General features: G+C 68.4%; 191 protein-coding genes, 1 pseudogene and 1 riboswitch (1 of these 193 cut by a window edge). Of the genes and pseudogenes, 76 read left to right on the top strand and 116 right to left on the bottom strand.

What is annotated here, in order from left to right:
- Positions 1-49 carry the end of a class I SAM-dependent methyltransferase gene (locus tag AB0I34_RS06880; protein ID WP_360440641.1) on the top strand. It extends 701 nt beyond the left edge of the window, so only the last 49 of its 750 coding nucleotides appear in the window; its start codon lies beyond the left edge, outside the window; the stop codon is at positions 47-49.
- Here AB0I34_RS06880 and AB0I34_RS06875 read toward each other — a convergent pair.
- The 12 genes from AB0I34_RS06875 to AB0I34_RS06820 form a co-directional block, all read right to left on the bottom strand.
- On the bottom strand, positions 46-750 hold the full coding sequence (locus AB0I34_RS06875) for a hypothetical protein (protein ID WP_360440638.1): 705 nt from the start codon (positions 748-750) through the stop codon (positions 46-48). The genes AB0I34_RS06880 and AB0I34_RS06875 overlap by 4 nt on opposite strands.
- Positions 751-1,120: 370 nt before the next feature.
- Complete coding sequence (locus AB0I34_RS06870) at positions 1,121-1,981, bottom strand: acyltransferase (protein ID WP_360440635.1); 861 nt, start codon at positions 1,979-1,981, stop codon at positions 1,121-1,123.
- A gap of 9 nt (positions 1,982-1,990) precedes the next feature.
- The gene (locus AB0I34_RS06865) at positions 1,991-2,935 is read right to left on the bottom strand and encodes a methyltransferase domain-containing protein (RefSeq protein WP_360440632.1); all 945 of its coding nucleotides are present in this window, start codon (positions 2,933-2,935) and stop codon (positions 1,991-1,993) included.
- Positions 2,935-3,714 carry an enoyl-CoA hydratase-related protein gene (locus tag AB0I34_RS06860; protein ID WP_360440629.1) on the bottom strand — a complete coding sequence of 260 codons (780 nt, stop codon included), beginning with the start codon at positions 3,712-3,714 and terminating at the stop codon, positions 2,935-2,937. Before AB0I34_RS06860 ends, AB0I34_RS06865 begins: the two co-directional genes overlap by 1 nt.
- Positions 3,715-3,801: 87 nt before the next feature.
- On the bottom strand, positions 3,802-4,488 hold the full coding sequence (locus tag AB0I34_RS06855; RefSeq protein ID WP_360440626.1) for a 4-carboxy-4-hydroxy-2-oxoadipate aldolase/oxaloacetate decarboxylase: 687 nt from the start codon (positions 4,486-4,488) through the stop codon (positions 3,802-3,804).
- Entirely contained in the window at positions 4,478-5,491 is a 1,014-nt protein-coding gene (locus AB0I34_RS06850) for an amidohydrolase family protein (protein ID WP_360440623.1), read from the bottom strand. The genes AB0I34_RS06855 and AB0I34_RS06850 overlap by 11 nt, the downstream gene beginning before the upstream one ends.
- Positions 5,488-6,321 carry an ABC transporter permease gene (locus AB0I34_RS06845; RefSeq protein ID WP_360440621.1) on the bottom strand — a complete coding sequence of 278 codons (834 nt, stop codon included), beginning with the start codon at positions 6,319-6,321 and terminating at the stop codon, positions 5,488-5,490. The genes AB0I34_RS06850 and AB0I34_RS06845 overlap by 4 nt, the downstream gene beginning before the upstream one ends.
- On the bottom strand, positions 6,308-7,108 hold the full coding sequence (locus tag AB0I34_RS06840; protein WP_360440618.1) for an ABC transporter ATP-binding protein: 801 nt from the start codon (positions 7,106-7,108) through the stop codon (positions 6,308-6,310). Before AB0I34_RS06840 ends, AB0I34_RS06845 begins: the two co-directional genes overlap by 14 nt.
- A complete protein-coding gene (locus AB0I34_RS06835) occupies positions 7,105-7,941 on the bottom strand; it encodes a hypothetical protein (protein WP_360440615.1) in 837 nt (278 codons plus the stop codon). Before AB0I34_RS06835 ends, AB0I34_RS06840 begins: the two co-directional genes overlap by 4 nt.
- Positions 7,938-8,786 carry an amidohydrolase family protein gene (locus tag AB0I34_RS06830; RefSeq protein ID WP_360440612.1) on the bottom strand — a complete coding sequence of 283 codons (849 nt, stop codon included), beginning with the start codon at positions 8,784-8,786 and terminating at the stop codon, positions 7,938-7,940. The genes AB0I34_RS06835 and AB0I34_RS06830 overlap by 4 nt, the downstream gene beginning before the upstream one ends.
- A 10-nt stretch (positions 8,787-8,796) precedes the next feature.
- The gene (locus AB0I34_RS06825; protein ID WP_360440609.1) at positions 8,797-9,747 is read right to left on the bottom strand and encodes a PhnD/SsuA/transferrin family substrate-binding protein; all 951 of its coding nucleotides are present in this window, start codon (positions 9,745-9,747) and stop codon (positions 8,797-8,799) included.
- On the bottom strand, positions 9,744-10,775 hold the full coding sequence (locus AB0I34_RS06820; protein WP_360440606.1) for an ABC transporter substrate-binding protein: 1,032 nt from the start codon (positions 10,773-10,775) through the stop codon (positions 9,744-9,746). Before AB0I34_RS06820 ends, AB0I34_RS06825 begins: the two co-directional genes overlap by 4 nt.
- A 207-nt stretch (positions 10,776-10,982) precedes the next feature.
- On the opposite strand from AB0I34_RS06820, the gene AB0I34_RS06815 reads away from it, so the two are divergent.
- Positions 10,983-11,618 carry a GntR family transcriptional regulator gene (locus tag AB0I34_RS06815; protein ID WP_360440603.1) on the top strand — a complete coding sequence of 212 codons (636 nt, stop codon included), beginning with the start codon at positions 10,983-10,985 and terminating at the stop codon, positions 11,616-11,618.
- A 42-nt stretch (positions 11,619-11,660) separates the two neighbouring features.
- On the opposite strand, the gene AB0I34_RS06810 is transcribed toward AB0I34_RS06815, so the two are convergent.
- Both AB0I34_RS06810 and AB0I34_RS06805 read right to left on the bottom strand, forming a co-directional pair.
- Positions 11,661-12,704, bottom strand: coding sequence for a Gfo/Idh/MocA family oxidoreductase (locus tag AB0I34_RS06810; RefSeq protein WP_360440600.1), 1,044 nt, complete (start codon positions 12,702-12,704; stop codon positions 11,661-11,663).
- Positions 12,701-13,720 carry a Gfo/Idh/MocA family oxidoreductase gene (locus AB0I34_RS06805; RefSeq protein WP_360440597.1) on the bottom strand — a complete coding sequence of 340 codons (1,020 nt, stop codon included), beginning with the start codon at positions 13,718-13,720 and terminating at the stop codon, positions 12,701-12,703. The genes AB0I34_RS06810 and AB0I34_RS06805 overlap by 4 nt, the downstream gene beginning before the upstream one ends.
- A gap of 147 nt (positions 13,721-13,867) precedes the next feature.
- Here AB0I34_RS06805 and glgX point away from each other — a divergent pair, with 147 nt between their 5' ends.
- Complete coding sequence (glgX, locus tag AB0I34_RS06800) at positions 13,868-15,964, top strand: glycogen debranching protein GlgX (RefSeq protein ID WP_360440594.1); 2,097 nt, start codon at positions 13,868-13,870, stop codon at positions 15,962-15,964.
- Positions 15,965-16,026: 62 nt separating this feature from the next.
- A complete protein-coding gene (locus AB0I34_RS06795; protein WP_360440591.1) occupies positions 16,027-16,797 on the top strand; it encodes an SGNH/GDSL hydrolase family protein in 771 nt (256 codons plus the stop codon).
- On the opposite strand, the gene AB0I34_RS06790 is transcribed toward AB0I34_RS06795, so the two are convergent.
- The 3 genes from AB0I34_RS06790 to AB0I34_RS06780 are packed head-to-tail and all read right to left on the bottom strand — an operon-like array spanning position 16,787 to position 19,058.
- Entirely contained in the window at positions 16,787-17,245 is a 459-nt protein-coding gene (locus AB0I34_RS06790) for an SRPBCC family protein (protein ID WP_360440588.1), read from the bottom strand. The genes AB0I34_RS06795 and AB0I34_RS06790 overlap by 11 nt on opposite strands.
- Positions 17,242-17,751 (bottom strand): sigma factor-like helix-turn-helix DNA-binding protein, encoded by a 510-nt coding sequence (locus AB0I34_RS06785; RefSeq protein ID WP_360440585.1) that lies wholly within the window; start codon positions 17,749-17,751, stop codon positions 17,242-17,244. Before AB0I34_RS06785 ends, AB0I34_RS06790 begins: the two co-directional genes overlap by 4 nt.
- Positions 17,748-19,058: an alpha/beta fold hydrolase gene (locus AB0I34_RS06780; RefSeq protein WP_360440582.1), complete on the bottom strand. Its 1,311-nt coding sequence runs from the start codon at positions 19,056-19,058 to the stop codon at positions 17,748-17,750. The genes AB0I34_RS06785 and AB0I34_RS06780 overlap by 4 nt, the downstream gene beginning before the upstream one ends.
- 144 nt (positions 19,059-19,202) lie before the next feature.
- On the opposite strand from AB0I34_RS06780, the gene AB0I34_RS06775 reads away from it, so the two are divergent.
- The 3 genes from AB0I34_RS06775 (at position 19,203) to AB0I34_RS06765 (ending at position 21,545) form a co-directional block, all read left to right on the top strand.
- Complete coding sequence (locus tag AB0I34_RS06775) at positions 19,203-20,042, top strand: MerR family transcriptional regulator (protein WP_131517881.1); 840 nt, start codon at positions 19,203-19,205, stop codon at positions 20,040-20,042.
- The gene (locus AB0I34_RS06770) at positions 20,042-20,905 is read left to right on the top strand and encodes a transglutaminase-like domain-containing protein (protein WP_360440578.1); all 864 of its coding nucleotides are present in this window, start codon (positions 20,042-20,044) and stop codon (positions 20,903-20,905) included. Before AB0I34_RS06775 ends, AB0I34_RS06770 begins: the two co-directional genes overlap by 1 nt.
- Before the next feature lie 106 nt (positions 20,906-21,011).
- Positions 21,012-21,545, top strand: coding sequence for a hypothetical protein (locus AB0I34_RS06765; protein ID WP_360440575.1), 534 nt, complete (start codon positions 21,012-21,014; stop codon positions 21,543-21,545).
- Here AB0I34_RS06765 and AB0I34_RS06760 read toward each other — a convergent pair.
- Together AB0I34_RS06760 and glgP are read right to left on the bottom strand one after the other, a co-directional pair.
- Positions 21,532-22,005 (bottom strand): GNAT family N-acetyltransferase, encoded by a 474-nt coding sequence (locus AB0I34_RS06760; protein ID WP_360440572.1) that lies wholly within the window; start codon positions 22,003-22,005, stop codon positions 21,532-21,534. The two genes, AB0I34_RS06765 and AB0I34_RS06760, sit on opposite strands and share 14 nt — an antisense overlap.
- Positions 22,006-22,071: 66 nt before the next feature.
- A complete protein-coding gene (gene glgP, locus AB0I34_RS06755) occupies positions 22,072-24,669 on the bottom strand; it encodes an alpha-glucan family phosphorylase (RefSeq protein WP_360440569.1) in 2,598 nt (865 codons plus the stop codon).
- 228 nt (positions 24,670-24,897) lie between these two features.
- Between glgP and AB0I34_RS06750 the strand changes: the two genes are divergently transcribed.
- Positions 24,898-26,886, top strand: coding sequence for an alpha-1,4-glucan--maltose-1-phosphate maltosyltransferase (locus AB0I34_RS06750; protein ID WP_360440566.1), 1,989 nt, complete (start codon positions 24,898-24,900; stop codon positions 26,884-26,886).
- On the opposite strand, the gene AB0I34_RS06745 is transcribed toward AB0I34_RS06750, so the two are convergent.
- From AB0I34_RS06745 to AB0I34_RS06735, 3 genes are all read right to left on the bottom strand, one after another.
- Positions 26,887-28,056: a threonine synthase gene (locus AB0I34_RS06745; RefSeq protein WP_360440563.1), complete on the bottom strand. Its 1,170-nt coding sequence runs from the start codon at positions 28,054-28,056 to the stop codon at positions 26,887-26,889.
- Between the two features lie 26 nt (positions 28,057-28,082).
- The gene (locus AB0I34_RS06740) at positions 28,083-30,074 is read right to left on the bottom strand and encodes a GAF domain-containing protein (RefSeq protein WP_360440560.1); all 1,992 of its coding nucleotides are present in this window, start codon (positions 30,072-30,074) and stop codon (positions 28,083-28,085) included.
- A 67-nt stretch (positions 30,075-30,141) separates the two neighbouring features.
- Positions 30,142-30,747: a winged helix-turn-helix domain-containing protein gene (locus tag AB0I34_RS06735; protein WP_360440557.1), complete on the bottom strand. Its 606-nt coding sequence runs from the start codon at positions 30,745-30,747 to the stop codon at positions 30,142-30,144.
- Between the two features lie 303 nt (positions 30,748-31,050).
- On the opposite strand from AB0I34_RS06735, the gene AB0I34_RS06730 reads away from it, so the two are divergent.
- Positions 31,051-35,454, top strand: a complete 4,404-nt coding sequence (locus AB0I34_RS06730) for a S8 family serine peptidase (protein WP_360440554.1) — start codon at positions 31,051-31,053, stop codon at positions 35,452-35,454.
- Positions 35,455-35,511: 57 nt separating this feature from the next.
- Here the strand turns inward: AB0I34_RS06730 and AB0I34_RS06725 are convergent, their stop codons facing one another.
- The 4 genes from AB0I34_RS06725 to AB0I34_RS06710 form a co-directional block, all read right to left on the bottom strand.
- Entirely contained in the window at positions 35,512-35,904 is a 393-nt protein-coding gene (locus AB0I34_RS06725) for an NUDIX hydrolase (RefSeq protein WP_360440551.1), read from the bottom strand.
- Positions 35,883-36,704, bottom strand: coding sequence for a dihydropteroate synthase (folP, locus tag AB0I34_RS06720; protein ID WP_360440548.1), 822 nt, complete (start codon positions 36,702-36,704; stop codon positions 35,883-35,885). The genes AB0I34_RS06725 and folP overlap by 22 nt, the downstream gene beginning before the upstream one ends.
- 43 nt (positions 36,705-36,747) lie before the next feature.
- A riboswitch (ZMP/ZTP riboswitch) is annotated at positions 36,748-36,837 on the bottom strand.
- A gap of 14 nt (positions 36,838-36,851) precedes the next feature.
- Entirely contained in the window at positions 36,852-37,400 is a 549-nt protein-coding gene (locus AB0I34_RS06715; protein WP_360440545.1) for a winged helix-turn-helix domain-containing protein, read from the bottom strand.
- 196 nt (positions 37,401-37,596) lie between these two features.
- Entirely contained in the window at positions 37,597-38,817 is a 1,221-nt protein-coding gene (locus AB0I34_RS06710; RefSeq protein ID WP_360440542.1) for a glycoside hydrolase family 18 protein, read from the bottom strand.
- A gap of 192 nt (positions 38,818-39,009) precedes the next feature.
- Between AB0I34_RS06710 and AB0I34_RS06705 the strand changes: the two genes are divergently transcribed.
- The 6 genes and pseudogenes from AB0I34_RS06705 to AB0I34_RS06680 all read left to right on the top strand — a co-directional run bounded on the left by AB0I34_RS06705 (position 39,010) and on the right by AB0I34_RS06680 (position 47,268).
- Complete coding sequence (locus AB0I34_RS06705; protein ID WP_360440538.1) at positions 39,010-39,933, top strand: OmpA family protein; 924 nt, start codon at positions 39,010-39,012, stop codon at positions 39,931-39,933.
- A 552-nt stretch (positions 39,934-40,485) separates the two neighbouring features.
- A pseudogene (rplD, locus tag AB0I34_RS06700) lies at positions 40,486-40,668 on the top strand (50S ribosomal protein L4); the annotation flags it as partial.
- A gap of 290 nt (positions 40,669-40,958) precedes the next feature.
- Positions 40,959-42,662, top strand: a complete 1,704-nt coding sequence (gene treS, locus AB0I34_RS06695; protein WP_360440813.1) for a maltose alpha-D-glucosyltransferase — start codon at positions 40,959-40,961, stop codon at positions 42,660-42,662.
- Positions 42,659-44,071: an aminoglycoside phosphotransferase gene (locus AB0I34_RS06690; protein ID WP_360440535.1), complete on the top strand. Its 1,413-nt coding sequence runs from the start codon at positions 42,659-42,661 to the stop codon at positions 44,069-44,071. Before treS ends, AB0I34_RS06690 begins: the two co-directional genes overlap by 4 nt.
- Positions 44,072-44,132: 61 nt before the next feature.
- Positions 44,133-46,370 carry a 1,4-alpha-glucan branching protein GlgB gene (glgB, locus tag AB0I34_RS06685; protein ID WP_360440533.1) on the top strand — a complete coding sequence of 746 codons (2,238 nt, stop codon included), beginning with the start codon at positions 44,133-44,135 and terminating at the stop codon, positions 46,368-46,370.
- Positions 46,371-46,380: 10 nt separating this feature from the next.
- On the top strand, positions 46,381-47,268 hold the full coding sequence (locus AB0I34_RS06680; protein WP_360440530.1) for a GNAT family N-acetyltransferase: 888 nt from the start codon (positions 46,381-46,383) through the stop codon (positions 47,266-47,268).
- Here AB0I34_RS06680 and AB0I34_RS06675 read toward each other — a convergent pair.
- Both AB0I34_RS06675 and AB0I34_RS06670 read right to left on the bottom strand, forming a co-directional pair.
- Positions 47,249-48,079 carry an aminoglycoside phosphotransferase family protein gene (locus AB0I34_RS06675; RefSeq protein WP_360440527.1) on the bottom strand — a complete coding sequence of 277 codons (831 nt, stop codon included), beginning with the start codon at positions 48,077-48,079 and terminating at the stop codon, positions 47,249-47,251. The genes AB0I34_RS06680 and AB0I34_RS06675 overlap by 20 nt on opposite strands.
- Positions 48,080-48,121: 42 nt before the next feature.
- The gene (locus AB0I34_RS06670) at positions 48,122-48,520 is read right to left on the bottom strand and encodes a DUF4870 domain-containing protein (protein ID WP_360440524.1); all 399 of its coding nucleotides are present in this window, start codon (positions 48,518-48,520) and stop codon (positions 48,122-48,124) included.
- A gap of 83 nt (positions 48,521-48,603) precedes the next feature.
- Here AB0I34_RS06670 and AB0I34_RS06665 point away from each other — a divergent pair, with 83 nt between their 5' ends.
- The gene (locus AB0I34_RS06665) at positions 48,604-49,497 is read left to right on the top strand and encodes an alpha/beta hydrolase (RefSeq protein WP_360440521.1); all 894 of its coding nucleotides are present in this window, start codon (positions 48,604-48,606) and stop codon (positions 49,495-49,497) included.
- Between the two features lie 29 nt (positions 49,498-49,526).
- On the top strand, positions 49,527-50,504 hold the full coding sequence (locus AB0I34_RS06660) for a sigma-70 family RNA polymerase sigma factor (protein WP_360440518.1): 978 nt from the start codon (positions 49,527-49,529) through the stop codon (positions 50,502-50,504).
- Here AB0I34_RS06660 and AB0I34_RS06655 read toward each other — a convergent pair.
- Positions 50,485-51,918, bottom strand: coding sequence for an MFS transporter (locus AB0I34_RS06655; protein WP_360440515.1), 1,434 nt, complete (start codon positions 51,916-51,918; stop codon positions 50,485-50,487). The genes AB0I34_RS06660 and AB0I34_RS06655 overlap by 20 nt on opposite strands.
- A 24-nt stretch (positions 51,919-51,942) precedes the next feature.
- On the opposite strand from AB0I34_RS06655, the gene AB0I34_RS06650 reads away from it, so the two are divergent.
- The gene (locus AB0I34_RS06650) at positions 51,943-52,419 is read left to right on the top strand and encodes a MerR family transcriptional regulator (RefSeq protein WP_360440512.1); all 477 of its coding nucleotides are present in this window, start codon (positions 51,943-51,945) and stop codon (positions 52,417-52,419) included.
- Positions 52,420-52,540: 121 nt separating this feature from the next.
- Here the strand turns inward: AB0I34_RS06650 and AB0I34_RS06645 are convergent, their stop codons facing one another.
- Complete coding sequence (locus AB0I34_RS06645) at positions 52,541-53,773, bottom strand: sigma-70 family RNA polymerase sigma factor (RefSeq protein ID WP_360440509.1); 1,233 nt, start codon at positions 53,771-53,773, stop codon at positions 52,541-52,543.
- A gap of 206 nt (positions 53,774-53,979) precedes the next feature.
- Positions 53,980-54,348 (bottom strand): YciI family protein, encoded by a 369-nt coding sequence (locus tag AB0I34_RS06640; RefSeq protein ID WP_131517905.1) that lies wholly within the window; start codon positions 54,346-54,348, stop codon positions 53,980-53,982.
- 219 nt (positions 54,349-54,567) lie between these two features.
- Here AB0I34_RS06640 and AB0I34_RS06635 point away from each other — a divergent pair, with 219 nt between their 5' ends.
- Positions 54,568-56,061, top strand: a complete 1,494-nt coding sequence (locus tag AB0I34_RS06635; protein WP_360440505.1) for an NAD(P)/FAD-dependent oxidoreductase — start codon at positions 54,568-54,570, stop codon at positions 56,059-56,061.
- Here AB0I34_RS06635 and AB0I34_RS06630 read toward each other — a convergent pair.
- Positions 56,006-57,145, bottom strand: coding sequence for a citrate/2-methylcitrate synthase (locus AB0I34_RS06630; protein WP_360440502.1), 1,140 nt, complete (start codon positions 57,143-57,145; stop codon positions 56,006-56,008). The two genes, AB0I34_RS06635 and AB0I34_RS06630, sit on opposite strands and share 56 nt — an antisense overlap.
- A 95-nt stretch (positions 57,146-57,240) precedes the next feature.
- Between AB0I34_RS06630 and AB0I34_RS06625 the strand changes: the two genes are divergently transcribed.
- On the top strand, positions 57,241-58,401 hold the full coding sequence (locus tag AB0I34_RS06625) for a citrate/2-methylcitrate synthase (RefSeq protein WP_360440499.1): 1,161 nt from the start codon (positions 57,241-57,243) through the stop codon (positions 58,399-58,401).
- A gap of 359 nt (positions 58,402-58,760) precedes the next feature.
- On the opposite strand, the gene AB0I34_RS06620 is transcribed toward AB0I34_RS06625, so the two are convergent.
- The 5 genes from AB0I34_RS06620 to AB0I34_RS06600 form a co-directional block, all read right to left on the bottom strand.
- On the bottom strand, positions 58,761-60,218 hold the full coding sequence (locus tag AB0I34_RS06620; RefSeq protein ID WP_360440496.1) for a hypothetical protein: 1,458 nt from the start codon (positions 60,216-60,218) through the stop codon (positions 58,761-58,763).
- Between the two features lie 69 nt (positions 60,219-60,287).
- Positions 60,288-61,175 (bottom strand): MurR/RpiR family transcriptional regulator, encoded by an 888-nt coding sequence (locus AB0I34_RS06615; RefSeq protein WP_360440493.1) that lies wholly within the window; start codon positions 61,173-61,175, stop codon positions 60,288-60,290.
- A gap of 109 nt (positions 61,176-61,284) precedes the next feature.
- Positions 61,285-62,226: a tetratricopeptide repeat protein gene (locus AB0I34_RS06610; RefSeq protein WP_360440490.1), complete on the bottom strand. Its 942-nt coding sequence runs from the start codon at positions 62,224-62,226 to the stop codon at positions 61,285-61,287.
- Between the two features lie 64 nt (positions 62,227-62,290).
- Positions 62,291-64,111: an NAD-binding protein gene (locus AB0I34_RS06605; protein WP_360440487.1), complete on the bottom strand. Its 1,821-nt coding sequence runs from the start codon at positions 64,109-64,111 to the stop codon at positions 62,291-62,293.
- On the bottom strand, positions 64,032-65,705 hold the full coding sequence (locus tag AB0I34_RS06600; protein ID WP_360440484.1) for a methylmalonyl-CoA mutase family protein: 1,674 nt from the start codon (positions 65,703-65,705) through the stop codon (positions 64,032-64,034). Before AB0I34_RS06600 ends, AB0I34_RS06605 begins: the two co-directional genes overlap by 80 nt.
- A 117-nt stretch (positions 65,706-65,822) precedes the next feature.
- Between AB0I34_RS06600 and AB0I34_RS06595 the strand changes: the two genes are divergently transcribed.
- The gene (locus tag AB0I34_RS06595) at positions 65,823-66,386 is read left to right on the top strand and encodes a hypothetical protein (RefSeq protein ID WP_360440481.1); all 564 of its coding nucleotides are present in this window, start codon (positions 65,823-65,825) and stop codon (positions 66,384-66,386) included.
- Between the two features lie 12 nt (positions 66,387-66,398).
- On the opposite strand, the gene AB0I34_RS06590 is transcribed toward AB0I34_RS06595, so the two are convergent.
- The 8 genes from AB0I34_RS06590 to AB0I34_RS06555 form a co-directional block, all read right to left on the bottom strand.
- On the bottom strand, positions 66,399-68,033 hold the full coding sequence (locus AB0I34_RS06590; RefSeq protein WP_360440478.1) for an ABC transporter ATP-binding protein: 1,635 nt from the start codon (positions 68,031-68,033) through the stop codon (positions 66,399-66,401).
- Positions 68,030-68,548 (bottom strand): MarR family transcriptional regulator, encoded by a 519-nt coding sequence (locus tag AB0I34_RS06585; RefSeq protein WP_360440475.1) that lies wholly within the window; start codon positions 68,546-68,548, stop codon positions 68,030-68,032. The genes AB0I34_RS06590 and AB0I34_RS06585 overlap by 4 nt, the downstream gene beginning before the upstream one ends.
- A complete protein-coding gene (locus AB0I34_RS06580) occupies positions 68,545-70,008 on the bottom strand; it encodes a serine hydrolase domain-containing protein (protein ID WP_360440472.1) in 1,464 nt (487 codons plus the stop codon). Before AB0I34_RS06580 ends, AB0I34_RS06585 begins: the two co-directional genes overlap by 4 nt.
- Positions 70,009-70,902 carry an ABC transporter permease gene (locus AB0I34_RS06575; RefSeq protein WP_360440469.1) on the bottom strand — a complete coding sequence of 298 codons (894 nt, stop codon included), beginning with the start codon at positions 70,900-70,902 and terminating at the stop codon, positions 70,009-70,011.
- On the bottom strand, positions 70,895-71,821 hold the full coding sequence (locus AB0I34_RS06570; RefSeq protein ID WP_360440466.1) for an ABC transporter permease: 927 nt from the start codon (positions 71,819-71,821) through the stop codon (positions 70,895-70,897). Before AB0I34_RS06570 ends, AB0I34_RS06575 begins: the two co-directional genes overlap by 8 nt.
- Positions 71,821-73,197 (bottom strand): M14 family zinc carboxypeptidase, encoded by a 1,377-nt coding sequence (locus AB0I34_RS06565; protein WP_360440463.1) that lies wholly within the window; start codon positions 73,195-73,197, stop codon positions 71,821-71,823. The genes AB0I34_RS06570 and AB0I34_RS06565 overlap by 1 nt, the downstream gene beginning before the upstream one ends.
- A complete protein-coding gene (locus AB0I34_RS06560) occupies positions 73,197-74,792 on the bottom strand; it encodes an ABC transporter substrate-binding protein (RefSeq protein WP_360440460.1) in 1,596 nt (531 codons plus the stop codon). The genes AB0I34_RS06565 and AB0I34_RS06560 overlap by 1 nt, the downstream gene beginning before the upstream one ends.
- A gap of 173 nt (positions 74,793-74,965) precedes the next feature.
- Positions 74,966-75,469, bottom strand: coding sequence for a MarR family transcriptional regulator (locus AB0I34_RS06555; protein WP_360440457.1), 504 nt, complete (start codon positions 75,467-75,469; stop codon positions 74,966-74,968).
- 32 nt (positions 75,470-75,501) lie between these two features.
- On the opposite strand from AB0I34_RS06555, the gene AB0I34_RS06550 reads away from it, so the two are divergent.
- The 4 genes from AB0I34_RS06550 (at position 75,502) to AB0I34_RS06535 (ending at position 78,400) form a co-directional block, all read left to right on the top strand.
- Positions 75,502-75,948, top strand: a complete 447-nt coding sequence (locus tag AB0I34_RS06550; RefSeq protein ID WP_360440454.1) for a DUF4231 domain-containing protein — start codon at positions 75,502-75,504, stop codon at positions 75,946-75,948.
- A gap of 31 nt (positions 75,949-75,979) precedes the next feature.
- Positions 75,980-76,726: a maleylpyruvate isomerase family mycothiol-dependent enzyme gene (locus AB0I34_RS06545; RefSeq protein WP_360440451.1), complete on the top strand. Its 747-nt coding sequence runs from the start codon at positions 75,980-75,982 to the stop codon at positions 76,724-76,726.
- Between the two features lie 82 nt (positions 76,727-76,808).
- Complete coding sequence (locus AB0I34_RS06540) at positions 76,809-77,156, top strand: YciI family protein (RefSeq protein ID WP_131355674.1); 348 nt, start codon at positions 76,809-76,811, stop codon at positions 77,154-77,156.
- Between the two features lie 11 nt (positions 77,157-77,167).
- Positions 77,168-78,400 (top strand): DUF6596 domain-containing protein, encoded by a 1,233-nt coding sequence (locus AB0I34_RS06535; RefSeq protein WP_360440448.1) that lies wholly within the window; start codon positions 77,168-77,170, stop codon positions 78,398-78,400.
- 2 nt (positions 78,401-78,402) lie between these two features.
- Here the strand turns inward: AB0I34_RS06535 and AB0I34_RS06530 are convergent, their stop codons facing one another.
- The 4 genes from AB0I34_RS06530 to AB0I34_RS06515 all read right to left on the bottom strand — a co-directional run bounded on the left by AB0I34_RS06530 (position 78,403) and on the right by AB0I34_RS06515 (position 81,851).
- Positions 78,403-79,119 carry a PH domain-containing protein gene (locus AB0I34_RS06530; protein ID WP_360440445.1) on the bottom strand — a complete coding sequence of 239 codons (717 nt, stop codon included), beginning with the start codon at positions 79,117-79,119 and terminating at the stop codon, positions 78,403-78,405.
- Positions 79,120-79,227: 108 nt separating this feature from the next.
- Positions 79,228-79,386 carry a hypothetical protein gene (locus tag AB0I34_RS06525; protein ID WP_360440442.1) on the bottom strand — a complete coding sequence of 53 codons (159 nt, stop codon included), beginning with the start codon at positions 79,384-79,386 and terminating at the stop codon, positions 79,228-79,230.
- A gap of 294 nt (positions 79,387-79,680) precedes the next feature.
- Positions 79,681-80,637, bottom strand: a complete 957-nt coding sequence (gene meaB, locus AB0I34_RS06520; protein WP_360440439.1) for a methylmalonyl Co-A mutase-associated GTPase MeaB — start codon at positions 80,635-80,637, stop codon at positions 79,681-79,683.
- Positions 80,637-81,851 carry an acetyl-CoA C-acetyltransferase gene (locus AB0I34_RS06515; protein ID WP_360440436.1) on the bottom strand — a complete coding sequence of 405 codons (1,215 nt, stop codon included), beginning with the start codon at positions 81,849-81,851 and terminating at the stop codon, positions 80,637-80,639. Before AB0I34_RS06515 ends, meaB begins: the two co-directional genes overlap by 1 nt.
- A gap of 115 nt (positions 81,852-81,966) precedes the next feature.
- Between AB0I34_RS06515 and mce the strand changes: the two genes are divergently transcribed.
- From mce to AB0I34_RS06490, 5 genes are all read left to right on the top strand, one after another.
- A complete protein-coding gene (mce, locus tag AB0I34_RS06510) occupies positions 81,967-82,398 on the top strand; it encodes a methylmalonyl-CoA epimerase (protein ID WP_360440433.1) in 432 nt (143 codons plus the stop codon).
- Between the two features lie 99 nt (positions 82,399-82,497).
- Positions 82,498-83,400: a sensor histidine kinase gene (locus tag AB0I34_RS06505; protein WP_360440430.1), complete on the top strand. Its 903-nt coding sequence runs from the start codon at positions 82,498-82,500 to the stop codon at positions 83,398-83,400.
- Positions 83,401-83,537: 137 nt separating this feature from the next.
- Positions 83,538-84,869 (top strand): crotonyl-CoA carboxylase/reductase, encoded by a 1,332-nt coding sequence (ccrA, locus tag AB0I34_RS06500; RefSeq protein ID WP_360440427.1) that lies wholly within the window; start codon positions 83,538-83,540, stop codon positions 84,867-84,869.
- A 104-nt stretch (positions 84,870-84,973) separates the two neighbouring features.
- Positions 84,974-86,980, top strand: a complete 2,007-nt coding sequence (locus AB0I34_RS06495) for a transposase (protein ID WP_360440424.1) — start codon at positions 84,974-84,976, stop codon at positions 86,978-86,980.
- Positions 86,977-88,467: an AI-2E family transporter gene (locus tag AB0I34_RS06490; RefSeq protein ID WP_360440421.1), complete on the top strand. Its 1,491-nt coding sequence runs from the start codon at positions 86,977-86,979 to the stop codon at positions 88,465-88,467. Before AB0I34_RS06495 ends, AB0I34_RS06490 begins: the two co-directional genes overlap by 4 nt.
- Here AB0I34_RS06490 and AB0I34_RS06485 read toward each other — a convergent pair.
- Positions 88,464-89,381 carry an alpha/beta hydrolase gene (locus AB0I34_RS06485; protein WP_360440418.1) on the bottom strand — a complete coding sequence of 306 codons (918 nt, stop codon included), beginning with the start codon at positions 89,379-89,381 and terminating at the stop codon, positions 88,464-88,466. The genes AB0I34_RS06490 and AB0I34_RS06485 overlap by 4 nt on opposite strands.
- A gap of 90 nt (positions 89,382-89,471) precedes the next feature.
- Between AB0I34_RS06485 and AB0I34_RS06480 the strand changes: the two genes are divergently transcribed.
- The 3 genes from AB0I34_RS06480 to AB0I34_RS06470 are packed head-to-tail and all read left to right on the top strand — an operon-like array spanning position 89,472 to position 92,463.
- Entirely contained in the window at positions 89,472-89,990 is a 519-nt protein-coding gene (locus AB0I34_RS06480; RefSeq protein WP_360440415.1) for a PadR family transcriptional regulator, read from the top strand.
- Complete coding sequence (locus AB0I34_RS06475; protein WP_360440412.1) at positions 89,987-90,718, top strand: ABC transporter ATP-binding protein; 732 nt, start codon at positions 89,987-89,989, stop codon at positions 90,716-90,718. Before AB0I34_RS06480 ends, AB0I34_RS06475 begins: the two co-directional genes overlap by 4 nt.
- Positions 90,715-92,463, top strand: coding sequence for an FtsX-like permease family protein (locus AB0I34_RS06470; RefSeq protein WP_360440409.1), 1,749 nt, complete (start codon positions 90,715-90,717; stop codon positions 92,461-92,463). Before AB0I34_RS06475 ends, AB0I34_RS06470 begins: the two co-directional genes overlap by 4 nt.
- A 52-nt stretch (positions 92,464-92,515) precedes the next feature.
- Here the strand turns inward: AB0I34_RS06470 and AB0I34_RS06465 are convergent, their stop codons facing one another.
- The 8 genes from AB0I34_RS06465 to AB0I34_RS06430 all read right to left on the bottom strand — a co-directional run bounded on the left by AB0I34_RS06465 (position 92,516) and on the right by AB0I34_RS06430 (position 100,747).
- A complete protein-coding gene (locus tag AB0I34_RS06465; RefSeq protein ID WP_360440406.1) occupies positions 92,516-93,793 on the bottom strand; it encodes a hypothetical protein in 1,278 nt (425 codons plus the stop codon).
- On the bottom strand, positions 93,790-95,388 hold the full coding sequence (locus AB0I34_RS06460) for a HAMP domain-containing sensor histidine kinase (protein ID WP_360440403.1): 1,599 nt from the start codon (positions 95,386-95,388) through the stop codon (positions 93,790-93,792). The genes AB0I34_RS06465 and AB0I34_RS06460 overlap by 4 nt, the downstream gene beginning before the upstream one ends.
- The gene (locus AB0I34_RS06455) at positions 95,369-95,935 is read right to left on the bottom strand and encodes a hypothetical protein (RefSeq protein WP_360440400.1); all 567 of its coding nucleotides are present in this window, start codon (positions 95,933-95,935) and stop codon (positions 95,369-95,371) included. The genes AB0I34_RS06460 and AB0I34_RS06455 overlap by 20 nt, the downstream gene beginning before the upstream one ends.
- Before the next feature lie 186 nt (positions 95,936-96,121).
- Positions 96,122-96,853 carry a PIG-L family deacetylase gene (locus tag AB0I34_RS06450; protein WP_360440397.1) on the bottom strand — a complete coding sequence of 244 codons (732 nt, stop codon included), beginning with the start codon at positions 96,851-96,853 and terminating at the stop codon, positions 96,122-96,124.
- A 228-nt stretch (positions 96,854-97,081) separates the two neighbouring features.
- Positions 97,082-97,849, bottom strand: coding sequence for an alpha/beta fold hydrolase (locus tag AB0I34_RS06445; RefSeq protein WP_360440394.1), 768 nt, complete (start codon positions 97,847-97,849; stop codon positions 97,082-97,084).
- Positions 97,850-97,860: 11 nt separating this feature from the next.
- Positions 97,861-98,160 (bottom strand): hypothetical protein, encoded by a 300-nt coding sequence (locus AB0I34_RS06440; RefSeq protein ID WP_360440391.1) that lies wholly within the window; start codon positions 98,158-98,160, stop codon positions 97,861-97,863.
- Between the two features lie 50 nt (positions 98,161-98,210).
- Entirely contained in the window at positions 98,211-99,602 is a 1,392-nt protein-coding gene (locus AB0I34_RS06435) for a M28 family peptidase (protein ID WP_360440388.1), read from the bottom strand.
- Between the two features lie 113 nt (positions 99,603-99,715).
- Positions 99,716-100,747, bottom strand: a complete 1,032-nt coding sequence (locus tag AB0I34_RS06430; protein WP_360440385.1) for an acyl-CoA desaturase — start codon at positions 100,745-100,747, stop codon at positions 99,716-99,718.
- Positions 100,748-101,016: 269 nt separating this feature from the next.
- Here AB0I34_RS06430 and AB0I34_RS06425 point away from each other — a divergent pair, with 269 nt between their 5' ends.
- The gene (locus tag AB0I34_RS06425) at positions 101,017-102,312 is read left to right on the top strand and encodes a sensor histidine kinase (RefSeq protein ID WP_360440382.1); all 1,296 of its coding nucleotides are present in this window, start codon (positions 101,017-101,019) and stop codon (positions 102,310-102,312) included.
- Entirely contained in the window at positions 102,264-102,911 is a 648-nt protein-coding gene (locus AB0I34_RS06420; RefSeq protein ID WP_328519215.1) for a response regulator transcription factor, read from the top strand. The genes AB0I34_RS06425 and AB0I34_RS06420 overlap by 49 nt, the downstream gene beginning before the upstream one ends.
- Here AB0I34_RS06420 and AB0I34_RS06415 read toward each other — a convergent pair.
- Positions 102,893-103,714, bottom strand: coding sequence for a helix-turn-helix domain-containing protein (locus tag AB0I34_RS06415; RefSeq protein WP_360440378.1), 822 nt, complete (start codon positions 103,712-103,714; stop codon positions 102,893-102,895). The genes AB0I34_RS06420 and AB0I34_RS06415 overlap by 19 nt on opposite strands.
- A gap of 50 nt (positions 103,715-103,764) precedes the next feature.
- Between AB0I34_RS06415 and AB0I34_RS06410 the strand changes: the two genes are divergently transcribed.
- From AB0I34_RS06410 to AB0I34_RS06400, 3 genes are all read left to right on the top strand, one after another.
- The gene (locus AB0I34_RS06410; protein WP_360440375.1) at positions 103,765-104,553 is read left to right on the top strand and encodes a phytanoyl-CoA dioxygenase family protein; all 789 of its coding nucleotides are present in this window, start codon (positions 103,765-103,767) and stop codon (positions 104,551-104,553) included.
- 76 nt (positions 104,554-104,629) lie between these two features.
- Positions 104,630-105,832 carry an FAD-dependent oxidoreductase gene (locus AB0I34_RS06405; RefSeq protein WP_360440372.1) on the top strand — a complete coding sequence of 401 codons (1,203 nt, stop codon included), beginning with the start codon at positions 104,630-104,632 and terminating at the stop codon, positions 105,830-105,832.
- Between the two features lie 14 nt (positions 105,833-105,846).
- Positions 105,847-106,743 (top strand): RNA polymerase sigma-70 factor, encoded by an 897-nt coding sequence (locus AB0I34_RS06400; protein WP_360440369.1) that lies wholly within the window; start codon positions 105,847-105,849, stop codon positions 106,741-106,743.
- Positions 106,744-107,101: 358 nt separating this feature from the next.
- Here the strand turns inward: AB0I34_RS06400 and AB0I34_RS06395 are convergent, their stop codons facing one another.
- From AB0I34_RS06395 to AB0I34_RS06380, 4 genes are all read right to left on the bottom strand, one after another.
- Positions 107,102-108,880, bottom strand: coding sequence for a 3-hydroxybutyryl-CoA dehydrogenase (locus AB0I34_RS06395; RefSeq protein ID WP_360440366.1), 1,779 nt, complete (start codon positions 108,878-108,880; stop codon positions 107,102-107,104).
- A gap of 64 nt (positions 108,881-108,944) precedes the next feature.
- Positions 108,945-109,397, bottom strand: a complete 453-nt coding sequence (locus AB0I34_RS06390; protein ID WP_360440364.1) for an NUDIX domain-containing protein — start codon at positions 109,395-109,397, stop codon at positions 108,945-108,947.
- Positions 109,394-110,230 carry a class I SAM-dependent methyltransferase gene (locus AB0I34_RS06385; RefSeq protein WP_360440361.1) on the bottom strand — a complete coding sequence of 279 codons (837 nt, stop codon included), beginning with the start codon at positions 110,228-110,230 and terminating at the stop codon, positions 109,394-109,396. Before AB0I34_RS06385 ends, AB0I34_RS06390 begins: the two co-directional genes overlap by 4 nt.
- A 41-nt stretch (positions 110,231-110,271) precedes the next feature.
- Positions 110,272-110,595 carry a hypothetical protein gene (locus AB0I34_RS06380; protein ID WP_360440358.1) on the bottom strand — a complete coding sequence of 108 codons (324 nt, stop codon included), beginning with the start codon at positions 110,593-110,595 and terminating at the stop codon, positions 110,272-110,274.
- Positions 110,596-110,668: 73 nt separating this feature from the next.
- Here AB0I34_RS06380 and nucS point away from each other — a divergent pair, with 73 nt between their 5' ends.
- From nucS to AB0I34_RS06365, 3 genes are read left to right on the top strand one after another with little or no spacing between them, the layout of a single operon-like run.
- Positions 110,669-111,328: an endonuclease NucS gene (nucS, locus tag AB0I34_RS06375; RefSeq protein ID WP_360440355.1), complete on the top strand. Its 660-nt coding sequence runs from the start codon at positions 110,669-110,671 to the stop codon at positions 111,326-111,328.
- 50 nt (positions 111,329-111,378) lie between these two features.
- On the top strand, positions 111,379-111,708 hold the full coding sequence (locus tag AB0I34_RS06370) for a hypothetical protein (protein WP_360440352.1): 330 nt from the start codon (positions 111,379-111,381) through the stop codon (positions 111,706-111,708).
- Positions 111,705-112,004 carry a metalloregulator ArsR/SmtB family transcription factor gene (locus tag AB0I34_RS06365; RefSeq protein WP_165555684.1) on the top strand — a complete coding sequence of 100 codons (300 nt, stop codon included), beginning with the start codon at positions 111,705-111,707 and terminating at the stop codon, positions 112,002-112,004. The genes AB0I34_RS06370 and AB0I34_RS06365 overlap by 4 nt, the downstream gene beginning before the upstream one ends.
- Positions 112,005-112,006: 2 nt before the next feature.
- Here AB0I34_RS06365 and AB0I34_RS06360 read toward each other — a convergent pair whose 3' ends face one another.
- On the bottom strand, positions 112,007-113,884 hold the full coding sequence (locus AB0I34_RS06360; RefSeq protein WP_360440348.1) for a M4 family metallopeptidase: 1,878 nt from the start codon (positions 113,882-113,884) through the stop codon (positions 112,007-112,009).
- Between the two features lie 210 nt (positions 113,885-114,094).
- On the opposite strand from AB0I34_RS06360, the gene AB0I34_RS06355 reads away from it, so the two are divergent.
- The 9 genes from AB0I34_RS06355 to mmuM all read left to right on the top strand — a co-directional run bounded on the left by AB0I34_RS06355 (position 114,095) and on the right by mmuM (position 123,627).
- On the top strand, positions 114,095-114,373 hold the full coding sequence (locus tag AB0I34_RS06355; RefSeq protein ID WP_360440810.1) for a hypothetical protein: 279 nt from the start codon (positions 114,095-114,097) through the stop codon (positions 114,371-114,373).
- Positions 114,374-114,408: 35 nt separating this feature from the next.
- Positions 114,409-116,229, top strand: coding sequence for a glutamine--fructose-6-phosphate transaminase (isomerizing) (gene glmS / locus AB0I34_RS06350; protein ID WP_360440345.1), 1,821 nt, complete (start codon positions 114,409-114,411; stop codon positions 116,227-116,229).
- 22 nt (positions 116,230-116,251) lie between these two features.
- Complete coding sequence (locus AB0I34_RS06345) at positions 116,252-117,379, top strand: mandelate racemase/muconate lactonizing enzyme family protein (RefSeq protein WP_360440342.1); 1,128 nt, start codon at positions 116,252-116,254, stop codon at positions 117,377-117,379.
- 85 nt (positions 117,380-117,464) lie between these two features.
- Positions 117,465-118,343, top strand: coding sequence for a LysR family transcriptional regulator (locus tag AB0I34_RS06340; RefSeq protein ID WP_360440339.1), 879 nt, complete (start codon positions 117,465-117,467; stop codon positions 118,341-118,343).
- A gap of 52 nt (positions 118,344-118,395) precedes the next feature.
- Positions 118,396-119,301, top strand: a complete 906-nt coding sequence (gene kdgD / locus AB0I34_RS06335) for a 5-dehydro-4-deoxyglucarate dehydratase (protein ID WP_360440336.1) — start codon at positions 118,396-118,398, stop codon at positions 119,299-119,301.
- On the top strand, positions 119,298-120,617 hold the full coding sequence (locus AB0I34_RS06330; protein ID WP_360440333.1) for an enolase C-terminal domain-like protein: 1,320 nt from the start codon (positions 119,298-119,300) through the stop codon (positions 120,615-120,617). Before kdgD ends, AB0I34_RS06330 begins: the two co-directional genes overlap by 4 nt.
- A gap of 65 nt (positions 120,618-120,682) precedes the next feature.
- Positions 120,683-121,777 carry an esterase-like activity of phytase family protein gene (locus AB0I34_RS06325; RefSeq protein ID WP_360440330.1) on the top strand — a complete coding sequence of 365 codons (1,095 nt, stop codon included), beginning with the start codon at positions 120,683-120,685 and terminating at the stop codon, positions 121,775-121,777.
- Positions 121,778-121,829: 52 nt separating this feature from the next.
- Entirely contained in the window at positions 121,830-122,753 is a 924-nt protein-coding gene (locus AB0I34_RS06320; RefSeq protein ID WP_360440327.1) for an FAD-dependent oxidoreductase, read from the top strand.
- Positions 122,737-123,627 (top strand): homocysteine S-methyltransferase, encoded by an 891-nt coding sequence (gene mmuM, locus AB0I34_RS06315; protein ID WP_360440324.1) that lies wholly within the window; start codon positions 122,737-122,739, stop codon positions 123,625-123,627. Before AB0I34_RS06320 ends, mmuM begins: the two co-directional genes overlap by 17 nt.
- On the opposite strand, the gene AB0I34_RS06310 is transcribed toward mmuM, so the two are convergent.
- Positions 123,616-124,992: a PLP-dependent aminotransferase family protein gene (locus tag AB0I34_RS06310; protein WP_360440321.1), complete on the bottom strand. Its 1,377-nt coding sequence runs from the start codon at positions 124,990-124,992 to the stop codon at positions 123,616-123,618. The two genes, mmuM and AB0I34_RS06310, sit on opposite strands and share 12 nt — an antisense overlap.
- A 145-nt stretch (positions 124,993-125,137) precedes the next feature.
- On the opposite strand from AB0I34_RS06310, the gene AB0I34_RS06305 reads away from it, so the two are divergent.
- The 3 genes from AB0I34_RS06305 to AB0I34_RS06295 are packed head-to-tail and all read left to right on the top strand — an operon-like array spanning position 125,138 to position 128,558.
- Positions 125,138-125,509: a hypothetical protein gene (locus AB0I34_RS06305; RefSeq protein ID WP_360440318.1), complete on the top strand. Its 372-nt coding sequence runs from the start codon at positions 125,138-125,140 to the stop codon at positions 125,507-125,509.
- Positions 125,506-127,761, top strand: a complete 2,256-nt coding sequence (locus tag AB0I34_RS06300; RefSeq protein WP_360440315.1) for a TOMM precursor leader peptide-binding protein — start codon at positions 125,506-125,508, stop codon at positions 127,759-127,761. Before AB0I34_RS06305 ends, AB0I34_RS06300 begins: the two co-directional genes overlap by 4 nt.
- Positions 127,762-127,772: 11 nt before the next feature.
- On the top strand, positions 127,773-128,558 hold the full coding sequence (locus AB0I34_RS06295) for a SagB/ThcOx family dehydrogenase (protein ID WP_360440312.1): 786 nt from the start codon (positions 127,773-127,775) through the stop codon (positions 128,556-128,558).
- On the opposite strand, the gene AB0I34_RS06290 is transcribed toward AB0I34_RS06295, so the two are convergent.
- From AB0I34_RS06290 to AB0I34_RS06280, 3 genes are all read right to left on the bottom strand, one after another.
- Positions 128,555-131,542 carry an AAA family ATPase gene (locus AB0I34_RS06290; RefSeq protein WP_360440309.1) on the bottom strand — a complete coding sequence of 996 codons (2,988 nt, stop codon included), beginning with the start codon at positions 131,540-131,542 and terminating at the stop codon, positions 128,555-128,557. The genes AB0I34_RS06295 and AB0I34_RS06290 overlap by 4 nt on opposite strands.
- An 86-nt stretch (positions 131,543-131,628) precedes the next feature.
- The gene (locus AB0I34_RS06285) at positions 131,629-131,988 is read right to left on the bottom strand and encodes a hypothetical protein (RefSeq protein ID WP_360440306.1); all 360 of its coding nucleotides are present in this window, start codon (positions 131,986-131,988) and stop codon (positions 131,629-131,631) included.
- Between the two features lie 37 nt (positions 131,989-132,025).
- On the bottom strand, positions 132,026-132,400 hold the full coding sequence (locus AB0I34_RS06280) for a hypothetical protein (protein WP_360440303.1): 375 nt from the start codon (positions 132,398-132,400) through the stop codon (positions 132,026-132,028).
- Positions 132,401-132,623: 223 nt separating this feature from the next.
- Between AB0I34_RS06280 and AB0I34_RS06275 the strand changes: the two genes are divergently transcribed.
- The gene (locus AB0I34_RS06275; protein WP_360440300.1) at positions 132,624-133,085 is read left to right on the top strand and encodes a carboxymuconolactone decarboxylase family protein; all 462 of its coding nucleotides are present in this window, start codon (positions 132,624-132,626) and stop codon (positions 133,083-133,085) included.
- Positions 133,086-133,093: 8 nt separating this feature from the next.
- On the top strand, positions 133,094-133,801 hold the full coding sequence (locus AB0I34_RS06270) for an isocitrate lyase/phosphoenolpyruvate mutase family protein (RefSeq protein WP_360440297.1): 708 nt from the start codon (positions 133,094-133,096) through the stop codon (positions 133,799-133,801).
- On the opposite strand, the gene AB0I34_RS06265 is transcribed toward AB0I34_RS06270, so the two are convergent.
- A complete protein-coding gene (locus tag AB0I34_RS06265) occupies positions 133,790-135,673 on the bottom strand; it encodes a hypothetical protein (protein WP_360440294.1) in 1,884 nt (627 codons plus the stop codon). The two genes, AB0I34_RS06270 and AB0I34_RS06265, sit on opposite strands and share 12 nt — an antisense overlap.
- A gap of 85 nt (positions 135,674-135,758) precedes the next feature.
- Between AB0I34_RS06265 and AB0I34_RS06260 the strand changes: the two genes are divergently transcribed.
- On the top strand, positions 135,759-136,247 hold the full coding sequence (locus tag AB0I34_RS06260; RefSeq protein ID WP_360440291.1) for a pyridoxamine 5'-phosphate oxidase family protein: 489 nt from the start codon (positions 135,759-135,761) through the stop codon (positions 136,245-136,247).
- A gap of 8 nt (positions 136,248-136,255) precedes the next feature.
- On the opposite strand, the gene AB0I34_RS06255 is transcribed toward AB0I34_RS06260, so the two are convergent.
- The 5 genes from AB0I34_RS06255 to AB0I34_RS06235 form a co-directional block, all read right to left on the bottom strand.
- Positions 136,256-136,579 carry a hypothetical protein gene (locus AB0I34_RS06255; protein WP_360440288.1) on the bottom strand — a complete coding sequence of 108 codons (324 nt, stop codon included), beginning with the start codon at positions 136,577-136,579 and terminating at the stop codon, positions 136,256-136,258.
- A 184-nt stretch (positions 136,580-136,763) separates the two neighbouring features.
- Positions 136,764-137,582, bottom strand: a complete 819-nt coding sequence (locus tag AB0I34_RS06250; protein ID WP_360440285.1) for a M55 family metallopeptidase — start codon at positions 137,580-137,582, stop codon at positions 136,764-136,766.
- Between the two features lie 9 nt (positions 137,583-137,591).
- The gene (locus AB0I34_RS06245) at positions 137,592-138,416 is read right to left on the bottom strand and encodes an aldo/keto reductase (RefSeq protein ID WP_360440282.1); all 825 of its coding nucleotides are present in this window, start codon (positions 138,414-138,416) and stop codon (positions 137,592-137,594) included.
- A gap of 18 nt (positions 138,417-138,434) precedes the next feature.
- Complete coding sequence (locus AB0I34_RS06240) at positions 138,435-140,414, bottom strand: protein meaA (protein WP_360440279.1); 1,980 nt, start codon at positions 140,412-140,414, stop codon at positions 138,435-138,437.
- 75 nt (positions 140,415-140,489) lie between these two features.
- Complete coding sequence (locus AB0I34_RS06235) at positions 140,490-140,804, bottom strand: STAS domain-containing protein (protein WP_360440276.1); 315 nt, start codon at positions 140,802-140,804, stop codon at positions 140,490-140,492.
- 133 nt (positions 140,805-140,937) lie between these two features.
- Here AB0I34_RS06235 and AB0I34_RS06230 point away from each other — a divergent pair, with 133 nt between their 5' ends.
- The 4 genes from AB0I34_RS06230 to sppA all read left to right on the top strand — a co-directional run bounded on the left by AB0I34_RS06230 (position 140,938) and on the right by sppA (position 144,988).
- Positions 140,938-141,270 (top strand): hypothetical protein, encoded by a 333-nt coding sequence (locus tag AB0I34_RS06230; RefSeq protein ID WP_360440272.1) that lies wholly within the window; start codon positions 140,938-140,940, stop codon positions 141,268-141,270.
- Positions 141,271-141,424: 154 nt separating this feature from the next.
- Positions 141,425-142,054 (top strand): sigma-70 family RNA polymerase sigma factor, encoded by a 630-nt coding sequence (locus tag AB0I34_RS06225; protein WP_360440269.1) that lies wholly within the window; start codon positions 141,425-141,427, stop codon positions 142,052-142,054.
- A complete protein-coding gene (locus tag AB0I34_RS06220) occupies positions 142,054-143,178 on the top strand; it encodes a CU044_5270 family protein (RefSeq protein ID WP_360440266.1) in 1,125 nt (374 codons plus the stop codon). Before AB0I34_RS06225 ends, AB0I34_RS06220 begins: the two co-directional genes overlap by 1 nt.
- A 157-nt stretch (positions 143,179-143,335) precedes the next feature.
- Positions 143,336-144,988: a signal peptide peptidase SppA gene (gene sppA / locus AB0I34_RS06215; RefSeq protein WP_360440263.1), complete on the top strand. Its 1,653-nt coding sequence runs from the start codon at positions 143,336-143,338 to the stop codon at positions 144,986-144,988.
- A gap of 3 nt (positions 144,989-144,991) precedes the next feature.
- Here sppA and AB0I34_RS06210 read toward each other — a convergent pair whose 3' ends face one another.
- Positions 144,992-145,576, bottom strand: coding sequence for a cob(I)yrinic acid a,c-diamide adenosyltransferase (locus AB0I34_RS06210; RefSeq protein ID WP_360440260.1), 585 nt, complete (start codon positions 145,574-145,576; stop codon positions 144,992-144,994).
- Positions 145,577-145,625: 49 nt separating this feature from the next.
- Between AB0I34_RS06210 and murA the strand changes: the two genes are divergently transcribed.
- Complete coding sequence (gene murA / locus AB0I34_RS06205) at positions 145,626-146,912, top strand: UDP-N-acetylglucosamine 1-carboxyvinyltransferase (RefSeq protein WP_360440257.1); 1,287 nt, start codon at positions 145,626-145,628, stop codon at positions 146,910-146,912.
- 70 nt (positions 146,913-146,982) lie between these two features.
- A complete protein-coding gene (gene fabV / locus AB0I34_RS06200) occupies positions 146,983-148,152 on the top strand; it encodes an enoyl-[acyl-carrier-protein] reductase FabV (RefSeq protein WP_360440254.1) in 1,170 nt (389 codons plus the stop codon).
- 487 nt (positions 148,153-148,639) lie between these two features.
- Here the strand turns inward: fabV and AB0I34_RS06195 are convergent, their stop codons facing one another.
- A complete protein-coding gene (locus AB0I34_RS06195) occupies positions 148,640-149,191 on the bottom strand; it encodes a CGNR zinc finger domain-containing protein (RefSeq protein WP_360440251.1) in 552 nt (183 codons plus the stop codon).
- Positions 149,192-149,210: 19 nt separating this feature from the next.
- Between AB0I34_RS06195 and AB0I34_RS06190 the strand changes: the two genes are divergently transcribed.
- On the top strand, positions 149,211-150,476 hold the full coding sequence (locus AB0I34_RS06190) for an MFS transporter (protein WP_360440248.1): 1,266 nt from the start codon (positions 149,211-149,213) through the stop codon (positions 150,474-150,476).
- Here AB0I34_RS06190 and AB0I34_RS06185 read toward each other — a convergent pair.
- Positions 150,463-152,964, bottom strand: a complete 2,502-nt coding sequence (locus AB0I34_RS06185; RefSeq protein ID WP_360440245.1) for a DUF3516 domain-containing protein — start codon at positions 152,962-152,964, stop codon at positions 150,463-150,465. The genes AB0I34_RS06190 and AB0I34_RS06185 overlap by 14 nt on opposite strands.
- A gap of 113 nt (positions 152,965-153,077) precedes the next feature.
- Here AB0I34_RS06185 and AB0I34_RS06180 point away from each other — a divergent pair, with 113 nt between their 5' ends.
- The gene (locus AB0I34_RS06180; protein ID WP_360440242.1) at positions 153,078-154,304 is read left to right on the top strand and encodes an SGNH/GDSL hydrolase family protein; all 1,227 of its coding nucleotides are present in this window, start codon (positions 153,078-153,080) and stop codon (positions 154,302-154,304) included.
- A gap of 47 nt (positions 154,305-154,351) precedes the next feature.
- Here AB0I34_RS06180 and AB0I34_RS06175 read toward each other — a convergent pair whose 3' ends face one another.
- The 16 genes from AB0I34_RS06175 to AB0I34_RS06100 all read right to left on the bottom strand — a co-directional run bounded on the left by AB0I34_RS06175 (position 154,352) and on the right by AB0I34_RS06100 (position 174,199).
- On the bottom strand, positions 154,352-155,983 hold the full coding sequence (locus tag AB0I34_RS06175; protein ID WP_360440239.1) for a hypothetical protein: 1,632 nt from the start codon (positions 155,981-155,983) through the stop codon (positions 154,352-154,354).
- 2 nt (positions 155,984-155,985) lie between these two features.
- Positions 155,986-156,912 (bottom strand): carbohydrate ABC transporter permease, encoded by a 927-nt coding sequence (locus AB0I34_RS06170; protein ID WP_360440236.1) that lies wholly within the window; start codon positions 156,910-156,912, stop codon positions 155,986-155,988.
- Positions 156,909-157,910 carry an ABC transporter permease subunit gene (locus AB0I34_RS06165; protein WP_360440233.1) on the bottom strand — a complete coding sequence of 334 codons (1,002 nt, stop codon included), beginning with the start codon at positions 157,908-157,910 and terminating at the stop codon, positions 156,909-156,911. The genes AB0I34_RS06170 and AB0I34_RS06165 overlap by 4 nt, the downstream gene beginning before the upstream one ends.
- A 226-nt stretch (positions 157,911-158,136) precedes the next feature.
- The gene (locus tag AB0I34_RS06160; protein WP_360440230.1) at positions 158,137-159,075 is read right to left on the bottom strand and encodes an MBL fold metallo-hydrolase; all 939 of its coding nucleotides are present in this window, start codon (positions 159,073-159,075) and stop codon (positions 158,137-158,139) included.
- Positions 159,076-159,078: 3 nt separating this feature from the next.
- Positions 159,079-159,852 (bottom strand): enoyl-CoA hydratase/isomerase family protein, encoded by a 774-nt coding sequence (locus AB0I34_RS06155; protein ID WP_360440227.1) that lies wholly within the window; start codon positions 159,850-159,852, stop codon positions 159,079-159,081.
- Positions 159,845-160,939 (bottom strand): hypothetical protein, encoded by a 1,095-nt coding sequence (locus tag AB0I34_RS06150; protein ID WP_360440224.1) that lies wholly within the window; start codon positions 160,937-160,939, stop codon positions 159,845-159,847. Before AB0I34_RS06150 ends, AB0I34_RS06155 begins: the two co-directional genes overlap by 8 nt.
- Positions 160,936-162,123, bottom strand: coding sequence for a CoA transferase (locus tag AB0I34_RS06145; protein ID WP_360440221.1), 1,188 nt, complete (start codon positions 162,121-162,123; stop codon positions 160,936-160,938). The genes AB0I34_RS06150 and AB0I34_RS06145 overlap by 4 nt, the downstream gene beginning before the upstream one ends.
- Positions 162,120-162,866 carry an SDR family NAD(P)-dependent oxidoreductase gene (locus AB0I34_RS06140; protein ID WP_360440218.1) on the bottom strand — a complete coding sequence of 249 codons (747 nt, stop codon included), beginning with the start codon at positions 162,864-162,866 and terminating at the stop codon, positions 162,120-162,122. The genes AB0I34_RS06145 and AB0I34_RS06140 overlap by 4 nt, the downstream gene beginning before the upstream one ends.
- A 5-nt stretch (positions 162,867-162,871) precedes the next feature.
- Positions 162,872-164,698, bottom strand: a complete 1,827-nt coding sequence (locus AB0I34_RS06135; protein WP_360440215.1) for a right-handed parallel beta-helix repeat-containing protein — start codon at positions 164,696-164,698, stop codon at positions 162,872-162,874.
- Positions 164,699-164,703: 5 nt separating this feature from the next.
- Complete coding sequence (locus AB0I34_RS06130) at positions 164,704-166,569, bottom strand: right-handed parallel beta-helix repeat-containing protein (RefSeq protein WP_360440212.1); 1,866 nt, start codon at positions 166,567-166,569, stop codon at positions 164,704-164,706.
- 6 nt (positions 166,570-166,575) lie between these two features.
- Positions 166,576-168,447 carry a right-handed parallel beta-helix repeat-containing protein gene (locus AB0I34_RS06125; RefSeq protein ID WP_360440209.1) on the bottom strand — a complete coding sequence of 624 codons (1,872 nt, stop codon included), beginning with the start codon at positions 168,445-168,447 and terminating at the stop codon, positions 166,576-166,578.
- A 26-nt stretch (positions 168,448-168,473) separates the two neighbouring features.
- Positions 168,474-169,268, bottom strand: a complete 795-nt coding sequence (locus tag AB0I34_RS06120) for a hypothetical protein (protein WP_360440206.1) — start codon at positions 169,266-169,268, stop codon at positions 168,474-168,476.
- A gap of 8 nt (positions 169,269-169,276) precedes the next feature.
- Positions 169,277-171,193 (bottom strand): hypothetical protein, encoded by a 1,917-nt coding sequence (locus AB0I34_RS06115; RefSeq protein ID WP_360440203.1) that lies wholly within the window; start codon positions 171,191-171,193, stop codon positions 169,277-169,279.
- Positions 171,190-172,068: a carbohydrate ABC transporter permease gene (locus AB0I34_RS06110; protein WP_360440200.1), complete on the bottom strand. Its 879-nt coding sequence runs from the start codon at positions 172,066-172,068 to the stop codon at positions 171,190-171,192. The genes AB0I34_RS06115 and AB0I34_RS06110 overlap by 4 nt, the downstream gene beginning before the upstream one ends.
- A complete protein-coding gene (locus AB0I34_RS06105) occupies positions 172,065-172,934 on the bottom strand; it encodes a sugar ABC transporter permease (RefSeq protein ID WP_360440197.1) in 870 nt (289 codons plus the stop codon). Before AB0I34_RS06105 ends, AB0I34_RS06110 begins: the two co-directional genes overlap by 4 nt.
- Positions 172,931-174,199 (bottom strand): extracellular solute-binding protein, encoded by a 1,269-nt coding sequence (locus tag AB0I34_RS06100; RefSeq protein ID WP_360440194.1) that lies wholly within the window; start codon positions 174,197-174,199, stop codon positions 172,931-172,933. The genes AB0I34_RS06105 and AB0I34_RS06100 overlap by 4 nt, the downstream gene beginning before the upstream one ends.
- A gap of 178 nt (positions 174,200-174,377) precedes the next feature.
- On the opposite strand from AB0I34_RS06100, the gene AB0I34_RS06095 reads away from it, so the two are divergent.
- The 4 genes from AB0I34_RS06095 to AB0I34_RS06080 are packed head-to-tail and all read left to right on the top strand — an operon-like array spanning position 174,378 to position 181,523.
- Positions 174,378-175,496 carry a GntR family transcriptional regulator gene (locus AB0I34_RS06095; RefSeq protein ID WP_360440191.1) on the top strand — a complete coding sequence of 373 codons (1,119 nt, stop codon included), beginning with the start codon at positions 174,378-174,380 and terminating at the stop codon, positions 175,494-175,496.
- Positions 175,497-175,503: 7 nt separating this feature from the next.
- Positions 175,504-176,310: an amidohydrolase family protein gene (locus tag AB0I34_RS06090; protein WP_360440188.1), complete on the top strand. Its 807-nt coding sequence runs from the start codon at positions 175,504-175,506 to the stop codon at positions 176,308-176,310.
- Complete coding sequence (locus tag AB0I34_RS06085; RefSeq protein WP_360440185.1) at positions 176,307-178,736, top strand: glycoside hydrolase family 95 protein; 2,430 nt, start codon at positions 176,307-176,309, stop codon at positions 178,734-178,736. Before AB0I34_RS06090 ends, AB0I34_RS06085 begins: the two co-directional genes overlap by 4 nt.
- A 30-nt stretch (positions 178,737-178,766) precedes the next feature.
- Positions 178,767-181,523, top strand: coding sequence for a hypothetical protein (locus tag AB0I34_RS06080; RefSeq protein ID WP_360440182.1), 2,757 nt, complete (start codon positions 178,767-178,769; stop codon positions 181,521-181,523).
- Here the strand turns inward: AB0I34_RS06080 and AB0I34_RS06075 are convergent.
- From AB0I34_RS06075 to AB0I34_RS06055, 5 genes are all read right to left on the bottom strand, one after another.
- A complete protein-coding gene (locus tag AB0I34_RS06075; protein ID WP_360440179.1) occupies positions 181,510-182,484 on the bottom strand; it encodes a methyltransferase in 975 nt (324 codons plus the stop codon). The two genes, AB0I34_RS06080 and AB0I34_RS06075, sit on opposite strands and share 14 nt — an antisense overlap.
- A gap of 216 nt (positions 182,485-182,700) precedes the next feature.
- The gene (locus tag AB0I34_RS06070; RefSeq protein ID WP_360440176.1) at positions 182,701-185,760 is read right to left on the bottom strand and encodes a glycoside hydrolase family 2 TIM barrel-domain containing protein; all 3,060 of its coding nucleotides are present in this window, start codon (positions 185,758-185,760) and stop codon (positions 182,701-182,703) included.
- On the bottom strand, positions 185,757-187,874 hold the full coding sequence (locus tag AB0I34_RS06065) for a beta-galactosidase (protein WP_360440173.1): 2,118 nt from the start codon (positions 187,872-187,874) through the stop codon (positions 185,757-185,759). Before AB0I34_RS06065 ends, AB0I34_RS06070 begins: the two co-directional genes overlap by 4 nt.
- A gap of 97 nt (positions 187,875-187,971) precedes the next feature.
- Complete coding sequence (locus AB0I34_RS06060; protein WP_360440170.1) at positions 187,972-188,979, bottom strand: LacI family DNA-binding transcriptional regulator; 1,008 nt, start codon at positions 188,977-188,979, stop codon at positions 187,972-187,974.
- Between the two features lie 34 nt (positions 188,980-189,013).
- A complete protein-coding gene (locus AB0I34_RS06055; protein WP_360440167.1) occupies positions 189,014-190,414 on the bottom strand; it encodes a glycoside hydrolase family 28 protein in 1,401 nt (466 codons plus the stop codon).
- 184 nt (positions 190,415-190,598) lie between these two features.
- Here AB0I34_RS06055 and AB0I34_RS06050 point away from each other — a divergent pair, with 184 nt between their 5' ends.
- The 3 genes from AB0I34_RS06050 to AB0I34_RS06040 are packed head-to-tail and all read left to right on the top strand — an operon-like array spanning position 190,599 to position 194,700.
- Complete coding sequence (locus tag AB0I34_RS06050; protein WP_360440164.1) at positions 190,599-191,990, top strand: glycoside hydrolase family 28 protein; 1,392 nt, start codon at positions 190,599-190,601, stop codon at positions 191,988-191,990.
- An 11-nt stretch (positions 191,991-192,001) separates the two neighbouring features.
- Complete coding sequence (locus tag AB0I34_RS06045; RefSeq protein ID WP_360440161.1) at positions 192,002-193,417, top strand: glycoside hydrolase family 28 protein; 1,416 nt, start codon at positions 192,002-192,004, stop codon at positions 193,415-193,417.
- Entirely contained in the window at positions 193,414-194,700 is a 1,287-nt protein-coding gene (locus tag AB0I34_RS06040; RefSeq protein WP_360440158.1) for a glycoside hydrolase family 28 protein, read from the top strand. Before AB0I34_RS06045 ends, AB0I34_RS06040 begins: the two co-directional genes overlap by 4 nt.
- 2 nt (positions 194,701-194,702) lie before the next feature.
- On the opposite strand, the gene AB0I34_RS06035 is transcribed toward AB0I34_RS06040, so the two are convergent.
- Together AB0I34_RS06035 and AB0I34_RS06030 are read right to left on the bottom strand one after the other, a co-directional pair.
- A complete protein-coding gene (locus AB0I34_RS06035; RefSeq protein ID WP_360440155.1) occupies positions 194,703-195,929 on the bottom strand; it encodes a hypothetical protein in 1,227 nt (408 codons plus the stop codon).
- A 6-nt stretch (positions 195,930-195,935) separates the two neighbouring features.
- A complete protein-coding gene (locus AB0I34_RS06030; RefSeq protein ID WP_360440153.1) occupies positions 195,936-198,386 on the bottom strand; it encodes a pectinesterase family protein in 2,451 nt (816 codons plus the stop codon).
- 190 nt (positions 198,387-198,576) lie between these two features.
- Between AB0I34_RS06030 and AB0I34_RS06025 the strand changes: the two genes are divergently transcribed.
- Complete coding sequence (locus AB0I34_RS06025; protein ID WP_360440150.1) at positions 198,577-199,596, top strand: LacI family DNA-binding transcriptional regulator; 1,020 nt, start codon at positions 198,577-198,579, stop codon at positions 199,594-199,596.
- Here AB0I34_RS06025 and AB0I34_RS06020 read toward each other — a convergent pair.
- Positions 199,580-202,249: a glycoside hydrolase family 78 protein gene (locus AB0I34_RS06020; RefSeq protein WP_360440147.1), complete on the bottom strand. Its 2,670-nt coding sequence runs from the start codon at positions 202,247-202,249 to the stop codon at positions 199,580-199,582. The two genes, AB0I34_RS06025 and AB0I34_RS06020, sit on opposite strands and share 17 nt — an antisense overlap.
- Positions 202,246-203,973: a hypothetical protein gene (locus AB0I34_RS06015; protein WP_360440144.1), complete on the bottom strand. Its 1,728-nt coding sequence runs from the start codon at positions 203,971-203,973 to the stop codon at positions 202,246-202,248. The genes AB0I34_RS06020 and AB0I34_RS06015 overlap by 4 nt, the downstream gene beginning before the upstream one ends.
- 123 nt (positions 203,974-204,096) lie before the next feature.
- On the opposite strand from AB0I34_RS06015, the gene AB0I34_RS06010 reads away from it, so the two are divergent.
- Genes AB0I34_RS06010 through AB0I34_RS06000 form a run of 3 tightly spaced genes read left to right on the top strand, consistent with a single transcriptional unit; the run spans position 204,097 to position 207,675 of the window.
- The gene (locus AB0I34_RS06010; RefSeq protein WP_360440141.1) at positions 204,097-205,098 is read left to right on the top strand and encodes an alcohol dehydrogenase catalytic domain-containing protein; all 1,002 of its coding nucleotides are present in this window, start codon (positions 204,097-204,099) and stop codon (positions 205,096-205,098) included.
- Positions 205,095-206,378, top strand: a complete 1,284-nt coding sequence (locus AB0I34_RS06005) for a RuBisCO large subunit C-terminal-like domain-containing protein (RefSeq protein WP_360440138.1) — start codon at positions 205,095-205,097, stop codon at positions 206,376-206,378. The genes AB0I34_RS06010 and AB0I34_RS06005 overlap by 4 nt, the downstream gene beginning before the upstream one ends.
- On the top strand, positions 206,371-207,675 hold the full coding sequence (locus tag AB0I34_RS06000) for a four-carbon acid sugar kinase family protein (protein ID WP_360440135.1): 1,305 nt from the start codon (positions 206,371-206,373) through the stop codon (positions 207,673-207,675). Before AB0I34_RS06005 ends, AB0I34_RS06000 begins: the two co-directional genes overlap by 8 nt.
- A gap of 518 nt (positions 207,676-208,193) precedes the next feature.
- On the opposite strand, the gene AB0I34_RS05995 is transcribed toward AB0I34_RS06000, so the two are convergent.
- From AB0I34_RS05995 to AB0I34_RS05935, 13 genes are all read right to left on the bottom strand, one after another.
- Positions 208,194-210,548, bottom strand: coding sequence for a DUF222 domain-containing protein (locus tag AB0I34_RS05995; RefSeq protein ID WP_360440132.1), 2,355 nt, complete (start codon positions 210,546-210,548; stop codon positions 208,194-208,196).
- 128 nt (positions 210,549-210,676) lie between these two features.
- Entirely contained in the window at positions 210,677-211,795 is a 1,119-nt protein-coding gene (locus tag AB0I34_RS05990; protein ID WP_360440129.1) for a glycoside hydrolase family 28 protein, read from the bottom strand.
- On the bottom strand, positions 211,788-213,854 hold the full coding sequence (locus tag AB0I34_RS05985) for a hypothetical protein (RefSeq protein WP_360440126.1): 2,067 nt from the start codon (positions 213,852-213,854) through the stop codon (positions 211,788-211,790). The genes AB0I34_RS05990 and AB0I34_RS05985 overlap by 8 nt, the downstream gene beginning before the upstream one ends.
- Positions 213,854-215,071 carry a DUF5605 domain-containing protein gene (locus tag AB0I34_RS05980; RefSeq protein WP_360440123.1) on the bottom strand — a complete coding sequence of 406 codons (1,218 nt, stop codon included), beginning with the start codon at positions 215,069-215,071 and terminating at the stop codon, positions 213,854-213,856. Before AB0I34_RS05980 ends, AB0I34_RS05985 begins: the two co-directional genes overlap by 1 nt.
- Positions 215,068-216,468, bottom strand: a complete 1,401-nt coding sequence (locus AB0I34_RS05975; RefSeq protein WP_360440120.1) for a DUF5060 domain-containing protein — start codon at positions 216,466-216,468, stop codon at positions 215,068-215,070. The genes AB0I34_RS05980 and AB0I34_RS05975 overlap by 4 nt, the downstream gene beginning before the upstream one ends.
- On the bottom strand, positions 216,465-217,532 hold the full coding sequence (locus AB0I34_RS05970) for a sialidase family protein (protein WP_360440117.1): 1,068 nt from the start codon (positions 217,530-217,532) through the stop codon (positions 216,465-216,467). The genes AB0I34_RS05975 and AB0I34_RS05970 overlap by 4 nt, the downstream gene beginning before the upstream one ends.
- Positions 217,526-219,067, bottom strand: coding sequence for an extracellular solute-binding protein (locus tag AB0I34_RS05965; protein WP_360440114.1), 1,542 nt, complete (start codon positions 219,065-219,067; stop codon positions 217,526-217,528). Before AB0I34_RS05965 ends, AB0I34_RS05970 begins: the two co-directional genes overlap by 7 nt.
- Positions 219,068-219,078: 11 nt before the next feature.
- Positions 219,079-220,086 (bottom strand): oligopeptide/dipeptide ABC transporter ATP-binding protein, encoded by a 1,008-nt coding sequence (locus AB0I34_RS05960; RefSeq protein WP_360440111.1) that lies wholly within the window; start codon positions 220,084-220,086, stop codon positions 219,079-219,081.
- A complete protein-coding gene (locus tag AB0I34_RS05955; RefSeq protein ID WP_360440108.1) occupies positions 220,083-221,084 on the bottom strand; it encodes an ABC transporter ATP-binding protein in 1,002 nt (333 codons plus the stop codon). Before AB0I34_RS05955 ends, AB0I34_RS05960 begins: the two co-directional genes overlap by 4 nt.
- 10 nt (positions 221,085-221,094) lie before the next feature.
- Positions 221,095-222,189 (bottom strand): ABC transporter permease, encoded by a 1,095-nt coding sequence (locus tag AB0I34_RS05950; RefSeq protein ID WP_360440106.1) that lies wholly within the window; start codon positions 222,187-222,189, stop codon positions 221,095-221,097.
- A gap of 5 nt (positions 222,190-222,194) precedes the next feature.
- Complete coding sequence (locus AB0I34_RS05945) at positions 222,195-223,193, bottom strand: ABC transporter permease (RefSeq protein ID WP_360440103.1); 999 nt, start codon at positions 223,191-223,193, stop codon at positions 222,195-222,197.
- Positions 223,193-225,181, bottom strand: coding sequence for an ABC transporter substrate-binding protein (locus AB0I34_RS05940; protein ID WP_360440100.1), 1,989 nt, complete (start codon positions 225,179-225,181; stop codon positions 223,193-223,195). The genes AB0I34_RS05945 and AB0I34_RS05940 overlap by 1 nt, the downstream gene beginning before the upstream one ends.
- 14 nt (positions 225,182-225,195) lie before the next feature.
- Complete coding sequence (locus tag AB0I34_RS05935; RefSeq protein ID WP_360440097.1) at positions 225,196-227,562, bottom strand: Ig-like domain-containing protein; 2,367 nt, start codon at positions 227,560-227,562, stop codon at positions 225,196-225,198.
- Positions 227,563-227,800: 238 nt separating this feature from the next.
- Here AB0I34_RS05935 and AB0I34_RS05930 point away from each other — a divergent pair, with 238 nt between their 5' ends.
- A complete protein-coding gene (locus AB0I34_RS05930; protein ID WP_360440095.1) occupies positions 227,801-229,552 on the top strand; it encodes a beta-L-arabinofuranosidase domain-containing protein in 1,752 nt (583 codons plus the stop codon).
- Here AB0I34_RS05930 and AB0I34_RS05925 read toward each other — a convergent pair.
- Positions 229,524-230,546 carry a sugar-binding transcriptional regulator gene (locus AB0I34_RS05925; RefSeq protein WP_360440092.1) on the bottom strand — a complete coding sequence of 341 codons (1,023 nt, stop codon included), beginning with the start codon at positions 230,544-230,546 and terminating at the stop codon, positions 229,524-229,526. The two genes, AB0I34_RS05930 and AB0I34_RS05925, sit on opposite strands and share 29 nt — an antisense overlap.
- Between the last annotated feature and the right edge of the window lie 140 nt (positions 230,547-230,686).

Raw genomic sequence — 230,686 nt, 5'->3', positions numbered from 1 at the left:
CCTGGACGAATCTCTCGACCTCATCCTCGTGGCGCGACCACGGAACTAGGGCCGGACGAAGCGTTCGACGATCTTGCCGACGATCAGGTAGACCAGCGCCGCGATCCCCCAGTTCACCAGCAGGGTGTTCTTCGCCGTCTCCAGCCGGAACAGATCCTTGAACGGACCGACCAGGTCCTGCCCACGCTCCAGCACCCAGCGCACGATCTCGTTGCTCTGGTTGGTCTGGTCGAGGGCGGTGAACAGCGCGCCGAGCGCAAGCACCGCCGCTGCCAGCACCGCGACCAGCCAGATCAGCGAGGCGAGCAGGTTGCGCAGCCGCTTGACTCCGGAACCAACCGTGCCCAGCGCCTGCTTGCCCTTGCCGGACGAGCCGACCGCGGTCCGGCCGGTCGGTGGTTTGTTGCCCGAGGCACCAGCACTGGTGGCCGGCACCTTGCTCACCGGCGTCGTCACCGAGGTGCCGGCCGGATCCTTGCCCGCGGCATCCCTACCGGTCCCCGTTGCGGCGTCCTCCGAGCCGGCCGCACCAGTACCGGCCGCCGCGGCCGGAGCCTCGGCAGCTGCCCTCTCCCGGGCCCGCTGCTCCGCGACGATCTCCGCCGCGGTCTTCGGCCGGGCCGGCTTCGTCGCCGTCGCGGTCGTGGCACGGCCGCTGTCGCCCTGGGGCGAATCCGTGTCCTTCGAGGCTGTCACCGCCTTGTCGGCTTCGGCGGCCGCCTTCTCGTCGTGCGTACCCACGTCGTCCATCTCCTCAGCCGGGGTCGGTTCCTCATCCGTCGCCGTTGCCGGTGCTGTGGCCGGCGGTCTCCTCCGCCGGCTGACCGGGACCGGGCGCGGCGACAGCCTGCGCCGGGCGCCCGCGAGCGGGGCCGGTGGGGCTGTCCTGCCGTCCACTGTCTGCACTTCTGGGTCCAACCTTCGGTTCACGCCCACTTCCGTTCCCGCCGCCGGCGGCGAGCCAGCACTCGTTTCAAGCACTGATTCCAACGTAGCGCCCCCGGGTTCCGTCACGATCGGAACCGGGTCGACCGCGCGCGTCCGCGCCTGGGTGATCGAGTCGTCGGCCGCGGCCTGGTCGAGCAGCGACCGGTCGGTCGCGGACTCGACCCCGGTCTGGTCAGCCACGCTGCGTCTCCTCTCCGACGATCGACCGATCGGGTGGGACATCCAACCGTTCGTGCGGGACATAGTGCCGGACTGGTGAGTAACTTGAGAACCCCTCAGCGCCGGCCTCGTCCTCACCAGGTGCTCTTACCCCGTCACCGGCGGTTTCTCCCGGAACGGTTTCGGGCGGCGGAGGTGCCCCGATGTGGAGCCGGGCCGTCGTACGGGCGTTTGCCTCGGCCAGACCGGCCAGGTAGGCACGGCGGGCGGCGTCGGCGGCATAGCGGGTGGTGCGGTCGGCCACCACCACGGCCGGAACCCCGACCGCGACGGCGTACGACGGAATGTTGCCACGGGCAACGCTGTTCGCGCCGACCACCACGCCGCGGCCGATGTCGGTTCCGCGGGTGACGGTCACCTTGGTGGCCAGCCAGCAGTCCGGACCGATCCGGACCGGCGACTTCACCAGGCCCTGGTCCTTGATCGGCAGGTCGAGGTCCTCGGTCTTGTGGTCGAAGTCGCAGATATAGGTCCAGTCCGCGATCAAGGTGGACGCACCGATCTCGATGTCCAGGTAGCAGTTGACCGTGACGTCGCGGGCGAACACCACCTTGTCGCCGATCCGCAGCGTGCCCTCGTGCGCGCGCAGCCGGGTCTCGTCACCCAGGTGCACCCACTTGCCGAGGATGATCCGGCCGTGCCCGGGCCGCGCCACGATCTCGAGATGCTTGCCCAGGAAGACGAATCCCTCGGTGATCACCTGCCGGTGGCGCAGCTTGAACCAGGCGAACCGCCAATAGCGCTTCAGGTAGTACGGCGTCCAGGCCCGATGGCGCACCACCCAGCTCAGATTCGCCGCGGTCAGCAACCGCATCCGCACACCCTACTGCGCGACACCTGTGATGGAGACGTTGTAGTAGAGCTCGTCAGGGACGACAGCCGACAAGACCTTGTCCACCTTGGACAACTGCAGCCACGACTTGTAGGCGAACATCCGCCAGCCGAAGCCCAGCTTCTGCTCCGGTACGGCGGCCTCGAACGTCCGGATCGGCCATCCGACCCACGCCGCCAGCAGTTCTTCCGTCACCGTCTTCACGTTCGTGGCACCGGCACGCGAAGCCATCCGGGCCAGCGTGTCGGGGTCGAACGTGTGCAGGTCGACGACGGCCTCCAGCGCGGCCGCCCGCGACGACTCGTCCAACTCGGCCTGCGGTCGCCGCCACTCGCTGAGTGCGGGCAGCTTGGTCACGTTGGTGGTCGCCCACCAGGTGAACCGGGACAGTCGCCGGGCGACGTAATCGCCGTACCGGGTGGGTTCGCCGCAGATGACGAAACGGCCGCCCGGCTTGAGCACACGCAGCATCTCGCGGAACGCGAGCTCGACGTCGGGGATGTGATGGATCACCGCGTGCCCGATGACGAGGTCGAACGTGTCGTCGTCGTACGGCAGCTTCTCGGCATCGGCGACTCGGCCCTCGACCGCGAAGCCCAGGGTCTTCGCGTTCTTCTCGGCCGCCTCCACCATGCCTGGAGAGAGATCAGTGACATGCGCCTCGGCGAGAACCCCGGCCAGCTTGAGGTTCAGGGTGAAGAATCCGGTGCCCGCGCCGATCTCCAAGGACTTGCCATAGGGCCAGCCGGTCGAACCGGCGATCGCGTCGAAGCGGTCCCGGGCGTAGGTGACGCAGCGTTCGTCGTACGAGATCGACCACTTCTCGTCGTATGTCGACGCCTCCCAGTCGTGGTAGAGCACCTGGGCGAGCTTGTTGTCGTTCCACGCCGCCTCGACCTCTTCGGCGGTCGCGGCCGGCTTCGCGGTTGCAGACATCAGATTCCCTTGAACTCGGCCTTGCCCGGGCCGTTCTCGACGAAAGACTTCATCCCGATCGCCCGGTCCTCGGTGGCGAACAAGGCGGCGAACTGCTGCCGCTCGATCTCCAGCCCGGTGGACAGATCCACGCCGAGCCCGGAGTCGATCGCCTCCTTGGCGGCCCGCAACGCCAGCGCGGCACCGCCCGCGAACTGCCCGGCCCACGCGACCGCCGCGTCGTACACCTCGGCCGCGGGGACGACCTTGTCGACCAGACCGATGGCCAGCGACTCGGCAGCGTCGACGAAGCGACCGGTGTAGATCAGGTCCTTGGCCTTGGACGCGCCGATCAGCCGGGACAGCCGCTGCGTGCCACCGGCACCGGGGATGATCCCGAGCAGGATCTCCGGCTGGCCGAGCTTGGCGTCCTCCGCAGCGATCCGGTAGTCGGCGCACAGGGCCAGCTCGCAGCCACCGCCGAGTGCGTACCCGGTGATGGCTGCGACGGTCGGCTTCGGAATCGCCGCGACCGCGGACAGCGAGGACTGCAGCGGACCGGAGCGTTTGACCATGTCGGCGTACGACATGTCGGCCATCTCCTTGATGTCCGCGCCGGCCGCGAACACCCTCTCGCCGCCGTAGACCACGACCGCGCGCACGTCGTCGTTCGCGGTCGCCTCCAGCGCGGCGGCCCGGATCTCCTCCTGGACCTGGACGTTCAGCGCGTTCATCTTCGGCCGATCCAGCCGGATCGTGCCGATCCCCTCACTGACGGTGAGATTGACGAACTCGCCCATCGCGGTGCTCCTTACGGTCCCGGGTCCTACCCGTCGGTCACATCCCCGGCACCGTACCGGACCAGTCGTGGAAGGCGCACGCCGCGGTCAGAGGGCGTCGGTGTAGGTGACGCCGAGCCGCGCGAGGAGCGGGCGGAGGTTGTTGACATCAAGGCTGAGTTCGCCGGCCTGGAAGCGGGCCCGGTTCGCGGCCTCCCGCTCTTCGCGGACCCGGGCGGCCTCGACCGCCGCGGCGACCTCGGTGCGCGGAATCACCATCGCACCGTCGTCGTCGGCAACCACCAGGTCACCCGGGTTCACGGTCGCACTGCCGCAGACGACCGGCACGTTGACCCACCCCGGCGTGGCCTTGACCGTCCCGGCAGCGCTCACCGCCCGCGACCACACCGGGAACGACATGTCCTGCAGGTCCCGCTTGTCGCGTACTCCGGCGTCCAGAACGACGCCGGCGATCCCCTGCGCCCGGCACTGTGTCGCGAGCAGCTCACCGAACATCCCGTGCGCGGACGGGCTCAGTGTCGCGACCACCAGCACGTCTCCGGGCTCGCACACCTCCACTGCGGCATGCAGCATGAGGTTGTCGCCAGCATGGTTGAGCGATGTCACCGCGGGACCACACACGCGAGTACCCGGCACGACTGGGTGGATGTCCAGCATCAGTCCGCGCCGCCGGTTCGCTTCATGCAGAGTGGCTACGCCGTACTGCGCTGCTGCCTCTACCAACTCCGGGTCCGGCCGGGTGGTGCGGCGTACGACGGTGGGGCTACTGGACATGGGCTGCTCCCAGGTGGGCTGCCGCGCGTGGGAAGAGGCGCAGCGCGTTGCCGGACAGGATCTTCGTCAGGTCGGACTGGTTCAGTCCGAGTCCGTCAAGGTCGCCGAGGATGTCGTCGAAGAACCGGCCGGTGGCTGAGTCCCGCGTCTTCGCCGTACCGAACATCTCCGAGCCGAACAGCACGTTGTCCGGTCCGATCTTGCGGATCAGCATCGACAGCGAGTCGGCGTCGTACACGGCGGTGTCGAAGTACAGGTTGCGGACCGCGTCCTCGAACGGCGGCAGCGATTCCGCGACGTGCAGCGCGCGACTGCGGTTGAAGTGGAACGGGATGCCACCACCGCCGTGCGGCACGATCAGCCGCAAGCTCGGGAAGTCGGTGAAGACCGACGACGAGCACAGCTCGACCACGGCGGCGTAGTGCTGGGCGATGTAGTGCGAACCGTTGAGGTGCAGCGCGGGATTGCGGGTGGAGCTGGCGTGGATCATGCCGGGCACGTCCAGCTCCACCATGGCTTCCCAGAGGGGGTACCACCAGCGGTCCCCCAGCGACGGGGTGAACGGCTGCAGCCCACCGGACACGTCCGGGTTGATCAGACAGCCGACGAACCCGAGCTCTTCGACCGTACGGCGCAGTTCCTGCAGCACACCGTCCAACCCGGCACCCGGACTCTGCGGCAGCTGGGCAACCGGGACGAACTGTCCCGGGTAGAGCCCGGCCACCCGAGCGATCAGGTCGTTGTTGATCTCGGTCCAGTGCCGGCTGATCGTCTCGTCGCCGACGTCGTGGCCCATCGCCGACGCGCGGGGCGAGAAGAACAGCGCATCGATGCCCCGGGCACCCATCTGCTCGAGGTGGCCGGCCAGCGACGCGCGCAGCTGGTCGTCGGTGATCGACAGCGAGCCGCGCACCGGCTTGTTCTGCAGGGCCATCTGCCGGCCGCGGTACGCGTTCAGCGCCGCCGGAGCGGTCGTGTAGTGACCGTGGATGTCGATGATCACCGCTCGTCCGCCTTCCACGGCGCGATCCGCGCCTCGGCCTGGCGCAGGCCGCCGGTCAGCGCGACGCCGAGCACCATCAGCACCAGCACCGGAACCAGCATCGAGGCGGTGTCGAACTGGTTGCCGTACTTGACCACGAGCGCACCCAGTCCGGTGATCGCGGTGAAGAACTCGGCCACCACCATGCCGATGATCGCGCGGCCGACGCCGAGCCGCAGACCGGTCATCGTGTACGGCAACGACGCGGGCAGGATCACCTTGGTGAACACCTGCCACTCGCTGGCCGCGAACCCGGTGCCGACGTCGATCAGCGCCGGCGGCACGTTGCGTACGCCGCTGGCCGTGTTGATCAGCACCGGGAAGATCGCGAGCAGCACGACCACGAACAGCTTCGCGCTGAACCCGAGCCCGAACCACAGGATGACGAGCGGTACGACGGCCACCAGGGGCGTCGCGTAGAGCGCGTTGACCAGCCAGTCGGTGGCCACCTCGACGGTGCGGTAGCGGCCGATCACCAGACCCGCGAGCACACCGAGTACACCGGCGATCGCGAAGCCCAGGGCCAGCGTGGTGAGGCTGCTGACCAGCGCGGTCGGCAGCTCGCCGCTCTTGGTCAGGCGCACGGCGGCCTGCGCGACCGCACTCGGGTACGACATGAACAGCGGGTCGATCCGCCGGCCGACCAGCTCCCAGGCGCCCAGCACCGTCAGGATGGAGACCAGCCGGATCACCCGGTACTTCCGCCGGGCCCTGGCCTGCTGGTCCACCGCCGGTTCGGCATCCGTCTCGGCGATCACGGCGGCCCGCGGTTGTACTTCAGTCCTGGACACGGTCGCTCCCTGCGTCGGTCGAGCGGATCAGCTGCCAGACCTGGCTGCGCAACTGCTGGAACTCCGGTAGGCCGCGGAGATCGGTCAGCTCCGCCCGGGGCCGTTCGAAGGGGATGTCGATGACCTGCTTCACCCGGCCCGGGTTCGCGGCCAGGATCACTACCCGGTCGCTCAGGAACAGCGCCTCGTCCAGGTCATGGGTGACGAACAGGACGGTCTTGCGGGTCTCCGCGTGGATGCGCAGCAGTTCCCGCTGCAGCACCTCACGCGTCTGCGCGTCGAGCGCGCTGAACGGTTCGTCCATCAGCAGTACGGCCGGGTCGATCGCCAGTGCACGGGCCAGGCCGATGCGCTGCTGCATGCCGCCGGACATCTGGTGCGGGTAGTGATCGGCGAAGCCGCCCAGTCCGACCAGGTCGAGCAGCTCGGACGCCCGCGCCGACCGCTGTGACCGGGACAGGCCCTGCAGTTCGAGGCCGAACTCCACGTTGCGCCGGGCGGTCCGCCATGGCAGCAGGTTCGCCTGCTGGAAGACCAGCCCGCGGTCGCGGCCGGGCCCGCTCACGACGTTGCCGTCGACAACGACCTGACCGGCGTCGGCGCCGAGCAGGCCCTGCACAATCCGCAGCACGGTGGTCTTGCCGCAGCCGCTCTCGCCGATCAGGCTGACGAACTCCCCCTCGGCGACCCCGAAGGACAGGCCGCGCAGCACGGTGTGGGCCTTGCGGTTGGTCTGGAAGGTCTTGCTCAGTCCTTTGACGCGCAGCTTCTCCGGTGCGTCGATCATGATGCGGCCCCTCTCAGGGAGAACAGGTCGTCCACAGCGAGCCGGTGCGGGACCAGCCCTTGCTCGTGGGCGTAGCGGGTGATCAGGTCGAGCGCGGGCCGGTTGGCCTCCAGGCCGACCGGGGTCATGTCGATCGAGCCGGCCGCCGGGTGACCGGTGTACTGCTTGGCCTCGACGAACAGCTGGGTGAGTTCCTCGCGCCGGTCGGCGTGCTCCGCGCGGATCACCACCATGTGGTTGATCGGGACGGCGCGGGTGCGCTCGTACCACGTGCGCGCGGCCGCCTTCGAGTCCGGGATCACCGGTCGCAGGCGTGGGTCGTCAGGCAGGTCGTTGCCCATGATCACGGCGTCCAGGTCGCCCGCGTGCAGCAGGTCGATCAGCTTCGAGCCGTCCGGAGCACGTTCCACCTGCGGCGGGTCGGCGTACTCGGCGAGGTGGCCGTCCTCGATGCTGACCCATTGGACCTTGTCGAGCGGTACGTCGTACTCGTCGCCGAGGATGCCGCGCAACCACACACCGGTCGTCTGTGCGTAGGTCCGGACGCCGATCCGTTTGCCGGCCAGGTCGGTCACGTCGAGCGGGTCGTCGGCCCGGCAGACGATGTGGTCGTGCTGGAAGCGCGATCGCAGGACGACTGGCAGCAGGAGCAACGGCTTCCCCTCGGCCCGCGCCTGCAGATACGTGACGATCGCCATCTCGCAGACGTCGTACGGCTGCTCCCGGACCATCGCAGCGAAGGCCTTGTGCACGGGGTCGACCTCGACGAAGTCGAACACCGACCCTTCCTTCAGCGCGCGGACGTGGGGATAGTCCGCGAGTACCGCCTTCACGAGCCCGCCTTCACCGGGTACAGGCGGTCCGCCGTACCGGTGAAGAGCTGCTCGCGCGCCGCCGCCGGCAGGAACGCGAGGATGTCGCGACTGCGCCGGTACAGCGTGGGCAGGTCGTCCTCGGCCGCGGGGTAGTTCGATCCCCACATCAGCCGCTCGGCGCCGAAGTCGAGCAGCAGCCGGCCGAGGAACGACTCCGGGTCGGCCGGCGCCTTGGTCGACGACACCAGAGTCCGCTCGGTCAGCTTGAGATACACACCGTCGTACTGCGCCAGATCGAACAGCTCACGGGCTTCGTCGTACGGCGCTCCGCCGGTGAGGTCGGGGCGTGCCGCGTGATCCAGCAGCACCTTGACGCCGGGGAAGCGGTCCAGCAGCCCCCGCAGCGCGGGGATGCCCTCCGGGCGCATCTGCAGGCACAGCGGAAGGTTGTTCTCCTCGGCCCATTCCCAGGCAGGGTGCAGCCGCGGGTCGGACAGCCAGGACGCCTGCCCGGGCATCGTGCTGCCGGTCATGAACAGCCGGGCGCCCTGCAGTCCGCGGGACACCCAGTGCGCCAACTGCTGCGGCGCGTCAGGGGCCAGCATGTCGACGGAGAACACGCCTGCGAAGCGGTCCGGGTACAGCTCGACGGAGTCCGCGACGTAGCTGTTGTCGTGCCCGTACGCCGTGGACGCCTGCACCACGATGGCGCGGTCGATACCGGTCTCGTCCATCGCGGCGATCAGTTCCTTCGCGCCGACCGGCCGCTGCTGCGACCAGCCGGACTCCACGCCGCCGAGAGGGTTGCGCGGATACCGGTCCCGGTCCACCGCGATCACATGACAATGCGCGTCAATGGTCATCAAGAGTCCTTCAGTTGGATGCGGTCACGAGATCGGGGAAGAACCGGTCCTGGGAGACGTCCGCCGGGACCAGACCCTGGCTGCGGGAGTACTCGACGAGTGCGCCGATCGAGACCTGGTTGGCGTTCAGGCCGTAGGGCAGCGGGTTGCCGACGATCTCCGCCAGGCGTTGGTAGCGAAGATCCTCGGGTGCACTCGCGGCCGGGCCGCCGAGCCGATGCAGGTAGCTCGATCGGCTGTCCTGGAAGGCCTGCAGGAGCGCGCCCGCCAGCCAGGGATGGTCGTTCAGGAGCTGTTCCCGGACCACGACGACACCATGGATCGGGTAGACGCCGGTCCTCCGGTACCAGTCGGCCGCGAGGCTGTCCGCCTCGTCAAGCAGCTCGTGGTAGCCCGACACCACCGTGACCTTCGGATCGCCGATCCCGGCGCCGCGGGTGAATGCCGCGTCCAGCTCGCCCTGCCGGAACAGGTCGACCAGCTTCGGCCCGGGACGCCGTACGTTCGATGGCAGGGCCAACGACTCCACGTGCTCGTCGTCGTCGACGATCCACTCGATCTCGGCCGGATCCACGCCGTACTCGTCCTGCAGCACACCACGGGTCCAGACCGCGCTCGTCACGGAGTACGCGCGGACTCCCACCCGACGGCCGTGCAGGTCGGTGGGTCGCTCGATCCCGGCGCCGTCGCGGACGACCAGACCGGAGTGGTGGAAGCGCCGGCTCAGGAAGACCGGCAGGGCAACGTACGGCGCACCGAGGGCACGGGCGATCAGGTACGTCGTCGGGGCCAGCTCACAGACGTCGAACTCGACCGACCGGACCATCCGCCGGTACGCCGTGATCATCGACGCGAACTCGACCGGCTCGAGAGTGCAGCCGTCCACCAGGATGCGGCCGTCCAGCAGGTCCTGGGTGTGCCCGTAGCGGCCGACTGCCACCCGGAGCGGGAGGCCGCTCACAGCATCTTCACCGCATCGGTCGCGATCGACATGTCGGCCACCTGGTCGAACGGCAGTACCTTGGACTGCACGCCCTGGGAGACGTTCAGCTCCTGCATGTACGTCAGCCGCTTCTCGTCGAGGACCAGGTCGACGGCGTACGCGCCGGGCTGCTGGGCGAAGTTCCACAGCGAGCCGGCTTCCTTCGGGTCGCTGCTCGGCACCGCCTTCTGGTACGCCTTCAGGTAGGCGTCCTTGGACTCCGGCGAGGAGATGTAGCGGAACAGTTTCGCGTACGCCGCCAGGCTGCGGACCAGCACGTCACGCCGCTTGGAGATCGCGGTGTCGGACGTGTACGCGCCCTGGTAGGTGTACTCCGGGAGTTCCTTCCACAGCTCGGCGATCGCATGCACGCCGAACTTGTCCTGCTCGTCGTACACGTCCACCAGCGACGGTCCGGCGTCCACCTTGCCGGCCGCGATCGCCTTGAACACGTCCGCGCTGGAGCCGATGTTGACGAACTTCACCTGCTCGGGCTTGATCCCGTTCTTGGCCAGGAACGCGACCATGATCTGGTGCAGCAGGGCGCCGACCGGGCCGGTGCCGATCGTCTTGCCGACCAGGTCCTCGGCCGACTTGATCGCCTCGGACTTCGCATAGACCGCGTGCGCCAGCAGCAGGCCGGAGCCAGAGACGATCTTGAGCTTGGCGCCCTTCTCGATCGCCGGCAGCACCTGGCCGAAGCCGGACAGCAGGGTGAGGTCGTTGCTGCCGTTGAGCAGGCTGGCGATCAGCTTGGACCCGTCGGACACGTTCTGGGTCTTGGCGGTCAGTTCGACAGTCGAGAAGTAGTTCTGCGCCTGGAGCAGTTCCTGCAGCACGAGGGTGCTGTTCGAGCCGGTGTTGACGATCGTGACGGACTTGGCGTCGCCGGCGCCGCCGGCGTTCGGGCCGCAGCCGGTCAGGCCGGCCACGGAGGCGAGCGCGCCGAGCTTCAGCACCGTACGGCGCGACGGTCGGGCGAAGTGGTCGGGGAGTCCCTTGGACATGGTCGTTCTCCGGTGGGTCGGGAAGAGCCAGTGGTGCCCGGGGCGAGGGCTGATGGTTCGGGATCCTAGAAAAGTGTCGACAAAAATGTCAACATTTTCGTCTACACTTTCTGGTGACGATGCGGAACCGGTCAGCCGTCACACTGGGCTGACCGAGGAGACGGGAGGACGACCATCAGCGGGAAGAAGACGCTGGAGCGCGGGGGGATGGCCGGGCAGGAGTACGTCCGGGACGCGGTCCGCGAGGACATCGCGTCGGGCCGGCTGGCGCCCGGTCAGCGACTGGTCGAGGCGGACCTGGCCGAGCAGTACGGCGTGGTCCGCAGCGGGGTCCGCGCGGCGCTGCTGGACCTGTCGGCGGAGGGACTGGTCGAGCGGATTCCGCAGCGCGGATCGCGAGTGCGGATGCTGTCGGTGGACGAGGCCATCGAGGTGACCGAGGCCCGGATGGTGCTGGAGTCGCTGTGCGCGGCGAAGGCGGCGGCCAGGATCAGCGACCAGGGCATCGTAGATCTGACCGCGCTGGGCGACCGGATGGCGCGAGCGGTCGCCGAGGGCGACGACCTGGAATACGCCGAGCTGGACGACGCGCTGCACCGGCTGATCCGGGAACTGAGCGGCCAGCGGACGGCGACCACGATCATCGAGCGGCTGCGGGTGCTGAACATCCGGCACCACTTCCGGATGACGCGACTCCCCCGCCGCCCGCAGACGTCGCTCGAGGCGCACCTGCGGATCATCCGGGCCATCGCCGCCCGCGACGCCGACGCGGCGAGTGCGGCGATGACGGAGCACCTCAGCGACGTGATCGAGCACCTGACCGTCGCGGCCCAACGAGCCTGACGGATGCCGGTCGCCCCATGCATGGAGGCGACCGGCGAGACGTCAGAGTTCGACCGGCTGCCCGGAGGTTGCGGAGCGGCGGGCCGCGTCGACGATGCGCAGGGTGCGCAGACCGACTGCACCGTCCGGCTGCGGTACGGCGGCCGGCGTCTGGCCCGCCACTGCCGGACCGGACTCGCGGACCGCCCGGAGGAAGATGGCGAGCATCGAAGCGTCGAAGTTCTCGCCGATCCCCAGGTACACCTCCCCATCGGGGTCGGTGCCGCCGATACGCGGCAGGAACGGCTCGATCTCCACCGACCCGTTGGTACCGGTCACCTGCAGCGTGACGCCGCCCCAGGTCGGACCGTTGTCCGGAACGCTCCACGAGCAGTCGATGGTTGCCAGCAGCCCGTTGTCGTAGTTGATCGTCACCAGGCCACCGGTCTCGACCTCGACGCCCTTGTCCTGGTGCAGTACGCGGTTGGCCGCGGCGTACACCCGCTGCGGCGACGCACCGCCGGTCAGGCCGTCGATCAGGTCGGCGCAGTGCACGGTGTGGTCGACGAGTGCGCCACCGCCGGCAAGCTTGGGGTCGGTGAACCATTGGCGCCCACCGATCGGGATCTTGCCGTTGTTGGTGCCCAGGACCGCGAACACGTCACCGAGCAGCCCGGCCTCGACCGAGGCCCGGAGTCGCAGGTACTGCGGCGAGAACCGGACCGGGTAGGCGACCATCAGGATCGCACCGGCCGACGCGCAGGCCGCCAGCATGGCCTCGCCGTCCTCGACCTCGGTGGCCAGCGGCTTCTCACAGAGCACATGTGCACCGACAGCCGCGGCCCGCTCGACCAGACCGCGGTGCAGCGCGTTCTCACTCGTCACGACGACCGCATCCGGGCCCCACGCGAACAGCTCGTCGTAGCTGTCGACGTACGGGACGCCGAGCTGTGCGGCGAGTTCGGCACCACGCGGGCCCGGGTCCGGCGCACTCGCGCCGTCGGGGTCTGCGGACAGCACCTCGACATCGGACAGCTGGTTGAGCAGGTACGCGTACGACATCGCGTGCCCGTGCGCGAACGACGCGATCGCCACCTTGAGGGTCATGCCGCCGCTCCCGTCGGGTCGAAGGTCACCATGTCGATCACACCGCCGGTCTCCATCGAGGCGCGCGCCGCCTCGGCCAGATAGACCGCGGCCGCGCCGTCCGGCGCCAGAACCCGCGGCTCCGGGCCACCGCGCAGTGCGACAGCGAACTCGCGCAGCTGTGTGAGGTAGGGGCTCTCGCCCAGAGTGTTGGCCGGGATGAGCAGGTCGGCGGCCGCGCCGCCGTCCGGCAGTTCTTCGGCGTAGCCGGTGTCCGCGGCGGATGTGTACTTCAGTACGCCGGTCGAGCCCGCGATGTGGTAGCCGGACTGGAACGCGGACCCGGCCGCGGCCCAGGTCGCGCGGCAGTGGCTGATCGCACCGGAGGCGTGCGTGAGCGTGACGTGCGCGGCCACCGTCAGCGGGCTGATCCCGTCCACGGTCGGCGGGTTCTGGACGGCGTACACCTTGGTGACGTCTCCACACATCCACCGGGCCTGGTCGAGGTCGTGCACCATCAGGTCCATGATCACGCCGCCGGAGTGGGCCACGTCGCCGTACCAGCCGCCGGCCGGGGACGACGCCTGGCGGAAGAACCGTGCCACTGCAACGTCGCCGATGCGCCCGGCCTGGATGGCGGAGTGCGCGGCGACGTATGCCGGGAAGAATCGGACCACGTGCGCCGGGTAGATCCGGACGCCCGCGGCCGCGGCGGCCGCGATCACCTCGTGCGAGTCTGCGGCGGTCAGGGTCAGCGGCTTCTCGCAGATCACGTTCCGGCCGGCCTTGATCGCGGCGAGCGTGACCTCCTTGTGGGTCGCCGACGGCGTGACCACGTCGACGAACTCCGCCCCGGCCAGGCAGCCGTCCAGCGACGCCGCGACCTCGAGGCCGTACTGTTCGGCCATCGTCTCGGCGCCCTCGAGCGAGTGCACCAGGATGCGCGCGCCGAGCGCCTTCCACGCGGCGACATGCAAGTGGGCGATGTTGCCCGCGCCGATCAGACCAACGGTCAGACCGGCCAACTCTTCCGACATGTGATCCCCTACTCCGCCCAGCTGGGAGCCCGGTAAATTAGTAACGGTCCTTGCGTATCATTGCGCACAGGCGTCCGCAACTACCGTCTCATGAACACAACCACCTTCGTTATCGATAACCAAGACGGGAATGTGCAGAATGTGCCGGTGACCGAAGCGACCGCCGCCCCGAGTGCTCTCGGCCCGACCGCCGATACCGGGCCGCGGCTCGGAGCAGTGGTCCAGACCGATGGAACGACCTTCACTCTGTGGGCGCCGGCCGCGGAGCGGGTCGAGCTGGCGCTGATCGCCGCCGACGGCAGCCAGCGCAACCTGGACCTCGCCCACGCCGGTGAGTTCTGGACCGGGTTCGTCCCAGGTGTGGGCCACGGGCAACGGTACGGCTACCGCGTGCACGGTCCGTTCGACCCGTCACACGGTCTCCGCTTCAACCCGTCCAAGCTGGTGCTCGACCCGTACGCCCGAGCCATCGACGGCTCGCTGGACTTCTCCAGCCCTGTGATCTACGACTCGTCCGACGGCGACTCGGCCGGGCATGTCCCGGTCGGTGTCGTGGTGGGCCAGTCGGAGCCACCACCGCCGATCAGCCGGCCGGTGCACTGGGGCGAGACGGTCATCTACGAGTTGCACACCAAGGGCTTCACCAAGCTGCATCCCGACGTACCCGAGCATCAACGCGGGACGTACGCCGGGCTGACGCATCCGTCGGTGATCGACTATCTGACCGAGCTGGGCGTGACGTCGGTGGAGTTGCTGCCGATCCACCACTTCCTCACTGAGCCCTCGATCGCCGCCCGCGGCCTGCCGAACTACTGGGGTTACAACACCCTCGGGTACTTCGCTCCGCACGCGCCGTACTCGTCGTCGGGTTCGGACGGTCAGCAGGTGGCCGAGTTCAAGGCGATGGTCGCCGCGTTCCATGCCGCCGGCATCGAAGTGATCCTCGATGTGGTCTACAACCACACAGCCGAGGGCGGGTTCGACGGGCCGACTCTGAGCTTCCGCGGCATCGACAACCGCGCGTACTACCGGCTGTCGCACGGCGGCACGATGTACGACGTGACCGGGACCGGCAACTCGGTCGACACCTCGCACCCGCAGGTCCGCCGGCTGTTGATGGACTCGCTGCGGTACTGGGTCGAGGAGATGGGTGTCGACGGGTTCCGGTTCGACCTGGCCGTGACGCTGATCCGCAACGAGCGGCACGAGGTCGACACGGTCGACCATCCGTTCCTCGCCGAGGTCGCAGCCGATCCGGTCCTCGGCCGGGTCAAGCTGATCGCCGAACCGTGGGATGTCGGCCCGTTCGGCTACCAGGTCGGCAACTTCGGCCCGCCGTGGTCGGAGTGGAACGGCAAGTTCCGCGACAGCGTCCGCGACGTCTGGCGGAACACCTCCGACGGTGTGAAGGACCTCGCCTACCGGCTGTCCGGATCCAGCGACCTGTACGGCGACGACGGGCGCTACCCGTACGCGTCGATCAACTTCCTCACCGCGCACGACGGGTTCACCCTGCGCGACCTGGTCAGCTACGACCACAAGCACAACGAGGCGAACCACGAGGACAACCGCGACGGCACCGACGACAACCGGTCCTGGAACTGCGGCGTTGAAGGCGAGACCGACGACCGGCGCGTGATCGCGTTGCGCAAACGCCAGATGGCGAACCTGATGTCCACACTGATCCTGTCCACCGGCGTACCGATGATCACCGCCGGCGACGAGTGCGGACGGACGCAGCACGGCAACAACAACGCCTACTGCCAGGACAACGAACTGTCCTGGTTCGACTGGTCACTGCCGGGCGCGTGGTCCGATCACCTGGCATTGACGAAGAAGCTGATCGCGTTGCGGGCCGCGCATCCTGTTCTGCGTCAGTGGCACTACTTCTCCGGGGAGCCGGTCGTCGCGGGCGGGCGCAAGGACCTGTCCTGGATCGCACCCCACGGCGGCGAGATGACCGACGCCGACTGGTACGACGGCAACCTCCGAACCATCGGCATGTTCCTGGCCGGCGACGCCCTCCGCGCAACCGATGCCCAAGGCAACGCCCTCACCGACAGCTCCTTCCTGATGGCCCTCAACGCCACCCCCGAGACCCGCCAGGTCCGCGTCCCCGACCCCTCCTGGGCCCCCGCCTACGAGGTCGTCCTCGACACCAGCAACAGCATGGTCACCGAAGTAGAAGCAGGCGCCACCGTCCCCCTGGCCCCCCGCTGCCTGGTCCTCCTCCGCGCCCTCTGAGGGTCGTTAACCTTCCTGCAGTACATTCGGCGGTTACCTTCTGTTCATGTGTGGGGGAACCGATGTTCTTGGTGCGGCGTGGGGCCCGCGAACGGACGACGCCGATCGGTGCGTTGCACCGGGCGGTGATGCGTTGGGGCGAGGCGGAGCGGACGAACTCACGCCTGGCACTCCGGCGCTGGGTCGACGGCGTGGCGTACGTCGACGTCCAGGCGAAGACGTACGCCGACTTCTGGACCCGGCAGAACGAGAAGGCCCTCACCGCTGACGGGCCGCTGTGGGTGGTGCTCGGCGACTCGACCGCGCAAGGGCTCGGCGCATCGTCGCCGCTGCATGGGTACGTCGGCCAGGTGCTCAACGCGCTCCGCAGGACCGGCAACCCGTGGCGGGTGCTCAACCTGTCCCGCTCCGGCGCACAGACCCGGCACGTACTCGCGGACCAACTGCCACTCGCGGAAGGGCTGCAGCCCGCGCTGGTGACGTGCGGGATCGGCAACAACGACATCCTCGGTACGCCGCCCAAGCGGTTCCGCGACCACCTCCGTCAGATGATCGAGCGGCTGCCGTCCTCGTCGGTGGTGATGGACCTGACCGTCCCCGACGGGCTCTGGCGTATCGGCGGCGTGGCGAGCCCGTACGTCGCCGGCATCAACCAGCTCATCAGTACGACGGCGGCGGCCCGCGGCCTCACGGTCGCCGAGGTGTCCCGGCATGCACGACCGCCGTGGCGCGGGATGCTCGCTCCGGACAGCTTCCACCCGAACAACCTCGGCTACCGCCGGCACGCCGATGCGCTCCTCGCCGCGCTGCCGGCCGGCGTACTCAGGCCCTGAGCAGCTGTTCCAGCCGGTCCAGCGTCTTGGTGCTCTCCTGCCGGACCCGCAGTGGAACGATCGCGGCCCGGCCTGGCACCCGGATGCCGCCTGTGAGTGCGACCCGGGTGCCGCCACCGGGCTCGGCCGACACCGCCAGACCGATGATCAGGAACCGGCTCTGCAACCAGCACCAGCCACTCCGGAACTGACCTTCCAGGCGCGCCCGCTGGCCCCGCCGACCGCGCGCGAGAACGACGACGTGATCGCCGTCCTGCTCGAGCAGCGTGGCCGAGACCAGGTCCGCATGGATCGTCGCGAACGCGTCCAGGTCGGTCAGCAACTCCTTCACCCGGTCGGGAGGTGCCGCCAGGACGCGTTCGGTGACCGCAGCGCCTGGGACGCCGGCAGCCAGTGCGCGGAACCGCTCGACGTCGGTCAGTTCGACCTGTGGCCAGTCACCCGTCATGATCTCCACGCCTTCCGAAAGCTTGCCCGGGCTCGGTGCAACCGGGACTTCGCCGTACCGGCCGGCACCTCGAGCACCGCGGCGGCGGCCAGTTCATCCATTCCTTCCAGGTCGCGCAGGACCAGCACCGCGCGGTGTTCCGGCGACAATCGCGCGAGTACGTCCTGCAGGTGGACGGCGAGCTGCGGATCGTCGGGCGACGGCAGCTCGGACAGATCGGCCGGTTGTTGGCGTTGCTGTCGGCGCGCCACCCGGACCGCTTCGCGGACCGCGATCGCGCGGACCCATCCGAACAACGCTTCCGGGTTCTGCAGACCGCGCAGACCACGGAACACCGCGATCAGCGCCTCCTGCGTCGCGTCCGGTCCGTCGGCCAGGGCGATCGGCCCACAGATCCGGCCGACGTACGGCGCAAGTCCGTCGAGCAACTCGTTCATCGCCAGGGTGTCGCCGCCCTGCGCGGCGCGAACGAGCCGTTCCACGTCGATGATCGGAGGGTCGATCATCGGAGGAACGCTGCCATCAGGGGTGTCACCCGGTCCGCGCAGTCGACGGTGAGGGCGTGGCCGCAGCCGGGCAGCACGTGCACGGTTGCGTTGGGCAACAACTGGCCGAACCGGTCTGCCTGCGCCACCGGGAGCACGGCGTCGTCGCCCCAGATCACCAGCGTGGGCTGCCGCGTGGACGGCAGAGCCTTCTCGGTGACTCCCCAGTCGAGGCCCCGCTCCAGCCCGTACATGGATCGCACGTTGTCACGATAGGTGCCCGGCGCCCACATCGTGTCCACGAGCTTCGGCGTGATCAGCTGCTTGTGGACGAACATGCCGCCCAGCGCGGACTCGACCATGCTGCGGCTCGCGGCCAGCTTGGCCAACGCCTCGCCGACCAAGGGCTGCTTGAGGATCTCCCAGCTCCACGTGTCTGGCTCGTCCAGACCGCTCGGCGCCAGCAGGAGCAACTTGCTGACGCGGTCCGGGTTGCGCTGCGCGTAGGCGAGACCCCAGCCGCCACTCCACGAGTTGCCACCGATGACTACCTGAGAAAGCTTCAGTGCGTCCAGGAACTGACCGAGCGATGTAGTCATGCCGTCGAGGTCGAACGCGAACCGCTCGTCGTGCAGCCGGGTCTCCCCTTGGCCTGGGAGGTCAACGACGTACACGGTGTGGTTCGTGGAGAGTACGTCGAACTCCGACGACCACGCCGTGGTCGGGGAGGCGCCGGGTGACAGCAGGACGACCGGGGAGCCGCTGCCCCGTTGCTGGTAGTGGAACCGGGCGAGTGGCGTGTCGACGTACCGTGACTCCGGTGAAGGCGCGGCGCTTGGCTGCTCGGTTGGCTGATACGCGTAGGCGAGGAGTGAGAGCAGTACGACGCCTGCCACCGGCGCTGCGACTGCTGTTGCTTTGATCCAGCGTGTCCGCAGGAGTTTGAGGTCCGCCACGCACAGCACGATGCACACCGGCGTGTAGAAGAACAGGTTGAGCCAGTAGAACGCCGTACTCGTGTCAGTGCCCACGCCGAAGGCCCAGACGACACCTGCGGTTGCCCGCGCAGCCAGTCCCGCCGCCACTCCCCCGACTACGAACCTGCTCAGCTTGAACCGGTCGCTCGTGAGCACGGCTGTTCCCAGCAGCACATGCAGAGCCGCGAGCGGCAACACGATGCCCGGGCTGAAGGACACCGGACCGCCCAGCACCGCCATCGACAACGCTCGCTCACCGGACGCCGGCCATGTCGCACCGGTCGCCCAGTACACATGCACCACCGCGAGACCCCAGTGCACCCCCGCCACCACTCGCCGTACCACCAACATCTCCGAACGCCTCCCTCTAGTGACCGACGCCCTGAAAGAGGAGGCGTCCAGGCCGGACGTTCCACCGGGTGAGGCAGCTCACAAGTCGAGGGGTCTGGGGTTGAGGCTTTACTTTGCCCCTGGGGCAGGGGGTTTGATGTTCGCGTGTTGACGATCAGCGAGTTCGGGCGGCGTACTGGGCTCTCGCACAAGGCGCTACGCCTGTACGACGTGTCCGGGCTGCTCCCGCCCGCACAGGTGGACCCGGCCAACGGGTACCGGCTCTACGACGAGGAGCAGCTCGAGCGGGCCCGGCGGATCAGCGTGTTGCGGCAACTCGACATGCCGCTGACCACGATCGCCGAGGTCCTCGCGGGCTCCGACGAAGAGGGGTTGATCCGGCTGGATCGGTGGTGGGCCGCCCAGGAGGCGACCACCGCGGCCCGTCGGGCGACCCTGCAGTACCTGCGGGACCGGTTCTCGCGGTCCGGATCGACGGGGCTGGCGCCGCGGCCGGTGCTGACCCGCGACGTTCCGGAGACGAAGATCGCGTCGATCCGGTCCGACACCGATCAGCAGAATCTGATCGGGATCATCGTGACCGCGACCGACGAGATCCGCACGTACCTCCAGGCCGCCGGCGCGACCCTGCCCGGCGAATCCTGGGTGATCTACCACGGCCCGGTGACACCGGAGGCCGAGGCGACTGTCGAGGTGTGCGTGCCGTTCCAGGGGCTGGTGGATCCGTCCGGACCGATCGCGATCCGGGTCGAGCCGGCCCACCACGAGGCGTACTGCACGATCACGATGGACGAGTGCGCGTACCCGCGCATCATGCTCGCCTACGACCTGGTCGACGACTTCGTCCGTACGGCGGGCAGCACGATCACCGGGCCGCCGCGTGAGGTCTACCGGGCGAACTGCCACCTGATGCCGCGCGACCAGCCGGCCGTCGACATTGCCCAGCCCATTTCTCGCTCAGCCATTCTAGAAGGGAAGCCCTGATGGACTACGCGGTGCAGACCGAGTACAGCGACCCAGGTGCGTACGCCGGGTTGTACGACGCGTTGCCGGACGACATCCCCGGTGTCGGGGCGGTGGTTCGCAACCTGCTGATCCACTACCGCGGCGGCGGGATCGAATTCACCGGCGACCGCCTGGCCGAGATCGACCATCGATGGGTCTCGTCGATGCTGGCCACCGACCAGCGGCGCAACGGTACGCCGCTCGCCGTGCCGAGGGAGCCGGTCGACCGGATCGTCGGATGCTGCCGGGACTACACACTGATGTTCGTCTCGATGCTTCGCCACCAGGGCATTCCGGTCCGCAGCCGGATCGGCTTCGCGGCGTACTTCGCCAGCGGGTTCAATCACGATCACGTGGTCGCGGAGTACTGGAACGGCGACCGATGGGTGATGATCGACGCCCAGCTCGACCCGGCCGGCGACCATCCGTTCAACTCGCTCGACATGCCGGCCGGCCCGTTCCTGTCCGCGGCCGAGGTCTGGCTGGACGTCCGCGCCGGCACGCGCGACCCGGAGCTGTTCGGCATCGACCCGGGCTCGCCGATCGGCGGGAGTTGGTTCATCCGCAACTACGTCTACCTGCAACTCGCACACCTGCACGGCGACGAACTCCTGCTCTGGGACAACTGGGGCGAGATGTCCGCATCCCTCGACGGCGCCGACCTCACCCTGACCGACCGCATCGCCGGCCTGTTGGTTGCCTCCGACAACGGAGACGACACGGCAACAAAGGAGCTCGCGGACCTCTACCCGTCGCTGAAGCCGGCCGGTCGCTCGTACCTCACCTCCCCCGCGGGTGGAGGTCAGTTCGTCTGGGTGGACCTGGTACGCCCGTCGGCCTAGGAGTACCTCCGTTGGTGTAGGTGGAGTGTCTCCGTCCAGACGACGCGCGGTGTGGGTGTCGTCGCTGAGGATCGTAGCTACGTGATCCGAGTGGACGGAGAGGGCAATGAGCGGCGCGGCACTGGACGTGGCGGCGGTGAAGCCGTGGCGGTTGGGGGCCAGGACCCGGAAGGCCGTTCTGGTGCTGCACCTGGCGTCGGTGGGTTCGTGGCTGGGGATCGACGTGGTGATGGCGGTGTTGACGTTCACCGCCATCGGTACGGACGACCAGAGCACCAAGGCGTTGTGCTTCCGCGTGCTCGAACTGGTGACGATCTGGCCGATGACGATCTCCGGGCTGACCTGTCTGATCACCGGTGTCCTGCTCGGCCTGGGCAGCAGGTACGGCCTGACGAAGTACTGGTGGGTGGTCCTGAAACTGGTCATCAACCTGCTGCTGAGCACGCTGGTCCTGCTCGCCCTCCGGCCCGGTGTCGCCGAGCTCGCCGACCGGGGTGAGGCCAACGACCTGGCGGTCCCGTTGAACGACATGATCTTCCCGCCGATCGTCTCGCCCACGTTGCTGATGGTCGCGGTGGTCCTGTCGGTCTTCAAACCGTGGGGCCTACTCCGCAAGCAGAAGCCGGCTAGTCGAGCTTGAGGCACATGTCGTAGTTGGGCAGGTTCTCGCCCCGGATCCAGTTGTCCGGGTTGGCCCGCTCGACCTCGAACCCGAACCGCTTGAACGCCGGCATCGCCGTACGACTCGCGTGCGTGCGGAGCTGAGCCAGCCCCAACTCACGAGCCTTGGCTACTACCGCGCCGACCAGCGCCCGCGCGACGCCGCTGCCGCCGGCATCCGAGTGTACGAACAGCATGTCGAGCAGGCCGTCATCCGTCACGTCGCTGAACCCGGCGACCCGACCCTCGATCGTCGCCACAAAGGTATGAGCCGCCGACCGACGCTCGTTCCACTGCACGAGATCAACCGTCTCGGGAGCCCACGCGGCAACCTGTTCCGGCGAGTAGTCCTTCGACGCCGTATCCCGAATCGCCCGGAAGTACGCCTCCCAGGTCCCCTCGGCATCCTCGGGCCTGTACCCACGCACGACAACAGTCACCGGAGCACGATAAAGCAGCCGACCCCGCCGGCTGACGCAGGCGGGGTCGGGTTCAGGACGAAGGGCTCAGAACTCTGAGCCTGCTGGGAGGTCGGGGGCGGATGGGTCGTCGGGGTCCGACGGTCCGGCGGCCAGGCCGAGTTCGGCCGGGCTGGCGAGGCCGTCGTGGCTTGGGACGACTCGGACGGTGTAGCCGAAGGGGCCGGTTCGGTCGAGTTTCAGTTCGCCTTCGTAGCGGTGCCGGTTGCCCTCGTAGGTCTCCGCCATCGCCAGCGCCGCGCGGACCGGGTCCGTGATCTCGTCGTTGGTGTCGACCCGCCCGTGCAGCACCTCGACACAGATGTCGGCAGGCTCGAGATCCCCGAGCGCGGCGAACGCGCGGATCCCGACCGTGGTCCCGAGCTGCGGTACGTCGCCCAGGCCCTGCAGCTCCACGTGGTCGACCCGGATCTGCGGCCAGGCCGTCCGGACCTTCTTCTTCCACGCGGCCAGCTCACGCGCACCGTCGTACGTCGCGTTCAGAGAGCGCGACGACTTGGCGGCCGGGACGTACAGCTGCTCGACGTAGTCGCGGACCATCCGGGTGGCGAGCACCTTCGGGCCGAGCTCCTTGATGGTGTGCCGGAGCATCTCGATCCAGCGGCCCGGCACCTCGCCGTCGTAGAAGCGCGGCGCGACCTGCTTCTCGATCAGGTCGTACAGCGCGTGCGCCTCGAGGTCGTCACGCCGGTCGGTGTCCTCGATCCCTTCCGCGGACGGGATCGCCCAGCCGAACTCGTCGTCGTACCACTCGTCCCACCAGCCGTCGCGGATCGACAGGTTCAAGGCACCGTTGAGAGCAGCCTTCATGCCGGACGTGCCGCACGCCTCGTAGGGACGCAGCGGGTTGTTCAGCCACACATCGCACCCCGGGTACATCGGCTGCGCCAGAGCGATGTCGTAGTCGGGCACGAACACGATCCGGTGCCGTACCTCGGGGTCGTCGGCGAAGCGGACCATCTCCTGGATGAGCTTCTTGCCGCCCTCGTCGTGCGGGTGCGCCTTGCCGGCGATGACGATCTGGACCGGCCGCTGCGGGTGCAGCAGCAGCGCCTTCAGCCGGGCCGGGTCGCGCAGCATCAGGGTGAGCCGCTTGTACGACGGGACGCGGCGGGCGAAGCCCATGGTCAGGATGTCGGGGTCGAGGATGGAGTCGACCCAACCGAGCTCGGCGTCGCTGGCGCCGCGGTTGATCCAGGACTGCCGGACCCGGGCCCGGGTGTCGTCGATGAACCGCTGCCGCAGGGTCCGCTTGGTCTCCCAGATCTGCGCGTCGGAGGTCTTGTCGAGGCCGTCGAACAGGCCGTCGCTCTCGGCCGTGTCGGTGGCCGCGTACGTGAGGCCGTGGATCTCCCGCGCCACCCAGGTCGGCGCGTGCACGCCGTTGGTGATCGAGGTGATCGGTACGTCGACCGGGTCGAAACTCGGCCACAGCCCGGCGAACATGCCGCGGCTGACCACACCGTGCAGCTTGGACACGCCGTTGGCCCGCTGCGCCAGCCGCAGGCCCATGATCGCCATGTTGAAGACGCCCGGGTCGCCGCCCTCGAAATCCTCGGCGCCGAGCTCGAGGATCCGGTCGATCGGCACACCCTCGCCGTACGCGTCGGGCGAGAAGTGCTGCTGGATCAACTCGACCGGGAACCGGTCGATACCGGCCGGGACCGGCGTGTGGGTGGTGAACACGGTGCCGCCGCGGGCGACCTCGAGCGCGGTGTCGAAGTCCAGCGACTGGTCGGTGGCGAGCTCACGGATCCGCTCGATGCCGAGGAAGCCGGCGTGGCCCTCGTTGGTGTGGAACACCTCGGGGGCCGAGTGGCCGGTGATGCGGCAGAAGGTGCGGACCGCGCGGACACCACCGACGCCGAGCAGCAGTTCCTGGAGCAGCCGGTGCTCGGTGGAACCGCCGTACAGCCGGTCGGTCACCTCGCGCTCGGCGGGGTCGTTCTCCTCCATGTCGGAGTCGAGCATCAGCAGCGGCACCCGGCCGACCTGGGCGACCCAGATCTGCGCGTGCAGCTGCCGGTTGCCGGGCAGCGTCAGGGTCACGGTGGCGGGCGCGTCGCCGTCGCGGAGCAGGCTGATCGGCAGCCCGTCCGGATCCACCAGGGGGTAGCGCTCCTGCTGCCAGCCTTCGGCGTTCAGCGACTGCGCGAAGTAGCCGTGCCGGTACAACAGGCCAACGCCGATCAGCGGTACGCCGAGGTCGCTGGCCGCCTTCAGGTGGTCACCGGCGAGGATGCCCAGCCCACCCGAGTACTGCGGGAGGACGTAGGTGATGCCGAACTCCGGGGAGAAGTACGCCACCGAACTCACCGGGGAGCCGGCGTCGGTCTGGAACCACCGGTCGCCGGACACGTAGGCGTTCAGGTCGGTGACGGCCAGTTCGAGCCGGCGCAGGAAGACATCGTCGTGGGCCAGCTCGTCGAGCCGGGCCGCCGGGACCTCTCCGAGGAGCTTGACCGGGTCACCGCCGGTGCTCCGCCACAGCTGCGGGTCGACCGCTTCGAAGACGTCCTGCGTCTCCGGGTGCCAGGACCAGCGGAGGTTGTTCACCAGGGTGCCCAGGCCGGTCAGCGGCTCGGGCAGGACAGGGCGGACGGAGAATCGTCGTATCGCTCGCACCGGGACACCGTACCGGCCCCCGGTTCACGAGACACCTTCGGCATGCATCGATCTTGCAACGCTGGCAAGATTTTGCAGACACATTCCCGGGGTCCGTCACTCATGTTCCATCCTGTGGACCGAAACGTGACCACCGCATGTCATGGTCTACCGCTGGGAACCGATAACGTCAGACCTGAACTACCCCCGGCCGGATCCGCAATCGGAAAGCGAAGGTTCGTCTACGCCATGACTGGGCGCATCCCGATCACCGACGTCACCCCGACCGTCGACGCCGGAGCGTATCCGGCCAAGGCCTCGGTAGGCGAGACCTTCACCATCGCGGCCACGGTGTTCCGTGAGGGCCACGACGCGGTGAACGCGAACGTCGTACTGACTTCGCCGACCGGGCAGACCAGACGGATGCTGATGGCACCGGTCGGGCAGGGCAGCGACCGGTGGACGGTCGACGTGACGCTGCAGGAGCAGGGCGCGTGGACATTCGCGGTCGAAGGTTGGAGCGACCCGTACGGCACGTGGCGGCACAACGCCGAGATCAAGATCCCGGCCGGCCTCGACGTGGACCTGATGTTCGCCGAGGGCGCGGCGTTCTTCGACCGTGCCGCGGCCGGCGTACCGCCCGCGGTCCGTGCCGACCGGGCCACACTGAGCGACGCCGCGCACGCGCTGGCGAACGGCGCGCTGCCGCCGGAGGCGCGGCTGGCCGCGGGCATCTCGCCGCAGGTCCGGGCCGCACTCGGGCGCTACCCGGTGCGGGAGCTGATCACGTCGTCGGAGACCTACCCGGTGTGGGTCGACCGGACCCTCGCGCTGTACGGCAGCTGGTACGAGTTCTTCCCGCGGTCCGAGGGAGCGACGTACGACGAGGAGTCCGGGCAGTGGAAGTCCGGGACGTTCCGGACTGCGGCCAAGCGCTTGGACGCGGTGGCGGGGATGGGCTTCGACATCCTGTACGTGCCGCCGATCCACCCGATCGGTCACGCGTTCCGCAAAGGCCCGAACAACACCCTCGACCCGAAGCCCGGTGACCCCGGGTCGCCGTGGGCGATCGGCTCGGACGAGGGTGGGCACGACGCGATCCACCCGGAGCTCGGCACGTTCGAGGACTTCGAGTACTTCGTCGGCCGGTCCCGCGAACTGGGTCTCGAGGTTGCCATCGACCTGGCCCTGCAGGCGTCGCCGGACCACCCGTGGGTCAAGGAGCACCCGAAGTGGTTCTCGATCCGCGCCGACGGCTCGATCGCGTACGCGGAGAACCCGCCGAAGAAGTACCAGGACATCTACCCGATCAACTTCGACAACGATCCCGAGGGGATCTACGCCGAGGTCCTGCGGATCGTCCGGCTGTGGATCTCACACGGCGTGACCGTGTTCCGGGTCGACAACCCGCACACGAAGCCGGTGAACTTCTGGGAGTACCTGCTCGGCGAGATCCGCAAGACTGATCCGGACGTGGTGTTCCTGTCCGAGGCGTTCACCCGGCGGCCGATGATGCGTGAGCTGGCCAAGGTCGGCTTCCACCAGTCGTACACCTACTTCACCTGGCGCAATGAGAAGTGGGAGCTGGAGGAGTACCTGCAGGAGCTGACCAAGGAGACCGGCCACTTCCTGCGGCCGAACTTCTTCGTCAACACGCCGGACATCCTGACCGCGTACCTGCAGTACGGCGGTCCGGGCGCGTTCAAGATCCGCGCCGCCATCGCGTCCACCGCCTCGCCGGCCTGGGGCGTGTACGCCGGGTTCGAACTGCTCGAGCACGTGGCACTCCGGCCGGGCTCCGAGGAGTACCTGGACACCGAGAAGTTCCAGCTGCGTCCGCGTGACTGGGAGGCCGCGGCCGCCGAGGGTCGCACGCTTGCGCCGTACCTGACACTGCTGAACAACATCCGCCGCCGGCACCCCGCCCTGCAGCAGCTGCGCAACCTGTCGCTGCACTCGGTCGAGGACGAGGCGATCATGTGCTACTCCAAGCGCACGACCGCCCCCGACGGCCACAGCGACACCGTCATCGTCGTGGTGAACACCGACCCGCACTCGGTGCGCGAAACGATGGTCCACCTGGACATGGCCGCGCTCGGCATGCGCCCCGAGGACACCTTCACTGTGTACGACGAGATCACCGGCGCCACCTGGCGCTGGGGCCAGCAGAACTACGTCAAACTCGACCCGAACGGCGAACCAGCCCACATCCTCGCCGTCCGCCGCGGCCAGGCGTGATCAGAGCGGGACTGTCTCCGGGTATTTGAGGCCTGCGCCGGTGTTCAGGGCTACGACCTGGTCGTCGGCGCGGATCCAGCCGGATTCGCGCAACTGACGGACGGCGGCGAAGTTGGCTGCGCCTTCCGGGCAGATGAACGACCCTTCCAGCTGAGCGACCTTGTGCTGCTCGGCCAGCAGATCTTCGTCGTCGACGGCAACGGCACACCCGTCGGTCTCCGCGATCGCCTGCAGGACAAGGAAATCGCCGAGTGCCTTGGGCACCGTGATGCCAAAGGCAACGGTCTGCGCATCCGGCCAGGGCTCGCTCTCCGGCAGACCCTTCTCCCAGGCCCGGACGATCGGCGCACAGCCACTCGACTGTACGGCGACCAGCCGCGGCAGCGGACCGTCGATCCAGCCGAGCTCGCGGAGTTCGACCAGCGCCTTCCAGATCCCGATGATGCCGACGCCGCCACCGGTCGGGTACAGGATGACGTCGGGCAGCTGCCAACCGAGCTGCTCGGCGATCTCGAGGCCCATCGTCTTCTTGCCCTCGATCCGGTACGGCTCCTTCAACGTCGACACGTCCAGGTAGCCGTCCCGCTTCGCCAGCTCCGCGCGGATGAACGCGCCGGCGTCACCGATCAGCCCGTCGATCAGGTGCAGCTCGGCGCCGACCACCTTCACCTCGCGGCGGCAGATCTCGGGTGCCGCGATCGGCATCGCGATCAACGCTTCCATGCCCGCACGAGCGGCGTACGCCGCCCAGGCCGAGCCGGCGTTCCCATTGGTCGGCATCGCGATCTTGCGGACGCCGACCTCGTACGCCCGGGACACGCCGACCGCCGCACCGCGTGCCTTGAAGGTGCCGGTCGGGATCAGCCCTTCGTCCTTCATCAGCAGCCGTTCGACGCCGAGCTCACGCCCGTACCGCGGCAACGGCAGCAGCGGGGTCATCCCCTCCCCCAGCGTCACCACGTTCTCTGGAGACCGCACCGGCAGCAGTTCGTGATACCGCCACAGATCCGGCGGCCGGGTCGCCAGCTCGTCCTTGGTCAGCGTGATCGCCTGTACGTCGTACCGGGCCAGCAGAGGCGACCCGCACGAACAGAGTCCGATCACTTGATCCGGCGAGTAGGTGAGGCCGCACTTGGGACAGTCGAGATGGCTCAAAGCGGAGAAGGGCACGAACGCTGACGGTACTCCTGCGCCGATCAGGCGACCTCGAGGGGGAGCTCGACGTGCAGCGTCGTACCCTCGCCGACCGGGCTCGTGATCGAGATCCGCCCACCGAGCGCCTCGACCCGGTCGGTGAGTCCGATCAGGCCGGAACCCCGGGCCGGATCGGCTCCGCCGACACCGTCGTCGCGAATGCTCAGCTCGAGGACGTCGTCGTGGAGCCCGACCTTGATCTCGGCCAGCGTGGCCTCGGCGTACTTCGCCGTGTTCGTGAGCGCCTCCGAGACGACGTAGTACGCCGCCACCTCGACCCGTTCCGCGAGCCGTTGGCCGACGTTCACGTCCAGCTTGACCGGAACGGCCGAACGCCGTCCGAGCGCCCGCAGCGCGGGGTCGAGACCACCCTCCGAGAGGATCGCCGGATGGATGCCCCGGGAGAGTTCGCGCAGGTCGTTGAACACACCGTCCAGTCCGCTGCTGATCTGGTCGAGCCGGGCCCGCAGGTCGGGTGCTGCGGCCGCCTCGACTCCACGCAGTTCGAGGCCCAGCGAGACCAGCCGCTGCTGGACTCCGTCGTGCAGATCACGCTCGAACCGGCGGCGGGCCAGGTCGGTGGTCTGGACGATCCGGGCGCGGGACGCCTCGAGGTCGGCGTGCGCCTTCAGGTTCGAGATCGCCGTCGCCAGGAGCTCGGTGAACTCGCCGATCTGGGACTCGGTGTCCGGAGGGAACGGAGCATCGCCCGTCGACGACGCCGCGATCACACCCCACAGTCGGCCCTGGACGACGACCGGACAGCCGACCGAGGACCGGATCCCGAGCCCCTGCGCCTCCTGTGCGATCGGGCCCGAGGCGCCGGCGAAGCTGTCCACCCGCATCGGGCGGCCCGTCTCTCGCACCAGCGCCGCGATGCTCGGTCCCTGGAGCACGAAGCGGGTGCCGCTGGACAGTTGATGATCGGTGTTCCGGCTCCACACGCCGACCCCGGTCACCGTTCCGTCCGTCTCGTAGCGCTCCAGCCTGGCCAGGTCGGCGCCACAGAGCACCCCGACCTCACGGATGACCGTCTCGACGACCTCGGCCGAACGCCCACCACGAGCGACCAGCGTCGCGACCCGCCGCAGCGCGGCCTGTTCGTCCAGGAGACGTTCGACCTGCCGTCGTGCCTCCAGGTTGGCGATCGCCGTGGCCGCGAGGTCGGTGAAGTCGGTCAGGCGCGATTCCGTGGCGGCCGGGAGTGGCTCGGCCGTGGACCAGACGACCATCACTCCCCACAGGTCGCCGCCGACGACGATCGGTGCTCCGGCCACGGACTTGATACCCAGCCCGCGGGTGAGCGGCAGCCGGTCCTCGATGTCTTCGTAGTCGTCGATGCGGGCGACGCGGCCGGTACGGCGTACGTCGCCGGCCACGCTCCTGCCCTCGAGCCTGACGCGATCATAGGGTCCGGGATCGTAGCCGGGCCTGTTCCAGGCGGTCACATGCGCGAGGTCGTCGCCCTCGTAGCGGACGATCCGGGTCCCGTCCACGTCGAGCAGCGTCCCGGCCTCCTCGGCCACCGCTGCGAGCAACTCCTGTGCGGGCACCCCCTCCGCGACGCCGGTCGCCACCCGGCGCAGCGCCGCCTGCTCGTCGGCGAGCTCGGCTCGCGCCACCTCGGCGGTCTGGGCCTGACGAGTCGCATGCGCCGCCAGCTCGCCGATCAGGACCGACACCGCCAGATAGACGATCAGATCCACCAGGTTCGACCAGCCCGGGAACCCGAGCGGATGGGTCGGGGTCAGGTGGTACCAGTCGTAGGCGAGCATGCCTGCCATCGCGATCGGAACGGCGTACGCGATGCCGATCAACTTGGTCACCAGGACGACGGTGGTGACCAGCGGAACGGCCAGGATCACGATCAGCGCGTCCGAGGTGATCCAGGCGGCGAGTACTGCCACCACGACGAACGTCCCGGCACCGGCGAGGAAGGCCAGGACGATCTCCGCGACTCGAGGGACCCGTCGCGGGTGCGGCAGGGAACTCACCCGATGAGGCTAGCGACCACGAACGCCCGACGAACAGAGAACAGCCCCGGGAAAGACGACGGGACGCTCAGCCAGCCCGCAACCCCATGATCGCGGGACGCTGGTGATCGGTGAGCCGGAAGCCGGTGCCGCGGACCGCGTCGATGGTGACCGTGGTGCCCAGTTCGTCGAGCTTGCGGCGCAGCCGCTTCACCACCGAGTGCACGTCGGCGGTCCCCCTCAGGTCCCGGTTGCGCCAGACCGTATGGTGCAGGGCGTCGTACGTCCAGACCCGCAGCGGTGCCGTCATCAGCCGGGTGAGCAGGTCGTTCTCGAGCTCGGTGAGCTGGACCTCGCGGCCGCGCCACCGGGCGACGGAGTGGATCCGGTCGATCGTCAGTACGTCGGCATCGGGATCCTCGGCCGTCGTCGCAACGACCGCCTCGACCGCTTCGGGCTCGGGTGGTTCGGGATGCTCGGGCGGGGCCGGCGGGGACTGCAGGGCGGGCGCCAGCAGTTTGCGCAGCTCCTCGAGGCTGGACACGAGGAGCAGCGGAGCGACGTCGTCGACGAGCTCGGCGAGCCGGACACGATCCTCCGGGGAGGCCGCGACCGCGATCAGCAGCGGAAACGATTCCCGGTCGGTCGTGGTCAGGTCGACGTCCTCTGGGGCGGGGACACGGGCGGTGACCATCTGATCACGATGTCAACCTCTGCCTTGGATCGTCAACGGACTGCCAATCTTTGACCACGTTGCTTCGATTCAGGGCGACGGCTAGTCACATCTTGCTCACCATGTGTGCTTGTTCCTCCTGTGATCTGACACATAGGGTCCTCGTCAGGCTCGCGGCGTCACATGTCGCGACCTGGGGGGCACGGAGCGTTCGCGCACGGGACTCGAATCCGCCCACGCGAGGACCCTTGCACCTCTGCACCAAATGACTCGGGGGAGTCGACTCGGGGTCGTTTCAAGTGAGGGGCTGCAGAGATGTCAGACATGAGACGAAGGGGGCTCGCCAGAACTCTGGTGGGCGCCCTGGCGACGGTGGCCGTCGTCGCGACCGGGCTGGCAGGTGCCGGCCAGGCGCAGGCGTCACCGCCCACCAAGCCCGAGGCCACTCCGGCGAGCAAGATCAAGCCGGAGCTGATGGCCCAACTCGACGGCAAGGACGCCAAGGCGGCGTCCGACTACTGGGTCCGGTTCGCCGCCAAGGCCGACCTGACCGCCGCCGGCAAGATCACCAACTGGAACGAGCGCGGCACCGCCGTCGCCGCGGCACTGCGCAAGACCGCCGCGGAGAGCCAGGCGAAGATCCGCGCCGAGCTGGACGCACAACACGTCAAGTACCAGGCCTTCTGGGGCACGAACGCGATCCGGATCAACAGCGGATCGCTCACGCTGGCGCAGAACCTGGCCACCCACGCCGAGGTCGAGGGCCTGTACGCCCCGATGAAGATCGAGGTGCCCAAGATCTCCCAGGGCACGACCGAGCACGAGATCAACGCGGTCGAGTGGGGCATCGCCAACATCAACGCCGACGACGTCTGGTCGCAATTCGGCGACAAGGGCGAAGGCATCACCATCGCCAGCATCGACACCGGGGTGCAGTACGACCACCCGGCGCTGGTCAAGCAGTACCGCGGCAACAACGGCGACGGCACGTTCGACCACAACTACAACTGGTTCGACGCGGCCGGCACCTGCGGCAACGCACCGTGCGACGGCAACGGTCACGGTACCCACACGATGGGCACCATGGCCGGTGACGACGGCGCCGGCAACCAGATCGGCGTCGCGCCGGGGGTCAAGTGGATCGCCGCGAACGGCTGCTGCCCGACCGACGCGGCCCTGATCGCCTCCGGTCAGTGGATGCTCGAGCCGACCGACCTGGCCGGGAACAACCCCGACGCCAGCAAGCGGCCGAACATCATCAACAACTCCTGGGGTTCGCAGCTGCCGTCGAACGACCCGTTCATGGAGGACATCACCAACAACTGGAAGGACTCCGGCATCTTCGGGGCCTTCGCCAACGGCAACAGTGGTGATCTCGGCTGCAACAGCAGCGGGTCGCCGGGCAGCCTGACCAGCAACTACTCGGCAGGCGCCTACGACATCAACAACAACATCGCGTCGTTCTCCGGCCGTGGTGTCGGTCAGAACGGCACGATCAAGCCGAACATCTCGGCCCCCGGCGTCAACGTCCGGTCCAGCCTCCCCGGCAACACCTACGGCGCCTTCAACGGTACGTCGATGGCCACCCCGCACCTCGCGGGCACCGTCGCACTGCTGTGGGCCGCGTCGCCGGCTCTCAAGGGTGACGTGGACGCCACCCGGGCGCTGCTGAACCAGACCGCGATCGACACGCCGAACAGCCAGTGCGGCGGAACCGACGCCAACAACAACGTGTTCGGCCAGGGCCGTCTGGACGCACTCGCCCTGCTGAACGCCGCGCCGATCGGCGACACCGGCACCCTGTCCGGCACCGTCACCGCCGCCACCGGTGGTGCTCCGCTCGCCGGCGCGTCCGTGACGGTGAAGCAGGCCGGCCAGCCGGACCGCGTGCTGACCACGACCAGCACCGGCGCGTTCTCGTCCGTCCTTCCGGCCGGGAGCTACGACCTGACCGCGGCATCGTTCGGGTACCAGACCCAGACCGCCACGGTCGCCATCACCACCGGGAACACCACCACCCAGAACTTCGCCCTGGCGAGCTCGCCGCAGGTGAACGTCGGCGGCAGCATCACCGACGGCTCCGGCCACGGCTGGCCGCTGTACGCGAAGGTCAGCGTCGAGGGTCCGGGTGGCGTGTTCGACTACACCACCCCGAGCAACGGCCGCTTCAGCCTGAAGGTTCCGGCCGGCGCGGCGTACTCGCTCAAGGTGGAGTCGCAGTTCCCGGGCTACCAGACGGTCAGCGAGCCGATCACGGTCGGCTCCGGCAACCTGACCAAGAACATCGCTGTCCCGGTCCGCACCGACGCCTGCACCACGGCGCCGGGCTACCGGTACGGCTCCGACGGCACCTACCAGACGTTCGACTCCGGCAGCACGCCGAGCGGCTGGTCCGTCGTCGACAACAAGGGCAACGGACAGGTCTGGCAGTTCAACGACCCGGGTGCCCGTGGCAACCTGGCCGGAGGTACCGGCGGTACCGCGATCATCGACAGCGACAAGTACGGTCCGGGCGGTTCGCAGGACACCTCGCTGGTCAGCCCGGTCGTGGACCTGACCGCGGTCACCGCTCCGGTGATCCGGTTCAACCAGGACCTCAACTGGCTCGGCGGCGAGAAGGCCGACGTGGACCTGTCGATCGACGGCGGTGCCACCTGGGCCAACGTGCTGCGGCAGGCGGTCGACGTCCGTGGGCTCAAGGAGATCGCGATCCCGCAGGCGGCCGGCAAGTCCGCTGTGCAGGTCCGGTTCCACTACTACGACGCGCAGTACGAGTGGTGGTGGCAGCTCGACAACGTGCTGATCGGCAGCCAGGTCACCTGTGAGCCTGCTGGTGGCGGCATCGTCGTCGGCAACGTCAAGGACGCCAACACGAACGGTTTCGTGAACGGTGCGGTCGTCACCCGTGACGGCAACCCGGCCGAGACCGCGACCACCGTGGCGACGCCCGAGGACACCGGTCTGAACGACGGCTTCTACTGGCTGTACTCCTCGGAGTCCGGCAACCAGGGCTTCACCGCCAAGGCTGGCAACTACGTCACCGCGCAGCAGACCGTGGGCGTTGAGGCCGACTGGGTCACCACAGCCGACTACTCACTGGCCGCGGGCCGGCTGAGCGTCACCCCGGGGAGCGTCTCGGGCAACCTGAAGCTGCCGTCGGGCAAGGTTACCAAGTCGTTCACCGTCACCAACACCGGCGGTGCCGGCGTCGACGTCAAGTTCGGCGAGCGGGACAACGGCTTCGTGCTGCAGAACGCGAACGGCTCCACCACCAGCAAGACGCAGGTGCTGACCGGCGCCGGCGCCCCGCTGCAGCGGCTGCAGGTGCCGACCTCGCTGGGCAACATGGTGTCGGGCAAGACGGCCGTCAAGACCGCGGCCGCCAACCCGTTGGCCGCACCGTGGGCCGACATCGCCGACTACCCGGCGACCGTGATGGACAACCGGGTGGTCAACCTCGACGGCAAGATCTACTCGATTGCCGGTGGCAACGGTAGCGTCTCGTCCGCGAACAGCTACGTGTACGACCCGGCGACGCTGGCGTGGACCGCCATCGCTCCGCTGCCGAGCGCCCGCAACGCCATCACCGTGGGTGTCGTGGGTGGCAAGATCATCGCCAGCTCCGGCTGGGCCGCCGCTGGTCCGGACCCGGCGACCTGGGCGTACGACCCGGCCGCCAACGCCTGGAGCGCCCTCGCTGCGAACCCGGCTCCCCGGGCCGCGGCAGGTCAGGCGGTCCTCGACGGCAAGCTGTACGCCGTGGGCGGCTGCACGACCTCGGCCTGTCTCCCGATGAGCAACACGGTGGTCCGCTACGACGCGGCCGCCAACAGCTGGGAGACGCTGGCGAACTACCCGAAGTCGGTCGCGTTCGCATCCTGTGGCGCCATCGACGGCATGCTGTACTGCGCCGGCGGTAACGACGGCGTGAACTCGCTGAAGTCGGCCTACGTCTACGACCCGGGTGCGAACTCGTGGACCGCGATCGCGGACGCTCCGGCCGACCACTGGGCGGCGTCGTACGCCGTCGCCAGCGGAAAGCTGCTGATCGTCGGAGGTGTCCAGGCCGGTGCTGTCACCAACGCCGGGTTCGCCTACGACCCGGCGGCCAACAGCTGGTCCGCCCTGCCGAACGCCAACCTGCCGCGGTACCGCGGTGGCGCGGCCTGCGGCTTCTACAAGATCGGTGGCTCGTCCGGTGGCTTCACCGCCACGGTGGACAGCGAGGCCCTGCCGGGTCTCGAGGGCTGCTCGGAGTCGTCGGCGGACGTGAGCTGGATGTCCATCGACAAGACCGAGGCGACGCTGGCTCCCGGCCAGTCGGCCACCGTCAAGGTCACGCTCGACGCGAACGTCGACCAGCCCGGCACGTACAGCGGGCAGGTCACGATCGGCGAGAACACCCCCTACTCCGTTCCCGCGGTGGACGTGACGATGAACGTCACCCCGCCGAACACCTGGAGCAAGCTGCAGGGCACCGTCACGGGCGTCAGCTCGTCCGGCGCCAGCGCGCCGCTCCCGGGGGCGATCGTGCAGGTGGACTCGTGGGCGCAGTCCTACACCTTCATCACCGACAAGGACGGCAACTACGCCTACTGGCTGGACCGTCGCAACAACCCGCTCACACTGATCGCCGCGAAGGACGGCTACAAGCCCCAGACCCGGACCACCCGGCTCCTCGCCGGTGAACCGGTCACCGAGGACTTCGCCCTGAAGTCCATCAAGTAGCAGTCATGTAGTCGGAGCCGGCCCCACTCGGATCTTCCGGGTGGGGCCGGTCCCTTTTCACAACCGCGGGAAGACCTTCCCGAAGAACTCACGGTCGCCCGCGAAGATCGGCCGCAACGCGAGGAACTGTGCGGGAGTGACCCAGCTGGTCTCGCTCACCTCTCGCGGATCCGCCGTCACCTCGCCGGGTGATGCCGCCGCGGTCCACCAGTGGAGCAGGTAGTCGCCTCCGGCGGTGGTCGACTCCCAGACCTTGGCGAGTGGGGTGACCGCCAGGCCGACCTCCTCCCGGACCTCGCGGACGAGGGCTTGCTGCTGGCTCTCGCCGGGTTCGAGAGTTCCGCTGAGAGGGGCCCAGTATCCGGGCATGCGCGCCTCCGGGCCCCGGCGGATGACGAGTACTCGGTCGGCTTGTCGCAGTACGGCGACTATCGCTTCGTGCTGAGGCATTCGACGCCATTCGTCAGAGTGGTGTGGACGATGAGTGCGGTGGAGAGGGCGGCCGGGTCGTGGGTGCGGATGTAGTCCGCGCCCTGGGTGGTGGCGTGGAGCTCGGCGGCGAGGGTGGCGGGGCCGATGTCGGACAGGGCCGTGTTCGTGAGCGTGCGCAGGAAGGACTTGCGGGACGGGGAGACGAGGACGGGGAGGTTGTAGCGGGTCTTGAGGCGGCTGAGGTTGGCCAGGACGGTGAGCGACGGCTCCGGAGTACTGCCCAGGAAGTAGCCGAGACCGGGGTCCAGGATCAGGCGGTCGCGGGTGATGCCGGCTGACTCGAGGGCGGTGACGCGGGCATCGAAGAATCGCTCGATGGCCGGCCAGATCGTCTGTGGCTCGGTACGGACCCTGGTGGCCGGACCGAGGTGCTGGACCGAGTGCATCACCACCAGCCGGCACGTCAGCTCGGCCAGTTCGTCGTACCGACGTGGGTCCGGGAAGCCTTGGATGTCGTTCAGGTACGTCGCTCCGTGCTCGGCGGCGTACTGCTGCGTCGCCGGATGGTAAGAGTCGACGGACAACGGTAGGTCGCCCAGCGCATCCAGCACTGGAGCCAGCCGGGCGATCTCCTGCTCGGGCGTCACCTTGGCGGCATCCGGGTGGCTGGACGCCAGGCCGAGTTCGATGATGTCGGCGCCGCCGGCGTGCAACCGGCGCGCATGGGCGATCGCGTTGTCCGCCGCCAGGTAGCGACCGCCGTCGGAGAACGAGTCCTCGGTGATGTTGACGATGCCGACCAGCAACGGTCGATCCATGACTCGATTCATGACCCGATTCATGACATGGCCTCCCGGTCGATCCAGAAGCCCAGGCGCTCGGCGTACGTCATCCAGACGAGATCGCTCCCCGGTGGTTCGCCCACCTCATGCGCCAGTCACGACCCGGCGCAAACGCTACCTCAGTTACGCCGTCGGGAGCAGGTGAAAACCCACGCCGCGGACCGCGTGGATGGTGACGGTGGCGCCGAGGTTGGCGAGCTTCTGGCGGAGCCGCTTCACCACGGAGTGGATGTGCGAGCCGTGGCCGAGGTGCTCGTTGCCCCAGACAGCGTGGTGCAGGTGCTGGTACGTCCAGACCCGGCCGGGCTCCTCCACGAGGCAGTGCAGGAAGTCGTGCTCGAGCCGGGTCAGCGGGACCTCGCGGTCCTTCCACCGCACCACCCGCCGGTCGACGTCCAGGTACAGCTCCTCGTCCAGCACCGGCTCGGGTTCAGCGGTGGGCACTGCCATGATCTGGGCAGGCTGCTCGGCGATGGGCAGCACGGTCGGGGTCAGCACAACCGGTCCGGCCGACGACGTCACCCCGGTCAGCGCGAGGAAGGTACGAGCCTGCTCGGCACTGGAGACCAGCAACAACGCGTCCGCCCCACCCAGCAACCGTGCGAGCTGCACCCGCTCGGCCGTGGACGTGGCCACACCGATGATCAACGACGAATCCGACGGCCTCTCCATGCGCGCCCCTCCCCTGTCAACCCCGACCCGCACTAAGTACGGTTTACGGCGGGAAGTAAGTCAAGGGATTCCCTGCGCGGGGGCCTGGCACAAATGCGAACTGTCCAAGACAGGACAAGACCACTGACCCGAAGAACCGCCGGCCGGCCCAGGACGGTGGGCGCGGCCGGCGGTCCGGTCGGCGGTTCAGGTGGTGTCAGCCGATCGACTTCACCGCGGTGATCAGCGTCCCGTCGGAGGTGTCACCGGACAGCTCCCAGAAGAACGCACCGCCCAGTCCCTGGGTGTTCGCGTACGACATCTTGCCGCGGATCGTGTCGGGGGTGTCGTACCCCCACCACTGCCCGTTGCAGAACGCGTACGCCGTACCGCCGACGGTCCCGGTCGACGGGCACCGGGTCGAGATCAGCTTGTAGTCCTCGATCCCGGCCTCGTATTTGCCCGGCGCCGCACCCGTGGCGGCGCCACCCGGAGCAGCCTGCGTGACGCCGGTCCATCCACGGCCGTAGAACCCGACGCCGAGCAGCAGCTTCGACGCAGGGATGCCCTTCGCCTTCAGCTTCTGGATCGCCGCGTCGCTGTAGAAGCCGGGAGTGGGAATCCCGGAGAACGACGTGAGCGGCGAGTGCGGCGCGGTCGGGCCCTGTGCGCTGAAGGCACCGAAGTAGTCGTACGTCATCGGCATCAGCCAGTCGAGCTTGCCGGCCGCGGCCGCGTAGTCGGCCGCGTCGATCTTGCCGCCGTCGGTGCCGTCAGCGGTGATCGCGGCGGTGACCAGAGCGGACGAGCCGAACTTGTTGCGCAGCGCTGTGATCACGTTGTCGAACGCACCGGGTCCGGACGTGTCGCAGCCGAGGCCGCACGCGTTCGGGTACTCCCAGTCGATGTCGATCCCGTCGAACACATCGGCCCACCGCGGGTCCTTGACCAGGCTGTAGCAGGAGTCGGCGAACGCGGCCGGGTTCTTCGCGGCCTCGGTGAAGCCGCCGGACCACGTCCAGCCGCCGAAGGACCAGACAACCTTGAGGTCGGGGAATTCCTCCTTCAGCTTGCGCAACTGGTTGAAGTTGCCGCGCAGCGCACCGGTGTCCCAGGTGTCGGCCACGCCGTCGACCGACGACGCGGCGTCGTAGAACTTGTCGTACGCCGCGTAGAAGTCACCGACAGCGCAACGGCCGCCGGTGGTGTTGCCGAAGGCGTAGACGATGGTGGACAACTTCGCCGCGGAGCCAGTCGTCTTGATGTTCTTCACGTGGTAGTTGCGGTCGTACACACCCCACTCGGTGAAGTAGCCGACGACTCGCTTGCCGGCTGTCACCGTTGGGGTCAGGGTCGGCTCCGAGGCGGACGCGGTCGGTACGACGGCCGCGCCAAGCAGAGCCATGGCCGCGGTAGCGACCAGCAATCGGATTCGCATGTCGTTACCTCCTGGGGCGGTGAGGGAACTGTCCGCACCCTACCGAGTACTCCAGGTTAAGAAAAGAAGACATTCGAATAAAAATGATCTCGTGATCATCGCGACGCTCCCGTCGGTGCGGTGCAGTCGGGGCGCCAAGCGGAGTAGTGTCCACGCGCACGGTCACTCTTGACCGCACCCGACGGAGGAACAGTGCCCGGATTCGTTCGGCGGCCGGTCGTCGTCTGGCTGCTGGCAGCACTCGCCGTACCCGTGCTGCTGACCGCTGTGCTGATTCCGTCGATCGCGGACACCGAGGATGACCAATCCGCACCGGCGGCACAGACCTCCAGCAGTACGCCGTCCCCCACCGAGGCACGCGCCGAGTCGTCGATGCCGCCGTTCGAGGTGGGCCGGACGGACAGCTCGATCCGGGTCCGCACCGTGGTCAAGGACCAGGCGGTCAAGGACGCGATCGCCACCGACGTCGACCAGGTGCTCGGCCCGGACCGCGAGTTCGACAACCGGATCACGGTCGACGCCGCGACCGGCCTGGCCGACGCCGCCGTACTCTCCTCGCTCCTGCACGCACTCGCCATCGGGACCGGCGACGCCTCGGTCCGGTACGACGGGACCACGGTGACGCTGACGGGCGAGGTGCCGGAGCAGGCGACCAAGGCCACCGTGGCTCGCGCCGCGGCGAAGGCGGTCCCGGGCGCGGTGATCGCGGACCAGATGCAGGTCCCGGCGCAGAAGCCGGAAGTCAGTGAGCCGTGCCGGACCTTCCAGAGCCGGCTGTCGGAGTTCACCCGGCAGCACACGATCATCTTCCTGTCCGGGACGTCGATCGTGAACAACGCCTCGAAGTCCTCGGTCGTGCGGGCCGCGACGCTACTCAAGTCGTGTCCGACGGTGCGCGTCGAGCTGGCCGGTCACACCGACAACCTCGGCTCCGCGGCGTCCAGCCTGCCGCTGTCCGAACAGCGGGCTGCCGCCGTGAAGCGCGAACTTGTCCGGCTGGGCGTCGCCGCCGACCGGATGCTCGCCAACGGATACGGCGAATCCTTCCCGGTCGCGAGCAACGGCACCGCCGCCGGCCGGATCGCGAACCGCCGCGTACAGATCCGCGTGATCTAGCGATCGGCCGCTGGTGCTGTCCGCAGGCTGTATCCGCTACCGTCGTCGGGATCCGTGGTCCGTAGATTCTCTAGGGGACTCCATGAGTTGGCTGATCGCACAGGTCTGGATCTTGCTGCTGGTCTCGTTCGTGCTCGGCAGCGCGGCGGCCTGGCTGGTGTACCGCCTCCGACCGTCGAAGGGCGCGCACTGATGAGCTCGCTGCTGCGGAACAACTGGCTGTGGTCGCTGCTGGCGTTCATGCTCGGCGCGGCGATCACCTGGGTCCTGCTCGACCGGCGCGTACCCGCCGGTCTCCCTGGGCCGGCGCCCGTCGAGGAAGAACCGCTCGACGAGAAGGAAGCGGTCCTGGTCGGGGCCGGTGTAGCCGAGCCCGAGCGCCCGGCCACGCCCGAGCCGGTGTTCTCCCGGTTGATGGCACCAGGCCGGCCCGAAGAGCTGAAACTCTTCGACACGGATCCCGACACAAACGCGACCGAGACGCAGGTGCACGACGACGTACCGCCGGGACGGTACGGTGTGGGCTCGGCCGATGCGGTACCGCACCAGGGTCCGCCGGACGGGTTCACCATCAAGGGCAAGGCCCAGTCGATGCTGTTCCACACCCCTGAGTCGCCGTACTACGGCCGGACCAAACCCGAGGTCTGGTTCCGCAGCGAGGCCGACGCCGAACGCGCCGGTTTCACCAAGTACGCCCGCCGCCCGCGCAAGTCGGCGAACCCCGGGGAACACTGACGGTTAGGGCGTCGAGGCCCCTATTTGCTTGTACTGGCAAAAGACCGTCAGACTGACCTGCAACGCCTGGCCGGAACCGTCCATCCGACGGCGTCACCACATCACCGGTCTCCTCCGGATCCATCGCGCTGCCCCTCTCCGGACCCGTCCGCCGGAGTACGAACCCCGCAACGGGGTACGGGAAACAGTGCATGTCCGGGTGAGCCCACCCATACACCGCCACCTGCCGTGGCGGCAGGCCGCTGTACCGCTAGGTTTGGAGACACCCGATGGAGGTGAGCGTGACCGACATGCTGCCGGAGCAGCACCACGGACTGACGAAGAGTGACCCGCTGTGGTTCAAGCGGGCCGTCTTCTACGAGGTGCTCGTGCGGTCGTTCAAAGACTCGAACGCCGACGGCATCGGCGATCTGCAAGGCCTGACCGAGAAACTCGACTACCTCGAGTGGCTCGGCGTGGATTGCCTCTGGTTACCCCCGTTCTACCCGTCGCCACTGCGCGACGGCGGCTACGACATCTCCGACTACACCGGAGTGATGCCGGAAGTCGGCACGATCGCCGACTTCGCCGCGTTCATGGAGGCCGCGCACACGCGCGGGATCAGGATCATCGTCGACTTCGTGATGAACCACACCTCCGACCAGCACCCCTGGTTCCAGGCCTCGCGGGAGGACCCCGACGGCCCGTACGGCGACTTCTATGTCTGGTCCGACACCGACGACAAGTACTCCGACGCGCGGATCATCTTCGTCGACACCGAACAGTCGAACTGGACCTGGGACCCGGTCCGCGGCCAGTACTTCTGGCACCGGTTCTATTCCAACCAGCCGGACCTGAACTTCGAGAACCCGGCCGTCGGCGACGCGATGATCGAGGCGCTGAAATTCTGGCTCGACCTCGGCGTGGACGGCTTCCGGCTCGACGCGGTGCCGTACCTGTTCGAGACCGAGGGCACCAACTGCGAGAACCTGCCGCGCACCCACGAGTTCCTCAAGCGGGTCCGCAAGGAGGTGGACGCGAACTACACCGACCGCGTCCTGCTCTGCGAGGCGAACCAATGGCCGGCCGACGTGGTCGAGTACTTCGGCGACCGCGACTCCGGTGGCGACGAGTGCCAGATGGCGTTCCATTTCCCGGTGATGCCGCGCATCTTCATGAGCGTACGGCGCGAATCGCGGTTCCCGATCTCGGAGATCCTCGCGCAGACCCCGGAGATCCCGGACACCTGCCAGTGGGGCATCTTCCTGCGCAACCACGACGAGTTGACGCTCGAGATGGTCAGCGACGAGGACCGCGACTACATGTGGGGCGAGTACGCCCAGGACCCGCGGATGAAGGCCAACATCGGCATCCGCCGCCGGCTGGCGCCGCTGCTGGACAACGACGTGAACAAGATGGAGTTGTTCACCGCGCTGCTGCTCAGCCTGCCCGGCTCCCCGATCCTGTACTACGGCGACGAGATCGGCATGGGCGACAACATCTGGCTCGGCGACCGCGACGGTGTCCGGACCCCGATGCAGTGGTCGCCGGACCGCAACGCCTCGTTCTCCACCGCCACGCCGGGCAAGCTCAGCCTCCCGGTGATCATGGACCCGGTCTACGGCTTCCAGGCGGTCAACGTCGAGGCCGAGATGGAGAACGCCTCGTCGCTGCTGCACTGGACCCGGCGGATGATCCAGGTCCGCAAGCAGCACCCGTGTTTCGGCATGGGTACCTTCACCGACCTGGGGGGTTCGAACCCGAGCGTGCTGTCGTACGTGCGCCAGTTCGGTGACGACGTGGTGCTGTGCGTGAACAACCTGTCGCGCTTCCCGCAGCCGATCGAGCTGGACCTGCGGCAGTGGCAAGGGGTGGAGCCGATCGAACTGCTCGGCGGGGTGCACTTCCCGACCATCGGGGAGCTGCCCTACCTCCTGACGCTCGGCTCCCACGGTTTCTACTGGTTCCGGCTTCCGGTCGCGAAGCCGGCTGACCATGAGGAGAGCATTTCGTGACTTCCCATCTGGACCAGGTCCAGTCCTTCTGCGCGAGCCAGAGGTGGTTCGGCGAGAAGGGACACGACGTCCATGTCGACGCGATGGCCACCTCGGTGTGGCTGTCCGAGGCCGGCGTCTGGCCCGCGGTCCGGATCGGGTTCGTCTACTGCGCCGGTCCGCCCGGGTCGGAAACCCCGATCCGGGTGTACCAGCTGCCGCTCAGCTACCACCGGGCACCGGTCGAGAACCTCGGCCATGCCCTGGTTGGTGAGTGGGAGGAACCGGACCTGGACGGGGCCTTGGTCTGGGTGTACGACGCGTTGCACGACAAGGAAGCGACGCCGTACTGGCTGGAGGGCCTGACTCACGGACGACAGCTGGACGGGGTGGAGTTCCACCCGGTCCACTCACCCGACCGGAGCACCGTCGTACCGGAGGGCGCGCAGTCGCTGGTGCTCACGGTGGAGCAGAGCAACACGTCGCTGGTGTTCTCGGACGTGGCTTTGCTGAAGGTGTTCCGTCGGCTCGAGCCCGGGAGCAACCCTGGCGTCGAGATCGAGTCGGCGCTCACCGAGGCCGGGTCCGAGCTGGTTCCGGAGGTGCTCGGATCGGCGCGCGGCTCGTGGCCGCGGGCCGGCGGCGGCACCGACAGCGGTGAGCTGGCGATGATGACGGCGTTCCAGAAGAACGCCACCGACGGCTGGTCGTTCGCGACCTCGTCGGTGCGAGATCTCTACGCCGAGGCCGACCTGCATGCCGAGGAGGTCGGCGGGGACTTCGCGGCCGAGTCGCACCGGCTCGGCGCGAGCACCGCGCAGGTCCACTCCGAGCTGGCCAAGGCGCTCGGCACGGACATCTGGGAGCCGTCGAAGCTGGTCGAGCACGCCGCGGCGATGCGCCGCCGCCTCGACCTGGCCGCCACGGCCATCCCTGAACTCATGCCGTACGCCGCCGGCCTGGCCCGCGCGTTCGACGCGCTGGCGGCGCTCGACCAGCCGGTGACGGTGCAGCGGATCCACGGCGACTTCCATCTCGGTCAGGTCCTGAGGACCATCGACGGCTGGAAGCTGATCGACTTCGAGGGTGAGCCGGCCAAGTCGCTGATCGAGCGGCGGGCGCTGGACACTCCGGTGAAGGACATCGCCGGGATGCTGCGGTCGTTCGACTACGCGGCCCGGTCGCTGCTGGCCGACCACGAGGGCGACCAGCAGATCGCCTATCGCGCGGCCGAGTGGGCGAGCCGGAACCAGCGGGCCTTCTGCGACGGGTACGCCGAGGTCGCGGGCACCGATCCGCGCGAGCAGGACGTCCTGCTGAGCGCGTTCCTGGCCGACAAGGTGATCTACGAGGTGCTCTACGAGGCCCGGAACCGGCCGACCTGGCTGCAGATCCCGCTCTCCGCGGCGGCCCACTTGGCCGAAAAATAAGACCCACACAGGCTTCGCCTGGGTGCGGTGAAGGCAGACTCGATCGGGCAGGATGGGGTTCATGGGAGCGAGCGAGCACGACGCCATGGAGGTGCCGGCCGTACCGGCGGAGAAGCCTGTGGTGACAGCGGTTCCGGTGGACCGGACGGTGCTGGAGCGGCTGGTCGGTGGGACGTACCACGACCCGCATCAGGTCCTCGGGCCGCATCTCGGCGAGCACGGCGTCACGGTCCGCGTGCTGCGCCCGTTCGCCCAGACGGTGACCGTGCTGTACGACGGCCAGCGGCTCGAGCTGCGGCACGAGTTCGAGGGTGTCTGGGTCGGCGTACTGGTCGACATCGACAAGGTGCCCGACTATCGCCTCGAGATCACCTACACCGACGGCCCGGCGATCGAGCTGGACGACCCGTACCGCTACCTCCCGTCGCTCGGTGAGGTCGACCTGCATCTGATCGGCGAGGGCCGGCACGAGCAGCTGTGGACTGTCCTCGGCGCCCACGTGCGCCGGTACGACGGCCCTGCCGGAGCGGTCACCGGGACGTCGTTCGCGGTGTGGGCCCCGGGTGCGCAGGGCATCCGGCTGACCGCGGACTTCAACTTCTGGGACGGCCGCGCACACCCGCTGCGCTCGCTGGGATCGTCCGGCGTGTGGGAGCTGTTCGTCCCCGGCGTCGGCCCGGGCACGCGGTACAAGTTCGACATCTGCGGTCGCGACGGCGTCTGGCGGCAGAAGGCCGACCCAATGGCCAACCTGGCCGAGACTCCCCCGGCGAACGCTTCCGTCGTGCACGAGTCGTCGTACGAGTGGAACGACTCGGCCTGGCTGGAGCGGCGGGCGGCTGCGCAGCCCTACGCCGAGCCGATGAGCGTGTACGAGGTGCACCTCGGCTCCTGGCGGAAGGGGAAGTCGTACCGCGAGCTGGCCGACGAGCTTGTTGCCTATGTCAACGAGATGGGCTTCACCCACGTCGAGTTGATGCCGGTGATGGAGCACCCGTTCGGCGGCTCCTGGGGCTACCAGGTGACGTCGTACTTCGCGCCGACCTCGCGCTTCGGCGACCCCGACGACTTCCGGCACCTCGTCGACGCGCTGCACCAGGCCGGCATCGGCGTGATCGTCGACTGGGTGCCGGCGCACTTCCCGAAGGACGCCTGGGCGCTGGCCCGCTTCGACGGGACGCCGCTGTACGAGCACCCGGATCCGCGCCGCGGCGAGCAGCCGGACTGGGGCACGCTGGTCTTCGACTTCGGCCGGCCGCAGGTGCGCAACTTCCTGGTCGCGAACGCGATCTACTGGGCCGAGGAGTACCACATCGACGGGCTGCGGGTGGACGCGGTCGCCTCGATGCTCTATCTGGACTACTCCCGCGCCGAGGGCCAGTGGGTGCCGAACCAGTACGGCGGGCGGGAGAACCTGGAGGCCGTCTCGTTCCTGCAGGAGATGAACGCGACGCTCTACAAGCGCGTCCCCGGCGTCATCACCGTCGCCGAGGAGTCGACCTCGTGGCCGGGCGTCACCCGGGCGACGCACCTGGGCGGGCTCGGGTTCGGCTTCAAGTGGAACATGGGCTGGATGAACGACTCGCTCCGCTACCTGGAGCACGAGCCGATCCACCGGCAGTACCACCACCACGAGCTGACGTTCTCGATGATGTACGCCTACTCGGAGAACTTCGTGCTGCCGCTGTCCCACGACGAGGTTGTGCACGGCAAGGGTTCGCTGCTGCGCAAGATGCCGGGCGACCGGTGGCAGCAGCTGGCGACGCTGCGCGCGTACCTGGCGATGATGTGGGCGCACCCGGGCAAGCAGCTGCTGTTCATGGGCTCAGAATTCGGGCAGGAGTCGGAGTGGTCGGAGAAGGGCGAGCTCGACTGGTGGCTGCTGGACCACTCGGACCACCGAGGTCTGCAGCAGCTGGTCCGCGACCTGAACGGCGTCTACCGCGACACCGCCGCCCTGTGGCGGAGCGACCACGCGCAGGAGAAGTTCAGCTGGATCGACGCCAACGATGCGAGCAACAACATCTTCTCCTTCGTCCGGTACGGCGACGACGGCGAACCGACGATCGCCTGCGTGGCGAACTTCTCCGCCGTACCGCACCACGGTTACCGGCTCGGCCTCCCGTACGGCGGCGAGTGGGCGGAGGCGGTCAACACCGACGCCGACACGTACGGCGGTACGGGCGTCGGCAACTTCGGCTCGGTCCAGGCTGACGGACCGGAGTGGCACGGGATGTCGACCAGCGCCGAGCTGTCCGTCCCACCCCTGGCCACGCTGTACCTGCGGTACACCGGGTAGCGTTCACGGGGTGACCGCCGAACCTCCGCTGACCGATGGTGAGCTGACGCTGCGACTGTCGCAGCAGGATGACCAGGTGGTGACCTTCGACGTCTCGCTGGCCGGCCCTCTGGGCACTGTCGAGGTACGGCGGAGCGCTCCCGGCGCCGGTCTGGTCTCGTGGGCTCTGGAGGGTGGACCCGAGGTCGCGCAGCGTGCTGTCCGGCTGGTGACCGAGTACGCGTTCGGAGAGCTCGGCCTGGAGCGGTTGCAGGTCGAGGTGGATCCGGAGCTGCGTGCGTCTGCCCGGGTGGCGATCCGGTCCGGTTACCGGCGCGAGGGCGTACTGCGTGGCGGCGCGTTGGTTGATGGTGAGCGCCGGGATGTGGCGGTGTACGGGATGCGCAGCGACGACCCGCGCCCGGACACCGTGCTGGGCTGGACCTCCTTGATGGACTCGACGCTGCCGAAGAAGCGCGTCATCGCGCATGTGGTGGTGCGGGACACGTCCGGCCGGGTGCTGCTGTGCCAGGTCAGCTACAAGAAGGATCTCGAGCTACCGGGTGGCGTGGTCGAGCCGGACGAGGATCCGGCGACCGGTGCGTCCCGTGAGATGGAAGAGGAACTCGGGGTCGCCCTGCCACTGCTCGGCGTACTCGCGATCGACTGGCTGCCGCGGTGGGAGGGCTGGGGCGACGCGATCGAGATCCTGTACGACGGCGGCGTCCACGATCCGTCGCTGCTCGACTCGCTGAGCCCGGACGGCTTCGAGATCCTCGGCCTGTCCTGGCACGCCCCGGACGCACTGGACGGGCTGGTGTCGCCGCTGAACGCACGCCGGTTGCCGCAGGTCTTGAAGGAGCCGTCCATGCTGCACAACCTGCGCGACGGTGCGCCGATCAGACCGGCAGGCGATTGAGGTCGGCCACACACCAGGCGTAGTGGCCGTCCTGCGCGTTCGCGTCGTAGATGGTCGCCGTCGTGATCGCGTACGCCGCGCGGTACAGGTGCATGCGCTCGCGGTCGTGGCCTAGCTTCTCGAAGCGATCGAGCAGCAGGGCGTCGAGGCGTCGAGCCTCCGGTCCGTACATGTCGAAGAACCCGGCGGCGAGCGCGGCGTCGAAGGTGTTGTCGCCGGCTGTGGAGTAGAAGCCCCAGTCCAGCACTGCCGCGGTCCGTGAGCCGTCCATCAGCAGGTTGGGCGGGCAGATGTCGCCGTGGATAACACTCAGGTTGTCCAACTCGATCTGCTCGAGCGCTGCGGTGAGTCTCGCCAGCAGACTGGTGAAGTCGGCGACGTCACGCTCGAGGTGATGCGCCGACTCCGCGGCGCGGCGTCGTACGAGGGCTGCGAGCGCCTCGCCCCAGGACAGTCCGTCACGCCGGAACGGCTGGTTGAGCACCAGCAGTTGCTGACTCGCGGGACCGGCCGTGGTCGTGCCGAGGGCCTCGACGACGGCGACGAACGCATCGAGGGCGTCGTCCTCGGGGAGGTTCGCCTCGTGCAGCGGCGTACCGGTCAGCTTGTCCTCGACGGTGACGGCCAACCCGTTGCCGTCCGCATGGATCTCACGGATCCGCGGCGTACGGAACGGAAGGCTCGGCAACTCGTCCAGGAACGCCTGCATCGGACGTACGTCGTCCGGCCGGCGATCGAACCAGATCTTGCGCACCTGGCCGTCACCGAGGTCGTAGACGGCGCCTTCCATGCCCTGACCGATCAGCTCCACCCGCGGAAGTCTGCCCGGATCGGGGCGGCCGGTCCAAGTGGATTACTTCACGAAGCGGATGGTCAGTGGGTAGCGGTACTCGGTGCCGCCCGCGGCCGCGACGGTCGCCAGGATGATGACGATCAGCGCCGCCACCGCGCCGATCAGGATCAGCGGGACGATGATCAGTACGCCGAGGCCGAACGTGATCAGGATCAGGATCACCGCGACGGCGGTGTAGATGAGCAGCGAGAGCTGGAAGTTGAGCGACTCCAGCGCGTGCTGCCGGACGAAGTCCGACCGGTACCGGTAGATCAGCCAGATCACCAACGGGCACAGGAATCCCATCGCGAACCAGGCCGCGACCAGAACCCCGATGTGGGCCACCATCGCCCACGTCCGCTCCTCCGAGGCCGACAACGGCGGCCCGACGTTCGGCGCACTCATACTCCAGTCAAGCACGCCCGGCACGCTCCGTCACCGATTCCTTTTCGCGCCGCCCTGGTCTGTATCTGTGCAGCGATTGTCGAGAGAGGACACCAGTTATGGCGAGCAAGCAGTCGGAGGCGGTCAAGGCGCACTGGGCGGCGGCGCGGGCCGGGGGTCCGGAGGCGGCCGACCAGGAGGCCGCTGACCACGGGTGGGCCGTGCTGACCACCGAGCCGCGCGGAGTCGACTACCTGTCGGTCGAGGAGCTTCCCGCGGTGTGGATCGTGCCTCATGGCGCTGCGTCGGATCGAGCGTTGTTGTGTCTGCACGGTGGTGGGTTCATCAGCGGGTCGATGTACTCGCACCGGAAGATGTTCGGTCACCTCGCGAAGGCGGCCGGGGTGCGGGCGCTGGTCGTGGACTACCGCTTGGCGCCGGCGTACACGCATCCGGCAGCGGTCGACGACACGACAGCGGCGTACCAATGGCTGCTCGATCAGGGATTCGCTGCTCAGCGGATCGCGATCACCGGGGACTCGGTCGGCGGCGGGCTCGCGATCACGACGCAGTTGCGCGCCCGGGAGCGTGGTCTGCCAGTGCCTGCCGCAGCCATGCCGTTCTCACCGGCGGTGGACTTCGAGGCGACCGGGACGTCGTACGACACCAATCGGGACCGGGACGCCTTCTTCCACCGGGACCTCGTGCGCGGGCTCGCCGGGATGTTCCTCGGGCCGGACGGTGATCCGCGGGACCCGCTGGTGAACCCGCTGTACGGCGACCTGACCGGACTCGGGCCGATCTACATCCAGGTTGGCGGAGACGAAGTACTGCTGGACGACGCGCACATGCTCGCCGCGGCGGCCGAGAAGGCCGGGGTCGAGGTGCGGCTCGACGTCTTCCCGGACATGCAGCACACCTTCCAGATGGCCGCCGGCCGCGCACCCGAGGCGGACGACGCGATCGAGCGCATGGCGGCCTGGGTCCGCCCGCACCTGGGGCTGACAGACTGATGCACGATGTCGACGTCCAAGGAGCCGCGATGACGGGCGAGTCCGAATTTGCTCGTCGTACCGAACCGTTCCGGAAGGAACTGCTGGCGCACTGCTACCGCCTGATGGCGTCGGTGGACGAGGCCGAGGATCTCGTCCAGGAGACGTACCTGCGGGCGTGGCGGTCCTTCTCGACGTTCGAAGGCCGCTCGTCTGTGCGGGTGTGGCTGTATCGGATCGCTACCAACGCGTGTCTGACCGCGCTCGAGCAGCGTGGCCGGCGAGCGCTACCCTCCGGTCTTGGCGCTCCCAGTCAGGACCTGTCCGGTACTGCGCCTTCGCTGCCCGACGGGGTCACCTGGGTGGAGCCGATCCCGGATGCGTTGGTGATCTCCTCCGAGTCTGCCGATCCGGCCGCCATTGTCACGACTCGGGAGAGCCTGCGGCTGGCGTTGATCGCTGCGCTGCAACACCTTCCGCCGAAGCAGCGCGCCGTACTGATCCTCCGCGAAGTCCTCGCGTTCCCGGCTGCCGAGGTGGCGACGATGCTCGACACCTCGGTGGCCGCGGTCAAGAGCACCTTGCAACGGGCGCGCGCCCGCCTGGACGAGACCGCACCTGCGCGTGGCGAGGTGATCGAACCGAGCGATCCGCAGGCTCAGGCGCTGCTCGCCGAGTACATCGCCGGCTTCGAGAACGCCGACACGGCCGCCCTCGAACGCGCCCTGCGCACCGACGCCGCGCTCGAATTGGTCGGGAGCCCGGCCTGGTTCAACGGCCGGGTCATGTGTCTGCGCGTCCTCGACGAGGCGGTCGGCAAGGCAGGCGACTGGCACATGCTGCCCACGCTGGCCAATGGCCAGCCGGCTACCGTCGCCTATCTCCGCTCGTCCGTCGACGGCCCGCACGAGGCCCTCGGTGTCGCTCTGCTGACGCCGACTGCCTCCGGGCTGACCCACATCCACGTCTTCAGCGATCCCGAGCTCGCTCGCCGGTTCGGCTTCCCGCTCACGTATCCAGAGAGTTGATCAGGGTGGACTCGGCCCAGCGGCTGGTGCTGATCAGCGCGAGCGCCAGGATGCCGAGACCCAGCCCGAGGACCGGCCACCACAGGATGTGTTCGGCGCGCGTGAACGCTTCGGGGCTGAGGGCCGTCGTCGATCCGACGATCGTGCCGGCGATGGCCACCCCCAGCGTGGTGCCGGTCTGGCGGGCCGCCGAGGCCACGGAGGCTGCCAGGCCGGCCATCGAGGTGGGCATGCCGGAGACGGCTGTGTTCGTGATCGGCGGGTTGACCATGCCGAGGAAGAGGCCGAACAGCAAGTAGATCGCGAGTACGACGGGCAGCGGTGTGTCCACGCCGATCGCCTGCGACGCCGCCGCTCCCAGGGCCAGCGCACTGCCGGCGATCACCAACGGCAGGCGCGATCCCCGGGTCCCGACGATCCGGCCCGTGGACGGCGAGAGCACCAGGATCAATCCGCCGACGGGCAGCAGGGACAGGCCGGCGGTGACGGCCGAGAGTCCGCGGATGTTCTGCAGGTACAGGGTTGTGACGAACAGGAAGGCGCCGAATCCGCAGAGCGCGAACAAGGCCATCAGGATCGCCGAACTGAACGGCACGCTCCGGAACAGCCTCAGCTCCAGCAGCGGCTGCTGCCTGCGGCGCTCGTAGGTCAGGAGCCCGATCGCCGCCAGTACCGCCATCACGAGCAGTCCGAGGATCAGCGGTGACGTCCAGCCGAGCTTCTCCGACTCGATGATCGCGTACACGAGTCCGCCGAGCATCAGGACCACCAGCACCTGTCCGATCGGGTCGAAGCGCCGTACCCTCGCCGGGCGGGACTCTGGAACGAACAGCCCGGTGCAGATCACCGCGGCAACCACGATCGGCACATTCACCCAGAAGATCGACTGCCAGCCGAGCCCGTCGACCAGTACTCCGCCCAGGATCGGCCCCAGCGCCAACGACAGACCGGACATCGAACCGAACACGCCGATCGCCCTGGCCCGCTCAGCCCGGTCCGGGAACGTCGTCGCGACGATCGCCATCGCCACCGGGTTGAGCATCGTCCCACCGACAGCCTGCACCGCCCGGGCACCGATCAACCAACCGACGCTCGGCGCCAGGCTGCACAGCAGCGAACCGATCCCGAACACCACGAGCCCGATCTGGAACACGCGCTTGCGCCCGACCCGATCAGCCATCGAACCGGCCAGCAACAGGAAGCTCGCCAGCACCAGCGTGTACGCATCGACCGTCCACTGCAGGTCCGCCACCGAGGCACCGAGGTCGGTCCGGATCGACGGCAGGGCGACGTTGACGATGGAAATGTCCATCACCACGACGATGATGCTCGCGCAACACACCGCCAGCACCGCCAGCCGCCGCCCGCGGCTCAGCTCGGTCGAGACGTCGTTCGCAACCGTTGAGACACTCATACCGACGACGCTAGGATTTAGAGCGTGCTCGAAGTCAACAAGCAATCACCCGAGGCGAAACCGCAGCCGTCCGAGGCCGGCGGCCCGACTGCTGAGGCGGGCATCAGCATTGCCGAGGCTGCCCGTGGTACCGGCGTGAGCGTCCACACCCTGCGCTACTACGAACGCGCCGGCCTGGTCGTCACCACCGTCGACCGCACCGCCGGCGGCCGCCGCCGCTACCACCAGCTGGACCTGGACTGGATCAAGGTCTGCACCCGCCTCCGCGCCACCGGCATGCCGATCCGAACCATCCGCCAGTACGCCGAACTGGTCACCGCCGGCCGCGGCAACGAGAAGGAACGCCTGGCCCTCCTGGAGTCCCACCGCGCCGAAGTCCTCGCCAAACTGGCCGACCTCCAGGACAACCTGGAACTCATCGACCACAAGATCGACGTCTACCGCGGCCGCCTCGAAGCCGGCACCGCCGACCGCCTCTGGGCCCCGACTCCCGACAACTGACTGCGACACACGATCAGCCTGCTCGACACAGTCAACGGCCACACAACCGACCGGACCTAGGCGCACAGGCGACCGGGCTCAACCGCACGGCTGACCGGACCTAGTCGCACAGGCGGCCGGGTCAGTCGCACAGGCCGGCGCGGCGGTGTGCAAGGAAGCGGCGTTCGGTCTCGTTGGCTGTGAGGGTGATCGCTGAGTCGTAGGCGTCGGCCGCTTCGTCGACTCGACCCAGGCGGGCAAGCACATCAGCTCGAGCAGCCGGCAGGTAGGCGTACGCCTTCAGGGCCGGTTCGTTGCTCAAGGCGTCGATTTCGGCGAGGACTGCTTCAAGGTCCGCCCCAGGCACCAGGCTGTGTGCGGCAGCCCGGTTGAGCGCCACGATCGGAGTCGGCCAGCTGACCATCATCGCGTCGTACATCCGGACCACCTGGGTCCAATTCGTCTTCTCCCACGACGGCGCGGTCACATGCAGCCCGGCAACCGCCGCCTGCAACACGAACCGTCCCTGACCACGATCCAGCGCAGCCGTCGCCCGCGACACTCCCTCCGCCAACATCCGCACATCCCACCGCGACCGGTCCTGGTCGGCCAGCAGTACCAACTCCCCGTCCTCGCTCAACCGCGCATCGCCCCGCGCCTCGGTCATCAGCAGCAGACCGAGCAACGCCTGCGGCTCCGTCTCCGTCGGCATCAACCGCACGAGCAGTCGCGCCAGCTCAACTGCCCGCCCGGTCAGATCCGCCCGAGTCAGGTCAGGCCCGGCTGCCACATGCCCGGCCGTGTAGACCAGGTGCACCACAGTCAGCACCGCATCCAGACGCCTGGACAGCTCGTGGTCCGCCGGGATCCGGTACGGGATCCCGGCCGCCGCGATCTTCTTCTTCGCCCGGGTGATGCGCGCGGCCGCCGTCGCCTCGCTGATCAGCAGACCCGCCGCCACCTCCCGCGTCGTCAGTCCACAGATCAGCCGCAACGTCAGTGCCACCTGCGAGTCCCGCGCCAAGGCCGGGTGGCAGCAGGTGAACACCAGCCGCAGCGGATCCGTCGGATGCTCGGCATCCCCCGGAGCGACCGGGTCCTCCACCAGCAGCGGGAGCTTCCGCCGCAGCGTGGTCTCCCGCCGCAGCCGGTCGAGCGCGAGCCGCCGAGCGACCGTGGTCAGCCAGCCACCCGGGTTCGACGGGATGCCGTCCGGCCACGTGCGCAACGCCTGCACGAACGCATCCTGCGTGCAGTCCTCGGCCAGATCCAGATCCCGCGTCAGCCGCACGACCGAAGCCAGCACCGTGGACCAACTCTCCCGGTGCACTCGGTCCACCACCCGAGCGACCTCCACCGCCACGACCTCACTCACCCCATCTCACTCCCGCCACGCACGCGAGCAGACGGTACGGCGGGCGGGCGGCACCACGAGCGGGCGTGCACTGCGAGCGGGCGTGCACTGCGACCGGGCGTGCCCTGCGACCGGCGGGCAGGCGGGTACGGCGGGTGGAGGAGTCCGCGTACCCGACTGCATGCCCTGTCTCAGGCCCTGTCTCAGGCCCTGTCTCAGGCCGGCTCTCAGGCCGGCGCTGAGCCTGCCGAGGTGTCCATGACCGGGCGGACCTCGACGTTGCCCGACGGGCAGAGCTTGGCCAGCTCGAGCGCCTGGTCGAGGTCGCGTGCCTCGATCACGTAGAAGCCCCCCAGGCCCTCCTTGGTCTCGATGAACGGGCCGTCGGTGACCAACGGCTCGGCACCCTCGCGGTTCTTGACCGTGCTCGCGGTACTGGAGCGCTCGAGCGCCTCGCCACCGAGAATCCGGGCGCCGGCCTTCTCGACCGCCTCGGCGAACGCGCCGTGCAGCTTCATCGCCTGCTGCCAATCCTCCGCGGTGACGTTGTCGTACCACTCTTCGCTGTCGAACAGCAGGAACATGTACTGCGCCATCTCCGGCTCCCTTGTGTCGGGCTTGTACTGGACATCTTGCTGACGAACGGCCCCGGGCGGAATCGACAGCGCCGACCACGAATCTCTCGGTCATGATTCGACTCACCTCACTGTGACGTGCCGGATACGGACAGCACCATCCTGGCGACCTCGCCTACCGTTGACCATGCACCGAACATGCACTCAATAGGAACTGACCCGGCATTCTGGAGGAACTTGATGGAGCACCTCGACGTCCTGATCGTCGGCGCGGGACTGTCCGGCATCGGTGCGGCCTATCGGCTCCAGACCCAGAGCCCGGACCGCTCGTACGCCATCCTCGAGGCGCGCGACAGCATGGGCGGCACCTGGGACCTGTTCCGCTACCCGGGGATCCGCTCCGACTCCGACATGTTCACGCTTGGCTTCCCGTTCCACCCCTGGAAGGCGGCGAAAGCGATCGCGGACGGCCCGGCGATCATGGAGTACCTCCGCGAGACCGCGAGCACCTACGGCATCGACCGCCGGATCCGCTATGGGCAGCGGGTCCTCAAGGCCTCCTGGTCGTCCGACGACGCGCAGTGGACCGTGGAGACGACCAAGGCGACGTACACCTGCTCGTTCCTGTATGTGTGCAGCGGCTACTACGACTACGACTCGGGCTATGTGGTCGACTTCCCGGGGCAGAGCGATTTCCAGGGTCGGATCGTGCATCCACAGCAGTGGCCGGACGACCTCGACTACAGCGGTCAGCGAGTGGTGGTCATCGGCAGTGGCGCGACTGCAGTGACGCTGGTGCCGGCCATGGCGGGTACGGCGGAACACGTGACGATGCTGCAGCGGTCTCCGAGCTATGTGGCGTCCCGACCTGCCCACGACGCGTTCTCCGACCGTCTACGTGCCGTATTGCCCGAGAAGCTCGCACACCGGTTGATCCGGAGTAAGAACGTCGCACTGAGCACAGCGCTCTACAGCGCGTTCCGGAAGTGGCCGGCGCATGCCGCGTGGCTCCTGAACAGCGCAGCGGCCAAGCAGCTGCCGGAGTCCATCCCAGCGGACCCGCACTTCACGCCCCGCTACAAGCCCTGGGACCAGCGGCTGTGTCTGGTGCCGGACGCGGACCTGTTCAAGGCTCTGCGCAATGGTTCGGCCTCGGTGGTGACGGATGAGATCGAGACCTTCACCCAGACCGGGCTGCGCCTGCAGTCCGGACGAGAACTGCAGGCCGACCTGGTGATCGCCGCGACCGGACTCCGGATGGTTGCCCTGGGCAAGATCGAGCTCACGGTGGACGGGCGATCGGTGGCGCCGCACGACACCTTCGTCTACAAGGGCATGATGCTGAGCGGTGTACCGAACCTGGCCTGGTGCATCGGTTACACCAACAACTCCTGGACGCTGCGCTCCGACCTGACGTCGCAGTACGTGTGCCGGCTGCTCAAACACCTCACCGAGACCGGCACCAGCATCTGCGTCCCTGAGATCGACCCGGCAGAGTACGACGCTCCACCGCGTCCGGTAGTCGATCTGTCGTCGGGGTACATCAAGCGAGCCGCAGCGATCCTGCCGCGCCAGGGCTCGACCGGCCCTTGGCGCCTCCGGCAGAACTACCCGCGCGACCTCCTGTCCCTCCGCTTCAAGCCGGTGAAGGACGGCACCATGCAGTTCAAGAGCCGGGCTACGGGATCGGTGCGGGCGGCTGAGGACCGACGTACGTCGCGATCGGGCGGATGATCTTCGGATCGGTGGCCTGCTCAAGGATGTTGGCGGACCAGCCGATCACGCGACTCACCGCGAACGTGGGCGTGAACATGGCACGCGGGATACCGCAGAGCTCCATCACCACACCGGCGTAGAACTCCACGTTGGCGTAGAGGTTGCGACCGGGCTTGAGCTCGGCCAGTACGTCGACAATGCGCTGCTCCACCGTGGTCGCGAAGTCCACCAGGTCTCCTCCGATCCCCCGCGCGATGTCACGCAGCATCAGCGAACGCGGGTCCTCGGTCCGGTAGACCGCGTGGCCGAAGCCCATGATGCGGTCACCGGCCGACACCTTCTCCCGCACCCACGAGTCGATGCGGTCCGGCGTACCGATCTCGTCGAGACTGGCCAGTGCCCGGTCCGGTGCGCCACCGTGCAGCGGCCCGGAGAAGGCCCCGATTGCTCCAGCGATGGCGGAGACCACGTCCGCACCCGTCGACGCGATCACCCGCGCGGTGAATGTCGAGGCGTTGAACCCGTGATCCAGAGTGGACACCAGGTAATGCTCGATCGCCGTTGCGTCGACAGCACTAGGCTCGTTGCCGGTCACGAGATACAGCCAGTTAGCCGCAGCGGTGAGATCGGCACGTGGCTCCAATGGCTCGAGTCCCTCGCGCAGCCGGTACAGCGCCGCCAGGATCGTCGGCGTCACCGCGCACACCAGCATCGCGTCGGCTTTCTGGCGCGCCGGATCCGCGTCCCACAACGGCGGCAGACGGCGTACGGCGGCCAGGAGTGACAAGGCTGTGCGCAGACCTGCGAGCGGGTTGAACACCGGACCCGCGGTCGCGATCGCGGGCAGCACGGCGCGAACCTCGTCGGGGAGCACGCGCAGCGGCGCCACTTCGGCGATGAAGCGCTCCCGCTCGTCGGCGGTCGGGAGATGCCCCTCGAACATCAGGAACCAGACGTCTTCGAGCGTCTTCGACTTGGCGAGATCGATCGCCGAGTACTGCCGGTAGTGGTAGAAACCTTCCTCACCGCGCACGTCGCCGAGGGTCGTCTCGGTGACCACGACATTGCGAAGGCCCGGCGGAACATTGATCGTTGTTGACATACCTTCAGAGTTGACAGGTGATCAATGATTGTCAATATTGATCCAGTCAATGTAACCGCCCACGGGAGCGGGATCGACGCTCGGAGGAGCGGGGAATGACCCAGCAGAGTGACGAGAATTACCTGACCACGGCCGAGGTCGCGCGCAGGCTGAAGGTGAAGCCGGAGACGATCTACGCCTACGTGAGCCGTGGTCTGCTGACCAGCGTGCGGGCTCGGGGACGCCGCGGGAGCTTGTTCGCGATCGCCGATGTCGAGCGCTTGGCCAGTCGGTCGGTCGAGCACTCGGGGGTGGTCGAGCAGATCGAGTCCGCGTTGACGCTGCTGGAGGACGACGAGCTCTACTACCGCGGTCATTCCGTGCGCGACCTCGCGATCAACTCGTCGGTCGAGTCGGTCGCGCACCTGCTGTGGACCGGCGAGCTGACCGCACAGCAGCCCTTCCCCGCGCCGCGCGACTCCGTGCAGCTCGCGCGCGCTGCGATGAACGTGCTGCCGGGTTCCGCGCGCTTGACGGACAAGCTGCGCGTCGCCGTCGCTGCATTGGGTGCTGCGGACCGCATGCGATTCGATCTGGCGCCGCGGTCGGTGACCAGCGTGGCCGAGAAGCTGATCGGCACGCTGATCGCCGCCCTGCCTGGTCCGTCCGTGACGGCGCGAGCGACGCTGGGCGCGCGGCTCTGGCCGAAGCTGTCGCCGCATCCACCGCGCCCCGAGGTGCTGGAGGCCGCGATGATCCTGATGGCCGATCATGGGCTGGCTGTGTCGACGGTCGCGGCGCGGGTGGCGGCCAGTGCCCGGGCGAATCTGTACGCCGTGGTGTCTGCGGGGCTCGGAGCGCTGGACGGGCAGTATCACGGCGCTGCGCCGACACTGGCGTACGAGTTCCTGGAGCGGGCTCAGCAGGATCCGCTCGCCGCTCTCTCGGACAGGCTGCGATCCGGTGAACCGGTGCCGGGCTTCGGGCACCGGATCTACCAGGAACGCGATCCGCGCGCCGAGGTACTGGGCGAACTGCTCGGCGACCACCCGATCACGGAGACGGTGAGCGTGCTCGCGGCACGTCTACCGTCGTTCCCGAACAGCGATCTCGCTGTGGCGGCGATGATGCACGCCTTCGACTTCCGCCCCGACGCCGGCGACGCCCTCTTCGCCCTCTCCCGCATCATCGGCTGGACCGCCCACGCCCTGGAGGAGTACGCCGCCCCACCGCTGCGCTACCGAGCCCAAGGCATCTACACAGGACACCCAAGCTAACCCACAGCGCACGCCGCCGGGGCTTGCCCGGCGCGGATCGCAAGGCACGGCGGGGATCGCGAGGCTTGCTCGGCGGAGATGGCGAAGCCCGGCCCCGGCGGGGATCGCGAGACTTGCCCGGCGGAGATGCCGAGGCCCCGCCCGGCGGGGATCGCGAGACTTGCCCGGCGGAGATGGCGAGGCCCCGCCCGGCGCGGGTCGCGAGACTTGCCCGGCGGGGGTCGCGAGGCCCGGCCTGGCGGGAGTCGCGAGACTTGCCCGGCGCTGAGCTTGAAGGTGTGGCTTGCTCGGCGCCGAGGTTGACGGTTGGGGCTCGGCGCCGAGCTTGGAGGTTGGGGCTCGGCGCCGAGTCGGGAGCTCTACTTGGCGGTGAGTTTGATCAGGGTTGCTGCGCCGGGTGCGAGGTCGACGGGCGTTGGGCCGACCGGCCGCGGAGTGTAGGAGTGGGTGGCTGGGTCGAAGGTTGCGACTGCGCCTACGGTCTGGGGGTTCGGGGTGATCACGGCTCGGGAGCGGGCGCTGTGAGAGCGGTTGGCGACCAGGAGCCAGCGATCGGTGGAGGCGGCGTCGCGGGAGCGGAAAGTGCCGACGACTACTGGGTTCCCGGTGACTCCGGTGACCAGGTTCGTCGGGGTGAAGCCGACTGTGCCGTTGGGTAGTGGGGTTTCGTTGGCGTGGACAACGGTTTCGGAGACGAGTGGCTTGAGTTCGCGGCCGACTTGATGGAGCCAGGTGGTGTTGATCTTGCGCGCCGCGGCGTACCGAGGTGTACGACGCCCGTCAACAGTGATCAATGCGGGACCGAAGCCCTCGCCACGGGCGGCCTCGGGCGTCCAGTAGGTGAAGTACTGAATGCCCTTCGCACCGTACGCGAGGCTGATGTTGACCTGCCAGAGCAGTTCGGCGGCGGTCGGCTCGCGGTGACCGTTGTACGCGAGGGTCTGAATGAACACCCACGACGGGATGTCGCCGTGCAGGGCCGCGTCGCGGACGATCGCCCAGTTGTGGAAGTAGTTCGCGTCCTCGCGGCCCTCGGACAGTAGCGGATACCGGTCGAAGGAGATCAGCGACGGCTTCACGACGTCGACGAAGCTGCGGTAGTACGCCGCGTCGTCGGACGGGAAGAGGTTGATGTAGGGCAGCAGTTGCGGTGCCAGTTCGCGTGAGATCGCGACGGCTTTGGCCAAGGTGGCGAACCAGCCGGCGCCCGGTTCGTCGTACAGGTTGAAGCCGGCCAGGGACGAGAACGGGCCGTAGGCGTCGCGGGCGCGGGTGTAGAGGGCGCGGGCCTCGTCCGGGGTGACGCTGAGGAAGTCGGCCGTGTTGTCGGAGATCGAGAACCAGCGAGACATGTTGCGGATCTGGATGTCATCGGAGATCAGCAGTTGCAGACCGGCCGTGCGGGCGAGGTCGAGCTGGTACTGGAAGATGTTCCCGTCGCCGGCGTAGTTGCCGGAGATGACGAAGTCGAACCCGGCGTCCTTGATCTCGGTGAACCGTTCGGCAGTGCTCGCATACGGGTGCGGCGGCCAGAACAGGCCGACCGGGAACTCCGGTCCACCCGTCAGCGGCAGGTCGTCAGGCGACGGGATCGCCGCGGAGGCGGAGGCCGAGACAGCGGCCGACCCGCCAGTGGCAGCGGACCCGCCAGTGCCGGAGGCAGACCCGGCGGAGGCAGACCCAGCGGAGTCGGAGCCGGAGCCGGCGGTGGCGGAAGCAGGAAGGCCGGACGCGGACGCGGCGGTGAGTGCCGTGGCGCCGGCCCCGAACAGGAGTGTGCGGCGGGAGGGGGCGAAAGCGCGGTGGGGGCTGTCCATGGTGCTCCTTCAAGGGCGGTTGACGGAGGGTGGAGGGTGGAAATCAGGGGCGGCGGCGATGGGTGGAAATCAGGGGCGGCGGCGATGGGTGGAGACGGCTTCGCTGGTGGCGTCGAAGGCTTGTTCGGCCAGCGGGTAGTCGCGTTGAGCGACACCGAGGTACAGGGCGTCCAGGACGATCATCTGGGCATGCCGGCCGGACAGACCGCCGGTGCGGAAGGTGACGTCTCGGGCGGAGGTGACGAGGACGATGTCGGCGGTCCGGGCCAGGGGTGAGCGCGGATAGTTGGTGATGGCAACGGTCGTGGCGCCTTGGCGGCCGGCTCGTTCCAGTGGCTCGAGGACCTCGACCGTTTCGCCGCTGTGGGAGATGCCTACGGCAACATCCCCGGCTCCGAGCAGCACCGCGCTGGTGAGTGCGTTGTGTACGTCGCTCCAGGTGTTCGCGCCGCGCCCGATCCGATGCAGCCGAAGCCGCAAATCCTCAGCCACAGACGCGGACCCGGAGACGGCGTACATGTCGATTCGGCGGGCGTTGGAGATTGCTTCGACGGCGCGCCCCAGGGCGTCGACGTCGAGCGACGCGACCGTGTCCTCGAGTGCACGAGTGTCGGCTCGCAACAGCGTCCGCAGTACGTCGTCCAGCGAGTCATCCGGCCCGACCTCGGCGCCGGTCCCCCGCTCCCAGCTCAGACTGCTCCGCCCGCTCTCCGCCGCGAGCGCCAGCCGCAGCTCGGCGTACCCGGACAGGCCGAGCGCAAGGCAGAACCGGGTGACGCTCGGCAGCGACGTACCGCACCGGGCCGCCAACTGCCCGATCGTCGACGACGCCACCGCTGCCGGATCCCGCAGTACCTCGGTCGCGATCCGGGCCTGTGCCGGGCTGAGCGCCGGCAGCAGTCCATGGATCCGGGCCTCGAGGCTCGGCGGTGGCGTCGCGGCGACGGCGCTGGTCATGTGAATTATTCTCAGAGCATCCAACAACGAATTGCAAGAGTTCACACACGCAAAAAGACAAGACCCCCTCGACCACGAAGGCCGAGGGGGTCTGTCGACACGCGACAAGTCAGAACAACGCAGCCATCAACCGCCGCCGCGCCTTGATCACCCGGTCGTCGTCCGCGCCGACGACCTCGAAGAGCTCGAGCAGGTGCAGCCGGACCGCGTTCCGCTCGTCGCCCGAGGTCGCCTGGATGGTGCTGATCAGCCGGTTGAACGCGTCGTCGACGTGCCCGCCCATGAGATCGACATCGGCCACCAACTGCTGCGCCTCGATGTCCGTCGGGTTGTCGGCCGCGCGCGTCCGCAGGTCGGCGGGCACGTCCTGGGTGCGCTTGACCAGCTGCACCCGGGCCAGGCCGGACTTCGCCTCGGCGTCCGCCGGCGTCTCCTTCAGCAGCTCCTCGTACGCCGCGATCGCGCCGTCCAGGTCACCGGCACCGACCGCGTTCTCAGCCTTCTCGTACCGCGGATTCGGCGGCGGCTCCTCCTCGTCCTCCGCCAAAGGTGCCTCGGGTCCGACGGGATCGGCCCGCCCGCTGATGCCGTTGGCGACCGCCACTGTCAGCAGCTGGTCGAGATACCCACGCACCTCCGGGTCGCCCAGGGCGCCCTGGAACAGCGGAACCACCTGACCCCGCAGTACGGCGATCACCAGCGGCACCGACTGTACGCCGACCGCCTGGGCCAGCTGTGGGTTCGCGTCGACGTCGATCCGGGCCAGCAGGAACTTGCCGGCGTACTCGGTCGACAGCTGGGCCAGCACCGGGCCGAGCGCGATCGACGCCTCCGACCGCGGCGACCAGAACTCGACCACCACCGGTGACTGGATGGACCGCTCGATCACATCGGACTGGAAGGTCGCCTCGCTGACGTTCAGCACATACGCCCCCGACGCTCCGCCACCGCCCGCCGGTGCGCCACCACCGGAGCCGGGCGGCGGGGCCGCGGGCTTGCGCAGGGACGACAGATCGATCGCCCCAGGACGGGAGAAGTTCGACTGACTCACCACTGCCCTCGCATTCCGGTCGCGCCAAATTGGCGCTCACTGCGTACGTTCACAGGTCCATCCTCTACGACGCGGTGGAACCGTGTCGTGCCCGGGTCGCCAGCAGCAGTCTGGCCAGCCCACTCCGGGTGCCCGCGACGGCGAGCCGGTCACCGCCTCGGAGCAGTTTGCCGGACGCCGGTTTCCAGTCCCACGGACCATCGTCCTGGCGCGCGAGCACGCGCAATCCGCCTTCCTCGTCGAGCTCGCCCAGGCGCAGGCCGACGGCGACCGAGCCCGGCTCGACGGTGACCTCGGTGAGCAGCAGAACCCGGCGACCGGCGGGGACCGTCACCTGGCTGCGCCGGTTCGCGGCGGCCGCGGCGATCGCCGGGGCGACCAGCATCGACACCGACCGGCTGTGGCCGAGCCCGAGCCGGCGCTCGACCCGCTGCGCCAGGTCGTGGTCGAACATCCGCATCGTGATCCGGGCGTCCGGGTTCAGGTCGCGGACGACCATCGCCGATTCCAGATTCGTGATGTCGCCGTCGGTGAGCGCGAGCACGGACAGGCATCGCTGCACCCCGGCCGACCGCAGGGTCTCCTCGTTGCTGCTGTCACCGATCACCACCGGGATCCGCAACCGATGCGCGGTCTGTACGCCGGGCGCGTCCTCGTCATGCTCGACGCCGACGACCGCCACGCCCCGCTCGGCCAGGATCTCCAGCACTCGCGCGCCGACCGTCCCGAGGCCGCACACGACCACATGATTGCGCGGCCGCCCGCGGACCCCACCGATCACCCGCGACAGTCGCGCACCGATCAGCGAGTCGACGATGACCGCGGTCAGCAGCGCCACCAGCACGATGCCGGTCAACTGGACCACGACGGCCGCGACCTTCGCCCACGGCGCCGCCTCGGAGAACGTGTCGTCCTCGATCCCCGCCGACGTCACCGCACCAGCGGCAAGATAGACAGCCCGCAACCACTCGACCTTCGCGATGAAATGCGTCAGCACAGTCCCGGCGACCACGAGCAACGCCATCACCGCGGCGATCCGCCGTACCCGCCGGTCGAAGATGTCGCCGGCCGCCATCAGCCAGCCGGCCCGCCGTACGTCTCTGGTCCGCCAGACGCTGCGGATGCCGGTGCCGAGCACGATGTCACCGCTCGGATCGGAGCTCGAGGTCGGCAGCAGTTCCGGCGTCGCGGACGACGTTGTGTCGGCGAGCACGGTCAGATGCGGTTGCCGGATCAGGTCGGCCTGACCGGCCACCAGCCGCCGGCCACCGATCTCGAGCCAGGTGAGCTCGTCGTCCTCGAGCGCGTCGGAGACGAACGCGGGCGCGGCCAGCGACGGTCCGGAGATCACCACGCAGTCGCCGAGCAGGCTGTGCAACTGCTTGCCCAGTCGCGGGTTCACCATCTGCACGATGATGCGCAGATCGGGATCCATGTCGCGGGCGGTCAGCGCGGTGTGCACATTGCGGACATCGTCAGTGTCCAACAGCACCAGGGCCCGCGCGGTCGAGGCGTTGCCGTCCTGAGCGTCGACCCCGGCCCGACGCAGCAGCGACTCGCTGATGACCCGGACACCCATCACCTGCGCTCCGAGCTCACCGATCCGGTCGTAGTGCCGCGACGCCGGGTTGACGACCGCGATCACCCGCTCGCCGGAGCTCACCAGCTCGGTGACGACCCGCAGCATGGTGCGGTCCGAGCCACACACGACCACACCACGCCCGTCCGCCGGGCCGATCGCCTCCCGGGCCTGCGATCCCAGTCCGCCGGGTTCCGCCGGGCCCGAGTCGGAGGAGGAACTCTCGTCAGAAGCGGGCGGGCTCTCGGTACTCGCCCCACTCGTCCCGAAGAACGTGACAGATTTCCCCCATCGTGGCCTCCGCACGCGCCGCCTCCAGCATGGGCTCGATCAGGTTGCCAGTACTCCTGGCCGCCTCCACCAGAGCCGTTAGCGTACGCCGGACGCGGTCCTCGTCACGGTGCGACTTGCGTTCCGCGAGCACCCGGCACTGCTCGACCTCGACCTCGTGGCTGACCCGGAGGATCTCCAGCTCGCCGGAGACGGTGTCCGTCAGCGTGTTCACGCCGACGATCTTCTTCTCGCCCTTCTCCAGCTTCTGCTGGTACTCGAAGGCGGCGTCGGCGATCTCGCCCATGAACCAGCCGTCCTCGATCCCGCGCAGGATGCCGCCGGTCATCGAGCCGTCCGGGCTCATCTCCTTGATCCGCGCGAAGATCTCCTCGGCCTCGGCCTCGATCTTGTCGGTGAGCGCCTCGACGAACCAGGATCCGCCGAGCGGGTCGGCGACGTTGGTGACGCCGACCTCCTCCATCAGCACCGACTGCGTGCGCAGCGCGATCTCGGCCGACTCCTCGCTCGGCAGCGCGAGCGTCTCGTCCAACGCGTTGGTGTGCAGCGAGTTCGTCCCGCCGAGGATGGCCGCCAACGCCTCGACAGCCGTCCGTACGACGTTGTTGTACGGCTGCTGGGCCGTCAGCGACACCCCGGCGGTCTGGGTGTGGAACCGCAGCGACAGGGCCTTGTCGGTGCGAGCGCCGTACACATCGCGCAGCCAGCGCGCCCAGATCCGTCGGGCCGCGCGGAACTTCGCGATCTCCTCGAAGAAGTCCAGGTGGCTGTCGAAGAAGAACGACAGGCCCGGCGCGAACACGTCGATGTCGAGTCCGCGGGACAGCCCGAGCTCGACGTACCCGAACCCGTCGGCCAGCGTGTACGCCAGCTCCTGCCCGGCCGTCGAACCGGCCTCGCGGATGTGGTAGCCGGAGACGCTGAGCGGCTTGTACGCCGGGATGCGCTCTGCGCAGTACTCCATCAGGTCACCGATCAGGCGTAGGTGCGGTTCCGGTGGGAACAGCCACTCCTTCTGCGCGATGTACTCCTTGAAGATGTCGGTCTGCAGCGTCCCGTTGAGCTTGGTGATGTCCGCGCCCTGCCGCTCGGCGGAGACCAGGTACATCACGAACGCCGGTACGGCGGGGCCGGAGATCGTCATCGAGGTCGTGACGTCCTGCAGCGGGATGTCCTTGAACAGCCGGTCCATGTCGGCGGCCGAGTCGATCGCGACACCGCAGTGCCCGACCTCGCCGAGCGCCTTCGCGTCGTCGGAGTCGCGGCCCATCAGCGTCGGCATGTCGAACGCGACGGACAGGCCGCCGCCACCACCGTTCAGGATCATCTTGTACCGCTCGTTGGTCTGCTCGGCGTTGCCGAAGCCGGCGAACTGGCGGATCGTCCAGGTGCGGCCGCGGTAGCCGGTCGGGTACAGGCCACGGGTGAACGGGAACTCCCCCGGCCAGCCGATCCGCTCCATCCGGGGGTCGTCGACACCCTCGGGAGGTCCGTACACCGGCGCGACCTCGGTGCCGGAGAGCGTGGTGAAATCCGCCTCCCGCTTGCGCGCCGCGTCGTACCGCTGCTGCCACCGGCTCCGGCCGGCCGCGATCTGCTCGGCATCCATCAGTCAGACCTCCTAGGGGACTGGTCCCAAAATACTAGGACGTCCAACTATTTCCAATTCCCCGGACTGACCCCGCTCCGGCGAGATGATGCGCGCCAGGACCTGGGGAGGGATTCCGTGCGGACTTTGACGACCGGACCGGTCGGGGTGCACTACGCCCAGCTGTACGTCCAGAGCCATGAGTTCGTGTCGGATCTGGGCGCGTCCTTCGCCGGCCAGCAGAACGGGCTGTGTGGTGCGGCGGTGCCCGGGGCGCTGTTCCTGATCACCGGCCTGCACACCGGCGACGTCGGCGTCTCGGTCGAGCTGCACGACTCCGAACCACCGGTCGACGACGCCTGGGAGGAGATCGTCGAGGCGTCGTACACGCCGGTCGGCGCGACCACCGCGCTCGTCGGGTGGGCCGGCGAGTGGCAGGAGCCGCTGGACCTGGCCGAAACCGACTACCGGGTGCGGTACTGCGGAACCGGCATGGACGCCGGCCACGAGACCGACACCACGCTCGACGGCGAGCCGCTCGTCGACCACTACCTCTTGCAGTTCTGGCCTGCGCCGCCCGAGCCCGACCGGGTCATCAAGGTGACGAGCGGTACGGCGGCGTACTGGCACGACTACGCGCGACAGCAGCCGCCTCCACCCACCGCGGAGGAACGTGCCGAAGCCGAGCCCGACCACGAGTAGGCATCGCCGGTGCTAGCCGGCCAGGCGTAGGGAGCGGCGGTGGGCCTGTTCGCGGGGATCCGGGACGGGCGCCGCTTCCAGCAGGCGGATCGTGTACGGGTCCTGGGGTGCGCGCAGGACCGCTTCGCGGGTGCCCTGTTCGACCAGCTTGCCGTGGCTCATCACGGCCACACGGTCGCAGACCTGATCGACCACCGCGAGGTCGTGGCTGATGAACAAGCAGGCGAAACGCAGCCGGTCCTGCAGGGACCGGAGCAGCTCGAGCACCGTCGCCTGTACCGACACGTCGAGTGCCGACGTGGGCTCGTCCGCGATCAGCAGGCCGGGATCGAGCGAGATCGCCCTCGCGATCGACACGCGCTGCCGCTGACCGCCCGACAGCTCGTGCGGATACCGCCCGGCCCATCCGCGCGGCAGCTCGACGCTGTCCAGCAGCTCCTCGACCCGTCCACGCAGCTCAGCACCCCGTACGCCGCGATGTACGGCGAGCGGTTCGCCGATGGACTGACCGATTGTGGCGCGCGGGTTCAGTGAGCCGGCCGGGTTCTGGAACACCACGCCGATCCGGGACCGGGTCTGACGCACGACCGAGGAGGACGCGGTGGTGAGCGCCTGCCCGTCGACCCGGACCTCGCCCGAGGTGATCGGCGCGAGACCGAGCACGGACTTCCCGATGGTCGACTTCCCCGACCCGGACTCGCCCACCAGACCGGTGATCTCGCCGGGGTTGAGCGCGAGGTTCACATGATCCACCGCAAGGACCGTCTTGCCGCGCCGGCCGCGGTACTCGACCACGAGATCCTCGACCGACAGAGCCGGCGTACCGTCCGTCGGTCCGGACGGCTTGTCGTCGCGCAGACCACCGCGCGGCACCGCGTCGAGCAGCGCCCGCGTGTACGGCTCGGTCGGCCGGTCGAACAGCTCATGTACGTCGGCCGTCTCGACCACCGACCCCTTGCGCATGACAACGACCCGGTCGGCCACGTCCGCGACCACGCCCATGTCGTGCGTGATGATCATGATCGCCCCGGAGATCTCCGACCGCATCGCGAGCAGTACGTCGAGCACCTCCTGCTGCACGGTCACATCCAGCGCGGTGGTCGGCTCGTCCGCGATCAGCAGCTCGGGGTCACAGGCGACCGCGATCGCGATCATCACCCGTTGGCACTGACCGCCGGACAGCTGGTGCGGGTAGTACTTCAACCGCGACTCGGGCTGGGGGATCTCGACCATCCGGAGCAGCTCGATCGCCCGCTCGCGGGCCTGCCCGCGAGACAGCGCCGGCTGATGCGCCCGGATCATCTCGATCAGCTGCGACCCGATCGTGAACACCGGGTCCAGCGCGCCGACCGGATCCTGGAAGATCATCGCGATCCGGCGGCCGCGCAACGTCGCCAGCTCGGCCCGTGACATCGACAACACGTCATCGCCGCCGAAGCTGATCCGACCGCCGACCGCCGCGTTGGACGGCAGCAGCCCGAGCGCCGCCAGCGAGGTGACGCTCTTGCCCGATCCGGACTCCCCCACGACCGCGAGTACCTCGCCCGGCCGGACCGCGAAACTCACCTGGTCCACCGCGCGGTGCGTCGTACCGCCGACGGTGAAGTCGACGGTCAGGTCCTCGAACCGCAGGATGTCGCCGGTCACCGTCCCTCCTCAGCGTCCAACTTGTCCCGGTACTCTTCCCAGTCCGCCAGCATCTTGCGGTGGTACGCCGTCAGCCACTCGAAGTAGTTGCGCGCATTCCGCAGCCGCTTGCGCGGACCAGGCATCCCGTCGGGCAGCTCGGTCAGCATGTGATCGAAGAGTTGTCGCTGCTTGCCCAGCGACCGCCGCTCACCGGCCAGGAAGCTGCCCCAGATGTCGTCGTCGACCTTGAAGTAGTGACTGCGATCTCCGGGGACAGCGTGCCGCGCGACGAAACCGAGATCGATCAGCCGCCGCGTCGTACTCGAGATCGAGCCCGCGCTGGCCGACAGCGCCCGGGCCAGCTCGGCCGAGGAGACGAACGGCTTGTTGCTGATCATCAGGTAGCCGAGCACCCGGCCTTCCATCCGCGGCGAGCCGGCCAGCTCTCTGAGCAGGGCGAACTGCTCGACGAACTCCGCGCGGCGCGGGTCCTCCTCCCAGGCCTCGTCGTCGACCGGCTTGTCATCCGTCATGACGACCTCCTGGCCTCAACGTGCACCTCGGCGTCCGCGATCTGCGCCGACCGGCGCGCCCGGAACACCTCGACTGGCCACCGCGAGCTCCCGCCGTACCGGACGACCTCGGGCTGTCCGTCCGCGTCCCAGGTGAACTCCACCTTCTCGCCGATCGACCCGAACCCGGCCGCCGGTACGACGGCCAGCGTGTTCTCGTCGATGACCCGGAGCTCCTCGTAGCTGTCGACCGGGTCCGGCGCGGCCGTGAAGAACGCGACCAGCCGGCCACCCAGCAGCGCGATGCTCATCACGCCCATCAGGTTCGCGAAGTTGCCGCAGAACCGGCGCCCGTCGATGTCGCTCGGCACCGCGGAGCCGGCGGGAGCATTGGCCGCCAGGTCGAGCAGCTTGACCACGCCGGTCGCGAGGATGCCGGCCGGGCCGCCGATGCAGTTGGTGAGCACCGATACGACGATCTGGTCGACGGGATCGATGAAGGTCCGGGTGATGTGGCCCGGATACCCACCGCTGTGGCCGACCAGCCGGCGGTCGCCGACCTTCACGATGTCCAGGCCCAGCCCGTACCGGCCGATCTCGCGGCCGTGCGCGTTGACCAGGCTCTCGTCACGCTGCAGCAGCCGCTTGCTCGCGTCGGTCAGCAGCTGATCCGCTCCGAAGAAGTGCGCGGCGCCGTACGACGTGAGGTCCTCGGCGGTCGAGTAGAAGCCGGTGGCCGCGGCCATCGCCCGGGTGTCGACGTGCGGGATCGTCTCGCGTACGTCGGAGCCGTCCAGCAGCCCGGTGTGACCACCGGCGTACTCACTGGCCCGCTCTTGATCCCACTCGGCGCCGGTGTTCGCCAGGCCGAGCCGACCGGTGATGTTGGCGGCGACGTAATCGCCGTACGAGAGCCCGCTCGCGGACTCGATCACCAGGCCGAGCAGCGAGTAGCCGATGTTCGTGTACTTGAAGTGCTCGTTCGGCTCGAACACCTGGCCGTGGCTCAGGCACAGCTCCACCAGCGCCTTGCGGTCCGGGAACGGATCCATCAGCTGCCAGTAGTCCTTGTCGACGCCGTCGCGGATCACGCCGCCCTGGTGGCCGAGCAGCTCGCGCACGGTGACCGGCGCCAGCGCACTGCCCGCCAGCTCGGGGACGTGCGCCTCGATCGGGTCGTCGAGGCGGACCTTGCCCTGCTCGACCATCTGCAGGATCGAGGTCGCGGTGAAGGTCTTCGAGTGCGACGCGATCCGGAACAGATGGTCGGTCCGCAGCGGCGTCCCGGCCACCTCGTCACTGTTCCCGAGGGCGGTCGACAGGACGATCTCGTCACCGACCCGGATCGCCGCCTGGACTCCCGGCGTTCGCAGGTAGCGGCGCTGGTACTCCAGCCAGCTCTCGATCGCGGGAGCGGCTTCACGAGCGGTGGTGAGGTCATACGAGGACAAGGCGGCGTCCGTTCTGTCGTGGGTGGTCATTCAGGAGCGTCCCTTCGGGTTGACCGCGTCGCGGAGTACGTCGCCGAGGGTGATCAGGCTCAGTACGGTCGCGGCGAGGAAGATGCCCGGGTAGATCAAGGTGTGCGGTGCCTGCTGGAACCTGGACTGCGCGGTGGCGAGTTGCAGGCCCCACGAGATCGACGGCGCCCGCAGGCCGAGGCCGAGGAACGTCAGCGTCGACTCCGCGACGATCACGCCCCCGACGGTCAGGGTGGCGACCGCGAGCACCGGACCGATCGAGTTCGGCAACACATAGTGACTGAGAATGCGGCTGGTCGGGAACCCCATGGCCTTCGCTGCTTGCACGTACTCCGCGTCCCGGGTCGCGCGGACCGTCGTACGCACCATCCGGGCCAGCGCCGGCCAGGAGAACAACGCGAGCACGAGCGCGACCGACAGGACCGACCGCTTGCCGAGACTGTTCAGTACGACGATCGCCCCGAGCAGGAACGGGAATCCGAGGAAGACATCGGTCAGCCGGGCCAGCACCGAGTCGGCCCAACCACCGACGTACCCGGCGATGGTGCCGACTCCGACGGCGATGACGAGCGCGACCAGTGTGCACATCAGGCCGACCGCCAGCGACGCGCGAGCGCCGTGGACGACGTTCGCGTACACGTCGCAGCCCTGCAGGTCCTGACCGAACGGATGCCCGTGCGACGACGGGCGAGCACTCGCCGAGATGTCGCACGCACGCGGATCCGGGGTGCCGAACCATCCGCCGACCCACCCCGGGAACAGAGCGAGCAGCAGGAGTACGGCGAGCACGGTCAACGGCAGCCAGAACAACACGCGGCGCCGGACGGTCGCCCAGACCCCGCGCCCGGCGAGGGTGTCCTCCTCGACCGTCTGCGCCAGCACCTGGTCAGTCATGGCGGATCCTCGGGTCGAGCAGCGAGTTGAGCAGATCGACGACCACGCTGGTGAGCAGGAAGATCAGGATCAGCGCTGTCGCGATGCCGACGACGGTCGGTCCCTCATGCACCCGGATCGACTGGAACAGCAACTGACCGACGCCGGGCAGGTTGAAGATCCCCTCGGTGACCACAGCACCGCCGAGCAACGCGCCCAGGTCGATCGCCAGATAGGTCAGCACCGGGATCGACGAGTTCCGCAGTACGTGGATGCCGACCACCCGGCGCCGGGTCAGGCCCTTGGCCCACAGCGCCCGGACGAAGTCCGAACTCATCGTGTCGACCACGCTCCCCCGGGTCAGCCGGGCCACCGCAGCCAGCCCGTACAGCGCCAGCACGGTCGCCGGTAGCAAGTACGACAACGGCCAGCCGTCGGTCACCCCGGCGATCGGCAGCAGCGACAGCTTCACGCCGAACACCAGTTGCGCGGTCACCGCCATCACGAAGATCGGCACCGAGGTGATCAGGATCGTCAGGATCAGTACGCCGCGATCGATCCAGGTGTTCTTCCGCAGCCCGGCGATCAAGCCGAGGCCGACGCCGACCACGACCTGGATCACCCACGCGGTCAGCGCGAGCCGGATCGTCACCGGCCACCGCGTCGCCAGCCGCTCCGCCACCGACCGGCCGCGGAAGTCGACACCCAGGTCGCCGGTCAGCAGATGACCGAGATAGCGCAGGTACTGCGACCACAGCGGATCGTTCAGGTGGTAGAGCTCGCGGATCCGCTCGACCACCGCCGGGGACAGCGGCTGATCGCCCCCCAGGCTGGAGATCGGGTCGCCGGGCAGCGCGAACACGGCCGCGTAGATGGCGAACGTGACGCCGAAGAACACCAGCACGAGTTCGATCACCCGTCGGACGGTGAAGCGCAGCATCAGCCCGCCTCTCGCCGTACGGCCTTCAGTAGCGCGAGGGTGGCGGCGTACTGGACTCCGACGAGGTCCTTGATCGGGACGGTCCGCAGCTCCTGGTCGAGGGCGGCGGCCTCGGCCTGCCACTCCCGGTAGAGCTCACGCATCCGCCGGCTCAGTGGGTGCAGTACGGCGGCCGCACTCCCGCGCGCGATCTCGCCCTCGAGCGAGCGCAGCAGCATGCCGCCGAACCTCAGCCGGAACGACCGGTGCACATCGGTCAGCCCGAAGGCCTCCGCGACCGTCGCCATCCGCGCGGGGTCCTCCTTCTTCGCCCGGAGCCGGTCGCGTTCCGGCCGCTTGGCCAGATACGGGAGGAAGGCGTCGGTCGCCCGGACCAGTTGCGAGTCGTCGGACAGGTAGGGGCGGGCCGCGTCGAAGATCTCGATCATCGCGTCGAGATCCTTGCCGAGGGCATCGGCCATCCGGGCCAGCACGTCGCGGTACGACGCGTCGCTCGGCGTCTGGTCGTCGTTCGCGGGATGCGTCCAGTACGGCAGCTCGGCGACCAGGCTGACCGTCCCGTGCCGCTCGGCGTACTCCGCCGACGACCCACCCGACGACGAGTACGGCGTCAGCCCGAGGCTCTCGGTGTAGTCGTACGTCGCCTTGGCCGAGATCATCTCGTAGACCGCGGGACCGAGCGGCCGCGCGACCGGAGTCTCGGGCTCACCGAGATCGAGTGGCAGCCCGAACGACGCGGTGATCGCGTGCAACTCGTCGACGAAGCCGCCGAGCTCACGGGTGACGTAGTAGTACACGCCGCCGACCTCGGTGTTGTGCAGCGAGACGGCGACCACCGGCTCGAGCTCGTCGATCACCCGCATCAGGGCGAACGCCTCGGGCATCACCTGGTCGAAGTACGCGTTCTTGTACTGGAACGGGAACGACCACTCGACCTGCTCGGCCGGGGCCGGGCGGTAGAAGTGCTCGAGGCAGTTCACCCGGTTGAACGGACCGTCGAACCAGCCCTCGTTGAGGCGGGTGCCGTCGGGGTCGATGCAGCCGATGATGTTCCAGCGGCAGCCGCCGCGGAGGTCCTCGTCTGCGCAGAGATCCTCGGCCAGCCGGATCGCGGTCCAGAAGCCGATCGGTTCGTTCGGGTGCACCCCGGCGTACACGAGCGCCTCGTCGGGGCCGGTGCCGATCGAGTACATCGTGATCGGGTCGCCGAGGCGCGACGTACCGATCCTGCGACTGGTGACCAGGTCCGGGTGACGGCCGGCCAACTCGTCGAGGCGCTCGGTGATCTCGTCGACGCCCGGGAAGTGGTCCAGGTCGGGCACGCGGTGGGCCCGCTCCAGGATCTCCCGGAGCGGGCTCGGGTTGGTTGCTGTCATCAACTATCCGCCAGGGTGGTGTTCTCGAGTTCCAGGCTGCCCGCGCCCTCGGCCAGCTTGGCGATCCGGTCCGAGGTGGCGTAGGTGTACTTCTCGAAGAACATCGGCGGGGCCGGGAAGTCCTTGATGATCGCCTTCTGGACGTCGACGTACCCCTCGATCGCCTTCTGCGGATCGACCTGCGCGTCCGCCTTGGCCAGCAACTGCTCCACCTGCGGGGTGTAGTAGGGGATGCAGTTCACGCAGCCGCCGGCCTTGGTGTAGAAGGACCGCAGCGTGTTCTGCTGGCTGGCGTAGAGGGCGCCCCAGCGGGAGAAGTACGGGCCGCTCAGCTTCTTCTCGTTGCGCAGCTTCTGGAACTCCGGGAAGTCGGTGGTGGGCGTCGCGGTGACGTCCTTGATACCGAGGTTCTGCCGGAGCTGGTTGGCGTAGGCGTTGTAGAGGTCGTCGAGCCCGGCACCACCCGGGTAGCGGATCTCCATCTTGCCGCTGAAGCCGCCCGCCTCGGCCAGCAACTGCTTGGCCTTGGTGGGGTTGAACGTGCACAGCTCACCGCAGAGGTCCTTCGGCGTACCCGGCTCGCCCGGCGGGGTCAGCGCGGTGGCGGGCGTCCAGATGCCGCCGTAGATCACGTTGCTGACAGCCTGGCGGTCGATCGCCATCGAGATCGCTTCGCGCACCCGGACATCGGCATAGCGCTTGTCCCACAGCGGCAGTCCGAGGTAGTTCATGCCGAGGCCCTCGAAGACGTACGCACGGTCGCCGAAGTCCTTCTTCACCTGAGCCATCCGGGCCGCCGGGACGAAGATGATGTCGGTGTTGCCGGCCTGGACGTCGGTGTAGGCCGTGGTCATGTCGGTGTACGGCTTGAACACGATCTCGTCGATGCTCGGCTTCGGGCCCTGGTAGTCGGCGTACGCCTTGACCGTCATCGGCTCGTTCTCGGTGTAGCTGCCGTCCATCTCGAACGGCCCGTTGCCGATCGGCTTCTTGCCGTAGGCGTCGAGATCCTTGTACGCCGCCTCGGGCATCGGGAAGAACCCGGTCTGTGCCTGCGACAACTGGGTCGGGAACTGCCCGTCGGGGCTCTTCAGCGTGACCGTGAAGGTGAGCTCGTCGACCACCTTGAGGCCGGACAGCTCCTTGGTCTTCGGCGTGCCCTTGGCCGGGTTGAGGGCGTCGTACCCGGCGATGTTGACCAGTTGGCCGCTGTTCTCCCAGGCGTTCGGGCCGTAGGCGACCGTGTTCCACGCCTTCACGTAGCTCTCCGCGGTGACCTTCTCGCCGTTGTGGAAGGTCCAGCCCGGGCGCAGCTTGACGGTCCAGTGCACGGCGTCGGTCGACTTCACCGACTCGGCGTTCAGGCAGGTGAGGCTGCCGTCGCTCTTCATGTAGGTGAGCGCGGAGAACAGCACCTTGTCCTGCGCGAAGGCGATGGTCTGACGGCCCGGGTTCAGCGTGACCGGGTCGTCGACGGCGTACGAGACCGACCTGACTCCGTCGGCCGGGGAGGCGGAACCGCCGCCGGAACAGCCTGACAGCGTGAGGGCGCCGGCGAGCAGGACGGCGGTCACCCGGACAGCACGGCGTTTCATGGGTCCTCCAGCTACTTCCGCGGCCGCAGGGCGGGCCGACTGTGTTCCCCCGATCCTGGAGGCCCTGAGCTTGTAGCGCAATAGGGAAACTTGGGAAGTTTCAGTAGGAAATGAACTCTTAGCGCGGACGTAACACTGGGAAAGGCCTGGTTGAGGCAGGGTTCAAGCGTCGATCAGCTGAAGTCGCCGGCGTTGTGGCGGAGCGGTTCGAGCACCGACCAGAGCATCTTGAGCTGCTCGTCGCTGAGTCCGCTGAGGGCGAAGTCGGCGGCGACGAGGTCTGCGGTGGCCCGCTCGACCAGGTCCCGGCCGTCCTGAGTGATCTCGCACAGCACCGCCCGGCCGTCGTCCGGGTGTGGGGTCCGGGTCACCAGCCCGGCCGCCTCCAGCCGGCGGACGATCGACGTGACCGACGTCGGGTGGACCTGCAGCCGCTCCCCCATCTTCCCCAGCGGCAGCGAGCCGCGCCGCGAGAACGTGAGCAGCACCAGCGCCTCGAACCGCGCGAACGTCAGTCCGTGCTTGCGAAGGATGTCGTCCAGTTCCCCGATGACGATCTGCTGCGCCCGCATCAGCGACGTGACGGCCCGCATCTGCTCGACCGCACCCCAGCGCCGCCCCCACTGCCGCGACGCCTCGTCGATCGGATCGAACGGCAACGCCCTCTTCCTCGCCATGAGCCGAAGGTTAGCTGGACACTAGGCACACCATGGCCAGACTCAGACATTCGGACTTCCCGGCGCTCGGCACCGACGCGCCCGCGGAGCAGTTGATCAGCCTCCGCTTCCGCTGGTATCACCACCAAGCCAACCAAGCCCGGGTCGCGTACCGAGGGCTGGGCACCGTCCAGCTCGTCGCGGCGCTGTTCGTCGCGATCTCGGTCGCGATCAGCGCACCCATCTGGCTCGCTCCGTCGCTCGGCGCCCTGATCGCGCTGGCCGAGGGGATCCGGACGCTCTTCGGGTTCAAGGACTCGTATCCGACCTACCGCCGGACCGCCGAGGACCTTCGGAACGAAGCCTGGTTGTACGTCCAGCGGGCCGGCCGGTACGCAACCGCCGAGGATCCGGCCAAACTGCTGACCGAACGTGTGGTGGAGATCAGCCACACCGAGACAGCCGACTGGGAAGAAGCACTCAAGCAACGGAGCGTCTGAAAGTGTCTATGGGGTCTGGGAGGGTCCGGGTATGACGTTGTCGACGGAGCGGGCCGAGTTCTATCTGGGGCACGTGCGGAGTGAGGGTGCTCGGCTGGGGGAAGTCGGGCGGATGGGGCTGGAAGCGCCCGTGCCCAGCTGTCCGGGGTGGACCGTGGAGTCCGTACTGCGGCATGTGGCGATGGTGTATGTGCACAAGGTGGAGGTGCTGCGGCTCGGCGCGCTGCCCGACCCGTGGCCGCCGGACTTCGACGCACGGGACACGTTCGAGTGGTACGACGAGGCGCTCGCCGCGATCGAGGCCGCGTTGGAGAAGGCCGGTACGTCGCTGGAGACCTGGACGTTCAATCCGGACGACGCCACCTCGGGGTTCTGGTACCGGCGGATGGCGCTGGAGAGTGTCGTGCACCGGATCGACGTCGAGCAGGCGCATGACGTGGTCACACCGATCGCCGCCGACCTGGCGCTCGACGGTATCGACGAATTGCTGTTCCCGAACCTCGGTGGACCGTGGTGGGAGGAGGGCGACACCGCTCACCCACTCGACGCGACCGTTCGGATCACCGCCGAGGGCCGCACCTGGACGATCAGCGCGGACAGCACCAGCGTCACCGTGCAGCAGGGCGCCCAGGGCGACGCGGCCGCCGAGATCTTCGGTTCACCCGACGCGGTGTTCCTGTGGTTGTGGGGCCGTGCCGACGCTTCCGCGATCCAGACCGCCGGCGACGCGAGCGTCGTACAGGAGTTCCGTGCGCGGGTCGCGGAGGCCACTCGCTGACGGATGTCCTGTTCGCGGGTTGCTGTTCGTTCACTTGCCGAGGGACCACAGTGGATCCTGAAGCACGGAAAGGAGTGGGCTGATGGCGCAGTACCTGGCGCTCGTTTACAGCGCGGACGTGGACTGGTTCGCACCTGAGCAGGCCGAGGAGCTCGCGGAGTACCGGCGGTTCCAGGACGAGAACGCCGGCCTGATCACGGCCAGCGCGGTGCTCCATCCGACCAGTACGGCGACCGTCGTACGGGTGGAGGGCGCTCGCGGCGGGAAGGTCGTCACCACCGACGGGCCGTACGCCGAGACGAAGGAAGCACTGACCGGCTACTACCTGGTCGAGGCCGAGGACCTGGAGGCGGCGATCGCGATCGCCCAGCAGATCCCGTCGGCCTGGAACGGCGCGGTCGAGGTGCGCCCGGTGATCCGGGCCCGCTGAAGACTCCGGCGATGGAGCCAGGGCACGACGCGGTGGCCGAGACGGTCCGGGTCGAGGGGACACGCATCCTCGCGACGCTGATCCGGACCGTCGGCGACGTGCAACTCGCCGAGGACGCCGTCCAGGAGGCCACCCTGGCGGCCCTCGGCGCCTGGCCGGTGACCGGCGTACCGCCCGAGCCGCGCGCCTGGCTGACGGTGACCGCCCGGCGCAAGGCGATCGACATCATCCGGCGCGAACGGGCGCGCGCCGACAAAGAACGTGACAGCACCCAGCTGATCGAGCTCGGCCGCACCGACATCGTCCCGGCCGAGGTCGTCCAGGACGACCTCCTGCGGCTGATCTTCACCTGCTGCCACCCTGCGCTCTCACCGCCGACCCGGGTCGCGTTGGCCTTGCGCACCTTGTGCGGGCTGTCGCCCACGCAGATAGCCGGCGTCATGCTCACCACCGAGGTCGCGACCGCGAAGCGCCTGACCCGGGCGCGGCAGAAGATCGCCGCGGCCCGTATCCCGTACCGGGTGCCGCCGGAGGCCGAACTCCCCGAGCGCCTGCCCGCAGTCTGCGGCGTGGTCCACAGCCTCTACACGTCCGGCCACGCTCCGGTCGAAGGCCAGACGGCGTACGACGTCGACGTCTGCGCGGAGGCGATCAGATTGGCGGAGCTCCTGCACGAGCTGCTGCCCGAGCAGCCGATGCCGACCGCCGTACTCGCACTGCTGCTGCTCACCGAGGCACGCCGGCCTGCCCGCCTGGACGCCGAGGGTGAGGTCGTCACACTCGACCAGCAAGACCGCGGCCGCTGGGACAACGCCGCGATCGCCCGCGGGATCGACCTTCTCAACGACTCGCTCCTGCGCTCGAACCAGCAGGCCGATGCCTACCAACTCCAGGCCGCCATCGCGGCCGAGCACGCCCGCGCACCCAACTACGACACCACGGACTGGACGGAGATCCTCCGCCTGTACGAGCTCCTCGTGTCGGTCGCGCCCAGCCCGGCAGCCGACCTGGGCCGCGCGGTCGCGGCCGCCGAAGCACAAGGCCCCACAGCGGGCCTCGCCTTACTCAGCGAGCTCACGCCCAGCCCACGCGGGCACGCCGTCCGCGCCGAGCTATTGGCTCGCGACCACCGGTACGACGAAGCAGTCGAGGAACTCACCAAGGCGCTGGCAGGTTCGTCGACCGACGCCGAACGACGCCATCGCGAGCGTCGCCTCGAACTCTTCCGAGCCGCGGCGGACTGATCTCAGTCCTCGTCGGTCCAGTTGCCACGCTCGCTGTTGAAGATCGACTTCGACGCCGAACCCGAGGAGGGTGGCGGACCACCGCGCCGCGCCGGCGCGGGTGCGGGCACCGTGGTGGTGATCTCCTGCGCGGAGTCCATCCCGATCGGACCGGTGCCATCGTCGTCGGAGTCGTCGTCGCCCTCCACCACGTCGACGCTGGCCGACGCGCGCAGACCCGTGCGCTGGATCACGCGCTGGATGGTCAGGTCACGGTCGTCGGGACGGCTGACCCACCTGATCTCGCGGAAGCCCTGGTCCTGCGCCGCGGACTCGAACACGAAGTGGCCGTACCCGAGGATCCGGCCGATGCTCGGCTTCTTCAGGGTGATGTCGAGGACCCGCGCGATCGGAGTCGTCGCGACGGTCTGGGAGAAGACGCCACGGATCCGCATCACCCGCATGTTGGTGACCACGAACCGGTCCCGGTGGTGGGTGAGGAACTGCCAGAAGGCATGCGAGAGCAGCACCAGGACGAGCGCCAGCACGATGGGCTGGCCGCCGATCGGCGTGGTCACCATCGCGATCAGCAGGGCGGTCGCCAGCGCGACCTCGAGCATCGGCACCGAATACACCACCCAGTGCTGCCGGACCTCGTCGATGACGACCTCGCCCTCGTCCGCGATCAGGTGCTTGCGGACCTTCGGGTCGAAGATCCGGAACAGGCCTATGCCGGCCATCCACTCACTCCCCTACCACCCTCTCTGGCCATCGCAGCCGGCCGCTCCGCGGCCCGTACAGCCAAGTGTCCCGCACGATTGCTCGTAACGGGACACTCGGAGTGCAGATCAGCTGAAGAGCGCGGTCAAGAAGGTGATCACACTCGAGAACGCGTCGCCGATAGCGGAGAACGCGCCTCCCACCGCATCGGCGGCGTTCGCTGGCTGAGTGAACAGATAGAAGGCGGCAAACGCGATGACCGACCAGATCAACAGCTTCTTCGGCATGTCACCACTCCTCGTTCGCAACCACTCGGTCGACTGTGTTTGAGTTTGTATCACGGACCGTCACCAATTGTCACTGACTGAACACAGCCCACCGCACAATGCTCACCAGCTACAAGGTCCATTCTGTAACGGATTCGGGGGCATGGCACCCACCGGCGCGCCGCCGTGAGACGTCCATCGCACCGTACTCCGGAAATCCTGCGGAGTTTGCCCGATTTCGGAACAACCATTGGATGAACGCCAGGGAAAGACACAATGTGACAGTCCGTGGTCGGGTGTTGCACGTGGCGTTGATCAGAGCGCCGCGATCAACTCGTCCGCGGCCGTGTACGGGTCGGTGTTGCCTTCGGCGACCTTGGCGGCCAGTACGTCGAGCCGCGCGTCGCCGTGCAGGTGCGCGAATCTCGACCGCAGTGCGGTCATCGCGATCGCCTCGATCTCGTCCCGGGCGCGGCTCCGGCGCCGTTCGTCCAGGACGCCGTTGGACCGCATCCAGGCCAGCCGATCCTCGATCGCCGCCACCACCTCGTCGACCCCTTCGTTGCGCGAGGCAACGGTCTTCAGGATCGGCGGCGACCAGGCGCCTTCGGGCCGTTCGGCCAGCGCGAGCATGTGCCGCAGGTCGCGGGTGACGTTCTGCACGCCGTCGCGATCGGCCTTGTTCACCACGTAGATGTCGCCGACCTCGAGGATGCCGGCTTTCGCCGCCTGGATCCCGTCACCCATCCCCGGCGCCAGCAGGATGAGGGTCGTGTCCGCCATCCCGGCGATCTCCACCTCGGACTGGCCGACACCGACGGTCTCCACCAGGACGACGTCGTACCCGGCCGCGTCGAGCACCCGCAACGCCTGCGGGGTCGACCAGGCCAGTCCACCGAGATGCCCACGCGAGGCCATCGACCGGATGAACACCCCGGAGTCGGTCGCGTGGTCCTGCATCCGCACCCGGTCCCCGAGCAGCGCACCACCGGAGAACGGTGACGACGGGTCGACCGCGAGCACACCGACCCGCTTTCCGGTCTCCCGGTACGCCGTGACGAGCGCCGACGTCGACGTGGACTTCCCGACGCCGGGTGAGCCCGTGATGCCGACGATGTGCGCATGACCGGCGTACGGCGACAGGGCGGCCATCACCTCACGCAGCAACGGCGATTCGTCCTCGACCAGTGAGATCAGCCGGGCGACGGCCCGGGAGTCACCCTCCCGGGCCCGCTCGACCAGCTCCGAGACCGGTGCGGTCCGGCGCGGCATCAGCTCTTCGGGACCCGGACGATGAGCGCGTCGCCCTGGCCACCGCCACCGCACAGCGCGGCCGCGCCGACGCCACCGCCGCGCCGGCCCAGCTCGAGCGCGAGGTGCAGGACCAGGCGGGCACCGGACATCCCGATCGGGTGTCCGACGGCGATCGCGCCGCCGTTCACGTTGACCTTGTCCGGGTCGACCTTCAGCTCCCGCGTGGACGCGATCCCGACCGACGCGAACGCCTCGTTGATCTCGATCAGGTCGAGCGCGGCCGGCTCGATGCCTTCCTTCTGGCACGCCTTCGCGATCGCGTGCGCGGGCTGGCTCTGCAGCGTCGAGTCCGGCCCGGCCACCGAGCTGTGGGCGCCGATCTCGGCGATCCAGCTCAACCCGAGCTCCTCGGCCTTCGCCTTGCTCATCACCACCACGGCACAGCCGCCGTCGGAGATCGGCGACGACGACCCGGCCGTGATCGTGCCGTCCTTGCCGAAGGCCGGACGCAGCCTGGCCAGCGCCTCGACGGAGGTGTCACTGCGGACGCCTTCGTCGCTGTCGACCACGATCGGGTCGCCCTTGCGCTGCGGCACCTCGACCGGGATCACCTCGTCGGCGAACAGACCGTTCTTCCAGCCCTCGGCGGCCCGCTGGTGCGAGCGCACGGCGAACTCGTCCTGCTCCTCGCGGCTGAGCTTCAGGCCCTCGTTGTTGGCCTGGTCGGTGAGCGCCCCCATCGGCTGGTCGGTGAACGCGTCCCACAACCCGTCGTACGCCATCGAGTCGACCAGGGTGGTGTCGCCGTACTTGAAGCCCTCGCGGGACTTCGGCAGCAGGTGTGGCGCGTTCGTCATCGACTCCATCCCGCCGGCGACGACGATGTCGTACTCACCGGCGCGGATCAGCTGACTCGCGAGCGCGATCGCGTTCAGGCCGGACAGGCAGACCTTGTTGATGGTGATGGCCGGGACGTTCATAGCGATGCCGGCCTTGACCGCGGCCTGTCGGGCAGCGATCTGACCAGCGCCGGCCTGCAGCACCTGGCCCATGATCACGTACTCGACCTGGTCCGGCGCGACGCCGGCCTTCTCCAGTGCGCCCTTGATCGCGAACCCGCCGAGCTCGGCGCCGGTGAAGCCCTTGAGGCCACCCAGCAGCCGCCCGATCGGGGTCCGCGCGCCGGCGACTATGACAGTGGTGTTCGCTGAACTACGGGTGGCGTCAGACATGTTGTCACGATACCTGCGACAGCACTGGTACGCCGCTGTCGATCAAGTCACACGCGTGGTGTCAGCTCTGCCACTTTCCATGGATTCCGGCGGCCGGCTGCGCCACTCTGGCGCTATGAAGAGCACCGTCACCGGGACCTTGTTCGACGCGATCGACCACGTGGGTGTTGCCGTGGCCGACTTCGACGAGGCGGTCCGGTTCTATGCCGAGGTGTTCGGCATGACGGTCGCGCACGAGGAGATCAACGAGGAGCAGGGCGTGCGCGAGGCCATGCTGTCGGTCGGCGACTCGGGTTCGTCGATCCAGTTGCTCGCCCCGCTGTCGGACTCTTCACCGATCGCGAAGTTCCTGGACCAGCGCGGGCCGGGCATCCAGCAACTCGCCTACCGGGTCAGCGACCTCGACGCGGTCTCGGCGACCCTGCGCGAGCGCGGCGCCGAACTCCTGTACGACGAGCCGCGCCGTGGCACCGCCGGTTCGCGGGTGAACTTCATCCATCCGCGCTCGGCCGGCGGCGTGCTGGTCGAGCTCGTCGAGCCGGCCTGAACCCGGCCTGAACGACCGGTCTGTTACGGGTCTCGAACACCGGGTGACGGCGCGCCCCGATGCGTTACTCGGTGGCGATCGCCGGACTAGGCTGAGCGGGTGCTGAAGGACAGCGCCACCGACTCTCTGGGCGGTGCGCACGCGGGGTTCCGGCACGACGCCTTCGTCTATACCTCTGGCGAGGAGTTCGTGCTTTCCGCGGCGCCGTACGTCCGTGACGGCCTGGCTGCCGGTGAGAAGGTCGTGGTCGCACTGCCCCCGGAGCGGATTGCCGAGCTGCGCCAGGCACTCGGCGAGGCGGCCGACCAGGTGCGTTTTATCGATATGACAGTCGCCGGCCACAACCCCGCGCGGATCATTCCGTTCTGGCGCGACATCCTCGATCAGCATCCTGGCCGAGCGGTCCGTGGGCTCGGCGAACCGGCGTACGCGGGCCGGACGGCAGCGGAGTACGAGGAAGCCTTGCTGCACGAGGCTCTGCTGTCGGTGGCCTTCGCCGACGCCGTCGGCTTCCGGCTGCGCTGTCCGTACGATGCGGCCGTCGGGATCGATCCGACGGTGACCCACTCGGTGCCGGAAGGCCTTGCAGAGAAGACATTCCGCACCGCGCTGCCCGACGTACCGGATCGGGCCGAGCGGTGGGAGTTCGGACGCGGCGAGCTTGCGCAGATCCGGCAATGGGTCAATGCGCGGGCGTTGTCGCACGGGGTGTCGCGGGATCGGACGGACGACCTGGAGCTGGCGCTGCACGAGATTTGCACGAACAGCATCCTGTTCGGCGGCGGCAGTGGGACGTTGTCGGTCTGGATCGAGGACGGCTCACTGGTCTGCGACGTCGCAGACCACGGGCGGATCGACGACCTGCTGGTCGGACGCGTGCTGCCACCACTCGACGAACTCGGCGGCCGGGGCGTGTGGCTCGCGAACCAGCTGTGCGATCTGGTCCAGCTGCGCTCGGGCGACGACTTCACCCAGGTGCGGCTCTCCACGCGCCTGCGCTGAGTAAGACCACTGACAACGGTGGACTGCAAAAGTGACGGTCGTCTCACCCACCCGTGCCTGTGTTACAAGGCACAGCCAGACGTGCATACTCAGCGGTAAGTTCCGCTCACCCAGACCGCCGCTGCAGGAGGTACGACGTGAAGCAGATCCTCGAAGCGATTCTGTCCGGTGACACCACGGCCGTTGGCGAACTCGACGTACCGGACCACTACCGCGGCATCACCGTGCACGCCGACGAGGCGACGATGTTCGAGGGTCTGGACAGCAAGGAGAAGGATCCGCGCAAGAGCCTGCACCTGGACGACGTACCGACGCCCGAGCTCGGGCCGGGTGAGGCGCTGGTCGCGGTGATGGCGAGCGCGATCAACTACAACACCGTGTGGACGTCGATCTTCGAGCCGGTGTCGACGTTCGCGTTCCTGAAGCGGTACGGGAAGCTGTCCCCGCTGACGGCCCGCCACGACCTGCCCTACCACGTGGTCGGTTCCGACCTGGCCGGCGTCGTACTGCGGACCGGGCCCGGCGTGAACGCGTGGAAGCCGGGCGACGAGGTGGTCGCACACTGCCTGTCCGTCGAGCTCGAGTCGCCCGACGGGCACAACGACACGATGCTCGACTCCGAGCAGCGCATCTGGGGCTTCGAGACGAACTTCGGCGGTCTGGCCGAGCTCGCGCTGGTGAAGTCGAACCAGCTGATGCCGAAGCCGGAGCACCTCACCTGGGAGGAGGCCGCGTCCCCTGGTCTGGTGAACAGCACGGCATACCGGCAGCTCGTGTCGGCGAACGGCGCCGACATGAAGCAGGGCGACGTCGTACTCATCTGGGGTGCGTCGGGCGGGCTGGGTTCCTACGCGACGCAGTTCGCGCTGAACGGTGGGGCGATCCCGGTGTGCGTGGTGTCGTCGCCGGAGAAGGCGGAGATCTGCCGGGCGATGGGGGCGTCGCTGATCATCGACCGGTCGGCCGAGGGGTACAAGTTCTGGGCCGACGAGACCACACAGGACCAGAAGGAGTGGAAGCGGTTCGGGGCCCGGATCCGTGAGCTCACCGGTGGCGACGATCCCGACATCGTGTTCGAGCACCCGGGGCGGGAGACGTTCGGGGCGTCGGTGTACGTCGCCCGGCGCGGCGGGACGATCGTGACGTGTGCGTCGACGTCCGGCTTCATGCACGAGTACGACAACCGGTACCTGTGGATGAACCTGAAGCGGATCATCGGCTCTCACTTCGCCAACTACCGGGAGGCCTGGGAGGCGAACCGGTTGATTGCCAAGGGCATGGTCCACCCGACGGTCAGCAAGGTCTATCCGCTCGAGGACACCGCCCAGGCGGCGTACGACGTCCATCGCAACCTGCACCAGGGCAAGGTCGGCGTCCTCACCCTGGCCCCGAGCGAGGGCCTCGGCGTCCGTAATCCGACGCTGCGGGCCGAGCACGAGGCCGCCATCAATCGCTTCCGTAACAGGTAACGGTTGGGCCGGGTCGTCCCAGGGGCCCGATTGGCTGGTTACGCCCGAGTTCTGACAGGCTTAAGGTGGGGGATTCAGTGAGCCGCCAGAAGGGAATCTCGGGAATGCCTGACGAGTCGAGCCTGCCATTTTTCGACCGTACGGCGACAGCGGCCGGGGGCTTCCCGGTCAGTCGACGTGGGTACGACAAGCAGGCCGTGGACGACTATGTCCGCGCGCTGGAGATGCAACTCGTCGAGGCCCGTAACAGAGCCGATGAGCTCCAGGGCAGTGTCGCGCCGATGCAGCGGCAACTGGAGGAGACCCGGCGTCAGCTCGACGCCAGCGCCAACCCGTCGTACGCCGGACTCGGCGACCGGGCCGCGCAGATCCTCCGGCTCGCCCAGGACCAGGCGTCCGAGGCGCTCGAGGAGGCCCGCCGCGAGGCCGACGAGCTGCGCAGCACGGCAGCCAAGGAGGCCTCCGCGGCCCGGGCGACCGGTGACCGCGAGGCCGAGGACATCCGCTCGGTCGCGCTGAACGAGGCCGACAGCCTGCGCCGGACCGCCGAGGGCGATGCCGCCGAGCTGCGCCGTACCGCGGAGACCGAGGGCTCCGAGGTCCTGCAGGCCGCGCGGCGCAAGGCCGAGCAGCTGCAGCTGACCGCCGAGTCGCAGGCCAGCACGCTGAAGAACGGTGCCCTGCACGAGGCGGAGAAGATCCGGACGGCGATCCAGCGCGAGTCCGCCGCGCTGCGGGCCCGGCTCGCCGACGAGCGTGAGCAGCAGGCCAAGGAGCTCGCCGACAAGCACCAGCAGATCGCGGCCGACACCGAGAACCTCACCACCCAGATGCGCGAGGCCGCCGAGGCCTCCGAGCGCCGCGTGGCGGAGGCGACCGAGCAGGCCCGCAAGATCCGCGCCGAGGCCGAGGAGTCGGCCGAGCGGACCATCACCCGGGCGCGGCGCGAGGCCGAGCAGTTGCTGACCACCGCCCGGACCCGCTCCGAATCGGAGCTCGCGAACGCCGCGGACGAGGCGGAGCGGTCGCGCACGGTCGTCGCCCGGGAGACCGAGCGGCTCGCGAAGCGCCGCGACGGCATCCTGACCCAGATCGCGGGTCTGAACGAGATCGCCAGCAACATCGCCCGCCAGGCCGCCGAACTCGACTCCGAGACCGCGGCCCCGACGTACGTCAGCCCCTTCAACCGCCAGCAGGCGGAGTCGCCGAACCCGCTGAGCGGGCCGTCCAGCAACCCCCTGTCCGGGCCGCAGAACGCCCCGGCGCCCAGCCCGTTCGCGGCACCGCCGGAGGCACCCGCCCCGAGCCCGTTCGACGCACCGTCGACTGCCGGCCAGGTCGCTGCGAAGGACGAGAGCCCCTTCGCTGCGAAGGACGACGCCCCGTTCGCGCCGAAGGACGACAGCCCGTTCGCACCGAAGAGCGAGAGCCCGTTTGCGCCCAAGGGGGACAGCCCGTTCGCGACGTCTGCGCCGGCGTCGGGTGAGGCGTCGTACGCCGAGGGTGGGGAGGGACCGTTCACCGGAGCGAGCCCGTTCGTCGGGCTGGGTGCGGGTGATGCACGGGTCGACGAGACGCGCATCGACACCGCCCTGCGGGTCGACCCGAAGGACACCGACGACCTGGTGAGCAAGACTGCCGGCGGCCCGGCCGACGAGTCCGACTCCTCCACGTCCACCTCCGCATCGTCGTCCACGTCGGCTTCGATCACTCCTGCCGCGTCCACCTCGGCCGCGTCGAACTCGGGGTCGTCGACCTCTGGCGCGTCGACCGCTCGCGCGTCCTCCCGGTCTGCGTCGTCCAAGGCGTCCACGGCATCGGCCGACGACGACTCGAAGGTTGCTGACTCCAAGGCTGCCGATTCGAAGCCTGCTGGCTCGAAGGGTTCCGACTCGACGGGCGCCGATTCCAAGGCGACCGGTTCGAAGGCGGACGATTCGAAGGCGGACGACGACGAGCCGGCGGACTCGACGAGGATCGACGAGTTCAGGCTGGATGACCTGGTGTCGGAGGAGACTCAGACGCAGGCTCGGCCGAACGGCCTGGCCGACGAGAAGAAGACCGACGAGGCCAAGACGGGCTCGCGATCCCCGAAGGACAAAACGACGTGACGCCAGCCGGCGACGACACCTCCACCACAACCCCCGACCGGGACCTCGCCGAGGCAACCCGCGAAGCGCAGGAGGCCGCCGCCGAAGCAGAACGGGCCGCGGACAAAGCCGACCACTCCGCCGATGCGGCAGCAAAGTCCGCCGAGCAGGCGGACGGATCAGCCGACGCAGCAAGCCAGTCAGCGGACAAAGCCGACGAATCGGCCGACGAAGCCGACAAGGCGGCAGACAAAGCCGATGAGTCCGCGGACGAAGCCGACAAGTCGGCAGACAAGGCCGACGAGTCCGCCGACAAAGCCGATGAGTCTGCGGACAAGGCGGGTGCGGCGGCTGGAGAGGCTGAGGAGTCGGCGGAGGATGCCAAGGCTCCGGCGGACAAGGCGGACGACGATCTCGCCAACGAACTGCTGATCGAGGAGCGGCACCCGGACGTCGGCATGGGCCTGCCCGGTCCGCCGTTGCGGCGCTCGAGCCCGTTCATGTTCGGGTTCTTCGCGGCACTCGGCGTACTGGTCGCCTGGGGTCTGTGGAACGCGGCCGGCCGGGCTAGCTCGGTCCTGATCCTGCTGCTGGTCTCGATGTTCATCGCCGTCGGGCTGAACCCGCTGGTCGAGTGGTTCATGCGCCGCGGCCTGAAGCGCGGTCTGTCCGTCGCCGTCGTGTTCCTGCTGATGATCCTCGCGGTCGCCGGCGTCGGGTTCGCGATCGTGCCGGTGGTCACCGACCAGATCGACAGCCTGATCAGGAACGCACCCCAGTGGCTCGACCTGGTGCAGAAGTCGAAGACGCTGGACGAACTCGACAACCGCTACCACTACGTCCAGAAGGCCAAGGACTACATCCAGGACCCGGCCCTGGCGCAGCGCGCGTTCGGCGGCATCCTCGGTGTCGGCAAGGTGGTCGCGAACGCGCTGTTCAACACGTTCACGATCCTGATCCTGACGCTGTACTTCCTCGCCTCGCTCCCGTCGGTCAAGCGCGCGGCGTACAGCCTGGTCCCGCGGACCCGGCGTACTCGCGTCTCGATCCTCGGCGACGAGGTGCTGGCCCGGGTCGGCGGCTACGTCAGCGGCCAGTTCACGGTCGCCCTCTGCGCGGGCTTCTGCATGTTCGTGTTCCTGGAGATCGTCGGTCTGCGCGAGTACGCCGTGGCGCTGGCGATCGTGGTCATGTTCACCGCGTTCATCCCGATGGTCGGCGGCCTGATCGGCGTCGTCCTCGTCTCCCTGATCGGCTTCACCGACAGCCTGTGGACCGGTGTCGCCTGTCTCGCGTACGGGATCATCTACCAGCAGATCGAGAACTACGTCATCGCCCCGCGCATCATGCGCCGAGCCGTCGACATCCCCGGCGCCGTCACCGTCATCGCCGCCCTCATCGGCGGCGCCCTCCTAGGCGTAGTGGGCGCCCTCCTGGCCATCCCCTCCGCCGCCGCCATCCTCCTCATCATCCGAGAGGTCTGGGTCCGCAAAGCCGACGATTCCTAAGGGGTTACGTCTCTGACCGCCTGTACGACGAGGTCCGGGCGGTCGAGGTGGAGGTAGTGGCCGGAGTCGGGGACGACGGTGTGGCGACCGTTGACTATGGCAACCAGTTCGTCCAGGACCGCGGTGACTTGCTCGGTGCTGTCCGCGGGTCTGCCCTTGGTGGCCGTGAGCACCACAACCGGTAGCTCCGGCCAGACACCCTGCGCACGGCGGGCGGCCAGGTCGTCGACGTGGTCGAGGATCATCGGGAACTCGTCGAGGTACGTGAACAGCTGCTCGTCCGTCTCCAGGTAGGACAGGCACGCCTCGATCAGCAGAGGCTGGAGGCGCTCATCGCCTCGGACGCTCCGGGCGACGTCAGTGGCCAGTTCGCGACCGAACTTCAGCACATCCGCACTCCGCGGATCCTCGCTCGCCGGCACGGTCCGGCTCGGGTGCCGGCTCACCTCCGCGCGACCGTCTCCAGCGAGAGGCTCCGACCAGAAGATCTCGTGTGAGGGGTCGAGCAGCACCAGGCCGCCGACCAGTTCGGGCCTCGCCCAGGTGGCCAACTGCGCCAGCAGACCACCCCAGCTGTGCCCGACAACAACACCTGGGCCAACCGCCTCGAGCACAGCCAACAGATCCCCGAGCTGCAGATCCAGGCTGAGCGGCGCCGGATCACTGGCGCCGTACCCGGCTCGGTCATAGACGATCACCCGATAGTCGGGGGCAAGCGCGTGGAACACGGCCGCGAACCCGGCGGCCGGCGACATCGCGCCGGCCTCGAACAAGACCGTGTGCGGCCCGTCACCCGCCTCGAGCCACCGCAGTACCCGACCGCCCCGGTCGAGCTCACGCCGCTCACATTCCTCGTCGACAAGTGCCTCGAACGCAACCGCCACCTTGTCCGACGGCGAGTATGACGTACTCAACGATCCCCTCCACAGCTCGATCAACCTGTCGGAATGTAGTCCACGAGCAGGTCTGGACAGATAGGTAGCGGGTATATATTCTTGCTATCTATGCGGTCGTTGTTTCTTGCGTTGCTGGCTGACGAGAGCCGGTACGGGTACGAGATCAAGCAAGCCCTCGAGCAGGAGTTCGGGGAGCTGCTGCCCGCGCTGAACGCCGGGCAGATCTACTCGACGCTGGCGCGGCTCGAGCGGGACGGGCTGGTGGTGGGGCAGAGCATCGAGGGCGACAACCGGCGCAAGCGGGTGTACGAGCTCACCGCCGCCGGGCGGGCCGCGCTGACGGGATGGATCGAGACGCCGGTGCCGGGGACGCGGCTGAAGGACGAGTTCTTCATGAAGCTGGTGATTCTCGCGTCTGCGGGTCTGGCCGAGCCGAAGGCGCTGATCGCTGGGCAGCGGCGCGAGTACCTGCAGTCCCTGCGCGACCTCGACGCGATGGTGGCGGCCGACGGGTCCCGGCCCGCGGCCGAACTGCTGGCCGAGGGCGCGATCCTGCATCTGAAGGCCGACCTCGAGTGGCTCGACCTGATCGAGCAGCGACTGCCGATGCAACGGGAGCCGGCATGACACCGGTGCTCGAGACACGAAGGCTCGCGAAGACCTACGACACCGGGGGCGCCCAGGTCCTGGCCGTCCGCGGTATCGACCTCACGATCGGCAAGGGCGAGTTCGTTGCGATCGTGGGGCCGAGCGGGTGCGGGAAGTCCACGCTGCTCAACCTGATGGCAGGGCTCGATCGCGTGACCGCCGGGGAGGTCTGGCTCGGCGGCGAGCGGATCGACCAGTTGAGCGAGACCGCGCTGGCGCGGATGCGGCGGCAGAAGGTCGGGTTCGTGTTCCAGTTCTTCAACCTGATGCCCACCCTGTCCGCCATCGAGAACGTCGAACTGCCCCTCCTCCTGGTCGGACGGCACCGGAAGGAAGCCCGAGACACCGCGAGCAGACTGCTGGACGACCTCGGTCTCGACGACAAGTACGACGCGGCGCCGTCCCAACTGTCCGGCGGAGAACAACAGCGCGTCGCCCTCGCCCGTGCCTTGGCGAACACGCCGGACATCCTGCTCGGCGACGAGCCGACCGGGAACCTCGACTCGGCCTCGTCCCGCGAGGTGCTCGCCCTGCTCCGCGCCGCCCGCGACCGGGGCCAGACGCTGCTGCTGGTGACCCATGACACCCGCGTCGCCGCCGCCGCGGATCGGGTCATCACCCTTCGCGACGGGCTGGTGAACGACGACACCGAACTGCAATCGGCCCGACCGGTCACGCTCCCCTTCGACGCCGGCGGACCGGTATGACGCTCACCCTGGTCAGGCTCGCGTTCGCGGGACTCCGCTCACGGCTCCTCGCGAGCGCGCTGACGGTTCTGCTCTGCACCGCCGCAGCCGCGACCATCGTGCTCGCGCTCGAGGTCGGGTCGACTGTCCGCGATCCGTGGCAGCGGACCTTCGCCGACGCGAACGGCGCCCACGTCCTCGCGAACCTCGCCTCGGCGGCGGATGCGGACAAGATCGCGAGCCTCCCCGGCGTCGCCGAACGAGACGAGCCCATCCCGAACGCCAACGCCGCCGTACTCGGCACGACCGACCGATTGCAACTCGCCGGCCAGGCATCCGCGCCACACGTGAACACAGCAGTCCCGATCGACGGTGCAGGCCGACCCGCGGATGGGATCGTGCTCGAGCGCAGCTTCGCCGACGCCCTCGGTCTCACCGTCGGTACGACGTTGCGCCTGGCAACGACCGGTGACCCGGTGGAGCTGACCGTCGTCGGTACTGCGGTGTCGCCCAGCCAGCCGCGCTATCCCCGCCGGAATCCCGGGCTGGCCTGGGTATCACGCGCCACGCTGGAGCAGGTCCAGCCGGACACCGGTCGCTGGCGCTGGACCGAGGCCGTCCGTCTGTCCGATCCGGCTGCCGCACCGGACTTCGCCGTACGGGCTGCTGGAGCCGTGCCGCCGAGCACCGCCGCCTTCGAAACGTGGCAGGACCAGCGCGACAGTGCATTGCAAGAGGCAGCGCCCACTCGGCTCGTGCTGACGACGTACACCATCGTCTTGCTCGCCGTGGTCTTCGCGGTGGTGGCGATCCTGGTTACGGCTCGCGCCGGCGCGCAGCACCGCGAGATCGGACTGCTGAAGGCGGTCGGTGTCACGCCACGCCAGATCACTGTCGTATTCGCGCTCGAGTCCGCCGTGCTCGGGCTGGTCGCGGTGGTGCTCGGCTTCGCGATCGGCGTACTGCTCGCGCCACGGCTGGCCGCGTCGAGTGTCGCGACAATGGTGGCGTCGCCAACGATCGCGATGAATCCGTGGCATCTCCTCGTCGCTGCCTGCCCTGTGCTGATCGTGCTGATCGGCAGCGCCGCCTCGTCGGCCCGGCGTGGCACCGGGTTCACTGTTCTGCAGGCGATCCAGTCCGGTTCGGCGGCACCGGCGTCGAGAACACGCCTCGGGCGTTTGGTCAGCCGGGCGACCCTTCCGGTCGTGTTGTCGCTCGGTCTCAAGGACCTTGTCACCAGGCGACACCGAGCCACGCGGCTGGCCGGTGCGATCGTGGTCACCGGCGCGGCCGTCGTCTTCGCGCTCTCGATGCAGGCGAACCTCGACGCCCGCGCCGCCGGCGAGGTCAGCGACGTACCGCGTGAGCTGCCCGTTCTCGTCTACACCCTGGACGCCGTACTCCTCCTGATCACCGTCACGACGCTGATCGCGGTCGCCCTCCTCTCGGTGCGCGAGCGCGTCCGCGAGTACGGCGTACTGAAGTCCGTCGGCCTGACACCCCGGCAGATCGCGTCGAGCCTGATCAGCGCCCACGTCGCGCTCGCCGTCGTCGCGGTCATCGTGTCGATCCCGGTGGGCATCGCGCTCTACATCACCGTGTACGGATTCGCCGGCGGAAGCAGCGAGGACCGGGTGATCGCCTCCTGGTGGTCACTCGCCCTCGTCCCGATCGGAACCATCCTCCTGGTCGCCCTCGCCACCAGCCTCCCCGCCCGCCTCGCCACCCGCATCCCCGCCGCCGAAGCCCTCCGCTACGAGTGAGGCCAGCAGGTGCAGGATAGTGAAGGCTTCGGGGTTGGTTGTTTGTGCTGGGTCAGTAGTCCTTGATCCGGCCAGGCTCTGGGAAGTCCGGCTCCAAGCCCTGCCTCAAGAAGCGTGTCTGTTGGTTGGCGCCGTCCAGTACCACCTGCAAGGTGCCCTCGACGAGAATGTCGCGCCCCAGCAGTCCTGCCTCCCGGCGTCCGCACAGATAGCGTCCGTCCGCGGGCCGGCTTCCCGGACAGTTGCCGTGGGGACATCTCCGCGAGAACGGGCTGAACGCCCATTCGAAGACGATCAGCGGCCGCACCTTGACGCGCTGGGACTCCGAGCCGTCGGACAGGAGCAGGTCCACTTCCTGATCAAGGTATTCGAAGGGCTGATCAGGTTCGCGAATCCCGGCCCGGACATCCAGACTTCCCGCTTGATCGATCGCTCCGGATTCGCTCAACGTCTCGTACGACAGGAGCGTATGTGGGGATCCGGTGTCGAAGTGAACTTGGTACGTATTGCTGTCGCCCTGCAGTACGTCAATACCGAGACACGGATAAAAGTCGGTCGGCGGACAAGGGCACCAGGTACTCCCCAGGGTGATGTCGTCAGACTCTATCGGCCGTCTGAACAAGTAAGGCATACGCCCATGACGTCGCCCGAGTTCGGCCATCCGCCGCGAATCAGGCAGGTTGGCACGCGAAGCCCCCCACCGAATGACGTCCATATCAGGCCCGGCGATCAGCACCCATTCCGCGTCCGAGTTCTCGAACACGATGCGCACCTCGTCACGGCATAGCTGCTGCGCCTCACGGACCAGCGATCGCGCCGACGGAATGCTCAGGTCCATCATTTCATCCACAGTGAGGGCGAACGCTCGAGAGGACCTGCCCCGCCCGTCGGCCGACCCCAACGAAGCCGAGAGAGCGCCAGAATTCGGCCGGTGCACGAGGTTCCGCACTGGGGTGATGAGAGAGCTCTCCAGAATCTCCCCGTCGGAGTCCGCCCTCGGAACCTTCACACCCTTGGCGCACCGAATCAGCGGGTTCAGGCTACGTTCCAGATCCTCGTACTCAGGATCACCGACGTACTCCGTCCAGAAGAAGACAGCGACATCGGGCCGCTTCCGGGTCGCGTCCCGGGCCACCTGGCGTGCGGACACCGGCATGCGCATGTCCACGATCAGGACCTGGACCTCGTCCCGGGCGAGTTCGGCCGTCAGGTCATCCTCGGACGGCACGGCAGTAATTCGCATCCCTCGTGGCGCAGCCCCACGCACCACGCCTTGCACGAAGGCCGAGCCGACCGCGTCGTCGACCAGAACCGCATCGATCTCGCTCACTCCGGCTCCTTCGAATGTGGTAGCCGGAGACGGAAAACCGCTCCCCCTCCATAGCGGTCAGAAAATTCCACAGTTCCCCCATTGTTGCGCATCGTCTCTCTGGCCAGGAAAAGCCCCATCCCTGTCCCCGAATCCGGGCGGCCGGTGACAAACCGCTCGAACAACGTGTCTCTGACGGCCGGCCCGACTCCGACTCCGGTGTCCTCGACATCGATGATCGCGTCCTCGCGTGTCGCCCTCAAGGACACCGTTACCCGACGCTCCCCCATCGTCTTCATCTCGGTCCAGTACACCGCATTCGAAACCAGGTTGAGTACGGCGCGCTCCAGCTCGAGTCGGTCGGCCTGCACGAATACCGGTTTGTTCCCGGGGTTGACCTCGATCCGGATAGTGCTGTGCAGCTCGATCAAACTGCGATTGTCGACCAGGAGACGGCGCAGATCAACACGCCGCCGGCCACTGCGACGTTCCTGGAGAAGGGCGAGCCGTCCCATTCTGTTCATGCAATTGTCCACGAACGCGGCCGCACTGGTCAGTTGCTGACTCAACCCGCGATTCAGCTCCTTCGGCGAGGAGTTGAGGATGACCGCCGCGCTGGTCATCGCGGTCGTTGCCTCACGAAGAGCCTTCTGCACATCATGAAGAAACGGGACGAGCGCCTGGGCAGGGGTGAGGCGGCGAATCATCTTCTCGTAGGTGTCTTCCGCCTCGAGTACGAGCAGCTGCGCCCACTCCGTGATCAGGAATCCGTAGGCCAGGTCGCTGACCCGGTACGCATCGATGCGACTCATGTACTCGGCCGGGCTACTTTCGCTCCAATAGAGCGACAGTGCGCCGAGGAGCAACCCCCGGGAGCGAACGGCAACAGCCTGGCAACGCTCCCAGTTCTCCGTCTTGAACAAGTCCGGGTGGTACGGCTTGAGTCCGTTGGGATCGCGCTTGTCGAAGAGGATCTGCGATCGAGTCGGAGACAGTTGACCGACGATCCCCTTACCCAGTCCGAGGTGATGCCGCCCGTGGCTCATTCCAACCACCTGAAGCGTCTCGAAGACCTTGGGCTTGGGCCTGTAGATCCAGAGGATGGCCGCGTCGGCGGCCGACAGGTTGCACAGCAGCGACAGGCCGAGTTTCGCACTCCCGACCTGGAAGGCTCGAGCGATTAGGAAGTACGGGTCCGTGCGAGAGTAGGCCGCCAAGAGGTAGGCAATACACCAGGCCGCGAAGTCGCGAAAAGGCAGCGGGAAAAAGTCCTGGGCGCGTTCCCTCGGAAGTCCGATGCACCAGGCTGCCGCCTGCGGCGCCCCTTGGCGAGGGTTGGGGATGTTGAGCCGATAGACAAAGAGCGTACGGCGCTCGTCCCGCTCCAGTGAGAGATCGATCTCGATCGAAGGATTCGGATCGTCCTGGGTCTCCTCCAGGCTCTTGATGGCCAGCGCGACCTGTGGCTCGAACCCGGGTGGATTGAAAAGCGTCGGTTCGGCGTCTTCGGTTCGGAGAACAACGCCGAACGTATAGGACGAGTGCACCTTGTTGAACCGATGGACGGCTCGGTCGAGTTCAACGACCGCCTCCCGGTCAGATATGCCGACCATCATCGCCCTTGCCGCCGGCCGTCAGCCCGAGGATCGCCCCGATCGCTGGCATCAGGATCGCCGCCGCGAGTATCACGACCCCACTCATGGTCGGCGTATAAGGACTCCAGCGATGTGCAAACGAGTACGGCATCGCGCTCATGTACAGCGCAGCGCCGACGATCGCGAACAGCAAAGCCAGACCAAGGCGCCTTGCCGATCTCTCCGGACCGGGGCCCTGTTGTTGAGCCAGGACGACCAGCACACCGACGATGACGATCGTCACTGTGAAGACGAAAACATCCTGCCCGAACGTCGGAGCACCGATAAAAGCGCTGGCGGCCACATAGAAACCGAGGGCTTCAGCGGGAACGTAAACAGCGATGGCGTCGAGGGCGGCGCGGATTCGGTCGCCCGCAGGCGCATCCGTGCCTCCAGCCCGAGCGCCTGGACGACTTGGCCGACCACGGTCTCTCGAATTCGTGCTGATCTCAATATCATCGACAACGACAGACGCCGGCACGCCGCTCGATGGTGAACGCGCAAGACGGCCAAGCTGCATCGCCCCCATGGCACCCCTCCCCCACTGCCTGAGTGCGAACATAATGCCATCAGAGTCGCCCCCTCGGAACAAGGAATCGCCCTTCTCGGTGATGATTGTTGCCGCGGCGAAATACCAGTCGCCGGATCAAACGATTGATCCGGCGACTGCGGGTAAGGCGACTATTGGATTCTGGCGGCCCAGGTCGGGAAGTGCCTACGGGCCGGCGAGTTTGGTGATCTCCGGAGTGGGGTTGGTGTGGAAGGCGCAGGCCCGGGGGTAGCCGGCGAGGCAGCCTCGGGTGGTCATGAGCGCGGTGTAGTAGTCGATGTAGCGGAAGCCGTAGGTTTCGCCACGGGCGAAGGCCTGATGGCGGATGGCGGAAACCCAGAGGTAGAAGGCCTCGTCGGGGATGGGGACGTACATCGACGGCTGGAAGCCTTCCATGTCCTCCCAGTTCTCTGCGTGCAGGATCGAGCGGACGCCGTGCCGCGGGAGCGCGGCGAGCTTGCCCACGGCCCCTTCCATGCCGTCGAGCTCCTGGTCCGACGGGAGGCCGGCCAGGAACCGGGCCCGTTCGGCCAGGCTCGACGCATGTTCGTGGTCGCGGTGGATGCTGTGTTTCCAGTGCGCGATGAGTGTGTCGGGCTGCTTGTCGCGGATGATGGTGGCGAGTTCGAGCGCGACGTCGTCGGAGTCGGGGAGGAAGCCGTCGCTGTGGTCGAGGACCAGGAAGTCGGCGCCGATCGCTGCGGCGAAGGCCTCGCCCTCGGCGATCTTCTGCTTCTTGTACTCCGACGGGGTCATCCGCGGGTGACCGCGCTCCCCCGGGGTGAGCGCGACGATGGTGGCGCTCGCGCCCTCCAGAACCAGTTTCGCCAGGGTCGGACCCGCGGTCAGGTCCATGTCGCCGATGTGCGCCCCGACGGCGAGCACTGCTTTGGTCACAAGGGTCTCCTCACTTCAGGCCACTCAGTACGACGCCTCGCACGCAGTACTTCTGGAACAGCAGGAACTGGTCGAGGAACCGCGGGTAGCCGATCGGGTCCGCCGGCGCCGCGGCGGACCACACAGAGGCATGCAGGAACTGGGTTGAAAACTTACTGATGTCGTCAGGTGAAGGTCAATAGATTACGGACAATCGTTGACCCGGACACTACCGAGCAGGCGGACTCCTCAGGGCAGGAAGGGGGTCAGCGCCGCGAGGAAGTCGTCCAGGCGCTCGGCGTGGACCCAGTGACCGGCCTCGGGAACCTCGGCGTACTGGACTTGGGGGAAGTACGACGCGATCGTCGCGCGGTGGTCCTGCTGGACGTACTCCGACTTGCCGCCGTAGATGAACAGCGTCGGGCCGTCGTAGTGCAGGCCCTCGACGTCAGCCGGCCAACCGGAGATCGCCGGCAGCGCGGCCTCGATCACCGGGAGGTTCGGCCGCCAGCGGGCACCGGCGTCGTCGAGGATCAGGTTCTGCAGCAGGAACGCACGGGTCCCAGGAGTCGGTACGGCGTCCACCAACTGGGCGTCGACGTCAGCCCGGCGCTGGACCGACGAGAGATCGGCGTTGCGCATCGCCTGGGCGTACTCGACGAAGGCCGGCGGATAGGCGACCGGCGCGGCGTCGACCACGACCAGGCGCTCGACGACCTGGGGGAACCGCAGCGCGGTGAGCATCGCGGTCTTGCCACCCATCGAGTGCCCGACCAGCGCGACCGGCCCGGCCCCGAGGGACTCGATCGTCTCCCGGACGTCGTCGGCCATCTCCGGGTAGCTCATCGTGTCGGTGTGCGGCGAGGTGCCGTGGTTGCGCAGGTCGAACGCGAACACCCGGTGCGCACTCGCGAGGCGCCGAGCCGCGGTCATCCAGTTCCGGCCGGACCCGAACAGTCCGTGCATGACCACGACCGGCGTACCGGAGTCGCCGTACGACGCAACCGGAAGTTTCATGCGGGAGCCTTTCAGCGATGGCGCTGCCAGCAGGCGGTGTGCCAGTGGCGGCGTTCGTCGAGGGACTGAGCGCCGCCGATCGCGGCGAGCAGGCTGGGGTTCTCCGGCCACACCACGACGTGTGGCGTGCCGGGCGCGATCTGCTGGTCGCACCCCGGGCAGCGATAGGACTTCCCGGACGCGGAACCGGACACCCGGCGGACGATCCACCCGCCGTCGGCGCGCTCCTCCCGGAGCTGGCTGCCACCGAGCAACGGCCGGTCGCTGACGGGCCGCTGCCACTTCGACGGTTTCCTGTTCCGGGGTGACATAGCCCTGCAAGGCTATCCGTATGAGCCACGTCACCCCGGCCCAGGCAGGCTCAGCTCCGGGCGACGGCGTACGCCGCGCAGCCGATCAGCTCCATCGAGACCTGGAGACGCTCGAGGCTGACGTTCTTCGCGATGGTGTCCTCGGGCGAGTGGTACGGCGGCTCGAGGAACGCCGGCGAGATCTCACCACGCCAGGAGAAGTTGGCGGCCGCGATCCCGACCTCCTGGAACGACTGGTGGTCGGACGCACCACGCTGCACCGGCCCGACCAGCTGCGGGTCGTACCCGAGCCGCTGACCGGCCGCCCGGACCGCGTCCGTCGCGGTGTTCGCCAGGCCGGTGAAGGACAGCAGCCAGTAGGTGATCGCCGGGTCCCAACTGGTCGCGACCATGTCGTTCTGGAACACCGCCCGATGCCGGTCGCGCTGATCCTGCGCCAGCTGCGCGACGTGGTACCGCGACCCGATCAGCCCTTGCTCCTCCGACCCCCACAGCGCGAACCGCAGCGTCGCGTTGGTGGAGATCCGGCTGAACACCTTGGCCAGCTCCATCGTGAGCACGGTGCCGGAGCCGTCGTCGTTGGCTCCCGGCGCGCCGATCACCGAGTCGTAGTGACCGCAGACCATCACGATCGGCGAGTTCGCGCCGCCGCGGCCACGGCGCTCACCGATCACGTTGTTCGACACCAGGCCACGATGGGAGGTCGTACTGATCCGCAGCGGCAGCGAGTTCACCACCGCGAGTGCTTCCCGGATCAGCCGCTTCTGCACCTGGGCCACCCCGAGCACCGGGATCGGCGCGTCGGTCAGACCACTCGGCGAGAACGCCGACGCGCGACGCGGGAACACCTGGTCGGCGGGCAGCAGGATCACACCCACTGCTCCGCGTGCCGCCGCCTCCGCAACGAGAGCCGGACGCGCGGCCGTGGTGTCATCCGCGATCACGATCGACCCCGCAACGTCGGCCGGCCAGACCGGAGCCGTCGCGGCGCCGACGTCGCGGACCGGTCCTTCGACCGTGACGTCCAACTTGCCGCCGGGCGCTGCACCGGCCTGCCAGCTCAGGTCATCGGGCAGGATGCCCCGAACATCGAAGATCTGGGCGGTGAACTTGTCGGCGACCGGGAACGGCTCGAGCCGGGTCTGGTAGCCGAAGTCGTCGAGTTGGCCCGCGATGTAGTCGGCCGCGCGCTTCTCGCTCGTGGTCCCGCCGATCCGCGGGCCGATGTGTTCGGACAACACCTGCAGGTGGCGCAGCGCACGCTCCGATGACAGGCCGGACACGATCTGACGGTCGTACTTGTCCAGCTTCGGGCGGTTCACCGCACCGGGTCGCTGGTCGTCCGCAGCCCAGGCGGGGGCGGCGGGAAGAGCCGTGGCGGCCGTGACTCCAGCGACGGCGCCGAGCAGGCCGCGACGACTCAAACCGGACGATTCGGTCATACAAGGTCTCCTCACAAGGTGGGCGGCCCCGAGACCAGTGACCGTAACCGATCTGCGACTGGGTCGCTCCCCCTCGTGAAGGATTTTCTTGCAGGACAGGGAAATCCCGCGGGTCAGGCGTGCTGTTCGCGGAGTTCGCTGCCCACTTCGTGCAGATGGCGCAACCCCATCCGGTACGAATCGATCAGGCCCGTGCTCACGTACGGCATCCCGATGCGTTCGCAGTACTCCCGCACGATCGGCTGCGCGAAGCGGAGGTTGGCGCGCGGCATGCTCGGGAAGAGGTGGTGCTCGATCTGGTAGTTCAGGCCGCCCATCATCCAGTCGATCACCAGGCCGCCGTTGACATTGCGGGACGTCAGAACCTGCTTCTCCAGGTGGCCCCACTGGGTGTCGCCGTCAGGCATCTCCATGCCCTTGTGGTTCGGCGCGAACACGCTGCCGAGGTGCAGCCCGAACACCATGTGGTGGATCAGCGCGAACAGCACCGCCTGGCCGGGCGACATGATCAGGAACAGCGCGCTGAAGTACAGCACCAGGTGCGCGGCCATCAGGCCGAGCTCCAGCCGGGCCTCGCGGCGCGGGCGGCCGAGCAGGAAGCGGATGCTGGAGACCTTGAGGTTGAAGCCCTCCAGGGTCAGCAGCGGGAAGAAGATCGGGGCCTGGTTGCGGGACAGCCAGCCGTGCAGGCCGGTGCGGCCCTCGGCCTGCTCGAGCGTCCAGACCAGCACGCCCTCGCCGACATCGGGGTCCTTGTCGGTGTGATTGGGATTCGCGTGGTGCCGGTTGTGCTTGTCGTTCCACCAGCCGTAGCTCATCCCGAGCAGCAGGTTGCCGTGCACCAGGCCGATCCAGTCGTGCAGCCGGCGGGATCCGGCGATCTGCTGATGCCCGGCGTCGTGCCCGAAGAACGCCGCCCGGGTGGTCACGATGCCCAGCGGAATCGCGAGCAGCAGGACCCACCAGGTGCTCCCGAGAACCGCGGCTCCCGCCCAGATCAGGCCCATCAGCACCACGTTGATCCCGATCGCCATCGCGTACGCCGCGGTCCGGCGTTCGAGCAGGCCGGCCGACTTGATCTCGCGGAGCAGCGGGGAGAAGTCACTGCCGCGGGTAGCAGGGGACAACACGGTTGGCTGAGCCATTAGGTCCTCGTCTCAGAAGCGGGGGGAGGCCTAGGCGTACAGCCGCGGCCAGCGTACGTCATCAAGCCTCATCGCCCTAACGGCCGAGCACACGAGTGCTACGACCCGGATGCCCGGGGGAGGCAGCGCCAGCGCGGAAGTGGACCTAACACCACTGAGCGGGCCCGCACGCTCAGTCATGATGGAGGCATGAACGAACGCAGTGAGTTCATCGTCAGGCGCAGCCCATCTCGTGTCTCAGCCGCGCCCGGAGCGAAGCGAGGACGTGGATGAGCACCATCGCCACCCAGGCACCGCCGATGCGGTACCCCAAGCTCGCGCAGCCGTGGATCGCGCTGGCCCTGTCGATCCTGGCCGAGCTGGGGATCGCGTTGTTCGTGCTCAACGTGGTGGCCGTGCCGCTGATCGCGGTCTGGGTCGGGATCCCGCTGCTCCTCGCGTTCGTGCCGGCCACGCGGTGGTTCGCGAACTGCCACCGCACGATGCTGGCCGGCTTCGTCGGTGAGCGCATCCCCCGCCCGTACAAGAAGCCCCCGATGCCCGGAATCCTGATGTGGCTGCGGACCACGCTGACCGACCCGGCCACGTGGCGCGACATCATCTGGCTGCTGGTGAACGCGGTGATCGGCTTCACTCTGTGTCTGCTCAGCGCCGTTCTGTTCCTGGCGTCGCTGTTCTACCTGGTCTACCCACTGCTCGTCGGCGTCACCCCCGAGGGCGTCTTCACCGAGCCGTTCGGCGGGCTGGTCACGGTGAACTTCTGGACCAGCTTCCTGGTGACGCCGGTCGCCTTGATCGCCTTCATGATCTGGTACGCCGCCGGCGAGCGGCTGCTGAAGGCGAACGCGTTCATGGCCCGTTCCCTGCTCGGCCCGACCGAGAGCGCCAAGCTGGCCCTGCGGGTCCGCGAGCTGGCCGAGTCCCGGGCCGAGACCGTCGACACCCAGGCGGCCGAGCTGCGCCGGATCGAGCGGGACCTGCACGACGGCGCCCAGGCCCGGCTGGCCGCGCTCAGCATGAACCTGGGCATGGCCGAGGAGATGGTCGCCCGCGATCCGGCCCAGGCGGCGGCGCTGCTCACCGAGGCCCGGGAGTCCGCCAGTACGGCGCTGTCCGAGCTGCGCGACCTGGTCCGCGGGATCCACCCGCCGGTGCTGGCCGACCGCGGCCTGGACGGCGCGGTCAAGGCACTCGCCCTGTCCTGCCCGTTCAAGGTGGACGTCACCTTCGACGTCCCCGGCCGGCCGGCCGCGCCGGTCGAGTCGGCGGCGTACTTCGCGGTGGCCGAATGCCTCGCGAACGCGGTCAAGTACTCCGCCGCGACGACAGCCTGGATCCAGATCACGCACGAGGACGAGAAGCTGCACATGATCGTCGGTGACGACGGCGTCGGAGGTGCGGTGATCCGGCCCGGAGGCGGTCTGTACGGTATCGAACGGCGGCTGGCCGCCTTCGACGGTACGTTGACCGTGGTGAGCCCGAGCGCCGGGCCGACCACCGTGATCATGGAGCTGCCTTGCGAGTCCTCATCGCTGAAGACCACGCCCTCCTCCGGGACGGCCTGATCCGCCTGCTGGAGGCGCACGACTTCGAGGTCGTCGAGGCAGTCGACAACGGTCCCCGGCTGGTGCCCGCCCTGGTGGAGCACCGACCGGATGTGGCGGTTGTCGACGTACGACTCCCACCGACCTTCACCGACGAGGGCCTGAAGGCCGCGATCGAGGCCCGCCGCCAGGTCCCCGGCCTGCCGATCCTGGTCCTGTCGCAGTATGTCGAGCAGCTGTACGCGCGGGAGCTGTTGACCGGCGGCGGAGGCGCGGTCGGCTACCTGCTCAAGGACCGGGTCTCGAACGTGGCCGAGTTCCTCGATTCGGTACGACGGGTGGCCGCCGGCGGGACCGCGATGGACCCGGACGTGATCGGGCAGCTGCTGGCCCGCAACACGCGCGACGAACCGATCAGCCGGCTGACGCCGCGCGAGGCCGAGGTGCTCGGCCTGATGGCGGAGGGCCGCTCGAACGCCGCCATCGCCGGCGCCCTCTTCGTCACCGAGAAGGCCGTCAGCAAGCACACGAACAACATCTTCTCCAAGCTCGACCTCCCACCCTCGGAGGACGACAACCGCCGAGTGATGGCAGTCCTCACCTACCTGTCGTCGCGCTGACGGTACGTCGAAGGGCTGCTGCCGGTGTGGTGGCGGAAGCGGGTGGAGAAGTACAGGGGATCGAGATAGCCGACCTGCGCGGCCACTGAGGCGACCGAGCGGCTGGTCAGCTCGAGGAGGTTGCGGGCCGCGTCGAGGCGGCGGTGCTCGACGAACTGCTGCGGGCTGACGCCGAGCTGGACGCGGAACAGGTGCGCGAAGCGGGACACCGAGAGATTCGCCGCGCGGGCCAGCCGGGGTACGTCGAGATTCGCGGTCAGATCCTGGTCGATCAACTCGATGGCGCGCAGGAGACGGTCGTCGATCTGCACCGCCCTCGGGTTCTGGGTGTCGCACCACAGCAGGGCGGCCTCGAGCGAGTTGGCGCTCAGCTGTTCGGCCTGTGGAAGGACGCTGCTCTGGTGCCGGACGGCGTCACGCAGATGGTCGGCGATCCGGTCGGCGGTCGGCCCGGCGGGGCGGAGCTGAACGATGCCCGGGGCAACTTCCGGCCAGTCCAGCAGCGGGAGCCAGTCGGGTTTCGGGTTGAGGTGGGCGTAGAGGAAGTGCCACCGCTCCCCCACGGTGCCGTAGTCGTGCAGTGTGCCCGGCCGGACGAGGGTCACCGTGCCAGGGCCGGCCGCCACGTCGCCGGTCGGTGCGCCGAAGCGGCCTCGGCCGTCCAGCGTGTGCACCAACAGCCAGTCCGTCGTGCCGCGCTTGCGAAAGGTCGCGTAGTCGGAATCTTCGTCGAACTCACCGGTGAGCAGTCGCCGGACCACCGGGGTCGGCGAATCACGAGTAGCAGGATCTCGAAGGTTCACAGCTCGATAGGCTATCGTCCCGGCCGCCCGTCGCCGCCGATCCTGGAAGCATGACCGACGTACTGGCCGAGATCTATCGCGACGAGGGGATCGTCCAGGTCCCGCAGGTGCTGACCACCGCCGAGGTCGAGCGGATCAGGACCGTGTTCATGCAGCAGGTTGCCGCCGACCACTCGCTCGCGATCGACGACGGCGTACCGGACGACGATCCGCTGGCGCGGTATCCGCGGTTCGTGCATCCGCACCGGCGACCGGATGCCGAAGCCGGCAAGCTCTCGCTGGAGCTGATGCTGGACAGCCGGATCCTCGATGTCGTGACCACCCTGATCGGGCCCGCGCTTGGTGCCCAGTCGATGTTCTACTTCAAGCCGCCGGGTGCGCGCGGCCAGGCGATGCACCAGGACAACACGTTCCTGCGGGCCGATCCGGAGACCTGCCTGGCGGCCTGGATCGCGATCGACGACGTGGACGCGGACAACGGCGGGCTCGCGGTGGTCCCCGGTTCGCACAAGACCGAGCTGGTCTGTCCCGAGCCGGCCGACCTGGCGGAGTCGTTCACCAACGCGGAGGTCCCGATCCCCGACGGTCTGCGGAAGGTGCAGACGAAGATGAAGGCCGGTGACGTGCTGTTCTTCCACGGCAGCGTCGTCCACGGCTCCCGCCCGAACTCGAGCGCGGACCGCTTCCGGCGCGCACTGATCTTCCACTACATCCCGGAGGACAGCAGGGAGATCGCTGCCTTCTACAACCCGCTGGTCCGGCCGGACCGGCGTACGGCGATCCTGCCCGAAGCCATCGGCGGCGGTCCCTGCGGCGACTACGCCGACGCCGAACCCTGAGTGATCTGACTCACTGGTGTCACATCCACCGGGGGTGCGGTGTCTTTAAGGCCATCTCTGAGACGAAGGAGTGGCCATGACCGAGAGAACCGATGTCATCGTGATCGGCGGCGGATACGCCGGCGTGATGGCTGCCAACCGCCTGACGCAGCGTGACGACGTACACGTGACCCTGATCAACCCACGTCCGGCCTTTGTCGAACGGATCCGGCTGCACCAGCTCGTCGGCGGGTCGGACGACGCGCTGGTGGACTACCAGAGCATCCTGGCCGACGGCGTCGAACTCGCGGTCGACACTGTCACCCAGATCGACGCGGCCGAACGCCGGGTGATCCTGGCGAGCGGCGGCGCCCTCGACTACGACTACCTGGTCTACGCGGTAGGTAGCGGCAGCGGGGACCCCAGCGTGAGCGGCGCAGCGGAGTACGCCTACCCGATCTCCACCCTGGAACAGGCAGGGCGACTCCAGCCGGTCGTCGACGCCGCGCCGGCATCGGCCGCGCTGACGGTGGTGGGCGCCGGACCGACAGGCCTGGAAACCGCGTCCGAACTGGCGGAGCAGGGCCGTACAGTGACTCTGGTGTGCGGAAAGGTGCTCGGACCGTACCTGCATCCGCGGGCCCGGCGCTCGGTCGCCCGGCGGCTCGCCAAGCTCGGTGTGACCGTGCTCGAAGGCGACGGCGCGACGGTGACGGGCGTGACGGCTGACGCGGTCCAGCTCAGCGACGGCCGCCAGCTGCACAGCGACGTGACGATCTGGACCGCGGGGTTCAGCGTGCCGGATCTGGCCACCCGCAGCGGGCTGAGCACGGATTCCCTCGGGCGGCTGCTCACCGACGAGACCCTCACCAGCGTGGACGACGTACGCATCATCGCGGCCGGGGACTCGGGAGCACCATCGGACCTGCCTGTGCGGATGAGTTGCCAGTCCGCGATGCAGCTAGGCCCGCAGGCCGCCGAGACGGTGCTGAGCCGGATCGCCGGCCGGGAGCCCGCCGGCTTCGAGGTCGGGTTCTTCGGCGAGTGCATCAGCCTGGGACGCCGCGCCGGTGTGGTCCAGTACGCCAAGCGGGACGACACCCCGACCGGCGTGTTCTATCTGGGCAACCGATCCATGGCGATGCTCAAGGAAGGCGTCTGCAAGAGCACCATCTGGCAGCTCAGGCAGGAGGCGCGCAAACCCGGCAAGCTCGATCTCTGGTTCAAGGATCGCCGACGCCGGAAGGTACTGCAGGCCAAGGCCGCAAAGGCGCCCGCGGACGCAGGCCGCCCGGCCTGAGGAGAGCTGCCTTGATGAGCGACCAGTCCAGTGACCCGGCGACCGACGCCTTCGTCGCCCACCGGAACCTGCTGTTCACCGTCGCCTACGAGATCCTCGGATCGGCGGTCGACGCGGAGGACGTGCTGCAGGAGACCTGGCTGCGGTGGAGCAAGGTCGATCTGGATCAGGTCCGCGATCAGCGCGCCTACCTGATCCGGATCACCACCCGCCAGTCGCTCAACCGCCTGCGCACGATGCAGCGGCGCCGGGAGGCGTACGTCGGTCCCTGGCTGCCCGAACCGCTGCTCACCGCTCCGGACGCGGCCGAGGACGTCGAGCTGGCCGAGAGCGTGTCGATGGCGATGATGCTGGTCCTGGAAACGCTGACTCCGACCGAGCGGGCCGTCTTCGTCCTGCGCGAGGCGTTCGGTGTCAGCTACGACGACATCGCGGCGGCCGTCGACAAGAACCCGGCGGCCGTCCGCCAGATCGCGCACCGCGCCCGGCAGCACGTCGAAGCCCGCCGCCCCCGCAGTGTGGTCTCCCCGAACGAAGGCCGCGCGGCCTTCGAGGCCTTCCAGCGCGCGGTCGAGGCCAGCGACCTGAAGGCCCTGCTGGACGTCCTCGCGCCCGACGTGGTCCTGGTCAGCGACGGTGGCGGCCTCAAACTCACCGCACTGCGTCCGATCGTCGGCGCGGAGAAGGCGATCCGCATGTTCGTCGGCAGCGTGCAGAAGGTCGGCGGCACACTCACCACCGAGCCGACCGTGATCAACGGCAACCCGGCGCTGCTGTTCCGTTTCGACGGGAAGCTCGACGGCGTCGTTGCGCTGCGGATCGAGGACGCCCACGTCACCGGCATCTACTACGTCCGCAACCCGGAGAAGCTGTCCCGCCTCGAGTCGGAAACCGCCCTCACCCTGCGCTGAGGCGGACACCAGGCACTCACCAACTGCGCAGCACCGAGGCGGATCACGCTCAGTCGGTCGCTGGGCCTCGGCGGCCGCGAGGGTTGGTGAGTGGTGCAGGTCCGGACCGCCACGCCATCACAATCGCGGCGCTCCGGCGTCGGCAGGCGGGGCCTGCAGCGGAGTCGTCGATTGTGATGGCCTGGGCGTCCGCCACCTAGCTCCGGATGCGGCGGAGGAACTCCTGGGTGCGGGCTGGCTGGGGTTGTCCAGGACGTCCGCGGGTGGGCCGCTTTCGAGCAGGCGGCCGTGCTGCAGGAAGCAGACCTGGTCGGCGCCGTCACCGCACGAGATCTCATGCGCAAGAGCGCAGGGGACGTCAGTTGCTGTAGTCGCGGAATCCGCGGCCGGTCTTGCGGCCGAGGTAGCCGGCGGTGACCAGGTGCTCGAGCAGCGGGGCCGGGGCGAATCCGGGCTCGCGGAACTCGAGGTAGAGGGTCCGCTGGATGGCCAGCGAGACGTCCAGGCCGACCACGTCCAGCAGCTCGAACGGCCCCATCGGCAGCCGGCAGCCGAGCTTCATCGCGGCGTCGATGTCGTCGACCCCGGCGTAGTGCGCCTCGAGCATCCGGACCGAGTCGTTCAGGTACGGGAACAGCAGCGCGTTCACGATGAAGCCGGCCCGGTCGCCGCACCGGACCGGGTGCTTGCCAGCGGCAACAGCCAGCGCCGCGACCGTGTCGGCCACATCCGAGGACGTGCTGACCGTGCTCACGACCTCGACCAGCTTCATCACCGGCGCCGGGTTGAAGAAGTGCAGACCGACCACGTCGGACGGTCGCTTGGTCGCCATCGCCAGGTCGATCACCGGCAGACTCGAGGTGGTCGTCGCGAGGATCGCACCCGGCTTGCAGATCTCGTCGAAGGTCTCGAACAGCGCCTGCTTGACGCTCAGCTCCTCGACCACGGCCTCGACCACCAGGTCAACCCTCGCGAGGTCGTCGAGCTTGGCCGTCCCGGTGATCCGGCGCAGTGTCGCGTCCCGCTCCTCCGACGACAGCTTGCCGCGCTGAACGCCCTTCTCCAGTGAGCGTTCGAGGCCGGCCCGGACCCGGTCCACCTTCTCAGTACCACGGGCGACGTACAGAACGTCGTACCCGGCCCTGGCGCAGACCTCGATGATGCCGACGGCCATCGTCCCGGAGCCGACCACGCCGACCTGCTTGATCGGGCGTACGGCGATCCCCGCGCCGTCCGACGCCGGCGTGTGCTCGTCGTCGACCACGACCGGGGAGTCCGGCGCCTCGTAGGTGTAGAAGCCGCGGCCGGTCTTGCGGCCGAGCAGTCCGGCGGTGACCATCTGCTTGAGGATCGGGGCCGGCGCATGCAGCCGGTTGCGACCCTGCTTGTACATCGTGTCGAGGATCTCGTACGCCGTGTCGAGGCCGATCAGATCGAGCAGCGCGAGCGGGCCCATCGGGTAGCCGCAGCCGAGCCGCATCGCCGCGTCCACGTCCTCGCGGGTCGCGTACCGCGACTCCACCATCGAGACCGCGTGGTTCAGGTAGCCGAACAGCAGGGCGTTCGCGATGAAGCCGGCCCGGTCGGCCGCCACCACCGGGACCTTGTCGAGGCGGCGGGCCAGCGCGAGCACGTCCTCGACCACGTCCGGCTCGGTGACCACGGTCCGGATCACCTCGACGAACTCCTGCACCGGCGCGGGGTTGAAGAAGTGCATGCCGACGACGCGGCGCGGGCGCTGGGTAGCGACCGAGATCTCGGTGACCGACAGGGACGAGGTGTTGGTGGCCAGGATCGCGTCGTCGCGGACGACCTTGTCCAGCGCCGAGAAGATCTCGCGCTTGAGCTCGAGCCGCTCGATCACGGCCTCGATCACCAGATCGCAGTCCGCGAGCGCCTCGAGCGTGGTGGCGAAGGTGACCCGGTCGAACAGCGCCTGCTGGTCCTCGACCGACAGCTTGCCGCGCTTCACCGCCCGGTCGGTGGAGTGCTGGATGTGCCCGCGGCCGCGCTCGGCCGCCTCCTCGTCACGCTCGACGCCGACCACGGTCAGGCCGTTGCGCGCGAACACCTCGGCGATCCCGGCACCCATCGTGCCCAGACCGACCACACCCACCGTCTTCAGTTCCCGAGCCATGGCCCGAACTATGCCAGTCCCACTACTGGTCCGCCCATGAGCTGAGTCACCCGGGAGGCCAACCTCACACCTCGTCGAACACCACCGGCGACTCCAGCCATCCGTCCAGCAGCCAAGCTGGATCCGGGGCGCTGTCGAGCATGGACGCGACGGGTTTCGGCTTGAGCTCGCGCCCGAGAAGGTCCCCGACCGGCAGCCACACCGCCCGATAGCTCCCGGCCTCCGACTCCGCAGTACTTCCCATCTCCGGCCCGTGCCCGGCGCCGAACTCGCCACCAATGGACTCGGCCAGGAAGTAGTGCTGGGTGCTCGTGCCGAAGTTCACCACGGCGACCAGCCCGCGGATCTTCACCAGCACACCCAGTTCCTCGTGGGTCTCGCGCCGGGCCGCCTCCGCCGGGCTCTCGCCCTCCTCGACCTGGCCGCCGGGCAGGACGTGGTACGTCCGTCCGTCGCGCACCCGCTCGATCGCGGCCACTCCGTGCCGGGAGAGCAGGACGATCCCCGCGCGGATCATGCGCGGCTCGCCAGGACGCTGAACCAGAACCCGATCCGCGACTCGCTGCGTCTGACCTGCTCGACGTTCCAGCCGTTCTCGGTGAGCAATTCGCGCAACGGTTCCTCCTGCCACATGACGAAATGCCGGGGCAGGTCGAGGTTCCGGTTGGACCACTCCTCGCCCTTGCCCTCCCGCGTCGCGAATGCGAGCACCGGCGCGGCCCGCACCGCCTTCCGGAGTACTCCGGCCAGCTGGGCACGGTCGAAGTGCAGGAACACCGCGTCGGCGAACACAGCGTCGTACGGACCGCCGACGTCGTCCGTGATCGCGTTCAGCCGATCGGCGTCGTATCCGTCGGCACGCATCATCTCGAGGAAGGCCTGGGTCGCGTCGGTACGCCGTACGACGAAACCGCGGCGCTCCAACTCGATCGCGTCGCGGCCGGTCCCGCTGCCGAGCTCGAGAACGCGGGCGCCGGGCGCGACCCCCTCGGCGAGCAGGTCGATGAGCAGCTCGTTGGGCTCCTTGGGGATCGATTCCCGGAACTTCGCCGACGCCTGCTCGTACGTCGCCACCGTCACCTCGTTGTCCGTCGGCACCCGGGTCCACCCGTCGCCGGTGTGCTCGACGATCGCCGGGAGCCTCAGCCCGAGATCGGCGCCGAGCACGACCACGGTCTCGCCGCGATGCAGGTCCGCGATCGCCTGCAGCTCCTCGTCGGGACGCTGCGCGAGCTCGGGTACGACGGTCAGCCGGACGCCGAGGTGGTCGGCCAACCGGGTGCCGGCTGCCGCCTCGAACGGGCCGGCGTACACCTGGGCGATCCTGTCCCCGACCACCGGATCCTGCACATCCCCAGGCAACAGCAGAATCCGCGCGGGACACATGAGATTCATCCGGCGACGTACTCCAGTGCCTCGGCGGCGTAGTCCGGCCAGACCTCCGACTGTGCCAGCGGGATCACCACCCACTCCTTCATCGGGCGGCCCATGCCCGGGTCGAACGCCTCGACGCCTGGCAGCGCGAGCGCCTTCGCCCGCGGCTCCGGCGGGAGCTTGAACGTCATGGCGTCACCGAACATCCCGGCGAGCACCTTCTTGCCGATCTTGAGACAGGGCATGCCGAACATGCTTCCCCGGACCACGCCGGCCGACTCCAGTCCGGCCGCGACCGCGTCGTACTCGGCGATCGCCTGTTCGCTGACCTTCGGCATCATGTTCACCACCCTGCCACTCCGGACGGCCAGGCGACATGGGTTCCCGGCCGCTTGTGGACTACGGTGCTTTCTCGTGCGCTTGGTGATTGCTACGTGTTCTGTGGACTACTCCGGCCGGCTGACGGCTCATCTGCCGATGGCGCCGCGGTTGCTGATGGTGAAGGCGGACGGGTCGGTACTGATCCACGCCGACGGCGGCTCGTACAAGCCGCTCAACTGGATGTCGCCGCCGTGCAAGCTGACCGAGGACGGCGACGTGTGGAGCGTCACCAACAAGGCCGGTGAAGAGCTGCGGATCACCATCGAGGAGGTGCACAGCGACACCGCCTACGAGCTCGGCGTCGACCCAGGTCTGATCAAGGACGGCGTCGAGGCGCACCTGCAGGAACTGCTGGCCGAGCACGTGCACACCTTCGGCGAGGGCTGGACCCTGGTACGGCGCGAGTACCCGACCGCGATCGGCCCGGTCGACCTCCTCTGCCGGGATGCCGACGGCAAGCACGTCGCCGTCGAGATCAAGCGCCGCGGCGAGATCGACGGTGTCGAGCAGCTCACCCGGTACGTCGAACTCCTCAACCGCGACCCGATGCTGGCCCCGGTCCGCGGCATCTTCGCCGCCCAGCTCATCAAGCCACAGGCCAAGGTCCTCGCCACCGACCGCGGCCTCGAATGCCTCACCGTCGACTACGACGCCCTCCGAGGCATGGAATCCGACGTACTGCGGTTGTTCTGAGTTCACCGAGGTGTTGACAGCGCGTCGGCTGCGGGCACTTACTTAGCGATATGGCTAAGGAAACGGTGATCTGTACTTATCGGGTCCGGGCGGCGGATGAGGGGCGGTTCCGGGAGGTACTCGGCGGGCACTGGGCGACGTTGCAGGGGCTCGGGTTCGTGACCGAGGAGCGGGCGACGGTGTTCCGGTCGGTGGACGAGCCGACGTACGTCGAGATCTTCACCTGGGTGGACGGTGGATTCGCGCGGGCGCACGAGCACCCGGACGTGCTCACGCTGTGGGAGCGGATGGACCCGCTGCTCGAGGAGCGGGACGGGCTGCCGAAGTGGGACTTCCCGCACTACCTGCCCCAGGATCTGGCACAGGATCTACCGGCTTGACCGCCGGCTCCCGCGGCGGGCGGGACCTGGACGACCTCGACCGGGTGTTCACCGCCCTCGCGCACCACTCCCGCCGTACCATCCTGCTGGTCCTGCACCTGCGCGGCGGCGAGATGACCTCGGGCGAGATCGCGGGGCGGTTCGATCATTCCTGGCCGACGATCACCCGACACCTGGGGGTCCTGGAGCAGGCCGGACTCGTACACGTCACCCTGCGCGGCCGGGAGCGCGTGTACCGCCTGGACCCCGACCCGTTGTTCGCGGTCGGGGTCCCGTGGCTCGACAGGTTCCGGTGACCTCAGCAGGCGACGACAGCGTCGACTGTGAAGCCTTGAGCCGTCACCGCGGCGTCACTGGTGAAGTGGACGCTGCCGGTCGGCGTACTGATGCACGGCGAGGTGACAGCGCGACGGGAGGTGCCTGTGTACGTCGCCAGCACGTTCCCGCTCGCATCCGACACGGTCACGAAGTCGAAATCCTTCTCGGTGTCGAGCAGGCTGAAGTGGAACGCGAACCCGCCGGATCCGTTGTCGTAGACCCACATGCAGTCCCCGTTGTTGCCGTACGGATGCGGCGTTCCGAACGGAACGGCGGCGTCCGGGTCGCTCACGCAGGGCGGGGGCGGCGGGGTCCCCGGGGTGCAGCCGCCATGGACGCCCACGGCTGCCCACGCGGCGTTGATCGCCGTCGCATTCGCCCCCGCGACCGCCATCGTGGCGTTGCGGGCATCGCAGAAGTTCGCGAACTCCGGAAGGCTCGTGAACCCGTTGTAGAACACCGTCCGGGCGGCGTTGAGCCCGATCGCCGGCACCGTGACGTCACAGTCGGCCGTGTGCTGGTGGCCGTTCGACCCGACCGCGTCGCAGCCGGCGTTCTTGCCGCCGTTGACGGCCAGGTAGTAGGCGTGGTTCGAGATCCCGCTGTTGCTGTGGACGAACCCGTTGTCGGTGTCACCGACGAGCAGTTCGCTGTAGTGATCGGGGTCGTCGTCCTCGCGCGGGTCGGACATGTTCCGGAACCCAGGGGCCACGTCGGGCGCGAGGTACACGTCCTCGGCGATCAGCCAGTCGGGTGAGCCGGCCGGGTCGAGGCCGTGCTCGGCTGCGTAGAACTCGATCGTGTTGCCCATCATGTCGCTGAAGGACTCGTTCAGCGCGCCGGACTCGTTCTCGTAGATCAGGTTCGAGGTGAACTCGGTGACGCCGTGGGTGAGTTCGTGCCCGACCACGTCCAGGCCGCCGGACAGCGAGATGCAGGTCGTGCCGTCACCGTCGCCGTACGCCATCTGCTCGCCGTTCCAGAACGCGTTGCAGTACCGGTTCGCGAAATGGACCGTCGAGATGATCGGCATGCCGTTGTCGTCCAGACTGTCGCGGCCGAAGACCCCGGCGTAGAAGTCGTCGGTGACGTTGGCGTAGAAGTGCGCGTCCACGCCGGGCGCCTGGCTCGGCGAGAGCAGCTTGGGCTTGTTGAAGTTCCAGTGGTCGTCGGCGTCGGTCATGATCGTGCCGGGCTGGACCTGCTTGTTGCCGGCGTCGTACGTCTCCTGCCGCCCGTCCGCGGACCGCAGGAAGAAGGTGCCGCCGATCCGGCGGGTGTCGATCTGCTTCGTGTCGCCCTTCACCCCGACCCCGTCGCCGTGTGCGACCGCGTCGTACTGCTTCTCCACGGCGCCAGTACTGGCGTCGACCCACTGCACCCAGCGCTGATCCATCCGCTGGCTGACGACCTGGTGGAACAGCCGCCCGTCCTTGGGATCGATGCGCAGTGCGGACGACCACTTCCCGGCGGCGCCGACGCGTTGGGCCGCGGCCCCACGGGCGCTCGCGGCCGACACCGACGCACTGTTCTTGGCCTTCAGGCCCGGGAAGTAGGCGCCGATCACGGCGGTGGTCCGGCCGGACTTGTCGGTGAGCACGGTCAGTTGGCCGCCGACGACCGACGCCGTCCCGACCATCTGCTGGTAGCGGGTCTGGGTGCCGCCGTCGGCCCGCTGGGCGGTCCAGAGGCGGACCATTCCAGGCGGTACGGCGAAGGCGCGGGCATCGGCTCCGGACAGGGCGATCGAGCCGCCACGGAGCGGTGTCGTGGTCACCTGGCCGGCCGTCGCGGTCGAACCGCCGGCTGTGACGAGTGCGAGGGCCGCGATCGCGGCCAGAACGCTGGAGCGGGACATGGGGGACCTCCCCGGTCGACGGGCTATCGACGGGACGGCCGATTCCCCAGCCCCGAGAGTCGTCCCAGTACAGTGCTAGTCCTACCGCCGCAGGGCGCGTGCCAGCAAGGTCCTGGAGCAGGCCCCAGAGACTGACCAGGAAGTCATATTTGCCCGATTTCGGGCAGATCCTTTGCGCTGACCTCGAAAACGCTGCAAGGTGGACGGGTGATCAGTGAGGCGGCGGTGGGGCCCGCGGACGAGCTGGCCGAGCAGGTCAGCCGGACCACCGGGTTGTCGGCGGACGACGCGCGGCGCGTTGTCGCCGACGTACTGGCCTATTTCACCGAGACCACCGAGGAGTACGTCCGGCGCCGGCACCGCGAGCTGCAGACCTACGGCGCCCGCAACGACGAGATCTTCGCCCGGCTCGGTACCGAGCTCCGGCACTGGCCGGTGCGCTCCCCCGAACTCTCAGCCCGCCAGCTGCGACGGATCGTCTACGGCTGAGCGGTGAGCAACCAACCTTCGAAAGGCGCCAACACATGTGCGGAATCGTCGGGTACGTCGGCACCAAGCCGGCCGCGCCCATCCTGGTGGACGGACTGGCGCGGCTGGAGTACCGCGGCTACGACTCGGCAGGTGTCGCGGTCCTGGGGGCCAGCGAGCTGAAGGTGCACAAGGACGCCGGCCGCGTCCGTGAGCTGGAGGCGTCGCTGCCGAAGCGGTTCGGCGGCAAGCTCGGCATCGGCCACACCCGGTGGGCAACGCACGGCGGCCCGAGCAAGGACAACGCGCACCCGCACGCCAGCGGCAATGAGCGGATCGCCGTCGTCCACAACGGCATCTTCGACAACGCCGGCGCGCTGCGCGCCCAGCTGGAGGACGCGGGCGTCAAGCTGCGCTCGGAGACCGACACCGAGGTACTCGCGCACCTGATCGAGCAGTCCGAGGGCGCCACCCTCGAGGACAAGGTGATGGCCGCCCTGCGCCGGATCGAGGGCACCTACGGCATCGCCGTGATCGACCTGGACTTCCCGGACCGGATCGTGGTCGCCCGCAACGGCAGCCCGCTGATCCTCGGCATCGGCGACGGCGAGATGCACGTCGCCTCCGACGCGGCCGCCCTGATCCGCTACACCCGTCAGGTCGTCTACTTGGACGACGGCGAGCTGGCCACCGTCCGCGCCGACGGCTACCGCACCTTCACCCAGGACGCCGCGCCCACCACCAAGACCGCCAAGACGGTCGAGTGGGAGGCCGACGAGTACGAGCGCGGCCTGCACGAGCACTTCATGATGAAGGAGATCCACGAGCAGCCGGACGCGGTCGGCCGGGCCATCCGCGGCCGTCTCGACGAGCGCTTCCACACCGTCCACCTCGGCGGCCTGAACATGGACGCCCGCGAGGCCCGGGAGATCAAGCGGGTCAAGATCCTCGGCTGCGGATCGGCGTACTACGCCGGCCAGATGGGCGCGCAGTTCATCGAGGAGGTCGCCCGGATCCCCGCCGACGCCGAGCCGGCCTCGGAGTTCCGCTACCGCAACCCGGTGGTCGAGCGCGACACCCTGTACATCGCGGTCAGCCAGTCCGGCGAGACCCTGGACACGCTGGTGGCCGTCCAGGAGCTCAAGCGCAAGGGCGGCCGCGTGATCGGCCTGGTGAACGCGGTCGGCTCCAGCATCGCCCGTGAGGTCGACGGTGGTGTCTACCTGCACGCCGGCCCGGAGGTCTCGGTCGCCTCGACCAAGGCGCTGACCAACATGGCGGTCGCGTTCGCGATGCTCGGCATCCACCTGGGCCGGATCCGCGACGTCTCCCCCGCCGACGGCCGCCGGCTGATCGAGGGCCTGAAGAAGCTGCCCGAGCACATCCAGTCGATCGTGGCCCAGGAGGAGGAGCTGGCCAAGATCGCCGGCCGGCTCGCCCAGCACGAGAGCCTGTTCTTCGTCGGCCGGACCCGCGGCTACCCGGTCGCCCGCGAGGGTGCACAGAAGCTCAAGGAGATCTCCTACCGGCACGCCGAGGCCTACCAGACGTCGGAGCTGAAGCACGGCCCGCTCGCGCTGATCTCGCCGGACGTCCCGAGCATCGCGATCGTGCCGGACGACGAACTGGTCGACCGCAACATCGGCGCGCTGCACGAGATCGCCGCCCGGTCCGGCCCGCTGTACGTCGTCACGCACCCGGGCGTCGACGTACCGGACGGGGTCGCCGCGAAGATCGTCGTGCCGAAGAACGAGCCGGAACTGGACCCGATCCTGCTCACGATCCCGCTGCAGATCCTCGCGTACTACGCGGCGGTCGCACTCGGCCACGACGTCGACAAGCCGCGCAACCTGGCCAAGTCCGTCACGGTCGAGTAGTCCCTGACCCTACGATGAGGCGGTGCCGAGCGATCAGATCCGCCACGTCCGTCTCTCGTCCGTCGTTCTCCCGCTGGACCGCCCGGTCAGTGATGCCAAAGTCCTGACCGGGCGGCAGCGGCCGATGACCGAGATCGTGTTCCTGTTCGCGGAGATCGCGACCGCGCAGGACCAGCACGGGATCGGTTTCAGCTACTCCAAGCGGGCCGGCGGTCCGGCGCAGTACGCGCATGCCAAGGAGATCGCCGCGAACCTGATCGGCGAGGACCCGTCGGATATCGGCAAGGTGTACGACAAGTTGCTCTGGGCCGGCGCGTCGGTCGGGCGGTCCGGGGTGGCGACGCAGGCGATCGCGGCGATCGACATCGCGCTGTGGGATCTGAAGGCGAAGCGGGCCGGGCTTCCGCTGGCCAAGCTGCTGGGCGCCCACCGGGACTCGGTGCGCGCGTACAACACCTCGGGCGGGTTCCTGCACGCGCCGATCGAGGAGGTCAAGGAGCGCGCGTCGAAGTCGCTGGCGGACGGGATCGGCGGGATCAAGATCAAGGTCGGGCAGCCGGACACCCGGATCGACCTGGAGCGGGTCCGCGCCGTCCGCGAGCATCTGGGCGACGGCGTACCGCTGATGGTGGACGCGAACCAGCAGTGGGACCGGCCGACGGCGCTGCGGTTCGGGCGGGTGCTCGAGCAGTTCGACCTGGTCTGGATCGAGGAGCCGCTCGACGCGTACGACGCCGAGGGACACGCTGAGTTGGCCGCAGCACTGGACACGCCGATCGCGACCGGGGAGATGCTGTCGAGCGTGGGCGAACACGTCCGGCTGATCGAGGCCCGGGCCGCCGACATCATCCAGCCGGACGCGCCACGGATCGGCGGCATCACACCGTTCTTGAAGCTGGCCACGCTTGCGGATCACCACGGCCTCCAACTGGCGCCGCACTTCGCGATGGAAATCCACCTCCACTTGGCTGCTGCCTACCCGCGCGAGCCGTGGGTCGAGCACTTCGAGTGGCTGAACCCGTTGTTCAACGAGCGCCTCGAGACGTTGGACGGCCGCATGCTCGTGCCGGATCGCCCCGGGCTCGGCTTCACCACCAGCGAGCAATGCGCCGCGTGGACCGTCGACAGTTGCGAGTTCGGTACCCGCTGAGCACTGCGGACTGCCCCGGCCCCGGCCCCGGCTGATGATGCCTTCCCAGGGCTGATCCGGCACCGAGTGATACCTTCCGGGAATCATGTTCTCGCTCGACCAACTGAGCGCCTTCGTCGCCGTCGCCGAGGAACTTCACTTCGGCCGCGCCGCCGAGCGGCTGAACATGACCCAGCCGCCGCTGAGCCGTCAGGTCCAGAAACTCGAGCGTGCCGTCGGGGTACGGCTGCTCGAGCGGGACAACCGCCGGGTGGAGCTCACCGAGGCCGGGCAGGCGTTCCTGACCGAGGCTCGTCGGCTGCTGGCGCTGGTCGAGACCGCCGGCGATCTGGCCCGTCGGGTCGACCAGGGTGCGGCCGGCACGCTGCGCCTCGGTTTCACCGCGGTCTCGGCGATCCGCACGCTTGGCCCGTTCCTGCGCCGGATGTCGGAGGAACTGCCGGACGTGGACGTGATCCTGCACGAGCGCGTCACTCCGGCGCAGATCGACGGCCTGCTGCGCGGCGAACTGGATCTCGGCCTCGGCCGGCCGCCGTTCGACACACGCCTGCTCGACTCCCGAGTCGTGTTCCGCGAACCGCTGTGTGCCGTTGTGCCGAGCAACCATCGGCTCGCGTCCCTGGACCGCCCGCTGGCCCCGGCCGACTTCGCCGACGAGCCGGTGATCAGCTACTCCCCCACCCAGGCGCGCTACTTCCACGAACTGACGGTCCGATTCCTCGCCGACTCCCATCCCCGGATCGAGCAGCGGGTCCAGCAGATCCTCACCGTCGTCCTCCTGGTCGCGGCCGGTCGCGGCGTTGCCCTGGTTCCCGCGTCGGCGCGCAGCCTCGGGGTCGAGGGCGTGACGTACTGCGAGGTCGGCGTACCGGGTGAGCCGGTCGAACTGCACGCGATCTGGAACCGCGACTCCACCAGCCCGGTGCTGCAGCGAGTGCTCACGATGCTTCCAGAGCATCGATAGATCCAACATCGATCTTGGACAGGTATCCACACTGGTTCCTAGGCTGACCGCCATGAACCCTGCCGAACTCGCGGCTCAGCTCAAGACCGGGCTGCTGTCCTTCCCGGTGACGCACTTCAACCCGGATCTGAGCTTCAACGAGTCCGGCTATCGCGAGCATCTGTCCTGGCTCAGTCAGTACGACGTCGCCGGGTTGTTCGCCGCCGGCGGCACCGGTGAGGGCTTCTCGCTGACGCCCGCCGAGATCGACACGGTCGTCCGTGCGGCGGTGTCCGAGGTGAACGGCAAGCTCCCGGTGATCGCGCCCGCGACCGGCGGTACGGCGACCGCGATCGCACAGGCCCAGGCCGCGGAGGCCGCCGGTGCCGACGGGGTCCTGCTGCTGCCGCCGTACCTGACCGAGGCGGGTCAGCGTGGGCTGATCGACCATGTGTCGGCTGTCTGCCGCAGTACCGGTCTCGGCGTCACCGTCTACAGCAGGGCGAACGCGATCCTCACCGACGTCTCCGTCGCGGAGCTTGCCGACCGCAACGAAAACCTCGTCTGCCTGAAGGACGGCGTCGGCAACATCGAGATGATGACCCGCACGTACGCCCGGGTCGGCGACCGGCTCACCTACATCGGCGGTCTGCCGACGGCCGAGACGTTCGCGCTGCCGCTGCTGCAGCTCGGCGTCAGCACGTACTCCTCGGCGATCTTCAACTTCGTGCCCGAGTTCGCACTCGGCTTCTACGCCGACGTACTGGCGCAGGACCGCGAGAGCGTCTACCGCAAGCTGAACAAGTTCGTCCTGCCCTACCTGGACATCCGCGACCGGATGAAGGGGTACGCCGTCTCGATCGTCAAGGCCGGCGTGACCGCGATCGGCCGGTCGGCGGGACCTGTGCGGCCACCGCTGCAGGACCTGAGCGAGGACGAGTTGGCGCAGCTGACCGAGCTGATCGGCAGGATCAAGTGACGCCGACCATCGCCTCGGTCGAGGTCGTGCCGGTCGCCGGGTACGACAGCATGCTGCTGAACCTGAGCGGCGCACACGGACCGTTCTTCACCCGGAACGTCGTGATCGTGACCGACAGCTCGGGCAACATCGGCCTCGGCGAGGTCCCGGGGGGCGACAAGATCGCGTCGACGATCCGTGCGGCCGCCGAGTTCGCAGTCGGTCAGGAACTCGCTCAGTATCGCCAACTCCTCCGGCGCGTCGCGCGGACCTTCGCCGACCGAGATGCTGGTGGCCGGGGGCAACAGACCTTCGATCTTCGGACGACGGTCCACGCGGTGACCGGCCTCGAATCGGCACTGCTCGACCTCTTCGGGCAGCATCTCGGCGTACCGGTCGCCGAGCTGCTCGGTGACGGGCAGCAGCGCTCTGCCGTGCCGGTCCTTGGTTATCTCTTCTATGTCGGCGACGCCGGACGAACCGATCTTCCGTACCTGACCGACTCCGGCGAGGATCGGTGGTCGAAGCTGCGGCGGCAGCCGGCCTTGACACCCGATGCGGTGGTCGCGTTGGCCGAGGCGGCGCAGGAGCGGTACGGGTTCGCGGACTTCAAGCTGAAGGGTGGCGTGTTCGACGCGCCTGTCGAGCTCGAGGCTGTGCGCGCGTTGGCCGCACGGTTCCCGTCGGCCCGGATCACCATCGACCCGAACGGCGCGTGGCCGGTGCAGGACGCGATCGCGTGGTGTTCGGGCCTGGACGACGTACTGGCGTATGTCGAGGATCCGGTCGGCGCGGAGCCGGGGTTCTCGGGGCGCGAGACGATGGCGGAGTTCAAGCGCGCGACCGGGCTGCGGACCGCGACGAACATGATCGCGACCGACTGGCGCGAGCTCGCGCACGCCATCCGGGTCGATGCCGTCGACATCCCACTGGCCGATCCGCACTTCTGGACGATGGCCGGGTCGGTGCGAGTCGCGCACTTGTGCACGGACTTCGGGCTGACCTGGGGGTCGCACTCGAACAACCACTTCGACATCTCGCTGGCGATGTTCACCCAGGTCGGCGCTGCGGCACCGGGCGACATCACCGCCCTGGACACGCACTGGATCTGGCAGGACGGGCAGGCGCTGACCAGGGAACCGTTGCGGATCGAGAACGGGTCGATCGCCGTACCGACGAAGCCCGGGCTCGGCGTCGAGTTGGACCGCGATGCGCTTGCCGCCGCGCACGAGTTGTATCAACAGCAGGGGCTCGGTGCACGCGACGACGCGATCGCGATGCAGTACCTGGTCGGGGACTGGGTGTTCGATCCGAAGCGCCCCTGTCTGGTGCGGTGATGTTCACCTGATGTTGTGCGCGATAGGTTTCGATCGGTGCTGACGTCCCGATCAAGGAGCCTTGAATGCGCTGGCAGAAGCCGCTCGCCGCAGCAATCGTCCTGACCGCCCTGACCACGACGCTGACGGCGTCGGCGACGCCGGGCAAGCCTCCCAGCGGTGGTGGTTCCTGCTCACCGGACGCGCAGTTCCTCGGCTTCAGTGATGCGCTGGACAAGACGACGTTCGACGGCCAGCCGGTCGCCGGCCTGTCGGCGCTGAACGTGACCGGCCCACACAGCGCGACCGCTCTGGTGGACAACGTCGGGACCACGCCGGCCCGGGTGTTCCAGCTCAAGACCAACAGCAAGCCGACGGCGGTCAGCGTCGACGGGATGACGATCCTGCGCCGCCCGGACGGTACGCCGTACACGGGCGCGGACTTCGACGGCGAGGGCCTGGTCGTCGAGCGGGGCGACCGGACCATCCTGGCCACCTCCGAGCGCGAACCGTCGATCCGCCGTTTCCGGCTGTCCGACGGCAAGGAGACCGCGTCGCTGCCGGTACCGTCGCGCTTCCAGGTCGCGCCGGCCGGTGAGGCGACGAGCAACGCGACGTTCGAGTCACTCGCGGTCAGCCGTGACGGGCTGTCGCTGTTCGCCGGCATGGAAGGCCCGCTCGCGTCCGACGGCACCGACGCGGACGGCCGCACGCGCAACCGCATCCTTCGGTACGCCGGGTTCCCGGGCCATGATTACCGGGTCGCCACGCAGTACGCCTACAAGCCCGACCCGGGTCTCGCGTTGGTCGAGCTCGCCTGGGTGAACCGGGACGAACTGGTGTCGATGGAGCGCACGTTCACCCCGGGTGTGGGCAACACGATCCGGGTGTTCACCGTGTCGTTGCGCCGGGCCGTCGACGTCTCGAAGCAGGCGTCGCTGGCGGATGCGCCGGAGAAGGTCTTCCTGCAGAAGAAACTGCTGTTCGACCTGGTGAACTGCCCGCCGTCCGGCGCGGTCGCCAAGCAGCCGCAGCCGAACCCGCTGCTGGACAACGTCGAGGCGCTCGCCCTCGGCGGCTACCTGCCCGGCGGCAAGCGGCAGCTGTACCTGCTGTCCGACGACAACAACGGCGCCACCCAGATCACCCGGTTCTACTCACTGGCCGTCGATCTGCACTGACGTCGCCCTGCATGACATGGCGTGATGCTTAGGCGCGGGTCACAATGTGTGAATGCGCGTGATCGTGGTGGGTGCGGGCGTGATCGGGCTGACCTGTGCCGTCCGGCTCGCCGAGGGTGGGTACGACGTGGCCGTGTTCGCCCGCGACCTACCGCTGGAGACGACGTCGGCGGTGGCTGCGGCGATCTGGTACCCGTACCTGTCGGCTCCCGAGGACCGCGTCGCCGCCTGGTCCAGGACGGCGTACGAGGAGTTCTCCAAGCTGGCGGAGCTCGAGCCGTCGGTGCGGATGCGGCGCGGGCGCGAGTTCCTGGCGGAGCAGAAGCCGGATCCGCGCTGGGCCGACGTCCTGCCTGACCTGACCCGGGTGTCGCCGCCGGCCGGATTCGAGGACGGCTGGTCGTTCACGACGGCGGTGATCGAGATGCCGGCGTACCTGCAGTCGCTCGTCAAGCGGCTGGACCAGGCCGGCGGGACGCTCACCCGCGCTGCGTTGCCGGCCTTGCCGACGACCGCCGATGTGGTCATCAACTGTGCCGGCCTCGGTGCCCGGCTGACCGCGAGCGACCCGACCGTGACGCCGGTGCGGGGGCAGGTGATGACAGTCGAGCAGTGTGGTCTGACCGAATGGCTCGTGGCCGATCGGTCGCCTTCGGAGTTGACGTACGTCGTACCGCGGGAGCATGACGTGGTGGTCGGCGGGACCAGCCAACCGAACGACTGGAACCTCGCGGTCGATCAGTCGACCGCGGATCAGATGCTGGAGCGGGCGGCCGAGCTGGTCCCCCAGTTGCGCAAGGCAAAGGTCATCCGGCATCGGGTCGGACTGCGGCCGGCCCGGCCGGCGATCCGGTGCGAGCTGGTCCGGACGCGGACGGGTGAGCCGGTGATCCACTGCTACGGACATGGTGGTTCCGGGGTCACGCTGTCCTGGGGTTGCGCGGACGAGGTCTTCGGGCTTGTCCAGGGAATCTGACCGGCCGATCATCCTCGACGGCGGTCTGTCGAACGCCCTGGAAGATCGTGGCCACGACCTGTCGGACGCGTTGTGGTCGGCGCGGCTGTTGAAGGACGCGCCGGCTGAGATCGCGGCCGTGCATCGGGCGTACTACGACGCCGGGGCGATGGTGGCTACGACGGCCAGTTATCAGGCCAGCGTGGTCGGGTTCGAGCGTGCCGGGGTGGCGCGATCCGAGGCCGAGCGACTGATTGCGAGCAGTGTGCGGATCGCCCGTGACGTGCGCGACTCGTTCACCGACGGACGGCGCCGGCTGGTCGCCGCGTCGGTCGGGCCGTACGGCGCGATGCTCGCGGACGGATCGGAGTACCGCGGCCGGTATGGGGTGAGTGCGACGACGCTCCGTGACTTCCACGGGCCGCGGATGGAGCTGCTGATCAGTGCTGAACCTGATCTGCTGGCGGTCGAAACCATCCCGGACGCGGACGAAGCCGAGGTGCTCGTCGGACTGCTGGCCGAGCTGGACTTTCCGGCATGGTTCTCCTACTCGATCTCTGGGAGACACACGCGCGCCGGCCAACCTCTCACGGACGCCTTCGCGATCGCTGCGATCGACCAAGTGATTGCCGTCGGCATCAACTGCTGTGCGCCCGATGAGGTCCGGCCCGCGGTCGAGACAGCCGTCGCGGTCACCGGCAAGCCGGCCGTCGCCTACCCCAACTCCGGCGAGTCCTGGGACGCCACCGCCCGTCACTGGACGGGCCACCGAACAACCCCTCTTGCCTCAGCATGGCTTGCCGCCGGGGCGGCGTACGTCGGTGGTTGCTGCCGGGTGGGACCCGACGACATCCGTGCACTGGTGGACGCCCTAGGGCGTGTCCTAGACGCCTAGTACCTGGCAGAGGAGGTCCAGGGCGCCGGGGTAGGCGTGGTCGGGTGGGGTGCCGTAGCCGACGATGACTGCTTGGCGGGTGGCCGGGGTCGGGTTGAAGTGGTAGCTGCTCAGGGTGGTGAGACCCAGGCCCTGGCGGGCCGCTCGGGCGACCACGTCTTCCGCGTCGCCGGGGACCTCGAGGAGGACGTGCATGCCGGCCGAGATGCCGGCGACCTTGACGTTCGGGGCGCGGACGGCGAGCAGCTCGACCAGGCGATCCCTGCGCCGGCGGTAGTGCAGCCGGGACCGCCGGACGTGCCGGTCGTAGTGGCCGGAGGCAATGAATTCCGCGAGGGTGAGCTGCTCCAGGGTCGCGGTCTGGAAGTCGGCCGCCCGCTTGGCCGCGACCACCGGCTCGATCAACCGCTGCGGCAACACCATCCACGCGAGCCGCAGCCCCGGCGCAAGGCTCTTGCTCGCCGTGCCCGTGTACACGACGCGCTCGGGGTCCAGCGCCTGCAGCGCCCCCACGGCCTGCCGGTCGTACCGGAACTCACCGTCGTAATCGTCCTCGATCAGTACTCCCCCGGTGTCCCGCGCCCACTCGACCGCCGCAGTACGACGCTCAGGCGCAAGCGGCACGCCCGTCGGCATCTGGTGCGCCGGTGTCAGCAGTGCACCGTCACCAGTCAGCTGTGAGACCTGCGCACCAAGCTCGTCGACCGAGACCGGCACAGGCGTGAGGCCCCGCGACCGGATCACATCCAGGTGCAAGGCGTACCCGAACTCCTCCACGGACACGGTCGTCCCGCCGAGGTTCCGCAGTACCTCGCTGAGCAGGCTCACGCCCTGCACGTAGCCGGAGCAGATCAGGACCCGTTCGGGATCGGCGCGGACGCCACGGGCGCGGGCGAGGTAGTCGGCGAGCATCCGGCGCAGTTCGATCCGGCCGCGCGGATCGCCCAGGCCGAAAGCCTCGTTGGGTGCCGCGGTCAACGCCTTCCGCGCGGCGGTGAGCCACTCACCGCGCGGGAACGTCGAGACGTCAGGTGCGCCGGGAGTCAGGTCGTAGCGGTATGCCTTTGCCGAGGGCAACGACACGTCGGGAGCCGGCGGAGTGGTGGCACGGTTGGCGACAACTGTGCCGGAGCCTTGACGGGCGGTCAGCCAGCCCTCGGCAACGAGTTGACCGTAGGCGTCCGCAACGGTGTTGCGGGCAATGCCGAGATCCTTCGCCAACGACCGCGACGACGGCAGCCGCGTGCCGGCCGGCAACCGCCCGCTCCGGATCGATGCATGCAACGCTTGAACCAGATCGTTGCGGCCCCGTGACGCCGCCAGGTCCAGATGCAGGTCAGCACCGGCAGCCCCTCGATCCTCCATGCACTGGACCTTATGCTGCCGCCGGGACGATACTCCAAACATCGGCTGTGACCGGCCGATTCGTGGTGGGGGGCTCCGCAGACACAACGGGGCGCAGGGGGATCACGTGGCGTCACCTCGCCATCCATGCTTGGAGGGGGACGCGATGCCGGGTCAGGACGAGTACGAGGAGCTCAAGGGCAGGGTCGTCCAGCTGGAGCAGCGGCTGGCGACGAGGTCGGTGCCGACTATCGAGGACATCACCGCGGAGGAGTTCCGCACCTATATCAAGGTCCGCGGCATCTTGCAGCAGGTGATCGGCCCTGGCAGCGGCTGCGCGCCGGGCGTGTTCGGCCGCGGCGACGATGTCGGCGGCACAGGCTGCGCCCCGGGCGTGTTCGGCCCCGGCGACGACACCGGCGGCACAGGCTGCGCCCCGGGCGTGATCAGTCCCGGCGACGACACCGGCGGCAGCGGCTGCGCCCCGGGCGGGTTCGGCGCCGGTGCCGTCGGGCGATTCGGAGACCTCGGCGGATGACCTCGAGGCGGCCAGGCCCGGAACCGTTCATCACGTCGGTCCCCGGCCTGGACGTCGTCGACGTCGACTCCTCGAGCGGGACGCGTGAGGACGGTCGCGGTACCGGTGGCGACGTCGTACTCAGGACGCCGTCTGCGACGTTGCGACTCGAGGGCGGGGTCGCGCGGGTGGTGCGGGACAGGATCCTGCCGGCGCTGCCACTCGGCCGTGCGGACCTGCTCGACGAGTTGTCCGATCTGCCGGCACTCGAGGTCGATCGACTGATCGGCTCGCTGCTCGGTTCCGGCGTCCTGGTGGAGGAGAAGGCCGCGGTGCCGGACTGGCTGTACGCGGTGCCTTCGTCCGACCACGAACTGCTCGCCAGGCGGTTGGCCACGGTGCGAGTTGTTGTGGTCGGGCAGGTGGAGGTTCTTGCGGGAGCCGGGATCCCAGGCCTGATTCGAGCGCCGTACCCGTCGCGGCGCGACGAACTGCCCGCCTTGATGGCAGGTGCGGATCTGGTCGTCGCGGCGGGTGATGGCTCGCTGCCGGTGCTGCATCAGTGGATCAACGCGGTCGGCCTGGAGCTGGGCGTACCGACGTTGCATGCGGAATCGCAGGGCGCCCGGGCGACCGTCGGTCCGCTGGTGCTGCCCGACGGCGGGCCCTGTTACCTGTGCTGGCGGATGCGGGCGCTGTCCTGTGTGGACGACTTCGGTGCGGCGATGGCACTCGAGGAGGCGCTCGATGGTCGCCGGTTCGTGGAGGCTGCGGCGAGGCCAGTGCTCCCGGCACTTCTGCCCATGGTCACCGGCGCACTGATGACCGAGGTGTTCGCGTTGACGCTGTCGATCGCGGCACCGCGGCTGACTGCCAACGTGCTCACACTCGATGCGCTCGCTGGCGGCGAGGAGTTGCATCCAGTCGTGCCGCACCCGGATTGCCCGGCATGCGCAAAGAAGGGACGTCGGCCGGCAGAGGCTGTGACAACGGACTTCGACGACATCGCCGGGCGCGTGGTCGACTCGCTCTGCGGTGTGGTCCGCAGGCTCGTTCCCTTCCCGAAGGACGTCGACGAGCCGGAGCGGCCGTACGTCGTCCAGGCCGAACTGGCAAACGCTCGTTTCCGCAGCGACGGCGATCCGTTCGTCGTCTGCTCCGGCAAGGGCTGGACCCGGCGGCAGGCGCGCGACAGCGCTCTCGGTGAGGCTCTCGAACGGCACGCCGCCATGACGTGGCGACCTGAGCGCACGATCACTTCGACGTACGACGGGTTGGACCGGCGGGGCCTGCATCCGCGGGACCTGGTGCTGTTCGCGGATCATCAGTACGAGACAGTGCCGTTCCAGCCGTGGCGGCCGGAGACCGAACTCGAGTGGGTGCCGGCACAGTCGATGGTGACCGGCGATGACGTCTGGATTCCCTTGCTGGCAACGCATCTGGGCTATCGGCCGCCACCGGAGGCCGGGCTGTTCCCGACCACGTCGAACGGCTTCGCGGCCGGGCCGGACCGGGACGGCGCGACGCTGCGCGCGTTGCTCGAGGTGATCGAGCGGGACGCGTTCATGATCGCGTGGTCGCATCGGCTGCCCGGGCCCTGCGTGGCCGCGGCCGACGTACCGGACGAACAGACCCGTGGGATCGCCGCGACGCATGCACGGCGTGGGATCGACATCGTGGTGCACCTGTTGCCGACCGACACGGTGGCGGCCGTCGCCCTGGCGGTCGCATGGTCGGAGCGGACTCCGGTCGCGGTTGTCGGACTCGGAGCAGGGATGGACCCGGTCGCCGCTGCCCGGTCCGCGGTGCTCGAGGTCGGGCAGGCGCGACCGCTACTGCGCGCCCGCCTCCGCCAACCGGAGGTCAGGGCGCGGATGGCCGAGTTGGTTGCCACGCCGGCGAAGGTCGCGAGTCTGGGCGACCACAGCCTGCTGTACGCCGACTTGGCCGTTGATGGCATGCGCTTCCTCCGCGAGGCTCCGCGTCAGCCGTGGCCGGACGCGGCGTCACCATCGCCCGCCGGCCTGGCTGTGCTGGTCAAGTCGCTGGCCGAGGTCGCGGGCGACGTACTCGCCGTGGATGTCACGACGCCGGACGTCGCCGCACTCGGGGTGCGGGTCGTGCGTGGGCTGGTGCCGGGGTTCGTGCCGATCTGGTTCGGTGCGAACCAGGCGCGGCTCGGTGGGCGGCGACTGCTCGAGATGCCGGGCCGGATCGGGCTGCGTCCGGCGCAGCTGGACGAACTGAACCTCGACCCGCATCCGATGGCGTGAGGACGAAGGCGATGACTGCTTTCCGCACCGCTCAGCCGCTGGCCTGGGCCTTCCACCGCGGTACTGCCCGCCGGCGATCCGACAATCCACAGGTGCTCCAGCCGCGACCGGAGCCGGGGCGTGAGGACCCGTCGGCTCCGTGGATCCGGTTGCCGCCAAGCTTGCGGGTCGCCGCGCCGCTGACCGACCTGGTACGCGGACGGGTGTCCTGCCGCGTGTTCCGCGACGAGCCGATCGGATTCGCGGAACTGGCCACCCTGCTGCGGTCCGGGTACGGCGTCAGTCGCGCGACCGACGACAGCACTCTGCTCGACCGGGCAGTGCCGTCCGGCGGCGGGCTCTATCCGCTTGAGGTGAGCCTGCTGGTGCGGTCGGTGGACGGCCTGCCGGCTGGGATCTACCACTACGTTCCTCTCGCGGATGGTCTGGAGCGGGTGCGCGGTAAAGCGGTCCCCGCCTCGCTGATCCGCTACCTGTTCCTGGGCCAGCCGTGGGCGGCCGAGGCCGCCGTCGTCCTTGTGTTCTCGGCCGTCTGCCGACGCAGCCTGGGCAAGTACGGCGACCGCGGTTACCGCTACCTGTTGCTGGAGGCAGGGCATGCGGCGCAGAACGTCGTACTCATGGCGACCGGGCTCGGACTCGGCTCGGTCAACCTCGGCGGCTTCTTCGACGACGAACTGTCCGGGCTACTGCGCCTCGACATCGAGTCCGAGATCGTCTTGTACGGCGCGGCCGTCGGCCACCCAGCGCCCGGCAACCGCAACGCCCGCCGAGGCCTCGACCGGCTGACGGGCTAGTCGTCGGCGTCGGTCGACGATTCGCGAAGCCGGATGGCGAGGGCAGCCACCTCACGACGTGACGTCGTTCCGGTCTTGTGCAGCAGGTTCGACACATGCACGCTGACCGTCTTCTCGCTGATGAACAGCGACTGCGCGATCTCGGCGTACGTCCGGTTCGCCACCAGGTGCGCGAGCACCTCCTGCTCCCGCTTGGTCAGGGATCGGAAGGGTGCCGCGGGTTCGTCGTCCGTCGGCGCCGATGGCTCGCCGAGCTGGATCTTGCCGAGGCCGGCCAGCGTCTCCACCTGCTGCCGCAGGGGAATCGCGCCGACTTCGAGGGCGAAGTGGTGAGCCGACCTCAGCGGTACGGCGACGACGGCCCGGGCAGCTCTCTCGGCGAGCAAGGCCTGTGCCCACCGCCAGGACGCGACGGCTTCCTCCCACCGAAGTCCCGCGGCACCGCAGCGGCGTGCGGCATCCTCCCAGGCACCTGAGGTCGGCGTCTTCGCCGTGCATCGTGCCACCTCGGCGGTGAACAGCGCCCGCATCGCCGGTTGGATCAGATCCTCGGAGGTGATGACTTCGAACGGCGGCGGCGACAGCCGTGCGCGCAAGGCCACAAGGTCATCGAGTTGTGCGCGCGTCTTCCGGAGGCTCCTGCCGTCACGCCGGTCTCGAGCGGACTCCGCCAGATCGGCAGCCGCGCGTGCACCCCACATCAACATCTCGTCCGCGTCGCGGGGATCGGCGATGTGGGTGATCAGTGTGCGCGACAACAGGTCGAGAGCCGCCTCCGCGTGACCCGTCGCGAGCAGGTACTCGGCCAGTACGGGCGGCGCAACCAGCCCGAGACGCTCCTCCAGTGCCGGGATCAGCTCGTTGGCCCGCTGCAGGTGCATGCCCGCGACGTCCAGGTTTCCCTGGCGGATCGACAACGACGCCGCGCTCAGCCGAACCATCGCGCTGGGGCTCGGCAGACAAGCCAAAGCAAGCCCCTGCCGGGTGACGTCGCTGCTCTCGGCGAAGCGTCCGAGGATCAACAGGTCCTTCGCCAGGACTCCGGCCGCAAAGACCGCCGACGACAGCGCCCCGACATCGAGCGCGAACCGGAGGAACTCCGTTGCCGGCTCGACGCATTCCGCGACACCACCGCGTTGGAGCAAGTAGTTGCGTCGGGCCACGAGGGTCCGCCACAGCACGTCCGGATCGCCGGTCTTCCAGGCCGAGCGCAACGCCGTCGCAGTGTCCGCATCGGAACGCTCGTTGCGCAGATCCGCGCATCCGCGGGCCGCGTAGGCGAGGCTGAGTGCCGCACTGGATCCGACGCGCTCCGCAGCCAGGACCGCCTCCTCGGCATGTTTCCGCGCCGGCTCGGCCTCGTTGTTCCAGGCCTGTCGCCAGCTGAGGCCGGCCAGGGCTTCGGCGTACTCCGCGCTGTCGGGATACGGCCGGCTCAGCTCGACCGCTCGCGTGGCCTCGGCGATCGCCTCATCGCTCAGCCTGCCGGTTGCCCAGGCCGAGTCGGCCCATCGCCGCCGCAGCCTGCTGGCGCGAAGCGGGTCGGTCCGCTCGTCCACGAGTTCGAGTGCGCGGCTCCACGCCGCGAAGCTCGCCTCACCTTCGCCGACCAGTTCGTTGGCTCGCGCGACGCGCTCCAGCAGGTCGCCTTCATCGGCCCGGCCGGGTGCGTCGGGGCCGTGCACCGTCGACCACAGACGGGCCGCCCGGCGGAGATGGATCGCCTCCTCGCGCCGCGAAACGATCCCGTTCGCGAGGTCGGCCGCACGCAGCGACGCCTCGAGACAGGATTCCAGGTCGTGCGCGCCCTCGTAGTGCAGCGCCAGGTCGCCTTGCCGCTGGACCTCGTCGGGACCGGTGGCGGTGCGAGACTCGAGCGTCTTGGCCCAGGCGGCGTGCACGGATTCCGCCTCGCCCGGCACGAAGGTCGCGTACAGCACCTCCGCCAGCAGCGGGTGCCGGAACCAGCACATGTCCGCACCCTGCGCCACGCTGATCCCGGTGTCGACTGCCTCGATCAGCGCGTTCGTCAGGGCCTCGGGGCCGATCCCTCGCGTCGCGGCGACCTCCCGCAGATTGTCGATCGACGTCGGCCGTCCGGCCACCGCGAGCGCCCGCATGACTTCACGACCCGGCGCCGACAGCCGATGCCAGGCAGCAAGCAGGGCCGCCCTCAGCTCCGCCGGCAGATCGGCGGGCAACTGCTCGTCGCCCACGGTGATCCCCTCCAGGAGCAGTTCACTGAGATACGGATTGCCGTCGGACCGCAGTACGACGTCGTCCACCAGGCGATGGTGCGGGTGATCGCCCAGCAACAGCGCGAGCTGCTGCTCGGTCTCGTCCCAGGTCATCCGGTCCAGCCGCAGGCCGGTCACCGACGGCATCCGCCGGAGGTCCGCCAGCCAGCTGTGGATCGGATCACCGGTGCCGAGCTCCTCATCCCGGTAGGTGGTCAGAATCGCGAACTGTTGGCCACGGAACCCGGCGATGAGATACGAGAGCGCATCGCGGGACGCAAGGTCGGCCCACTGCACGTCGTCGATGACGAGAACCGTCGGTCGATGCGAAGCGATCGCCATCACGAGTGCATCGACCACGGACAGGAGCCGGATCGCACTGCTGGAGGTGTACGCGTTCAGTGACGGCAGAAGCCCGCCTGCAGCTGGGACATCGGCGAGTACGTCGGCCAGCTCGCGGGGATCGGCCGACTCCGCCCAACCTTCCAGTGCGCTGATCAGCGGACCGTACGGCGAGTCCACCGCGCCGAAGCGAACGCACCGGCCCCACAGGACCGCCACACCGCGGGCCGCGGCCTCGTCAGCGGCGACTCGGACCAGGCGAGTCTTGCCCACGCCCGCCTCTCCGTGTACGAACACCGCACACGGCCGTCCTTCGGCAGCCGCCCGGATCGCCGTTCCGAGCATCCTTCGTTCCTCGGCCCGACCGGCGATTCGGGGTGAGCGTAAGACCCCCGCCCCTCCCACAACCCCCAGTCTGCGCCCGTGATGCCGGGCTGTCGCTGCATATACCTGTGCGCACGATCAACGTGGATCAATATGTGTGCACACGATCACTGCGACTGCCCGGCCGGGTTCGGCGTTCTCCGGGTCTCCGGATGCAGGTCGAAGACCACCCGCGCCGGTGCCACCGGGTCGTACTTGATCGGGACCCGCTGACCGGCGTACGGGACCTGGCCCGGCAGCGGGTACCGAACATCGTTGCGAATCAGTGAGGTTCCCACCGGGAAGCGGACCAGCAAGAACGTGCGGTGGCCGGCCCGCAGTACCGAGAGCACCTCGGCGTCCACCTGGCGCCAGTTCGCGGACTCGAGTTCGAGGTCGTCGAGCCCGGGGTCGGGCTGGCTGATCAGGGCCAGAAGCCCTGCCCCCACAACCAGCCCGACGCTTGTCAGCACTGCGATCGTCCACATCGGCTGTGCCTCGTCCCGCGGAATCCGGACGGCCTGATCAGCCGGCCAGCGCGTGGCGACGCCGGTACAGCCACATGCCGCCGAAGGCGACGGCCGCACCACCGAGTGCGGAGGCGCCGAACTGCAGGGCCTCGACACCGTTGTTGTCCGACAGACTCTGGGCCGCCACGGTCTTCACGGCAGGCACTTCGTAGGCCGGGTCGTAGTTCGGGTAGTTGTACTCCGGACCAGTGGTCTCGGATCCCGGGTAGCCGGTGCCTTCGTCCGGCCAGTCGGGCGGTGCCGCTGGGCCGGCCTGTGACACTGACGCGGCGGCGGGCTCCTTCGGCAGGGCGGATGCCTGAGGCGTGGTGAGAACGACTGCGCCCATCGCGACTGCGGACAGTGCGAGGACGGTGTACTTGCGGTTCATGATTCCTCCGTGAATTCGGCGGCGGCGGGGATCGCCGCTCTTCTTTCACAGTCGGCCTCAGCAGCCCCCGGCCACATCGGGGGCAACCCCTCAGAAATGCAGTGCTACCCCTCAGATTCGGTCGAGCTGCGGACCGCTGTCCTGAGGATCGGCAGAATTGGCTCCTGGATCCGGTGTGGAAGTGGACCAGCGACCTGGGCCGATCCGCGCCTAGGTTGGTGACATGAGCACAACGACGCGGCGGGTGAAGCTCGCCAACCTGGTTCCGGACTTCTACCAGGCGATGATCGCGCTGGACGCGGTCTCCGACGCCGGCATCGATCCGAAGCTGGCGAACCTGATCCGGATCCGTGCCTCCCAGCTGAACGGGTGCTCCTACTGCACCGACATGCACTCGCTCGACCTCCTGCACCTCGGTGACGACCAGCAGCGGATCTCGCTGCTGCCGGTCTGGCGGGAGGCGCGCAAGTTCTACACCGAGGAGGAGCAGGCCGCGCTCGCGTTGACCGAGGCGATCACGCTGATCAGCGTGGACCACGTCCCGGACGAGGTCTACGACCTGGCAGCGAACGTGTTCGGCGAGAAGGACTTGGCACAGTTGATCGCCTTGATCATCACGATCAACATGTGGACCCGGGTCGGGGTGACCGGAAGGATGGAGCCCGGCCACTACAAGCCGAGCTGAGCCGCGAGATGACATCAGGAGCGGAGAGGTTCCGGGCCTTGCATCACGGCGGTACGCCGCTGATCCTGCCGAACGCCTGGGATCCGGTGAGTGCCAAGATCATGGCCGAGGCAGGCTTTCCCGCGGTCGCGACCAGTAGCGGCGCGGTCGCTCGCGTCCTCGGGTACGACGATGGTCAGCTGACCCCACCGGCGGAGATGTTCACCGCGGTCGCCCGGATCGCGCGGGCGGTCGACATACCGGTGACTGCTGATCTGGAGGCCGGCTACGGCCTGGCGCCGAAGGAGTTCGCCGAGCGCGTGCTCGACACCGGTGCGGTCGGCTGCAATCTGGAGGACTCGGTGGACCGCGTGCTCACCGACCCGGCCCGGCAGGCCGACTACCTGGCCGAGGTTCGCGCTGCCGCGGGAGCAGACCTGGTGATCAACGCACGGGTCGACGTGTTCATCCGTGGAGGTGGAGCGGCCGACGCCATCGCCCGCGGCCGGGCGTACCGCCGCGCCGGCGCCGACTGCGTCTACCCGATCATGGCCCCGACCGACGTCCTGGCCGAGGTCGTCGAGGGCATCGGCGGCCCGATCAACGCCCACGCCGCCGTCGGCGGGCCCACTCCCGCCGAGTTGATCGCCGCCGGCGCGCACCGCATCTCGTACGGCACGAGCATCCACACCCACCTGATGAACAGCCTGCGCGAACTGCTCCCTTCACTCACGTAGGGCCCTGAGTGCGTAGACCAAGGCCCAGTCCTGGTCGTTGGCCAAGGGGTCCGCGACATGGGCGGGCTGTCCGTTGACGCAGCTCGGGTACACGAACGCGCAGGTCGCCGAGCCGTCCGCTGAGAAGTTGACCAGGTTCGCGCGCAGGATCGAGTCCGTCGCGGCGTCCAGCCAGGCCGCCGTCGATGGCTCGACCAGTTCTCGCGGCCAAGCGGCGTACACGGCCGCACTGAGCACCGACCAGTAGTGCGGGAAGACGTCGCCCCACAACCGCAGCCGGCCGAACCAGTACCCGTCCCAGTGCCGGATCGCCACCTGCCGCAGGCGTACGTCGGGCTGATCGGCGGCGAACGCCGTCAGCCAGGACAACCGGCGATTCAGCTCCGCGCCGTCGATCTCGTCCGGCGCCATCCGGTACGCCGCTACGAGTAGCTCGAGCAAGGGCGCGACCATGGACTGCTCGTAGTTGACCTCGTGAGGCGGCAGCTCATCGCCGTACTCGATGAACTGCCGTGCATGCCGGATGAGGTGATCCCGCATCCCGAGTTCGCTCAGCAGCGGACCCAGGTCGAAGGCGAGGAAGTGATCCCCGCCGAGTTCGTAGTACCGGTCGAGAATGCGCGCGGCACCGGTCCGATCACCCTGCCCGAGCAGGAACCTCGCGAACCACGGGAAGTTGTACAGCCGCACGCGATCCTGATGGAAGCTGTCGTCCTGGACCGTGCCGTTCTCGTCCACCACATGCTCGCGGACAAACCGCTCGTACCCGGCCAAAGCCTCGTCCAGCTCGGCCCGATCACCCCAGCCGCGGTCACGGACCTCCTGCAGCAGGAGTGCCATCCCGATCCGTTCGCGCGCATCGGACCAGTCCGCCCACGCACCCGACAACACAGTGAGGCCACTGTCGTTGTCGTACGGCACGAAGGCGTACTGCCGACTGTCCGCGAGCTCCGGCCGACGCTGCCGCTCGAGGACGAACCGGACCCGCCGCTCGGCGATCTCGCGCAGCGGCTGATGGAACAGTACGGCGATCCGCGCGGTCCGCTTGCCGTCCGTCGCCTCGACATGCACCAGACCGGGCTCGTCGCTCGTGACCTCACTCGGGCCGTCTCCGGTGAGCTGGATCGTCTCCCCCACCTCGGCGGCCAGCCGGTCCGCGCCGATGAGCGGCTGCCGATCCGCATGGAATCCGGGCAGGTCGTCGTACCAGGCCAGCTGCCAGGTCCACCGGTACGACGCTCCCGGGGCGAGTGTGATCGGCGGCTGACCGCCCATCGCGTGCGGCGCGCGAGCGTGGTCGGTCGGGTGGAGGTAGATGTGGCCGCGGACGTTGCTGCTCGTGCCCGGCTCGCGTGACTCCACCGAGTACGCCCACAGCTCGCCCTCCTTCAGCTGCAGACCGAGCCCGGGACCGCTGCCGTCCATCGGCACCGCCCACACCCACGCATCGGCGCCACCGGTCCACACATGCGCATGAACAGCCCCCGTCAGGCTCTCCTGGCTCGAGCGATAGATGTCGCGGTACGGCGTACTGATCGCGATCGACCCGACCGTCGTCGGCTCGGCCCCGGCGTTGCGGAGCTCGTAGGTCTCTGTCCACTGGTCACCGAAGCGGCGGCCGACGCGCAGTTCCAGCTCACCCAACTGGTAGAGCAAGTCGAGCCCGGTCTGCCGCCAGCGCACGAGCGCCGGGTTGTCGAAGCGGTGGCTGCCACGGTCCGTGATCACGAAACCCTTGCCCCACGCGTGCAGCGTGTCGTGCACGGGGCCGGGATCGAGCAGGACCCGCCGTCCGTCCGGGTGAACGACCTGCTCGACCGCCCCGTCGTCGCCGACCTGGACCGTGCCCGCACCGAATCCGAAGATTTCCACGATTCGCCACGCTACCGATGTCGAGAAGCATCTGGCGGCTTCGTCCCCCTGATGACAGCACCTCCTCAGTGGAAGGATCACCATCATGACCAAGGACGAGATCGCCGCGATTCTGGCCAAGCCCTACGCGCAGGAACTGATCACCGGCCCCGAGCCGGCCCGGTTCGCCTACGACGGACTCGATGGCGACCCCAGAGTGATTCCGATCGGCTTCTGGGTCGAGGGCGACAAGATCCTGATGGCCACAGTGCCGAAGTCGGCGAAGGTCGCTGCCCTGCGGAAGAATCCCAAGGTCGCGCTCACCATCGACACCGGAGCCTTCCCGCCGAAGGTCCTGCTGATCCGCGGCAGCGCCGAGGTCGAGCTGGTGCCCGGCGTCCCGGAGGGCTACCTGCTGGCCGGACACAAGGTGACGACCGACGAGCAGTACCCGGACTGGGAGGCCGGAGTGAAGGCTCTGTACGACGAGATGGTCGTCATCACCGTCACCCCGACCTGGGCCAAGCTCCTCGACTTCGAGACCACCATCCCCAAGGCAGTGGAAGACCTCATCAAGGAAAAGTCGAAGAGCTAGCGACGTGGTTACACCGGGTCGGTTCCTTGGAACGGCTCGGTGTGACGCAATCGTCGTCGCGTCAGCTCAGCTGCAGCCTCGACGCCGTCGCCTTCATGATCGTAGGTGTACGTCCAGCCGGTCTGCAGCCTCAACGCGTCCAGACCCGCGACCCAGCGCCTGTCGGTCAGCGAGAACGCCGCCGGGAGCTTCATTCCTTCGTACGCCTCCGCGACCTTCTCCCGCTCCCACCGCTGGTACCTGATCCACCCTGCGACGATCAGTGCCAGAACCACCAGAACGACGAGCACGCCCCGCCCCACCGATCGCCCGGCGCGAGTCTGCTCAACCACCAGCGAATGCTAGCTGCGCCCCGGGGTCCCACCCCGATCATCGGACCCGACTTTGTGCACGAGATCCGTACGCCGAGGACGCCGCCGTACGGATCTCGTGCACAAAGTGACCAAGCCCGCGGAAGCGGGGCCGCCGGGCCGCCCGGCCGGGCCGGCCGGGCTGCTGGCCGGGGTGGGGCGGCGGCTAGTCGGTGACGGCGCGGCTCAGGAAGACTGTGGCGATGAAGGTGCGGAAGAGGTGGAGCGGGTCGTCGTTGCGGATGGCAACGACTCGGTCGTCCACCTTCTCCACGTCACGGAGGGCACAGGCCAGGTCTGCGAAGGCCTGGTTGTGGAAGCGGATGGTCAGCTCGGCCGGAAGGGCGATCGCCGGCGGCCGAACGTCCGGGAGCCGGTCCAGGGCGCGGTGTGCGCCTTCGCGGATCAGCTCCCGTGCGGTCTCCGGATGCACCGACCGGGCGGCGTTGTGCGAGACCGACTCCTTGACGACGACCGACTCGATACCGGGGCAGAACGGTTGCGCCTCGTCGATCGTCACCCGGTCGCCCGAGATGAGTACGACCGGAACCCCGTACGCCAGCGCCACCAGAGCGTTGATCCCGGCCTCGCCGGTGAGCGTGCCGTTCAGCCGTACTTCGGCGATCGCCCGCGGGTTGTAGGTGTGGAACAACACCGAGGACGTCGAGCTCGCCGCCCCGTGGTACGAGATGAACATGGCCGCGTCGAAGGAGTCGTCGAGGCCTTCCATCATGTACAGCGGCTTGTGCCGCCCGGACAGGTAGCCGGCCCGGCCGTGGAGCTCGTCCGGGCGGAGATTCTGCATCGTCGAATGTGAGTCGTTGACCAGGAACTCGGTCGCGCCGGCAGCCAGGGCGCCGTCGATCGCGGCGTTGACCTCCGCTTGAAGCTGTCCGCGGTAGTACTCGTACTCCTGGGCAGGACCGCGGACCTGACCCCAGTCGACGACCCCGGCCGTACCTTCCATGTCAGTGGACAGGAACACCTTCAAAGGTCAGGACCACCACTTCTGGCCCAGCGCCTCGTCGGTCCGGCCGGTGGTGTCGAGGGCGTCCAGCGCGGAGACGGCCTCGTCGTCGAGTTCGAAGTCGAAGACGGCGAAGTTCTCCTCGATGCGCTCGCGATGGGTGGACTTGGGGATGACCGACAGGCCCTTCTGGACTGCCCACCTGATCAGGACCTGTGCCGGTGTGTGGTCGGTGGCAGCCGCGATCCGCGCGACCACCGGGTCGCCGAGGTGGCGGCCGGTTCCCAGCGGGCTGTACGCCTGGGCGACGATCCCTGCGTCCTCGCAGGCCGCAAGCAGGGCGGCGCGGTACTCGAACGGGCTGAACTGAATCTGGTTCACGGCCGGCTGGATCTGGCTCGTCTTCAGGAGCTCCTGGATCTCCGCGGCGCTGAAGTTCGAGATCCCGATGCCCTTGGTCAGGCCGGCTTCCACGGCCGCTTCCATCCCGGGCCACGCCCACGTCGGCCCGCTCTGCGGCCAGTGGATCAGGTAGAGGTCGAGGTAGTCGGTGCCGAGCCGCTCCAGGCTCTTCTCCGCCTCGGCGCGCGGGTCCTTGTTGCCCGGGTAGAACTTCGTGGTGAGGAAGATGTCCTCCCGCGGGATCCCGCTGCTGCGGATCGCCCGCCCCACACTCGCTTCGTTCCGGTACGCCTGAGCCGTGTCGATCAGCCGGTAGCCCATCTCGAGGGCCCACTCGACCGCCCGCTCCGTCTCCGGCCCGTCCGCCGCCTGCCAAACCCCCAGCCCGAACACCGGAATCGCCGTACCGTTCGAGAGCGTGAGAGTCGCCTGAGCACTGTTCGCCGTCATGTACTCCTTCTACCACGCCTACAGTTTGTGGGCGTGGCGGATCACCTCGACGACGTCGGCCATCATGCCGGTGAGGTCGTAGTCCTTGGGGGTGTAGACGGCGGCTACGCCGGCGGACCGGAGTTCCCGGGCGTCGGCGTCGGGGACGATGCCACCGACAACGACCGGTACGTCGTCGAGGCCGGCCGCGCGCAGGCCGGACACGACCGCCGGGACGAGTTCCATGTGTGAGCCGGACAGGATCGAGAGGCCGACGCAGTGGACGTCCTCGGCGACCGCGGCGGCGACGATCTGTTCGGGCGTCAGCCGGATGCCCTGGTAGATGACCTCGAAGCCGACGTCGCGGGCGCGGACGGCGACCTGTTCGGCGCCGTTCGAGTGGCCGTCCAGGCCGGGCTTCCCGACCAGGAAGCGCAGGCGGCCGCCGAGCTCCTCCGACGTGGCGGCGACCTTCGCGCGTACGGCGGCGATCGCTTCACCGCCACCGGAGACGCCGACCGATCCCGTGACCCCGGTCGGAGCGCGGTACTCGCCGTACATCTCCCGCAGGACCCCGGCCCACTCCCCCGTGGTCACGCCCGCGCGGGCGCACTCGAGCGTGACGGGCATGAGGTTGTCCGTGGTCTTCGCGACAGCGCACAGCTTGGTCAGTGCAGACTCGACTGCAGCCGCGTCGCGGTTGGCGCGCCACTCGCGGAGAGACGTCAGGGCTGCGCTCTCGGCCGCGGGATCGACGGTTTGGATCGCGGTGTCCAGGTCCGCGGTCAGCGGTGACGGTTCGGTGTTCTCGAACTTGTTCACCCCGACGACGACCTGTTCGCCCGACTCGATCCGCTGCCAGCGTTCGGCGTGCGATGCGACCAGCGCCTGCTTCAGGTAGCCGCTCTCGACCGCGGCGACCGCACCACCCATCGCCTGCACGCGATCGATCTCCTCGCGAGCACCGTCGACCAGTTCGGAGACCTTCGCCTCGATCACGTGCGATCCGTCGAAGATGTCGTCGTACTCCAACAGGTCGGACTCGTACGCCAGTACCTGCTGCATCCGCAGCGACCACTGCTGGTCCCACGGCCGCGGCAGACCGAGGGCCTCGTTCCAGGCCGGCAACTGGACCGCACGGGCGCGGGCGTTCTTCGACAGCGTGACGCCGAGCATCTCGAGCACGATCCGCTGGACGTTGTTCTCCGGCTGCGCCTCGGTCAGGCCGAGCGAGTTCACCTGGACGCCGTACCGCAACCGCCGGGCCTTCGCGTCCGTCACGCCGTACCGGTGCAGGGTCAGGTCGTCCCAGAGCCGGACGAACGCGCGCATCTTGCAGGTCTCCTCGATGAACCGCACCCCGGCGTTCACGAAGAACGAGATCCGCTGGACCACGTCGCCGAACCGCTCCGGCGGCACCTGGCCCGCGTCCCGGACCCGATCCAGTACGGCGATCGCCGTCGACAACGCGAACGCGAGCTCCTGCACCGGCGTCGCGCCGGCCTCCTGCAGGTGGTAGCTGCAGATGTTGATCGGATTCCACTTCGGGATGCTGGCGACCGTGTAGGCGATCACGTCGGTGGTCAGCCGCAGCGACGCCTCCGGCGGGAACGCGTACGTGCCACGGGACAGGTACTCCTTGACGATGTCGTTCTGCGTCGTCCCGGTCAGCTCATCGGGCAGCGCGCCCTGCTCCTGGGCAGCGACCTGGTACAGCGCGAGCAACCACATCGCCGGCGCGTTGATCGTCATCGAGGTGTTCATCTGCGCGAGCGGGATCTGGTCGAACAACGCCCGTACGTCGCCCAGGTGCGCGATCGGTACGCCGACCTTGCCGACCTCACCCTTGGCCAGCGGATGATCCGCGTCGTACCCGGTCTGGGTCGGGAGGTCGAACGCGACCGACAGACCGGTCTGGCCCTTGGCCAGGTTCCGCCGGAACAACGCGTTCGACTCAGCAGCGGACGAGTGGCCCGCGTACGTCCGCATCACCCACGGTCGATCCTTCTCGGTCGCCATGTACCCGAGAGTAGGACTCTGTTCCCTGGTGAGTCGCGACCTCGTGACCGGTGTCACCAGGGGGTTAGGTCACATTCACGCGCCGATGGGGAGCGGACTCCGCTCGACCCGCAGGACGCGGTGCAGCCGGGTGACGGCGAGGATCCGGATGACCGAGGGCATCGGGTGCCACAGGACCAACTGCCGCCCGAGCGACTGCGTCCGGCGGTGGGTGGCGACGAGCAGGCCGAGACCGGTGGCGTCGACCGCGTCCACCCGTTCGAGGTCGACGATGACGTCGCCCACCGAGGTGTCGATGACGGTGTTCAGGGTCTGACGGACGTCGCCGACGGTGCGGACGTCCAGGATGCCGGTCAGTTGTACGACGTTGTTCGGGGTCGGTGCGAGCATGTCCGTGCCCTCCGCTCTTCCGGCGGCCCCCGAGTCATCGGCCGCGTGGCAGCGTGTCCAGCTTGTGATCGTAAAGACTCCCTGGGGACACGGAAGGTTGCCAAGACCTCGCGACCTTTTATTTCGCGAGACAATGGTGTCCGTGTTCGGTGAGGAGTACTTCGTCTTTCCGGTCGTGGCCATCGCCCTGGCCGGGCTGATGGTACTGCTTTGCCGCTGGGCTTTCTCGAAGGCCAAGGGCGGGTCGCTCGTTCGGCGGGTCGACTCTCGTCCCGCCGAGCGGGACGCGTTCGGGCTGCTGATCGACGTCCGGACCGTGCGGACCTACAACGAGGCGCGGGTCAAGGTCTCCATGCTGAAGGACTTCGGCATCAAGGCGACCGCGGCCCGGACCAAGGACGGCTGGACCGTCTACGTGTGGCCGAACGACGAGGCCGCCGCCCGCGGGCTGCTCGACACCCACTGACTTTTCTCCCGTCTGCGTGTCCTCCGGAGAGCGCTCTCGCGCGTCTATCCGCGGGGGGTCAGGAGATCGAGGGCGGGGTCGCGAGAAGGGGTCTGGGGACATCGGGCAAGAAGTGGGTGAGCCGACCGGAAAGCCGCCAGACGCGAGGAGTTCGATGACGCCCGACGTGGCCCTGGCCACCCTTGCGTTCCCCAGTCGGCTGCCGGCTGCCGTCGTGCCCGCCGAAGCGGACGAGGACGGGCGGCTGCTGGAGGCGTCGGTGCTGGAGCCGGACCGGTTCACGCTGATCTTCGACAAGTACTTCCCGCAGGTGCACGGGTACGTCGCCCGCCGGCTCGGTCCCGATGTCGCGGACGACCTGGCAGCGGAGACGTTCCTGATCGCGTTCCGGCAGCGGGACCGGTTCGACCGTGGCAGCGGGGTGGTGCGGGCGTGGTTGTACGGCATCGCGACCAACCTGATCCGCCGGCATCGGCGGGACGAGCTCCGCGCGTGGCGGGCGCTGGCGAAACTCCCACCGCCGCTTCCGGTGACAGGAGCCGAGGAGCGGATCGCCGCGCAGGTCACCGCCCAAGCCACGCGGCGCGAACTGGCCGCCGCGCTGGCGAAGGTCTCGGCCAAGGACCGCGAGGTGCTGCTGCTCGTCGCCTTGGGCCAGCTCACGTACCACGAGGTGGCCGCGGCGCTCGGGATCGCGTACGGCACGGTCTGCTCACGCCTGTCCCGGGCCCGCCGCATCGTCCGGGACTCACTCGGCCACAACCCCACGGCAGGTGACGCCTGATGAAGGAACTCGAGTCGATCCGCAAGGCGTTCCCCTCGGCTGATGCGCCGTCCCCGGAAGCCACCGCCGCCGCACGACAGCAGCTCGAAGGCCTGATCCGCGAGCAGCGCAGACCCAGGCGGTGGTCGGTGGTTGCGCGGGCCGGCTGGGTAGGGACCGCGGTGACTGCCGCGACAGCAGTGGTTGCCGTCGTCGGGCTCGGTGTCCCGTTGGTGCGTGGCACCGGGGGCGGGAGTGACATAGGGGTGGCGCCGTCGACAGTGACTCCGACGACCCCACGGCTGACGACCGCCAGTCAGGTGCTGATCGCGGCCGCGGTGGAGCAGGAGAAGAACGAGAAGCTGTCCGGGAAGTTCTTCCGGGTGCGCAGCCTGCAGGTCGGGCCGACCGTCCGGGTCGGTCAGCCGAGGTACACGGTGCAGGGGCGGTCGATCATCGAGAGCTGGATGCCGATGAAGCCCGGGGTCGAGTCGTGGTTCGGCTGGGCGGGGCTCGGGTACGGCCCGGCGACGGCGACCGACGTGGCCAAGTGGCGCGCGCAAGGATCACCGACGACCTGGCAGGTGCCGGGGAACAGCGACCCGCTGACCAGCCGCGCCATGGCGCCGGTCATCCACGAAATGTCGTTCCGGGACGTTCCCCAGGGCTACTTCCTGACCGGAACCAAGCCACTCAGCGCCCAGCAGATCGCGGCGCTGCCCACCGACCCGGCGCTCTTGCGCGCGTACCTCATCACGGCGGCCGGCCCGCAATCGACGGCCTCCGAGCGTGACTACGCCGTGTTCGCCGCCGCCGGCCAACTGCTGTTCGAAACCCCGTCGCCGCCGAAGCTGCGCGGCGCCGCCCTCCGCGTGCTGGCCGCCCTGCCCGGGACCCGCATCCGAACCGGGGCCAAGGACCCGATCGGCCGCGTCGGCACCGAGATCACCATCGACCTCCCGAAGGCAATCCCCAGCGGCTCCGCCACGACACCGGTGCGCGGCCGCAGCGCCTACATCATCGACACCACGACCGGCCGGCTGCTCAGCTCGACGATCGAGGGCCTGAAGGGCGGCTCCACCGTCGTCCTCGAGTCCGGCTGGACCGACCAGAATCCGAAGCCCCCTTCGCCCGCGGTCCGCTGACCGGCTTGTACCCCTCGCCACGATGCAATGACGGAAGGTGGTGCAGCGCGCCGGCCACCTCCGGCGGTACGGCGAACTTCCTGCTGACCGGCGACGCGGGTCCGCAACTCGTCGGCGAGTGAAGTAGGGGGTTGCGGGCGGCGTCTAGTGTCGGGGTATGGGGATTCTGCTGGAGCTGGATCTGACCCGGGGTGTACTCGAGACGCCGCCTGCTTCGCCGGTGGCCGCGTTCCGCGCTCGGCATCTGCCGACACTGCGTGAGCTGGTGGCGGCGCTGCGGAAGGGCGCGCGAGACGACGAAGTCGTCGGCCTGGTCGCGCACCTGGGCGGGCATCGGTTGTCGCTCGCCCAGGTGCAGGACCTGCGCGAGGCGGTCGCCGACTTCCGGACGTCGGGCAAGACCGCTCTCGCCTGGACGGAGTCGTTCGGCGAGGTCGGCGGCGGTACGGTCCCGTATTACCTGGCGACCGCGTTCGACGAGATCTGGGTGCAGCCGTCCGGTGAGCTCGGCATCACCGGCGTGTCTGTGCAGGCGGTCTTCGTCCGCGGGGCGCTGGACAAGGCCGGAGTGATCCCGCAGTTCGGCAAGCGGCGTGAGTACAAGACCGCCGCCGACACCTTCACCGAGAAGGAGATGACCGCTCCGGCGCGGGAGATGGCGTCCCGGCTGGCCGAGTCCGCGTTCGAGCAGATCGTCGAGGGCATCGCCGTACGACGACGGCTGGACACGGCTCGAGTGCGGGAACTCGTGAACACCGCACCGCTGTCCGGACAGGCCGGGCTGGACGCCGGACTGGTGGACCGCCTCGGCTACCGGTCCGACGTGTACGACGCCCTGGAGAAGAGTCTCGGCGAAACCACCAGACTGCTCGCCGAGCGGTACATCCGCCGCGGCCCCCGCACGCTGGAGGAGCTCCGCAAGGTCCTCCCCTGGCCGCAGAAGCCGATGGTCGCTGTCGTCCGCGTCTCCGGCGGCATCAACGTCGGCCGCAACTCCGGCAGCCCGCTCGGCGGTCCCAGCTCCGGCTCCGACACGGTCGGCGCCGCGCTGCGTGCCGTGGCGGAAGAGGACAAGGTGAGGGCCGTCATCCTGCGGGTCGACAGCCCGGGCGGCTCGTACGTCGCGTCGGACGCGATCCGCAACGAGGTACTGCGGCTGCGCTCCACCGGGAAGCCCGTGATCGCCTCGATGGGCACGGTGGCCGCGTCCGGCGGGTACTTCGTCGCGATGCCGGCCGACGTGATCGTCGCGCAACCTGGCACGATCACCGGATCGATCGGCGTACTGACCGGCAAAGGCGTCGTACGGGACGCGCTGGGCCGGATCGGGATCACGCAGGAGGCCGTGTCGGAGGGTGAGAACGCGCGGATGTACTCGGCGCAGGAGGAGTTCACCGACGAGCAGTGGGCCCGGTTGGAGGAGACGCTCGACCGCATCTACAAGGACTTCGTCGCCAAGGCCGCCCTGGACCGTGGGCTCCCCGAGGAGCAGTTGGAGTCCCTGGCTCGGGGTCGGGTCTGGACCGGCGCCGACGCTCACGACCGCAAACTGGTCGACGAGCTCGGTGGCTTCCAGCACGCGCTCACTCTGGCCTGCGATCGAGCCGGTCTGGACCGCGACGAGGTCGCCCTGGCGACCGTCCCGCATCGCAACCTGCTGGAACGACTGCGCCCGCCGACAACGACGGACGACCTCGCTGTGACCGCGCAACCGCTGACTCTCGACGGGCTGACCACCAGTCTCTACAGCGCTCTGGGCCTGCCACCCGCCGGTCTGCTGCGGATGCCGCTCAACTGGCAGCTGGGGTAAGTCTCAGGACTTGCGTTCGCCACCGGGGACCCACAGGACGTCGCCGCCGGAGGACAGGTTCGCTACGCGGCCGAGGATGAACAGCAGGTCGGAGAGACGGTTCAGGTACTGCAGGGCGAGCAGGTTGACCGACGGTCCGTGGGCTTCGACCGCGACCCAACCGGCGCGTTCGGCCCGGCGGACCACAGTGCGGGCGACGTTCAGGTACGCGGCGCCCGGCGTACCTCCGGGGAGGATGAACGAGCGGAGCTTGGTGAGGCGGTTGTTGTACTCGTCGCACCAGCCTTCCAGGCGGTCGACGTACTCCTGGGTGATCCGCAGCGGCGGGTACTCCGGGTTCGGCGTGATCGGGTTGCACAGGTCGGCGCCGACGTCGAACAGGTCGTTCTGGACTCTGGTCAGCAGCACGACCAGTGTGCTGTTCAGGTGACCGGCCGCGATGGCCACGCCGATGGCGGAGTTCGCCTCGTCCACCTCGCCGTACGCCGCCAGCCGCGGATCGGTCTTCGAGGTCGTCGAGTTGTCGCCCAGGCGGGTCTCACCGGCATCACCGGTCCGGGTGTAGATCCGCGTCAAGTTCACAGCCATGGAAGGACTCTACGCATGTCCGGGGACACCGGTTCGCTACAGTCGGCGGGTGGAACGGTTTCGGATCGCGGGTGAGGCACGGCTCGAGGGAGCCGTGCAGGTCGCTGGAGCGAAGAACAGTGTGCTCAAGCTGATGGCGGCCGCCCTGCTGGCAGAAGGTACGACGACGCTGCGGCAGGTACCGGGCATCCTGGACGTGGCCTTCATGGCCCAGTTGCTGGAGACGCTCGGCTGCGAGGTCACGGTCGACGCGGACGCGCAGCTGGCGACGATCGCCGTACCGCATGAGGTCCGGTACCAGTGCGACTACGAGCTGGTGCGCAAGCTGCGGGCGTCGATCTCGGTCCTCGGACCGCTGCTGGCCCGCTGCGGCAAGGCGGAGGTGGCGCTGCCGGGTGGCGACAACATCGGTTCGCGCGGACTGAACATGCACGTCGCCGGCCTGGAGGCGATGGGCGCGAAGGTGCACATCGAGCACGGTTTCGTGATCGCCGAAGCACCGCAGGGCCTGCACGGCACCGAGGTCTGGCTGGACTTCCCCAGCGTCGGCGCGACCGAGACGATCATGATGGCCGCGGTGCTGGCCAAGGGCATCACGGTGATCGAGAACGCGGCCCGGGAGCCGGAGATCCAGGACATCGCCGCGATGCTGGTCGCGATGGGGGCCCAGATCGACGGCGCCGGCACACCGCGGATCGAGGTGAGCGGTGTGGCCGGTCCGCTCAACCCGGTCGACCACACCGTCGTCGCGGACCGGATCGTGTCCGGGAGCTGGGCGTTCGCGGCCGCGATCACCAAGGGTGACGTGACGATCACCAACGGACACGCCCACCATCTCGAGCTGCCGCTGGACAAGCTCCACAAGGCCGGCGCCGAGATCACGGTGCTGAACCCGGGCTTCCGGGTCCGGATGGACGACCGGCCGAAGCCGGTGGACGTGGTGACGCTGCCGTACCCGGGCTTCGCGACCGACCTGCAGGCCTTCGTGATCGCGCTCAACGCGCTGAGCGACGGCGCGGCGATGGTGACGGAGAACCTGTTCGAGGGCCGGTTCACCTTCGCGCAGGAGCTGACCCGCTTGGGTGCACAGATCCAGACCGACGGACACCACGCCGTGGTCCGCGGCGTACCGCGGCTGTCGGGGGCTCCCGTCGTGGCGAGCGACATCCGGGCCGGCGCCGCGCTCGTGCTGGCCGGGCTCGCGGCCGAGGGCGAGACGCTGGTCTCCGCCGCTCACCACGTTCACCGCGGCTACACGGACTTCGCGGGCAACCTCCGCCGCCTCGGCGCCGACGTCACAGTCGAGCCCGACGACGCGGAACTGTACTGGAACTGAACCGGACTTTCCTGCGCACTCTTGTGGCACTCTGCCCCGTCGACGCTGTGGGCCGGGTTAGGGTCCTGGCATGAGTGAGCGCGTGATCAAGCCCCTGGGCCGTGGATTCCTGTTCCTGGACTCGCATCCGGCCGGCTGTGCCCGGGTAGTCCGGGACCTGGCCGGCCAAGTCGAGCGCCGTGCACCAGAGCGCCGTACCGCGCTCGTCATCGGCTCCAGTTCCGGCTACGGCCTGGCCACGACCATCGCGGGTCTCGCGCGGTATGGGATCGACGGGATTGGTGTGTCCTTCGAGAAGGCACCGACGGCTCGGCGTACGGCGACCGCGGGTTGGTACCGCACAGCCGAGACGGCTGTGCTCGCGGCCGAGTTCGGTCGAGACTTCCGCTTCATCAACGCCGATGCGTTCGCGGACACCACCAAGGACGAGGTGCTCGGGCTGATCGCCGAGCGGTTCGGCGGGGTCGACCACCTGATCTACAGCGTCGCCGCGCCGCGCCGGGTCGATCCGCGGACCGAGGAGACGTTCCAGTCGGCGATCAAGGCGATCGGCGCACCGCACACCACCAAGAGCCTGGCCTACGAGGACGGGCAGCCGGTTCTGCAGCAGGTCGGGATCGAGGTCGCGACCGAGGACGAGATCGCCCAGACGGTGAAGGTGATGGGCGGCGAGGACTGGGCTCGCTGGATCTCGGCGCTCGACGAGCGTGGGCTGCTGAAGCCCGGCTTCACCACGGTCGCGCTCACCTACATCGGGTCCGAGCTGACCGGGCCGATCTACCGGCAGGGTTCCATCGGCGCCGCAAAGGCTGACCTGGAGCAGACCGCGGTCACACTCGCCAAGGACGGCGTCAAGGCGATGACGTCGGTGAACGGTGCCGCGGTGACCCAGGCGTCGTCGGCGATCCCGGGCATCGGTCTGTACGTCAGCCTGCTGCACAAGGTGCTCGGCGATGGTCTGCAGACTCCCGTGCAGCAGTCGGTCGCCCTGTGGGATCAGCTGACCGGCGAGACACCGCTGGATCTCGACGACGAGGGCCGCATTCGTCTCGACCGCTGGGAGCTGGCCGACGACGTGCAGGCGGCCGTTCGCGCGCAGTGGGAGTCCGCGACGCAGGACAACATCGCGGACGTCGCCGACACCGCCTGGTTCCTCGCGGAGGTACGGCGCCTGTACGGCTTCGACGTACCGGGCCTCGATTACGAGGCCCCCACCGAGGTTGACGTCACCTGGCCCTAGCCTGGCCTCTCGGGAAGGCTAAGCCTGAATCCGTGGACAACCACAGTTCGTTGCCGAGGGCACCGGTCGCGCGATCTGTGCCTGCTGGCGGATGACAGTGGTCGTTATGCCGCCACACCCGGACGCGGCGGCAGGTTGCTGGGATTCTGACCGGCCCACTCCCGTGGGGTGCCGTTCGGGGAGGGCACCTACCCCGTTCCGGACTGTTCGGCTCCCCAGATCGAGATGTTGATGGATTGGGGAGGCTGCCGGGTGTGCTGGGGAGCCCACGTCTGGTGATCCGGGAAGGCCGCGTCTGATGATCCACTGGCGGGTTATGTCATCGCTGGCGGCATACGAGTGCGCTACGGCGACATAACCGGGCAGTGGGAGCGCATCACTGCCTGTTCGCTCGGCGTGTCGGCGGCTCCGTCCGGCTGGCGACCACGACGTTGAGCGGTCCATGGATCCAGACAACAAGCTCGACCGGATCGCGGCGGGTGCCGGGTCAGGCGCGGGCGCGGTAGTTGCGCATCTTGTTGCGGGAGCCGCAGAGGGACATCGTGCACCAGCGGCTGCGACCGGCGGGGCTGCGGTCGTAGTACACCCAGCGGCAGGTGTCGGCGGCGCACGCCTTGAGCCGCGGCCAGTTGCCGACAGCAACCGAGGTGGCAATGTCCGCCGCGAGACGGGAGACCAGCGCCTGAACGCCGGTCAGGCCGTCTGCCGGACGGACCGTCGCTCCTCCGTCGGCTGACAGCGCCAGCGTCAGCGGTGCGCCGGCGAGCAGCCGATCGAGCACGGTGAGGGATTCCGCCGGTACGTCGATGCCGGCGTGCGCCTGGCAGACATCCCGCACCGCCTCACGCAGGATCAGCACTTCCGCGAGGTCAGCCCGATCGAACTGGAGACCGGGCAGGCCGTGATCGGCGCAGAACGCGCGCAGGTCCGCGGGTTTCGTCAGCGCGTCCTGCTCCATCTCCAGGTCGACGGTGTTCACCAGGTCCTGCACAAGCGTCAGCGGCTCAGGGGCAGGGGTGCGCTCGCCGGGCTGAATCACAGTTGCCACGTTACCGGCCATGGGGCATGATCCGGTAACGAAGTTACTGGATGAGGCGGAGGTACTGGTAACGGTGGACGGCGACTTCAAGCGTTTCTGGGCGGGACAGACGGTCTCCGCGGTCGGCACACACGTGACCGCGGTCGCGCTTCCGCTGACCGCTGCGCTGACCCTCGACGCGGGAGCGGCAGGCGTGAGCGCCATCGCGACGGCGACCTACCTGCCCAGCGCGGCGCTGCCACTGCTCACCGGGCACTGGCTCGAAGGGCGGCGCAAGCGCGGGGTGATGATCGCCGCCGACATCATCCGCGCGGCGGCGCTGATGGTGATCCCGCTCGCCTGGGCGATGGACCAGCTCAGCCTGCCGCTGCTGGTCGCGGTCGCCTTCCTGGTCGGGGCGGCGAGTGTGGTGTTCGACATCGCGTCATTCGCCTATCTCCCGGACTTCGTCCCCGAGGCCGACCTACCGTCCGCCAACCGCGCGCTCCAGGGCTCGTCCACCGCCGCACAGGTCGGCGGCCCGGGCCTGTCCGGAATCCTGGTCCAGGTGCTCGGACCAGCCGTCGCCCTCCTCGTCGACGCCGTCTCCTACCTGGCCAGCGCCGTGGGCGTCGGATCGGCGCGACGACCGGAGGCCGCACCGCACACCACTGACGATCGACCAGGTCTGTGGGAAGGCGTTCGACAAATCAAGGTCAGCCCGTTCCTGCGCTCGCTGACCGCCCACGCCGCGCTCTACAACGCGTCCGCGCAGATCCTGGTCGTCAATCTCGTCGTCCTCGCGGTCAAGGAACGCGGCCTGTCCGCGGGCGGCTACGGCATCGCCCTCAGTGCCGGCGGGGCCGGCGCCTTCGTCGGCGCCATGCTCGGTCTCCGTCTGGCCAAACGCCTCGGCTACGGCCGAGCCTTCGGTGCCTCACTCATCCTGTCGACCGGTCTGCCGCTCCTGCTGGCGTTCCTCCCAGGCCGAGGCATCCAGTACGGCGTCCTCCTCGGCGTACTGCAGTTCCTGTCCGGCATCGGCCTCGGCAGCGCCAACGTCCTGTCCGTGACGATCCGCCAACTACTCATCCCCCGCACCGCACTGGCCCGCAGCAACGGCGCGTACCGCACCTTCACCTTCGGCGTCCTCCCGATCGGCGCCGCGCTCGGCGGCGTACTCGGCAGCACCTTCGGCACCACCGCGGCCGTCGCCGTCGGATCCATCGGCATCGCCGTGTCCGCCGTCCCGATGTTCGTCCGCGAAGTCCGAACCCTCGAGACCCCGGTGACTACAGCGGCTTGAACGACGCCATTTCCAGGACCAGGTCCTCGGCTTCGTCGGAGGCGGCGAGGTCGACGCTGGCGGTGATGCGCCAGTCGTGGTCGCCCTCGGGGTCGTCGATGATCTGCTGGACCTCCCAGTAGCCCGGGTGCTCCTCGATCATGAACAGCGCAGGACCACGGGCCGCCGGGCCGGTGCCCACCACCTCGTGCTCCGCGTAGTACGCCGTACCTGCCTCGGCCCAGCGGCCGGCGTCCCAGCCCGACTCGGAGTCGAGCTGGCCGAGCTCGGCCCACCGGTGCAGGGCGACCAGCTCGACGCGGCGGAACATGGCGTTGCGGACCAGGACCCGGAAAGCCCTGGTGTTCAAGGTGATCCGGCGCGGCCCGGCGGGGACCACCTCCGTCACCTCCTCGGTGGTCGGGTTGGTCAGCTCCTCCCACTCGTCGAGCAGGCTGGAGTCGGTCTGCCGGACCACTTCGCCGAGCCACTCGATCAGGTCGGTGAGGTCCTCGTTCACCTTGTCCGGCGGCACCGTCTGCCGCAGCGCCTTGTACGCGTCGCTCAGATACCGCAGTACGACGCCCTCCGACCGCGCCAGCCCGTAGAACCCGATGAACTCGCCGAACGTCATCGCCCGCTCGAACATGTCCCGGACCACCGACTTCGGCGACAGACCGGAGTCAGCGATCCACGGGTGCGTCTGCCGGTACATCTCGAACGTTGCCTCGAGCAACTCGTTGAGCGGCTTCGGCCAGGTCACGTCCTCGAGCAGTTCCATCCGCTCGTCGTACTCGATGCCCTCGGCCTTCATCGCGTTCACGGCCTCGCCGCGGGCGTGGTGCTCCTGCGCCCAGAGCACTGCCCGCGGGTCCTCCAGCGTCGCCTCGACCACCGACACCACGTCCAGCGCGTACGACGGATCCTCCGGGTCGAGCAGATCCAGCGCGGCCAGTGCGAAGGTCGACAGCGGCTGGTTCAGGCTGAAGTCCTTCTGCAGGTCCACGGTCAGGCGCAGCGTGCGGCCGTTCTCGTCGGGTTCGTCCAGCCGCTCGACCACACCGGCGGTGAGCAGCGTGCGGTAGATCTGGATCGCGCGGCGGATCAACCGGACCTGGATCTTCGAGTCCTCGTGGTTGTCGCGGAGCAGGTGCCGCATGCTCTCGAACGCGTTGCCGTCGCGGGCGATCACGTTCAGCAGCATCGCGTGGCTGACCCGCATCCGGGACTGCAGCGCCTCGGGCTCGGCCGCAACCAGCCGGTCGAAGGTGTCCTCGCCCCAGGTGACGAAACCCTCCGGCGGCTTCTTCCGCTGCACCTTGCGCTGCTTCTTCGGGTCGTCGCCGGCCTTGGCCAGCGCCTTCACGTTCTCCACCACGTGATCCGGCGCCTGGACGACGACTGTGCCCGACGTGTCGTAGCCGGCCCGGCCGGCGCGACCCGCGATCTGGTGGAACTCGCGCGCCTTCAGGATCCGCTGCCGGCGTCCGTCGTACTTGCTCAGGGCGGTGAGTACGACGGTCCGGATCGGGACGTTGATGCCGACGCCGAGGGTGTCGGTGCCGCAGATGACCTTGAGCAGACCGGCCTGGGCGAGCTGCTCGACCAGACGGCGGTACTTCGGCAGCATGCCGGCGTGGTGGACGCCGATGCCGTGCTTCACCAGCCGCTGCAGCGTCCGGCCGAAGCCCTTGCTGAACCGGAAGTTCCCGATCAGCTCGTTGATCTTCTCCTTCTCCTCCTTCGAGGAGACGTTGATGCTCATCAGTGCCTGGGCACGTTCCAGCGCGGCGGCCTGGGTGAAATGGACGACGTACACCGGCGCCTGGTGGGTGGTGAGGAGTTCCTCGAGCGTCTCGTGCAACGCGGTGGTGACGTACTTGTAGATCAGCGGGACCGGACGCTCGGCCGAGGACACGATCGCGGTCGGGCGGCCGGTACGGCGGGACAGGTCGATCTTGAACCGCTCGACGTCGCCGAGGGTCGCCGACATCAGGATGAACTGGGCGTCGGGCAGTTCCAGCAGCGGCACCTGCCAGGCCCAGCCGCGGTCCGGCTCGGAGTAGAAGTGGAACTCGTCCATCACGACCTGGCCGACGTCCGCGGCCGAGCCCTCGCGCAGCGAGACGTTCGCCAGCACCTCGGCGGTGCAGCAGATGATCGGCGCCCCGGCATTCACCGATGCGTCTCCGGTCAGCATGCCGACCTTGTCGGCGCCGAACACGTCGCAGAGCGCGAAGAACTTCTCCGACACCAGAGCCTTGATCGGCGCCGTGTAGAAGGTCCGCCGACCGTCCGCCAACGCCGCGAAGTGCGCGCCCGTGGCGACCAGACTCTTGCCCGACCCGGTCGGGGTCGACAGGATCACGTTCGATCCCGTCATCACCTCGATCAACGCCTCTTCCTGCGCCGGGTACAACGAGATCCCCTGCTCCCCCACCCACCGCGCGAACGCGTCGTACAGGTCGTCAGGCTCGGTCGTCCCCGGCAGTTGCTCAGTCAGCGTCATCACCACCCATTGTCCCTGACGACCGGAACCGTTCGGCCGCCGGTTGCGACCGTCCGGCGCTCGTCGCCACGCAAACGATTGCACAGCATGTCTATTCAGGCTTGACTCGGGAGATGACTTCTCTTTCGTGGCGCCGGATGGGCGCGAGTTTGCTGGTGACGGCGGTGGGTGCGGCGGGTCTGGTGGCGGCCGCGACTCCTGACGATGGCCCGGGCCCGGGTGGGACGGAGGTGGTGACGACATGGGGTGCGAGTGACGACATCGCCGGTGGGACGCTGAACGACGTCACGGTGCGGAACGTCGTGCGGACGAGCGTCGGCGGGAAGGATCTGCGGATCCGGGTGTCGAACGCGCACGGCGATCAGCCATTGGTGACGGACTCGGTGTACGTCGGGCGGCACGAGGCCGGGGCGAGCGTCGTACCGGGGTCGAGCCGGCGGTTGAGGTTCGGCGGGAAGACATCGGTGACGATTCCGCCGGGGGCGATGGCGATCAGTGATCCGCTGGCGGGACCGGTGCCGGCGCGGACGAGTCTGACCGTGAGTCTGCATGTGGTCGGTACGACGGGTGTGATCACCGCGCACAACCGGGCCATGCAGCACAGCTACAAGTCGACCTCCGGTGATCACGCGGCGGACGAGTCGGCGACGACGTACCAGACCGAGTCGTCGGCGTGGTACTTCGTCAACGCGGCGATCGTGACGGCGCCGCAGCAGGTGGAGACGGTGGCGACACTGGGCGATTCGATCACGTCGTCGGTCGGTACGACGATCGACACGAACCGCCGGTGGCCGGACGTGCTGGCGGATCGGTACGGGCGACTGCCGGAGCACCGGCAGCTGGGGATCTCCAACGAGGGCATCTCGGGGAACCGCGTGCTCGGTGGGATCGCGAAGGCGGGCAGTGCCGGGGCGAGTGCGTTGGCGCGGCTCGACAAGGACGTGCTGACGAAGCCCGGCGTACGCACGGTGTTGTTGCTGGAAGGGATCAACGACATCTATGCGGGTGCCACTGCTGACGAGTTGATCGATGGGTATCGGCAGCTGATCGCACGGGTTCACGCCAGTGGGCGGTGCATCGTCGGTGGGACGCTCACGCCCGTTGGCGGTTCGTTCGTGTACTCGCCTGAGAAGGAGGCTGCGCGGCAGGCTGTGAACACCTTCATCCGTACGAGCGGCGAGTTCGACGGCGTGGTCGACTTCGACGCCGCCACCCGGGATCCCGCCGATCCCAGTCGCCTCCAAGCCGCGTACGACGGCGGCGACGGCCTCCACCCGAACGACGCGGGCAACCACGCGATGGGCCAGGCACCCGACCTGGACACCCTCCGCTGTCAGTGAGAGAAGGCCGCACGCACCGCCCCGCGGGCGGTGCGTGCGGCTGGTCGTTACTTGCGGCCCTGGATGGACATTGCTTGTTCGTACTCGTGGCGGATCGCGTCGCCGCTTGACTTGCGCCAGTTGGCGACGGCCTTGTCCCAGTCCGAGAGATCGGAGCGGCCGAGCTGGATCTCCTTGGTGAGCGCCTCGAAGTCCTTGTCGGCGACCTTGCCCTTGGTCGAGTCGGTCGGTGAGTAGAGCCCGTACGTCGGCTGCAGGATCGCCGTGGGCAGGATCGTCTTGAGGTGGCCGTAGGCAACGTCGACCGCCTCGGGGTGGCCCGGGAAGTAGACCGGATATCCACCGTCGGACAGGTATTGGATCGGGAACTCGCCCAGGCAGACCTCACTGCTGCCGGCCTCGGTCAGGACCGGGTCGGTGCCCTTCAGCGTGTAGTGCCGCCCGGGCAGGCCGAACTTGCGGAACAGATACTCCTCGGTCCCGAACGGCGCGGCCATCCAGTTCAGCACCCGCAACAGCATCTTGGTCCGCTCCGGCGAGCTGGGCCGCATCGCCGCGATCGAGTTGTTCGGCGACCCCAGCAGGAACCGCCCGACCTTCCCGGCGCTGTCACGCACGACCGGCAGCGCGATGGCGAAGTTCTTCGCGACGGCGCGGCGGTAGAAGCTCTGGATGGACGAGTAGGTGTCCTGCGTCATCACCGCCGAGCCCTGACTGAACCAGACCTTCTGGTTGTTCTTCGCCACCCCGTCGGGATGGATCAGCCCGTCGGCCTGCATCTTCGTGGAGATCGCGAGCATCTCCTTCTGCTCCGGGAGCTCCCGGCTGTGCACCAGGCGGCCATCACGAACCTCCCAGCCGTTCGGCAGCCCCAGCATCGCGCTCAGCGCCGCCGCGGGTGGGGTCGCGAACGCCCAGCGGTTCTTCTTCCCGTCCGTCACCGCCTTGGCAACCTTGTTCAACTCGTCCACGGTGGGCGAGCCGAGCTCGACACCGAGCTGGTCGAGCAGGTCCTGGCGGGCCAGCAGCAGGTTGGACGACATCACGCCGCGCTGGATGGGGACCGCCCGGATGCCGCCCGAGAACACGCACCCACGCCACGAGTCGGCCGACAGGTTGGCCAGGAACGGGTACTCCAGGATCGCGTCACCGGACAGGTATTCGGTCAGGTCCTGGGCCCGAGCCTCGAGGAACTGTGGCAGGTAGGAGAACTTGCCGTCGACGTTGAACAGATCACCCAGCGTGTCTCCTGCCACGGAGGTCGCGAACTTGTTGGTGTAGTCGGAGCCGGTGGCCGAAGTGATGGTCAGGTCCAGCGGTGAACCGATCCTGCGGTTCAGCTCCTGCCAGTACGGATTGCGATCGGCGGTCGGCGGAATCGGGTTCGACGTCGGCACGCTGCCGGAGATGCCTTCGCCGTCTGCGGGCGCGCCCTCGGTGACCCGGGTCGGATCGGCCGGGAACTGGTAGAAGCAGTCCGGCATCAACGGATGGCTCCGGGGCAGGTCCGGCTTCGGTCCGTCGAACGGCTTGTACGTCGGCAACGCGACCGGCTTGTTCAAGGCCGCGATGTCGGTCGATCGCGTCACCGTGGCACAACCGCTGAGGCCTCCGGCAGTGGCGGCCGCGGCCAGCGATCCACCGAGCAGCGTTCGTCTGCTGATCCGTTTGCTGCTCATGGTCATCCCTTCACCGCCCCGGTCAGCATGCCCTTGGTGAAGTGCCGCTGGAGGAACGGATAGACGATCAGGATCGGAACCAGGGAGACCACCAGGATCGCCATCTGGATCGACTCCTGTGGCGGAAGCTGGTCGGCCGATGCTCCACCGAGATCGCCACTGCTGAGCTCGGTGTTGTTGATGACGTAGGTCCGCAGTACCAGCTGCAGCGGCCACTTGGCCGTGTCGTTGATGTAGAGCATCGCGTTGAAGAACGCGTTCCAGTAGCCGACCGCGTAGAACAGGCCGATCACCGCGAGGACTGCCCGCGACAGCGGGAGGACGATCGACCAGAAGATCCGGAAGTCGCCGGCACCGTCGACCCGGGCCGAGTCGATCACCGACGCCGGGATACTCATGAAGAACGAACGGAGCACGATCACGTTGAAGCCGTTGATCGCGGTCGGCAGGACCAGCGCCAGCAGCGAGTCGAGCAGGCCGAACTCCTTCACCACCAGGTAGTTCGGGATCATCCCCGGGCTGAACAGGATGCTGAACAGCACGATCATCAGGATCGGCCGCTGCCCGAACGAGCCGGGCCGGCTGAGCGCGTACGCCAGCATGGTGGATCCGGCGAGACTGACCAGGGTGCCCCCGAGGGTGATCACGAAGCTGACCAGCAGTGCCCGTTGCACCACACCGCCGTTGAAGATCGCCCGGTAGGAGCCCCAGTTGATGCCGTCCGGCCAGAGCACGAAGCCGCCGGAGTTGGTGACATGCGCCTGGCTGGCGATGCTGGTCGAGATCACTCCGATGAAGGGGATGATCACCACCGCGCAACACAGCACCAGCACGATGCCTTTGAGTGCCCGGGTCGGGATCGTCGGCACCTCGTCGATCGTCGACCGCCGGGTACCGGGCGGCCGGATGAGATTCGTCTGGGTACTCATGCTTTCTGGTACACCCCCGCCTCGCCGAAGATGTGTGCGACCTTGTTGGCGCCGATCACCAGGGCGACGCCGAACAGACCCTTGACCAGACCCACCGCGGCCGAGACTCCCCATTGGCCGGCCAGTACGCCGTTGTTGTAGACGTAGGTGTCGAGGACTTCGCTGGCCGGTCTGCCGACCAGGTTCTGCTGCAGGATGATCTGCTCGAAGCCGACGGTGAGCGAGTCGCCGAGTCGCAGGATCAGCAGCAGGATGATCAACCCGCGGATCCCCGGCACGGTGATGTGCCACAACTGCCGCAAGCGCGACGCTCCGTCGACCCGGGCCGCCTCGTACAGCCCCTGATCGATCTGCGTCAGCGCGGCCAGGAACAGGATCGTCCCCCACCCCGAGTCCTTCCAGATCACCTGGCTGGTGAGCAGCGCGATGAAGCTGTCCGGATTGCCGAGGAAGTCGATCGTGTCGATGCCTCGGGCCCGCAACGTGTTGTTGATCAGGCCGCTGCCGCCGAGGATCTGCTGGAAGATCGCGATCACGATCACCCAGGACAGGAAGTGCGGCAGGTACAGCACCGACTGCACGACGCGCTTGATCCGCTCCGACAGCAGGCTGTTCAGCAACAGGGCCAGCGCGATCGGCGCCGGAAAGACGAAGATCACCTGGACCAGCGTGATCAGCAGCGTGTTCTTCAAGGCGTTGAGGAACTCCGCGTCACCGTTGAAGATCACCGCGAAGTTGTCCAGCCCGACCCAGGCGCTGCGTCCGAACGGAACGAACGGCAGGTATTCCTGGAACGCGATCAGGTTGCCGAGCAACGGCAGATAGTGGAAGGCGAGCATCAAGGCCAGACCGGGGATCGCCATCAGCAGCAGAACCTTGTCCCGGCGAGCTCGCGCCCACCAGGACAGCTGCTGGCCGCCGGCGGGCGGTGCGGATCTCCCGGCGGTCGAGGTGCCCGGGGGTCCCGAGTCGGTCGGCCGCGCTTGATCGATCACCATGGTTTGTTTCGTTTCGGGGCTGAGGATTTCGTCTGCTCGAGCCACGCGACACTCCCTGCGTCGTCGGTGAACATCGCTCTCCCAGTGGGAGAGCGCTTTCCGTTCCCCCCTGTTCGATGCTGTCGTGTTTTGGGGAGTGGCGCAGCTCCAGCCGGAGAGTCATCCGCGAATCGGTTCGACCCGCTGCGAATCGGCAGCGCGTCAGCGGCTCAAAAGTGAGCGCGGCTCAGGGCCGGTGGTGCCAGCGGGGTTCGACGTCGCCCTGCCGGGCCAGGTGTTCCAGGTGTGCGCGGGCCATCCGGACCGTCTGGAGGTTGATGCCTCCGTAGTTGCCCAGGTCGGTGCCGATGACTGTCGCCAGTTCACGGACCGTGAGCGAACCCTTCGTCCGCAGGAGTTTCACGGTCAACGCTTCGACCTCAGCCACCCACTCCAGGCTCTCGGTGATGCGTTTGCGACCGGCATCCGAGTCCAGCACGTCGCCATGCGACGGAACGAGGGCGTCGAAGTCCAACTCCAGCAGGCGATTCAGTCCGCCGACGTACCGATCGACGTCGGTGTAGAGCGGAGCCAACCAGGTGGAGCTGTCCAGGTAGGGCTGACCGCGGCCTTGCACATCGTCGAAGGAGAACAAGGTTCGCGACGACTCGTCCAGTACGGCGATATGGCCAGGACTGTGGCCACTCGTCGTCATGACGCGCAGTGAGCGATCGAGCGGAAGGTAATCGCCGTCGCGGAGCAGTACGTCGACCCGAACGCGCTCGTCGAGCATCTCGAGCAGGTCCGAGCGTTCGGCCGGCGACAGGTCCATGGCGGCCGGATCCGAGCCCCACAGCTCGGTCAGCAACAGCTCGTTGTCCTCCAGCCAGCCCACCTCCGCCGCCGGAGCGGCCACCCGCGCACCACTCGCCCTCTTCAGTACGGCGTTCCCACCCATGTGATCCGGATGCGCATGACTGTTGACGACAAGGGTCAAGTCGGCCAGCCCGAGCCCCAGTTCAGCCAACTCGGGTGCAGTCGCAACCTCCGGGGTGGAGGCGATCCCTGCGTCGAGCAGCACGAGCTCGGAGCCCGCGTCGATCACGTGCAGCCACAACGGCAGCCCGCACACATGCGGGTAGTCCGTCGCCAACCGATGGATTCCCGGTGCGATCTCAACGGGCACAGCTCACCGTCCTTCGAAGTCGCCGGTACGACGCTCCGCGAAGGCCGCACGGCCTTCGGCTGCGTCGCGGGTGCCGAGAGCAACGGCCTGCAGCTCACGCTCGTACTGGATGGCCTGTTCGAGTCCCATCGACCACGCGGCCCGCAGGTTCGCCTTGGCCGCCTGTGCGGCGATCGGTGGCCGGGCAGCGATCCGGTGCGCCAACTCGGTGGCAGCAGGCAACACCTCGGAAGGCGGCAGCACCTGGCTGACCAGCCCGATCCGCAGGGCCTCCGCGGCGTCGATCGGATCACCGGTCAGCAGCATCATCGCCGCATCGCTGGCCGGCACCGACGCCGCGAGCAATGCGGTCACGCCGCCACCACCGATCCATCCGAGCTTGATCTCGGCGGCGGCGCAGCTCGCCGACGACGACGCCAGCCGGATGTCGCACGACAGCGCCAGCTCGAGCCCACCGCCGTACGCGTAGCCGTTGATCGCCGCGATCACGGGCGTACGCAGAGCGCGCAAGGCGTCGCAGTAGTCGCGGCGGTTCCGGAAGTGCCAGGGGCCGTCGTACCGGTCGAGTTCGCCGATGTCGCTGCCGACGGAGAAGGCGCGGTCGCCCGCACCGGTCACGACGACTGCCCGAATCGAAGGGTCCTCGTCGATCTTCGGGATCAGCTCGAGCAGTTCTGCGCTCATCGAACGGGTCGCCGCGTTCAGCTTGGCCGGCCGGTCGAGCGTGAGCAGCCCGACGTACCCGTCCTGCTCGAAGGCGATCCGGCCGTCATCCATGACTCACGCTCCGGTAGTCGTCCTCTATCCGGTCGACCGCAGCCCCCGGATCACTGGCGTCGGCCAGCAGCTCCCGCACCCGCTCCGACAGTTCGTCCTGGAACGCGATCCACCCGTCGAACCGTGGCCGGATGTACGACGTCGTGAGCGTGCCGAGCGTGGCCGAGTAGTGCCCGTTCCACGCCTTGTCCACCACGTCGGACGCCCACACGGCCGCGGTCGCCGACTGCCCGCCGACCGTCGACACGACATCCAACTGAGTGCTGACGTCCAGCAACCCACGCACGTACTTCGTCACCGCCAGGACGTGTCGATAGGCCCGCGGAGTCACAGCCAGTCCTGTCCCACCCAGCGTGCTGTTGGCCAGTCGGTCCGACGGCCGCAACCGCGGCGCTGCCGACCAGGCCAGCGGCTGCCGGTCCTCCCCGACCGCACCGTAGTACGCATAGCTGTACACCAGCGGACAGCACACCAGCTCGTTGCTCTCAGCAAGCAGCTCATGGATCCCGATCGGATCGAGCTCCGCCAGACTCCGATCACTCCGCTGCCACACCGCGCGTAGTACCCGGATCGCCTCGACCGCTCGATCCCGATCGAGCAACCGAGCCCCAGTCCGGTCGCCGGCGAGTCCGAGCAACATCAACCCGGCATGCGGCCCAGCGACACACAGTACGACGCCCGGCGTCTCCAGTACGTCGGACCAAGTCGCCGGCGGCGTGGTCAGCCCGTCCAGCCGATACAGACACGTCTGCGTCGCCGCATCGATCGGTAGCGCCCATCCGTACCCGTGCAACCGATAGCTGTCCCACGTCGGCTCGACCGCCCGCGACCGCCACACCTTCAGATCCCGCGCCGCGAACACGTCCTCCACCGGCAGGATCGCGCCCGCCTCGACGGCCGCCCCGAGCCCGGGATGATCGACCACGAGCAGGTCGTACTTCTCGGCCAGCTCAGCCAACGGCGTGGACTCGAACCCGGACAACGGCTGCCGATCCCACACCACCTCTACGCCGGACTCGTCGAACGCCTCCAACGGCCGGTAGCCACGGGGGTGATCCCAGGTCAGCCCGCGCAGTTGCACGGTCACGGCGAAACCACCGCGCCTTGCTGGAGCAACGCCTGCCGCTGCTCCGACGACAGACCCAGCTCGGCGAGCAGCTCATCGGTGTGCTCGCCGACGAGCGGTGCAGGCCGACGTACCTCCGCGGGCGTCCGGCTGAATCGATACGGGAACCCCGGCGTCGTCACTGCGCCCTCGGTCGGATGCTCGTACGTGACGAACGAACCGTTGTGCAGCACCTGCGGATCCGAGCGTACGTCGGCGTACGACAGCACCGGCCCACACCAGACACCGCGCTCGCGCAGCTTGTGCAACCAGTGGTCGGTCGACTCCCGCCGCAACGCGTTCGACACGGCCGCGGCGATCTCGTCGCGCCGGGTGAAGCCGTCCCGTTCCGCATCCAGCCCTGCCAGCTGCGGTGCGTCCAGCACCTCGGCCAGCACCGGCAAGTTGGCGAACGCCAGCGAGAGATAGCCGTCGGCGGTCGTGAAGATGCCGTACGGCGCACGGATGTAGCTGTGCGCGTGCACCTCGTCGGACCTCGTCTGTGGAATGCCGCCGACCGTGTGCACCGACAACTCCTGCATCTGCAGCGCGATCACCGCGTCCAGCATGTTGACCTGCACGAACTGCCCCTCGCCAGTGCGTTCGCGATGCAGCAACGCGGCCAGCACCCCCTCGAAGGCGCTGTACGCCGTGACCGCGTCGGCAAGGAAGTACGGCGCGGCGACCGGCGGCTCGTCCGGACGACCGGCGCTGAACAACGCACCGCTCATCGCCTGGACCAGCAGGTCCTGTCCCGGCCAGTCGGCGTACGGACCGGTCTCGCCGTACCCGGAGATCGACACATAGATCAGGTCGGGCTTCAGTGCGCGCAAGGTGTCGTAGTCCAGGCCGAGCCGGGCCGCGACGCCGGGCCGGTAGTTCTGCAGGAACACGTCGGCCGACTTCACCAGCTCATGGACCACCTCGCGACCCTCGGCAGACTTCAGGTCGACTGCGAGGCTGCGTTTGTTCCGGTTCAGCGACAGGAACGACGCGTTCACCTCGTTCCCGGTGGCGCCACCGGCAGCCGTATGCCGTTGCCATTCGCCGGTCACCGGCTCGACCTTGACCACGTCCGCGCCCAGGTCGCCGAGCCGCATCGCGGCCAGCGGTCCGGCCATCGCCACCGACACGTCGAGGACGCGGTAGCCGTCGAGAATGCTCATTGGGCGGTCCATCCCGCGTCCACCGGCAGGACGGCCCCGGTGATGAACGACGCGTCGTCACTCGCCAGGAAGGCGATCGCGGACGCGACCTCCGACGGCTGTCCGATCCGGCGGAGCGCGTGATGCCGGTCGACCATCACTTGCATCGCGCCCGGATCATCCGCGCCGCCGACCTTGCCGTTGCGGATCAGCGGTGTGTCGATCAGCCCGGGCGCGACGCAGTTCGCGCGGACGCCGGCCCGGCCGTGATCGAGCGCCATCGCGCGGGTCAGGTTCTCCACGCCGGCCTTCGCCGCGCAGTACGCCGACCGGTTGCGCTCGCCCACCGTGCCGATCGCGGAGGAGATCGTCACGATCGCCCCGCCGCCCTGCTCGACGAACCGAGGCAGTACGGCGCGGCAGGAGTTGTAGACGCCGGTCAGATCGACATCGAGGATCGTCTGCCACTCGTCGGGCGAGGTGTTCGGGACGGTGTCGCACACGTCGACCCCGGCCGCGCTGACCAGGACGTCAACGGCGTCAAGCGATGCGACCAGCTGAGCAGTCCCAGCGAGGTCCGTCACGTCCAGTTCGTACCCCCGCCCGCCGACCTCCGAGGCGACCTTCGCCGCGGCGTCGCCGTTTCGGTCACACACGATCACGGTGCCGCCCTCGGCGGCGATCCGGCGGGCGGTGGCCGCGCCGATCCCGGAGGCACCTCCGGTGATCAGCGCGACCTTGCCTGCAAACCGTTCCTTGTCCATGAACCTCAGGGCTTCTCGTAAGGGAAGGACGGCAGTACGCCGATCTGGTCGTACTGCATCCGGGAGTCGTCGAACCCGGGCTCCCAGCTGACGTTGGCGAACGTGTCGCACGGTCCCGCCGACGGCCCGTGGTACGGGTCGCTCTCGGTGTTGGTCACCTTGATGTCGGAGAAGGCGAAGGCACAGCCGCCGAAGTCCATGTGCACGCCGTACGGCTTGCTGTCCGGCATCGACGGATCCGCGTTCGCGTCGTCGATGATCAGCTGGGACACGGCCGCGTCCGGGGTGTACGGCGGCTGGTTGCGTACGCCGTACGCGTAGAACGGGCCGGTGTCACCGCTGTCCTGGGCCAGGTGCGACAGCCGCACGTGGTGGACGGTGTTGCCACTGGCGTAGTTGTCCGCGTTCGGGATCTCCGGCCGGGACTCGATGCTGATGCCGTACCGGGCGCCGTGCTCGACGACGGTATGACTGATCTCGTTGTCGCCGCTGTTCATGATCTCCACGCCGGCCGAGTCGCCCGGGACGAGCTCGCCGATGTGATGGATGTAGTTGTTCGTGAAGGTGTTGCCATGGGCAACGTCGCCCTCACCCGGGTAACCGCCCTCGACCTTGATGCCGTCGTTGCCGAGGTGCTCGAGCAGACTGTCCGACACCGTGGTCTTCTCGTTCGCGAAGAGCAGTTCGATCGCGGTGAACCCGGTCTGTTGCAGGTGCATCCGGGTCAGCTTGACGCCCCGGGTGTTGGTGAGCGTGATCGCGCCCCACCGGTTCCGCGGCAGCTCGATCTGGGTGTCGTACTTCGGGTACTTGCGCTTGAATCCCGAGTCACCGGTCTGGTTCCAGCCGTACCGGTACCACTCCATGAAGTCGGTGTGCTGGATCGTCAGCCCATCGAGGGTCAGGTTCTCCACCCGCCGGTTCGCGGACGCGCCGGCGATCGAGAACACCTGTGTCTGCGTCGGGCGCAGCACGTGTACGCCGTCCATCGTGCCGCCGGCCGGCTTGTAGTACAGCGTCTTCGCGGGGTAGTCCAGGTAGTACTCGCCGGCCTGGTCGAGCAGGCTCAACGAGTTCTGCACGAAGTACCGCGAGCCACCGCCGGAGTTGATGAAGCCGTAGCGCGCCGGGTAGACCAGCGTCGTCCGCTTCTTGGTGAAGTTGATGTCGAGCATCGGGATCGTGTCGGTGAACCACGACCACGACCCGCCCGACCACACCGTCACCTGCGCCGGCCATGACGTACCCAGACGCAGGTCCCACGACGGGTCGATGTCACCAGCGTTGAATCCGAGCTGGTCGCGCACCGCCTCCTTGGTCGAGTCGAACAGGATCGACCGCAGGTACGGCGCCCACGCGTCGTCGGCCTGCCGGTTCGGGTACCGCGCTGTGGTCGCACGCTTCCCGTCGACGTACAAGCTGTAGAACGGCTGGTCGATGTCGACCGGCGCCTTGAAGATCCCGTCCTGGTACGGCGTCCACCCGGTGACCTCCCGCGCCGCCTCGAACACCGCCTTCCCCGGCCCGTCCACACTCCGGTACGTCACCCCGGAGTCGCGATCGTCGAAGCTGATCGTCTTGTCGACCTGATAGGTCCCGGCCTTCAGGTTCACGACCGGCGCACACGCAGGCTTCGTGAACCGCAGAGTGTCGCGAGCATGCTCGACTGTCTTCCAGGGCTTGCGCTGCGTCCCCGGACCGGCATCGTTCCCGGTCGGCGACACCCAGAACGACTCACACTCGGCAGCCTCCTTCGGGCCGGCACCAAGCGCCGAGCCTGCGCCGACGACAGCAAGTGCAACACCAATGACCAAACCGCCAACCAGTCGCATCTCGCTCACCGCCCCGCCACGTCGTACGGGAAGCCGGGGAGGACGCCGATCTTGTCGTACTCCATCTTCGAGGCGTCGAAACCCTCCGCCCAGTTCGCGTTGGCGACCTGGTTGCACTGGTACGACTGGTACTTGTCGTCGGTTACCTGGCCGACCTCGATGTCGCTGAAGCTGAAGCCACACCCACCGGCGTCCATGTGCACTCCCCGGGTTCCGCTGTCCGGCATCGACGCATCCGGGATCACGTCGGTGATGACCATCTGCTTGACCGTGTTCTGCACTGGATGCGGCTCCTGGTTGTCGACGCCGTAGGTGTAGAACGCGCCCATGTCACCGCTGTCCAGGCCGGTCTCCTCCAGCCGGATGTAGGAGAAGTTGTTGCCGGACGCGTACTGCTCGCCGTCGGTCACCTCCGGACGCGACTCCAGGCTGATGCCGTAGCGGGCACTGTGCTTCACGACAACGTGCGAGATCTCGTTGTTGCCGGTGTCCATCAGCTCGATCCCGGCCGCGTCGCCCGGTACCAGCTCGCCGACGTGGTCGATGTAGAGGTTGGTGAACGTGTTGTCGTGAGCGACGTCGCCCTCGCCCGGGTACGGGCCTTCGACCTTGATGCCGTCACCACCAATGTTCTCCAGCAGATTGTCGGCGATCCTCACGTGGTCGTTGGCCGACAGCAGGTAGACACCGTGGTAGCCGGTGTCGTGCACGTGCAGCCCGGTGAGGTCGACATTGCGGGTGTTGGTCAGGGTGACCGCGCCGTACCGGTTGCGGGTCATCTCGATCTGCCGGTCGTACTCCGGGTACTTGTGCTTCTGGCCGGAGTCACCGGCGCTGATCCAGCCCGAGCGGTACCACTGCATGAAGTCGGTGGCCGCGATCCCGAGTCCGTCGAACGCGATGTCGTGCAGCCGGCGCGCGGGCGAGACCCCGGCCAGCGACAGCACCTGGGTCTGTGTCGGGCGGAGGACCCGCTTGCCGTCCATCGTGCCGCCGCGCGGCTTGTAGTACAGCTCCTTGTTCGCCCAGTCCAGGTAGTACTCGTCCTCGGCGTCGAGGAGGTCGAGGGAGTTCTGGACGAAGTACCGGGAACCGGACCGGGAGTTCATCATCGCGTACCGGGTCCAGTAGTCCAGGATGACCTTGTTGTCCTTCCAGTCCGCGTTCTTGATCGGCACCGTGTCGGTGAACCAGCTCCACGACCCGCCCGACCAGATCATCAGCTGGGCCGGCCAGTCGGTGTAGCTGTTCAGGTTCCAGGTCTCGTTCCAGTCGCCATCGGTGTAGCCGACCTGGTCGCGCAGGGCCTCCTTCTCCGGCTCGATCAGGACCGACTTCAGGTACGGCGCCCATTCGTCGTCCGACTGCCGGTTCGGGTACCGGGCCGTGGTGGCCCGCTCGCCGTCGACGTACAGCGTGTAGAACGGCTGGTCGATGTCGACCGGCGCCTTGAAGATCCCATCCCGGTACGGCGTCCAGCCGGTGACCTCCTGCGCCGCCTCGAGCTCCGCCTTCCCCGGACCGTCCACGCTCCGGTACACGACCTTGTGGCCGTTCGACCCGGAGTCGCGGTCGTCGAAGCCGATCGTCTTGGCCACCGGGTAGGTGCCGGCCTTCAGGTTGACCACCAGGTCACAGGACATCCGCTGGTTCAGCCCGCGGGCCCGGATGGTGTCGCGAGCATGCTCGATCGTCCGCCACGGCTTGCGTTCGGTTCCCGGAGCCGCGTCGTCGCCGGTCGGCGAAACCCAGAACGCGTCACACTTGTCCTGCCCGGCCGCCGGGGCGGCGGCTCGCGCCGCCACCCCGCCGCCGAGGAGGAGCGCCGGAAGGGCGAGCCCGGCGATCACTCCACCGATGAATCCACGCATCTCAGCTCACCGGCCCGACACGTCGTACGGGAAGGTGGGCAGGACGCCGATCTTGTCGTACTCCATCTTCGTGGCGTCGAACCCGTCGACCCAGTCGGCGTTGGTCACCTGGTTGCACTGGTAGGACTGGTACTTCTGGTCGGTCACCTTCCCGACCTGGACGTTGCTGAACGCGAATCCGCAACCACCAGCGTCCATGTGGACGCCGCGAGTGCCACCCGCGTCCGGCATCGACGGATCCGGGATCACGTCCCCGATCACCAACTGGTCGACGGTGTTCGTGACCGGATGCGGTTCCTGGTTGTCCACGCCGTACGTGTAGAACGACCCCATGTCGCCGCTGTCCAGGCCTGTCTCCTCCAGCCGGATGTACTTGAAACTGTTGCCGGACGCGTACTGGTCGCCATCGGTGACCTCCGGCCGGGACTCCAGGCTGATGCCGTAGCGGGCGCTGTGCTTCACCTCGATGTTCGAGATGGTGTTGTTGCCGGTGTCCATCAACTCGATCCCGGCCGCGTCGCCCGGGACCAACTCGCCGATGTGGTCGATGAAGGTGTTGGAGATCGTGTGGTGGTTGCTCAGGTCACCTTCTCCCGGCCAGCCGCCCTCGACCTTGATGCCGTCGGCACCGATGTTCTCCAGCAGGCTGTCGGTGATCTTGGTGTGATCGTTGGCGAACAACAGGTAGACGCCCGTGAAGCCCGTGTCGGACAGATGCAGCCGGGACAGGTCGATGTTGCTCGTGTTGGTCAGCGTGATCGCGCCGAACCGGTTCCGCGGCAGCTCGATCTGCCGGTCGTACTCCGGGTACTTGTGCTCGACCCCGGCGTCGCCACCGGCCACCCAGCCGTTGCGGTACCAGCTGACGAAGTCGGAGTACTGCACCCCGAGCCCGTCGAAGCTCACGTCGTGCAGCCGGTCCTGCGGCGACGAACCCGCGAGGTTCAGGACCGTCTTCACGGTCGGCCGGAGCACCTTGATGCCGTCCATCGTTCCGCCGCGCGGCTTGTAGTAGACCTCACCGGCCTTGGCGTCGAGGTAGTACTCCCCCGGCTGGTCCAGGAAGCTCAGTGAGTTCTGGAAGAAGTACCGCGATCCGCCGTTGCTGTTGACCATCGCGTAGCGGGTCCAGTACTTCAGCGTCGTCTGGGTCTTCTTGAAGTTCGTGTCGAGCAGCGGGATCGTGTCGGTGAACCACGACCACGAGCCGCCCGACCAGATCGTCACCGACGCCTGGCTCATGTCCCAGGTCGGGTCCCAGTCGCCCGGCGTGCCCCACAGCCAGTTGTGCACGTCCATCTTGTCCTCTTCGTAGAGGATCGATCGCAGGTACGGCGACCACTGCTCATCGCTGCCCCGGTTCGGATAGCGCGCGTTGGTCGCCCGCTTCCCGTCCTCGAACAGCGTGTAGAACGGCTTGGACGCATCCACCTTCGCCTTGTAGATGCCGTCCTTGTACGGCTCCCAGCCGGTGATCTCCTCGGCACCTTGCAGCGTCGCCTTGCCCGGGCCGTCGGCACTGCGGTAGATCACCCGGTGCCCGTTCGTGCCGGAGTCGCGCTGGTCGAAGCCGATCGTGGACGTGACCGGGTACTCGCCGGCCTTCAGGTTGACGGTGATGTCACAGTTCATCTGGTCGTTGAGGTGCTTGTTCCGGATCTCGTCGCGAGCGCGGGTGATCGTCTTCCACGGGTTCTTCTCGGTGCCCTTGGCGGCGTCGTCGCCGTTGGGTGCGACGTAGAAGCTGTCGCACCTGGCCGCACCGGCCGGCTGGGCGTTGAGCTGGACGGCCGCGACGGTCACTGCAAGTGTTGTCATGGCAGCCGCGACCACCCCGGCGCCGACGCTGAGCGCCGTACGCCTGGTTCTGTTGGACATGTTGGGCGGGGTCCTCTCTCGGAGGGTCAGTCGCCGGCGTTGCCGTTCTGGCTACGCCAGCGCTCGTACTCGAGGCGGGTCTTCTCGGTCAGGGGGTAGTAGTCGCGCAGCGGGGCACCCTCGTCGATCCGGGCCCGGCTGAACTTCTCCCACGCGTCGTGCTCGGCGGCTGCCTCGACGACCGCCTCCGCGCGGCGCCGGGGTACGACGACCGCGCCGTCGTCGTCGGCGAGCACCAGGTCACCGGGCAGCGTGAGGACGCCGCCGACCGCGACCGGGACGTTGTAGGCCCACGGGAACAGCTCGGCCTGGGACGCGTAGTGCGGGGTCGCTCCGGTGGACCAGATCGGGACGTCGAGCTGCGACACCCGGGGAACGTCGCGGATCCGGCCGTCGATCACGATGCCGGCGCCGCCGCGCAGCTTGAAGTAGCGGACCAGCATGTCGCCGAAGCAGCCGGTGGTGTGGCTGCCGTAGGCCTGGACCACCAGCACGTCGCCGGGCTGTACCTCGTCGAGTACGGCCCACAGCGCCGTACTGCGCTCGATGTACTCCTGGGTCTGGCCGTCGGCGATGTCCTCCCGCTGCGGCATGAACTGCAGCGTCAGCGCCCGGCCGACCACCTTCTTGCCCGGGAACATGCTGGTCGGTCCGTCGACGAAGGTCCGGCGGATGCCCTGGCCGTGCAACCGGGCGCAGGCGGTCGCCGACCCGATCTCGGCCAGCCGGGACACCAGCCCGGGATCCGATGGCGGCGGGGTGTCGCCGCGCACCGGCAGGTCCCAGACCGGTACCACCGGGGCTTGTTCCGTGCTGCTCATATGTCTCCTCAGGAAAGCGCCAGGTGTGCGGCGCGGTAGGTGTTTCTGGTCAGCCGGAGCTCGAGCCTGATGGTCCGGCCCGGCGGCATCGTCACTTCGAGTCTGTTGCTGCCGACAACGACCGTGCGGGTGCCCGGAGTCGGTGGCGGGGAGGTGTACGCCGGGGACGGTCCGGGGTACTCGCCCGTCGCGGTGGACACGGTGGCCTCGTCGATCCGGTCGGTGCCGAAGCTGCCGGCCTGGATGATCACGCGACGGGTCTGGGTCGCGGACAGGTTGACCAACTGCAGGCAGGTCCGGTCCGGCTCGACCGTGTCGACCAGTGCGGCGACGTCGGCCGGTAGACCGGGACGCCCGCGATCGGGGTCGAGGTACAGGACCCGGAGCGGCAGCAGACCACCGTTGTACAGGAGTTGCGGTGTGCCTGTGGTCAACTGCAACAGGGCTTCGGTCGCGACCGGGTTGTGCCGCTGCCAGTGATGGATGTTCAGGTCGGCCGGGTCAGTGGTGTCGACAGCCATCAGATCCATCCGGCGCTGTACCTGCGACAGCGCGACACCCAGCATCGCCTCCGGGTACCCGGGGTTGTCCCCGTCGAGGTAGGCCAGCCAGGGCGCTTCGTGCCCGGCGTCCTCCTTGTTGCGGAAGTCGCGGACGGTTCGCCAGTCGTAGCCGCTGCGCTCCCTGAGCTGCCGCAGCCGATCGCGGTCCGAGGACTCGAACGCTGCCTGCCACAACCAGATCGGCAACCCCAGCTGCGGCGGCTGGTAGTCGAACCAGCCGTCGTCTCCGTGCCGATTCGGGATCAGCAGGGTCGGCTTGGCGCAGTCGTCGCCGAGCTCGGCCTGCCAGCGGTCCCGGATACTCAGCTCGGTCTCGTCGACCGCGCCCGTGACGCCGCGCTCGTACAGGTGGTCGAGCAGGTGCCTGGCGATGTCGAGCCGCTTGGAGTCCCCGGTCAGCACCGCGCCGTTCAGTGCTGCGATGCAGGCGGCCGAGCCGACGCTGTAGACACCGTGCGGCCAGTTCCAGCCGTAGTTGCCGCCGTACCAGCGGCCGTCGTGCAACTCGCCGACGATCCCGCTCGGCCCGACGTTGTCCGGGACGAGTCCGCCGTTGGCTGCAGCCCTTTCCTGCCAGGCGTCGAGGTACTCCAGTGTCCACGCGGCGAACCGGTCGTTGTGGTCGTAGAGCCACGCGTTCGCGGTCAGGGTGGTGGCGGCCAGGTTGACCGCGGTGTCGCCCGCACCTTGGCGGCGGATCATCTCCGCGCCCATCAGGTCCGCGTTCGCCGGATCCTTCAGGTCGTCCCAACTGGTGATCCCCGGTACGCCGGACAGCGGCAGCCCGAAGATGCGCATGTTCGTCAGGTCGGCGCCGTACGAACGCCACTCGTCGTTGATGCCCCAGCGCGGACCACCACCGCCGTTGTGCGGTGCGCGGATCGTGCGCGTCGCCGGGTCGTAGTTGCCCGCCGGTGAGCCGGGCAGGTAGAGCTCCGCGAACCGGTACGCCCGCTCGCGGAACACCTCGTCGCCGGGATCGGCCGCACACAAGGCGTAGAAGAAGATCATCGACTCGCCGATATGGAACCAGTCGTAACCGCGCTCGAACTCGTCGACCAGGAAGCCCAGGTCGGTGAGCTGGCGGGTGACGCCCTCCCAGTGCCACTTGGCCACGTCGATCAGGTCGTCCGCACCGCCGAGCTGGTAGAGCACGGGCCAGTTCACGAACGCCTCGTAGAAGTCGTCCGCGCCGTCGCGGCTCTGTACCGGTCCGGCGTAGCGCAGGCTGCCGTCGGGCAGGCAGTACCGCTCGCGGAACAGCCACCAGCCCTCGTCCATCACGTCGAACAGGCGGCGCTGCATGATCGCCCACGCGGGCGGGGTGCCGATGGGGGTCTCGGCAACAATCGGTTCGGTCATCCCTTGGTCGCCCCCGCGGTCAGGCCGCTGATCACGTGCCGCTGCAGCAGCACGAAGACCACCAGCAACGGAGCCACCGCGAGCAGCAGCGTCGGGAACACGACCGTGTAGTCGGTCGAGTACTGGCTCACCGCGGCGTACACACCGGTGGTGACGGTGTAGAGACCGCTGCCGGGGCCGAGGATGATCTGCGGGTTCACGAAGTCGTTCCACACCGAGAAGGTGTTCAGGATGACCATCGTCACGACTGCCGGCTTCATCAGCGGGAACACGATCGACCAGAAGATCCGGTGCTTGCCGGCTCCGTCCACCGCGGCGGCCTCGTCCAGGCTGGCCGGGATCGTCATGATGTAGCCGGCGTACAGGAAGATCGAGAACGGCAATGTCAGCGTCGTCTCGAACAGCACGAACCCCGGGATGGTCCCCATCAGCCCGAGGAACTTCAGCGTGTAGACGACCGGGATGACCAGCACCTGGCTCGGGATGAACGTGCCGGCCACGAACAGCAGCAGGAGCATCCGGTAGCGGCGTTCACTGCGACGCGCGATCACGTACGAGACCGGGCCGGCCAGCGCGACGGACAGGACGTTCACCGAGACCACGAACAGCGCGGTGACGGCGTACCCCTTGAGGATGTTGAAGTCCGGGTTCGTCCACGCCTTCTGCAGGTACTGCGTCGTCAGTTGGTCGGGCGACAACGAGAAGGGGTGGGCCAGGATGTCCTGCTGCGACTTGAACGCGCTGACCACGAGCAGGTACATCGGCACCAGCATCAGCACGCTGATCACGACCAGGAACGCGATCCGGCCGGCGCCCTTGGTGCGCATCGGCTTGAACTGCAGCGTCGCCACCCGAGGCATGCGAATGGCGCTCATCCCTTCACCCCCTGATCGGCCCTGGATCGCAGCCGCGCGACCGTCAGGGCGAGTCCGGCGGTGACGATCATCAGCACGACGCTCTGCGCCGACCCGAACCCGAGCGCGTTGTTGTGGAACGAATCCCACAGGATCAGGTACGCCGCCGTCTGCGTCGAACCGGCCGGACCACCACCGGTCAGCGACACGACCAGGTCGTACGTCTTCAGCAGCGTGACCAGCGACAGCACGAGGTTCACGGTGACCACCGGCGCGAGCGCCGGCAGCGTGACGTTGCGGAACGTCTGCCGCGCCGACGCACCATCGATCCGGGCGGACTCGAGCAGATCCTTCGACACCGTCTGCAGACCCGCCAGGTAGAGCACGACGTTCACTCCGAACCCCGCCCACACCAGTACGCCGATGAGACTCGCGAGCGCCCAGTTCGGGTTGGACAGGAACGGCATCACCTCAGCGCCCTTGGTGGTGAGCCAGCCGTTCACCACACCCGACGTACCGAGGACCGCGCTCCACAAGAACCCGACGACCAAGGCACTGAGCACGTGGGGATAGAAGAGGATCACGCGGAAGAACGAGTTGAGCCGGGACGCGCCGTTCACCAGCAGGGCGAAGCCGAGACCGAGCACGCTCAGGAGGACGGTGCCGACCGCGGCGATCACGAGCGTGACCCAACCGGCGCGGAGCGCCTCCTCGCTCTGCGCGAGGTCGAGGTAGTTGCGCAGGCCGACCACCACCGGGTTCGCGCTGTACCCGTTCCAGTCGGTCAGGCTCAGGTAGACCGAGAGGCAGACCGGGACGACGAGCATGACGACGAACAGCACCAGGGCGGGACCGACCATACTCATCGTGGTCAGTCGCGCTCTCACGACTTCGACCCCATCCAGCTGTCGATGCGGGTGGCCACGTCCTTGGCGCTCTTACCGGTGTAGAGGCTCTGGACCGCCTTGTTCCATTCGCCGTTGAAGCCTGACGGCAGGGTGTTGGCGCCGTACCCCTCGCCCTGGGCGACGCCCTTCGGCGCCTGGTCGAGGATGTCCTGGACCTGCTGGCCGAGCGGAGTCAGCTTGTCGGTGAAGCCCTTCCGGAAGTTGCCGTCCTGGGCCAGCTGACTCTGTACGGCGGCTTGATCGGTGACCAGGAACTGGACCAGCTTCACCGAGAGGTCACGCTGCTTGGTCGACTTCAGCACCATGTACGGCGCGGCCATCGTCACGCCCTGTGGACCCGGGTACGGCTGGCCGGCCTCGGTCGGCGCGGCGAACACGCCCAGGTCGAAGGTGGGCTTCTGGCTCTCCGCGGTGCGGACGAACCAGCTGCCCATGATGTACATCGCGGACTTGCCGGTGAGGAAGTTGGTCTGCGCGTTCACGTCGTCGAGGCCGAGCACGTTCTTGTCGACGTACCCGCTTTTGATCCAGGACTCGTAGCGCTGCAGCAGTGGGAGCATGCTCTGGCCGACGCCGAGCTGCTTGGACCCGACCTGCTGGTACCAGTCCGGGTGCTTGGTGGCGATCGACGGGTCGCTGAGCTGCAGCAGCTGCAATCCGGTCACGTAGTCGCCGGCCGTCTGCAGCGGCAGGTAGCCCGCGGCCTTCAGCTTGCCCATCGCGGCGGTCAGCTCGTCGAGGTCCTTGGGCGGCGAGGCGATACCGGCCTTGGTGAACGCGTCCTTGTTGTAGAAGACCAGCGACTGCGCCTGCTGGCCGACGCCGACGGTGTAGACCTTGCCGTCCAGCGCTGCCTGCTGCGCCAGCGGCGTGTCCTTGGTCCAGGCCTGGTCGGTCAGCTCGAGCATCTGCGGCGCGAGCACCTTGTCCGCCATCAGCGTCTCGACCACGTCCGGAGCGTTTCCGGCCGCGAGCAGCTGCGGCAGCGAATCCTTCACGCCCGAGCCCGTCGGCGCCTCGATCTTCACGTCGACGCCGGGGTTGGCGTCCTCGAACGGCTTGACCAGTCCCTCCCAGTACCCCTTGGTCAGGTTGGGGGTGATGTTCACCAGCATCCGTACCTCACCGGTGGCGGCACCGGCCGAACCCTCGTCATCGAACCCGCCACCACCGCAGCCTGCCGCGCCCACCAGGATCACGACAGACGTCAGCACACCGAGCTTCCGCCGAACCGAACGAGCCATTTCCGGGTCCTCCTCAGATCAACCCGGCATCGGGGGCGGCCGGGGCGTCGTTATCGAGTGACGATGCAGAGGACCGCGCTCAAGTGTCAACGTATAAACGGCAAACTGGACGTTCTGAGTCAGAAGTCCATGCCATATGGGGTCGACAGAACGACGTGAGCCGGGTCACCATGCAGCCATGCCCGATGCCGGAAGACCCAAGTCGCCGCTGACCCTGTCGTCGGCCGAGCGGGCCGCGCTGACCCATCTTGCCTCCGGTCCCCAGACCAGCGCAGCGATGCGCCTGCGCAGCCGGATCGTGCTCGCCTGCGCGGAGGGCGAGTCGAACAAGGACGTCGCGGACCTGCTCGCGGTCACTCCGGGCACGGTCGGCAAGTGGCGGCGGCGGTTCCTGCGGATGGGGATGGCCGGTCTCGACGACGGCATGCGCAGCGGCCGGCCCCGGATGGTCGACCGGATCCAGCTCGGTGCGGTGGCGACAACATCGATGGCCGATTCCGGACACCTGCCCTCGACGCGCGAAATCGCGGCGACGTACGGCGTCTCGCAGTCGACGGTCTCGCGCCGTCGCCGCGAGGAGTTGCACCGGCATCGCACCGGCGGCGGCGGGCTGGCGTTGCACGCGACGCAACCGGCTCCTCCGCCGTCGAGTGAGAACGAACTGCTGTCCGACCGCGTCTACGAGGCGATCCGCGGCTGGATCCTGTCCGGCGAACTGGCCCCTGGCATGCGTGTGGTCGAGTCCGAGATCGCCCGAGTCCTCGGAACCAGCCAGACACCCGCCCGGGAGGCCGTACGGCGCCTCGCCCACGAGGGACTGGTGACGTACCGGCCGCGGCTGGGGAACTTCGTCACCGAGATCTCGCAGGTCGAGGCCCGCGAGGCGCGCGAGGTCCGGGTGCTGCTGGAGAGTGCGGCGGCCCGGCGTGCGACCGGGAACGTCCCGCAGGCGGAACTGGACCTGCTGCGGATCGAGGTGCAGCGGATGACCGACGCCGCCGACCACCACGACATCGGCGCGTTCCGGGAGGCCGACCTGCGCTTCCACCGGCAGGTCCTGGCGACCAGCGGCAACTCGATGCTGCTGCGCGTCTGGCGCACCCTCGAGCCCGCCCTGTGGAACCTGCAGGTGGTCTCCAACGCCATGTACGCCGGCGACTGGGGCCTGATGGCGCGGCGGCACCTCGACCTGATCGAGGTACTGTCCGGCACCGACCCCGAGGACTCCGCCCGCCTCTTCTCCGCCCACGCCCGCGGCGAGAGCTCCATCACCAGACCCGCCGGCCGCCATGATTGATGCCCACGTGCACGTGTGGGACACCGCACGGCGCGCCCTCCCCTGGCTGCCCGCTGGTCATCCCCTCCGCCGCGACTTCACTCTCGCCGACCTGTCCGCCGACCGGTCATCCGATCTGTCCGCCGACCGGCCACCCGGCCAGTCCGACGACCGGCTTCCCGGCCTGGTACTCGTCCAGGCCGACGCCGACCCGGCCGAGGTCCAGGACCTGCTCGATCTCGCGGCCACCACACCTTCGGTCGCCGGCGTCGTCGGGTGGTTCGACCTCCGCAACCTGCCGTCCGATCTGCCGGGCGACCCCCGGCTGGTCGGCATCCGGAGCCCACCGGCCGACCAGACCGATCCCGACGCCCTGACCGATCCCGCCCACGTCCGCGGGGTGCGAGCCGCCACCGACGCCGGTCTCGCCATCGACCTCCTCCTCCGCCCACCCGCCCTGATCGGCGCCGCCCGACTCGCTTCCGTCGTACCCGAGGCACGCCTGGTGCTCGACCACCTCGGCAACCCCACGACCACCTCGGCCACCTGGCGCACCGGCCTCCAAGCTCTCGCCGAGTGCCCGAACGTGACCGTGAAGCTCTCCGGCACCGCCCACCTACCGCCCGACGACCTCGCCGAGCTCGTCGACGTGGCCCTCGACCTCTTCGGCAGCGACCGGTTGATGTTCGGTTCGGACTGGCCCGTGTGCACACTCTCGGCCGGCCGTTCCGAGGTTGTCCGCCGTACCGCTGACTTGCTCCCCTCCGCCACGCACAACGACGTGTTCCGCGGCACCGCCCAGCGCACCTACCGCCCCAGGGAGACCGCCCCATGACCGAATACACCCGACGCCAGGTCCTGCGGACCGCCGGCGCCGCGGCCGGCACCGCTGTCGTCGCCGGCTCACTGACCGATCCACTCACCGCCGCTGCCGCCTCGCCGACTCCTGGCAGCGACACCAATCCACTGAAACTCTGGTACACCCAGCCCGCCACCGAATGGCTCCAAGCGCTTGCCGTCGGCAACGGCCGGCTCGGCGCGATGGTGTACGGCGGGACCGCGACCGAACAACTACAACTCAACGAGGACTCGATCTGGGCCGGCGGTCCGCACCAGTACGACGACCCGGTCGGGCGCGAGGTACTGCCGGAGATCCGCCGGTTGATCGCCGAGGAGAAGTACCTCGACGCGCAGAACCTCGCCGACGAGCACTTCATGGGCCGCCCGACCGAGCAGATGCAGTACCAGCCGGTCGGCAACCTGACGCTGACCTTCCCCGGGATCACCGACACCGGTGTCTCCTCCTATCGACGCGACCTTGACCTGACCACCGCGATCACCTCCGTCACCTACGTCCACGCCGGCGTCCGCTACACGCGCGAGGTCTTCGTCAGTCATCCGGCGCAAGTCCTGGTGATGCGTTTGACAGCGGACACACGCGCCATGCTCACCTTCGACGCAACCTTCAGCACCGAACAGGCCGCAACCGCCGACCGCTTCGACGACCGCACGCTGGCACTCAACGGCATCAGCGGCGACGCCGAGGGCCTGACCGGCTCGGTCAAGTTCTGCGCGCTCCTCCGCGGCTTCGCCGAGGGCGGTTCGACGACTGTTGCCGACGGCAAACTCTCGGTCGTCGGAGCGGACGCGGTCACACTGGTCTTCTCGGTCGGCACCAGCTACCGCAACTACCAGGACGTCAGCGCCGACCAGGTGGCGCGCGCCGCAGCGCCGTTGCCCGAGGAGCGTCCGGCGTACGGGCGGCTGCGGCACGACCACGTCGAGGACTACCGCCGGCTGTTCGGGCGCCTGGACATCGATCTCGGTACGTCGGACGCGGTCGCGCTGCCGACCGACCAACGGGTACAGGCATTCCGCGACGGCGGTGACCCGCAACTGGCCGCGTTGTACTACCAGTTCGGCCGGTATCTGCTGATCTCCAGCTCACGCAGCCCGGGGCAACCGGCCAACCTCCAAGGCATCTGGAGCTACAAGATGCTGCCGGAGTGGCAGTCGAAGTTCACGCTGAACATCAACTGCGAGATGAACTACTGGCCGGCCGGCCCGGCCAACCTCGCGGAATGCTGGGATCCGCTGTTCCAGATGATCTCCGAGCTCGCCGAGTCCGGGGCCCGGACGGCCGCGACGATGTACGACGCTCCCGGGTGGGTCGCGCACCACAACACCGATGGCTGGCGGGGCACGGCTCCGGTCGACTTCGCGTTCTACGGTGTCTGGCCGACCGGTGGTGCGTGGTTGTCGCTGCTCTTCTGGGAGCGCTACGAGTACACCGGCGACCTGGAGATGCTGCGGCGGTACTACCCGGTGCTGCGTGGGTCGGTGGAGTTCTTCCTGGACCAGTTGCAGACCGACGCCAAGACGGGCTGGCTGGTGACCAGTCCGTCGCACTCACCCGAGTTGAAGCATCACGACTACGACAACGTCGGCGTGAGCATGTGCGCGGGCCCGACCATGGACACCGAGATCCTGCACGACCTGTTCAAGGTGTTCGGCCAGGCCGCCGCACTGCTCGGCAAGGATGCGGCGATGGCCGCGCAGGTGGCCGAGGCACGGTCCCGGCTGGCACCGATCCAGATCGGCTACCTCGGCCAGATCCAGGAGTGGCTGATCGACTGGGAGGAGGCCGCGATGGAGACGAGTCGACATGTCTCACACCTGTGGGCCGTGTTCCCGAGCGACCAGGTCACCCCACGACGTACGCCGGAACTCGCCGACGCGGCGCGGAAGTCGCTGGAACTGCGCGGTCCTGCGGTCACGGCCGGCTGGTCGCTGGCCTGGAAGCTGAACCTGCGTGCCCGGTTGCTCGAAGCGGACAACGCGTACAAGCACCTCACGCAACTCCTCGCTCCCGGACGCACCGCGCCGAACCTGTTCGACCTGCACCCGCCGTTCCAGATCGACGGCAACTTCGGCGGCATCTCCGGTATCACCGAGATGCTCATGCAAAGCCACTCTGGTGAGGTCGCCCTCCTGCCCTGCCTGCCCGCCGCCTTTGCGGATGGACGGATCCGCGGTCTGCGGGCTCGCGGCGGCTTCGACCTGGATCTGTCCTGGTCCGGTGGCAAGCTCACCCGGGCTCGCATTCATTCGCTGCTGGGCAACCGGCTGCGGCTGCGCACCGGCGTACAGGTCGACGTGAAGTCCAGCGCCGGTCCGGTCGCCTTCGCGCGACCCGAGGACGGCGTCGTCGAGTTCCGCACCCGGCGGGGCGTCGACTACTTCGTCGAGCCGCGCCCGTGACCTGTCGCAACCGCCCCGAAAGGTTCCAGCATGCCCGTTGGTCGATGGACCCTGCCCATACTCGTCACGCTGCTCGCCACCAGCGCCGGTTCGCTCGCCGCGGCCGGCCCGATCCCCCAGACCGAACCCCGCCCGACCACCGCCTGGCACGACGGCGCCCTGCGCACCGATCCGGCCGGCCTCGTCGCACGATCCGATCTCGTCCAGGAAGGACCGGCCTGGCGTGCGTACCAGGCCATGCCACTCGGCAACGGCGTCCTCGGCGCCGCGGTCTGGGCCGAGAAGGGCTTCAGCGCCCAGCTCAACCGGGTCGACACCTTCCCCGATCTCAAGTCCGCCGGCCGGCTCGTCGTACCCGGTCTCGATCCGCTGATGCGCGCGTCCGACTACAAGGGCCGATTGGCGTTGTACGACGGCCAGCTCGTCCAGAGCGGTGGCGGGATGTCGGCCCGCTCGTACGTGCGCGCCGACGCGGACCAGTTCGTGCTCGAGGTCACCGGCGCCGACCCCGGTAAGACTCAGACCGCTGATCTCAAGCTCTGGCCGGGTCGTACGCCGACCACCAGCGCGGCCGGTGCGGTCGCCGCGCTGGCAGAGACCTTCAAAGACGATGCATCCGGAGGTGTCACCGGTGCGGTCGCCGCACTGACCGCGCGGGCCCGGGACGTGTCCGCGACCGTGGTCGACCCGCTGACGGTCCGGCTCACCTTCCGGCCCAATCGTGACGGCAGCTTCCGGCTCGTCGTCGGCGTACCGTCGTACAAAGGTGGGGATGTGAAGGCGGCCGCTCGCCACGCGGTGGTCGAGTCGCACAGCAACCATCTCGCCTGGTGGCATGACTACTGGGCCAAGGCGGCGCCGATGCGGATCACGTCAGCCGACGGCACCGGCGAGTATGTCGAGAACCTCCGTACGCTGCAGCTCTACACGATGGCCGCGTCGATGCGTGGCCCGGTTCCGAGCACCCATGGCGCCGTGGTCCGGATGTTCTCGTCGTCCCAGGACCAGGCCGACTGGGATCAGGATGCGTACTGGCACTTCAACCTGCGCATGCTCGTCTCGGCGAATCTCGGTGCGGGCGTCGGCGATCTCAATGCGCCGTACTTCGACTTCTATCTCGACCAGGCCGCGGCGATGAAGGAGTGGACCCGCACGCACTGGACCGGCGCGCGCGGGATCTGCGTGCCCGAGTTCCTGCGGTACGACGGGACCGCGGACGGCTGTGACAACACGTCCGAGCCGAACTACACGACCCGGATCCTCAGCAGCGGGGCCGAACTGGTGAACAACATCTGGCAGCAGTACCGCTACACCGGTGACCGGGCACTGCTCGACCGCAGCTACCCGCTGATGCGGGAGGTCGCGGACTTCTACCTGTCGGCGCTGACACCTGGTGAGGACGGTTACCTGCATCTCGAGCACGTCAACGCACTCGAGGTGCAATGGGACACCAACGACCCCACACCTGACCTCGCCGGGATGCGGGTGATCTTCCCGATCGTCGCCGACCTCGCCTCGGCGCGAGGTGATGACGCGTTCGCCGGTCAGCTGCGTGACGCGGTCGGGAAGCTGCCGCCGTTCCGGACCGTGCAGCGTGGTGGCGAGGAGGTCCTCGCGTGGTCCGGCACCGATGAAGAGGCCCACAACACGCAGAACCCGGAGATGGAGGCACTGTGGCCGTGGGGTCTGTTCGACGAGACCTCTGGTCTGATGCAGGCGACGTACCGGCAACGGGTCTACCCGCAGGACAAGGACTGGGGGATGGATGCCACGTGGGCCGCGCGTCTGGGGCAATCGGATGAGGTGAAACGCCTGCTACTGAAGGGGATTGCGGACTTCCAGATCTACCCGAACGGCTTCACCGTCCACCGCCCGGGCCAGGAGGCGGTCCGGAACCACAGCTTCTACAACGAGTGGGGCGGGGTCGTGTCCACCGGTCTGCAGGAGGCGCTCGTCCAGTCGTACGACGGTGTCGTCGACGTCGCGCCGGCGTGGCCGAGCGACTGGGACGTGTCCGGGTCGGTGCAGATCGAGGGCGGTCACCGGGTCAGCACCGAGGTGCACGGCGGCGTACCGAACCTGGTCGGGATCGAAGCCGGAAGCAAGGACACGCTTCGGGTGCGCAACCCTTGGCCGGGTCAGCAGGTGCGTGTGATCGATGATCACGGCCGGGCTGTCGTGGCGCCGACGACTGCTGACGTCCTGACGGTCCCGGTGGCTGCACACGCGTCGTACGTCGTGGAGCGGGTGGCGGTGCCGTTGTCGTCGTACCGGTTCGTGCCGTTGACCGGTGCGCCGGCCGACGCGGTGAAGACGGTTGGCAACCGGATGCTCGGTGTGCCTGCGAGTGAGCCGCCGCTGCTCAGCGATCTGGTCAGTGTGCGGACGCCGGAAAAGCTGTCGAACCTCGTGAAGGCTCAGACCGGCGCGCCGATCTATGTGGATCGCAGCTACACGATCACCGACCTGCCGGCGCAGCTGACCGGGCAGGCGTTGGTACCGGGCGCCAACGATGACTCGAAGGCGACCGGTCCTACGGACTACCTCACGCTGGATCTGAGCCAGCCGGCCACTGTGTACGTCGCCTTCGACCCACGGGGCGAGGGCAACTGGTGGCCGGGATGGCTCAGCTCGTTCACTCGGACCGGCGAGACCGTTGGCACGACCGATCAACGGCTCATCCTGTTCAAGCGCGACGTACCCGCCGAGCAGGTGGCGCTCGGGGCCAACTCCGGCATCGTTGACAAGGGCAACTCGACCTACATCACCTTCGTCACGCCGCGGTAGCCACCACGATCCGGGGATGCTGCCCGGCGACAGCGACGTCGTACACGTCGATGACCCGCCAGGCAGCATCCCCGATCATCCTGGCCGCCTGGTGGTGGTTCAGGATCGCGACCACGAGACCGTCCGGCGCGAGGATCTCGCGCCATTGCACCAGGTACGGCGCGAAGCTTCCGATCCCCAGCCGGACATCCCAGGGTGGATTCGTGAGGATGCGATCCACCGGACCGTCGAGTCGTGCCGCGTCGCCGGTGCGCCAGAGGATGGAAGAGTCGCGCGGCGAGTTCATCCGCGCGGCCGCGACGGCGATCGCCTCCCGATCGATCCCGCGGTACGTCGCTCCTGGCTCGATGGCCTGTGCTTCGAGAAGCAGCGTCCCCGCACCGCAGAACGGATCAAGGACCCTGTGCCCCGCGATGATGCGTGCCAGCCGGGCCATCGCGGCGGCCACCGGCGGATGCAGGCTGCCGGTGACCGTCTGCCGGCGCCAGACGCGGCGGTGCAACGGGACGTCGTACGGCCGGACACCGATCCACAGCATCTTGCCGTCGAGGATGACCCGCCACTCCGTCCGCTCGACCGGCGGAGACTCGCCGGTACGGCGCGAGTGGTACCAGGCGCCGGACAGCTCCTGGATGAGGCCGCCGGCCAGGTCCTCGATGTCGAACCGGTTGTAGTTGCGCCGGCCCAGCGACGATGCGGTCACCGCGAAGTCCCCGGCATCGTGAGTCAGCTGTGCGCAGGCTTCGGTGACGGCCGCTGCCAGATCCTGCTTGGTGCGCCCCGGGTCGGGAACGGCGGCCTGCACGACGAACAGGTCGTCGGCCACGCGTGGTGGGCTGGTGATGATCGTCGCCGCGGTGGGCTCGACGATGAGTTGTCGTTTGGACAGGTCGATCACCCGGTGGCTCGCCGCGGCCAACTCCTCGGCCGCCAGTTGCTCCAAGCCCGTGACGGTTCGCACGAGTACCACCGGCTGCGAACCGGTGCGGAGGGCTTGAGTGATCGATTCTGCCGCGACTCTGCGCGCAGATCGCATGAAAGGTCTCCCGGTCAGCGGTCAGGAGCGGCCAGGTGGTCCGCTCCCGCATCGCCGGCCTCGGGCCGGTCGTGTCGAACACGACCGCTACAGCCTCGGACTGGCCAGCGGGGAGCTAGCTCAGTCGGAAGAAGTTCATGATCATGCGTCCGATCGTCCCACAGCGTGGTCGGGGCTGCGACCGAATTGATGGAACGTCAGGGTGAAGGTGTAAGGGCCTGGCTCGAGGGTGTGTTGTGGGGTCGCGGGTGGGCCGCAGGACGCGGAGCCCAGGCCGTTCTGGGCCAGGTCGAGGTTGAAGTAGACGTGGTCGCGCGAGGTCAGGTCGGAGCGGTGGCGGGCGCGTTCGAGATCCTCGGTGGTCCACCGGCGGGCGGTGAGCTGGAAGTACGGCGCCCCCTCAACGCGCAGGCCGTTGCCCTGGGCATCGGTCAGTTCTGCCCAGCGCACGTCGATCCGCGATCCGTTCTCCTGCGGTACGACGTACGGCGTCTGCAACTCGTCGACCGTGCTTGTGTACCGCCCGACTCGGGCAGCCTCGCGACTGTCGGCGTACGCCTCTCCCGGCCCGCCTCCGAACCATCGGACTGTGTCCAGGTTGCTCGGGACCACCATCCGTACTCCGACCCGCGGCCAACTCCCGCACCGCGGCGTCACCGCCGTACCGTTCCACTCGCCCTCAGGCTCCACCTCAACCGTTAGCCGCAACGCATCGTGGAGAGTCCACCGGTACGTCGCCCGCACACCCACTCCAAGCCCATCAGGCGCCACCCACGTCCGGACGAGGAGCTCCCCCTCGCCCACCTCCACCAGATCGACCCGATGCAGCAACCGATCCAACCCCGCCGCTCGCCACTCCCCCACAACGCCGTTCCGCCCGCCCTGTCCGCAGTCGTTGTCCGTCGGCGCCCGCCACAAATCCAGCTCTGGCCCGTCGACCTCGATCCCGCCGAGCCGAACCAGCCGACCGGTACTCCGCTCGAACTCCCCCACCCCGAGGACGATCCGCTCCCCACCCCCGCCCGACACGATGCGCTCCCCACCCCCGCCCAACACGACCTGCTCCTGCACCACGCTCGCCACAGCCCGCTCCGGCTGCACCCCGCTCGGCACGAGCCGCTCCGGCTGGGCCGGGCTCGGCGCCTCCGCACTCCGGTCGTCCAGGCGGAACTGGGCCCAAGCGACCTCATGTCCGGCGGCGGCCCACGCCTCGTCCTTCGTCAGCACCGCCCGCACCGTCAACCACCGCTCGCCACCCGGTGCCACCACCACCGGCACCCCGTCCACACGGCGCCCACCCGGGGCTTGCATCTCGACCGGTGACCGTAGGTCGGCGGTGGATCCTGCCTGGACCTCGGGGACCTCCAGGCGGCCGGCGTCTACTTCCTCACCGTCCACCTCCTCCGACCACACGAACTCCAGGTCGTCGAGGGTGGCGAAGGTCCGGAGGTTGTGGATCGTGAGCGGATCGGGGCCGGTGATCCGAACGGGCTCGATGACCTTCTTGTACTCGGTGAGCCCGGGTGAAGGAGTGCGGTCGGGAAACAGCAGACCGTCGATGCAGAAGTTGGCGCCATGGACGCGCTCGCCGAAGTCGCCGCCGTACACGTGGTCGGTTGCTCCGGGCAACAGCAGACCGTGGTCGATCCACTCCCAGACGAAACCGCCCTGCAGCCGCGGATACCGCTCGAGGATGCGCTGGTAGTCGGCCAGCCCACCAGGACCGTTGCCCATGGCATGGGCGTACTCCGCGAGCAGGAACGGCAACCCACGGCGGCGGGTCTCCAGCTCGGGGTCGTCCTCGGTCTCCGGCGGCACGTCCTCGGTCCGGGTGCCGATCGCTTCGAGATCCTCGAGCGGCGTGTACATCAGGCTGTAGAAGTCGGAGAACTCGTAGCTGCGGTCCCGCTCGTAGAACACCGCGCGCCCGGGATCGCGCTCGCGCGTCCACTCGGCGAGTGTGCCGAAGTTCCGGCCGCGGTGGCTTTCGTTGGCCAGCGACCAGACGATGACGCTCGGGTGGTTCTTGTCGCGCTCCACCATCCGGCGCATCCGGTCCAGCATCATCGGCGCCCAGTCCGGATCGTTGGCCGGGTTGCCGCGCCAGTCGGTGTAGATGAAGCCGTGGGTCTCGATGTCGCACTCGTCGATGACCCACAGCCCAAGTTCGTCGCACAGGTCGAGGAAGGCGGGATGCGGCGGATAGTGCGCCGTACGGACGGCGTTGAGGTTGTGCTGCTTCATCAGCACCAGGTCCTGCCGCATCGCCTCGACCGTCATCGCCCGGCCGCGGCGTTCGTCGTGCTCGTGACGGTTCACTCCGCGGAAGAACAGCGGCTGCCCGTTGACTGTGAGCAGCCCGTCGGTCATCGCGACGGTCCGGAAGCCGATCCGCAGTTCCACGGTCTCGCCGTCGACTGCGACCTGGGCGTCGTACAGACGCGGTACTTCGGCCGTCCATGGCTCGACGCGTGGGATCGTGACGGTCTCGGCTGGTTGCAGTTCGAGCCCGAGCTCCGGGATCGTGATCTGCGCGGACGAGGGTTCGACGTCGACTCGCACCGTGCCGGCGCCGGTCAGGTGGTCGTAGTCGGCGTGGACGAACACGTCGCCGATGAGCGGTCGGCTGAGTAGCGTCACGTCGCGAAAGATTCCCGGCAGCCACCACATGTCCTGGTCCTCGAGGTAGCTGCCCGACGACCACTGGTGCACTCTCACCACCAGCAGGTTCCGCCCGGGCTGCAGCTGCTCGCCGACGTCGAACTCGCTCGGGAGCCGGCTGCCCTTCGCCGTTCCGACCTCGGTCCCGTTGAGCCAGACCTTGAAGCAGGAGTCGACGCCTTCGAAGCGCAGCACGGCACCATCTCGGGGCCAGTCGTCCGGGAGGTCGAACCAGCGGCGGTGGTCGCCGGTCGGGTTCGCATCCGGCGTCCGCGGCGGGTCGATCGGAAACGGGAACGCGGTGTTCGTGTACCGAGGCCGATCGTGCCCTTGCAGCACCCAATGGCCCGGGACTTCCAACTCGTCCCAGTCCACGTCCACGTCGGGCCGCATCACATCTTCCGGCGCCTCAGCCGGACCACTCCACAACTTGAACTCCCACCGCCCGTTGAGACTCACCCGCGGCCGCGAAGACCTCAACCAAGTCCGTGGCTCCCGGCCTCCACTCCCCGGCGCCAAATCCTCGTAGTACGGAGTCATGCCGGCCCCTCCCGCAACACCCGAACATCCCAGGCCCCCAACTCGACCCGCCCCACCAAGCCCCCACCCAACACATCAACCATCTCCCCCGGTGCCTCAACAACCACCGCCGTCCTGGACCAGTTGTGCACAAACCACAACCGCTCTCCCACTCCATTGACCGCAGACAAAGCAGTCACAGCCTCCGGCACCCCACTCCACGGCGAGCCCGCGGCGCGGTCGGTGGAGGTAGCGGGCACAGGGGAGGCATCGCCGTCGGCGGGACGGGAGCGGGCGGGCAGGGCCGCGATCGCTCTTGCGAGAGCCGGGTCTGGGACAGTGCCGACGTAGGTCACGCGACCCTCTCCCCAGCGTTTGGTGGTGACGATCGGTCGTTGGGCTCCGGCGGGATGGGTGAACCACGCGATCGGATCGGCGTCGTCGACGAGCAGTGTCTCCGCCCAGCGCGTGGCGTGTCCTTCGAGGCCGCTTACCGGTAGGTCTTCGGCGAGGTTTTCGTATTCCTGGTAACGGAGGCCGGCCGGCTCGGACAGCCGGGGTGGGGCAGGCTCGGGCCGGGGGCGAGCCTCCGGATCTGCGTAGCCTGTGCGTGGGCCGATGATCAGGTGGCCGCCGGCTCGGGCGTACTCGTGCAGGAACTCCAGTTGTTGATCCGACGCGATGTAGAGGGCGGCGACCACGAGGGTCGGGTACTGCGCGACCAGGGCCGCGGGATCGTCGCCAAGGTGCTCGCTGGGCAGGACGCCCGGGCGTAGGCCGGCGTCCAGGATGCCGGCGTAGAAGGCGCTGACGATCGTCCGGTACGACGACCTGTCCGGCGCGCCACCCGGATGCGCGAGTGGCGGCTGGAAGTGGAGCGCCCAATCGCTCTCGACCGACCACACGACAGCCACATCCACGTCGGGCCGCAGCTCGACGACCGACGATCCGGCTCGCGCCAACTCGTCCCCGATCACCGCGATCTCGTCGTACACCCGGCCCGGTTGCAGGTCGTGGCCGAGAATGCCGCCCCAGAACGTCTCCGCACCGTGGTGGATCGAGTGCCAATGCCAGTACTCGACCATTCGTGCGCCACGCGCCACGAACGCCCAGGCGAGCTGCCGCAGCTGACCGTCGTACGGCGGCCGGTTCTGATGCGAACCACCGATCGACGTCGCATTCGTCTCGGTGACCAGGAACGGCTCGCGACGCGACCCGTGCACGCGATCCGCGGCCAGAAACAGCTCCGCGACACTCCGCCCGATCCACCCCAGCTCGAGACGCGACGGTCGAGCCGGCCGCTCCAGACCATCCTGCACGTCGACATAGATGTTGCCCGCCGCAACGTCCAGCCGCGACGTCAGCGGTACGTCGGCCACCGCCGGCCGATCGTAGGCCAGGCAAGTGGTCACGAACTGCTCCGGCCGCCGCAGTTCCCGAACCAACTCCGCCTGCCACCCGATGAACTCGGTCGTCCGCTCCGCCTGGAACCGTCGCCACGCCAGATCGTACGACGGCGTGCTGTTCCCGTCCGGCCGCCACAGCTCGGACCAGTCGCTCAGCCGATGCGACCAGTACGTCAATCCCCAGGCCGCGTTCAACGCCTCGACCTCGCCATAGGTAGCCCGCAAGCGAGCAACGAACGTGGAGAACGCCGCCGAGTTGTGCGCGAGCAACACCCCGGGCTCGTTGTCGACCTGGTAGCCGATCACGACCGGATGGTCGCGATACCGCCCGACGATTCGCCGGATCACCCGCTCCGCGTGGAACCGGAACGCCGGCTGCCCGAAGTCGACCTCCTGACGGATACCCCACGGCACCCGCTCCCCGGTACGGCGCTCAGCCGCGATCCCCGGATGAGCACGCTGCAGCCACGGCGGTACGGCGTACGTCGGAGTCCCCAGTACGACATCGATCCCGCGCTCACCGGCCGCGTCGAGAACCGGCAGGATCCACTCGAGGTCGAACACGCCATCGCGTGGTTCCCAGGTCGACCAGACCGACTCACCGACCCGGATGGCGGTCATACCGGCCGCCGCCATCAGATCCAGATCGGTGCCGATCCGGTTGCCGGCTTCCCGCGGCAGGTATTCGGGGTAGTAGGCCGTCCCGAGCACAACACGTGGCGGCAGCATGAGTAGACGCTAACTCATGCCACGATCCGCGTGCAATCGTTTGCACACAGCGAATCCAACACAGCGAATTCCAGACAGGGAATCCCCTGCAGGGAGTTCAGCTGGTTCGGATCCTGGCCCGGCGACGCGCCGGACCGGTGCTGGCCCGGACCACCAGCTCCGGGGTGAGCAGGTCCGGCCGCGGCCAGTCGTTCCCGGCGAGGCGCGTGGCGAGCTGCTCCCAGGCCAACTCCCCCAGCCGAGCCCGCTCATTCCGCAACGACGTGAGCGGCGGCCGTGCGTACGCGGCGATCGGGATGTCGTCGTACGACGCGACCGACAACTCGGCCGGAACGTCGACGTCGTTGTCGTGCATCCAGCTGAGCAGCCCGACGCCGACCAGGTCGTTGAACGTGATCACCGCGGTCGCGCGACTGCTCAGCACGGTCGGCCCGGCGTCGTACCCGTGGTTCCCGGCCCAGCCGCCGTCCATCTCGTCCAGCGTGACATCGAGGGATCGCGCAGTACGACGCAATGTCCGGCGTCGTTCACCGTCGGACCACGAGGACGCCGGACCGCCGACGTACAGGACTCTGCGGTGGCCTAGACCGGTGAGGTGTTCGAGCAGCAGCCGGCTCGCCGCCCGGTAGTCGATCGCGACCGCGCCCGCGTTCTTCACGGTCCGGTTGATGCACACCACCGGCACCGGCAGGGCCAGCGCCTTCTCCAGACCGGCGCGGGTCAGGCGCGAACTGCAGAGCACGAGCGCACCGGAGTGGTCGACGAGTTCCTCGACCAGCCGCAGCTCCTCGGCCGGATCCTCACCGCTCTCCCCGATCAGCAACCGGTAGCCGCCGGCCCGCGCCGACGCCGCCAGGCCCTTGAGCACCTCGGAGAAGAACGGGTTCGTCAGGTCCGGCACGGTCACGCCGACCGTCAACGGCCGGCCCAGCTTGAACTCCTGCGCCCGCTTGTCGGCGCGATAGCCCAGTTCCCCGGCCACCGCGCGCACGTGCGCGACCACCTCGGGAGAGATCAGGTCGGAACCGTTCAGCGCCCGCGACACCGTCGACACCGACGTGCCCGCCTCGCGCGCCACGTCGATCAGCCGAACCCGCTCCGCCACCACTCACCTCTCACGTCTGCGGGGCGGGGTTTCGTCACCCCGCCCTCGTGCCCGCGATCCAGACGTTCCGGATCGTCACATCGTCGGCGTACTGTACGACAGCTTCCGCAGCGACCTGGTCGAACGTGCTGTTCGTGACCGCCACGGAACGAATCCGCTGCGTCTCTGCTCCTACCATGCGATACGCCCGTTCGGCCCGGGCCACCCGGACCCGGTCGAACCGGATGTCGCGGACGTCGGGGAACAGCGACTGGTCGCCACCACCCTGGTAGCTGAAGGTGATCTCGAGGGGACGATACATCCATGCGCGGGAGTCGACGCCGGACAAGTCCACGTTGCGTACGTACCCGCCGCGCGTCGAGGTCGACTTCACGCACAGCACCCACTGGACGTACGCCTCCTCCGCGGCCGGGTCGGCCGGCATGTGCAGGCGGCGTACCCAGACGTCCTCGACCCCGCCGCTCATCTCGCTGCCGATCGCGACCGCGGCACCGCCGCTGACGAAGGTGCAGTCCTCGATCAGGATCCCGCGCGAGGGCAGGCCGAGCCGCCGGCCGTCCGCGTCCCGGCCGGACTTGATCGCGATGCAGTCGTCGTGCGTCTCGAACGTGCAGTCGCGGATCAGGACGTCGGTGCACGACTCCGGATTGCAGCCGTCGCCGTTCGGGCCGAGGTTGCGCACGGTCACGCCCTGCACGGTGACGTTGTGGCACTCCAGCGGATGGATCGTCCACATCGGCGAGTTGAGTACGGTCACGCCCTCGATCAGCACGTTCGTGCACCGGAAGGGCTGGATGAAGCTCGGCCGGAGGTAGTGGCCGGCACCGAAGACGCGCTGCTCGACCGGGACCTGCTCGTTGTTCATCCGCTCCAGCTCGCCCCAGTCGGCGCGCTGGTTCGGCAGGCCGGTGTGCCAGCCGTACTGACCACTGCCGATCAGGTACCACCAGTGTTCGTTGTCGCCGGCGCCGTCGAGGACACCCGCACCGGTGATGCCGATGTCGGTCTGGCCCTCCGCCCGGATCAGCGACGAGTAGTTGTAGACCTCCACGCTCTGCCACCGGGTCCGGACGACGGGGAGGTAGGCCGCCGGGTCGGTGCTGAACCGGAGCGTCGAACCGCGCTGCAGATGCAGGTCCACCCGGCTCAGCAACTGGATCGCTCCGGTGTGCCAGACCCCCGGAGGTACGAGGACATGGCCGCCGCCGGACTCGTGACAGGCCCGGATCGCCGCATTGATCCCGGCGGTGGCATCCGCCGGTGTCGCGCCGTACGACGTGATCGGAAACCACGCGTCGCGGAATCGCGGCGGCCGGATCCGCGCCCGAACAGCCTGCTCAGGACCGGCGTCAGAGGCGAGTGCGGGAACTCCGATGCCTGCAGCAACTACTCCGCCGAGGCCGGCGCCGAGGATCTGACGGCGAGTGGGATGCATGGGCGGCACCTTCCGTTCGAACTGGGCAGGCAAACCTTTGCCCGCAAGTATCCAAGAGATTCCGGGCCGGTCAAGAGTTCGTCCGCGCCAGCCGTTGACACCACGGGCCGACGACGGCACGATCGGTTGCAATCGTTTGCATTCCGCATGCCTTTCGAGGCATTGCCTTTCGAGGAGGCCGAGCATGTCCGCCCCAGTTCGTCGCCGTACTCTCCTGTTGGCCGGCGGAGCCCTTGCGATCGCCGGCGGAGGCACCGCCCCGGCCGCCGCCGGCCGGCCGTCCCCGGATCCCCAGGTCGACGCGATCCTGCGCCGGATCCGTCCACCGCGCTTTCGTGATCGGTGGTACGACGTGACCGACTTCGGCGCGGTCGGCGACGATTCGACCGACTGTACGGCGGCGATCCGGGCCGCTATCGAAACGTGTCACCGGCACGGCGGCGGCCACGTCGTCGTACCGGCCGGCAACTTCCGCACCGGCGCCGTCCACCTGCTCAGTCGCGTCGACCTGCACCTGGCTGCCGGGTCGCGGTTGGCGTTCAGCCAGGACCCGGCGGCGTACCTGCCTGTGGTGGCGACGCGCTACGAAGGGACGGAGTGCTACAACTACTCGCCCTTCGTGTACGCGTACGGACAGCGCGACATCGCGGTCACCGGCAGCGGTGTCCTCGATGGCCGGGCAGACGACACGCACTGGTGGGACTGGACCGGTGGGCCGCCGCCGAACGAGTCGCCGGACAAGACGCTGCTCATCCAGCTGGCGGCGGACGGCGTACCCGTGAAGGAGCGGGTGTTCGGCGCCGGGCACTACCTCCGGCCGAACCTGCTCCAGTTCAACCGCTGCGAGAACGTGCTGCTCGACGGCATCACTGTCAAGGACTCACCGATGTGGAACATCCACCCGGTGCTCTGCCGCAACGTGACCATCCGGGACGTAGTCGTCGACAGCCCGAACGGGCCGAACAACGACGGCATCGATCCCGAGTCGTGCACCGACGTCCTGATCGAAGGCTGCACGATCTCCACCGGCGACGACTGCATCGCCTTCAAGTCCGGCAAGGACGCTGACGGCCGGCGGGTGAATGTGCCGACGCGGTACGCCGTCGTCCGCGACTGCGAGATGGCCGACGGGAACGGCGGCGTGACGGCGGGCAGCGAGACCAGCGGCGGCATCATGGACATCTTCGTCCGCGACTGCACGATGAGCAGCCCGCGGCTGGAACGCGCGATCCGGATCAAGAGCAATCCCGATCGCGGCGGCACGATCGCGAACATCGACGTACGCCGGGTGACGGTCGGGCAGGCCGCGGACTCGGTGATCGAGATCGTGCTCAACTACGCCAACGTCACCACCGGCGCCTACCCGCCGGACGTGCAAGGCATCAGCATCAGCCAACTCACCGCCGCCGCGGCGCCGCGGGCGCTGAACCTGCTCGGCCTCCCCGACGACCCGCTCCGCGACATCCGGCTGCACGACTGCCGCTTCGACGCGATGAGCGAGGAGAACGTGATCCAGGACGTCGAAGGGCTGCGACTCGACCAGGTCTGGATCAACGGCACCCGCGTGGACAACTGAAGGAGCCCCGCATGCACGACAAGTTCAGCCGGAAGAACTTCCTCCGCCTAGGCACAGGTGCCGCCCTCGCCACTGCGCTGGGCTCTGCCTCAACAGCCTGGGCCGGGGCCGGGGCTCCTGGGCCGGACACCGGGCCCGGCTGGGGTCACGTCGGTGACATCCTGCGCAACACCCGCCCTCCCCGCTTCCGCCCCCACGACTTCCTGATCACGGCCTTCGGCGCGATCGCAGACGCCACGACCGATGCGACCGCTGCCATCGCGAAGGCGATCGACACGTGTCACCGCTCCGGTGGCGGACGGGTCGTCGTACCGGCCGGAACCTTCAGCACCGGCGCGATCCACCTGAAGTCCAACGTCAACCTGCACGTGTCGGACGGCGCGACGCTCCTGTTCAGCACCGATCCGGCGCACTACCTGCCGGTCGTGCTGACCCGCTTCGAGGGCGCGGAGTGCATGAACTACTCGCCGCTCATCTACGCCCGCGACTGCGAGAACATCGCCGTCACCGGCACCGGCACGCTCGACGGCGGCGCGACCTGGGACGACTGGTGGTCCTGGGTCGGTCCGTCGAGCCCCGACGCGCAGGCGCTGCAGCAGATGGCCGAGGACGGCGTACCGGTGAAGGATCGCGTGTTCGGCGCCGGCCATTTCCTGCGCGCGGCGTTCATCGAGACCCAGTCCTGCCGGAACGTGCTGATCGAGGACGTGACGATCCTGCGATCGCCGTTCTGGGAGATCCACCCGGTGCTGTCGCGCAACATCACAGTGCGCGGCGTCCACATCGACAGCCGTGGCCCGAACAACGACGGCATCGACCCGGAGTCGTCCCAGTACGTCGTGATCCGTGACTGCGTCCTCGACTGCGGCGACGACTGCATCGCGATCAAGTCCGGCCGCGGCGCCGACGGCCTGCGGGTGAACGTGCCGTCGGAGAACATCCTGATCGAGAACTGCACGCTGAACATCCGGTACGGCGCGATCACGATCGGCAGCGAGATGACCGGTGGAGTGCGCAACGTGTTCGTCCGCAACTGCACGGTCGGCAGCCCGAACCTGTACTTCGGTCTGTACATCAAGACCAACTCGGTCCGCGGTGGTTACGCCGAGAACATCTACCTCGACAACCTGCAGATCTCCAACCTCACCAAAGAGGTGGTCTCCTGCAACTTCTACCGCAGCGAGGGCGACACCGGTCCGCTGACGCCACGGGTACGCAACGTCGAACTGCGCAACATCACCGTCGGCCACGCCCGGAACGCGTTCTCGATGTTCGGCTACCCGCGCTCGCCGATCCAGGACTTCCGGTTGATCGACTGCACGTTCACCAGCATCGACGACGTCAGCGAGATCCAGGACGTCGACATGTCGTTCCGCAACTTCACCGTCAACGGCCAGAAGATCACCGACCCGGCGCAACTGCTGTGACTGCAGGCTGGTCGGACGCCGACCGTATCCTGGCCGACGTCCGACGACCGATCTTCCCCGATCGCGAGTTCCCGATCACGGAGTACGGCGCGACGCCGCAGAACGCGACCGCCGGCCTCGCCCACGCCATCCGCGCGTGTCACGAGGCCGGCGGCGGCCGGGTCGTCGTACCTCCTGGGAGCTGGCATACCGGCGCGATCCACCTGCGGTCCGGGGTGAACCTGCACGTGTCCGACGGCGCGACGTTGGTGTTCAGCACCGATCCGACGCAGTACCTGCCGGTCGTCAAGACGCGGTACGAGGGGCTCGAGGTCTACAACTATTCGCCGCTGATCTACGCCAACGGGTGCACCGACATCGCGATCACCGGCACGGGCACGCTCGACGGCCAGGCCGGCTGGGACAACTGGTGGGGTTGGTTCCACACCTGTGACGAGGACTTCGGACAGCTCCGCCAGCAAGCGGCGTTCGGCATCCCCGTGACGGAACGGGTGTACGGCGGCGGGCACCACCTGCGGTCGAGCTTCATCCAGCCGTACGAATGCACGAACGTGCTGATCGAAGGCGTGACGATCGTCCGGTCGCCGTTCTGGCAGGTCCATCCGGTGCTGTGCCGGAACGTGACCGTGCAGGATGTTGTCATCGACAGCCAGGGTCCGAACAACGACGGCGTCGACCTCGAGTCATGCCGCTCGGTGATCATCCGCGGCTGCACGATCGACGCCGGCGATGACTGTGTCGCGCTCAAGTCCGGCCGGGAGGCGGACGGGCTGCTGGTGAACGTACCGACGGAGGACGTCCTGATCGAGCAGTGCGTGCTGCGGGTCAAGTACGGCGCGATCACCCTCGGGTCGGACCTGACCGGCGGGATCCGCAACGTGTTCGTCCGCGACTGCACCATCGGCGGTCCGAGGCTGTACTTCGGCCTGTACATCAAGACCAATGCGATCCGTGGCGGCTTCGCGGAGAACATCTACCTGAAGGACCTGGCGATCTCCAACCTCACCAAGGAGGTTGTCCAGTGCAACTTCTTCCGCGGTGAGGGTGACACCGGACCGCTCACGCCGTACGTGCGCAACGTGGAGCTGCGCGGCATCAAGGTCGGGCGTGCTCGCAACGCCTTGATGCTGCGCGGCTACCGGCGTTCACCGATCGAGGACTTCCGGCTGATCGATTGCAGTTTCACCGTCGACGCACCCAGCACCGTGCAGCACGCGGCGCTGAGCTTCGACAACGTCTCCGTCAACGGTCAGCCGATCACCGACGTCCACCAGCTCCGCTGACCTCACGGGAGGTGGGCGCAGTGGACGTCCAGGTCCCAGAGGATGACGGACAGGGCGTACGGGCTGATTGTGTGATCGCCGTGGGTGGCGTCCTCGAGCAGCTCCCAGTGGCCGTTCGACTCGTTGCTGACGGCATCGGTACCGATGACGGCGATCCGCTGCCGCACGGCTGCCTCGTAGGAGCGGTGACCGACCCCGTTGAAGCAGCACTCGTCGAAGCGATTGAGGATCTGGATCTGCCGGCGGTGCCTCCCGACCGCCGCGAGCGCGTAGAGGTCGGGGAAGTCGGCCAGCCCGTAGAACCCCGGCTGCATGTCCTGCCGCTGCTCCCAGTCCCCGCGCGTCGGGCTGGGCTTCGGTGAGCCCGGCCGGACGAAGAACGGCAACGATCCGGCTGTCGGGTAGGACCGGGTGATCCGCGGATCGAGCGCCGGGTAGATGGTCGTCGCCCAGCCACCGCCGGACAGTCCGACCATCTGCACCGACGACGGCCGGTAGGTCTTCTGGACGTAGTTCGCCGACACCGCGAGCGGCTCGAGGAACAGCGCGAGCGGTGAGTACGACGCGGATTCCCACTGCGGGAGATCGTTGTGGGACGGCTGCAGCTGCACCGTCGGGTCGGCCGGGTCCTGGATGGTCTTCGGGTTCCAGTGGTAGAAGGGCATCGCGAACAGCAGCACCGTATAGCCGTGGTCGAGCAGCCCCTGCGCCACCCGCTGCATCGTGTCGAGCGGCTCGCCGTGCCCGTTGTGGTAGAACGCGACCCGGCGATGCTTGCTCCGCGTCGGCTCCAGGACGAAGACGGTTGCGACGTACCCGAACGGCATCGCCACTTCGAGCCGGTCGTATTGACGCACGCCGGTGAACGCGGGCAACTCGGCCGGCACACCGACGTCCCGTCGTACTGCCGGAAGACCGGTCGGCATGACACCGGTGTCCTTCCAGACCTGGGCGACCAGCTGCGGACGAAGCGCGTCGGCGTCCGCGGCGGTGTGGATCTTCATCAGGTCCTCGACGTCGACCCCGACGACCACCTCAGGCAGAGTCTTGTACACCGCAGCGTGGGCGGCGGCGATCTCGGCGTTCACCGGTGCGACGGGGCGCGGTGCCGATCCGCCCGCCGGTGCAGTGGGTGTGTCAGCGGACGCCAGGGCCGGCCAGCCGGTTGCGGTGGTGGCGGTCACGGCGAGAGCTCCTCCGAGCACGGATCTGCGATTGACGATGCTCATTCTGGTTCACCTTTCGGGGCGGGGAACGACCGGGTGCCAGCCGCCGAAGACGTACGACGGGTCGCGCAGCTGCGCCGCCTCGTCGTCGCCGAGCTGCCGGGAGCAGGCCAGTCGTGCACTGGTGTCGAGCGGGCGGCCGGCGAGGTCGGTGCTGTGGTACTCCCAGAACCGGACCTGGCCGGCGGCCGCGCAGTCGTTGGGGCTGGTGATCTGGAAGCCGGTCGTCTTCACGTGGCTGTCCATCGCGGAGTCGATGAAGACGACCTGGCTGGTCGGGAACCGGCTGAGCTCGGCCCGCGCGAGGAACACGCTGTCGTCGAGCACCTCGGGACCACGGGTCAGCCGGACCCGGACGAAGATGTTGCCGGGACCGTTGTCGGTGTTGCGGACCTGGTTGTAGTAGCCCTCGTGCAGCGCCTTCAGCTCCGAGTCCTGCATGAAGACGCCGCCGGTCCCCCAGACGAAGTCCACATCGCCCTCGACGTAGCTGTCGGTCACGAAGGCCTGTCCCTGCAGCCGCAGGCTGTCCTGGTACCCGAGGATCCGGACCCGGGCGAGCACCATCCGGTTGCCATTGCCGAAGAACGCCTCGGCCTGGGACCCGCGGTACGGCGTGAGGTTCTGCACGGTCACGTCCGTCATCGTGAAGTCGTCGGCGAACACGCCCATCGCAGCGCGCCAGCAGTTGAAACGATCCGACTGCGGGATGACGCGGCGCTGACAGTACGCCTGCTCGATCGGCACGTTCGCCATCGCGGAGTCGCCGTTCAGCAGGTTGTTGTTCGGGTAGCCGATCACCGTCCGGCCGGCGCCCGCGCCCACGATGGTGATCCCGGGTTTGGTCGGCGGAACCCAGACCAGCTCGCGGTAGAGGCCCGGCGCCACGTCGATCGTCGCTTCGTCGCCCTCGGCCACGAAGTCGATGGCAGCCTGGACTGTGCAGAAGTCCGCGTGACCGTTGCCGTTGACACTCAACCGGCCGTCGGTCCGCGGGTCCTGCCGGCTCCGGAACGTCCAGTCACTGGGTTTCGTGATCCCAGGGTGGCCGACGACGAACCCTGGATCGAGCGTCACGTAGTACACCTGCCCGGGCGCGAGCCGCTGATGCGGATGGATCGAGACGGTCCGGCCGTCGACGACCACTGGCTGGTACGTCCACGTGTGCAGCTCACCGAAGTCGGTCCGCGCGTCACCCACCGAGCGCCGGTACGACGTGAGGTCCGCGAGGTCGATAGTGTCGACGACTTCGCCGCCGGCCTTGTGGATCTGGAGTCTGCCGCGGACACCGAGGCGGACCGGCCCGCGGAAGGTCATTGTCAGCGGGGTGTCCGAGCAGGTGGCAGTCGCCGTACCTCTTGGTGACAGCTTGGCGGTGTCACCGGAGTGGCTCGGCTGCCAGCCGGTGAGGTGTTCGAGCACCGTGGTCAGCTCGGCGGCCGCGACCTGGTGGCCCTGGACGCTGGGGTGGGTGCTGCCGTTGTAGTCGTCCGGTCCGAGCCAGCCGGTCGTGTCGACGTAGACGATCCTCCGGTCCTTCGCGGCGCGGACCGCGGCGGCGATGCCGGCCGCGTGGGTACCGTTGAAGGGGCGCAGAGCAACGATCAGGGTGTGCGGATCGGCGGCGCGGATCTTGCGGAGATAGGCGAGGTACGCCGGGGTGAACTCGGCGCTGTCGTAGGCGGCGTCATTCGTGCCGAAGTTGACGACGACCGCGCCGGGGTCGGCCGGCTCGGCCGGGAAGCCGGCCAGGTTCCAGCCGAACGAGTCTGCCGCGGTGCCGACATTGCCGTGACCAGGCTGGAGGATGCCCTGCTTGCCGAAGCCGACCTGGTTCGTGTCCGCGCCGAACGCTTCACCGACCAGATGCGGGTAGCTCTTGCTCCCATCGGCACAGTCACTGCCGAGCTCCGCACACAGGGCCATCACGCCCTGGGTGATCGAGTCGCCGTAGAACTCGATGCGATGCTCGGCCGTCGTCGGCAGCGGGACCAGTTGTGCCAAGGGGGCCAGTTCGATCTTCTCCAGGACGACGCCGGACTGCAGCGGCACCGTCCAGCGGTTCGCGTACTCGTCCACGTCCTTGACCACGATCTCGGCCGTGTGCGCGAAGGCCGGATCGAGTCCCTCGGCGAAGACCTTGTGGTCCTCGTCGACCTTCACCAGCACCTGATCGCCGCCGTCGATCGCGACGTACAGCTGGGCCGGGTTCGTGATCGTTTCGGCGTCGAACCAGGCGCCGAGCCGGTCACCGGTGAAGCGGAACCTCAGCGACGAGCCGGAGTTCACCGTGATCGCCACGTCGTCGTCGCGGCCCCAGTGACCGTCCAGCTCGATCCGCGGATCGAACGGTCCGAACGTCGCGGGGTTGTCGGCGGCGGTCGCCGTACCGGCCGGCACGGTCAGGGTCGCGAGGCCCAGCAGGACGGCCAGGCACAAGCTGAACAGGCGGTTTCTCACGGTGGTCTCCTCGCGCGGACCGCCGTGGCAGATGCCCGGGGCGGTGGGCGGGTAATCCTTTTCCTCGGCTACCGTCGCAGCGCTTCGGGGCTGCGTCAAGACCTCGGAAGGCAGAATCGGACGGAAACGGGAAAAGGTTTACATCACTGTGGTGGCAGCGATCGTGGCGCGGACATGGTCCAATGATCCGGTGAGAAAGCCGACCAGCGACCGTGCCTCCGCCGGCCGGGCCACGATCCACGACGTGGCCCGGCTCGCGGAGGTGTCGACGGCGACCGTGTCCCGGGTGCTCAGCGGCGGCAAGCCGGTCTCGCCGCAGGTGGCCGACCGGGTGCGCGCCGCCGCGCAGGAGGTCGGTTACCGGCCCAACCCCGCGGCGCAGACGCTGCTGCGCGGCAGCAGCCAGACCATCGGCGTGGTGGTGCCCGACCTGGGCAACCCGTACTTCGCCGAGATCCTCAAGGGCATCGCGGCCGAAGCCGCAGGCGACGGGCATCACACGCTGGTCGCCGGGACCGAGGAGGATCCGGAGCAGGAGTACCGGTCTGCGATCGAGCTGGCGCGCTGGGTCGACGGCCTGTTGCTGTGTGCACCGCGGATGAGCGCTCCACAGCTCAAGGAGGTCGCCGAGGCCAGCCGCCGGCTGGTGCTGATCAACCGGGTCCTGCGCCATCCTTCAGTCGGAGCCGTGGTCGTCGACTATCACCACGGAGTCCGGGAGCTGTGTGCCCACCTGGCGTCGCTCGGGCACGAGCGGATCGTGTACCTGGAAGGGCCGGCGACTGCCTGGTCCGATCAGCAACGGCAGCGTGGCTTCCGCGCGGCCGGTCTGCCTGTGACACGGGTGGCGTGCGGCTCGTCCCTCCGCGACGGGTATGCGGCAGTCGACGAGGCGCTGACCCACGAACCGACCGCACTGATCGCCTTCAACGATCACGTTGCTGTGGGCGTGCTGAGCCGGCTGCGAGAGCTGGGTGTCACAGTGCCGGACGACCTGTCCGTGGTCGGTGTCGACGACGCTCCGATGAGCGCCCACACCGACCCCGGACTCACGACGTACGCCGTCTCGACGGTGGAGCTGGGCCGCCAGGCGTGGCAGCACTTCAGTCCAACCGCCTCGACGGCGACTACTCACCTGTCGGGTGAGCTGGTGGTTCGGGGCTCGACGGCCCGGCCGCGACGGCGTCGTACGGTCAAGCCGTCGCGGTGAAGCTGTAGGTGCCCGAGCTGACTGTGCAAACCTGCTGACCCAGTGGTTGTCCGGACTCGCGGACCGAGTCGGGGTCCGGGGTCGGGACGTGGACCGTCGCGGTCGCTCCTGGTGGCACGACGACGTCCAGACGGAGTACGCCGTCGGTGATCTCCCAGCGAGTGGAGACTCTGCCCGCCGGTGTGTCGTAGGAGGCCTGCGCCCAGGTCAGGCGGCCGCCGGGGCGCGGCCTGATCACCAGGTCCCGGAAGCCGACCGACTCCGGTGACTGGCTGATCCCGGCGACGTCGGCGTACAGCCATTCGCCGACCGAGCCGAGTGAGTAGTGGTTGAAGGAGTTCATCGCGACCGGACCGAAGCCGCCCTCCTCGGTCCAGCCGTCCCAGCGCTCCCAGATCGTCGTCGCGCCGTGCTTGATCGAGTAGCCCCAGGACGGATACCGGTCGTCGTGCAGCAGGTCGTACGCGAGGTCGGAGTGCCCGTACTTCGTCAGGATCGGGCACAGCAGCGCGACTCCTGCGAACCCGGTCGTCAGCGAACGGTCCCTCCGCTCCAGATCAGCGACGAGGTGCTTGACCGCCGCATCCTCTTCGGGAAGCAGTCCGAAGGCCAGTGGCAGCAGATAGCCGGTCTGGGTGTCACCACGGACCTTGCCCTCGGCATCCACGAACTCCTTCCGGAATGCTTGCCCGATCTGCTCCCACAGCTCGCCGTACGCCGCAGCTTCCTCCTCGAGACAGAGCACCCGAGCGGCCGCGGCGGTGAACTCGACACTGCGGGCGAAGTACGCGGTCGCGAGGACGTCCCGGTCAGTGCGGACGCCGACCTGCAGCCAGTCGCCGTAGTGCCCGCTGGTGCGGTTGCGCCAGATCAGGTCCGGGTTGGCGCGGTGAACGTAGTCGACCCAGCGCCGCATCGACGGCCAGGCCCTCCGCAGTACGCGGTCGTCGCCGTACATGCGGTAGAGCGTCCACGGCACGATGGTCGCCGCGTCGGCCCAGGCCGGTGTGCCGTGCCGTCCGAGGATGACATGCGGGATCACGTCGGGGATCGCGCCTTCATCGGTCTGCGCCGTGGCGAGGTCGGCGAGCCAGTTGTCGAAGAAGGTGAGGACATCGGCCTGGTACGCCGCTGTGGGCAGGAAGATCTGCGCATCCGCGGTCCAGCCCAGTCGCTCGTCGCGTTGCGGGCAGTCGGTCGGGACGCTGACGAAGTTGCCGCGCTGACCCCAGCGGATGTTGCTCAGCAGTTGGTTGACGCCCGGATCGGAGCACTCGAAGCGGCCGGCGACCGGAGTATCGGAGTGGAGCGCCCGACCGGTCACGTCATCCGTGGTGAGCTCGCCCGGGTAGCCGTCGATCTCGACGTACCGGAAGCCGTGGACGGTGAAGATCGGTTCGAAGTACTCCTCTGCGGCGCCGGCGCTGACGAAGTAGTCGGTGGCGTCGGCGGTGCGGAGGTTGGCGGTGTAGAGCTCTCCGTCGGACTCGAGCATCTCGCCATGTCTCAGGCGGATGCGGTCGCCGGCTTGTGCGCCCCGGATGCGCAGCCGGATGCGACCGGCGATGTTCTGACCGAGGTCGACGATGAAGCGGCCGGGGCCACGGGCTGTGACCTCGGTGGCCGGCAGGTCCTCGGTGACGCGCACTGGTTCGGTGGTGGCGGCGATCAGGGTGGATGGGTCGGCGCCCAGGTCGCCCACGGGCGCCCAGCCGGTGGCGTCGTACCCGGGGCTCGACCAGTCGCCGAGCTCGAGTCGGGCGTCGTACGACTCGCCCATCAGTAGGTCGGCGAAACGGATCGGACCGGGGCGCTCGACCCAGCTCGCGTCCGTCGCGACGACAGTGCGGGAGCCGTCCGGGTGGTCGACCACCAGTTGCGCGAGCAGTTGCGGCTTCTTGCCGTAGTGGTGCGCGTGACTGCGGGTGTCCCAGCCGACGTACCCGGACCACCAGCCCTCACCGAGCACCGCACCGATGACGTTCTCGCCCTCACGCAGGAGGTGTGTGACGTCGTACGTCTGGTACGCGAGGCGCTCGCGGTAGTCGGTCCAGCCTGGTGTCAGCTCGTCGGCACCAACGCGCTCACCGTTGGCGCTGAGCTGGTAGAGGCCGTGCGCTGTGGCGTAGACGCGGGCTCTCGCGACCGGCTGCTTCAACTCGAAGGAGCGGCGGTAGTAGCGCGGCGGTGCGATGGTGGCCTGGCGCACCGACCGTGGCTCTGCACGGTCGACCGGGGGCTCGAACTTCGGATCGGTGTCGTAGTCGTGTTCGAGCCAGTGCGCATCCCACTCCTCTTTGTTGAGGAGACCGGTAGCAAACGTTGCCGATGCCTCGGCCTGGCCGCCGGCGGCGTCCCGGACCTCCAGCGTCCATACGTAGTCGGTCTGCGACGTGAGCGGTGCGCCACCGTGGTCGACGTACGTCCGGTCGTCGGTCCGCCAACCGGAGTCCCAGACCTGTACGCCGTCACGCAACAGACGGACCCGGAACGCGTCCTGGCGGTCGCCGCGCACCGGTGACGCCAGCCGCCAGCTCAGCCGAGGATGGTTGGAGCCGATGCCCAGCGGCGTGATCCGGTGCTCGCAGCGCAGGTCGTACGGCGTCAGTGCTTCGACTGTCGGTGGATCGGTCAGCAGCCAGCCAGTTGTCACCAGGACCACTCCGTCTCGGGTCGGTGGAGTTCGTAGTCGCGCAGACCGCCGGCGTGTTCCGGCCGATCGCCGTACATGGGCCGGGACCGGCCGGGCGGATCGATCGCGACCACGTCGTCGCCACGCCAGGTGGTCCGGAATTCGTTGCCGGCGGCAAACTCGGTCGTGGTCTGCTCGACCATCGGGAAGGTCACCGTGATCCGCTCCCCGGGCCGCGGCTGCGGGATCGCGAGGTAGCCGTCCGGCGCCCAGATGCGCTCGGCGCCGGTACGTGTCTCATCGCCTCGGTTGAGCGTCAGCCGCGCGTACCCGGCCCACTCCGGGATGCGGACACGCAGTTCCTCCACCGGCTCGTTGATGTGGAGTTCGACCTTGCCTTCGACCGGCAGGTGGCTCAGGACGTCGACTGCGTGATGCGCGCGGGTGAGGAGCAGGTTGACGCGGGTGACCTCGGCGTCGCCGGTGACGATGCTGTTCCACGCCCAGAAGAGTCCGCGAACGCCGGAGCCGACGCAGCAGGCCTGTACGTCGTTGGTGTGGCCGCGGCCCAGGGGTACGTCGGAGACGTAGTCGTTCGGAGCGCCGTACCCACAGAACGCGCCCAGGACCCGCTCGCCCACGTCGACGTACGTCCGCCAGCCCGGCTCGTCACCCGACCGGTCCGGGGCGGACTCCACCCAGCTCACGTCGCGCAACTGCGACGCTGCGAGGTGGTTGCGGACGAATCGCTCCACCACTGACCAGTACGACGTCAGTCCGTTGCCGGCGAGCGTCGTACCCAGTCCGATGAGGTCGACGAGTGAGCAGGTCTCGTGCTCGTAGCGCTGGTCGGCCAGGTCACCTGGCGTCCAGCCGTACCTGGTGGCCTGGGTGAGCACCCAGTCGTAGCTGCGCCTGGTGAACTCGGTCAGACCGTGGTCGCCGGTATGTCTGGCGAGTCTGGCGAGCCCCTCCAGCGTGCCGACGCGGGTGTGGAAGTGGCCGCTGCGGTACGCGCGGGCCGGGTTGAAGCTGCCGTCGGGGAGGAACACGCCGCTCTTGTCGATGATGAGACGGGCGAACCACTCACACAGCTCGAGAGCGTCGCTGTTGCCGGTCGCCTGGTGGTACCGCAGCAGCGGCATGATCAGGCGGCCGGAGAAGGACGCGGGGTCGGGGGCGAGGTGGAGGTCGATGGCGTTCGACGAGGGCCAGCCTTCGGCGGTGTACTCCGAGGCCGGGTAGAACCAGACGTCGCGTTCCTTGATGGCAATCCGTTTCAGCGCCGCGACTTGTGCGTCTGCTGCCTTCTGTGCTTCCGGATCGCCGGTGGCAACGACCGTGGTCGTCAGGGCGAGCAGAGTGGCACGCTGGTCGATCAGATTGGCGTTCGGAAGCCAGTGACCGCGCGGGTGGACGCGGCGGTACGTCAGACCGTCGTCGCCGAGCAGTGCGAACAGGGTCTGCCGGTAGCGGTCGGCAACGGCGTCCCAGTGCGGGTCCCACTGCGGGTTGCTGTCTGGCTTGCCGCCGGTCATCTGGCGGGCGAGCAGGATCGCATCGGTCAGCCGGCCGTGGCTGGAGCCGTAGTCCCAGTCGCCGTGGTCCAGCCGGGCGGGACGGGACAGGAGGTTCGCGCTGAAGAACGGGATGCCGTCCAGGTCCTCGTCGGCCAGGCCGGTCACCGCGTTCATCGCCAGCGCGGCCCGCTCCTCGAGCAGCAGGGTCGCCGGGATCGTCGCCATGAGGAAAACCTTTACCCCCAGCCGGGGCGATGTCAACGGGCTATCCACAGATTGGCTGATCGGCCTTGTTTTCTTGAGGTTTCCCGGCGGAGACTGGCGGGACCCGATCGAAGGAGAATGCTGATGAGGGCAGCCGTGCTGGAGGCACCGCGACAGGTCTCGGTGAGTGAGGTGCCGGATCCGGACGTTGGTGGAGACGTGCTGCTTCGGATGCGTGCGGTCGGGTTGTGCGGATCCGACCTGCATACCTGGCTCGGGCACCACCCGTTCCGGAAGCCGCCTGTCGTGCTCGGACATGAGGGTGCCGGTGAGGTGGTGGCGTCGGGCGACTCGCGCTTCGGTATCGGCGATCGCGTCGCCGTGCTGCCTGCGTTGTCGTGCTGGGAGTGCACGCGCTGCGAGGCCGGGAACCCTCATCTGTGCGTGCACAAACGGGTCCCGGGCAGCGGATGGCCCGGGATGCTCAGTGAGTACTTCGCCGCGCCGGCGCGAGTGCTGGTGCCGTTGAGCGACGAGATCGGGTACGACGAGGGCGCGATGATCGAGCCTGTCGCGGTGGCCTGGCACTCGACGTCCGGGGTGCGGGCGGGTGATGCGGTCGCTGTGCTCGGTGGTGGGGCGATCGGGGCGCTGGCCGCTGCTGTTTCGCGGCAGCGTGGGGCTCGTGCGGTGCTGGTGAGTGACATCAAGCAGCACAATCGGGACTTCCTTGCGTCGCAGGGCGTTGATGCGGTGGTGGATCCGTCTGACTTGGAGGTTGTCGGGGCTGAGGTCAGTGGTGGGGACGGGTTCGACGTGGTCGTGGTGGCGTCCGGGCATCCGAGTTGTCTGGCGGAGGCGTTGGCGCTGTGCCGGCCGCGGGGGCAGGTCGTGCTGTTGCCGATGTTCGGTGCGGCTCTGACGGTGGATCTGAATCCTGTGGTGCTGAAGGAGGTGACGATCCAGGGATCGACGATCTACACCCCGGCGGATTTCGCGGCTGCGGCTCGCTTGGTGAACCATCGTGTGCTGGACGTCCGGCCATACATCACGTCTGTGGCCGGGTTGGGCGAGGTGCCCGGAGTACTCGAGGCGATCGACGCCGGCTCTGACCACGTCAAGACCCAGATCGACCCGACCCGATGAGCCGGTCGGAGGTCGTCGCGACGTACCTGGTGGAGAGCTACCTCCCGCTGGAGCAGGCCGCCGAGGTGATCGCAGGCGAACAGTCAACCGGCACGTTCGTCGCAGTCGCCCGCGAAACACCCGCACTACGCGGCCGCTTCGCAGCCCGAGTCGTCGGGATCGAGCCCGCCGCATCCTCGGGTGCTGATCTTCCTGGTGCGATCCGGCCGGCGGGGGCGCGGCGGCGGAGCGGGCTGGTGCGGATCGCCTTCGGATTGGACAACTTCGGCCCGTCCCTGCCGAACCTTCTGGCCGCGGTCGCCGGAAACCTCTTCGAGCTCCGCCAACTCGCCGGCATCCGACTGGTGGACCTGTCCCTGCCTGACGCGTTCGCCGAACGCTACCCGGGTCCGCAGTACGGCATCACCGGCACCCGGCGACTGCTCGACCGCCCAGACGGCGTCCTGCTAGGCACCATCGTGAAGCCAAGCATCGGCCTGCCGCCCGAAGAGTTGCGGATCCTGGTCCGCGAACTGGCCGAGGCCGGCATCGACTTCATCAAAGACGACGAACTGATGGGCAACCCACCACACTCACCACTCGCCGACCGAGTCAGGGTGGTATCCGAGGAACTGGACAAAGTCGCGGCCCGCACCGGACGACGCCCGATGTACGCCTTCAACATCACCGACGACCTGGACCGAATGGCCGCCAACCACGACCTGGTCCACGCTGCCGGCGGAACCTGCGTCATGGTCTGCATCAACCTCATCGGCCTAGCCGGCCTCGCGTGGCTGCGCGAGCGCTGCGCCCTCCCCATCCACGGCCACCGCGCCATGACCGGCGTCTTCACGCGAGCACCACAACTCGGCATCGACTTCGTCGCCTGGTCCAAGCTCGCGCGCCTGGCCGGCGCAGACCACCTTCACACCAACGGCCTGTCCAACAAGTTCTACGAAACAGACGACGAGGTACTCCGCTCGATCACCGCAGTCCGCGAACCGCTCCTGGGCGGCTACCAAACCCTCCCCGTCCTCTCGTCAGGCCAGACCCCCGGTCTAGCCCCGGAAACCTACCGCCGAACTGGCACCACAGACCTCCTGGTCCTCGCCGGCGGCGGCATCCACGGCCACCCCGACGGCCCCGCCGCCGGCGTCACCGCCCTGCGAGCCGCTTGGCAATCCACCACCTCCGGCGGCAGCCTCACCGAGACCGCCCAGCAGGTCCCCGCCCTCCAACGAGCCCTGGAAACCTTCGGCCCCACCAAGACATCCGGGGCGAACGGAGGCAGGCGTGGTTGAGGTTGCGTTCTACGGGGACGACTTCACCGGGTCGACGGATGCGCTGGCCCAGTTCACCCGGGTGGGGTTCAGTGGTGTCCTGCTGGTGACGATGCCTGCGTGGGACGAGCTGCAGGCGTTGGCCCGGCAGTACGACGTGATCGGGGTGGCCGGGATCGCGCGCTCATTGCCACCCGACGAGCAGGAAGCCGAGATCCGCCCGATCCTCCAGGCATTGCGCGACCTTGGTCCGCGCTTCGTCCAGTACAAGGTCTGCTCGACCGCCGACTCCTCCCCCACCCTCGGCAGCCTCGGCCGCGCCCTGGAGGTCGGCCGCTCCATCTTCGGCCCAGCCGTCGTACCAATCCTCATCGCACAGCCAGACCTGGGCCGCTACACAGTCTTCAGCCACCACTTCGCCGCGGAAGCAGGCACCATCCACCGCCTCGACCGCCAACCCACCATGTCGTCCCACCCCGCCACCCCCATGCACGAATCCGACCTCCGCCTACACCTGGCGAACCAAACCAACCTCCGCATCGGCGCCATCCACCTGACGTCCTACGCCGACCTCCCCGAGCACTACACCAAGTCGACGTACGACGCCCTTGTCCTGGACGCCCTCACAGATGCCGACCTCCAAACCATCGCCCGCACCATCCTCACCCCACCCACCACCCCCACCTTTGCCCTAGGCTCCGGCGGCCTCTCCAAAGCCCTTGCCACAGCCCTCACGACCCCGACCACGCAGCAGACGAACCACGCGATCCCTGGTCGGGATGGCCGAGCACGGGTGGGCCGTGTCGCTGCGCAGGTGCTGGTCGTGTCCGGCAGCCAGTCGCCTCGGACCGCCGAACAGATCGCCCGCGCGGTTGCGTCCGGCTGGCATTCATTGCCGCTCACCTACCCACCGGCCGCGGACCCCGACGGCTCACCCGCGGTCGCCCCGGAAGCAGTTCGCGTACTGAATGCTGGTGCACCTGGGGTCGTGGTCCACACGGGCGAGGCAACTGGTCGAGCCACGGGCGAGCTGCTCGGTGCCTTCAGCAAGGAACTGGCCGCGGTCGTGCGGGAAGTCGTTCGCAACACCCAGGTGCGAAGGGTTGTGGTCGCCGGCGGCGACACATCCGGCCGTGTACTCCGCGATCTCGGAGTCACCGCACTCGAACCATCACCCACCACCCCGAGCCACCTAGGCCAAGGCCTCACACTCTGTACGGCGATCACCGGAGACCCTCAGCTCAACGGCACCCAGTTCCTCCTCAAACCAGGCCAACTCGGCAACCCAAACCTCTTCGACGCCCTACGCCGGGCCTGACCGCCCCCACGCCCACACTCTGCGCCCCAACAGCACCCCCGCCCCTGACCGCGAGAACGCTTCCCGGTGGCAGGCCCCAGAGAGCCGGCGCTCCCGGCCGCGATACGCCGAAACGCAGACTGCGAAGCGGCTCCGCCCTGCACGAACGAACGCGAGGCGACAGAAACAGAACACCACGCGGTCCATGCACACCTTCACCCCCGCACAGACCGACACGCCGCGACGGAAAGCAGGACGCGAGCTGGGTCCACACGCAGCTTCAGGCTCCCCGGACGGACGTGACGCGGTAGGAAGCAGAGTGCGAGCTGGCTTCATGCAGACCTTCACACCCTCGCGCGCGGAGGTGACGTACCGGCGAAGCAGAGTGCCAGGCGGCGCTCGTGCAGCTCATCACGCTCCCGCACAGGCACGAGTGACGTGGCGGGAAGCAGAACGGCAGACGGATCCGTGCAGACCTTCACACGCACGCACGGACATGACGTGGCGGACGGTAGAGCATGGCTTGCCAGTGCAGAGCTTCACGTTCCGCGCGGGCGGACGGGGGCTGGGGGTACTGGGTCAGCCCAGGGATCGTGATGGGCTGCTTCCGCGGACAAGGCTGGGGTGCCGGGGAGGACAGTGTGCACGTCCGACTCGCTCGTTGAGGTGTCGCCCCAGATCGCTTGGCGTGCAGCCTCTCGGAGAGCCGCAGCATCGGTGCGGCGATTGCCTGAACGCGTAGTCACCCCGGACGCATCTCCTTCACGCCCCTCCCGTGACTGCGTACTGTCCATGCGCGCGGCGTCGTCCGACCGCGTTGCGTCTAACGGGTGCCTGTCTGACCGCACTGCGTCTGACCGCACTGCGTCTGACCACAGTCCGTCCGACTGCGGTGCGTCGAACGGGAGTTCGTCCGACCGCAGTTCGTCCGGCCGCACTTCGCCCGACCGGAGTTCGCCTGACCACGGGTCGATGCTCGGACCGTCGCCGGACAGGTGTTCGCGGAAGGGTTTGATCTGGGGGTTGGGAGGTGCGGCTGAGCGCGCTCTGGTGGATGAGGATGGTGGGACAGGTTCGCGTTGTCGAGGATCAGGTGCTGCAATTGGGTCGGCCCAGGTGGGGCGGGTGACGTGGACGACGCCGTTGGTGATGGTGATGGTCCAGTGGCCGGCGTGGAGGTCGATGTGGTGGCGACGGCAGAGCAGGACGAGGTTCCAGATGGCGGTGACACCCCCGTCGAGCCAGGAGCGTAGGTGGTGGGCGTCGCACTGGGTGGGTGGGGCGCCGCAGACGACGCAGCCTTTGTCGCGGGCGTTCAGGGCGCGGCGCATGGCCCGGGTGACTAGGCGTTCGGAGCGGCCGACGTCGAGGGGTTCGGAGTTGGAGCCGAGGACGAGCGGGATGATGTTGGCGTCGCAGGCCAGGCGTCTGATCGCGGCCGCGGACAGGTTGTCGCCGTAGACGAGTCCGCCGGTGGCGTCCGCGGCAGCCGACTTCAGATCCTCCAGGTCGATGGTGACGGTGATGTTCGCCTTCGCCCCGAGCCCCGGAACCCCACCCGGCGGCTTCGCGGCCCGACCGGTTCCGGTCGTCGCACCGGCCGAGGTGCCGGCGACGGTCGCGGCGGTGATAGCGATTCCGGGTACGGCGGTGCTGCCCGTGTCGATGGCCGAGGCGGCGCAACCCGGGGAGACCGAGGCAGGGTCAGTGGATGCCGGAGTGGGCGTCGCGATGCCGGACTCGGTCCCGGTCGATCGTCGCGGGACCGGGATCGCGTCAGGTGGCTCTGGAGTGGGTGTGGCGATGCCGGGTTCATGGGTGCTGGTGGCACCGGGGTTGCCGCTGAGGTCGGTCGGGTTGGGATTGCCGGTGGTGGGTGTGGTGGATCGCGCCGGGGCTGGGGCGGCGGGTGGGGTGAGGCTGGAGTCGGTGGCGGTGGCGGCGAGGGTTAGGGCGGTGGTGAGGGCGTCGGCTTGGCGCTTTTCGCGGGGACGGGGGTCTAGTTCGCCGTCGAGGGTTTTGTGGGGGCGGGCGCCGGTGTGGATGAGGGTGCGGAGGAGTTCGGCGTTCTCGTTGGCCAGGTAGCCGCGGAACTTGACGCCGTTCTCGGCGGTGATCAGGGCCAGGGATTCGCGGGCGTAGGCCTTGTGTTCGCCGGGTTCGGGGCCGTCGGTGTCGAGGAGGTCGCGGATCTGTTTGGCTGCTTTGCGGAGTTCGCTGGGGGTTAGGTGGCGGGCGAGGGCGACCATTTGTTGTTCGGCAACCTGGAGGTTTTCGACCGGGACGGCGGTGGGGACGCGTTCCAGGGCGGAGACGATGGCTTCGGCCTGGGCGGGCCGCAGCAGCCACGCGGTCGTGCGATCCTCGCCGCCCGCACCCGCACCCTCACCTCCGCCCTCGCCCGCGCCGTCGCCCGCACCCTGACCTACGCACTCGCCCGCGCTGGCGTCGTCGCCCTCGCCCTCGCTGGCGCCCTCGCCCTCAACCGCGTCGGCGTCGGCGGTCTCCTCGGCGTCGGCGGTGGCGGTCTCGGGCTCCGTCAGCCCGTTCGCGCTGTCGTCGTCGCACTCGGACTCGGACTCGGACTCGGCATTTGAGGCCACGTTGTCGACGGGGGCTGTTAGGGCGGTGATGACGGTGGGGTACTTGGGGAGGGCTCGGGCCAGGCGGACGTCGCGGTACGCGGTGGGGCGGTCCAGGCGGTAGCGGAAGGCCAGGAGTTGGGCGGTGTCGTGGGCGCCGAGGTCGGCTGCGTGGCCGGTGGTGTCCAGGGCCGCGATGAGTTGGAGGCGGTAGGTCTGACGGCGGGCGAGGTCGGCCTCCAACTGGTCGAGAGCGGTCAGCATCTCGCTGCCGCTCATCGACCAGATCGGCCGCTCACCCAGAAGTTCCATACCGACAACACTAACCACGCCCACCGACAGTTCTCAAACCCAGAACCCCTTATCCACAAGGGGTTTCAGGAACACCGACTTGTCCACAGGGAAGCATGGGTTGTGGATGTTGCTGCGAGCAACTTCAGTCAGGGGAGGAGGCGCAGATCGGAGACCGGGGAGGTTGGGGTGTCGTGGATCTCAAGGGTTCGCGGCGCGGAGTGGACCCGCAGGTTGGTGATGGTGATGTGGCGGACGGTTGGGGGGAAGGGGATGGGTGGTGGGGTGGGGGTGGCGTGGTTGGTGGTGATGTGGATCGCGGAGGTGGTGACGGAGTCGACTTGGGTGTCTTGGAGGGTGATGTGCTCGATGAGGCCGCCGCGGTGGGCGTTGGTTTTGATGCGGAGGGCGTGGTCGATCGCAGGGCCGGTGATGTGGAGGTCTCGGGCGTGGATGGTGTGGATGCCGCCGGAGGTTTCGCTGCCGATGGTGAGGGCGCCGTGGCCGGTGCCGAAGCGGCAGGACTCGACCAGGATGTTCGCCGACGGGCGGGCGACACGGCGGCCGTCGGCGTCGCGGCCGGACTTGATCGCGATGCAGTCGTCGCCGGTGTCGAAGGAGCAGCCGGCGATGACGACGTCCTGGCAGGAGTCGGGGTTGCAGCCGTCGTTGTTCGGGCCGCGGCTGTCGATGGTGATACCGCGCACGAGTACGTCGGTGCAGAACACCGGATGCACCACCCACATCGGCGCGTTCACGATCCCGACGTCCTCGATCCGCACCCGACGGCAGCTGTGCGGCTGGATGAAGCTCGGCCGGAATCCGTGCCCAGGTGGAAACACCCGATCGTCGACCGGTACGCCGTCGTCCACCATTCGCAGCAGCCGGTTCCAGTCGTCGACCGGCCTGGTGTCCCGCCACCAGTTGTCCGAGCTGGCACCACCGTCCAGTGTCCCGGTCCCGGTCACCGCGACGTTCACCTCGTCGTACGCGTAGATCAGCGGCGAGTAGCTCCAGCACTCGATCCCCTGCCACCGGGTACGGACCATCGGGTACGCCGAACGCTCGGTCGAGAACCGCAAGGTCGCTCCCGCCGACACCTGGAGCTCCACGTTGCTCCGCAGCCGGATCGGGCCGGTCAGGAACAGGCCGGCGGGCACCACGACCCGGCCACCGGTCAGCTCACACGCCTTGATGGCAAGCTCGATGGCTTGTGTGCAGTCCTGGTCCGGGCGGGCGCCGTAGTCCGTGATGACGTGGTCAGTCATGCGGCTCCAGGGATCGGATGCGGAGGGCGTTGGCGAGCGGGACGGCGATCACCCAGGAGGGGTTCCAGGTGTTGCTGTGGCCTCGGCGCTGCCAATGGGTCTGGAAGAACGCTTCGCCTTGTTCGCCGGGGATCTGGAAACCCCAATCACCAGGCCCCGCGGAGATGCCTTGGCTCATGGCACCCATCGTGGTGCGGGCCGCGGTGGCCAGATCGGGGCGGTTGGTGGTGAGGCCGAACTCCAAGAGCTCGTACGTCGGGAAGAACGTGTCCAGGTGATGGTTCTGAACACTGACCGCCGGCCAGCCGATCGCGTTGAAGCCGGCCGCTCGCAGCGGAGAGTCGAGGTCCAACTCCGGCGACCAGACATAGACCCAGGTGAGGAGCCAGTCGGCAGCGACTTCGGCCCACCGCGCGTAGAGGTCGTCCCCCGTCAGGCGGAACAACTCGTACGCGGCGAGGAAGTAGTACATCCCCGCCTCCTTGTCCTCGCACGCGGCGTCGAGGGTGGAGCGCGCGAACGGGCGGTCGAAGGTCCGCGCGTGCTGCCCGTGATACCGAGTCAGCCACGTCGTTGCCTCCGACAACAACCAGTCGTCCCCGAGGACGACGGACGCCTTGAGCGCCGCCAGTACGCACGGAATGCCGGCCGCGGACAGTGTGGACGCCGCGGGTTTCCCGTCGAGACGCCACCCGATCGGGAACGTGCCGTCCGGAAGCAACGCACCGCGGAGGAACTTCAGTGCACCGGCGAGTGCATCCGGCCAGGACGGCGGTACCGGCTCACCCTCGGCGCGGAAGAGTGTGATGATCTCCGCCAGGTCGGCGATCGTCTCGCCGTACGCGCGGCTCGAGACCATCGCGCGGCCGCCGCTGCGGAAGCTGGTCCAGCGGCGGCTGCCGACCTGGTACGCGTTGTGCCGCAGGCCGGGCGTTCGTGTCGAGCTTCCCGCGAGGTAGAACTCGACGGCCGCGCGGCAGCGGTCGATCCTGGTCCGATCGCCAGTCTCGAAGCCGAGCCGGGCGTCGCACCAGGCGAGCTTCAGTGCCTGGCCGGTCCAGCCGTACATGAAATGCCGTACCTTCGCGGGACCGTTGCCGACGACGTCGCTGAACTTGGTGTAGCCGGCCACAGTCCCGTCCCGGTACCACCTGTTGTCCAGGGCGATGGTCTTGCGCGTGACGACCTCGTCGAGATCCAGTGGGTGCGCGCCAGGACCGGTGAAGAGTGAGCGGCCGGTCCGGACGAGCTCGCGGAAGGCGTGCCCGCGATGCTCCTGCGGCCCCCAGTCGACGACCAGTCGCTGGACGTACTCCTCTCCCGGCCGCAACGTCAAGTAGCCGTCCTCGGTCGACTCCGTCTCGGCCTTGCTGACGTACCGGACGTCCTGCTTGCCGTCGAACATCAGTACGCCGCTCAGCGCCGCGATCACAGGCCCCTCCTGGCGGATGATTCCCAGCGAACCGTAGCGGACCAGCCCGTCGCCGGATCGCCGCGGCTCCGGGCGGGAGAAGACGCTCAGCCAGCGGCGTTCGCGACCGGTCCGCCACTCCAGGTTCACGCCGGGGATCGGAAGCCGGTCCTCCTCGGCGACGAAGCCCCCACCGGGCTCCGGACCGATCCGTGGCACGGCGCGCGCCGGGTCCGCCGACGGGTTGTCGTTGTAGATCAGCCCGGGGACGGTCAGCTGGCTGTCGGTGACGCGGCCCAGGTCGAGCAGCAGCCCGACGGCAAGATCGCCCAACCGCCGTTGGCCGGTGTTGCGCCACCGCAGCTCCAGGTCAAGCCGATCGACCGCGTCGAAGGACAGTCGGATCTCGACCGCGACGGGTCCGGTGCGACATCCGGCCCGATGCTCACCCGGCCGCCGCGAGATCCACCAACCCTCCGTCTGCATCACGTTGGGCTGCCATGGTCGCCCGGATGAGCACGTCAGCAGCTCGGCGACCGGGCGCTCCAGGTACGGCGTATTGGCGTCGATCGTGCCTAGGTGGAGGACTACTCCGCGGGAGGTTCGGCGGAGTTCAGCGGTGCGGGGACCGGACGTGAGGGCTGGCATCAGGAGGCTCGGCGGATCTGGATGGCCTGGTACTGGGTGCCAGGGAGGCGGACGGTGAGGGTGTCGATGACCGTCTCGCGGGTACGGCGGACGGTGTGGTTCCAGACGTCGAGGATGTCGACCTGGTAGGTGCCGGTGGGGAGAATGAAGGTGCGCTCGGGGAACTGGTGCTCGCCGAGGTACTGCAGGTAGTAGCTGCCGGGTACGGCGAGAGTCGGAGCGTCCCGGTAGTCGTCGATGGGCTCCACTCCGTCGGGCAGCTCGTCCAGGACCTCCCGGAGCAGGCGCAGGCGCTGCGCGACCACACCGGTCGGGCGGACTCCACCTGCCGACCACGGTCCGCCGTCGGAGTCGACGTACCACTCGCCGTGGGTGACGTGGGCGCCTCGGACGGTTCCCTCCCAGATGCGGGTGAGCAGCTCTTCCGGTCTGAGGCTGGTGGCTGGCGTGGTGCCGTCCCCCTCGTAGCCGCAGGCGTCGACGAGGACGGGCTTGGCGTAGTCGCGGCGGAGGGCCGAGACGCCGCGCAGGTTCTCGAGCGGCACGCTGAGGTGGGTGAACCAGGGTGGACCTGGGTCCACGGCTTCTGGTGCAGCGTGGATGGCGATCAGGTGGTTGCTGGAGTCGCATTCCGCGATCAGCTCGGCCAGGTGGCGCGCGGCCGGGGTTGCAGATAGGCACCAGCTGACGTTGCGGTAGGCAGCCAGCCGGTTGACCAGGTCACGGATCGCCGGCTCGTCGGATGGCAGGAGGATCTCGGCGTCGATGCCTGCTGCGAGCAGGTCGCAGACCTGAGCCTCGAGGTGCTGCGGGTTGTCGGCGCGCAGTCGGACCCGGGTGAACGGGGAGGCGGCGAGAGCGCGGCACGCCGCGGCCCAGCGGTCGCCGGCCCCCGGGCCGGTCGGGTCGAGGTGGAACCACGTGGTGGTGAGGGGGTGGTAGGCCGTCCCGTCGGCACGGCGCAAAGTGGTGCCGGACGAGCGGATCGGCCCGGACGACGTCGCCGGGCTACAGGTGAACGCGTGCGGGGCGACGGCGGAGCCCGGCAGCGCGTAGTGCCAGGTACCTTCCAGACTGGGCATGAAGCGGATGAGCCAGCGGTCGTCGGCCAGGAACGACTCCGCGTAGGCGGACTCGCCGGACTCGTGCCGGAACACTGTCGAGACCGGGCCGTCGACCTGCACCTCGAGTACGCCCCAGCGTTCAACCTCGGTCATCGAGTGCCTCGCAGGACTAGGTAGGGATGAGTCGGGAGCGGGATGCGACTGGCGCCGGAATACGAACCGGCGACAGGCGTGATGGTCAGCGCCCGGGTGTCGATCAGGTCGAACTGGAAGGGATCGCCGGAAGGAAGGTCCAGGTCGACGGCCGACGGTTGGCGGTCGCCCAGGTAGTGCAGGACACAGCGCTCAGGATCCACGTCGCCGGAAGGCAACCGCGGCAGCTCGGCGAACACCGAGCGAAGGAACGCGATCCGTGCCGGGCTCTCGCCGTACAGCCGGCCGCCGACCGAGATCCACGCTCGCGTCTCGCGATCGACGAACGATTCGCCGTGGCCGACGTACCCACCGGCCGTCATGCCCTGCCAGAAGCGGTGCACCATCTCGTCCGCGGTGAGATTCCCCCACCGACGCCCAGCGTTGCCCTCGTAGCCGATCTCGTCGATCACGACCGGCTTCGGGCACGCCCGCCACGCGGCGACCTCGGCGCCGTCCCAGTGCTGCACGCTCTGGTGGGTGATCCACGGCTTGCCGAAGTCGTACGGCGTGAAGACCTCGTACATCTTGGTCCCGTTGTGGATCGACCGCAGCCGCTGGTACGGGTCGTACCGCTGCACCACCTGCAGCAGGCGATCCCAGTCCGCGATCGTCTTCTCCCGGTTGAAGTCGTACTCGTTCGACAGCGACCACCAGACGTTCCGGTACGCCGCCAGCCGCGCGACTACATACCGCAGGTACGCCGCATCCTCCGCAGCTGTCATCCGGTCGAACCCCCAGACCCCACGGTCGTAAGGGTGGAACAGGATCAGATCGGCCTGGATCCCCAGCGACAGCAGGTCCGCGACCCGCGCCTCGAAGTCGGCGAAGAACGCCGGATCGTACCGGCTGACGTCGACCGACCCCGGCGTGGAGCCCGCGAACGGCGTCCGCTCCGGGCGCATGCCGTCGGTCGGAAGCAGGCACATCCGCACCTTGTCGAAAGGTGCCGACCGCAACGATGCGAGCGTCAGCTCCTGCAGATCCTTGGACTGGTACGTCCAGTGGTAGCAGGTCGTACCGATGCAGTCGTACCGGCTGCCGTCGGCGTACGCGAAGTGATGTGCGCCGCGCACCCCGACCGGCCCGTGGTTGCCCGGGCCGGGCGGGATGCACAGCAAGGTCCCGCGATGACCGTCGAGCTCGGGTGCGGAGCTGCTCGTGACGTACGACCACTCCCCTTCCCGGTCCGGGCTGAACCGCGCCCGGTACACCCTGTCGCCGTCGTAGAAGCCGTCCACCGTCAGCACCCGGTTCCGGTACCGGTAGGCGACCCGGAACTCGACGTCGGCGAACGGGTTCCCGTCGGCCGGTCCGGTCAGGGTGAGCTCGTGCACTCCCCACCGCTCCACAGTCATGGCAGTCGGTCTCCCGCCTCGATCCAGTCGGGCGTCAGGATCACGTGCTTGATGGTCTTGCGCAGGTAGGAGTACGCGACGTGCAGCCGGCCGTCGCGGGTCTGCAACAAGGTCGGGTACGAGTACCCGAACTCGTTGTCGCGGTACTCCTCGTCCTGCACCTGCAGGTTCCGCCAGTACGGCCAGGACGCGCCGTCGTCCTCGGACAACGCCAGTGTCAGCGGAGTCCGCAGCGTCTTCCGCCGTACGCCGCCCTTCCCGTCGGGCACCCAGCGGAACTGGTCCCGCTCGGCCGACGAGTCGTTGAACACGAGCACGAGCCGGCCGTCGGCCAACCGCAGCACCTGGATCGCCGAGTTGTTGTTCGGCAACGCGGTCCGCTCTGGCGCCGACCACGTCCGGCCGCTGTCCTTCGACACGGACCGGTGGATCCGGTCCGCAGCGCGACTCCGGAAGTACCCGAGCAGTTCGCCCGGCGCGACCTCGATCGCACTCAGCTGCACCTGCCCGATCGCATCAGGGAGATCGATCCGCGTCCAAGTCTCACCTTGGTCTGTGCTCAGCAGGACGACTGTGGTCTCCGCGGACTTGTCGCAGTCGTAGGCCGGAAGCAACCAATCACCGTTGCTCAGGACAACGATCGGGTTGCGGACGAAGCTGCCCGGCTGGTCGAACAGGACATCGCTCGGCCCCCAGGTCAGCCCGCCGTCACGCGAGACTCGGCGCAGCACCCGGGAGGTGCTCTGGTCGTGCGGCTCGTTCGAGGTGTGCAGCAGCCACACCTCCCCGGACGGCGCGACGAACAGCACCGGGTTCTGCTCGGATCGGTCCGGGTCCGAAGACATCGGCACGGGCACCGTCCAGGTGTCCGAGCCGGCGGGGAGCCGGGACAGCACGATGTTCGTGTCCGGCTCCCCCTCCCCCGGCCCGTTGAACCAGGCGCACAACAGATCGCCGGCCGCCGTCTCCACCAGGGTTGCCGCGTGACTGTCGCCAGGGTGAAGCGTCGGCAGGAGTGCCACGCCGTCCCGGAGGCGACCGTCGAAGCGTGGATCGATCACCATGTGAATCCGGCGGCGGCCTGCGCCTTGATGTAGTCGGGGATGTCTTGCTGCTCGGCCACCTGCAGCGCCGAGTCGACGTCCATCCCGTCGATCAGCACGTGCTGCCGGAACACCTTGTAGAGCGGGATGTCCCAGTACTCGGTGTTCTGGTAGTCCTTCACCACCGCGTTGTCACCCCAGTACACGCCCGACGTGTCGATCCCCTGCAATTCCGGAATCGCCGTACCGAACGCGTTCACGACCGCTTCCGTCTGCCGCACCGCCTTGACGCCGTACGACGAGAGCCTGGTCTGCGCCTCCTCCGACACCAGGTACTTGAGGATGTCGAGGGACTCGGCCTGATGCTGCGACTGCGGCGGGATGTACGCCGCCCGCGCGTTCGGCTGGTAGATCGCGGTCGAGCCACGCGACAGCACCGGCATGGAGGTGACGCCGATGCTCACGCTCTTGGCCCACTCGGCGTAGTCCTCCGCGTCGTCCTCCTCGACGTACAGCGAGCTCAGCGCGTAGGCGTTCAGCTTCGACAGCGTGTGGACCGCCATCGCCAGGTGGCCCGGGAAGCTCATGTCACCCTTGAAGAAGTCGTCCACCGTGGTGAAGCCGTTGCCCGGCAGCATCAGGAAGCGGTACATGTTGTCGGCGACCCGCTTCCACTCCGTGGTGGTCAGGCTCACCTTGATGTCCTCGGGGGCGGGCTGCTCGCTGTCGCCGGGGACGAACGGGTACAGGCCGAGCTGGTTCAGTGCCAGGTAGTTGTCCGGGTGCTGCATGAAGCCTTTGTAGTGGTGGATCCCGTCCTGCACGGTCAGCCGCTTGGCGATCTTGTAGATCTCGTCGTACGTCGACCCGGCGCGCGGGTAGCGGACGCCGAACTTGTCGAAGATCTGCTTGTTGTAGAGCAGCACGTGCTCGTCGATGAACAGCGGTACGCCGTACAGGCCGCCGTCGGAGCGTGATTTCACCAGCTCGACCGAGCCGAGGTTCAGCGCGGACAGGTCGATCCCGGCCTGCTGCACCATCGACGTCATGTCCTGGACCCAGCCGAGTGGCTCGAGGTCGCGGTCGATCCGGGTCCGCGGGTCGTCGATGATCAGGTCCGGCACCCGGCCGGCCCTGGCGATGTCCTCGTAGCGGATCGGGTAGTCCCAGGTGGCGTACTTCAGCTTCACCTCGGGGAACTTGGCCCGGATCGCGTCGCCGAAGACGGCGTCGAAGTATCGGGTCGCCTCGCGGCCGTCGTCGTCGCCGCCGAGTTCGAACGGCTTGAAGTTGACCGCGAAGACGAACACCTCGTCGTCGTCGACGGAGAACGGCTTGCCGTACTTGTTCGGGATCTCGACGGTGCCGGCCGCGGACCGGGCGCCGGCGCGCGGGGTGGCGGTGGTCGAGCTGGCCGCCGCCGGGGCTGCCTGGAGTGCACCGCCGAGCGCGGCGAGACCGCCGATCAGGGCTGTGTTCCGGACGAAGCCGCGCCGGGACAACCCGGGGGTCTTGTCCTCCGGACTGCTGCCGGGAGTGTTCTGGGTGTCGGACATGGTGAGCCTTTCTAAGGGGCGGTGACGTCCGCGAGGACGCCCTTCAGATCCAGCTGTTCGGCGAGGTGACAGGCGACCCGCCGGCCGCCGATCTCGCGCAGCTGAGGTACTTCGGTGCGGCACCGCGCTTCGGCGTACCCGCACCGTGGATGGAACGGGCAGCCGGCCGGCACCTTGGACGGATCCGCGATCTCGCCGCGCAGGACGATCCGCGATCGCTGTCCGCGCGAGGCCGGATCGGGATCCGGGACGGCGCTCAACAGCGCCTCGGTGTAGGGATGCAGGGGCTTGGTGTAGAGCTCTTCGGTCGACGCGCTCTCGACAAGCTTGCCGACGTACATCACGGCCACGTCGTCGGCGACGTGCTCGACGATGCCGAGATCGTGGGAGACGAACAGGTAGGTGAGGCCGGACTCCTCCTGCAGGTCCTTCAGCAGGTTGAGGATCTGGGCCCGGACCGACACATCGAGCGCACTGACCGCCTCGTCCGCGACCACAAGCCGCGGGTCCGTCGCCAGTGCGCGCGCGATGACCACGCGCTGCCGCTCACCGCCGCTGAACGCGTGCGGGTAGCGGTGCGCGTACTCCGCTCGCAGCCCGACACGACGCAGTAGCGCGCCGACCTTGTCGTCGATCTCGTCGCGACTACCGCCGCCGTGCACCCGCAAGGGCTCGGCGATGATGTCGCGCAGGGTCTTGCGCGGATTGAGTGAGGAGTGCGGGTCCTGGAAGATCAGCCGCACCTGCGCGCGGTACGGCTTCAGTTGCTTCTCGGTGAGCGGAGCCAGATCGACGCCGTCGAACATGATGCTGCCCGACGTCGGTTCGTAGGCGCGCACGATGCAGCGGCCGAGTGTGGTCTTCCCGCAGCCCGACTCGCCCACCAGGCCGAGCGTCCGGCCGGCCCGGATCGACAGGTCGACACCGTCGACCGCCTTCACCACGCCGCGGTTGCCTCCGAAGAACCCGCTGTGCAGCGGGAAATGCATGGTCAGGCCCTCGGTTGTCAGCAGGTTCATCGGTTCTCCTCGCCGTACAGCAGGCAGGCGACGTCGATGTCGCCGGACCGCACCCGGAGGGGCACGATCTCGTCGCACTTGCCGGCCATGAACGCGTCGCAGCGTGGATGGAACCGGCATCCCGACGGCCGTTCGTACGGCGGCGGCACACTCCCCCGTACGGCGGCCAGCCGGTCCTGACCGCGTTGCCCGAGCCGCGGCACCGAGCGCACCAGCGCCTGGGTGTACGGATGCTTGGGATAGGTCAGCACAGAGGTGGCCGGACCGTGCTCGACGACCTCGCCGAGATACATCACCGCGACCTCGTCAGCGACCTGTGCGGCAACACCCAGGTCGTGCGTGATCAGCATGATCGCCATGCCGAACTCCTCCTGGAGATCCTGCAGCAGGTCGAGGATCTGGGCCTGCGTGGTCACGTCGAGCGCGGTGGTCGGCTCGTCCGCGATCAGCAGCCGCGGCCGGCACGACAGGGCCATCGCGATCATCGCGCGTTGCCGCATGCCGCCGCTGAGCTCGAACGGGTACGAGTCGACCCGTCGGTTCGGGTCCGGGATGCCGACCCGGCCGAGGAACTCCACCGCTCGTTCGCGAGCCACGGCCTTGCCGACGTTCTCGTGCAGCCGGATCGCCTCGACGATCTGGTCGCCGATGGTGTGCACCAGGCTGAGTGACGCCATCGGCTCCTGGAACACCATCGCGATGTCGGCCCACCGCACCTGCCGCAGCCGCCCGTCCTTCGCGGCCAGCAGATCCTCCGGGTCGCCCGCGGACTCGTCGCCGTACAGCAGCACCTCGCCGCCGACGATCCGGGCAGGCCGTTCCACCAGGCGCAGGATCGACCGTGCGGTGACGCTCTTGCCGCAGCCCGATTCACCGACCACGGCCAGCGTGCGACCGCGCCGTACGGTCAGGTCGACACCGTCGACGGCCTTGACCACACCGTCCTCGAGCTCGAAGTGAGTCCTGAGGTCCCGGACCTCCAGCAAAGGCAGAGCCATCGGAGTCCTCCTACTTGTAGGGATCCGCGGCGTCACGGAGACCGTCGCCGACGAAGTTCATGGCCAGTACGACGACCACGACCGCGAGGCCCGGGGTCAGCAGCCAGGGAGCGGTGGCGACGGCCCGGATGTTCTGCGCGCCCTCGAGCAGAACGCCCCAGCTCACCGCCGGCGGCTGCAGACCGAGGCCGAGGAACGACAGGCTGGTCTCGCCGAGGATCATCCGGGGCACCGCCATCGACACCGACGCGATGATGTGGCTGGCGAACGACGGCACCATGTGGCCGAAGATGATCCCGCCGCGGCCGACACCGTCCAGCCGCGCGGCCATCACGAAGTCCTCCTCGCGCAGGCTGAGGAACCGGCCCCGCACATCGCGGGCCAATCCGGTCCAGCCGATCAGCGAAAGGATCACCGTGATCGCGAAGTACCGGGTCAACGGTCCCCAACTGCCCGGCAGGGCAGCCGACAAGGCCATCCACAGCGGCAGCGTCGGGATCGACATGATGAACTCGATGACCCGTTGGATCGCGTTGTCGACCCGGCCGCCCAGGTACCCGGAGATGCCGCCGATCAGCATGCCGAGCAGGAAGCTGGCGAACACCCCGACCAGGCCGATCGACAGCGAGACCCGCGCGCCCAGGATCAACCGGGACAGCAGATCCCGGCCGGACTGGTCCGCCCCGAGCAGGAAGAACGGGTCGCTCGCCGTGGTCGGGCCGATCAGGTGGATGTCGGACGGGATCACCCCGAGGATCTTGTACTCGTCGCCGTGCACGAACAGCCCGACGTCGATGATCTTGGACTTGTCGACGGTGAAGGTCTGCTCGAACGTCTCGTCGTTGCGGGTGGACGAGAAGCCGTAGACGAACAGGCCGTGCTCGGTCGACACGTTCAGCCGCTGCGGCGGCGCGTACGGCAGCGACGTGTGGGCGGTGTCGCTGCCGGACGGCGCGAAGAACCCCCCGAAGGCCGCGACGAAGTAGATCGGGACCAGGACGATCAGACCGATCAGGGCCAGTTTGTGCCGGCGGAACTGCCGCCACATCAACCGCCACTGGGTCTGCGAGACCGTGGTCTGCTGTGCAGCATTCTGCTGGAGCATCCGGCCTATCCCTTCTGGAACCGGGCGCGGATCCGCGGATCCCACCAGGCCAGCGCGAGGTCGCTGAGCATCGTGCCGATGACCGTCAGCGTGCTGAGGATCAGCACGAAGCTGCCGACCAGGTACATGTCCTGACTCTTCACCGCACCGAGCAACAGCGGACCGCTGGTCGGCAGGCTCATCACGACCGACACGATCGTTTCGCCGCTGATCAGGCCCGGTAGCAACCAGCCGACCGTGCTGAAGAACGGGCTGAGCGACATCCGGACCGGGTACTTGAGCAACAGCTTCCACTCCGGCAGTCCCTTGGCCCGCGCGGTCGCGACGTACGGCTTGTGCAACTCGTCGAGCAGGTTGGCCCGGGTGATCCGGATCAGCCCGGCGGTGCCGGCCACGCCGACCACGACGATCGGGACCCACAGGTGCGAGACCAGGTCGAGCAGCTTGCCCAGGTTCCACGCGGCATCGGCGTACTCCGGTGAGAACAGTCCACCGACGCTCTGGCCGAAGTACCGGAAGCCGACGTACATCATCACCAGCGCGAGCATGAACTCCGGCACGGCCATCCCGATGAAGCCGAGGAACGACGCGACGTAGTCACCGGGCGAGTACTGCCGCAGGGCGCTGTAGATGCCGATCGGGAACGCGATCGCCCAGACGAACAACAGGCTCGCGATGGACAGCACCATCGACAGCAGCACCCGGTTGCCGATCAGGCTGGCCACCGACTGGTTCCAGGCGAACGACTGGCCGAGGTCGCCATGCAGCACCACGCCGGAGATCCAGGTCAGGTACTGGACCAGGAACGGCTTGTCCAGTCCGTAGTGCCGCTTCAGCTCGGCGATCTGCGAGTCCGGGATGTCCTGGCCACGGGCCTCGGCGTTGGCGATCACCGTCGAGGTGTAGTCGCCCGGCGGCAGCTTGATGACGACGAACGTGACGAACGAGATGGCCGCCAGCGTCACCGCCATCCACAGCAGCCGCCGGACGAGGAAACGCAGCATTATGCCCCGATCGAGAACTGTTCGGGGTGGACGATGCCGGGGGCAACTGCCTCGATCATCTGGTCCGGGACGTTGTGGAAGTCGTTCTTCACGACGCCGTAGGTGTTCGGGACGCTGCTGGTGCCGATGTAGTAGAACTGGTCGGCCGCGATCTGCAGCACCTGCTTGCCGAGCTCGAGCGTCTTCCCCGCATCCGGCTCCTGCCGGGCCTTGGTGAACAGGTCGAGCTGCTTCTGCACCTCGGGCGGCGGCGTGATGCCTTCCTCGCCGTGCGTCTGGTACCACTGGGCCCAGCCGACGCCGTACCGGGCGCTGCCGTCGTTGGTGGGAACCCAGTAGTGGTCACCGCCGGTGCCGGTCGGGAGGACGAAGGTGCCACTGGTCCAGGTGCCGGCGTCGTGGTCGTTGGCCTTGACCCGCTCCTTGTAGAGGTCCTCGCTGACGGCCTGCGTCCGCAGTTCGACCCCGACCGCGAGCCACCGCTTCTTGACGAACTCGATCGCCTCGACGTGATCCGGGAACGACTCGCTCACCAGCACGGTCACCGACACCGGCTTCCCGTCCGCGCCCAGCCGCCGTCCGTCGGCCGCCTTCTTCGTCAGCCCGGCGGCGTCCAGGTGCTGGTTCGCCTTGGCCACGTCGAACTCCAGGTACTGCGTGGCCAGTTGCTCGTTGTAGTACGGCGAGTCCTTCGGCGGGGCACCCTGCCAGGCCTCACCCTGGCCGGCGTACACGGCGTCGATGATCTCCTTGCGGTTGATCGCGTACGACAGCCCGATCCGGAACTCCTTGTTCGCGAACAGGGCGCGCTTCACCGGGTCCTTGTGCGTCTGGTTGATGCCGATCACCATCGTGTTGGTGAGCTGGGTCGGCACCTCGAAGATCCGGTAGCCGCCCTTGTCCCGGTTCTGCGCCACCACCGGCTTGTTCTGGGGCGTACCGAAGTTGCGGTACTGCATGCCGAACTCGCCGTTCATCACCTTGAGCAGCTCGACCTGGGCGTCCTGGACCACCTCGACCCGGCACGCGTCGATGTACGGCAGCTGCCGGCCCTGGTCGTCGACCTTCCAGTAGTACGGGTTCCGGGTCAGGGTGACCGCGGAGCCCTTGCCCAGCGCGGTCGTCACCTTCCACGGCGCCAGCGTCGGCTGGTCAGGGTTGGTCCAGGGGTTCTGCTTCTGCGCGAACAGGTCGGTCCAGCTGCCGACGCCGGCCTTCTTCGCGAGCGCGTTCGCACTCTTGTTGTACTTGAGGTGGAACTGCTGGAAGTAGTGCTTCGGCAGCAGCATCCCGTAGGCACCCTCGCGCAGGAAGATGCCGTCGGCGATCTGGCTGATCAGCGATGGCTGCGGCGCGGTGTAGGTGAGCTTGACGGTCCGGTCGTCGACCTTCTCGATCTTGGCGAGTTTGCCGGTGTCGGGCGACGCGAACGCGTCGTAGATGCCGTCCGGGTGCAGCCCGGTGTCACACTGCACCTCGAGCAGCGTGAACAGCATGTCGTCCGCCGTGCACGGCTTGCCGTCGGACCACTTGAGGCCCTCGCGCAGCGTGAAGGTGATCTCCTTGCTGTCAGCATCGACCGTGTACTCGGCGACGTTCGCCTCGATCTCGTCGTACCCGGGTTTGCCGGTCTTGTCCGACTTCCAGCGGACCAGCGGTTCGTACGCCAGGCCGTTCCACAGCCACTGCGTGTCCTCCTGGGTCAGCATGGCCGAACGCCAGGTGCCGCCGTACTGCGCCTTGCCTTCCAGCGGCTTGATCACCGGGGGGTTCTTCGGCAGCCGCTGCTCCAACGGTGGCAGGGAACCCTTGTCCACCAGGGCTTTCAGCATCGGCGACTCCTTCTCACCAGCTGCGGCGACCTGCCCGCCGGAGCCGGCCGGCTTGGTGTCGAAGAAGCCGCAGCCGGGGACCGTCGCCACTGCCAGGAGACCGAGGCCACCCTGCAGCAGCCGGCGCCGGTCGAACGTGCGTTGCTCTCGGGACATGGTCACTTCCTGCCTCACTGCTCGACCGAGATGTTGCTGAACTGCGCGGTCCCGTAGTCGACGAGGTCGTTGTCGATCTTGCCGCCGTCGATCGCGAATCCGATGTAGAAGGTCCGGCTCGGCATCACGAGCTTCTCGTAGCCGAAGCGGTCCCACGTGGTCTTGTCGGTAGAAATGAAGGCCTCGAACTCGACCTCCCTGGCCTGCGGGCGCTCGCGCCGGAGCAGCCGCAGCCAGTACTGCTTGGTCGGGTCGAGGTAGCTGTCGTCCCATGGCCAGGGACCGACGCTGGGGATCGGTCCGTCGGTCTGGATCCGGATCGCCTGCGCCTTCATGCCGCCGTCGTCGGTGACGTCCGGCGCTCCGCTCGCATTGTCGCCGACCGTGCCCATCCCGCCGGCCACGCCGAACCCGACGCCGCCGTACATGAACGGAGCGGCCGGGTCCAGGCTGTCGCGGATCATCAGGCCGGCCGTGATGCCGTTGGCAACCTTCGCGAGGTTGTCGAGCCGGGCGGAGATCTGGGCGACCGATCCGGCACCGCCGACCTGGAGCTTGCGGTAGACGTAGTGGAAGTTGCTGGATCGGCCCAGAATCCGGCCGGAGCCCTTGATCGTGAGGATCCCGCCGTCGAGGCTGCCCGACCCCTGCACCACCGGCTTGCCGACCGAGGCGGACGTCCAGCCCGGAGTACCGGCCTGAAGGTTGACGTGCACCGGCACCGCGGTCGACTGGGTCGCTGTCCCGTTTTGGTCCGTCGCCCGCGCGGTCAGCCAGTAGGTGCCGTCAGCAACGTTCTTCCACTCGATCTTGTACGGCGCCTTGGTCGCGGTACCGATCAGCTGGTCGCCGGCGAAGAACTCGACCGTGGCGAGCTCGCCACCCTTGTCCGCGGCGGCGTCCGCCTGGACTGTCACGGTCGGAGCGGTCCGGCCGGGGATCGTCTGGTTGTGCCGCGGGCTGGTGATCCGCACGCTCGGGTTGCCGACCGGGTCGGGCACGATCGAGTTGAGGTAGTTCTCCAGGTAGGTGTAGCCGTTCGGCGCGATCTTCTGCGCGTCGGACGGGTCGTTGGGGTCCAGGCCGTTGGCCTGCTCCCACCAGTCCGGGATGCCGTCGTGGTCGGAGTCCAGCGGTGCCTCGGTCTGGACCAGCGGCGGGAAGCCGCCGACCTCCTTCTGCGAGTTGATCAACCGGCCGGTGCCGTTGCGGACGTCGTTGACGACCCGCTCGTCGACCGCGTCCCGCCGCGGCAGGATCGCACCGGCGTTCGCCAGGACGGCGTCGTACGCCTTGGCCGCCGGCTCCGGCTCGAACGTCCCCGGGATCGGCTGCGGCTCGGACAGTTCGACGATGCCGCCGATCGGGTACCTGATGCCACGCCGGTTGTGCGCGGTGACCTCGGGATAGCCGTCGACGTGGTTGCCGGCCACGTACCACTGGCCGCCGCGGTTGGCGCTCAGGATGACCGGTGCCACTTCGCCCACGGTGGTCGGGCCGGGCTTGTAGTAGTTGCCGACGATGTTGATGCCGTTGGCCCACTCGCCGCCGTACACAGAGGTGTAGCCGTGGTCGTAGACCACATTGTTGAAGTGGTCGACCTCGAGGTTGATGCCCTCGGTGTAGCCGAACCGTGGCTGCCGTCCGCCCTGGTGGGCGATCAGGTTGTGGTGGTAGGTGTTGCGCTCGCCACCCCAGATACCGCCGTACCCGTGCCGGTTCTTCGGGTGCGCGGACAGCGCCAGGCCCTCGGAGACGATGCACCACTGGATCGTGACGTCGAAGTTCCCGTACGGCGACAGGCACTCGTCGACGGCCCAGCTGAACGAGCAGTGGTCGATGATCAGGTTGCGGATCTCCGGGCTGACCGAGCCCGGCACGTTGGTGTTGAAGGCGTCGTCGGCGATCGCGTTGCGGTCGCTGAGCCGGAACCGCACGTAGCGGATCACGATGTCGTGCGCGCTGCCCTTGATCCCGGTCCCGTACCCGGAGACGCAGATGCCGCCGCCGGGGGCGGTCTGGCCGGCGATGGTGAGGTTGTTGCCGGCGATCAGCAGCTGGGACTTCAGCTCGATCGTGCCGGACACCCGGAACACGATGGTCCGGTCCGAGCCGGAGACGCCCTCGCGGAGCGATCCCGGGCCGGAGTCGGCGAGCGTGGTCACCTCGTACACAGATCCGCCGCGGCCACCCTTGGCCCACTTGCCGGCGCCCTCGGCACCGGGGAAGGCGGGGAGCTGATCGTCGGCGGCCGCGGCGCGTGCCGTCGCGACGGTCTGGGCCGAGGCCGTCGGGGCGTTGCCGATCCAGGCAGCGGCGCCGACGGCGGCGGTCGTTCCGACGAACGTGCGCCGGGTCCAGCCGGAGGAGATTTCGGTCATCGTCCACGCCTCACTTTGGGCCTCACTTTCGCAGGGGCGGCTGCCGATTGAGCACCAGATGTGAATATCTAGTCGGCATCGAATGGATCGACGGCCTCATGGTTGCCGAGGTTACGAAGGAGTGTCAAGAGCATGACGCGGATGATTTGCAATCGTTTGCAGTCACGAGATCGCTCGTCGGCAATCGTTTGCACCGAAGTCTTGCCGGAGCCTTCGCCCTGATGGTTTCCTGTCAGCCATGCCCCTTCGCCCACTCCCCCTCGGTGCCACGAAGATCACCGGCGGCTTCTGGCGCGAGCGCCAGCAGATCAACCGGACGTCGACGATCCCGGCCGCCGGCATGCGGCTCGAGGAGGCCGGAACTCTCGGCAACTTCCGTCGCGCGCCCGGACAAGAGCCGCCCTTCGCCGGGAAGCTCTTCGCCGACACCGACGTCTACAAGTGGCTCGAGGCGGTCGCCTGGGAACAGGCCCGGGAGCCGGCCGACGATCTCGCGTCCTGGCAGGCGACTGCGAGCGCACTGGTCGCACAGGCACAGGAACCGGACGGCTACCTGAACACGCACACGCGACTGGCACTCGGCGGCCGGCGCTTCGCAGACCTGGAGAAGGGACACGAGCTCTACTGCGCGGGCCACCTGCTGCAGGCCGCGGTCGCCCAGTCCCGCGCCACCGGCGATCGCACGCTGCTCGATGTCGCGTGCCGATTCGCCGACCTGCTCTGCAAGACCTTCGGGCCCGGGCGCTTGGAAGGCGTCGACGGTCATCCGGTGATCGAGATGGCGTTGGTCGACCTCTACCGCGAGACTGGGACGGCGTCGTACCTGGAGCTGGCGTCGTACTTCGTCGAGGCGCGGGGGCGTGGGTTGCTGGTGCCGCCGGGGCACCACGGGGCGGCGTACTTCCAGGACCATCTGCCGGTGCGCGAGGTACGGACACTCGCGGGGCACGCCGTACGTGCGTTGTTCCTGGCCTCCGGAGCGACCGATGTCGCGGTCGAGACCGGCGATGCCGAGCTGCTCGATGCGCTGCGGGAGACGTGGCAGACGATGGCAGACAGCCAGACGTACCTGACCGGTGGCGTCGGGTCGAGGTGGTACGGCGAGGCGTTCGGCGACCCGTTCGAGTTGCCACCGGACACGGCGTACTGCGAGACCTGCGCGGCCATCGCCAGCGTGCAATGGAGTTGGCGGCTGCTGCTCGCGACCGGCGACAGCAAGTACGCCGACCTGATCGAGCGGACGCTGTACAACGCGGTGATCTCGGGGGTCTCGCTGAGCGGTGACAGCTTCTTCTACGTCAACACGTTGAAGGTGAGGCAGCACGCGTACGCCGACGACCAGCGCTCCGCGGTTGCGGGGAGGCAGCCGTGGTACGGGACGGCGTGCTGCCCGCCGAACGTGATGCGCACGCTCTCCTCGCTCGACCAGCTCGTGGCGACGTCGGACGCCGACGGGGTCCAGGTGCACCTCTACGCACCGGCTGTGGTGACCGCTGAGTTGCCTGTTGGCAGGGTCGGGTTCGAGGTGGCGACGCGCTATCCGTGGCACGGCCGGGTGACGGTGACCATCACCGAGACGCCGACGGAGCCTTGGACTCTGGGTCTTCGCGTCCCTGCCTGGGCAGATGGTTCCAGCGTTTCCGGACCGCTACGACGGCAGTGGTCTGTTGGCGACCAAGTGGTGCTGGAGCTGCCCGTACAGGCGCGGCGTACTGAGCCGGACGATCGGATCGATTCGGTGCGCGGGTGTGTGGCGATCGAGCGTGGGCCATTGGTGTACTGCTTCGAGCAGGTCGACCAGGACGTCGTACTGGATGAGACGGCTGTGGTGGCGGGCGAGCTGGTCGAGCGGGAACGGCCGGAGCTTCTCGGCGGGGTGACGACAGTCGAGGTGCCGGCGCGGGATGGGCAGACACTGACCGCGATCCCTTACTACGCGTGGGCGAATCGGACGGTCGGTCCTATGACTGTGTGGGTCGATGCTCGTTAGCCAAGCGCTCGGCGACAGAGCGGTCGGTGATGAGTACGTCGACCCATCCACCCAGCAGCGCGGCGCGGATGGCGGCGTACTTGCGCATGCCGCCCGCGACGCCGACGCTGCGGAGGTCGTCGCTGCGGACCTGAGCGGCCGACAGACCGAGCACCCGCTGGTCGAGCTCGGAGCGGACCGGTTTGCCGGCCTCGTCGAAGAACCGCAGGCAGATGTCGCCGACCGCACCCTGGTCCCGCAGGACCTTCTGGTCCTCGACGGTCATCGCATTGCCGCTCTCCTTCAGCAGCGGAGACGGCTCGAGACTGCCGATCCCGACCAGCAGCAGCGTGAGTCGCGACCAGGCATCCATCACCTCGGTGACCACCGGGTCCTTCATCAGCGTGCGCTTCGCGCTCACACTGCCGACCAGACCGGGCACCGGCAGGAGTACCGGCGCTGCGCCGGTGAGATCCGCCAGCCGGCCGACCAGCCGGGCCGCGCGGGCCTGAGCAGCCGGGTTGCCAACGCCACCGAGGACTTGGACGACCTCCTCAGCCACCTGCGTCGACCGCGGCGTCATCGACTCGACTGTGGCGAGCAGCGTCGAACTCCAGGACGAGATGCCGATCCGGTCACCGCCGGTCAGCGTGGTCTCCAGGTACACCGACGCGGCCGCGCCGAGCGCCGGGATGATGTGCGCGTCGTCCTCACCACTGGCGTCGACGACGATCACCTCGCGCAGCCCGTAGCGTTGCTCGATCGCGTCCTCGAGCTCGGTGTGTACGCCGCTCGGCGGGATCACGACCGTACGAACGATGCCGGCCACCACGGCCTGCTTCAGCAGCCGCGACACCCGCGGCTGGGAGATGTGCAGCTGCGCGGCGATCTGCGGCTGGCGCACGCCCTGCTCGTGGTACAGCTTCGCGACCTTGGTGAGCAGCCGCAGCTGCTCAGCCGACGGCTGCCGCCGGACCCCTTGGCGTGGGCCCTCTCCCGCACTCGCCGTCGTCATGCTCAGCATGCTAGTGGCTCGTCGAGGGGCGGTGGTGCGGCTAGCGGTGGTCCAGTCGTTCGCTGGCAAGGCGGAGGAGGAGAGCAATGCGGAGCATTGCGCGACGACGACAACGCCGCCAGACAACGCGCTCAAACGTC

It is taken from the genome of Kribbella sp. NPDC050281, assembly GCF_040655855.1.
GTDB lineage: Bacteria > Actinomycetota > Actinomycetes > Propionibacteriales > Kribbellaceae > Kribbella.
This window is presented reverse-complemented; position numbering and strand designations above follow the sequence as displayed.

What these genes read in the sequence shown, in the direction of transcription:
- AB0I34_RS06640 (WP_131517905.1), bottom strand. Translation starts at nt 54,348, where the DNA reads ATGGCGCAGTACATGTTCCTGCTGTTCGACAGCGAAGAGTGGTACGAC.
- AB0I34_RS06735 (WP_360440557.1), bottom strand. Translation starts at nt 30,747, where the DNA reads ATGGTCACCGCCCGTGTCCCCGCCCCAGAGGACGTCGACCTGACCACG.
- AB0I34_RS06285 (WP_360440306.1), bottom strand. Translation starts at nt 131,988, where the DNA reads ATGTGGACGATCGCAGTGCTGACAAGCGTCGGGCTGGTTGTGGGGGCA.
- AB0I34_RS06480 (WP_360440415.1), top strand. Translation starts at nt 89,472, where the DNA reads ATGCGGTCGTTGTTTCTTGCGTTGCTGGCTGACGAGAGCCGGTACGGG.
- AB0I34_RS06110 (WP_360440200.1), bottom strand. Translation starts at nt 172,068, where the DNA reads ATGAGCGCCATTCGCATGCCTCGGGTGGCGACGCTGCAGTTCAAGCCG.
- sppA (WP_360440263.1), top strand. Translation starts at nt 143,336, where the DNA reads ATGGGGATTCTGCTGGAGCTGGATCTGACCCGGGGTGTACTCGAGACG.
- fabV (WP_360440254.1), top strand. Translation starts at nt 146,983, where the DNA reads ATGAGTGAGCGCGTGATCAAGCCCCTGGGCCGTGGATTCCTGTTCCTG.
- AB0I34_RS06815 (WP_360440603.1), top strand. Translation starts at nt 10,983, where the DNA reads ATGGCCGGGCAGGAGTACGTCCGGGACGCGGTCCGCGAGGACATCGCG.
- AB0I34_RS06115 (WP_360440203.1), bottom strand. Translation starts at nt 171,193, where the DNA reads ATGACCGAACCGATTGTTGCCGAGACCCCCATCGGCACCCCGCCCGCG.
- AB0I34_RS06125 (WP_360440209.1), bottom strand. Translation starts at nt 168,447, where the DNA reads ATGTCCAACAGAACCAGGCGTACGGCGCTCAGCGTCGGCGCCGGGGTG.
- AB0I34_RS06260 (WP_360440291.1), top strand. Translation starts at nt 135,759, where the DNA reads ATGACCAAGGACGAGATCGCCGCGATTCTGGCCAAGCCCTACGCGCAG.
- AB0I34_RS06875 (WP_360440638.1), bottom strand. Translation starts at nt 750, where the DNA reads ATGGACGACGTGGGTACGCACGACGAGAAGGCGGCCGCCGAAGCCGAC.
- AB0I34_RS06780 (WP_360440582.1), bottom strand. Translation starts at nt 19,058, where the DNA reads ATGTTGGTGGTACGGCGAGTGGTGGCGGGGGTGCACTGGGGTCTCGCG.
- AB0I34_RS06855 (WP_360440626.1), bottom strand. Translation starts at nt 4,488, where the DNA reads ATGTCCAGTAGCCCCACCGTCGTACGCCGCACCACCCGGCCGGACCCG.
- AB0I34_RS06555 (WP_360440457.1), bottom strand. Translation starts at nt 75,469, where the DNA reads ATGGCGAGGAAGAGGGCGTTGCCGTTCGATCCGATCGACGAGGCGTCG.
- AB0I34_RS06765 (WP_360440575.1), top strand. Translation starts at nt 21,012, where the DNA reads ATGAGCGGCGCGGCACTGGACGTGGCGGCGGTGAAGCCGTGGCGGTTG.
- AB0I34_RS06390 (WP_360440364.1), bottom strand. Translation starts at nt 109,397, where the DNA reads ATGATCCGCGCGGGGATCGTCCTGCTCTCCCGGCACGGAGTGGCCGCG.
- AB0I34_RS06100 (WP_360440194.1), bottom strand. Translation starts at nt 174,199, where the DNA reads ATGGCTCGTTCGGTTCGGCGGAAGCTCGGTGTGCTGACGTCTGTCGTG.
- AB0I34_RS06550 (WP_360440454.1), top strand. Translation starts at nt 75,502, where the DNA reads ATGGCCAGACTCAGACATTCGGACTTCCCGGCGCTCGGCACCGACGCG.
- AB0I34_RS06655 (WP_360440515.1), bottom strand. Translation starts at nt 51,918, where the DNA reads ATGAGTGTCTCAACGGTTGCGAACGACGTCTCGACCGAGCTGAGCCGC.
- AB0I34_RS05940 (WP_360440100.1), bottom strand. Translation starts at nt 225,181, where the DNA reads ATGTCCCGAGAGCAACGCACGTTCGACCGGCGCCGGCTGCTGCAGGGT.
- AB0I34_RS06530 (WP_360440445.1), bottom strand. Translation starts at nt 79,119, where the DNA reads ATGGCCGGCATAGGCCTGTTCCGGATCTTCGACCCGAAGGTCCGCAAG.
- AB0I34_RS06230 (WP_360440272.1), top strand. Translation starts at nt 140,938, where the DNA reads ATGGTGTCCGTGTTCGGTGAGGAGTACTTCGTCTTTCCGGTCGTGGCC.
- AB0I34_RS06245 (WP_360440282.1), bottom strand. Translation starts at nt 138,416, where the DNA reads ATGACGGCGAACAGTGCTCAGGCGACTCTCACGCTCTCGAACGGTACG.
- AB0I34_RS06795 (WP_360440591.1), top strand. Translation starts at nt 16,027, where the DNA reads ATGTTCTTGGTGCGGCGTGGGGCCCGCGAACGGACGACGCCGATCGGT.
- AB0I34_RS06300 (WP_360440315.1), top strand. Translation starts at nt 125,506, where the DNA reads ATGACCTCGAGGCGGCCAGGCCCGGAACCGTTCATCACGTCGGTCCCC.
- AB0I34_RS06635 (WP_360440505.1), top strand. Translation starts at nt 54,568, where the DNA reads ATGGAGCACCTCGACGTCCTGATCGTCGGCGCGGGACTGTCCGGCATC.
- AB0I34_RS06170 (WP_360440236.1), bottom strand. Translation starts at nt 156,912, where the DNA reads ATGAGTACCCAGACGAATCTCATCCGGCCGCCCGGTACCCGGCGGTCG.
- AB0I34_RS06865 (WP_360440632.1), bottom strand. Translation starts at nt 2,935, where the DNA reads ATGTCTGCAACCGCGAAGCCGGCCGCGACCGCCGAAGAGGTCGAGGCG.
- AB0I34_RS06180 (WP_360440242.1), top strand. Translation starts at nt 153,078, where the DNA reads ATGACTTCTCTTTCGTGGCGCCGGATGGGCGCGAGTTTGCTGGTGACG.
- AB0I34_RS06615 (WP_360440493.1), bottom strand. Translation starts at nt 61,175, where the DNA reads ATGACCAGCGCCGTCGCCGCGACGCCACCGCCGAGCCTCGAGGCCCGG.
- AB0I34_RS06585 (WP_360440475.1), bottom strand. Translation starts at nt 68,548, where the DNA reads ATGACGGATGACAAGCCGGTCGACGACGAGGCCTGGGAGGAGGACCCG.
- AB0I34_RS06830 (WP_360440612.1), bottom strand. Translation starts at nt 8,786, where the DNA reads ATGACCATTGACGCGCATTGTCATGTGATCGCGGTGGACCGGGACCGG.
- AB0I34_RS06560 (WP_360440460.1), bottom strand. Translation starts at nt 74,792, where the DNA reads ATGAAACGCCGTGCTGTCCGGGTGACCGCCGTCCTGCTCGCCGGCGCC.
- AB0I34_RS06710 (WP_360440542.1), bottom strand. Translation starts at nt 38,817, where the DNA reads ATGCGAATCCGATTGCTGGTCGCTACCGCGGCCATGGCTCTGCTTGGC.
- AB0I34_RS06310 (WP_360440321.1), bottom strand. Translation starts at nt 124,992, where the DNA reads ATGGAGGATCGAGGGGCTGCCGGTGCTGACCTGCATCTGGACCTGGCG.
- AB0I34_RS06840 (WP_360440618.1), bottom strand. Translation starts at nt 7,108, where the DNA reads ATGATCGACGCACCGGAGAAGCTGCGCGTCAAAGGACTGAGCAAGACC.
- AB0I34_RS06785 (WP_360440585.1), bottom strand. Translation starts at nt 17,751, where the DNA reads ATGATCGACCCTCCGATCATCGACGTGGAACGGCTCGTTCGCGCCGCG.
- AB0I34_RS05970 (WP_360440117.1), bottom strand. Translation starts at nt 217,532, where the DNA reads ATGGTGATCGATCCACGCTTCGACGGTCGCCTCCGGGACGGCGTGGCA.
- glmS (WP_360440345.1), top strand. Translation starts at nt 114,409, where the DNA reads ATGTGCGGAATCGTCGGGTACGTCGGCACCAAGCCGGCCGCGCCCATC.
- AB0I34_RS06540 (WP_131355674.1), top strand. Translation starts at nt 76,809, where the DNA reads ATGGCGCAGTACCTGGCGCTCGTTTACAGCGCGGACGTGGACTGGTTC.
- AB0I34_RS06495 (WP_360440424.1), top strand. Translation starts at nt 84,974, where the DNA reads ATGCCTGACGAGTCGAGCCTGCCATTTTTCGACCGTACGGCGACAGCG.
- AB0I34_RS06750 (WP_360440566.1), top strand. Translation starts at nt 24,898, where the DNA reads ATGACTGGGCGCATCCCGATCACCGACGTCACCCCGACCGTCGACGCC.
- AB0I34_RS06120 (WP_360440206.1), bottom strand. Translation starts at nt 169,268, where the DNA reads ATGAGCAGCACGGAACAAGCCCCGGTGGTACCGGTCTGGGACCTGCCG.
- AB0I34_RS06870 (WP_360440635.1), bottom strand. Translation starts at nt 1,981, where the DNA reads ATGCGGTTGCTGACCGCGGCGAATCTGAGCTGGGTGGTGCGCCATCGG.
- AB0I34_RS05930 (WP_360440095.1), top strand. Translation starts at nt 227,801, where the DNA reads ATGCCCCTTCGCCCACTCCCCCTCGGTGCCACGAAGATCACCGGCGGC.
- AB0I34_RS06425 (WP_360440382.1), top strand. Translation starts at nt 101,017, where the DNA reads ATGAGCACCATCGCCACCCAGGCACCGCCGATGCGGTACCCCAAGCTC.
- AB0I34_RS06805 (WP_360440597.1), bottom strand. Translation starts at nt 13,720, where the DNA reads ATGTCGGAAGAGTTGGCCGGTCTGACCGTTGGTCTGATCGGCGCGGGC.
- treS (WP_360440813.1), top strand. Translation starts at nt 40,959, where the DNA reads ATGCTGCCGGAGCAGCACCACGGACTGACGAAGAGTGACCCGCTGTGG.
- AB0I34_RS06045 (WP_360440161.1), top strand. Translation starts at nt 192,002, where the DNA reads ATGCACGACAAGTTCAGCCGGAAGAACTTCCTCCGCCTAGGCACAGGT.
- AB0I34_RS06175 (WP_360440239.1), bottom strand. Translation starts at nt 155,983, where the DNA reads ATGAGCAGCAAACGGATCAGCAGACGAACGCTGCTCGGTGGATCGCTG.
- AB0I34_RS06370 (WP_360440352.1), top strand. Translation starts at nt 111,379, where the DNA reads ATGGCTAAGGAAACGGTGATCTGTACTTATCGGGTCCGGGCGGCGGAT.
- AB0I34_RS06305 (WP_360440318.1), top strand. Translation starts at nt 125,138, where the DNA reads ATGCCGGGTCAGGACGAGTACGAGGAGCTCAAGGGCAGGGTCGTCCAG.
- AB0I34_RS06210 (WP_360440260.1), bottom strand. Translation starts at nt 145,576, where the DNA reads ATGGCTGTGAACTTGACGCGGATCTACACCCGGACCGGTGATGCCGGT.
- AB0I34_RS06410 (WP_360440375.1), top strand. Translation starts at nt 103,765, where the DNA reads ATGACCGACGTACTGGCCGAGATCTATCGCGACGAGGGGATCGTCCAG.
- AB0I34_RS06575 (WP_360440469.1), bottom strand. Translation starts at nt 70,902, where the DNA reads ATGACTGACCAGGTGCTGGCGCAGACGGTCGAGGAGGACACCCTCGCC.
- AB0I34_RS06715 (WP_360440545.1), bottom strand. Translation starts at nt 37,400, where the DNA reads ATGGAGAGGCCGTCGGATTCGTCGTTGATCATCGGTGTGGCCACGTCC.
- AB0I34_RS06065 (WP_360440173.1), bottom strand. Translation starts at nt 187,874, where the DNA reads ATGCTGCCGCCACGTGTTGTGCTCGGGACGGCCTACTACCCCGAATAC.
- AB0I34_RS06380 (WP_360440358.1), bottom strand. Translation starts at nt 110,595, where the DNA reads ATGATGCCGAAGGTCAGCGAACAGGCGATCGCCGAGTACGACGCGGTC.
- AB0I34_RS06725 (WP_360440551.1), bottom strand. Translation starts at nt 35,904, where the DNA reads ATGCCTCAGCACGAAGCGATAGTCGCCGTACTGCGACAAGCCGACCGA.
- meaB (WP_360440439.1), bottom strand. Translation starts at nt 80,637, where the DNA reads ATGCCGCGCCGGACCGCACCGGTCTCGGAGCTGGTCGAGCGGGCCCGG.
- AB0I34_RS06455 (WP_360440400.1), bottom strand. Translation starts at nt 95,935, where the DNA reads ATGGGGGCGATGCAGCTTGGCCGTCTTGCGCGTTCACCATCGAGCGGC.
- AB0I34_RS06155 (WP_360440227.1), bottom strand. Translation starts at nt 159,852, where the DNA reads ATGGATGACGGCCGGATCGCCTTCGAGCAGGACGGGTACGTCGGGCTG.
- AB0I34_RS06405 (WP_360440372.1), top strand. Translation starts at nt 104,630, where the DNA reads ATGACCGAGAGAACCGATGTCATCGTGATCGGCGGCGGATACGCCGGC.
- AB0I34_RS06085 (WP_360440185.1), top strand. Translation starts at nt 176,307, where the DNA reads ATGACCGAATACACCCGACGCCAGGTCCTGCGGACCGCCGGCGCCGCG.
- AB0I34_RS06240 (WP_360440279.1), bottom strand. Translation starts at nt 140,414, where the DNA reads ATGGCGACCGAGAAGGATCGACCGTGGGTGATGCGGACGTACGCGGGC.
- AB0I34_RS06660 (WP_360440518.1), top strand. Translation starts at nt 49,527, where the DNA reads ATGACGGGCGAGTCCGAATTTGCTCGTCGTACCGAACCGTTCCGGAAG.
- AB0I34_RS06225 (WP_360440269.1), top strand. Translation starts at nt 141,425, where the DNA reads ATGACGCCCGACGTGGCCCTGGCCACCCTTGCGTTCCCCAGTCGGCTG.
- AB0I34_RS06130 (WP_360440212.1), bottom strand. Translation starts at nt 166,569, where the DNA reads ATGCGTGGATTCATCGGTGGAGTGATCGCCGGGCTCGCCCTTCCGGCG.
- AB0I34_RS06270 (WP_360440297.1), top strand. Translation starts at nt 133,094, where the DNA reads ATGACATCAGGAGCGGAGAGGTTCCGGGCCTTGCATCACGGCGGTACG.
- AB0I34_RS06280 (WP_360440303.1), bottom strand. Translation starts at nt 132,400, where the DNA reads ATGAACCGCAAGTACACCGTCCTCGCACTGTCCGCAGTCGCGATGGGC.
- AB0I34_RS06055 (WP_360440167.1), bottom strand. Translation starts at nt 190,414, where the DNA reads ATGCATCCCACTCGCCGTCAGATCCTCGGCGCCGGCCTCGGCGGAGTA.
- AB0I34_RS06185 (WP_360440245.1), bottom strand. Translation starts at nt 152,964, where the DNA reads ATGACGCTGACTGAGCAACTGCCGGGGACGACCGAGCCTGACGACCTG.
- AB0I34_RS06135 (WP_360440215.1), bottom strand. Translation starts at nt 164,698, where the DNA reads ATGCGACTGGTTGGCGGTTTGGTCATTGGTGTTGCACTTGCTGTCGTC.
- AB0I34_RS05960 (WP_360440111.1), bottom strand. Translation starts at nt 220,086, where the DNA reads ATGAACCTGCTGACAACCGAGGGCCTGACCATGCATTTCCCGCTGCAC.
- AB0I34_RS06400 (WP_360440369.1), top strand. Translation starts at nt 105,847, where the DNA reads ATGAGCGACCAGTCCAGTGACCCGGCGACCGACGCCTTCGTCGCCCAC.
- AB0I34_RS06070 (WP_360440176.1), bottom strand. Translation starts at nt 185,760, where the DNA reads ATGACTCCGTACTACGAGGATTTGGCGCCGGGGAGTGGAGGCCGGGAG.
- AB0I34_RS06435 (WP_360440388.1), bottom strand. Translation starts at nt 99,602, where the DNA reads ATGACCGAATCGTCCGGTTTGAGTCGTCGCGGCCTGCTCGGCGCCGTC.
- AB0I34_RS05995 (WP_360440132.1), bottom strand. Translation starts at nt 210,548, where the DNA reads ATGGAACTTCTGGGTGAGCGGCCGATCTGGTCGATGAGCGGCAGCGAG.
- AB0I34_RS06295 (WP_360440312.1), top strand. Translation starts at nt 127,773, where the DNA reads ATGACTGCTTTCCGCACCGCTCAGCCGCTGGCCTGGGCCTTCCACCGC.
- AB0I34_RS05945 (WP_360440103.1), bottom strand. Translation starts at nt 223,193, where the DNA reads ATGCTGCGTTTCCTCGTCCGGCGGCTGCTGTGGATGGCGGTGACGCTG.
- AB0I34_RS06535 (WP_360440448.1), top strand. Translation starts at nt 77,168, where the DNA reads ATGGAGCCAGGGCACGACGCGGTGGCCGAGACGGTCCGGGTCGAGGGG.
- AB0I34_RS06080 (WP_360440182.1), top strand. Translation starts at nt 178,767, where the DNA reads ATGCCCGTTGGTCGATGGACCCTGCCCATACTCGTCACGCTGCTCGCC.
- AB0I34_RS06340 (WP_360440339.1), top strand. Translation starts at nt 117,465, where the DNA reads ATGTTCTCGCTCGACCAACTGAGCGCCTTCGTCGCCGTCGCCGAGGAA.
- AB0I34_RS06470 (WP_360440409.1), top strand. Translation starts at nt 90,715, where the DNA reads ATGACGCTCACCCTGGTCAGGCTCGCGTTCGCGGGACTCCGCTCACGG.
- AB0I34_RS05980 (WP_360440123.1), bottom strand. Translation starts at nt 215,071, where the DNA reads ATGACCGAGGTTGAACGCTGGGGCGTACTCGAGGTGCAGGTCGACGGC.
- AB0I34_RS06630 (WP_360440502.1), bottom strand. Translation starts at nt 57,145, where the DNA reads ATGTCAACAACGATCAATGTTCCGCCGGGCCTTCGCAATGTCGTGGTC.
- AB0I34_RS06005 (WP_360440138.1), top strand. Translation starts at nt 205,095, where the DNA reads ATGAGCCGGTCGGAGGTCGTCGCGACGTACCTGGTGGAGAGCTACCTC.
- AB0I34_RS05965 (WP_360440114.1), bottom strand. Translation starts at nt 219,067, where the DNA reads ATGTCCGACACCCAGAACACTCCCGGCAGCAGTCCGGAGGACAAGACC.
- AB0I34_RS06820 (WP_360440606.1), bottom strand. Translation starts at nt 10,775, where the DNA reads ATGTCCAAGGGACTCCCCGACCACTTCGCCCGACCGTCGCGCCGTACG.
- AB0I34_RS06525 (WP_360440442.1), bottom strand. Translation starts at nt 79,386, where the DNA reads ATGCCGAAGAAGCTGTTGATCTGGTCGGTCATCGCGTTTGCCGCCTTC.
- AB0I34_RS06625 (WP_360440499.1), top strand. Translation starts at nt 57,241, where the DNA reads ATGACCCAGCAGAGTGACGAGAATTACCTGACCACGGCCGAGGTCGCG.
- AB0I34_RS05955 (WP_360440108.1), bottom strand. Translation starts at nt 221,084, where the DNA reads ATGGCTCTGCCTTTGCTGGAGGTCCGGGACCTCAGGACTCACTTCGAG.
- AB0I34_RS06095 (WP_360440191.1), top strand. Translation starts at nt 174,378, where the DNA reads ATGCCCGATGCCGGAAGACCCAAGTCGCCGCTGACCCTGTCGTCGGCC.
- AB0I34_RS05985 (WP_360440126.1), bottom strand. Translation starts at nt 213,854, where the DNA reads ATGCCAGCCCTCACGTCCGGTCCCCGCACCGCTGAACTCCGCCGAACC.
- AB0I34_RS06145 (WP_360440221.1), bottom strand. Translation starts at nt 162,123, where the DNA reads ATGAGCATTCTCGACGGCTACCGCGTCCTCGACGTGTCGGTGGCGATG.
- AB0I34_RS06140 (WP_360440218.1), bottom strand. Translation starts at nt 162,866, where the DNA reads ATGGACAAGGAACGGTTTGCAGGCAAGGTCGCGCTGATCACCGGAGGT.
- AB0I34_RS06810 (WP_360440600.1), bottom strand. Translation starts at nt 12,704, where the DNA reads ATGACCCTCAAGGTGGCGATCGCGTCGTTCGCGCACGGGCACGCGATG.
- AB0I34_RS06445 (WP_360440394.1), bottom strand. Translation starts at nt 97,849, where the DNA reads ATGAAACTTCCGGTTGCGTCGTACGGCGACTCCGGTACGCCGGTCGTG.
- AB0I34_RS06275 (WP_360440300.1), top strand. Translation starts at nt 132,624, where the DNA reads ATGAGCACAACGACGCGGCGGGTGAAGCTCGCCAACCTGGTTCCGGAC.
- kdgD (WP_360440336.1), top strand. Translation starts at nt 118,396, where the DNA reads ATGAACCCTGCCGAACTCGCGGCTCAGCTCAAGACCGGGCTGCTGTCC.
- AB0I34_RS05950 (WP_360440106.1), bottom strand. Translation starts at nt 222,189, where the DNA reads ATGCTCCAGCAGAATGCTGCACAGCAGACCACGGTCTCGCAGACCCAG.
- glgB (WP_360440533.1), top strand. Translation starts at nt 44,133, where the DNA reads ATGGGAGCGAGCGAGCACGACGCCATGGAGGTGCCGGCCGTACCGGCG.
- AB0I34_RS05990 (WP_360440129.1), bottom strand. Translation starts at nt 211,795, where the DNA reads ATGACTGACCACGTCATCACGGACTACGGCGCCCGCCCGGACCAGGAC.
- AB0I34_RS05935 (WP_360440097.1), bottom strand. Translation starts at nt 227,562, where the DNA reads ATGACCGAAATCTCCTCCGGCTGGACCCGGCGCACGTTCGTCGGAACG.
- AB0I34_RS06620 (WP_360440496.1), bottom strand. Translation starts at nt 60,218, where the DNA reads ATGGACAGCCCCCACCGCGCTTTCGCCCCCTCCCGCCGCACACTCCTG.
- AB0I34_RS06730 (WP_360440554.1), top strand. Translation starts at nt 31,051, where the DNA reads ATGAGACGAAGGGGGCTCGCCAGAACTCTGGTGGGCGCCCTGGCGACG.
- AB0I34_RS06220 (WP_360440266.1), top strand. Translation starts at nt 142,054, where the DNA reads ATGAAGGAACTCGAGTCGATCCGCAAGGCGTTCCCCTCGGCTGATGCG.
- AB0I34_RS06235 (WP_360440276.1), bottom strand. Translation starts at nt 140,804, where the DNA reads ATGCTCGCACCGACCCCGAACAACGTCGTACAACTGACCGGCATCCTG.
- AB0I34_RS06860 (WP_360440629.1), bottom strand. Translation starts at nt 3,714, where the DNA reads ATGGGCGAGTTCGTCAATCTCACCGTCAGTGAGGGGATCGGCACGATC.
- AB0I34_RS06665 (WP_360440521.1), top strand. Translation starts at nt 48,604, where the DNA reads ATGGCGAGCAAGCAGTCGGAGGCGGTCAAGGCGCACTGGGCGGCGGCG.
- AB0I34_RS06430 (WP_360440385.1), bottom strand. Translation starts at nt 100,747, where the DNA reads ATGGCTCAGCCAACCGTGTTGTCCCCTGCTACCCGCGGCAGTGACTTC.
- AB0I34_RS06050 (WP_360440164.1), top strand. Translation starts at nt 190,599, where the DNA reads ATGTCCGCCCCAGTTCGTCGCCGTACTCTCCTGTTGGCCGGCGGAGCC.
- AB0I34_RS06545 (WP_360440451.1), top strand. Translation starts at nt 75,980, where the DNA reads ATGACGTTGTCGACGGAGCGGGCCGAGTTCTATCTGGGGCACGTGCGG.
- AB0I34_RS06790 (WP_360440588.1), bottom strand. Translation starts at nt 17,245, where the DNA reads ATGACGGGTGACTGGCCACAGGTCGAACTGACCGACGTCGAGCGGTTC.
- AB0I34_RS06190 (WP_360440248.1), top strand. Translation starts at nt 149,211, where the DNA reads ATGGGGCATGATCCGGTAACGAAGTTACTGGATGAGGCGGAGGTACTG.
- AB0I34_RS06035 (WP_360440155.1), bottom strand. Translation starts at nt 195,929, where the DNA reads ATGAGCATCGTCAATCGCAGATCCGTGCTCGGAGGAGCTCTCGCCGTG.
- AB0I34_RS06440 (WP_360440391.1), bottom strand. Translation starts at nt 98,160, where the DNA reads ATGTCACCCCGGAACAGGAAACCGTCGAAGTGGCAGCGGCCCGTCAGC.
- AB0I34_RS06360 (WP_360440348.1), bottom strand. Translation starts at nt 113,884, where the DNA reads ATGTCCCGCTCCAGCGTTCTGGCCGCGATCGCGGCCCTCGCACTCGTC.
- AB0I34_RS06165 (WP_360440233.1), bottom strand. Translation starts at nt 157,910, where the DNA reads ATGGTGATCGATCAAGCGCGGCCGACCGACTCGGGACCCCCGGGCACC.
- AB0I34_RS06320 (WP_360440327.1), top strand. Translation starts at nt 121,830, where the DNA reads ATGCGCGTGATCGTGGTGGGTGCGGGCGTGATCGGGCTGACCTGTGCC.
- AB0I34_RS06580 (WP_360440472.1), bottom strand. Translation starts at nt 70,008, where the DNA reads ATGACCACCCACGACAGAACGGACGCCGCCTTGTCCTCGTATGACCTC.
- AB0I34_RS06010 (WP_360440141.1), top strand. Translation starts at nt 204,097, where the DNA reads ATGAGGGCAGCCGTGCTGGAGGCACCGCGACAGGTCTCGGTGAGTGAG.
- folP (WP_360440548.1), bottom strand. Translation starts at nt 36,704, where the DNA reads ATGGATCGACCGTTGCTGGTCGGCATCGTCAACATCACCGAGGACTCG.
- AB0I34_RS05925 (WP_360440092.1), bottom strand. Translation starts at nt 230,546, where the DNA reads ATGACGACGGCGAGTGCGGGAGAGGGCCCACGCCAAGGGGTCCGGCGG.
- AB0I34_RS06395 (WP_360440366.1), bottom strand. Translation starts at nt 108,880, where the DNA reads ATGGCTCGGGAACTGAAGACGGTGGGTGTGGTCGGTCTGGGCACGATG.
- mce (WP_360440433.1), top strand. Translation starts at nt 81,967, where the DNA reads ATGAAGAGCACCGTCACCGGGACCTTGTTCGACGCGATCGACCACGTG.
- AB0I34_RS06325 (WP_360440330.1), top strand. Translation starts at nt 120,683, where the DNA reads ATGCGCTGGCAGAAGCCGCTCGCCGCAGCAATCGTCCTGACCGCCCTG.
- AB0I34_RS06570 (WP_360440466.1), bottom strand. Translation starts at nt 71,821, where the DNA reads ATGCTGCGCTTCACCGTCCGACGGGTGATCGAACTCGTGCTGGTGTTC.
- AB0I34_RS06515 (WP_360440436.1), bottom strand. Translation starts at nt 81,851, where the DNA reads ATGTCTGACGCCACCCGTAGTTCAGCGAACACCACTGTCATAGTCGCC.
- AB0I34_RS05975 (WP_360440120.1), bottom strand. Translation starts at nt 216,468, where the DNA reads ATGACTGTGGAGCGGTGGGGAGTGCACGAGCTCACCCTGACCGGACCG.
- AB0I34_RS06770 (WP_360440578.1), top strand. Translation starts at nt 20,042, where the DNA reads ATGGACTACGCGGTGCAGACCGAGTACAGCGACCCAGGTGCGTACGCC.
- AB0I34_RS06460 (WP_360440403.1), bottom strand. Translation starts at nt 95,388, where the DNA reads ATGATGGTCGGCATATCTGACCGGGAGGCGGTCGTTGAACTCGACCGA.
- AB0I34_RS06015 (WP_360440144.1), bottom strand. Translation starts at nt 203,973, where the DNA reads ATGGCGACGATCCCGGCGACCCTGCTGCTCGAGGAGCGGGCCGCGCTG.
- AB0I34_RS06565 (WP_360440463.1), bottom strand. Translation starts at nt 73,197, where the DNA reads ATGACAGCAACCAACCCGAGCCCGCTCCGGGAGATCCTGGAGCGGGCC.
- AB0I34_RS06475 (WP_360440412.1), top strand. Translation starts at nt 89,987, where the DNA reads ATGACACCGGTGCTCGAGACACGAAGGCTCGCGAAGACCTACGACACC.
- AB0I34_RS06600 (WP_360440484.1), bottom strand. Translation starts at nt 65,705, where the DNA reads ATGGATGCCGAGCAGATCGCGGCCGGCCGGAGCCGGTGGCAGCAGCGG.